Source organism: Bordetella genomosp. 6, from assembly GCF_002119705.1.
Taxonomy (GTDB): domain Bacteria; phylum Pseudomonadota; class Gammaproteobacteria; order Burkholderiales; family Burkholderiaceae_B; genus Bordetella; species Bordetella bronchiseptica_F.
This window is the reverse complement of the sequence record NZ_CP021107.1, coordinates 1-226,049: the sequence shown is the minus strand read 5'-3', so window position 1 is coordinate 226,049 and position 226,049 is coordinate 1. Positions and strand designations below refer to the sequence as shown.

General features: G+C 68.0%; 214 protein-coding genes, 2 tRNA genes and 1 riboswitch (1 of these 217 running past the window's edge). Of the genes, 126 read left to right on the top strand and 90 right to left on the bottom strand.

The annotated features are described in order from the left end of the window. From CAL11_RS01080 to CAL11_RS01065, 4 genes are all read left to right on the top strand, one after another. Positions 1-1,082, top strand: partial view of a CaiB/BaiF CoA transferase family protein gene (locus CAL11_RS01080; protein WP_086091886.1) — the 3' portion only. The gene continues 64 nt to the left of window position 1, outside the view; only the last 1,082 of its 1,146 coding nucleotides appear in the window; the start codon falls outside the window, past its left edge; its stop codon occupies positions 1,080-1,082. A 55-nt stretch (positions 1,083-1,137) separates the two neighbouring features. Further along, positions 1,138-2,007: an IclR family transcriptional regulator gene (locus CAL11_RS01075; protein WP_086091885.1), complete on the top strand. Its 870-nt coding sequence runs from the start codon at positions 1,138-1,140 to the stop codon at positions 2,005-2,007. Positions 2,008-2,155: 148 nt separating this feature from the next. Next, the gene (locus CAL11_RS01070) at positions 2,156-3,127 is read left to right on the top strand and encodes a VOC family protein (RefSeq protein ID WP_244172893.1); all 972 of its coding nucleotides are present in this window, start codon (positions 2,156-2,158) and stop codon (positions 3,125-3,127) included. Further along, a complete protein-coding gene (locus tag CAL11_RS01065) occupies positions 3,115-4,014 on the top strand; it encodes an alpha/beta fold hydrolase (RefSeq protein ID WP_086091883.1) in 900 nt (299 codons plus the stop codon). Before CAL11_RS01070 ends, CAL11_RS01065 begins: the two co-directional genes overlap by 13 nt. Before the next feature lie 66 nt (positions 4,015-4,080). On the opposite strand, the gene CAL11_RS01060 is transcribed toward CAL11_RS01065, so the two are convergent. The 9 genes from CAL11_RS01060 to CAL11_RS01020 form a co-directional block, all read right to left on the bottom strand. Further along, positions 4,081-5,052: a PDR/VanB family oxidoreductase gene (locus tag CAL11_RS01060; protein ID WP_086091882.1), complete on the bottom strand. Its 972-nt coding sequence runs from the start codon at positions 5,050-5,052 to the stop codon at positions 4,081-4,083. Then, complete coding sequence (locus CAL11_RS01055; protein WP_244172892.1) at positions 5,049-6,269, bottom strand: Rieske 2Fe-2S domain-containing protein; 1,221 nt, start codon at positions 6,267-6,269, stop codon at positions 5,049-5,051. Before CAL11_RS01055 ends, CAL11_RS01060 begins: the two co-directional genes overlap by 4 nt. A 106-nt stretch (positions 6,270-6,375) precedes the next feature. Further along, on the bottom strand, positions 6,376-7,497 hold the full coding sequence (locus tag CAL11_RS01050; RefSeq protein ID WP_086091880.1) for an ABC transporter substrate-binding protein: 1,122 nt from the start codon (positions 7,495-7,497) through the stop codon (positions 6,376-6,378). 131 nt (positions 7,498-7,628) lie between these two features. Next, on the bottom strand, positions 7,629-9,311 hold the full coding sequence (locus CAL11_RS01045; protein ID WP_068927492.1) for an ABC transporter permease: 1,683 nt from the start codon (positions 9,309-9,311) through the stop codon (positions 7,629-7,631). A gap of 5 nt (positions 9,312-9,316) precedes the next feature. Then, positions 9,317-10,435 carry an ABC transporter ATP-binding protein gene (locus CAL11_RS01040; protein ID WP_015064851.1) on the bottom strand — a complete coding sequence of 373 codons (1,119 nt, stop codon included), beginning with the start codon at positions 10,433-10,435 and terminating at the stop codon, positions 9,317-9,319. Positions 10,436-10,445: 10 nt separating this feature from the next. Continuing rightward, positions 10,446-11,609, bottom strand: coding sequence for a Gfo/Idh/MocA family protein (locus CAL11_RS01035; RefSeq protein WP_015064850.1), 1,164 nt, complete (start codon positions 11,607-11,609; stop codon positions 10,446-10,448). Positions 11,610-11,637: 28 nt separating this feature from the next. Beyond that, a complete protein-coding gene (locus CAL11_RS01030) occupies positions 11,638-12,315 on the bottom strand; it encodes an RraA family protein (protein WP_086091879.1) in 678 nt (225 codons plus the stop codon). A gap of 33 nt (positions 12,316-12,348) precedes the next feature. Then, positions 12,349-13,134, bottom strand: coding sequence for an SDR family oxidoreductase (locus CAL11_RS01025; protein WP_086091878.1), 786 nt, complete (start codon positions 13,132-13,134; stop codon positions 12,349-12,351). A 10-nt stretch (positions 13,135-13,144) separates the two neighbouring features. Next, the gene (locus CAL11_RS01020; protein ID WP_086091877.1) at positions 13,145-13,963 is read right to left on the bottom strand and encodes an aspartate dehydrogenase; all 819 of its coding nucleotides are present in this window, start codon (positions 13,961-13,963) and stop codon (positions 13,145-13,147) included. A 165-nt stretch (positions 13,964-14,128) separates the two neighbouring features. Here CAL11_RS01020 and CAL11_RS01015 point away from each other — a divergent pair, with 165 nt between their 5' ends. Next, the gene (locus CAL11_RS01015; protein WP_086091876.1) at positions 14,129-15,094 is read left to right on the top strand and encodes a LysR substrate-binding domain-containing protein; all 966 of its coding nucleotides are present in this window, start codon (positions 14,129-14,131) and stop codon (positions 15,092-15,094) included. Positions 15,095-15,133: 39 nt separating this feature from the next. Here the strand turns inward: CAL11_RS01015 and CAL11_RS01010 are convergent, their stop codons facing one another. The 3 genes from CAL11_RS01010 to CAL11_RS01000 are packed head-to-tail and all read right to left on the bottom strand — an operon-like array spanning position 15,134 to position 17,801. Beyond that, positions 15,134-15,541: an aconitase X swivel domain-containing protein gene (locus CAL11_RS01010; protein ID WP_015064846.1), complete on the bottom strand. Its 408-nt coding sequence runs from the start codon at positions 15,539-15,541 to the stop codon at positions 15,134-15,136. Then, positions 15,538-16,779, bottom strand: coding sequence for an aconitase X (locus CAL11_RS01005; protein WP_279629045.1), 1,242 nt, complete (start codon positions 16,777-16,779; stop codon positions 15,538-15,540). The genes CAL11_RS01010 and CAL11_RS01005 overlap by 4 nt, the downstream gene beginning before the upstream one ends. Positions 16,780-16,829: 50 nt before the next feature. Next, complete coding sequence (locus CAL11_RS01000) at positions 16,830-17,801, bottom strand: Bug family tripartite tricarboxylate transporter substrate binding protein (RefSeq protein WP_086091874.1); 972 nt, start codon at positions 17,799-17,801, stop codon at positions 16,830-16,832. A gap of 105 nt (positions 17,802-17,906) precedes the next feature. Here CAL11_RS01000 and CAL11_RS00995 point away from each other — a divergent pair, with 105 nt between their 5' ends. Together CAL11_RS00995 and dld are read left to right on the top strand one after the other, a co-directional pair. After that, positions 17,907-18,869 carry a LysR substrate-binding domain-containing protein gene (locus CAL11_RS00995; RefSeq protein WP_086091873.1) on the top strand — a complete coding sequence of 321 codons (963 nt, stop codon included), beginning with the start codon at positions 17,907-17,909 and terminating at the stop codon, positions 18,867-18,869. 118 nt (positions 18,870-18,987) lie between these two features. After that, the gene (gene dld / locus CAL11_RS00990; protein WP_086091872.1) at positions 18,988-20,709 is read left to right on the top strand and encodes a D-lactate dehydrogenase; all 1,722 of its coding nucleotides are present in this window, start codon (positions 18,988-18,990) and stop codon (positions 20,707-20,709) included. Positions 20,710-20,754: 45 nt separating this feature from the next. On the opposite strand, the gene CAL11_RS00985 is transcribed toward dld, so the two are convergent. The 7 genes from CAL11_RS00985 to CAL11_RS00955 all read right to left on the bottom strand — a co-directional run bounded on the left by CAL11_RS00985 (position 20,755) and on the right by CAL11_RS00955 (position 28,090). Next, positions 20,755-21,885 (bottom strand): acyl-CoA dehydrogenase family protein, encoded by a 1,131-nt coding sequence (locus CAL11_RS00985; protein WP_086091871.1) that lies wholly within the window; start codon positions 21,883-21,885, stop codon positions 20,755-20,757. 14 nt (positions 21,886-21,899) lie between these two features. After that, positions 21,900-23,090, bottom strand: coding sequence for an acyl-CoA dehydrogenase family protein (locus CAL11_RS00980; protein WP_086091870.1), 1,191 nt, complete (start codon positions 23,088-23,090; stop codon positions 21,900-21,902). A gap of 263 nt (positions 23,091-23,353) precedes the next feature. Next, complete coding sequence (locus CAL11_RS00975) at positions 23,354-24,373, bottom strand: Bug family tripartite tricarboxylate transporter substrate binding protein (protein WP_086091869.1); 1,020 nt, start codon at positions 24,371-24,373, stop codon at positions 23,354-23,356. 132 nt (positions 24,374-24,505) lie between these two features. Continuing rightward, a complete protein-coding gene (gene argE / locus CAL11_RS00970; protein ID WP_086091868.1) occupies positions 24,506-25,678 on the bottom strand; it encodes an acetylornithine deacetylase in 1,173 nt (390 codons plus the stop codon). Further along, positions 25,671-26,345 (bottom strand): DUF1028 domain-containing protein, encoded by a 675-nt coding sequence (locus CAL11_RS00965; protein WP_086091867.1) that lies wholly within the window; start codon positions 26,343-26,345, stop codon positions 25,671-25,673. Before CAL11_RS00965 ends, argE begins: the two co-directional genes overlap by 8 nt. Continuing rightward, entirely contained in the window at positions 26,342-26,785 is a 444-nt protein-coding gene (locus CAL11_RS00960) for a RidA family protein (RefSeq protein ID WP_033447793.1), read from the bottom strand. The genes CAL11_RS00965 and CAL11_RS00960 overlap by 4 nt, the downstream gene beginning before the upstream one ends. A 30-nt stretch (positions 26,786-26,815) precedes the next feature. After that, positions 26,816-28,090 (bottom strand): flavin-containing monooxygenase, encoded by a 1,275-nt coding sequence (locus CAL11_RS00955; protein ID WP_086091866.1) that lies wholly within the window; start codon positions 28,088-28,090, stop codon positions 26,816-26,818. A gap of 364 nt (positions 28,091-28,454) precedes the next feature. Between CAL11_RS00955 and CAL11_RS00950 the strand changes: the two genes are divergently transcribed. Then, complete coding sequence (locus tag CAL11_RS00950) at positions 28,455-29,438, top strand: MDR family oxidoreductase (RefSeq protein ID WP_086091865.1); 984 nt, start codon at positions 28,455-28,457, stop codon at positions 29,436-29,438. A 44-nt stretch (positions 29,439-29,482) separates the two neighbouring features. On the opposite strand, the gene CAL11_RS00945 is transcribed toward CAL11_RS00950, so the two are convergent. From CAL11_RS00945 to CAL11_RS00935, 3 genes are all read right to left on the bottom strand, one after another. After that, positions 29,483-30,466, bottom strand: coding sequence for a LysR family transcriptional regulator (locus CAL11_RS00945; RefSeq protein WP_086091864.1), 984 nt, complete (start codon positions 30,464-30,466; stop codon positions 29,483-29,485). A 146-nt stretch (positions 30,467-30,612) separates the two neighbouring features. Next, complete coding sequence (locus tag CAL11_RS00940; RefSeq protein ID WP_086091863.1) at positions 30,613-32,754, bottom strand: acetate--CoA ligase family protein; 2,142 nt, start codon at positions 32,752-32,754, stop codon at positions 30,613-30,615. Beyond that, positions 32,754-33,533, bottom strand: a complete 780-nt coding sequence (locus CAL11_RS00935; protein WP_015064832.1) for an enoyl-CoA hydratase/isomerase family protein — start codon at positions 33,531-33,533, stop codon at positions 32,754-32,756. Before CAL11_RS00935 ends, CAL11_RS00940 begins: the two co-directional genes overlap by 1 nt. 359 nt (positions 33,534-33,892) lie before the next feature. Here CAL11_RS00935 and CAL11_RS00930 point away from each other — a divergent pair, with 359 nt between their 5' ends. The 3 genes from CAL11_RS00930 to CAL11_RS00920 all read left to right on the top strand — a co-directional run bounded on the left by CAL11_RS00930 (position 33,893) and on the right by CAL11_RS00920 (position 36,906). Further along, positions 33,893-34,786 carry an ABC transporter substrate-binding protein gene (locus CAL11_RS00930; RefSeq protein WP_086091862.1) on the top strand — a complete coding sequence of 298 codons (894 nt, stop codon included), beginning with the start codon at positions 33,893-33,895 and terminating at the stop codon, positions 34,784-34,786. 63 nt (positions 34,787-34,849) lie between these two features. Further along, positions 34,850-35,869 carry a Bug family tripartite tricarboxylate transporter substrate binding protein gene (locus tag CAL11_RS00925; protein WP_086091861.1) on the top strand — a complete coding sequence of 340 codons (1,020 nt, stop codon included), beginning with the start codon at positions 34,850-34,852 and terminating at the stop codon, positions 35,867-35,869. A gap of 56 nt (positions 35,870-35,925) precedes the next feature. Further along, entirely contained in the window at positions 35,926-36,906 is a 981-nt protein-coding gene (locus CAL11_RS00920; RefSeq protein ID WP_086094488.1) for an NAD-dependent epimerase/dehydratase family protein, read from the top strand. Between the two features lie 67 nt (positions 36,907-36,973). Here the strand turns inward: CAL11_RS00920 and glmS are convergent, their stop codons facing one another. Further along, positions 36,974-38,806 (bottom strand): glutamine--fructose-6-phosphate transaminase (isomerizing), encoded by a 1,833-nt coding sequence (gene glmS, locus CAL11_RS00915; RefSeq protein WP_086091860.1) that lies wholly within the window; start codon positions 38,804-38,806, stop codon positions 36,974-36,976. A gap of 149 nt (positions 38,807-38,955) precedes the next feature. On the opposite strand from glmS, the gene CAL11_RS00910 reads away from it, so the two are divergent. After that, on the top strand, positions 38,956-39,444 hold the full coding sequence (locus CAL11_RS00910; protein WP_086091859.1) for an Lrp/AsnC family transcriptional regulator: 489 nt from the start codon (positions 38,956-38,958) through the stop codon (positions 39,442-39,444). 6 nt (positions 39,445-39,450) lie between these two features. Here the strand turns inward: CAL11_RS00910 and CAL11_RS00905 are convergent, their stop codons facing one another. The 8 genes from CAL11_RS00905 to CAL11_RS00870 form a co-directional block, all read right to left on the bottom strand. Then, entirely contained in the window at positions 39,451-40,332 is an 882-nt protein-coding gene (locus CAL11_RS00905; RefSeq protein ID WP_086091858.1) for a DMT family transporter, read from the bottom strand. A gap of 95 nt (positions 40,333-40,427) precedes the next feature. Beyond that, the gene (locus CAL11_RS00900; RefSeq protein WP_086091857.1) at positions 40,428-41,174 is read right to left on the bottom strand and encodes a helix-turn-helix transcriptional regulator; all 747 of its coding nucleotides are present in this window, start codon (positions 41,172-41,174) and stop codon (positions 40,428-40,430) included. A 21-nt stretch (positions 41,175-41,195) separates the two neighbouring features. Further along, positions 41,196-42,257 carry a glycosyltransferase family 4 protein gene (locus tag CAL11_RS00895; protein WP_086091856.1) on the bottom strand — a complete coding sequence of 354 codons (1,062 nt, stop codon included), beginning with the start codon at positions 42,255-42,257 and terminating at the stop codon, positions 41,196-41,198. Continuing rightward, a complete protein-coding gene (locus CAL11_RS00890) occupies positions 42,254-43,576 on the bottom strand; it encodes a UDP-glucose dehydrogenase family protein (protein WP_086091855.1) in 1,323 nt (440 codons plus the stop codon). The genes CAL11_RS00895 and CAL11_RS00890 overlap by 4 nt, the downstream gene beginning before the upstream one ends. A 107-nt stretch (positions 43,577-43,683) precedes the next feature. After that, positions 43,684-45,069, bottom strand: a complete 1,386-nt coding sequence (locus CAL11_RS00885; RefSeq protein WP_015064822.1) for an MFS transporter — start codon at positions 45,067-45,069, stop codon at positions 43,684-43,686. After that, the gene (glmU, locus tag CAL11_RS00880; protein ID WP_086091854.1) at positions 45,066-46,439 is read right to left on the bottom strand and encodes a bifunctional UDP-N-acetylglucosamine diphosphorylase/glucosamine-1-phosphate N-acetyltransferase GlmU; all 1,374 of its coding nucleotides are present in this window, start codon (positions 46,437-46,439) and stop codon (positions 45,066-45,068) included. The genes CAL11_RS00885 and glmU overlap by 4 nt, the downstream gene beginning before the upstream one ends. A gap of 73 nt (positions 46,440-46,512) precedes the next feature. After that, positions 46,513-47,226 carry a PhaM family polyhydroxyalkanoate granule multifunctional regulatory protein gene (locus CAL11_RS00875; protein WP_086091853.1) on the bottom strand — a complete coding sequence of 238 codons (714 nt, stop codon included), beginning with the start codon at positions 47,224-47,226 and terminating at the stop codon, positions 46,513-46,515. Positions 47,227-47,441: 215 nt separating this feature from the next. Next, the gene (locus CAL11_RS00870; RefSeq protein WP_086091852.1) at positions 47,442-48,086 is read right to left on the bottom strand and encodes a glycine zipper 2TM domain-containing protein; all 645 of its coding nucleotides are present in this window, start codon (positions 48,084-48,086) and stop codon (positions 47,442-47,444) included. A 127-nt stretch (positions 48,087-48,213) separates the two neighbouring features. On the opposite strand from CAL11_RS00870, the gene CAL11_RS00865 reads away from it, so the two are divergent. Beyond that, the gene (locus tag CAL11_RS00865; protein ID WP_015064818.1) at positions 48,214-48,435 is read left to right on the top strand and encodes a DUF3717 domain-containing protein; all 222 of its coding nucleotides are present in this window, start codon (positions 48,214-48,216) and stop codon (positions 48,433-48,435) included. 167 nt (positions 48,436-48,602) lie between these two features. Here the strand turns inward: CAL11_RS00865 and CAL11_RS00860 are convergent, their stop codons facing one another. Genes CAL11_RS00860 through CAL11_RS00840 form a run of 5 tightly spaced genes read right to left on the bottom strand, consistent with a single transcriptional unit; the run spans position 48,603 to position 52,555 of the window. Beyond that, positions 48,603-49,205 (bottom strand): SCO family protein, encoded by a 603-nt coding sequence (locus CAL11_RS00860; RefSeq protein WP_015064817.1) that lies wholly within the window; start codon positions 49,203-49,205, stop codon positions 48,603-48,605. A 19-nt stretch (positions 49,206-49,224) separates the two neighbouring features. After that, entirely contained in the window at positions 49,225-50,118 is an 894-nt protein-coding gene (gene cyoE / locus CAL11_RS00855; protein ID WP_015064816.1) for a heme o synthase, read from the bottom strand. 10 nt (positions 50,119-50,128) lie between these two features. Further along, positions 50,129-51,160 carry a COX15/CtaA family protein gene (locus CAL11_RS00850; protein ID WP_086091851.1) on the bottom strand — a complete coding sequence of 344 codons (1,032 nt, stop codon included), beginning with the start codon at positions 51,158-51,160 and terminating at the stop codon, positions 50,129-50,131. 2 nt (positions 51,161-51,162) lie between these two features. Further along, positions 51,163-51,783, bottom strand: a complete 621-nt coding sequence (locus tag CAL11_RS00845; protein WP_086091850.1) for an SCO family protein — start codon at positions 51,781-51,783, stop codon at positions 51,163-51,165. A gap of 25 nt (positions 51,784-51,808) precedes the next feature. Then, complete coding sequence (locus CAL11_RS00840) at positions 51,809-52,555, bottom strand: SURF1 family protein (RefSeq protein WP_279629040.1); 747 nt, start codon at positions 52,553-52,555, stop codon at positions 51,809-51,811. Positions 52,556-52,615: 60 nt separating this feature from the next. Here CAL11_RS00840 and CAL11_RS00835 point away from each other — a divergent pair, with 60 nt between their 5' ends. Then, positions 52,616-52,816, top strand: coding sequence for a twin transmembrane helix small protein (locus tag CAL11_RS00835; RefSeq protein WP_003815736.1), 201 nt, complete (start codon positions 52,616-52,618; stop codon positions 52,814-52,816). A gap of 109 nt (positions 52,817-52,925) precedes the next feature. Here the strand turns inward: CAL11_RS00835 and CAL11_RS00830 are convergent, their stop codons facing one another. From CAL11_RS00830 to coxB, 5 genes are all read right to left on the bottom strand, one after another. Beyond that, positions 52,926-53,801, bottom strand: a complete 876-nt coding sequence (locus CAL11_RS00830; RefSeq protein ID WP_003815738.1) for a cytochrome c oxidase subunit 3 — start codon at positions 53,799-53,801, stop codon at positions 52,926-52,928. Positions 53,802-53,837: 36 nt separating this feature from the next. After that, positions 53,838-54,062, bottom strand: a complete 225-nt coding sequence (locus tag CAL11_RS00825) for a DUF2970 domain-containing protein (RefSeq protein WP_003815740.1) — start codon at positions 54,060-54,062, stop codon at positions 53,838-53,840. Between the two features lie 13 nt (positions 54,063-54,075). Then, positions 54,076-54,198 (bottom strand): cytochrome oxidase small assembly protein, encoded by a 123-nt coding sequence (locus CAL11_RS24530; protein WP_015064813.1) that lies wholly within the window; start codon positions 54,196-54,198, stop codon positions 54,076-54,078. 33 nt (positions 54,199-54,231) lie between these two features. Further along, a complete protein-coding gene (ctaD, locus tag CAL11_RS00815; RefSeq protein WP_015064812.1) occupies positions 54,232-55,839 on the bottom strand; it encodes a cytochrome c oxidase subunit I in 1,608 nt (535 codons plus the stop codon). 109 nt (positions 55,840-55,948) lie between these two features. After that, a complete protein-coding gene (gene coxB, locus CAL11_RS00810; RefSeq protein ID WP_086091849.1) occupies positions 55,949-57,106 on the bottom strand; it encodes a cytochrome c oxidase subunit II in 1,158 nt (385 codons plus the stop codon). A 268-nt stretch (positions 57,107-57,374) separates the two neighbouring features. Here coxB and CAL11_RS00805 point away from each other — a divergent pair, with 268 nt between their 5' ends. Further along, on the top strand, positions 57,375-58,208 hold the full coding sequence (locus CAL11_RS00805; RefSeq protein WP_086091848.1) for an NUDIX hydrolase: 834 nt from the start codon (positions 57,375-57,377) through the stop codon (positions 58,206-58,208). Positions 58,209-58,345: 137 nt separating this feature from the next. Here the strand turns inward: CAL11_RS00805 and CAL11_RS00800 are convergent, their stop codons facing one another. Continuing rightward, positions 58,346-60,889 carry a cation:proton antiporter gene (locus CAL11_RS00800; protein ID WP_086091847.1) on the bottom strand — a complete coding sequence of 848 codons (2,544 nt, stop codon included), beginning with the start codon at positions 60,887-60,889 and terminating at the stop codon, positions 58,346-58,348. Positions 60,890-61,066: 177 nt separating this feature from the next. On the opposite strand from CAL11_RS00800, the gene CAL11_RS00795 reads away from it, so the two are divergent. After that, positions 61,067-61,879: a metallophosphoesterase gene (locus CAL11_RS00795; protein WP_015064808.1), complete on the top strand. Its 813-nt coding sequence runs from the start codon at positions 61,067-61,069 to the stop codon at positions 61,877-61,879. A gap of 493 nt (positions 61,880-62,372) precedes the next feature. On the opposite strand, the gene rpoH is transcribed toward CAL11_RS00795, so the two are convergent. The 4 genes from rpoH to CAL11_RS00775 all read right to left on the bottom strand — a co-directional run bounded on the left by rpoH (position 62,373) and on the right by CAL11_RS00775 (position 66,111). Continuing rightward, the gene (rpoH, locus tag CAL11_RS00790; protein ID WP_003815756.1) at positions 62,373-63,296 is read right to left on the bottom strand and encodes an RNA polymerase sigma factor RpoH; all 924 of its coding nucleotides are present in this window, start codon (positions 63,294-63,296) and stop codon (positions 62,373-62,375) included. A gap of 108 nt (positions 63,297-63,404) precedes the next feature. Continuing rightward, the gene (locus tag CAL11_RS00785) at positions 63,405-64,094 is read right to left on the bottom strand and encodes a hypothetical protein (RefSeq protein ID WP_086091846.1); all 690 of its coding nucleotides are present in this window, start codon (positions 64,092-64,094) and stop codon (positions 63,405-63,407) included. Between the two features lie 60 nt (positions 64,095-64,154). Next, on the bottom strand, positions 64,155-65,003 hold the full coding sequence (gene fghA / locus CAL11_RS00780) for an S-formylglutathione hydrolase (protein ID WP_086091845.1): 849 nt from the start codon (positions 65,001-65,003) through the stop codon (positions 64,155-64,157). 1 nt (position 65,004) lies between these two features. Continuing rightward, positions 65,005-66,111 carry an S-(hydroxymethyl)glutathione dehydrogenase/class III alcohol dehydrogenase gene (locus CAL11_RS00775; RefSeq protein WP_015064805.1) on the bottom strand — a complete coding sequence of 369 codons (1,107 nt, stop codon included), beginning with the start codon at positions 66,109-66,111 and terminating at the stop codon, positions 65,005-65,007. A gap of 182 nt (positions 66,112-66,293) precedes the next feature. On the opposite strand from CAL11_RS00775, the gene CAL11_RS00770 reads away from it, so the two are divergent. The 28 genes from CAL11_RS00770 to CAL11_RS00635 all read left to right on the top strand — a co-directional run bounded on the left by CAL11_RS00770 (position 66,294) and on the right by CAL11_RS00635 (position 91,763). Beyond that, complete coding sequence (locus CAL11_RS00770; protein WP_086091844.1) at positions 66,294-67,058, top strand: hypothetical protein; 765 nt, start codon at positions 66,294-66,296, stop codon at positions 67,056-67,058. 343 nt (positions 67,059-67,401) lie between these two features. Next, positions 67,402-72,141 carry a glutamate synthase-related protein gene (locus CAL11_RS00765; protein WP_033468216.1) on the top strand — a complete coding sequence of 1,580 codons (4,740 nt, stop codon included), beginning with the start codon at positions 67,402-67,404 and terminating at the stop codon, positions 72,139-72,141. A gap of 8 nt (positions 72,142-72,149) precedes the next feature. Then, positions 72,150-73,616, top strand: a complete 1,467-nt coding sequence (locus CAL11_RS00760; protein WP_033449226.1) for a glutamate synthase subunit beta — start codon at positions 72,150-72,152, stop codon at positions 73,614-73,616. Positions 73,617-73,808: 192 nt separating this feature from the next. Next, on the top strand, positions 73,809-74,447 hold the full coding sequence (locus CAL11_RS00755; protein ID WP_033449228.1) for an OmpW/AlkL family protein: 639 nt from the start codon (positions 73,809-73,811) through the stop codon (positions 74,445-74,447). 75 nt (positions 74,448-74,522) lie between these two features. Then, positions 74,523-75,506: a Bug family tripartite tricarboxylate transporter substrate binding protein gene (locus CAL11_RS00750; protein WP_086091843.1), complete on the top strand. Its 984-nt coding sequence runs from the start codon at positions 74,523-74,525 to the stop codon at positions 75,504-75,506. A 154-nt stretch (positions 75,507-75,660) separates the two neighbouring features. Continuing rightward, entirely contained in the window at positions 75,661-76,497 is an 837-nt protein-coding gene (locus CAL11_RS00745) for an ABC transporter ATP-binding protein (RefSeq protein WP_164872526.1), read from the top strand. Continuing rightward, positions 76,494-77,279 carry a lipid asymmetry maintenance ABC transporter permease subunit MlaE gene (mlaE, locus tag CAL11_RS00740; protein ID WP_003815775.1) on the top strand — a complete coding sequence of 262 codons (786 nt, stop codon included), beginning with the start codon at positions 76,494-76,496 and terminating at the stop codon, positions 77,277-77,279. The genes CAL11_RS00745 and mlaE overlap by 4 nt, the downstream gene beginning before the upstream one ends. A gap of 12 nt (positions 77,280-77,291) precedes the next feature. After that, complete coding sequence (mlaD, locus tag CAL11_RS00735) at positions 77,292-77,798, top strand: outer membrane lipid asymmetry maintenance protein MlaD (protein ID WP_003818108.1); 507 nt, start codon at positions 77,292-77,294, stop codon at positions 77,796-77,798. Positions 77,799-77,897: 99 nt separating this feature from the next. After that, positions 77,898-78,701 carry an MlaA family lipoprotein gene (locus CAL11_RS00730; protein WP_167382422.1) on the top strand — a complete coding sequence of 268 codons (804 nt, stop codon included), beginning with the start codon at positions 77,898-77,900 and terminating at the stop codon, positions 78,699-78,701. Between the two features lie 33 nt (positions 78,702-78,734). Beyond that, on the top strand, positions 78,735-79,358 hold the full coding sequence (locus CAL11_RS00725; RefSeq protein WP_003815780.1) for an MlaC/ttg2D family ABC transporter substrate-binding protein: 624 nt from the start codon (positions 78,735-78,737) through the stop codon (positions 79,356-79,358). Positions 79,359-79,462: 104 nt separating this feature from the next. Next, a complete protein-coding gene (locus CAL11_RS00720) occupies positions 79,463-80,275 on the top strand; it encodes an ABC transporter ATP-binding protein (RefSeq protein WP_167382421.1) in 813 nt (270 codons plus the stop codon). Further along, complete coding sequence (locus CAL11_RS00715; protein ID WP_033468224.1) at positions 80,272-81,087, top strand: ABC transporter permease; 816 nt, start codon at positions 80,272-80,274, stop codon at positions 81,085-81,087. Before CAL11_RS00720 ends, CAL11_RS00715 begins: the two co-directional genes overlap by 4 nt. Then, positions 81,087-81,338, top strand: coding sequence for a BolA family protein (locus CAL11_RS00710; RefSeq protein WP_003815785.1), 252 nt, complete (start codon positions 81,087-81,089; stop codon positions 81,336-81,338). The genes CAL11_RS00715 and CAL11_RS00710 overlap by 1 nt, the downstream gene beginning before the upstream one ends. Further along, entirely contained in the window at positions 81,338-82,606 is a 1,269-nt protein-coding gene (gene murA / locus CAL11_RS00705) for a UDP-N-acetylglucosamine 1-carboxyvinyltransferase (protein WP_086091840.1), read from the top strand. The genes CAL11_RS00710 and murA overlap by 1 nt, the downstream gene beginning before the upstream one ends. Beyond that, positions 82,603-83,274: an ATP phosphoribosyltransferase gene (gene hisG, locus CAL11_RS00700; RefSeq protein WP_033468230.1), complete on the top strand. Its 672-nt coding sequence runs from the start codon at positions 82,603-82,605 to the stop codon at positions 83,272-83,274. The genes murA and hisG overlap by 4 nt, the downstream gene beginning before the upstream one ends. A gap of 50 nt (positions 83,275-83,324) precedes the next feature. Then, complete coding sequence (gene hisD / locus CAL11_RS00695; RefSeq protein ID WP_033468370.1) at positions 83,325-84,629, top strand: histidinol dehydrogenase; 1,305 nt, start codon at positions 83,325-83,327, stop codon at positions 84,627-84,629. Beyond that, a complete protein-coding gene (gene hisC, locus CAL11_RS00690; RefSeq protein WP_086091839.1) occupies positions 84,626-85,723 on the top strand; it encodes a histidinol-phosphate transaminase in 1,098 nt (365 codons plus the stop codon). Before hisD ends, hisC begins: the two co-directional genes overlap by 4 nt. Position 85,724: 1 nt before the next feature. Beyond that, positions 85,725-86,312 carry an imidazoleglycerol-phosphate dehydratase HisB gene (gene hisB, locus CAL11_RS00685; RefSeq protein WP_003815795.1) on the top strand — a complete coding sequence of 196 codons (588 nt, stop codon included), beginning with the start codon at positions 85,725-85,727 and terminating at the stop codon, positions 86,310-86,312. A gap of 31 nt (positions 86,313-86,343) precedes the next feature. Further along, on the top strand, positions 86,344-87,021 hold the full coding sequence (gene hisH, locus CAL11_RS00680) for an imidazole glycerol phosphate synthase subunit HisH (protein ID WP_033468234.1): 678 nt from the start codon (positions 86,344-86,346) through the stop codon (positions 87,019-87,021). 63 nt (positions 87,022-87,084) lie between these two features. Then, on the top strand, positions 87,085-87,825 hold the full coding sequence (hisA, locus tag CAL11_RS00675; RefSeq protein WP_033468237.1) for a 1-(5-phosphoribosyl)-5-[(5-phosphoribosylamino)methylideneamino]imidazole-4-carboxamide isomerase: 741 nt from the start codon (positions 87,085-87,087) through the stop codon (positions 87,823-87,825). After that, positions 87,822-88,631, top strand: coding sequence for an imidazole glycerol phosphate synthase subunit HisF (gene hisF / locus CAL11_RS00670; protein WP_033468240.1), 810 nt, complete (start codon positions 87,822-87,824; stop codon positions 88,629-88,631). Before hisA ends, hisF begins: the two co-directional genes overlap by 4 nt. Next, on the top strand, positions 88,628-89,032 hold the full coding sequence (gene hisI / locus CAL11_RS00665; RefSeq protein ID WP_033468242.1) for a phosphoribosyl-AMP cyclohydrolase: 405 nt from the start codon (positions 88,628-88,630) through the stop codon (positions 89,030-89,032). The genes hisF and hisI overlap by 4 nt, the downstream gene beginning before the upstream one ends. Then, positions 89,029-89,376, top strand: coding sequence for a phosphoribosyl-ATP diphosphatase (locus CAL11_RS00660; protein ID WP_033468245.1), 348 nt, complete (start codon positions 89,029-89,031; stop codon positions 89,374-89,376). The genes hisI and CAL11_RS00660 overlap by 4 nt, the downstream gene beginning before the upstream one ends. Before the next feature lie 14 nt (positions 89,377-89,390). After that, entirely contained in the window at positions 89,391-89,759 is a 369-nt protein-coding gene (locus CAL11_RS00655; RefSeq protein ID WP_086091838.1) for a histidine triad nucleotide-binding protein, read from the top strand. Positions 89,760-89,774: 15 nt separating this feature from the next. Then, the gene (tatA, locus tag CAL11_RS00650) at positions 89,775-90,002 is read left to right on the top strand and encodes a Sec-independent protein translocase subunit TatA (RefSeq protein ID WP_033468251.1); all 228 of its coding nucleotides are present in this window, start codon (positions 89,775-89,777) and stop codon (positions 90,000-90,002) included. Between the two features lie 72 nt (positions 90,003-90,074). Beyond that, a complete protein-coding gene (gene tatB / locus CAL11_RS00645; RefSeq protein ID WP_086091837.1) occupies positions 90,075-90,527 on the top strand; it encodes a Sec-independent protein translocase protein TatB in 453 nt (150 codons plus the stop codon). Further along, on the top strand, positions 90,524-91,324 hold the full coding sequence (gene tatC / locus CAL11_RS00640) for a twin-arginine translocase subunit TatC (protein WP_086091836.1): 801 nt from the start codon (positions 90,524-90,526) through the stop codon (positions 91,322-91,324). The genes tatB and tatC overlap by 4 nt, the downstream gene beginning before the upstream one ends. Before the next feature lie 85 nt (positions 91,325-91,409). Then, on the top strand, positions 91,410-91,763 hold the full coding sequence (locus tag CAL11_RS00635; protein WP_033468259.1) for a helix-turn-helix domain-containing protein: 354 nt from the start codon (positions 91,410-91,412) through the stop codon (positions 91,761-91,763). 10 nt (positions 91,764-91,773) lie between these two features. On the opposite strand, the gene CAL11_RS00630 is transcribed toward CAL11_RS00635, so the two are convergent. Next, positions 91,774-92,913 (bottom strand): S1C family serine protease, encoded by a 1,140-nt coding sequence (locus tag CAL11_RS00630; RefSeq protein WP_033468262.1) that lies wholly within the window; start codon positions 92,911-92,913, stop codon positions 91,774-91,776. A 20-nt stretch (positions 92,914-92,933) separates the two neighbouring features. On the opposite strand from CAL11_RS00630, the gene CAL11_RS00625 reads away from it, so the two are divergent. Beyond that, positions 92,934-93,710: a Nif3-like dinuclear metal center hexameric protein gene (locus tag CAL11_RS00625; protein WP_086091835.1), complete on the top strand. Its 777-nt coding sequence runs from the start codon at positions 92,934-92,936 to the stop codon at positions 93,708-93,710. 24 nt (positions 93,711-93,734) lie between these two features. Here CAL11_RS00625 and mscL read toward each other — a convergent pair whose 3' ends face one another. Continuing rightward, the gene (gene mscL / locus CAL11_RS00620; RefSeq protein WP_086091834.1) at positions 93,735-94,193 is read right to left on the bottom strand and encodes a large conductance mechanosensitive channel protein MscL; all 459 of its coding nucleotides are present in this window, start codon (positions 94,191-94,193) and stop codon (positions 93,735-93,737) included. Positions 94,194-94,332: 139 nt separating this feature from the next. Between mscL and petA the strand changes: the two genes are divergently transcribed. From petA to CAL11_RS00590, 6 genes are all read left to right on the top strand, one after another. Then, entirely contained in the window at positions 94,333-94,974 is a 642-nt protein-coding gene (gene petA / locus CAL11_RS00615) for a ubiquinol-cytochrome c reductase iron-sulfur subunit (protein ID WP_003815815.1), read from the top strand. A gap of 64 nt (positions 94,975-95,038) precedes the next feature. Further along, a complete protein-coding gene (locus tag CAL11_RS00610; RefSeq protein WP_033468270.1) occupies positions 95,039-96,421 on the top strand; it encodes a cytochrome b in 1,383 nt (460 codons plus the stop codon). Between the two features lie 19 nt (positions 96,422-96,440). Beyond that, positions 96,441-97,295, top strand: coding sequence for a cytochrome c1 (locus tag CAL11_RS00605; RefSeq protein WP_080700006.1), 855 nt, complete (start codon positions 96,441-96,443; stop codon positions 97,293-97,295). A 158-nt stretch (positions 97,296-97,453) separates the two neighbouring features. Further along, on the top strand, positions 97,454-98,065 hold the full coding sequence (locus CAL11_RS00600) for a glutathione S-transferase N-terminal domain-containing protein (RefSeq protein WP_003815819.1): 612 nt from the start codon (positions 97,454-97,456) through the stop codon (positions 98,063-98,065). Positions 98,066-98,075: 10 nt separating this feature from the next. Continuing rightward, positions 98,076-98,525, top strand: coding sequence for a ClpXP protease specificity-enhancing factor (locus CAL11_RS00595; protein ID WP_033468273.1), 450 nt, complete (start codon positions 98,076-98,078; stop codon positions 98,523-98,525). 77 nt (positions 98,526-98,602) lie between these two features. Further along, positions 98,603-98,678: transfer RNA gene (locus CAL11_RS00590), tRNA-Thr, on the top strand. Between the two features lie 47 nt (positions 98,679-98,725). On the opposite strand, the gene CAL11_RS00585 is transcribed toward CAL11_RS00590, so the two are convergent. The 4 genes from CAL11_RS00585 to CAL11_RS00570 all read right to left on the bottom strand — a co-directional run bounded on the left by CAL11_RS00585 (position 98,726) and on the right by CAL11_RS00570 (position 101,972). Beyond that, on the bottom strand, positions 98,726-99,046 hold the full coding sequence (locus CAL11_RS00585; RefSeq protein WP_086091833.1) for a DUF2007 domain-containing protein: 321 nt from the start codon (positions 99,044-99,046) through the stop codon (positions 98,726-98,728). Between the two features lie 55 nt (positions 99,047-99,101). Next, complete coding sequence (locus CAL11_RS00580) at positions 99,102-100,037, bottom strand: tripartite tricarboxylate transporter substrate binding protein BugE (protein ID WP_244172890.1); 936 nt, start codon at positions 100,035-100,037, stop codon at positions 99,102-99,104. An 84-nt stretch (positions 100,038-100,121) separates the two neighbouring features. After that, entirely contained in the window at positions 100,122-101,072 is a 951-nt protein-coding gene (locus CAL11_RS00575; RefSeq protein WP_086091831.1) for an alpha/beta hydrolase, read from the bottom strand. 18 nt (positions 101,073-101,090) lie between these two features. Continuing rightward, on the bottom strand, positions 101,091-101,972 hold the full coding sequence (locus CAL11_RS00570; protein ID WP_086091830.1) for an amidohydrolase family protein: 882 nt from the start codon (positions 101,970-101,972) through the stop codon (positions 101,091-101,093). A gap of 89 nt (positions 101,973-102,061) precedes the next feature. Between CAL11_RS00570 and CAL11_RS00565 the strand changes: the two genes are divergently transcribed. Next, positions 102,062-102,985 (top strand): LysR family transcriptional regulator, encoded by a 924-nt coding sequence (locus tag CAL11_RS00565; RefSeq protein ID WP_086091829.1) that lies wholly within the window; start codon positions 102,062-102,064, stop codon positions 102,983-102,985. Positions 102,986-102,990: 5 nt separating this feature from the next. Here CAL11_RS00565 and trxB read toward each other — a convergent pair whose 3' ends face one another. Then, entirely contained in the window at positions 102,991-103,947 is a 957-nt protein-coding gene (gene trxB, locus CAL11_RS00560) for a thioredoxin-disulfide reductase (protein WP_086091828.1), read from the bottom strand. Between the two features lie 302 nt (positions 103,948-104,249). Between trxB and CAL11_RS00555 the strand changes: the two genes are divergently transcribed. The 5 genes from CAL11_RS00555 to CAL11_RS00535 all read left to right on the top strand — a co-directional run bounded on the left by CAL11_RS00555 (position 104,250) and on the right by CAL11_RS00535 (position 109,688). Next, positions 104,250-105,059: an IclR family transcriptional regulator gene (locus CAL11_RS00555; protein ID WP_033468293.1), complete on the top strand. Its 810-nt coding sequence runs from the start codon at positions 104,250-104,252 to the stop codon at positions 105,057-105,059. A gap of 100 nt (positions 105,060-105,159) precedes the next feature. After that, a complete protein-coding gene (locus CAL11_RS00550; RefSeq protein ID WP_244172889.1) occupies positions 105,160-106,812 on the top strand; it encodes a rhodanese-like domain-containing protein in 1,653 nt (550 codons plus the stop codon). Continuing rightward, positions 106,809-107,453: a hypothetical protein gene (locus tag CAL11_RS00545; RefSeq protein WP_086091826.1), complete on the top strand. Its 645-nt coding sequence runs from the start codon at positions 106,809-106,811 to the stop codon at positions 107,451-107,453. Before CAL11_RS00550 ends, CAL11_RS00545 begins: the two co-directional genes overlap by 4 nt. Continuing rightward, a complete protein-coding gene (locus tag CAL11_RS00540; RefSeq protein WP_086091825.1) occupies positions 107,450-108,670 on the top strand; it encodes a CaiB/BaiF CoA transferase family protein in 1,221 nt (406 codons plus the stop codon). The genes CAL11_RS00545 and CAL11_RS00540 overlap by 4 nt, the downstream gene beginning before the upstream one ends. A gap of 22 nt (positions 108,671-108,692) precedes the next feature. Beyond that, positions 108,693-109,688: a tripartite tricarboxylate transporter substrate binding protein gene (locus CAL11_RS00535; protein ID WP_086091824.1), complete on the top strand. Its 996-nt coding sequence runs from the start codon at positions 108,693-108,695 to the stop codon at positions 109,686-109,688. A gap of 68 nt (positions 109,689-109,756) precedes the next feature. Here the strand turns inward: CAL11_RS00535 and CAL11_RS00530 are convergent, their stop codons facing one another. Genes CAL11_RS00530 through CAL11_RS00520 form a run of 3 tightly spaced genes read right to left on the bottom strand, consistent with a single transcriptional unit; the run spans position 109,757 to position 112,121 of the window. Further along, positions 109,757-110,962 (bottom strand): CaiB/BaiF CoA transferase family protein, encoded by a 1,206-nt coding sequence (locus CAL11_RS00530; protein ID WP_033468308.1) that lies wholly within the window; start codon positions 110,960-110,962, stop codon positions 109,757-109,759. Then, positions 110,959-111,207: a glutaredoxin family protein gene (locus CAL11_RS00525; RefSeq protein WP_033468310.1), complete on the bottom strand. Its 249-nt coding sequence runs from the start codon at positions 111,205-111,207 to the stop codon at positions 110,959-110,961. The genes CAL11_RS00530 and CAL11_RS00525 overlap by 4 nt, the downstream gene beginning before the upstream one ends. Next, positions 111,204-112,121, bottom strand: a complete 918-nt coding sequence (locus CAL11_RS00520) for a reductase (RefSeq protein ID WP_033468312.1) — start codon at positions 112,119-112,121, stop codon at positions 111,204-111,206. Before CAL11_RS00520 ends, CAL11_RS00525 begins: the two co-directional genes overlap by 4 nt. A gap of 256 nt (positions 112,122-112,377) precedes the next feature. On the opposite strand from CAL11_RS00520, the gene CAL11_RS00515 reads away from it, so the two are divergent. The 16 genes from CAL11_RS00515 to CAL11_RS00440 all read left to right on the top strand — a co-directional run bounded on the left by CAL11_RS00515 (position 112,378) and on the right by CAL11_RS00440 (position 125,240). Continuing rightward, positions 112,378-113,355: a Bug family tripartite tricarboxylate transporter substrate binding protein gene (locus CAL11_RS00515; RefSeq protein WP_086091823.1), complete on the top strand. Its 978-nt coding sequence runs from the start codon at positions 112,378-112,380 to the stop codon at positions 113,353-113,355. 268 nt (positions 113,356-113,623) lie between these two features. Next, entirely contained in the window at positions 113,624-114,433 is an 810-nt protein-coding gene (gene ptxA, locus CAL11_RS00510; protein ID WP_086091822.1) for a pertussis toxin ADP-ribosyltransferase subunit S1, read from the top strand. A 39-nt stretch (positions 114,434-114,472) separates the two neighbouring features. After that, positions 114,473-115,153 carry a pertussis toxin binding subunit S2 gene (ptxB, locus tag CAL11_RS00505; RefSeq protein ID WP_086091821.1) on the top strand — a complete coding sequence of 227 codons (681 nt, stop codon included), beginning with the start codon at positions 114,473-114,475 and terminating at the stop codon, positions 115,151-115,153. Beyond that, positions 115,147-115,605: a Pertussis toxin subunit 4 gene (ptxD, locus tag CAL11_RS00500; RefSeq protein WP_086091820.1), complete on the top strand. Its 459-nt coding sequence runs from the start codon at positions 115,147-115,149 to the stop codon at positions 115,603-115,605. The genes ptxB and ptxD overlap by 7 nt, the downstream gene beginning before the upstream one ends. Before the next feature lie 11 nt (positions 115,606-115,616). Next, positions 115,617-115,979 (top strand): pertussis toxin binding subunit S5, encoded by a 363-nt coding sequence (ptxE, locus tag CAL11_RS00495; protein ID WP_086091819.1) that lies wholly within the window; start codon positions 115,617-115,619, stop codon positions 115,977-115,979. 82 nt (positions 115,980-116,061) lie between these two features. Continuing rightward, a complete protein-coding gene (ptxC, locus tag CAL11_RS00490) occupies positions 116,062-116,745 on the top strand; it encodes a pertussis toxin binding subunit S3 (protein WP_086091818.1) in 684 nt (227 codons plus the stop codon). A 55-nt stretch (positions 116,746-116,800) separates the two neighbouring features. Next, the gene (ptlA, locus tag CAL11_RS00485) at positions 116,801-117,109 is read left to right on the top strand and encodes a type IV secretion system protein PtlA (RefSeq protein ID WP_086091817.1); all 309 of its coding nucleotides are present in this window, start codon (positions 116,801-116,803) and stop codon (positions 117,107-117,109) included. A gap of 18 nt (positions 117,110-117,127) precedes the next feature. After that, positions 117,128-117,442, top strand: a complete 315-nt coding sequence (locus CAL11_RS00480; protein WP_086091816.1) for a type IV secretion system protein VirB3 — start codon at positions 117,128-117,130, stop codon at positions 117,440-117,442. Continuing rightward, positions 117,439-119,916: a type IV secretion system protein PtlC gene (gene ptlC / locus CAL11_RS00475; protein ID WP_086091815.1), complete on the top strand. Its 2,478-nt coding sequence runs from the start codon at positions 117,439-117,441 to the stop codon at positions 119,914-119,916. The genes CAL11_RS00480 and ptlC overlap by 4 nt, the downstream gene beginning before the upstream one ends. A 7-nt stretch (positions 119,917-119,923) precedes the next feature. Beyond that, positions 119,924-121,303, top strand: coding sequence for a type IV secretion system protein (locus CAL11_RS00470; protein ID WP_086094486.1), 1,380 nt, complete (start codon positions 119,924-119,926; stop codon positions 121,301-121,303). Then, entirely contained in the window at positions 121,300-121,485 is a 186-nt protein-coding gene (gene ptlI, locus CAL11_RS00465; RefSeq protein WP_033468337.1) for a type IV secretion system protein PtlI, read from the top strand. Before CAL11_RS00470 ends, ptlI begins: the two co-directional genes overlap by 4 nt. After that, positions 121,464-122,165 carry a type IV secretion system peptidoglycanase PtlE gene (gene ptlE, locus CAL11_RS00460; RefSeq protein WP_086091814.1) on the top strand — a complete coding sequence of 234 codons (702 nt, stop codon included), beginning with the start codon at positions 121,464-121,466 and terminating at the stop codon, positions 122,163-122,165. The genes ptlI and ptlE overlap by 22 nt, the downstream gene beginning before the upstream one ends. Beyond that, on the top strand, positions 122,162-122,980 hold the full coding sequence (gene ptlF / locus CAL11_RS00455; RefSeq protein WP_086091813.1) for a type IV secretion system protein PtlF: 819 nt from the start codon (positions 122,162-122,164) through the stop codon (positions 122,978-122,980). The genes ptlE and ptlF overlap by 4 nt, the downstream gene beginning before the upstream one ends. After that, a complete protein-coding gene (gene ptlG / locus CAL11_RS00450) occupies positions 122,961-124,097 on the top strand; it encodes a VirB10 family type IV secretion system protein PtlG (RefSeq protein WP_086091812.1) in 1,137 nt (378 codons plus the stop codon). Before ptlF ends, ptlG begins: the two co-directional genes overlap by 20 nt. Further along, positions 124,090-125,109 carry a type IV secretion system protein PtlH gene (gene ptlH, locus CAL11_RS00445; protein ID WP_086091811.1) on the top strand — a complete coding sequence of 340 codons (1,020 nt, stop codon included), beginning with the start codon at positions 124,090-124,092 and terminating at the stop codon, positions 125,107-125,109. Before ptlG ends, ptlH begins: the two co-directional genes overlap by 8 nt. Positions 125,110-125,164: 55 nt before the next feature. Then, positions 125,165-125,240, top strand: a tRNA-Asn gene (locus CAL11_RS00440). A 60-nt stretch (positions 125,241-125,300) separates the two neighbouring features. On the opposite strand, the gene CAL11_RS00435 is transcribed toward CAL11_RS00440, so the two are convergent. After that, on the bottom strand, positions 125,301-126,182 hold the full coding sequence (locus tag CAL11_RS00435) for a DMT family transporter (RefSeq protein WP_086091810.1): 882 nt from the start codon (positions 126,180-126,182) through the stop codon (positions 125,301-125,303). 140 nt (positions 126,183-126,322) lie between these two features. Between CAL11_RS00435 and CAL11_RS00430 the strand changes: the two genes are divergently transcribed. The 8 genes from CAL11_RS00430 to CAL11_RS00395 all read left to right on the top strand — a co-directional run bounded on the left by CAL11_RS00430 (position 126,323) and on the right by CAL11_RS00395 (position 136,090). Then, positions 126,323-127,216, top strand: coding sequence for a helix-turn-helix domain-containing protein (locus tag CAL11_RS00430; protein WP_033468351.1), 894 nt, complete (start codon positions 126,323-126,325; stop codon positions 127,214-127,216). Positions 127,217-127,298: 82 nt separating this feature from the next. Next, positions 127,299-127,673, top strand: coding sequence for a YkvA family protein (locus CAL11_RS00425; RefSeq protein WP_003815873.1), 375 nt, complete (start codon positions 127,299-127,301; stop codon positions 127,671-127,673). Continuing rightward, positions 127,651-129,060 carry a DUF2868 domain-containing protein gene (locus CAL11_RS00420; protein ID WP_086091809.1) on the top strand — a complete coding sequence of 470 codons (1,410 nt, stop codon included), beginning with the start codon at positions 127,651-127,653 and terminating at the stop codon, positions 129,058-129,060. The genes CAL11_RS00425 and CAL11_RS00420 overlap by 23 nt, the downstream gene beginning before the upstream one ends. Further along, positions 129,053-130,435: a GTPase/DUF3482 domain-containing protein gene (locus tag CAL11_RS00415; protein WP_033468357.1), complete on the top strand. Its 1,383-nt coding sequence runs from the start codon at positions 129,053-129,055 to the stop codon at positions 130,433-130,435. Before CAL11_RS00420 ends, CAL11_RS00415 begins: the two co-directional genes overlap by 8 nt. A 335-nt stretch (positions 130,436-130,770) precedes the next feature. Further along, positions 130,771-132,375 carry an ABC transporter substrate-binding protein gene (locus CAL11_RS00410; RefSeq protein WP_033468359.1) on the top strand — a complete coding sequence of 535 codons (1,605 nt, stop codon included), beginning with the start codon at positions 130,771-130,773 and terminating at the stop codon, positions 132,373-132,375. 77 nt (positions 132,376-132,452) lie between these two features. After that, a complete protein-coding gene (locus CAL11_RS00405) occupies positions 132,453-133,424 on the top strand; it encodes an ABC transporter permease (protein ID WP_033468360.1) in 972 nt (323 codons plus the stop codon). A gap of 10 nt (positions 133,425-133,434) precedes the next feature. Continuing rightward, positions 133,435-134,361 carry an ABC transporter permease gene (locus tag CAL11_RS00400; protein WP_086091808.1) on the top strand — a complete coding sequence of 309 codons (927 nt, stop codon included), beginning with the start codon at positions 133,435-133,437 and terminating at the stop codon, positions 134,359-134,361. 7 nt (positions 134,362-134,368) lie between these two features. Continuing rightward, entirely contained in the window at positions 134,369-136,090 is a 1,722-nt protein-coding gene (locus CAL11_RS00395) for a dipeptide ABC transporter ATP-binding protein (RefSeq protein WP_086091807.1), read from the top strand. A 6-nt stretch (positions 136,091-136,096) separates the two neighbouring features. Here CAL11_RS00395 and CAL11_RS00390 read toward each other — a convergent pair whose 3' ends face one another. Next, positions 136,097-137,002, bottom strand: a complete 906-nt coding sequence (locus tag CAL11_RS00390; protein ID WP_086091806.1) for a TPM domain-containing protein — start codon at positions 137,000-137,002, stop codon at positions 136,097-136,099. Beyond that, positions 136,980-137,609, bottom strand: coding sequence for a LemA family protein (locus CAL11_RS00385; protein WP_086091805.1), 630 nt, complete (start codon positions 137,607-137,609; stop codon positions 136,980-136,982). The genes CAL11_RS00390 and CAL11_RS00385 overlap by 23 nt, the downstream gene beginning before the upstream one ends. A gap of 283 nt (positions 137,610-137,892) precedes the next feature. Between CAL11_RS00385 and CAL11_RS00380 the strand changes: the two genes are divergently transcribed. The 4 genes from CAL11_RS00380 to CAL11_RS00365 are packed head-to-tail and all read left to right on the top strand — an operon-like array spanning position 137,893 to position 142,413. Further along, entirely contained in the window at positions 137,893-139,386 is a 1,494-nt protein-coding gene (locus tag CAL11_RS00380; protein ID WP_167382420.1) for a DEAD/DEAH box helicase, read from the top strand. Positions 139,387-139,419: 33 nt separating this feature from the next. After that, positions 139,420-140,049 (top strand): LysE family transporter, encoded by a 630-nt coding sequence (locus CAL11_RS00375; RefSeq protein WP_086091804.1) that lies wholly within the window; start codon positions 139,420-139,422, stop codon positions 140,047-140,049. Positions 140,050-140,097: 48 nt separating this feature from the next. Beyond that, a complete protein-coding gene (locus CAL11_RS00370) occupies positions 140,098-141,705 on the top strand; it encodes a peptide chain release factor 3 (protein WP_033466906.1) in 1,608 nt (535 codons plus the stop codon). Positions 141,706-141,729: 24 nt separating this feature from the next. Then, on the top strand, positions 141,730-142,413 hold the full coding sequence (locus CAL11_RS00365) for a hypothetical protein (protein WP_080699941.1): 684 nt from the start codon (positions 141,730-141,732) through the stop codon (positions 142,411-142,413). A gap of 85 nt (positions 142,414-142,498) precedes the next feature. Here the strand turns inward: CAL11_RS00365 and bfr are convergent, their stop codons facing one another. Both bfr and CAL11_RS00355 read right to left on the bottom strand, forming a co-directional pair. Further along, complete coding sequence (gene bfr, locus CAL11_RS00360) at positions 142,499-142,975, bottom strand: bacterioferritin (protein WP_003815898.1); 477 nt, start codon at positions 142,973-142,975, stop codon at positions 142,499-142,501. 338 nt (positions 142,976-143,313) lie between these two features. Next, positions 143,314-144,243: a DMT family transporter gene (locus tag CAL11_RS00355; RefSeq protein ID WP_086094484.1), complete on the bottom strand. Its 930-nt coding sequence runs from the start codon at positions 144,241-144,243 to the stop codon at positions 143,314-143,316. 107 nt (positions 144,244-144,350) lie between these two features. Between CAL11_RS00355 and CAL11_RS00350 the strand changes: the two genes are divergently transcribed. Beyond that, positions 144,351-145,229, top strand: a complete 879-nt coding sequence (locus CAL11_RS00350) for a LysR substrate-binding domain-containing protein (protein WP_033466910.1) — start codon at positions 144,351-144,353, stop codon at positions 145,227-145,229. Positions 145,230-145,256: 27 nt separating this feature from the next. Here CAL11_RS00350 and CAL11_RS00345 read toward each other — a convergent pair whose 3' ends face one another. Then, a complete protein-coding gene (locus CAL11_RS00345; protein WP_003815905.1) occupies positions 145,257-145,559 on the bottom strand; it encodes a (2Fe-2S)-binding protein in 303 nt (100 codons plus the stop codon). A gap of 92 nt (positions 145,560-145,651) precedes the next feature. Beyond that, positions 145,652-147,091 carry an RNA polymerase factor sigma-54 gene (gene rpoN, locus CAL11_RS00340; protein ID WP_050458203.1) on the bottom strand — a complete coding sequence of 480 codons (1,440 nt, stop codon included), beginning with the start codon at positions 147,089-147,091 and terminating at the stop codon, positions 145,652-145,654. On the opposite strand from rpoN, the gene CAL11_RS00335 reads away from it, so the two are divergent. Both CAL11_RS00335 and leuA read left to right on the top strand, forming a co-directional pair. Continuing rightward, positions 147,090-147,737: a hypothetical protein gene (locus CAL11_RS00335; RefSeq protein WP_086091803.1), complete on the top strand. Its 648-nt coding sequence runs from the start codon at positions 147,090-147,092 to the stop codon at positions 147,735-147,737. The two genes, rpoN and CAL11_RS00335, sit on opposite strands and share 2 nt — an antisense overlap. A 426-nt stretch (positions 147,738-148,163) precedes the next feature. Continuing rightward, entirely contained in the window at positions 148,164-149,870 is a 1,707-nt protein-coding gene (gene leuA, locus CAL11_RS00330; protein WP_033466914.1) for a 2-isopropylmalate synthase, read from the top strand. Positions 149,871-150,056: 186 nt separating this feature from the next. On the opposite strand, the gene CAL11_RS00325 is transcribed toward leuA, so the two are convergent. Beyond that, positions 150,057-151,340: an amidase gene (locus tag CAL11_RS00325; protein WP_086091802.1), complete on the bottom strand. Its 1,284-nt coding sequence runs from the start codon at positions 151,338-151,340 to the stop codon at positions 150,057-150,059. 267 nt (positions 151,341-151,607) lie between these two features. Between CAL11_RS00325 and CAL11_RS00320 the strand changes: the two genes are divergently transcribed. From CAL11_RS00320 to CAL11_RS00275, 10 genes are all read left to right on the top strand, one after another. Further along, the gene (locus CAL11_RS00320; protein ID WP_086091801.1) at positions 151,608-152,645 is read left to right on the top strand and encodes a LacI family DNA-binding transcriptional regulator; all 1,038 of its coding nucleotides are present in this window, start codon (positions 151,608-151,610) and stop codon (positions 152,643-152,645) included. Continuing rightward, the gene (locus CAL11_RS00315; protein WP_003815914.1) at positions 152,642-153,652 is read left to right on the top strand and encodes an ABC transporter substrate-binding protein; all 1,011 of its coding nucleotides are present in this window, start codon (positions 152,642-152,644) and stop codon (positions 153,650-153,652) included. Before CAL11_RS00320 ends, CAL11_RS00315 begins: the two co-directional genes overlap by 4 nt. Before the next feature lies 1 nt (position 153,653). Beyond that, the gene (locus CAL11_RS00310; protein ID WP_033466922.1) at positions 153,654-154,469 is read left to right on the top strand and encodes an ABC transporter permease; all 816 of its coding nucleotides are present in this window, start codon (positions 153,654-153,656) and stop codon (positions 154,467-154,469) included. Between the two features lie 11 nt (positions 154,470-154,480). Continuing rightward, the gene (locus tag CAL11_RS00305; protein ID WP_080699942.1) at positions 154,481-155,314 is read left to right on the top strand and encodes an ABC transporter permease; all 834 of its coding nucleotides are present in this window, start codon (positions 154,481-154,483) and stop codon (positions 155,312-155,314) included. Next, complete coding sequence (locus tag CAL11_RS00300) at positions 155,311-156,294, top strand: ABC transporter ATP-binding protein (protein WP_086091800.1); 984 nt, start codon at positions 155,311-155,313, stop codon at positions 156,292-156,294. The genes CAL11_RS00305 and CAL11_RS00300 overlap by 4 nt, the downstream gene beginning before the upstream one ends. Before the next feature lie 22 nt (positions 156,295-156,316). Beyond that, positions 156,317-157,138, top strand: a complete 822-nt coding sequence (locus CAL11_RS00295) for a phosphodiesterase (protein WP_033466928.1) — start codon at positions 156,317-156,319, stop codon at positions 157,136-157,138. A gap of 105 nt (positions 157,139-157,243) precedes the next feature. Further along, positions 157,244-158,284 (top strand): ABC transporter ATP-binding protein, encoded by a 1,041-nt coding sequence (locus CAL11_RS00290; RefSeq protein ID WP_086091799.1) that lies wholly within the window; start codon positions 157,244-157,246, stop codon positions 158,282-158,284. 42 nt (positions 158,285-158,326) lie between these two features. Beyond that, entirely contained in the window at positions 158,327-159,619 is a 1,293-nt protein-coding gene (locus CAL11_RS00285) for an ABC transporter substrate-binding protein (RefSeq protein WP_033466932.1), read from the top strand. Positions 159,620-159,629: 10 nt separating this feature from the next. Further along, positions 159,630-160,505 carry a carbohydrate ABC transporter permease gene (locus CAL11_RS00280; RefSeq protein WP_033466934.1) on the top strand — a complete coding sequence of 292 codons (876 nt, stop codon included), beginning with the start codon at positions 159,630-159,632 and terminating at the stop codon, positions 160,503-160,505. Beyond that, positions 160,502-161,302: a carbohydrate ABC transporter permease gene (locus tag CAL11_RS00275; protein WP_033466936.1), complete on the top strand. Its 801-nt coding sequence runs from the start codon at positions 160,502-160,504 to the stop codon at positions 161,300-161,302. Before CAL11_RS00280 ends, CAL11_RS00275 begins: the two co-directional genes overlap by 4 nt. An 89-nt stretch (positions 161,303-161,391) precedes the next feature. On the opposite strand, the gene CAL11_RS00270 is transcribed toward CAL11_RS00275, so the two are convergent. Continuing rightward, a complete protein-coding gene (locus tag CAL11_RS00270; RefSeq protein WP_086091798.1) occupies positions 161,392-161,709 on the bottom strand; it encodes a hypothetical protein in 318 nt (105 codons plus the stop codon). Between the two features lie 90 nt (positions 161,710-161,799). Continuing rightward, entirely contained in the window at positions 161,800-162,147 is a 348-nt protein-coding gene (locus CAL11_RS00265; RefSeq protein ID WP_033467035.1) for a DUF1840 domain-containing protein, read from the bottom strand. Positions 162,148-162,434: 287 nt separating this feature from the next. On the opposite strand from CAL11_RS00265, the gene argS reads away from it, so the two are divergent. From argS to CAL11_RS00250, 3 genes are all read left to right on the top strand, one after another. After that, entirely contained in the window at positions 162,435-164,120 is a 1,686-nt protein-coding gene (gene argS, locus CAL11_RS00260; protein WP_033466940.1) for an arginine--tRNA ligase, read from the top strand. Positions 164,121-164,129: 9 nt separating this feature from the next. Further along, positions 164,130-164,804: an SPOR domain-containing protein gene (locus CAL11_RS00255; protein WP_033466942.1), complete on the top strand. Its 675-nt coding sequence runs from the start codon at positions 164,130-164,132 to the stop codon at positions 164,802-164,804. Positions 164,805-164,865: 61 nt separating this feature from the next. Beyond that, a complete protein-coding gene (locus CAL11_RS00250; RefSeq protein ID WP_033466944.1) occupies positions 164,866-165,495 on the top strand; it encodes a thiol:disulfide interchange protein DsbA/DsbL in 630 nt (209 codons plus the stop codon). A gap of 78 nt (positions 165,496-165,573) precedes the next feature. On the opposite strand, the gene metC is transcribed toward CAL11_RS00250, so the two are convergent. Then, complete coding sequence (gene metC, locus CAL11_RS00245) at positions 165,574-166,767, bottom strand: cystathionine beta-lyase (protein ID WP_086091797.1); 1,194 nt, start codon at positions 166,765-166,767, stop codon at positions 165,574-165,576. Between the two features lie 174 nt (positions 166,768-166,941). Here metC and CAL11_RS00240 point away from each other — a divergent pair, with 174 nt between their 5' ends. Next, the gene (locus CAL11_RS00240) at positions 166,942-167,571 is read left to right on the top strand and encodes a LysE family translocator (RefSeq protein ID WP_086091796.1); all 630 of its coding nucleotides are present in this window, start codon (positions 166,942-166,944) and stop codon (positions 167,569-167,571) included. A gap of 4 nt (positions 167,572-167,575) precedes the next feature. Here CAL11_RS00240 and CAL11_RS00235 read toward each other — a convergent pair whose 3' ends face one another. Next, positions 167,576-168,634 carry an MBL fold metallo-hydrolase gene (locus tag CAL11_RS00235; protein WP_086091795.1) on the bottom strand — a complete coding sequence of 353 codons (1,059 nt, stop codon included), beginning with the start codon at positions 168,632-168,634 and terminating at the stop codon, positions 167,576-167,578. A gap of 74 nt (positions 168,635-168,708) precedes the next feature. Between CAL11_RS00235 and CAL11_RS00230 the strand changes: the two genes are divergently transcribed. The 6 genes from CAL11_RS00230 to CAL11_RS00205 all read left to right on the top strand — a co-directional run bounded on the left by CAL11_RS00230 (position 168,709) and on the right by CAL11_RS00205 (position 177,393). After that, a complete protein-coding gene (locus CAL11_RS00230) occupies positions 168,709-169,083 on the top strand; it encodes a MerR family transcriptional regulator (RefSeq protein WP_033466951.1) in 375 nt (124 codons plus the stop codon). A gap of 205 nt (positions 169,084-169,288) precedes the next feature. Beyond that, positions 169,289-170,467, top strand: coding sequence for an isovaleryl-CoA dehydrogenase (locus CAL11_RS00225; protein ID WP_086091794.1), 1,179 nt, complete (start codon positions 169,289-169,291; stop codon positions 170,465-170,467). A gap of 38 nt (positions 170,468-170,505) precedes the next feature. Beyond that, on the top strand, positions 170,506-172,365 hold the full coding sequence (gene aceK / locus CAL11_RS00220; protein ID WP_086091793.1) for a bifunctional isocitrate dehydrogenase kinase/phosphatase: 1,860 nt from the start codon (positions 170,506-170,508) through the stop codon (positions 172,363-172,365). 34 nt (positions 172,366-172,399) lie between these two features. Next, on the top strand, positions 172,400-173,581 hold the full coding sequence (locus tag CAL11_RS00215; protein ID WP_068927571.1) for an acetyl-CoA C-acetyltransferase: 1,182 nt from the start codon (positions 172,400-172,402) through the stop codon (positions 173,579-173,581). A gap of 136 nt (positions 173,582-173,717) precedes the next feature. Beyond that, entirely contained in the window at positions 173,718-175,325 is a 1,608-nt protein-coding gene (locus CAL11_RS00210) for a carboxyl transferase domain-containing protein (RefSeq protein ID WP_086091792.1), read from the top strand. 46 nt (positions 175,326-175,371) lie between these two features. Next, positions 175,372-177,393, top strand: a complete 2,022-nt coding sequence (locus CAL11_RS00205; protein WP_086091791.1) for an acetyl/propionyl/methylcrotonyl-CoA carboxylase subunit alpha — start codon at positions 175,372-175,374, stop codon at positions 177,391-177,393. 28 nt (positions 177,394-177,421) lie between these two features. Here the strand turns inward: CAL11_RS00205 and CAL11_RS00200 are convergent, their stop codons facing one another. Then, positions 177,422-177,667 carry a DUF1653 domain-containing protein gene (locus CAL11_RS00200; RefSeq protein WP_033466963.1) on the bottom strand — a complete coding sequence of 82 codons (246 nt, stop codon included), beginning with the start codon at positions 177,665-177,667 and terminating at the stop codon, positions 177,422-177,424. A gap of 13 nt (positions 177,668-177,680) precedes the next feature. Continuing rightward, the gene (locus tag CAL11_RS00195; protein WP_068927574.1) at positions 177,681-178,871 is read right to left on the bottom strand and encodes an acetylornithine transaminase; all 1,191 of its coding nucleotides are present in this window, start codon (positions 178,869-178,871) and stop codon (positions 177,681-177,683) included. A gap of 194 nt (positions 178,872-179,065) precedes the next feature. On the opposite strand from CAL11_RS00195, the gene CAL11_RS00190 reads away from it, so the two are divergent. Beyond that, positions 179,066-180,031, top strand: coding sequence for a Bug family tripartite tricarboxylate transporter substrate binding protein (locus CAL11_RS00190; RefSeq protein WP_086091790.1), 966 nt, complete (start codon positions 179,066-179,068; stop codon positions 180,029-180,031). 22 nt (positions 180,032-180,053) lie between these two features. Here CAL11_RS00190 and CAL11_RS00185 read toward each other — a convergent pair whose 3' ends face one another. Further along, positions 180,054-181,067, bottom strand: coding sequence for a DSD1 family PLP-dependent enzyme (locus tag CAL11_RS00185; RefSeq protein WP_347876367.1), 1,014 nt, complete (start codon positions 181,065-181,067; stop codon positions 180,054-180,056). A 331-nt stretch (positions 181,068-181,398) separates the two neighbouring features. Between CAL11_RS00185 and CAL11_RS00180 the strand changes: the two genes are divergently transcribed. From CAL11_RS00180 to gluQRS, 5 genes are all read left to right on the top strand, one after another. Then, the gene (locus CAL11_RS00180) at positions 181,399-182,361 is read left to right on the top strand and encodes a TAXI family TRAP transporter solute-binding subunit (RefSeq protein ID WP_033466971.1); all 963 of its coding nucleotides are present in this window, start codon (positions 181,399-181,401) and stop codon (positions 182,359-182,361) included. Between the two features lie 122 nt (positions 182,362-182,483). Further along, the gene (locus tag CAL11_RS00175) at positions 182,484-184,508 is read left to right on the top strand and encodes a TRAP transporter permease (protein ID WP_033466973.1); all 2,025 of its coding nucleotides are present in this window, start codon (positions 182,484-182,486) and stop codon (positions 184,506-184,508) included. A gap of 196 nt (positions 184,509-184,704) precedes the next feature. Beyond that, on the top strand, positions 184,705-186,948 hold the full coding sequence (locus tag CAL11_RS00170; RefSeq protein WP_086091788.1) for a TonB-dependent hemoglobin/transferrin/lactoferrin family receptor: 2,244 nt from the start codon (positions 184,705-184,707) through the stop codon (positions 186,946-186,948). A gap of 277 nt (positions 186,949-187,225) precedes the next feature. Continuing rightward, complete coding sequence (locus CAL11_RS00165) at positions 187,226-187,684, top strand: DUF494 family protein (RefSeq protein ID WP_033466977.1); 459 nt, start codon at positions 187,226-187,228, stop codon at positions 187,682-187,684. 16 nt (positions 187,685-187,700) lie between these two features. Next, positions 187,701-188,660, top strand: coding sequence for a tRNA glutamyl-Q(34) synthetase GluQRS (gluQRS, locus tag CAL11_RS00160; RefSeq protein WP_033466979.1), 960 nt, complete (start codon positions 187,701-187,703; stop codon positions 188,658-188,660). Here gluQRS and CAL11_RS00155 read toward each other — a convergent pair. Further along, on the bottom strand, positions 188,647-191,271 hold the full coding sequence (locus CAL11_RS00155; protein ID WP_086091787.1) for a GDYXXLXY domain-containing protein: 2,625 nt from the start codon (positions 191,269-191,271) through the stop codon (positions 188,647-188,649). The genes gluQRS and CAL11_RS00155 overlap by 14 nt on opposite strands. 63 nt (positions 191,272-191,334) lie before the next feature. Between CAL11_RS00155 and CAL11_RS00150 the strand changes: the two genes are divergently transcribed. The 7 genes from CAL11_RS00150 (at position 191,335) to CAL11_RS00120 (ending at position 199,893) form a co-directional block, all read left to right on the top strand. After that, on the top strand, positions 191,335-193,950 hold the full coding sequence (locus CAL11_RS00150; RefSeq protein ID WP_068927581.1) for a DNA topoisomerase III: 2,616 nt from the start codon (positions 191,335-191,337) through the stop codon (positions 193,948-193,950). A 151-nt stretch (positions 193,951-194,101) separates the two neighbouring features. Beyond that, positions 194,102-195,166, top strand: a complete 1,065-nt coding sequence (locus tag CAL11_RS00145; RefSeq protein ID WP_086091786.1) for an ABC transporter substrate-binding protein — start codon at positions 194,102-194,104, stop codon at positions 195,164-195,166. After that, positions 195,166-195,936, top strand: a complete 771-nt coding sequence (locus CAL11_RS00140) for an ABC transporter ATP-binding protein (protein ID WP_033466990.1) — start codon at positions 195,166-195,168, stop codon at positions 195,934-195,936. The genes CAL11_RS00145 and CAL11_RS00140 overlap by 1 nt, the downstream gene beginning before the upstream one ends. A gap of 8 nt (positions 195,937-195,944) precedes the next feature. Further along, the gene (locus CAL11_RS00135; RefSeq protein ID WP_086091785.1) at positions 195,945-196,802 is read left to right on the top strand and encodes an ABC transporter permease; all 858 of its coding nucleotides are present in this window, start codon (positions 195,945-195,947) and stop codon (positions 196,800-196,802) included. A 12-nt stretch (positions 196,803-196,814) separates the two neighbouring features. Further along, positions 196,815-197,594, top strand: a complete 780-nt coding sequence (locus tag CAL11_RS00130; protein ID WP_086091784.1) for an SDR family oxidoreductase — start codon at positions 196,815-196,817, stop codon at positions 197,592-197,594. A gap of 73 nt (positions 197,595-197,667) precedes the next feature. Then, the gene (locus tag CAL11_RS00125) at positions 197,668-199,107 is read left to right on the top strand and encodes an aldehyde dehydrogenase family protein (protein WP_167382419.1); all 1,440 of its coding nucleotides are present in this window, start codon (positions 197,668-197,670) and stop codon (positions 199,105-199,107) included. A 27-nt stretch (positions 199,108-199,134) separates the two neighbouring features. Further along, positions 199,135-199,893, top strand: a complete 759-nt coding sequence (locus CAL11_RS00120; protein WP_033466999.1) for an SDR family oxidoreductase — start codon at positions 199,135-199,137, stop codon at positions 199,891-199,893. 52 nt (positions 199,894-199,945) lie between these two features. On the opposite strand, the gene ilvB is transcribed toward CAL11_RS00120, so the two are convergent. Further along, a complete protein-coding gene (ilvB, locus tag CAL11_RS00115) occupies positions 199,946-201,796 on the bottom strand; it encodes a biosynthetic-type acetolactate synthase large subunit (protein WP_086091783.1) in 1,851 nt (616 codons plus the stop codon). A 93-nt stretch (positions 201,797-201,889) separates the two neighbouring features. Here ilvB and CAL11_RS00110 point away from each other — a divergent pair, with 93 nt between their 5' ends. Further along, on the top strand, positions 201,890-202,366 hold the full coding sequence (locus tag CAL11_RS00110) for an Lrp/AsnC family transcriptional regulator (protein WP_086091782.1): 477 nt from the start codon (positions 201,890-201,892) through the stop codon (positions 202,364-202,366). Positions 202,367-202,382: 16 nt separating this feature from the next. On the opposite strand, the gene CAL11_RS00105 is transcribed toward CAL11_RS00110, so the two are convergent. Further along, positions 202,383-203,303 carry a bestrophin family protein gene (locus CAL11_RS00105; RefSeq protein ID WP_033467008.1) on the bottom strand — a complete coding sequence of 307 codons (921 nt, stop codon included), beginning with the start codon at positions 203,301-203,303 and terminating at the stop codon, positions 202,383-202,385. Between the two features lie 106 nt (positions 203,304-203,409). On the opposite strand from CAL11_RS00105, the gene CAL11_RS00100 reads away from it, so the two are divergent. Beyond that, complete coding sequence (locus CAL11_RS00100; RefSeq protein ID WP_086091781.1) at positions 203,410-203,907, top strand: SET domain-containing protein; 498 nt, start codon at positions 203,410-203,412, stop codon at positions 203,905-203,907. A gap of 108 nt (positions 203,908-204,015) precedes the next feature. Continuing rightward, positions 204,016-204,169: riboswitch (FMN riboswitch) on the top strand. Between the two features lie 113 nt (positions 204,170-204,282). After that, positions 204,283-204,972 carry a 3,4-dihydroxy-2-butanone-4-phosphate synthase gene (gene ribB / locus CAL11_RS00095; RefSeq protein ID WP_033467014.1) on the top strand — a complete coding sequence of 230 codons (690 nt, stop codon included), beginning with the start codon at positions 204,283-204,285 and terminating at the stop codon, positions 204,970-204,972. Positions 204,973-204,985: 13 nt separating this feature from the next. Here the strand turns inward: ribB and CAL11_RS00090 are convergent, their stop codons facing one another. From CAL11_RS00090 to CAL11_RS00050, 9 genes are all read right to left on the bottom strand, one after another. Beyond that, a complete protein-coding gene (locus CAL11_RS00090) occupies positions 204,986-205,501 on the bottom strand; it encodes a nucleoside 2-deoxyribosyltransferase (RefSeq protein WP_086094482.1) in 516 nt (171 codons plus the stop codon). Between the two features lie 48 nt (positions 205,502-205,549). Continuing rightward, entirely contained in the window at positions 205,550-206,011 is a 462-nt protein-coding gene (locus tag CAL11_RS00085; protein WP_244172888.1) for a nuclear transport factor 2 family protein, read from the bottom strand. Between the two features lie 78 nt (positions 206,012-206,089). Then, the gene (locus CAL11_RS00080) at positions 206,090-206,701 is read right to left on the bottom strand and encodes an NAD(P)-dependent oxidoreductase (protein WP_033467017.1); all 612 of its coding nucleotides are present in this window, start codon (positions 206,699-206,701) and stop codon (positions 206,090-206,092) included. A 113-nt stretch (positions 206,702-206,814) separates the two neighbouring features. Then, positions 206,815-207,744 (bottom strand): 2-dehydropantoate 2-reductase, encoded by a 930-nt coding sequence (gene panE / locus CAL11_RS00075; RefSeq protein ID WP_086091780.1) that lies wholly within the window; start codon positions 207,742-207,744, stop codon positions 206,815-206,817. Between the two features lie 44 nt (positions 207,745-207,788). Next, the gene (locus CAL11_RS00070) at positions 207,789-208,730 is read right to left on the bottom strand and encodes a DedA family protein/thiosulfate sulfurtransferase GlpE (protein WP_050458204.1); all 942 of its coding nucleotides are present in this window, start codon (positions 208,728-208,730) and stop codon (positions 207,789-207,791) included. 123 nt (positions 208,731-208,853) lie between these two features. After that, positions 208,854-209,291 carry an acetyltransferase gene (locus tag CAL11_RS00065; RefSeq protein ID WP_033467026.1) on the bottom strand — a complete coding sequence of 146 codons (438 nt, stop codon included), beginning with the start codon at positions 209,289-209,291 and terminating at the stop codon, positions 208,854-208,856. A 20-nt stretch (positions 209,292-209,311) separates the two neighbouring features. Beyond that, complete coding sequence (locus CAL11_RS00060) at positions 209,312-211,111, bottom strand: peptidase M14 (protein ID WP_086091779.1); 1,800 nt, start codon at positions 211,109-211,111, stop codon at positions 209,312-209,314. Between the two features lie 23 nt (positions 211,112-211,134). Continuing rightward, complete coding sequence (locus tag CAL11_RS00055; protein WP_086091778.1) at positions 211,135-211,980, bottom strand: AraC family transcriptional regulator; 846 nt, start codon at positions 211,978-211,980, stop codon at positions 211,135-211,137. A gap of 87 nt (positions 211,981-212,067) precedes the next feature. Beyond that, positions 212,068-213,231 carry an alpha-hydroxy acid oxidase gene (locus CAL11_RS00050; protein ID WP_086091777.1) on the bottom strand — a complete coding sequence of 388 codons (1,164 nt, stop codon included), beginning with the start codon at positions 213,229-213,231 and terminating at the stop codon, positions 212,068-212,070. A 154-nt stretch (positions 213,232-213,385) separates the two neighbouring features. On the opposite strand from CAL11_RS00050, the gene CAL11_RS00045 reads away from it, so the two are divergent. Further along, positions 213,386-213,670: an acylphosphatase gene (locus CAL11_RS00045; RefSeq protein ID WP_033465643.1), complete on the top strand. Its 285-nt coding sequence runs from the start codon at positions 213,386-213,388 to the stop codon at positions 213,668-213,670. A 13-nt stretch (positions 213,671-213,683) separates the two neighbouring features. Here the strand turns inward: CAL11_RS00045 and CAL11_RS00040 are convergent, their stop codons facing one another. After that, on the bottom strand, positions 213,684-214,655 hold the full coding sequence (locus tag CAL11_RS00040) for a Bug family tripartite tricarboxylate transporter substrate binding protein (RefSeq protein WP_086094480.1): 972 nt from the start codon (positions 214,653-214,655) through the stop codon (positions 213,684-213,686). A 38-nt stretch (positions 214,656-214,693) separates the two neighbouring features. Next, positions 214,694-216,121: an amidase gene (locus CAL11_RS00035; protein ID WP_086091776.1), complete on the bottom strand. Its 1,428-nt coding sequence runs from the start codon at positions 216,119-216,121 to the stop codon at positions 214,694-214,696. 118 nt (positions 216,122-216,239) lie between these two features. On the opposite strand from CAL11_RS00035, the gene CAL11_RS00030 reads away from it, so the two are divergent. After that, positions 216,240-217,031 (top strand): IclR family transcriptional regulator, encoded by a 792-nt coding sequence (locus tag CAL11_RS00030; protein WP_086091775.1) that lies wholly within the window; start codon positions 216,240-216,242, stop codon positions 217,029-217,031. Between the two features lie 15 nt (positions 217,032-217,046). Here CAL11_RS00030 and CAL11_RS00025 read toward each other — a convergent pair whose 3' ends face one another. The 5 genes from CAL11_RS00025 to dnaA form a co-directional block, all read right to left on the bottom strand. Continuing rightward, complete coding sequence (locus CAL11_RS00025; protein ID WP_086091774.1) at positions 217,047-219,455, bottom strand: caspase family protein; 2,409 nt, start codon at positions 219,453-219,455, stop codon at positions 217,047-217,049. A 47-nt stretch (positions 219,456-219,502) separates the two neighbouring features. Next, on the bottom strand, positions 219,503-220,666 hold the full coding sequence (locus tag CAL11_RS00020) for a WD40 repeat domain-containing protein (protein ID WP_244172887.1): 1,164 nt from the start codon (positions 220,664-220,666) through the stop codon (positions 219,503-219,505). Positions 220,667-220,958: 292 nt separating this feature from the next. Next, positions 220,959-223,412 carry a DNA topoisomerase (ATP-hydrolyzing) subunit B gene (gene gyrB / locus CAL11_RS00015; protein ID WP_086091772.1) on the bottom strand — a complete coding sequence of 818 codons (2,454 nt, stop codon included), beginning with the start codon at positions 223,410-223,412 and terminating at the stop codon, positions 220,959-220,961. Positions 223,413-223,506: 94 nt separating this feature from the next. Then, positions 223,507-224,616, bottom strand: coding sequence for a DNA polymerase III subunit beta (gene dnaN / locus CAL11_RS00010; protein WP_033465653.1), 1,110 nt, complete (start codon positions 224,614-224,616; stop codon positions 223,507-223,509). Between the two features lie 2 nt (positions 224,617-224,618). Further along, on the bottom strand, positions 224,619-226,049 hold the full coding sequence (gene dnaA, locus CAL11_RS00005; RefSeq protein WP_086091771.1) for a chromosomal replication initiator protein DnaA: 1,431 nt from the start codon (positions 226,047-226,049) through the stop codon (positions 224,619-224,621).

Genomic DNA, 226,049 nt, shown 5'->3' with positions numbered 1-226,049 from the left:
CCATGCTGCTGGCCGACATGGGCGCGACCGTCATACGGCTGGAGCGGCAGCAGCCCTCCGCCGACCTGGGCGTGGAGCGCCCGCTCAAATACAACCTGCTGCTGCGCAACCGGCCCGGCATCAGCGTCGACCTCAAGGCGCCCGAGGGCGCGCAATTCGCGCAGGCGCTGCTCGAATCGGCCGACGTGCTGCTCGAAGGGTTCCGCCCCGGCACCATGGAGCGCATGGGGTTCGGCCCGGACGCCTGCCTGCGGCGGAACCCCCGGCTGGTATACGGACGCATGACGGGCTGGGGGCAGACCGGCCCCTACGCCGCCATGGCCGGGCATGACTTGAACTACATCGCCATGACCGGCGCGCTGGACGCCATCGGCAGGAAGGGCCAGCCGCCCACCCCGCCGCTGAACCTGGTGGGCGATTTCGGCGGCGGCGCCCTGTACCTGGCCATGGGCGTGCTGGCCGCCGTCTTCGCCGCGCGCGGCACGGGCAAGGGCCAGGTCGTCGACGCCGCCATGGTGGACGGAGCCGCCTCGCTCATGACGCCGTTCTTCGGCATGGCCGCCGCCGGCCTGTTCAACGCCGAGCGCGGCACCAACGTGCTGGACTCGGGCGCGCCGTACTACGACGTGTACCGTTGCGCCGACGGCAAGTATCTCTCCATCGCGCCGATCGAAGCGCGCTTTCGCAGGATCTTCTTCGAGAAGCTGGGCCTGGACGCGCCGGCCGGCGACCAGCGCGCCGACTGGGATGCCCTGCGCGAGGCCATCGCCGCGCGCATCGCCACCCGCACCCAGGCGCAATGGTGCGAATGCTTCGACGGCACCGACGCCTGCGTCGCCCCCGTGCTGTCGATCGCCGAGGCCCCGTCGCATCCGCACAACCAGGCCCGCGCCACCTTCCTGGAAATCGATGGCGTGGTGCAGCCCGCCCCCGCGCCACGCTTTGGCGCCACCCCGCTGGCCACGCCGCGCCCGCCCGAACCCGCCAACAGCCGGTTCGAGGAGTGCCTGGGCGCATGGGGGATGTCCGAGTCCGACATCGCGCGCTGGAAGAACAGCGCCGCCATAGGCGCGGCCCGCTAGGCGGGCCGCCACAGGGCCTCTGCTAGACTCCTACGCCAACGATTCGGGAACCCCCATGAGCAAGACAGATCCCACCGTCCAGGGCAAACGGCGCCGCAAACCGATGGAGACCTCCTCCGCCGGCGCGGCGGTCGCGCGCGACGACCTGAAAGACAGCACCGACCGGCAGTTCGTCGTGGCCCTGGCCCGTGGCCTGGACATCCTCAAGGCGTTCCGTCCGCGCGAAGGCCCGCTGGGCAACCGCGAACTGTCCGAGCGCACCGGCATGCCGGCGGCCACGGTCTCGCGCCTGGCGTACACCCTGTGCCGGCTGGGCTACCTGGAGTTCAATCCGCGCCAGGAGAACTACGAACTGGGCAGCAGCACCCTGGCGCTGGGGCAGGTGGCGATGGCGCGCCGCAATATCCGCAAGGTCGCCGCGCCGCTGATGCAGCAGCTGGCCGACAGCACCAACGGCAACGTCGGCCTGGGCATCCTGCACAAGCGCATGATGCTGTACATCGAGACCTGCGAGGGCTCGGGCCTGATCGGCCTGCGGCTGTTCAACGGCTCGCGCATTCCCGTGGCCACCACGGCCATGGGCCGCGCCTATCTCGCCTGCATGGAAGAAGCCGAGCGCGAAAGCCTGCTGGAGGAATTGCGGCCCCAGTTCGGCGCGGACTGGCCGACGGTGCTGGTGGGCGTGCAAAAGGCCATGCGCGACATGGAGCGCGACGGCTTCTGCACGTCGCTGGGCGAATGGCAAAGCTACATCCACGGCGCCGGCACCGCGCTGCGGCTGTCCGACGGCAGCCTGTACGGCATGAACCTCGGCGGCGCCGCCTACCTGCTGCCCGAGCGCGAGCTGACCGAAGTCTACGGACCGCAGCTGGTCGAAGTGGCCGAGAAAATCCGCAAGGCCATGAGCGTGCCCGACGAGGCCTGACCCCCCGGCGCCCGGCCGGGCGCCGCATGGCGCTTGCGCTGTGCTCAAGCATGGCGTGCAATAAAATCGTTTGTCGCTGTCCCCTTGCAAGCCTAGATTGCTTGCTGACCCAATCGCCTTTTTTCAATCAGTCCTAAAGGTTGTCAGCATGCAAGAGCTGTCGCAAGACGCGGGCGCGAGCACCGTCGACGCCCCCTATTTTTCCCCCCGCCGCCTGGGCCACGTCAATCTCATCGTCCGCGACACCGACGCATCGATGCGCTTCTACCAGGACGTCGTCGGCTTCGAAGAGGTGTACCGCGTGCCGGCCATCGGCGGCGGCTTTCTCAGCAACGGCAACACGCACCATGACATAGGCATGGTGCAAAGCTCCGGCCCCTCGGGCAAGGGCCGCCCGCCGGGCCTGAACCACCTCGCGTTCGAGCTGGAAACCGAAGTCGCGCTGGTCGAGGGCTACGACCGGTCGCGCCAGGACGGCCTGGCGTTCGAACGCACCCTGGACCATGACATCGCGCACTCGGCCTATTGCGCCGACCCGGACGGCAACTCGTGCGAACTGTATGCCGACGTGGTGCGCGAATGGCGTACCGCGCGCACCGGCGAGGTCACCAAGCCCAAGCCGGCATGGTGGCCGGGCAAGACGCCCCCCAACCCGCACCACAACTATCATGCCGAACCGCCATTGCGCCAGGTCGCGCACGCGGCGTTCCATCCCTTGCGCACGCAGCATGCCACGCTGGTGGTGGCCGACCTGGACGAGAGCATCGCTTTCTACACCCGCCGGATAGGGCTGGCGCTGCGGGCGCAGGGCGACGGCTACGCGCTGCTGGGCGGACAGTGCGGCCGGCGCGACGTCGCGCTGGTGCAGGCGCGCGGCCAACTGAGCCCCGGCTACCATCACGTGGGCCTGGAAGTCGCCGACGCCGGCGAACTGCTGCGGGCGGCGCAACGCTGGCGCGAGCAGGGCGGCCAGGTGGCGCGTCTCGTCGAGCACCCCTTGCGCACGGCGGTGTACATCGCCGATCCGGATGGCCTGCTGCTGCAGTTCTTCGCCGACCACGGCGCCGACCACGCCGCCTGGCGCCACCTCGATCGGGAGCAAGCCCTGTGGATCGTGTGAACGCGCCGGCCGGCGGCGCGCAGCCGGTCAGCCTGACCGCGTACGCCACGCGCCAGTACGCCGACATACTCGGCATACGGACCGCCTACTATCGCTCGTGCGCCCGCCCGCGGCCCGGCCAGCCCGCCATCGTGCTGGTGCATGGCGGCGCGCCGGGCGCCTCGGCCGAACTCAATTGGTTCCGCAACTTCGCGGTGCTGGCCGCGGCCGGCTACGACGTGATCGCCTACGACCAGCCGGGCTTCGGATACAGCAGCCAGCCCGCCGACCACGGCATCGACTTCCGCTACCAGCACCTGGTCGCCACCTTGCAGGCCCTGGCGCCGGACACCGTGCACCTGGCCGGCAACTCCATCGGCGGCCTGCTGTGCAGCCTGTACGCCCTGCGCCGGCCCGCCGCCGCCCCGCGGGCGCGCTCGCTGATCCTGGCGGCGCCGTTTCCCTATTTCGACCCGCCGGCGGCCGTCAACGACAGGCTGCTGGCGCATCGCGGCCGCCTCGGCTCGATCGAACCCACGTTCGAAAGCATCCAGGCGCTGTGCATGAACACGTTCAACCAGCCCGCGCAGGTCACCGACGATGTGGTGCGGCTGCGCCTGGAGATGCTGGCGGGCGAGCGCTGGGATGCGTACAAGGCGCGGGCCGGCGCGTCGCGCGAATTCGAGCGCGCCGACGTGCTGGGCAGGCAGCTCGATACGCCGACCCTGCTGGTGTGGGGCGTGCAGGACCGCAGCCTGCCTTGCGAAATCGGCATCGAAGCGATGCAGCACATCAGCCGCGGGCAGTTCGTCTTCCTGACCCAGTGCGGCCATTGGCCGCAGACCGAGCACGCCGACGCATTCAACCGCCTGGCGCTGGCCTTCCTGGACGAGCACGGCCGCCCCTGAGCGCGCCGCCGCGAAACGCACGGGCCGGCATAAGCCGGCCCGTGCGTTTCGCGGCCCAACGGCCCGCTACAGGCCCAGCACCAGCCGCTTGCTGCGCGAACGCGAGCAACACGGCAGGAACTGGTCGTTCCTGCGCTTTTCGTCGTCGGACAGATACATGTCGCGGTGGTCCGGCTCGCCGTCCAGCACGCGCAGCAGGCAGGTGCCGCAGATACCCTGCTCGCACGACGTCTCGACGAACACGCCATGGCGCGCCAGCGCCTGCACCACGCTCTCGTCCCTGCCGACCGCGAACACCTCGCCGGACGAGGACAGCTGCACTTCGAACCCCTCGTCTCCCGCCAGGGCGGCGTCGCCGTCCTGCGGATTGGAAAAGCGCTCGTAGTGGATGCGGGCCTCGCTCCAGCCCTGGACGCGCGCCTGCGCGATCACGGCTTCGATGAAGCCGCCGGGACCGCACACATACAGGTGGGTGCCGGGCTCCTGGCGCGCCAGCACCTGCGCGATATCCAGCCGCTGCGCCGGCGGGCCGTCGTCGGTGTGGATATGCGCCCGCGCCGCCAGGCCAGGGGCCTGCAGCCGCTCCAGGAACGCCATCCGATCGCGCGAACGGCCGCAGTAATGCAACGCGAACCGTCCGCCGCGCGCGGCCAGCGACTCCGCCATGCACAGGATGGGCGTGATGCCGATGCCGCCGGCCAGCAGCAGCGAGGGGCCATCGGCATCGGCCAACGCAAACAGGTTGCGCGGCGCGCCGATCTCGATCACGTCGCCCACGTCCAGCACATCGTGCACCGCCCGCGATCCCCCGCGCGAGGCGGGTTCGCGCAGCACCGCGATCTGGTAGCGCGCCGCCGGTCCGCCGTAGCGGCACAGCGAATATTGCCGGCTGATGCCGTTGCCGACATGGACATCGACATGGGCACCCGGCGCATAGGCCGGCAAAGGCTCGCCGTCCAGGCTTTCGAGCTCCAGCACGCAGATGTCGCGCGCCCCGGACTGCTTGCCCGCGATACGCACCGCCAGACGCTCGCTCATTGGGGCACTTGCTCCTGCGTCGCCTTGGCGTCGGGAACGGCGGGATAGCTCAGGCTTTTCAGGAAGTCCGCCAGCTCGCGCGTCTCGGCCACCGTATCGACGGGTGCCATCGAGAAGACCGTGCCGTCGCGCACCAGCGCCCGGAACTTCTGCAACGCCTCCGGGCTGGCCATGAAATCCAGCACCTTGCGGCGCGCCATCACGATCGCCAGGTCGGCGCTGACCAGCTTCTCCTTGGTCCGGTCGGCGATGCGTCCCATGCCTTCCTGCATGGCGCGATCCTGGTCGTTGACGCCATGGATGCCCGTGGTGGACGTGCCCTTCTGCGCCTCCCGGTTGACCAGGTAGTCGTTGCGCCGATTGCGGATCGGCGCCCAGGTGTCGATGATGGAGCCGTTGTTGAGCTCGACCGGGCCATAGCGGTACTCGGGCGGAAACGAAATGCCGCGCTCGACGAACTCCAGGAACGCCTGCGGCAGTTCGCCGTCCAGCACGTAGTTGAAGTCCCAGCAATAGGTGTTCTCGTCGTCGATCGGCACCCAGGCCCGGCCGCCGATGGGCCAGGCCGCGCTGGGAATGACCGAGAACATGGGGGCCATCCATTGCGTGACGCGCCAGTAGAAGCGCTCGTCGGCGCGGCGCCGCGCGATCGACATGAATCCGATGGGCGTTTCCTCGACGTTCAGTTCCGGCCTGGGATCCTTGTAGGTGTAGGTGCGGTGCACGCGGTCGGACGCCACGCCTTGGTCCGACTTGTGCAGCGTCGATACGTGCGAGCTGTCGATCTCGCCTTCGGCGCCCTGCATCCAGTTGGTCTCCTGCACCCAGACGCTGGCCAGCCGCTGCGTGTCCGGCAGGTCGATCCATGGAAACCGCGGCAGCTCGGGCGCCGGCCCGGTGCCCATGTAGATCCAGACGATGCCGGCCTTTTCCTGCGCCTGATAGGCAGGCAGGTGCATTTTCTGACACAGGTTGGAATTCTTCTCGCTGGGCATCTCCAGGCACTGGCCGTCGCGGCCATACAGCCAGCCGTGGTAGGAGCAGCGGATGCCGCGTTCCTCGACCTTGCCGAAGAACAGCGGCGCGCCCCGGTGCAGGCAGTGCGCATGCGTGATACCGACCTGGCCGCTGCCGTCGCGAAACGCGATCAAGTCTTCGCCCAGCAGGCGCAGCCGCACCGGCGCGCGGCTGCCCTCGGGCAGCTGGGACGACAACACAGCGGGCAACCATAATGAGCGGAAAAGCTCGCTGCCCGGCGTGCCGGCACCCACCCGGCACAAACGCTCATTATTTTCCTTGGTCAACATGACGTTCTCCTTTGTGCTACTTTCCCGCGACGCTGGCCACTGCACTCATGATCTGCTTGGCCGCGACTTCGCTTTGACGCAACTGCTCCTCGGTGCGGACCTCGACGACCTTGACATCAGGCATCATGGCCTTGATTTTCTGTGTCGTGGCCGAATCCGGATCGTGGAACAGCGACAGATACTCTTCCTTTTCCTGGATTTCGGCCCCCTCGGTGGCCAGCCACGCCAGGAACAGCTTGCCCAGGTTGGGCTGGGGCGCGCCCTTCAACATGAACATGAACAGCGGGCCCACCGGCATGGTGGCCAACGGCGCCCACTCGATCGGCGCGCCCTTGCGCTTCTGCGCCTCGGCCAGGGCCGTATAGCCCGACACGCCCAGCGCCACCTCGCCGTTGGAGATCGCGCCCACCACCGCCGGCGGCCCCGGCTTGAAGCGCGGCTTGTTGGCGATCAGCTTGTTGGTCAGCTCGACCGCCTTGTCCACGCCGATGTCCACCGCCAGGATGTCCAGCGGCGGCGGCGTATTGTTGGCCATGGCGAAGCGGCCCTGCCATTTCGGCTCGGTCAGCTCCCATATATCCTTGGGCACCTCGCCGGGCTTGACCAGGTTCTTGTTGTAGACCATGACATACTGCACGTCCCATTGCCGCAGCATGCGCTTGCGGTAGGACGGCAGCACGCCGTCGACCGCGGCCACCTTGACCTTGGGGAACATCTCGCCGAAATCGCCGACCCAGTCCACTTCGGCGTCCAGCCCGTTCCTGGCGAACCAGTTCTCGTACGTGTTGTAGCCGTAGCCGCCGATGGCGCTGGGCACCGCCAGGCCGGCCGTGGCCTGCTGGTGCACGCGCGGCGCCGATACGGTCGACGTCAACGGGGTCCACTCCCAATTCACGTCGATGCCGAAGCGCTTCTGGAACGCCTCCATGATACGGCGCTGCGCCTGTTCCGACTTGGGCGAACTGACCATGATCACGAACGGCCCGGCGGCGGCTTCCTTGCGCGCCGCCTCGACGATGGCCTGGTTGTCCGCCGCCTGCGCGGCAAATACGGCGAGCGACGACAGCGCCACCGCCGACAGCCACTGCCCGCCGCGCTTGATCGCGGTCCTCCTGGAACTGCACGTCTTGTCTTGCATTGCCTGTCTCCTGGTCGTTGTTTTACGTCCGGGGCCTTTTGTTTTCATGGAAAGCCCCGTCGGATTACTACTCTAGGAACTGCCGCCTCGCCGGACAAACGATTTCTCCGTCGCTCATGCATGACCTGTGCTCAGCTATTGCGCTCGTCGACCCGCGCCATGTACACCTGCAGGGGCATGACCACCGCCGCCAGCAGCACGATCAACACCACCGACAGCGCCGCCGCGCCCGGCACATCGGGATAGCCCCACAGCAGCCACAGCGCCGAACTCAGCATGGCCGTCTTGGTGGTCAGGAATATCAGCGGAATGCCGACGTCGCGCATGCCATGGGCAAAGACCAGCAGCCACCCGTTGAAGATCTGCGTGCGCAGGATCGGAACCAGGACGCGCCACATGATGCGCAACCGCCCGACCCCGCTCAGGATGGCGGCGCGCTCGATATCGGGATGCACCTGGATCAGCGCCGCCGAGATGACCCGCGTGCCGAACACGAGATTGACCACGACCTGCGCCAGCAGGATGGCGGCGATCGTGCCGTAGATGGGCGTGCGCACATACAGCAGCAGCACCGCCAGCCCCAGGACGATGTTGGGAATCGCGATCGGCAGGAACGACAGCACATCCAGCCAGCGGCACCAGCGGTTGACCGGACGCACCGAGACGTACGCGACCAGGAAGCTGACGCAGATCGCCAGGGTCGAGCCCAGCACCACGACGATGGCCGTATTGGACAGGCTGCGCTGGAACAGCGCGGAGGAAAACAGCTGGCGGTAATTGTCGAACGAGACATTAGCCAGCGCCTCGATCGAGGGCAGCGTGTAGAACGGCAGCAGGCTGGCCCACAGCAGGATCAGCACCGGCATGAAGGCCAGCAGGAAGAACGCCACCGCGTAGCCATGCACGGCATGCCGGCGCCAGCCCAGCTCGCGCGCCACCAGCCGGAAGTTCTTGCCGCCGATGACGGCGAACTTCTCGGATTCGCGGGTCAGGCGCTGGTACAGCAGCACCAGGAACAGCGCGATCACAACCAGCACGATTCCGAACGCCGCGGCCAGGTTGTAATCGGGCGCGCCCAGCTCGGCCGTGCTCAGCAGGTAGATGCGGGTGCTCAGGACCTGGATGCCGCCGGTCAGGCCGATGGACAGCGGAATCTCGAAGACCTGGATCATGATCATCACCGTATAGATGAAGACCGACAGCAGGCCGGGCAGCAGGATCGGACCGACGATGCGCAGCAGGATGCGCCAGGGAGACACCCCCGCCAGCGTCGCCGGGAACTCCAGCTTGTAGTCCATGTTCCGGATGATGCCGGACAGCATCACGTAAATGGTCGGCGTCAGCAGGAAGCTGCTGACCAGCACCATCATGCCCAGGCTGTAGATATTGATCGGGCCGTTGTGCGTTTCCAGGTCGAACCAGGTGCGCAGCAGATGATTGATGTAGCCGTTGCTGGGGTTGAGCAGCAACACCCAGCCGAAACCCTGGATGAGCGAGGGCAGCGACAGGGTCAGGATCATCAACACCCGCACCGTGACTTTGTAGCGGAAATCCGTGCGCTCGGTGATCCACGCCCATAGCGTGGCGAAGAACGTGGCGATCGCGATCGTGCCGCCCACGTAGATCACCGTGTTGGATATCAACTGGCCCAACCCGGGCTGGCTGGCCAGGTTGACGAAGTTCTCCAGCGAGAACCCCGCGGGATCCAGCCATAGTTTGCCCTGGGGACGAAAGGCCGTCAGCAGCAGGACCAATACGGGCAGAACGGTCAGCGACACCACCAGAAAGCTGACCAGGCCAAAAATGGCGACCATGCTGACTACTCCTCGATGCAGTGGATTTTCTCAGGGGGGTAGTGCAGCTCGACGTGGGTGGCGCCCGTGTCCATGGCGCGCGCATTCACGTACGCGGACACGGCCTGGCCGGGATCGGCCGGCGCGCGGCACACGACCTCCATGCGCTCGCCCAGGAAAACGCAGCGCTCGACCGCCAGCGCATACCGGTTCGGCCGGTCGCGCGGCCCGTCGGCGGCAACCAGCTGGAAATCCTCCTGCCTGAGCACCAGCGTGGCCTTGTCGCCGGCCTTCAGCGCCGCATCGCGCCGCGGGAAGACCACCGGCCCCAGCGCGCAGCGCGCCAGCACGTCGCCCGAGCCCGCATCGACCTGCTCGACCGTCGCCTCCAGCAGATTCGGCGCCCCCATGAACTGGGCCACGAAGCGCGTTCCCGGCTGGTAGTAGATCTGGTGGGGCGTGCCGATCTGCTCGATCCTGCCTTCGCTCATCACGATGATGGTGTCCGACATCGCCAGCGCTTCCTTCTGGTCGTGCGTGACGTAGACCGTCGTGATGCCTTCCCGGCTGACGACGTCCCGGATCTGCTTCTGCATGGCGTCGCGCAGGTTAGCGTCCAGGTTGGACAGCGGCTCGTCGAGCAGGATCAGGCTCGGGCTTTGCGCGATGGCGCGCGCCAGCGCCACGCGCTGCTGCTGTCCGCCGCTGAGCAGGGGCGCCGGCCGGTCGGCCAGGTGCGCCAGGTGGACCTTCTCGAGCGCGGCGTCGGTGGCCTGCTCCAGCTCGGCGCGGCCGCGGCGGCGCTGGCGGCCGTTGAGCAGCGGGAAAGCGACGTTTTCGCGCACGGTCATATGCGGCCAGATCGCGTAGCTCTGGAACACCATCGAGATGTTGCGCCCGGCCGCGGGCACGTACACCGAGGTGCCGCTGTCATAGACGGTACAGCCGCTGATGTCTATCCTGCCGCCCGAGGGCTTGTCCAGGCCTGCCAGCATGTTGAGCAATGTCGACTTGCCGCAGCCGCTGGGGCCCAGCAAGGTGACGAAAGCGCCCGCCGGCGCTTCGAACGACACGCCGCGCAAGGCCTGGTGGTGCTCGCCCCGGCGCGTGTACCCTTTGGTGAGATCGGTGACTCGAAGACCCATGGTTGCCACCTCAGCGCTCGACCTGCCTGCCGGTCGCGCTGGATTCCAGCACGGCCAGGCACACTTCCAGCGTGTCCTTGCCCCAGCGCGCGTCGCGCAGCGCCGGCGCCACGCCGGCGATGGCATCGCGCAATTCGTCGATCGTGTCGCCCTGGCTGAACGGTCCGCGGCCCGTGATGGCCGGCACCTCGCGCACCCCCTCGTCGCCGTAGACCAGCACCCCCTCGGGCGAGGCGCGCAGGTCGGCGTGCTCGCACGTCACCAGCATCACGCCGAAGTGCGGCTGCTTGCGGTCGGTGTTGCCGGACTCCATCGACTTCGAAATCGGGCCGCCGAAGCCATAGCGGGCACGGCGCAGCTCGGCCTCGTCGCCCTGCAGCTGTTGCAGCACCTTGCGCGCGCCGCCGTGGTTCGGCTTCTTGGCACGGCCCCCTTCGGCCAGCCAGAAATGCATTTCGTCGCTGTCGAAATGGTCGTACCCGCTGTACACCATCACCGCGCAGGCGCCATCCTCCAGGGTCAGCATGGCGGCGCAATTGCCTTCGGTGGGACGCTTGGGGTCGAGCCGGCCGGTCATGGCGCGCACCGCGGTGATGCGCTGCCCCGTGACGGTCTTGATACTGTCGATCTGGTGCGGCAGCTGGTTGTAGATGATGCCGCCGCCCTTGCTGGTGTCGAGTTCCTCGGGCCGGCGCGGGCGGTACAGGAAGTCCGTGTAGTTGAAGCAATTGAGCATGGACACGCGCCCCACGCTGCCTTCCTGGACGATGGCGCGCAGGGTGCGCACCACCGGGTCGTGGCTGCGCGACGTACCCACCACCAGGTGCACGCCGGCGCGCTCGACCGCCTCGATCATGCGATCGGCCTCGTCGCGGCTCAGCGTCAGCGGCTTCTCGACGATGATGTGCAGGCCCTGCTCGCTGGCCTGCACCACATGCTCGCAATGGAACTGGTGCGGGGACGCGATATACACCGCGTCCATCTGCACGTGCCGCATCATCTCGGGCAGGGTGGCGAACACGGGGATCCCGTACTCCTTGCCGAACCGCTCGCGCACGTCCTCGTTGGGATCGCAGGCGGCCACGATCTGCGCATCGGGATGCTGGCGCATCGCCGGCGCCATCAGCACCGATCCCGCGAAACCCAGGCCGCAAATTCCGAATCGTATTTTCATTTTCTGTCTCCTCCGTGGTTGCCGGCGGCTATACGTGGCCGTATTGTTCGAGCGCCTGGGCCAGCGTCAGCCCCTTGGCGAGATCGATCCGGATCTGCCGTTCGGTGTCGGTCAGCTTCTCGGCCTCGGCCAGCACCTGTTCGACCACTTCCATGGGAATGACGATCGCCCCGTCCTCGTCGGCCAGGATGAAATCGCCGGGCCGCACCTGTACGTAGGTCGACGTCGCGCCGCGCAGGTAGACCGGCACCTGGCTGTCGGTCACCTTCCAGCGTCCGATCGACTGCACCGGCGTGCGGTACCGGGCGTACACGGGGAAGCCGTGCTCGCCGATCCAGCGCACGTCGCGGATGCCGCCGTCGACCAGCGCGCCCACGCAGCCGCGCTCCTTCATGCCCAGCGCGATCAGTTCGCCGAAATAGCAGATACCGTCCCCGTCGCCGCTCCATACGCTGATCTCGCCTTCCGAGATGCCGTGGCATGCCTGCATCTTGGCCGCGTCGCCGCCCAGCGGATAGGGCGTCATCTGGCCGCGTATCGTGTAGGCCCAGCCCGCCAGCCGGCCGCCGTCGGCGGGGTAGGGCGAGAATTCCTGGGCCAGGCCGCAGTCCAGATAGCCGAGGGTATCCAGCACATCCGCCACGTTGGCGGTGTCGACCGCCGCGAACCGTTGCCGGATGTCATCGCGCTGCGCTTTCGAGAACATGTCTTGCTCCTGTAATTTCGGTTTTGCTGCAGATCAGATGCCGGGAATCAATCCGCCATCCACGCGTACTGTCGAGCCCGTGATATAGGACGCGGCCTCGCTGGCCAGAAAGGCGACCGTGTCGCCGTATTCCTGCGGACGCCCGTACCGGCCGGCCGGGATGCTGTCCGTGCTGGCGTCCACGATCTCGGCCAGCGCGCGGCCCTCCCGGCCCGCCTTCGCCTCGTCCAGCTGCTGGATGCGCCGCGTCGCGATCCGGCCCGGCAACACCACGTTGGCCGTGATGCCGGCCGCCGCCACCTCGCGCGACAGCGTCTTGGACCAGCCCAGCAGGGCGGCGCGCAAAGTGTTGGAGATACCCAGGTTGGGAATCGGCGCCGCCACGCCGGACGACGCGCTGGTGATCACCCGCCCCCAGCGCGCCCGCCGCATGCCGGGCAGCACCGCGTCGGTCAGCCTGATCACGCTGGCCACCATGGCGCGAAAGTGCTTTTCCCAGTCGTCCGTGTGCACGCCCTGCGCCAGCGTGGGCGGCGGACCGCCCGTGTTGTTCACCAGGATCTGCACGTCGCCCCAGTGCGCCGCGATCCGCGCCACGCGCGCCTCGGTATGGTCGAGCTCGGACAGATCCCAATGCATGGGCATGGCCGTTCCGCCGGCCGCCTCGATCCGGCTGGCGGCCCGCCTGGCGGCGTCCATGTCGATGTCGGCGACCACGACCCTGGCGCCCTCCCTGGCCAGGCTGTCCGCGATGGCGCCGCCCAGGCCGCCGCCGCCGCCCGTCACCAGTGCAATCCTGTTTGCGATACCCAAGTCCATGGCGCGCTCCTCAGGTGCCGACGCGCACCGGCGCGGACATCTTGCGCAGCATGGCCATGACGCTTTGCGCGGTAATGCGTCCGGTCTTGGGGTTCTCCGACGGGATGTTCTCGATCGTCATGCGCAGCAGCGCGGCATCGGACACCACTTCGATCGTGTGCGTATTGCGCACCACGCCAGGGTCGGCCCACACTTCCAGCTGCGTCTCGTCAGGACCGATACCGGCCAGCGACAGCGCCACGGCCACGTTCAGGTTGGCCGGAAATCCGCGCGCCGCCGCGCGCGCCGAGCCCGAGTACAGCAGCAGCGGCTCGGTCAGCCCTTCGATGTTCAGGTTCCGCTCGGCCAGGATGGGCGCGCCCTTGAAACCGATCGGCGGCTTGCGCGAAACCATCTTCACCGACTCGATGCGGCCTTCGGCCGCCGCCGTCACGGCATCCAGGCCCAGCAGGGCGCCGGTGGGCACCAGGATCTGCCCCTCGCTCGATCCGGCCTTGCGAAACAGGTCCGGAAACTCCAGCAGGGCGCCGACCGACAGCACGATGACTTTCTTGCCGGCGTCGAGCACCGGCTCGACGATCTGCGGCAGGATGGCCGCCGGCGCGCACTCGACCACGATATCGGCGTGGCGCGGCAGCTCGTGCAGCGGCACGGCCGGCACCGGCCGGGGCAGCGATGCGATGAAATCGGCGGTCTTGCCCGGGTCGCGCCCGCTGACCGCGCTGAGCCGGCAGCCGGCCACTTCGTTGCGCGCCAGGCGATTGGCAAGCGCCTTGCCGATCGCTCCTAGCCCCGCAACCGCGACACCCAACTCCTCTCTACTACTCATTGCTTTCCTTTTATTCATCTATAAAATGGGCGGAACGCTACGTGAAGGAATGTATGCGGCGGCAAATAGGGCGACAAACGATTTGTTCTCGGCCCAGGCATGACGACAAGTAATGCATCAGGCCGCCCGTCCCGCACAGAAAAAAGCGCAGGAGGAGAAAGAGGTATGCACAAGGCCTTGCCGTCCCTTATCGCGTTGCGCTTTTTCGAGGCGGCGGGACGGCTGCAGAGTTTCTCGAACGCGGCCCACGAGCTGCACGTCACCCAGGGGGCCGTCAGCCGGCAGATCCGAGCGCTGGAAGACGAGCTCGGCGTCAAGCTGTTCAATCGCCTGACCCGCAAGGTCGAGCTCACCGACGCCGGCCGCACCTACCTGGCCGACGTCGACGCGGCCTTCGCGCGCCTGCGCGCGGGAACCGAGCGCCTGAAGGCGCAGCAGGAACACACCATCCTGCGCATCAGCGTGCTGCCGTCGGTCGGGTCATCCTGGCTGATGCCGCGCCTGGGCTCGTTCACGCGCGAGTACCCCTACATCGAGATCCGCATCAGCAGCTCGATCGAGCCCGCCAACCTGCAGGCCGGCGACGCGGACGTCGCCATACGGGTCGGCGCCATGCCCGGACACCAGTACGGCAGCGACTCGCCGCGCATCGATCTGGTGATGACCGAGGACTGGCGCGATGTCCTGGCGGAAGAATTGATGGAGGACGTGCTGGTGCCGGTGTACTCGCCCAACATCCTCGAAGTGAACGCCAGGCTGGACGACAAGCGGATCTTCCAGACCCTGCCGCTCATCCACACGACCAGCCGGGCCGACGCCTGGACCGGCTGGATGAAGGCCTTCAACCTGCACGAGCCGCCCGCCACGCCGCGCATCGAATACGGCCACTTCTTCATGTCGCTGGACGCCGCGCGCCAGGGGCTGGGCGTGGCGCTGATCCCGGAAATCATCTACCGCAGTTCGTATACGCAGGGCCTGCACTGCGCCTCGCAGTACCGTACCCGCAGCGCCGGCGAGTACTACATGCTCACCCTGAACCGGCACGCGCAAAGCCACCACGTCGCGGTATTCCGCGACTGGGTGCGCAGGCAGTTCCGGGAGTTCAGGCACGGCGAGACCGCGCCCGGATAGGGCGCCGGGCGCGCACGCGCGCCGGCGCCCGTGCGCCGCCTAGCCGAGCAGCGTGATGGATTTCGCCGCCGGATCCAGGCGGATCGCGGTTCCGCTGGCGATGGCCTGCAGCAGGCGCGGGTCGAATCCTTCCATGATGGGCATGCCGGCCAGCACGGCCCCCTGGACCATGACCGGGTTGAGCTTGCCGAACACCAGGGCCTTGGGCGCGATCCCCTTGTGCAGCAGGTCGTAGAACGCCCAGCCGCCCGCCACGCCGCCCTTGGCGGTCGGGATGACGAGGATGCGATCCTTGATGGATTCGCCTTCCGCGCTGTGCCCGATGCGCGAGATCACGCCGCTCCAGCGGTCCAGGTCGTAGCGCGGGCTGAACCCCTCCCGCATGACCAGGGCCTGGCCCTCGACGACCGGCCCCCAGGCGCGGTCGACCGCAAAAACTTCGCTCATCGGAGTTCTCCCGTGCAGGCAATGTCCACGCAATCCGCCGTGCGGCGCAAGACGGTGTTGAAGCGATGGGCGGTAATGGTGTTGACCAGCTTGCCCGAATTGGAGATCAGGTTGGTCCAGCCGTTTTCCTCGCGGATCTTCGACAGGCGCTGCAGGATGTAGAAGCACACGCCCTGCAGGATCGTCACGCCGGCGGCTTCCAGCACGCCGACATAACCCAGCCGTTTCGCATCGCTGTAGATCATGTGGTTGGTGGTCACCACCGCGGTCATGCCAGGCGCCACGCGGCGTCCCTCGAACCGCTCGGAGAGCGACTGCATTTCGTACAGCGACAGCTGCGGCCCCGAGAAGACCACGATGTTCGAGCCGCCGTCCTTGTACTGGTAGGCGTCGAAGACGGCCTGCACATCGGCATCCGTGACGGTCATGGACGCGGCGGGCGCCGCGCCGCCGAAGGCGGCCTCGGCCGTCGGCGCTTCCGGCGTCGCGCCGACCATGTGGAACATCGCCATCGAACCGTAGCTCGCCAGCGAGGCGCCGAGATGCTTCAGCTCATCGGACATCGGCGTCTTGTCATAGCCCTCGATCACGGGAACCGCGAAGTAGTCCTGATTGGGATGCCCGATGATCTTGCCCAGCGCGCCCCAGTCGGCGAAGTCGCGCATCTGCGCCTGCAGCCTGACATGGATGGTTCCGCGCCGCGCCGCATCGAGGTGAAAGCCATACTCCGGCGTGCGGCCGGTCAGCGCGGCGGCGAAACTGGACTTGCCGGCCTCGAAGTTCGTGCGCGCGCCCAGCACCGAGTTGGCGTAGATGACGGTGCCCGTGTCGCCCCAGGCGACGTGCTCGCCGATCTTCGGCTGGTAGACGGTCTGATACGGGATGCACGAATCGGTGGCCGCGATGCGCATCGTCTTGTAGCGCGAGAGGATGTCCTTCTCTTTTGCCTCTTCCTCGGGATCCTGCGCCATCCTGGGATCGGCGTGGAAATGCATGCACTGCGCATTGCTCGACGCGGGCACGGCACAGCTCGCATGCTGGTCGGTCATGTGCCGCAGATGCTGCAGCCCGCCATCGCCCATCACCTCGATGTCGCCCATCACATGGGCATGGGTAATGGGAACGAAACGCGTGGCGCCGAAGAAGTTGCCGACCTGAATCTGGAATTCGATCGCTTCCTGCACCGCGGCGCCCTTGTCGCCGCGCAGCATCGCGAGCTCTTCCTCGCTCAGCCGCATGGTCCCTTGATCCAGGGTAGTTGTGTTGCTCATCGCCTTTCCTTCGTTGTTCAGTCCGCTTTCGCGCCTGATTCCTTGACCAACTTGCTGTACTTGCGCCGCTCCGCGTCGACGAACCGGGCCATATCGCCGGCGTCCATGAACGCGGGGCTGGCGCCCTGCGCCTGCAGGCGCTCGGCGAAACGCGGCTCGCGGGTAATCGCGCCGATTTTTTCGGACAGCAGCTTGATCACCTCCGGCGGCGTCGCGGCCGGCGCGAACACGCCCTGCCAGTTCTCGATGGCAAAGCCCGCAAAACCCTGCTCGGCCATGGTCGGCACGTCGGGCAACAGCGCGGAGCGCTCGGGCGTGGTGACGGCCAGCGCCCGCAGCTTGCCGGCCTGCAGGTGCGGCAGCGCCGGCGGCAGGCCGGAGAAGAACATATCGACCTGGCCGCCCAGCAGATCGGTCATCGCGGGCGCGCCGCCCTTGTACGGGATATGGGCAATGCTCGCCTTGGACTCCAGCCGGAACCATTCGCCGGCCAGGTGCTGCGGCCCGCCGGTGCCGGACGAGGCATAGTTCGCGGTGCCGTCCTTGGCCTTGATCTGGGCCAGGAGGTCCGTCACCGAACGGGCGGGGCTGCGCGCATTGACCACCAGCACCAGGGGCGCGGACGCCACCCGCGCCACCGCGACGAGGTCCTTGGCCGGGTCATAGGGCATCTTGGCATAAAGCAGCTGGTTGATCGCCACCTCGGCGGGCGACCCGACCAGCAAGGTATAGCCGTCGGCGGGCGCGCGGGCCACCGTGTCGGCGCCGATATTGCCGCCGGCGCCGGAGCGGTTCTCGACGATGACGGATTGCCCCAGCTCCTCGCCCAGGCGGGCGCCCAGCATGCGCGCCACCACGTCCGTGGCGCCGCCGGCCGGGAAGGGCACGATGATGCGTATGGGTTTGTCGGGATAGGCGGCGGCCGCCACGCCGCCCAGGCCCAGTGCCGCGGCGGCCAGGCCGCCGGCGATCAAGTTTCTGAGTTTCATGTTGTCTCCTCTTGCTGGACCAGACTATGCGCGCTCCAGGCATTCTTGGATAATCACGAAAACAGGCTACGTGACATATTTTTGTTATCACTAAAGGGGAAGGCCATGGCACGGCAAAGACTGGCGGGCGGTTCGGTGCCGGCCATATTCAAGTCGCGGCTGCGCATGAAACACCTGGAACTCTTTCGCAATCTCTGCGAGCTGCACTCCTTGCGCAAGGCCGCGGAGGCCTCCAGCATGACGCAGCCGGCGGCGACCAAGCTGATCCAGGAGCTGGAAAGCATGTTCGGCGTCCCGCTGTTCGAGCGCGACCGGCGGGGCATGCGCCCCAACGCCCATGGGGATCTGATCAAGCGGCATTTCAATGTGGTGATGTCCGATGTCGGCCATATGTGCGACGAACTGGCCCTGTACGCCAGCGGCGGCGCGGGCGTCGTCAGGCTGGGCATCGTCCCGTCGCTGTCCGCGCAACTGCTTGCCCGCATTACCGACGACCTGCTGTCGGCCCACCCCAACGTGCGGCTGGAGCTGACCGAAGGCGCCACCGACCGGTTGATGGAGGGCCTGCGGCGCAACGATCTCGACCTCATCTTCGGCCGCGTCCTGGACCGGGCGAGCGTGTCCGAACTGCGCGTGGTCGAGGTCTATACCGAATCCTTCGAGGTAGTCAGCGCGGCGAACCACCCGCTGGCGCGCAAGGCGCGCGTCGGCTGGGAAGACCTGAGCCAGGCGCGCTGGATCCTGCCGGCGACCGGATCGCCGCTGCGCGACATGGCCGAGCAGTTGTTCACCGGCCGCGGCATCCTGCGCCCCATCGTCTCGGTGGAGTACAGCAGCTTCCACCAGATGCGCTACGTCATCGCGGGCAGCGAACTGGTCGGGCTGCTTCCCACTTCCGTCGCCCTGCAAGGCGAAGCGCAGGGCGATATCGCCAGGCTTTCCCCCGCGGAGCGGGCCCGGTTCGCCCCGATCAGCCTGATCTCGCGCCAGGACTTCGAACAGCCGCCCGTCGTGCGGCAGTTCGAGGCCATCGTCCTGGGGGCCGCCAAGGATCTCGGCCAGGCCTGAGCGCCGCCCGGTGATCACCCGTGTTTATCACCTCCGCCCAATAACTGATCACCGGGGAATGATCTTTGGTGCACACTATGCGACCAGCCTGATCCCGCCCCTTTTCCCCGGAGTTCCAGTGGTACACGCCACGCCCCCCACGCCCGGTCCTGGCGACAGCCGCGGCTTTGTCGAGCAACTGCGCGGCATCGTCGGCGCCGCGCACGTCCTGACCGACGAACATCGCACCCGCCGCTACCGCGCCGGCTTTCGCTTCGGCTTCGGACGCGCCATCGCGGTCGTCAGGCCCGGCAGCCTGCTGGAGCAGTGGCGCGTCGTGCAGGCCTGCGTCGCGCACGGCAAGATCGTCATCATGCAGGCGGCCAACACCGGCCTGACCGGAGGGTCGACGCCGGACGGCGACGACTATGACCGCGAGATCGTGATCATCAGCACGATGCGCATGAAGAAGATCCAGCTCATCCTGGACGGCCGGCAGGTCATCTGCTTTCCCGGATCGACCCTGGACCAGCTCGAACAGGCGCTCGCGCCGCTGGGGCGCGAACCGCACTCGCTGATCGGCTCGTCGTGCCTGGGCGCCTCGGTGTTCGGCGGCATATGCAACAACTCCGGGGGATCGCTGATCCAGCGCGGCCCGGCCTACACCGAGCTGGCGGTCTATGCGCAACTGGGCGCGGACGGACGGCTGCAGCTTGTCAACCATCTCGGCGTCGCGCTGGGCGATTCTCCCGAGGAGATCCTGGGCCGCCTCGACGCCGGGCAATTCGGCGCGGCCGACGTGGCGACCGCGGTGGGAAGCGGCTCGGACCAGGAATACGCCGAGCACGTGCGCGCCGTCGACGCGGACTCGCCGGCGCGCTACAACGCCGACCCGCGCCGCCTGTTCGAGGCCTCGGGCAGCGCCGGCAAGCTGATTCTCTTCGCCGTGCGGCTGGACACGTTCCCCGCCGAAACCCAGACACGCGTCTTCTATATCGGGACCAACGACCCCGGCGAACTGACGGCGATACGCCGCCACATGCTGACCAGCCTGCCGGCGCTGCCGATCGCCGGCGAGTACCTGCACCGCGACGCCTTCGATATCGCCGACGTCTACGGCAAGGACACTTTCCTGGCGATACGCAAGCTGGGTACGGCCCGCCTGCCCAGGCTGTTCGCGCTCAAGGCCCGCATCGACAGCGTCTGCGAGCGCGTCCCTCTGTTGCCGAAGTACCTCAGCGACCGCGTCCTGCAATTCGCCAGCCGGCTGTTCCCCGACCACCTGCCCCGGCGATTGCGCGAGTACCGCGATGCCTACGCGCATCACCTGATGATCAAGGTGCCGGGCAGGATCGGCGACCAGACGCGGCGGTTCCTGCAGGCCTACTTCGACGACGCCACCGGCGCCAGCTTCGAATGCACGCCCGAGGAAGGGACGGCGGCCTTTCTCCTGCGCTTCGCGGCGGCCGGCGCCGCCGTGCGGTATCGCGCCGTGCATGCGGACCAGGTGGAAGACATCGTCGCGCTCGATATCGCACTCAAGCGCAATGACCGCGACTGGCTGGAACAGCTGCCGCCCGACATCGAGGCGCCCATCCTGATGAAGCTGTACTACGGGCATTTTTTCTGCCACGTATTCCACCAGGACTACATCGTCAGGAAAGGCAACGACTGCCTGGCGCTGGAGCACCGCATGTGGAAGCTGCTGGACGAGCGCGGCGCCGAATACCCCGCCGAACACAACGTCGGGCACCTGTACGACGCCAAGCCCGAGCTGAAGGCGTTCTACCGCGGCCTCGATCCGTGCAATCAGTTCAACCCGGGCATCGGCCGCACCTCCAAACTGCAGGGATGGCGCTAGGGCGCCGCGGCGCACGGGCGAGGGCAGTCCTCGCCCGTCTGCGGTTCAGGCTTGCAGCAAGGCGGCGTACCGGTCCAGATGATGGTCGGTGCCGCCGAGCAGGGGATCGATCATGGCCAGCCGCTTGAAGTAATCGCCCGGCGCCATCTCGTCGGTCATGCCCATGCCGCCATGCAGCTGGATGGCCTGCTCGCCCACATAGCGGCCGGCCCGCGCGACCACGACCTTGGCGGCCGACAGCTTGCGCTGGCGCGCGGCCGCGTCGGCTTCATCGAGGGCCTGGGCGGCCACGTAGGCCATCGAAAGCGCCAATTCCTTCTGTACCAGCATGTCCGCCATGCGATGCTGCAGGGCCTGGAAGCTGGCCAGCGACACGCCGAACTGCCTGCGCGTGCGCAGGTATTCCCCCGTCAGCTCGATCAGGCGCTCCATGGCGCCGGCGGCCTCCGCGCACAGCGCGGCGATGCCCCAATCCAGGCCGGCCTGCAATGCGCCCAGGCCGGCGCCCGGCGCGCCCAGCAGCGCCGATGCCGGCAGCCGGACATCGGCCAGCCTGACGCTGGCCGCGCGCTGGCCGTCCATGGTGGGCTGGCTGGCCAGCGTTAGACCGGCCGTGCCGCGAGTGGGAACCAGGAACAGGCTGAGCCCCTCGGCGCCGGCCAGCCTGGCGCTGACCACCAGCACGTCCGCCGCCGCGCCATGCCAGACCAGGGTCTTGGCGCCATTCAGCACGTAGGCGTCGCCTGCGCGCTCGGCCGTGGTCCGCACCGCCTCGGGGTTGGACCGGCCGCCCTGCTCCAGATAGGCGGTCGCGGCGATGCATTCGCCGGCCGCCAGGCCGGGCAGCCACGCCCGTCCCTGTTCGTCGCTGCCATGCCCCTGGATGATCGTGGTGGCGATCACCGCGCTCGGCGTGATGGGCTCGCTCATCAGCCCGCGGCCCAGTTCGTGCTGCACGACCAGCTGGGTGGCCGCGTCCGCGCCGAAGCCGCCATGCTCGGCGGCCACGTTCAGGCCCTGTATGCCCAGCTCGGCCAGGCCGGCCCAGATGGCGGGGTCCACGCCCGCGTCGCCGCGCACGATGGCGCGGCGCTTCTCGAAGGCGTATCCGGTCTCGATGAAACGCCGCAGGCTGTCGGCCAGCATGCGTTGCTCTTCGCTATAACTGAAGTCCATGATTCGCCTCTCGTTCAAAGGCCCAGGATGGCCTTGGAAATGATGTTCTTCTGCACCTCGGTCGCGCCGCCGAAGATGGTGGTCTTGCGCATGTCGAAGTACGCCGCGGTGGCGCCGGCGGCCCACGCGGGGCTGTCCACGGCCTGCCCCTCGCCGTCCAGCCATGCGCTGGCAAAGGGCCAGGCATCGGGCCCCGCGATCTCCATCTGCAGCATGGCCAGGTCCTGCTGCAGCTCCGAGCCGCGGATCTTGACGATGGACGCCTCGGGCCCCGGGGCGCCGGCGGCCTGCGTGGCCACGCGCAGCAACAGCATCTCCAGCGCCATCACGTCCATCTCGATGCGCACGATCTTGTCGCGCACCCGGGGGTTCTCGATCAACGCCTGGCCATGGCCATCGGAGGTGGCGGCCGCGTAGCGCTTGAGCTGCGCCAGCTCGCGGTGGCAATTGCCGATGCCGGCAATGCCCGTGCGTTCGTGGCCGAGCAGGTACTTGGCATAGGTCCAGCCGCGATTCTCCTCGCCGACCAGGTTCTCCACCGGAACCTCGACGTCCTCGAACCAGGTCTCGTTGATGTCGTGTCCGCCGTCCAGCGTCTTGATCGGACGCACGGTGATGCCGGGCGTCTTCATGTCGATCAGCAGCAGCGATATGCCCGCCTGCGGCTTGGCCTCGGCGTCGGTGCGCACCAGGCAGAAGATCCAGTCGGCCCAATGCGCCATCGTGGTCCACGTCTTCTGGCCGTTGACGATGTAGCGGTCGCCCTTGCGCTCGGCGCGCGTGCGCAGCGAGGCCAGGTCCGAGCCGGCCCCCGGCTCGGAGTAGCCCTGGCACCAGAAATCCTCCACGCCCGGTATGCGCGGCAGGAAGCGCTGCTGCTGGGCGCTGCTGCCGTACTTCATCAGCACCGGCGCGATCATGCTCAGGCCGAAGGGCAGCAGGCGTGGCGCGCCGGCGCGTCCGCACTCGATGTCGAAGATGAGGCGCTGCAACGGCGTCCAGCCCGTGCCGCCGAACTCGACCGGCCATCCCGGCGCGCCCCATCCATGCGCATGCAGGATGCGATGCCAGCGGATGTAGTCATCGCGCAGCAGATGCTGGTGCGCGAGCACTTTCTCGCTCAGTTCCCTGGGCAGCGCATCCGCAAGAAAGCCACGGACTTCCTCCCGAAATGCCTGTTCCTCTGATGTGAAGCGCAGATCCATGAGATGTCTCTTTGTTGTAGGTGGAGCGGAACGCCCAACGCGTCCACGTCCAGCCAGGATAGCCTCCTCATTGCGGATTGCGGCAAAAAATATCTATCTCGGACCTTCGCCATGGCGCGGGCCGGGAAAAGCGCCGCCCCCTTGATCTGCGCGATCGCCGGGGCCTCCCAACCACCTCTCGGGCGAACTGCTAGCGCAGGAGGCCGGCATCGAACCGAATTGACGCGGACAACGGGCGCCCGGACCGCGGGCGCCCGCCGCGGTCAGTCGATCCGCTGCAAGCCGACCTTCTCGACCACGTCGCGCCAGCGCTGCAGCTCGTTGTCGATCCGCTCGCGCGCGGCCTGGCGCGTGCCGCCGCCCGGCTCGATGCCGCGCGCCCGCAGGTCGCGCACGACATCCTCGGAACGCATGATCTCGTTGACGGCGGCGTTCAGTTCATCGAGCACCTGGGTCGGCGTTCCCTTGGGCGCCATCAGGCCGTTCCATCCGCGCGCGGTCAGGTCGGGATAGCCCGCTTCGGCGCTGGTCGGCAGCGACGGTATTTCCTTCAGGCGCTCCGGCGACAGCACGGCCAGCGCCTTCATGCGGCCGGCCTGGACCTGGCTGAGCACCTCGGCGGGCGAATTGAACGAGATCTCGATCTGGTTGCCGAGCAAGGCCGGAATCAGGTCGCCGCCGCCCTTGTAGGGCACATGCAGCAGCTTCGTGCCCGTCAGCAGCTGCAGATATTCGCCCGTCAGGTGCGTGAAGGTGTTCTGTCCGTACGACCCGTAGCTGACCTTGCCCGGGTTCTTCTTGGCGTAAGCCACCAGATCCTGGAGCGTATTGCCCGGGAACGACAGGTTCGACACCAGCAGATAGGTGGTCTGGCTGGTGACCGCGACGGGCTCGAAATCCTTCGCCGGATCGTATTGCAGGGAGGTCCTGATGGTGGGAACGACCGTCAGCTCCGAGGAGGCCGAAGCCAACAGGGTGTAGCCATCTGCCGGGGACCGCGCGACAACGGTCGCCGCGATCGTGCCGCTGGCGCCGGAACGGTTTTCCACGATGAAGCGCTGGTTGTACTTCTTGCCCAGCCGGTCCGCCACCAGGCGGGCCACCGTATCGGCGCCGCCGCCGGCCGGATAGCCCACGATCAGCGTCACCGGCTTGAGGCCCGGCCACGCCACGTCCGACGCGGCGGCCATCGGGGCCCATGCGCCCAGCAGCAGCGGCGCGGATAGCGAAAGCAGCAGCCTGCGCAACAGACGGCTTGTTCTTGCAGCGATTTCAATGCACATATGATTTCTCCTTGTCTCATCGTTGTAGAAAAAGCGCCGCCGTCATGGACCGGATCCGGAAGCCCGGCTTGCGTGACGGAGGAGTACATCACCACTACCGAAAAAGCGTCATGGCAGCCTCGCCGCTGCCGCTTACCCTGTTTGCGCGGCCGGCTCCCGCACATGCGCGACCAGGCGCGCCAGCATCGCGTCGCATTGCGCAAGCTGTTGCAGCGAAACGAACTCGTCGGGCTTGTGCCCCTGGTCCATGCTGCCCGGCCCGCATATCACCGTGGGGATGCCCGAGCGGCTGAACAGCCCCCCTTCCGAGCCATAGGCCACGGTGCCGAAATCGTCCGAACCGCACCATTGCGCCAGCAGGCGCGCCGCTTCGCTGTGCGCCTCGGTCGCCAGGCCCGGGTAGGCGCTCAACGGCCGCATCTCGATGCCGGTATCCGGATTGACCGCCTGCATGCGGGGCAATAGCTCGCGGTCCGCATAGGCGCGCAACTCGCGCTGCACGACGCCGGGGTCGAAGGCAGGCAGGGCCCGCACCTCGAAATCGAACTCGCATTCGGCCGGAACGATATTGAGCGCGCGCCCGCCGGCGATGACCCCCGTCTGCACCGTCGAGAACGGCGGATCGAAACGGTCGTCGCGGTGCCCCGGGCCGGCCAGGCGGTCCCCGATCTCGTTGAGCTTGCCGATCAGCCGGGCAGCGTACTCGATGGCGTTGACGCCCGAAGGCGCATACGCGGAATGGCACGCGTGTCCCTTGACCTGGCAGCGCATGGCGGCCTTGCCCTTGTGGCCCAGGACCGGACGCAGCAGCGTCGGCTCGCCGATCAGGCACATGGCCGGAAGCGGCGAGCGCCTTTCGATCTCGGCCAGCATGGACCCGACGCCCAGGCAGCCGAGCTCCTCGTCATAGGAAAACGCCAGGTGTACCGGAATCCGCAGCGGCCGCCGCACCAGGGCCGGCACCGCGGCCAGTACCGCGGCGATGAAGCCCTTCATGTCGGCCGTGCCGCGGCCATGGAGGCGTCCGTCCTTCTCCGTGAGACAGAAGGGATCGGTGGTCCACGGCTGCCCGTCCACCGGCACCACGTCGGTATGGCCGGACAGCACGATGCCGGCCCGCTCGCCCGGCCCGATGGTGGCGAACAGATTGGCCTTGGTGCGCGCCTCGTTGAAGAACAGTTCGCTGGCCACGCCGGCCTGCGCGAGGTAGTCCTGGACAAAGGAGATCAGCGCCAGGTTCGACTCGCGGCTGACGGTCGGAAACGCGACCAGCCGCGCCAGCAGGTCGCGGGTGGCGCTACTCATCGCCCGGCACGCCATAGGTCGGCGCGACCGTCGGGTTCAAGGCCCGCGCCAGATAGTCCTGCATCTGCGGGCGATAGGCCTGCCACAGCGCGCCGAGCGAGGCGATGGGGCAGCCTTCGTCCCAATCGACGCGCAGGTCGGCGATCGGCCAGCTGACCTCCCCGGCCAGGCTCAACGCCGCCGAATGCACGGGGCCGGCTTCGCCGCCCGCGGCCACGCCGGCGGCCATGCCCGCCAGCAGGCGATCGGCCAGGGGGCCGGCCGCGCGGTCGAAGGCGCCGGCCATGGCGTCGATCACGCCGGCACTGCTGAGCAGGTTGCCCGCGGCGACGCAATTTTCCGCTTCGACGACGTGGTGCACGCCCAAGGCGCCGGAGCCGGTGAAGGACGCGGTGCGTCCTTGCGCGTCGATGACCGTGACCTGGCGGTGCTGGCGCCAGGGATCGGCATCGAGCGCCTGCTGCAGGGCCTGCCGCGGCGCGGCGCCGGCGGCCAGCAGGTCCAGGATGGCGGGCCCCAGCGACGGCAGGGTGATGTTCTGCGTGGATACGGCGCCCACGCCGGGCCTGAGCCACGGGCAGCGGGCGCCGACCGCGATGCTGGAGGAACTGATGGCAACGCCGAGCTGCCCGGTTTCGGGACACAGCCCGATGATGGAGAACGTCATGTTCCGCTCCCTGGCGCCGCCGCCTGCCAGCCGTCCGGAATGACCGCGATCACATCGATTTCCATCAGCCATTGCGGCTGGCCCAGCGCGCTCACCACCAGGCCGGTGGAGATCGGGAACACCCCCTTGAGCCACTTGCCCACCTCCTGGTAGACCGGTTCGCGGTAGCGCGGATCCACCAGATAGGTCGTGGTCTTGACGATGTGGGACAGGTCGCTGCCGGCCTCCTCGAGCAACTGCCTGACGTTCCTCATGGCCTGCTCGGCCTGGGCGCGCGGATCTCCCAGGCCGACCAGCCGGCCCTCGAAATCCGTGCCGACCTGGCCGCGCACGTAGACCGTCTGCCCGGCGCGGACAGCCTGGCAAAGATCGTTGTCCAGCGTCTGGTTCGGGTACGTGTCCTTGGTGTTGAACATGCGTATGCGTGTATGCGTGGGCATCGATAGCGTTCCTGTAGACGGGATTCACACTCACAAACCGGGCTTGCCGAAATCGGGGTACGACAGGTAGTTGCGCTGCATCGCTATGTGGCCGGCAATGTGCTTCGCGTCGTGCCACACGCCCCAGAGGAACGCCGAGCCGCGCCGGGACAGCCAGGGCAGGCCAAGAAAATACACCCCCGGCTCGCTGGAGACCCCGCGCTGGTGGCGCGGCCTGCCGTTGGCGTCGAACGCGTCGACATTCAGCCAGCCATACTCGGCGGCGTATCCGGTCGCCCAGATGATCGACGTCACGTTGGCCGCCGACAGATCGAGCTGCACGATGGGCTCGGTCATGCATGCGGGGTCGGGCGGCAGCCGGCGGGCTTGCGGTTCTTCCGGCAACGACAGGCCGTTGCGCGCGACGTAGGCGTCGGCGGCATCCAGCAGGGCAAAGTGGTTGGCATCGCCGCGCGCCACGTTCTCGGCCAGATCGTTCTCGAACGCGGCGACGCCATCGCGAAACGACTTCGTCACGCCCACCAGCGTGATTCCCTGGTGCGCCAGCGCGCGGAACTCGATGGTCCGTCCGCCGTCCGCGCCGCTGACGGCAATGGTCACATGCTCGCGGCCGGGCTGGACCGTCTCCTGGTCCCACAGGCCGAGCACGCCCAGCCACCAGCAGAAGTCGCGGCCGCGGTAGCGCCGCGGCGGACGATCGTGCGGCCCGACGGACAGATAGACCTCGCGGCCGGCGCGCTGAAGCTCATCGGCGATCTGCACCCCGGACGAGCCCGCGCCGACCACCAGGACGGCGCCCGCGGGCAGTTGCCCGGGGTTGCGGTAATCGGCCGAATGGATCTGCGTGAGCGTGGGGTCCTGCGGCGCAATGGCGGGAATCACCGGGCGCTGGAACGGCCCCGTCGCGACCACGACGCGCTGCGCCTCGTAGGTGCCGGCGGACGTCTGCACCGTAAAGCCAAGCCTGCCGGCATTGCGTTCGACGCGGACCACTTCCACGCCGGTCCGGATGGGCGCATCGAACTTGCGCGCATAGGCCTCCAGGTAGTCGGCCACCGCGTCCTTGGACGCGAAGCCGTCCGGATCCAGCCCCTCGAATTCCATACCGGGGAAGCGGTCGTGCCAGGCGGGGCCGTTCGCGACCAGGGAATCCCATCTCCCGGTTCGCCAACGCTGCGCGATGCGGTCACGCTCCAGCACGATGTGAGGCACTCCCTGCCCAGTCAGGTGCTCGCTCATCGCGATGCCCGCCTGGCCACCGCCGACGACAAGGGTGTCGGTCAAAATGGGGCTATGAACAGTCACGTCTTCTCCGTAATCGACGTCAAGGGGTTCATGCCTCAGGCACGCGGCGGATGGGAGACCGCACTACGTCGCCATCGGCATCGGGGTGCCGCAACATGCACCCGCTGGCTTGACGGCATTACAGCGAAAAACGCCCGCGCGCTGCGTTGGATTTACTGATGGCGTACACCAGTAAAGCCGGAAAATGCCATGCCGGACGATGCGCGGCGCATGCGATGCCTGTTGCGTCGGCATATGCGAACCCGAACGTCGACAAATACGAAGCAGTGCATCCGAGGGTGTCTATAAGATCTGGCCAATGGCGCCGCTTCGGCCGGCCGCCGCCCAACCCCACTGACACCATTGCACCTTGAGGAGTCGATGCATGTTTGACGCGCTTGTCCTTGAAAAGAATGACGATTTCAAAGCCGCCGTACGCCAGGTCGACGACGGTTTCCTGCCCGATGGCGACGTGACCGTCGACATTCATTACTCCACGCTCAACTACAAGGACGGCCTGGCCATCACCAACCGCTCTCCGGTGGTGCGCGATTGGCCGATGGTGGCCGGCATCGACGGCGCGGGCATCGTCCGCGCCAGCGAACATCCCGCCTGGCGGCCCGGCGACGCCGTGATACTCAACGGCTTTGGCGTGGGCGAGAAGCACAAGGGCTGCCTGGCCCAGCGCGCGCGCCTGCGCGGCGACTGGCTGGTGCGGCTGCCGCAGGGGCTGAGCCTGCGGCAGGCGATGGCCATCGGCACCGCCGGCTACACGGCCATGCTGTGCGTGATGGCGCTGGAACGCAACGGCGTACGCCCCGGCGACGGGCCCGTGCTGGTGACCGGCGCCACGGGCGGCGTGGGCTCCATCGCGTTGCTGCTGCTGTCGAAACTGGGCCACCAGGTCGTGGCCGTGACCGGCAAGGCCAGCGAAGCGCCTTACCTGCGCAGCCTCGGCGCCACCGAGATCCTGGACCGGGCCGAACTGTCCGGCCAGGGCAAACCCCTGCAGAAAGAACGCTGGAGCGCGGTGGTCGATGTGGTGGGCAGCCACACGCTGGCCAATGCGCTGGCGCAGACGCGCTATGGCGGCACGGTCGCGGCCTGCGGGCTTGCCCAGGGCGCGGACCTGCCGGCCACCGTCATGCCCTTCATCCTGCGCGGCGTGGCGCTGATCGGGGTGGACAGCGTCATGGCGCCGCTTGAAATCCGCAACCAGGCCTGGCAGCGCCTGGCGAAGGACCTGGACCTCGCCATGCTAGAGACGCTGACGCGCGAGATCGCGCTGGCCGAGGCCATCCCGGCCGCGCATGAGCTGATGGACGGCAAGGTGCGGGGTCGGATCCTGGTCGGCACGGGCAACGCCTGACGACGGCGCGGGTCCGTCGCCCTTGGCGCGGGCCCGCCGCAACCCTAGGCCGTATCGTCGGAGGCAGGCTCGGCCTGCGGGCTCCACATGAAGTGCGAAGGCGCGACCATCCCCGGCACATGCTCGTCGGAGATATAAGTCCGGCATCGCTGCATGAAGGCCTCCAGCACGCGGCGCGGCCTGGGCACGGGAATCCACGCCATGCCCAGGCGCATGGGCTGGTGCTTGCCGGCCAGGCGCAGGCTCACGACGCGCTTGCCGTCCAGCGAATGGCTCATGCGCGGCCGCACATTCACCAGCGAGTAGCCCACCCCGTTGGCGACCAGCGAACGCACCACGTCCGGGCTGCCCGAACGCGCAGCCACCAGCGGTTCGAGCTGCTGGGCGTGAAACAGCCCGAAGAAATACTCGCGGCTTCTCGGCAGGTCCAGCAGCACCATGGGATGCTCGGCCAGGCCCTTGAGGTCCACCACGCGCCGGTCGGCCAGCGCCGAGGTCTCGCCGACGATGACATGCGGCGGCAGGGTGGCCAAGGGCTCGAACGTGATGTCGGTGCCTTGCACGTCCAGGTCGTAGGTCACCGCCACGTCGATCTGGCCCTTGTACAGGCGCTCGATCAGGCCTTCATGATGGTCTTCCACATGCGTCACCTGGACTTGCGGATGGGCGCGCGAAAAACCCTGGCACAGCTCTGGCGTCACCATCGCGGCCAGCGTCGTGAAACACCCCACCCGCAAGGGCCCCCGAATGCTCGACTGCGCGTCCGAGACGATGCCGTACAGGCCGGCGGTCTGGTCCAGCACGCCGCGCATCTGCTTGAGCAGGTCCTCTCCCAGCGGCGTGGTCGACAGGCCCTGGGCATGGTGCCGCACGAACACCTGGGCATCCAGCTCGGATTCGATATGCGCGATCGCCGCCGAGATGGACGACGGCGACACATGGATGCAGGCCGCGGCTTCGGCGATGCTTTTGTAGTCGCCGGCGGCGAGACAGTATTCCAGCTGGCGTAACGTGATTCGGGAGAGCATGGAGGATGAACCGTCAGCGAAAGTGGAAAATATTTCGTCACGGATCATTCACCAATTCAGTCACCATGACAAGCCAACAGCATGCCGGCGGCGCATCGCGGCAAGACCTTGCCGCGACCGCGCGCCGGCGTGCTTGCCGCGTACTGTCAGCCCGAACCCAGCATGGCGGCGCGCGCGTCCACGCCGACCGGCTTGCCGTCCCCGGCCCGGATCAGCAAGGGGTTGATGTCAAGCTCTGCCACCTGCTCGCGCAAGTCCGCGATCAGCCAGCTCACCCGGCTGACGACCTCGGCCACCGCCGCCACGTCCGCCTTGGGCATGCCCCGGTAGCCATCGAGCAGCGGCCATTGCTTCAACCGCCGCAATAGCGCCATGGCCTGCTCGGTGTCCACGGGCGCCACCGCCAACTGGGTATCCGGCACCAGCTCCACGGTGACCCCGCCGAACCCGACCATGATCATCGGGCCGAACTGGGCATCGTTGATCGCGCCGACCAGCAGCTCGCTTTGCGCCGCCACCATCTCGGCCACCAGGCAGCCGTCGAGCACCGCGCCATCGACCTGGCTGGACAAGGCCTGCGCGATCTCCGACCAGGCGCGCCGCACGGCCGCCTCGTCCGCCAGCCTCAGCTTGACCGCCCCGATATCGCTCTTGTGCACGAGTTGCGCGCTGACGGCCTTGAGCACCACGGGAAAGCCGATGGCCCGCGCGGCCTCGACGGCGTCATCGGCCGTGCGGCAGAAACGCTCCTGCGCCAGGGGTATGCCGTATGCGCGCAGCAGCGCCTTGACCTCGGGTTCGCCGGGACGCGCGCCCAGCATCCGGCCGGCGCCCTCGGGCATCGGCCACGACGCGGGCCGCGGCGCATCCCGGGCGGGCAGGGCGTCGGCCCTCGGCACGTAGTGCCGCAGGATGCGGATCGCATCGTCCATGCGATCGACGTACGGCAGCCCCAGATCCTGCAGCAGGGTCCTGCAGTTGTCGGCCACCGCCCCGGGCGTCACCAGGAACAGCGCCGGCTTGCCGCTCGGCCGCGCCATGGCCTGGCCCAGCGCCAGCGTCACCTGCTCGAAGTGCGGCGACGTGGTGAGAATGACGAAGATGACGCCGATGTCGGGCGCCTGGTTGTACGCCTGCACGATGGTGCGCAGCTGGCTCATCTCTTCCGTGGTCCGGTTGCCCAGGTCCACCGGATTGAAGGCATGGCTGGGGTTCATCACCGTGCCCAGCAACTGCTGGGACGCGGCGTCCAGCCTGCCCAGCCGGATGCCCACGTCGGACAGGCGGTCGACGCCGATCCCGATCGCGCCGCCCGACGGGGAAACAATGCCCACGCCTTCGGCGGCGCATCGTCCGAAGCGCCCCAGGATCGCGGCCAGCTGCAACATCCCGTCGGGATCGTCCACGATCGTCACGCCCGTGGCTTCGCACAGCGCTTCGAGCGCCCGGTAGTTGCCCGCCAGGCTGGCGGTATGCGAACGCGCGGCCTCCGCGCCGGCGGCGGTGCGGCCGGTCTTGGTCAGGAGCACGGGCTTGCCCGCGCGCTGGGCGCGGCGCGCCAGCTCGGCGAAACGGCCGGTATCGACGAAACCCTCGACATACATCGTGATGACGCGCGTCAGCGGGTCGTCGATCATGTACTCGAAGAAGTCGCAGATCTCCAGATCGCACTGGTTGCCCAGCGACACGCAGGCGCTGAAGCGGATCTGCTCGCGGCATGCCCGGTCGTACATCGACACCATGAGCGCGCCGCTCTGGCTGATCAGGCCGATGTTGCCCGGCAGCAGCTCGCCCTGTTCCACCACCAGCGAGGACGTCAGCGCCATGCGGTGGTGGGGGTTGATGATGCCCATGCAGTTCGGCCCCACCAGCCGCATGCCCGCCTCGCGCGCGATGCGCACGATCCGGTCCTGCCGCGCGACGCCTTCGGCGCCCAGCTCGGCGAACCCCGCGGACACGATCACGCAGGCGCCTACGCCCGCCGCGGCGCATTCGCCGATGGCCTGCTCGATCATGTCCACCGGCAGCGCGAGGATGGCGACGTCCACCGGGCCCAGGTGGCCGATGCTCGGCACGGCCGGCAGGCCCGCCACTTCTGCCCTGCGGGGGTTCACGGGTATCACGGTGCCGCGGTAGCCGTTGCGCGTGACGTAGTGGATGATGCGGCCGCCGAACTTCTTCAGGTCGTCGGAAGCCCCGACGACGGCGATCGAACCCGGCGCGACGATGCGCGCCACGCTCAACCGGGGTTGCCGGGCGAAACCGGGCGATACGGATGCGTTGTCCATTACCTGCCCTTGAAGCGCGGCTGGCGCTTTTCCTTGAACGCGGCAATACCTTCGTTCTTGTCCTCGGACGCCCAGATCCGGGTGCACCATTCCTCTTCCAGCTGCGCGGCCCGGTCGGTGTTGTCGCGATACTGGGCCCGCACGGCCAGCTTGATGGCCTTGACCGACATGGGCGCGGCGGTCGCCAGCCGGGCCGCGATCTGGGCCACCTGCTCATTGAACTCACCGGCCGGCACGACCCGGGTCACCAGGCCCAGCTCCAGCGCCGCCGCGGCGTCGATGTCCTCGCCCAGCAGCAGCAGGTCCAGCGTGCGGTTGCGGCCCAGGAAATGCACCAAGCGCACCATGCCGATGCTCCACGTCGGGATGATCCCGAGGTAGGCATCCCCCGCGCGGAACTTGGCGGTGTCCGAGGCGATGCGGATATCGCCGATCCACGCAATACCCGTGCCGCCGCCGATGCACCAGCCTTCGATGGCGGTGATGACGGGCTTTTCCAGCGTTTCGATGCGCTCGACGACCTCGCGCCCGATCACGCGCAGCATGCGGGCGTCGTGCTCCGAGAAATCGGCCTGGTCGTTCAGGTTGGCCCCGGCGGAAAACGCGCGGCTGCCCGCGCCACGGATCACGATGGCGCGCGTCTCGTCGCGCCGCTCCAGCGCCTGCAGGCCCTCCAGCAAGGCGTGCAGCATCTCGACCGAGAATACGTTCAGGGGAGGCGCGTTGATCGTCATTGTGCTGACGGCGCCCTCATGCGTGATGTCTATGCTCCCGGCCATCCAACGTCTCCTTTTCGATATGGGGGAAAGAACCTGGCAACGCTTGCTGGCCTCCATGTTCACGGGCTTGCCGCCGGCTGTAAATCTTCAAATTCCGCGCCAGCGCATCAAGAAATCCAAACCTGCGCCGGCGGCGCCGGCATTGCGCGGCGCAAGGACTGTCGTGCGGTCCTCGCCCAGCCAGCGCGGCGCTTGACAAGACAATGGCGACCTCCTATAAATATATTTATAATTCATTTAATAATAAATTATGCAGGGGAGAATATGGTGAACCCGCCACAAGCCAGCGCATCCATCCGGGTCGCGACCGCCACGCGCTTGCGCGGCGCGCGCCGTCATCCCGCCTGGGGCCCGGCATCATGAAACTGCGCCTGGCCGAAAATTTCCGGGCGGTGTTCTACGCGCCGTTCTACGCCCTGAAGGCGCTCGGCCACGCCGAGCGCGCGGGCCTGGAAATCGAATGGCTGGCGCCCGGCGACCCCGGCGGCGCGATCGACGCGGTGAAATCGGGCGCCATCGACCTGACCTGGGGCGGCCCCATGCGCGTCATCAAGGACCACGACAGCGCGCCGGACAACGGCGCATCGCTGCTGTCCTTCGGCGAAGCGGTCGGGCGCGACCCATTCAGCCTGGTCGGCAGGGCCGGTCTGGCCGCGCGCGATCTTCATGACTTGCCCTCGCTGCGCCTGGGCGTGGTGTCGGAAGTGCCGACGCCCTGGTATTGCCTGCGGGCCGATCTGCACGACCGTGGCATCGATATCGCGCGCGACGGGCGGCTCGTCGAGGGCCTGACCATGCCGCAGCAGGTGCAGGCCCTGGCGGACGGGACGCTGGACGTCGCGCAGCTGTTCGAACCCTGCGCCAGCCAGGCCCTGGCCGCCGACGGCCGGCTGCTCTACGACGCCTCCAGCCGCGGCCCCACGGTCTACACCACCTTCATCTGCACGCGCGATGGCCTGGCGCGCAACGGCGCCGCCCTGGCCGCGCTGGATCGCGCCTTGCGCGCAACGCAGGCGTGGATCCACGCGCACGACGCGCGCGACCTTGCCCGCGTCACGGCGCCGTTCTTCGCCGACCTGGCGCCGGACCTGCTCCACGCGGCCATCGAGCGCTACCGGCGCAACGGCATCTGGTCCGCGACCACCCAAGTGAACAAGGAGGGCTTCGACCGCCTTGCCCACAGCTTGCACGGCGGCGGATTCGTTTCGTCGCGCATGGGCTATGAGGCCTGTGTCCACAATTTCCACCACTGACGCGGGACGGCCATGCACGGCGCCCGATTGCGTTGCCCACCTCCTTTCTCGGAAATCATCACGATGGCCATTCTGCATCCCCTGAGCTTTGCGCGCGGCCTGTGTCGCCTGCCGCGCCTGGTCCTGAACGCATCGATCCTGTTGCTGGCGAGCCTGGCGGCGCAGGCCGCCTCGGCCGCCGACGCGTTTCCCAACCGTTCGATACGGATGATCGTGCCCTTCTCGGCCGGCGGACCCGCCGACATCGTGGGGCGCCTTTACGCCCAGCACCTGTCGGACCTGATGGGCCAGCCCGTGGTGGTGCTGAACCGCGACGGCGCCGGCGGCATCATCGGAACCAACGAAGCCGCGCGCGCCGCCCCCGACGGCTATACGATCGTGTTCGGCACGACCAGCACCATGGTCATCAACCAGATCATCTCGAAGAAGCTGCCGTACGACTTCTTCCGCGACTTTTCGCTGGTCGGCCTGATCGCCAATGCGCCGCACGTGCTGGCGGTGCGCGCGGACTTTCCCGCCCGGACCGTGCCCGAACTGATCGCGCTGGCCAAGCAGCACCCCGGCAAGTACACCTTCGCCACCTCCGGCATCGGGACCATCGTCCAGATGGGCGGCGAACTGCTCAAGTACACCGCGGACATCAACCTCATGCACGTGCCCTACAAGGGCGGCGGACCGGCCACGCTGGCGATGCTCGGCGGCGAAGTCGACATGACGGTCAACGACCTGACGACCATCAAGAACCACATCGCCAGCGGCAAGCTGCGCGCCCTGGCGGTGGCCGACAAGAACCGGCTGGCGCTGCTGCCGGACGTGGCGACCTTTACCGAACTGGGACTGCCCAGGATGGTCTCCAGCACCTGGTGGGGCATCGCGCTGCCGCAAGCCACGCCGGCCGACATCCAGGCCAGGTTCCAGGCGGCCAACAGCAAGATCGTCGCCAACCCGGACTACGCCGCGCGCCTGGCCGAACTGGCCGTGCAGCCCCTGGTGCTGACGGACCAGGAAAGCCGCGAGTTCATCGCCGCCGAAACGCAGAAGTGGCAGACCATCGCCAACGTCGCCGACATCAGCGTCGATTGATCGACACAGGCGGCCGCGCCCAGGTGGAACGGCCGCCCGATACGGAGCAGGAAATCATGTCGGTACTGGTCACGGGCGGGGCGGGGTTTGTCGGCCTGAACCTCATCGAACAACTGCTTGGACGCGGCGAAGACGTCGTGGCGTTCGGCCCCACTGCCTTGCCGGACGCCGCCACCGCGGCGATGGCGCGCCTGCCGGGGCGCCTTGCCACCGTGCTCGGCGACGTACGCAGCGGCGCGGACCTGGACGCGGCCTTGCGCCGGCATGGCGTCGACCGCGTGGTGCACGGCGCCGCCGTGACCGCCGGCCTGGACCGCGAAAAACGCGCCGCCGCGGACATCTTCACCGTCAACCTGCTGGGCGCCATGGAAGTGATGGAAGCCGCCTTGCGCCATGGCGTGCGGCAGGTGGTGCAACTGGGCACCGGCTCGGTGTTCGGCTCCGCCGGGCGGGTCGATGGCATGCTGGACGAAACCAGCGCCGTGCTGCCCGATACGCTGTACGGCATCAGCAAGTTCGCGGCCGAGCGCACCGGCGTGCGCTACCGGCAGACGCGCGGCCTGAACCTGACCGTGCTGCGGCTGGGCACGGTCTTCGGCCGCTGGGAGTACGACACCGGCGTGCGCGATACCTTGAGCCTGCCCCTGCAGCTATCGCGGATCGCCGCAGACGGCGGACAGGCCGTGCTGCATCGCCAGGCCGCCGACGACTGGGTCTACTCCGTGGACGTGGCGCGCGGCATTCTGGCCGTGCTGGACCGCGGGCAAACGCCCGACCCGGTCTACCACCTGTCGGCCGGCGCGCGCTGGTCGGTGCGGGACTGGTGCGAACGCCTGCGCGAGCGCTTCCCGCGCTTTGCCTACCGCATGGCCGACAACCTCGACGAATGCACCATCGGGCGCGACAAGGCGGCGCAGCGCGCGCCGATGGACATCGCCCGCCTGCGCCGCGATACCGGCTACGAACCGCTGTACATGCTGGAGCGCGCCTTCGACGACTACCTGGCCTGGCAGGCGGCGGTGGGCAGGATCGTCTGAACGGGCCGCACCGGGGCCGGCGCCTCCCAAAAAAACAGGCCGCTGTCATGCGGCCTGTCTTGCCCTCTCACTCCACCGTCACGCTCTTGGCCAGGTTGCGCGGCTTGTCCACGTCGGTGCCGCGCACGCACGCCGTGTGGTACGACAGCAGCTGCAGCGGGATCGTGTGCACGATGGGCGAGAGCGCGCCGTAGTACTCGGGCATGCGGATCACGTGCATGCCTTCGGCGTTGGCGATCTTGCTGTCGGCGTCGGCAAACACGTACAGCTCGCCGCCGCGCGCACGCACTTCCTGCATGTTGGACTTCAGCTTCTCCAGCAACGCGTCCTTGGGCGCGATCGTGACCACCGGCATGTGCTCGGTCACCAGCGCCAGGGGGCCGTGCTTGAGTTCGCCGGCCGGATAGGCCTCGGCGTGGATATAGCTGATTTCCTTCAGCTTGAGCGCGCCTTCCAGCGCGATCGGATAGTGCATGCCGCGCCCCAGGAACAGCGCGTTTTCCTTGGACGCGAAACGGTCGGCCCAGGCCATGATCTGCGGCTCCAGCGCCAGCACCGCGCCAATGGCCGCGGGCAGGTGGCGCAAGGCCTTCAGGTGCTCGGCCTCCTGCTCCTCGGTGAGGCGGCCGCGCGTCTGCGCCAGGGCCAGCGTCAGCAGGAACAGCGCGGTCAGCTGCGTGGTGAAGGCCTTGGTCGACGCCACGCCGATCTCGACGCCCGCGCGGGTGATGTAGGCCAGCTCGCACTCGCGCACCATGGCGCTGGTGGCCACGTTGCACACCGTCAGCGTGTGCTGCATGCCCAGCGAGCGCGCATGCTTGAGCGCGGCCAGCGTGTCGGCGGTTTCGCCCGACTGCGAGATGGTGACCACCAGCGCATTGGGGTTGGGCACGCTGTCGCGGTAGCGATACTCGCTGGCGATTTCCACCGCCACCGGGATGCGGGCGATCGACTCGATCCAGTACTTGGCGGTCAGGCCGGCGTAGTAGCTGGTGCCGCAGGCCAGGATCAGCAGCGAATCGATCTCCTTGAAGACCTTGTACGCGCCGTCGCCGAACAGCTCGGGCGTGATCGACTCGATGTCCTGCAGCGTGTCGCCCACGGCGCGCGGCTGCTCGAAGATCTCTTTCTGCATGAAGTGGCGGTACGGGCCCAGCTCGGCCGCGCCGGTATGCACCTGCACCGTGTGCACCTTGCGCTCGACCTGCTTGCCGGCCTGGTCGACGATCCACACGCGGGCCAGCTGCAGGTCGACCACGTCGCCGTCTTCCAGGTAGATGATCTGGTCGGTCGTGCCGGCCAGGGCCAGGGCGTCGGAAGCCAGGAAGTTCTCGTTCTGGCCCAGCCCGACCACCAGCGGCGAACCCTGGCGGGCCCCGACCACGCGGTGCGGCTCGTCGCGGCAGAACACGGCGATGGCGTAGGCGCCCTGCAGGCGGCGCACGGCCTGCTGCACCGCCTCGAACAGATCGCCCGCGTACAGGTGGTTGACCAGGTGCGCGATCACCTCGGTGTCGGTCTGGCTTTCGAACACGTAGCCCACGCCCTGCAGTTCCTGGCGCAGCTCTTCGTGGTTCTCGATGATGCCGTTGTGCACCAGCGCGATGCGCGGCTCGTCCTTGCCCTGCGCCGAGAAATGCGGGTGGGCGTTGTAGGTGGCGGGAATGCCGTGCGTGGCCCAGCGCGTGTGGGCGATGCCGGTGAAGCCGCCCAGCTTGTCCTCGGCGACCTGCTCGGACAGCTCCGCCACGCGCTTGGTGCTGCGCGTGCGCCGCAGGTGGCCGTCCATGTACAGGGCGACGCCGCACGAATCGTAGCCGCGGTACTCGAGGCGCTTGAGGCCTTCAATCAGGATCGGGGTGATGTCGCGCTGGGCGACGGCGCCAACAATGCCGCACATGGGTGGACTCCTAAGAATTCAGGTTCGGACGCATTGTGCGCTGCCCGGCGAGAAATTAGATTTCTTAATTCTACGAATTTTGGAAGGTTATTTTCTTACAGAAACGTGATTAAATATAATTTCTTCCAGAGCGTTATTTTGAATTAATTATGCAAAACACGCCTAATCCTTCCGTCCCTTTGGATGAACTGGACCGCCGCATCCTCGACCAGATGCAGCGCGACTGCTCCCTGACCAACCAGGAGCTGGCCGCGCGCGTGCACGCCTCGCCGCCGACCTGCCTGCGCCGGGTGCGCCGCCTGGTTGACGAGGGCGTGATCGAAAAGCAGGTGGCCATCGTCGCGCCGGCCAAGGTGGGCAGCACGCTGACGGCCATCGTGGAAATCACGCTGGACGTGCAGGCGGCCGAACGCCTGGCCGAGTTCGAGGCCAGCCTGCTGGACGAACCGGCGGTGCTGCAGTGCTATCGCGTCTCGCCCGGTCCGGACTTCGTGGTGATCGTGCAGGTGGCCCACATGCCGGCCTACCACGCCCTGGCGCACCGGGTGTTCACCGCCCAGGCCAATGTGCGCAACGTGCGCACCTTTTTCTCCGTGCACCGCGCCAAGTTCGAGACGCGCATCGAGATCGGCGGGTAGCCGGCGTCACCGCCGCGTCGCCAGCCAGGCTCCCCCGATGATGGCCAGGGCCGCCAGCACCGGCCCCCAGCCGGCCGCGGCGGCGCCGGTGGCGATCAGCAGCAGGGTCGAGACCAGCGGCGCAAGGTATGACAGCGCGCCCAGCAGCGGCAGCGAACCGCGCTTGGTGGCGTAATCCCAGGCGAAGAAGGCCAGCCCGACCGGCCCGATGCCCAGCCCCACGATGGCCCACCACTGCGCCGCCGACGGCGCCACGGTCTGCTCGAAGGCCAGGTGGCAAAGCCCGCCGGCCAGCGCCACCACGCCGCACACGCCGCCTATCATGTCGCTGGGCACGTCGGCATAGCGGCGATTGAGCGCCGAGTACCCCGACCAGACGAACGCGCAGCCCAGGGCGGCGAGATAACCATCCGCGCCCGCGTCCGTCCCGGGCGCGCCGCCGGCGCGCTGCCAGACCAGCAGCGCGGTGCCCGCGAAACCCAGGGCGGCGCCGGCCAGCGCGCGCCAGCGCCGCGCGCCGCCGGCCCCGCGCAGCGCGAACAGCACGATCAGCAGGGGCCAGAGGTAGGCAATCAGGCTGGCTTCGGCCACCGGCGCGTTGCCCAGCGCATAGAAGTAGAGCGCGTGGTAGCCGAAGATGCCGCCGACGGCCAGCAGCCAGGCGCCGGCGGGCGCGCGCAGCCGCCCCCAGGCGCGCCGCGCGGTCAGCAGGACGGCGCTGAGCGCGAAGGCCACGCCGAAGCTGGCGGCCAGCAACTGGAACGGCGGCAGGCCCTGCGCCGTCGCGGTCATCAGGGCGAGCGACGCCCACAGCAGGATGGCCGCGACGCCGGCGCCATTGGCGGCTCGGCGCGCCGGCTGCGCGCCGGACAGGACGGAAACGTGCATGGAAGGCGCTCCAATCAGGTTGGTCGCGCCACGCTACCCGCCCGCGCGCGCCCTGTCTTGAAGCAATGGCGCGGGTTTAGGCAAAACCCGCGAGTTCAGCCGCGCTGGCCGCGCCGGTACTGCAGCGGCGTCATGCCGCAGCCGGCGCGCACGGCACGCGCCAGCGCGCTCTGGTCGGCATAGCCGGCCGCCGCGGCCACCTCGGCCAGCGGCAAGGCAGTCTGCGCCAGCAGCGTGCGGGCGCGCGCCAGGCGGCGCTGCATGACATAGCCATGCGGCCCCACGCCCAGTTCGGCGCGGCAGACCGCCTGCAGCGCGCGCTCGCTGACGCCAGCGCGGCGCGCCAGTTCGGCGACCGTGAGCGGCCGGGCCAGTTCGGCCTCGACACAGGCGTGCAGCCGCGCCAGCACCGCCGCGGGGCGGGGCGGACGCGCATCGCCCAGGGCCTGGCCCAGCAGCGCGGCCCAGTCGCGCCAACCGCCGGCCAGCCGCTGCGGAGCGTGCGCCGCCTGCGCGCCGGCGGCCTCGGCCAGATGCCAGGCCGCCGGCGGCAGCGGGAAGAACACCTGTTCGCCCAGGCGGTGCAGGGTATCGGTATCGAACGGGCTGGCGGCGGCGGGCAGGTCCAGCACCAGGAAAGCGGCGCCGGTATCTGCCTGGAAGGCGTGCGATTCGCCGGCCGGCACCAGCGCCGCCCAGGCGCCGGTCACGCGCCCTTCGCGGCCGGCGGCCGACAGCAGCATGCCGCCGCCGCGCGGCAGGATCAGCTGGTGATGGCAGGGATGGGCGTGGCGGCTGGTTTCGCCGCGATAGGACCGCAATCCGAATGTGGCCGTTTCCATCGCAGCGCTCCAGGGCGTCGGCTAGCGCCGCGCCAGCAATTGCTCGAATCGGGCCAGGTAGCGCCGGCCCATTTCCGTGACGTCGTGCTCGGTGCGCACGTAATCGTAGGCGCGCTGGGTCACATCGGCGCGAAACGCCGCGTCGTCCAGGCAGCGCGCCATGCCGGCGGCCAGCGCATGATGATCGCCCACGGCGCACAGGACGCCGCGGCCGTCGGCCAGGCTTTCCTTCAGGCCGCCGGCGTCGGTCGATACCACCGGCACGCGTTGCAGGAAGGCATCCAGCACGCTGCTGCCCAGGGCCTCTTCCAGCGAACTCATGACGAACACGTCCATGATGCTGTAGAAGTCTTCGACGCCCTTGCGAAAGCCCGCGAACACATACACGCCATCCAGGCCCAGGGCCTGCGCCTCGGCGCGCGCCTGCGCCTCGCGGTCGCCGCCCGCGCCGAAATGCAGGAACACGAAGTCCTGCCGCTGGCGCGCCAGCTCGCCGACCGCCCGCACCAGCGTCAGCGGGTCCTTGTCGTGGATCAGCGCCGCCGAGGTGGCCAGCACCTTCTTGCCTTGCAGGGCGAATTCGCTCGCCAGCCGCTCGACGTTGGCCGGATCGATGACGTGCGGCTCGACCGCGCTGCGAATGATGACCGGTTCGATGCCCAGGCGGCGCGGCTCGCCGGCGGCCATCTCGCTGATCGCCACGAACAGGTCGACCCGGCGCCATTTGAAGCCGGTCTTCCACGCTTCGTTGGGCTCGACCACGAACGAAGTGCGGCGCGAGAACGCCACCGGCCGGCGGTGCAGCGCCTTGGTCAGCACGGCCCAGGTCACGGTATTGGCGGTCTGGGCGTGGAGGATGTCGTAGCTTGCGCCTGCACTGGCCAGGAAACCCAGCTGGCCTGGCACGTTGCGCCGGCCATGCGTGACGAAGCCTTCCTCGGCCGCGCGCGCCTGCAAGGGCCCGCCGGCGCGGCACAGCAGCTCGACATCGTGGCCGGCCTTGCGGAAGGCGCGCATGCAGTACAGCGTCTGACGTTCGCCGCCGCGCCAGCCTTTCTCGAAGTTGAGCTGCAGGATCCTCATGCGCGGCCTATGCCCTGGTAGTCGAAGCCCTGCGCGCGCATGTCGGCCGGCACATACAGGTTGCGCCCGTCGATGATCAGCGGCGCCTTGAGCATCTGCTTGACGCGCGTCAGGTCGGGCGCCCGGAACACCTTCCACTCGGTAGCGATCAGCAGGCCGTCGGCGCCGTCGAGCGCCTGGTACATGTCGTCGACCAGTTCGACCGCGGGATTGTCGTCCAGAACCTTGACGGCCTGCGGCATGGCCACCGGGTCATAGGCCCGGATGCGCGCGCCGCGCCGCGTCAGGTCGGCAATGGTGCTCAGGCTGGGCGCCTCGCGCATGTCGTCGGTGTTGGGCTTGAAGGCCAGGCCCCACAGCGCGAAGGTGCGGCCTTGCAGGTCCGCGCCATAGCGCGCGACCACTTTGTCCGCCAGCCGCAGCTTCTGCGCCTGGTTGGCCGTCTCGGCGGCCTCGATCACGCGCATGGGCAGGGCATGCTCGCCGGCGGTGCGCATCAGCGCCTGCACGTCCTTGGGAAAGCACGAGCCGCCATAGCCGATGCCCGGATACAGGAAGTGGTAGCCGATGCGCGGATCGGCCCCGATGCCGCGCCGCACCTGTTCGATGTCGGCGCCCAGCGCCTCGGCCAGGTTGGCCATCTCGTTCATGAACGAGATGCGCGTGGCCAGCATCGCGTTGGCGGCGTACTTGGTCAGCTCGGCCGAGCGCACGTCCATCACCATCACCCGCTCGTGGGTGCGCTGGAACGGCGCATAGATGCGCCGCATGGTGTCGATGGTGTGCTCGTCGTCGGCGCCCACGATGATGCGGTCGGGGCTCATGAAGTCGTTGATCGCCGCGCCTTCCTTGAGAAACTCGGGATTGGACGCCACGCTGAACGGCACGTCCACGCCGCGCTCGGCCAGCACTTCGCGCATGGCCGCGCGCACCTTGTCGGCGGTGCCCACCGGCACGGTGGACTTGTCCACCACCACCTTGCGGGTCGTCATGTGGCGGGCGATGCTGCGCGCCGCCGCCAATACGTATTGCAGGTCGGCCGAGCCATCCTCGCCAGGCGGGGTGCCCACGGCGATGAACTGGACGTCGCCGAACGCCACGCTGGCGGCGATGTCGTCGGTGAACCGCAGGCGGCCGCCCGCCACGTTGCGCTTGACCAGGTCTTCCAGGCCCGGCTCGTAGATGGGAATGCGCCCTTCGCGCAGCATCGCCACCTTGGCGGCGTCCGTGTCCAGGCACAGCACCTCGTTGCCCATATCGGCCAGGCACGCGCCCGACACCAACCCGACATAGCCGGTACCAACGACTGTGATTTTCATGCCTGCAACCTCGCAATACGCGGCGTCAGCGGACCATCCGCCGCACTGCGGGCATTATAGAAGTAGTGGGGCGCCGCTCCAGCGCGGGCGCCCCCCTGGGGCGGCCCCTACGCTTCGGCGCGCCGGCGCACCACGTTGACCGCCACGCCCAGCGACGCGCATACCGTGCCCAGCGCCAGGGCCAGCGTGGGCCCGTGCTGGGGATAGACGCTGAAGGCGATGGCCACCAGCGCGGTGCCGAAGCTCTGGCCGAACACCCGGGTGGTGGCCTGCACGCCGCCGGCCGCCCCGCTGCGCTGGCGCGGCGCCGACGACAGCATGGCGCGGTTGTTGGGCGTCTGGAACAGGCCGAACCCCAGCCCGGTCAGGAACATGCCGGCCATGATCCAGGGGTTGGACACCGTGGTCGGCAGCAGGGTCAGGCAGGCCATGCCCAGCGCCATGATGCCGGCCCCCACGCCGCTCAGCGTCGAGGCCGCGTAGCGGTCGGACAGCCGTCCGGCCACCGGCGCCACCACCGCCGTGCCCACCGGCCAGGCCGCCATCAGCAGGCCGATCTGCAGGTAGGGACGTTCGAGCACCTGCTGGAAATAGAAGGGCAACGCCACGTACGAGGCCATCTGCGCGGCGAAGGTACAGGCCGAGGCGGCCACGGCGTACGCCACCGACTGGATGCGCAACAGGTCCACCGGCACCAGCGGCGCCGTCTGGCCGCTGGCGCGCCGCACCAGCAGCCAGCCGATGGCCACGGCCACGGCGATCATCCCGATGCCGCGCAGCACGTCGTGCCCGAGCAGGTCCACGCCCGAAATGAAAATGCCCAGCGTCAGCATGGCCAGCAGCGCGCTCAGCCAATCCAGCGGCATATTGTTGCGCGGCACCTCGGGCAGGAACCGCAGGCCGCACATGATGACGATGCCGATGGGCAGGTTGACGGCGAAGATCCAGCGCCACGAGGCCACCGACAGGATCAGCGAACCCAGCGTCGGCCCCAGCACCGACATGATGGCCACCGTCGTGGCGTTGATGCTGATGCCGCGGCCCAGCATGCGCAGCGGGTAGATGTTGCGCACCAGCCCGCCGAACATGCACATCAGCGTCGCCGCCCCCACGCCCTGGCAGACCCGCGCCAGCGTCAGGTGCCACAGCTGCCCGGCGAACACACAGGCCAGCGACGACAGGGTGAACAGCAGCAGGCCGAACGTGAACATGCGTCGAAAGCCCACGCGCTCGGCCAGCGCCGACATGGGCAGCAGCATGACCACCACCGCCACGTTATAGGCGTTGATCACCCATACGGCATCGGAAGGCGCGGCATTCAGGTCGCGCGCGATCGTCGGCAGCGCCACGTTGGCGATGGTGGCATCGAGCACCGCCAGGCTCATGCCGGTCAGGACAGTGGCGGCGGCCCAATACCGGCGCGGCGTGGGCAGCCCATCGGGCGGCGAGTTGCGAGAGCCGCACCGGGCGGCGGACGCATCCTCGCCGATCACGATTTCTTGACCGGGCGTTTCCAGCCTTCGATGGTGCTCTGGCGCGCCCGCGAAATGGTCAGCTGTCCGGCCGGCGCATCCTTGGTGAGCGTCGTGCCGGCCCCCAGGGTCGCCCCCTTGCCCACGCGCACCGGAGCCACCAGCTGGGTATCGGAACCGATGAAGGCATCGTCCTCGATCACCGTGCGATGCTTGTTCACGCCGTCGTAGTTGCAGGTGATCGTGCCCGCGCCCACATTGACGCGCGCGCCGATGTCGGCATCGCCGATATAGGCCAGATGGTTGGCCTTGCTGTCGGCCTGCAGCACGCTGTTCTTGATCTCGACGAAGTTGCCCACGTGCGCGCGCTCGCCCAGGTCGGCCCCGGGACGCAGCCGCGCATACGGGCCGACCACCGCCTCCTGGCCCACCTTGGCCTGCTGCAGGTGCGAGAACGCCTCGATGCGCGCGCCGGCCTGCACGGCCACGTCGCGCAGCACGCAGTGCGGGCCCACCCGCACGCCATCGCCCAGCGTAACCGTACCCTCGAACACGCACCCCACGTCGATGAAGACATCGCGGCCACAGGTCAGCGTGCCGCGCACGTCGAAGCGGGCCGGATCGGCCAGGGTGACGCCGGCCTCCAGCTGGCGGCGCGCCAGCTCGCTTTGCCAGGCGCGCTCCAGCTGGGCCTGCTGCACGCGGCTGTTCACGCCCAGGGTCTCCCAGCCGGCGCCAGGCTGCGCGGCGCCCACCGGCACGCCGTCGCCCACCGCCAGGCCGACCACGTCGGTCAGGTAGTACTCGCCCTGGGCATTGTCATTGGTGATGCGGCCCAGCCAGTCCTTCAGGCGCGCCGTGGGCGCGGCCAAGATGCCGGTGTTGACTTCCTTGATGGCGCGCTCGGCCTCGCTGGCGTCCTTGTGCTCGACGATGCGGCACACCTGGCCCTGCGCGTCGCGCACGATGCGGCCGTAGCCGGTCGAATCGGCCAGCACCTCGGTCAGCACCGCGACGCCGCGGCCGCGCGCCTGCAGCAGGTTCTGCAAGGTGGCAGGCTGCACCAGCGGCACGTCGCCATAGAGCACCAGGGTGACGTCGTCCTCGCCGTCGCCTTCCAGCAATTGCGGCGCCGCCTGCTGCACGGCATGGCCGGTGCCATGCTGCGGCTGCTGCAGCGCGAACTGCAGGCCGGGCTGGCCGTCGAAGGCCGCCTTGACGCGATCGGCGCCGTGCCCGACCACCACGATGATGCGCGCCGGCTGCAACTGCCGCGCGCTGCCGATGACGTGATCGAGCATCGGCCGGCCGGCCAGGGTATGCAGCACCTTGGGAAGATCGGACTGCATGCGCTTGCCCAGTCCGGCGGCGAGTATCACTACATTAAGCATAGAAACCTGAGATATCCAAAGTCAGTAAACGCGAAATTCGGCAGGCGCGGCGACGCCAGGGCGTGGCGGCGCGCTACGGTTTGTCCGCCGCGCCCTTGGCGGGCGCCCGCTTGCGCGGCGCCCGCGGCTTGGCGGCGCTCTTGCGCGCCGCCTTGGGCTTGCCGGCGGCGGGCGGGACGCCCCCCGCCGCGCCCGGCGGCGGCGTTTCGCCCGCCGGGGCCGGCATCGACGCGGCCGTGGCCGCGGCCAGGTTGTTGAATTGCTGCTGCATCAGGTCCCACCAGGCCTGCGACGCCGATTGGGCCGCCGCGTTGATGGAGGGAGGAACGGCCTCAGCCTCGCCGGCCGGCGCGGCCGCCGGGCCAGCCGCCTGGCCGCCTGGCGCGCCGCCGCCCTTTGGCGCCGGCTTCAGGCCCAGCGCCACTTCCAGCGGCGAAGCGCCCCCCGCGGCCTCGTCGGCGCCGGCCGACGACACGCTGTCGACGAACGAGCGCAGCGTGGCGATGGTGGCGCGCTGCACCTCCAGCCCCTGGATCGAGCTCGACAGCATCGACAGGTTCAGGCGCAGCCAGTTCTCGACGCTGCGCAGCTCGTTGATCCGGCGGTCCAGGTCTTCCAGGTTCATGGGCACCGTCATGGGCAGAGCCTGGGTCAGACCGCCCGGGCCCGCCAGCCCGGCCCACGCCTGGCGCATCATTTCCATGCTCGCCAACAGGGGGTTGCCGGACAGATCCGAATTCTGGCCCATCCCGGGCAGCACGAACGGATTGGTGTGCGAGTCGCTCATTCGGTCTCCTGCGATGGCTGGGGCGCGCCGGCCCGTTATCGACATATGGCGGGCCGGTATGCGACCCGCATTATCGCTGCCCGATATTACGCTCGATTCCAGCCCCTGCCAAAACGCCGGATGACCTACGCCGCTGGCCGCAAGTCTGCCACGGAACGGCCGCTCGCCATGCTGCGAATTCTTTGCACCTGTATCCGGGCGCCCCGGCCGCGGACTCAGCCCGGCAGCAGCTGGTCGTTCTCGACCCGCACCGGATCGCCCGAGGCAAACGCGAAGGGCTGGGCGCTGCGGAACTGGCGCCGGCTGCCGTCGCTCATGCGCACGGTCAGCTCATAATGCGTCACCGTCTGTTGCTCACGGATATTGCGCTCGACTTCGCGGCCGGCCAGCGCGCCGCCCACCGCGCCCAGCACGGTCAGGGCGTCTCGCCCATGGCCGCCGCCGAACTGGTTGCCCACCACGCCGCCAACCACGCCGCCGGCGACCGTGCCGATCAGATGATTGCTGTCATCGCGCACCGGCACCTGCACGGTGCGGATGCCCTCGACCACGCCGCAGGTGGCGCAAGCCGCCGCGCCGGCCTGGGCCGGCTGCTGGGCCGGCTGGGCGGATTGGGCCGGTTTCCGGGCGGACTGGGACGCCTGGCCCGGCGCGGGCGCCACATTGGCGGCCTCCGGCCCGGCCAGCGCGGCCTCCTGCGCCGAGGCGGCCTCCTGCCGCGACGAGCCGGCCGACAGGTTGGGCAAGACCCCCGTCATGGCCGCCACGGCGACCGCGCTGAGAATGATGACGGAAACGGCCGCGGCGCCCAGCAATGGGTGCAGCCTGCGCCTGGGCGCGGATTCTGAGGGACGATTCATGTCGGTTCTCCGGCAACGACTACGGCCCGTTGTATAGCACCGCCGCGGCGTTTCCGCGTATTGCGATGGTGACCCTTTGCAAAGAATACGCCATTCTCTGCCCTGGCAATTCTGGGACAATGCCACGATGGATACGCCGATCACCCTGCCCGAACTGGAACAAGCCATCAATTACTGGCGCCACCGCGAGCCCTCGCAGGGCGACGAGTCCCGCCTTTGCGCCCAGGCCGCCGCGCTGGCCACCCCCTATGCGCTGATGATCATCGGCCATCGCCGCGACATCGCCCCCGCCGAGCTGAGCGAAGCCGCCCGCGCCGCCTACCAGGCGTGGCTGGACAGCCGGCAATAAGGCGCGCGGCCGGGCGCTTTGGGCGTCCGCGGGTATCAGCCCCCATGCGGGGACAGAAACCGCTTGCCAGGCAAGCGTTGTGGCGTACGACGGCGTGCCTGTCCCAACGGGGACAGGCACATCCTTCCGCAGATGTCAGTCCTCATGCGGGGACGGACACCCCGCGTTTACAGCAAGGCCTTGATGTCGTGCGCCAGCGCTTCGGCGCCGGCGGTGTTGGTGGCCAGTACGCGCGATTCGCCCTTGCCGTCGAACAGGTAGAAGGCGGCGGTATGGTCCATGGTGTAGTTGGCGCCGTCCTGGGTCGGTACCTTGGCGTAATAGGCCTTGAACGACGCGGCGGCCTGCTTGATCTGCTCGGGCGTGCCGGTCAGGCCCAGGAAGCGCGGATCGAACGTCGTTACATACTGCTTGAGTATTTCGGGCGTGTCGCGCTCGGGGTCCACGGTAACCAGCAGGACCTGCACGCGGTCGGCGTCCGGCCCCAGCTGCTTCATGACCTGCGACAGCTCGGCCAGCGAGGTCGGGCAGACGTCGGGGCATTGGGTGAAACCGAAGAACACCACCACCGCCTTGCCGGCGAAGTCCTGCAGGGTGCGCGGCGTGCCGTTGTGGTCGACCAGCGCCAGCTTCTTGCCCAGTTGGGTGCCGGTGATATCGCTGCCCTTGAAGGCCGGCGCGCTTTCGCCGCAGGCGGCCAGCAGCGCGGCCACGCCCACCGCGGCTACGGCTTGCAGCGCGCGGCGGCGTACGGAAGTAAAGGCGAACATCGAAACAACCCTCCTACAGTCAGCGCAGCAGGCCGACCCAGTGATCGATCAGCAGCGCGCCGAACAGCAGCGCCAGGTACAGGATCGAGAAGCGGAACAGGCGGCGCGCCAGCGCATCGCTGTATTCGCGATACAGGCGCCATGCATACCAGACGAACATGCCGCCCAGGGCCAGCGCGCTGGCCAGGTACAGCACGCCGCTCATGCGGATGGCGTACGGCAGCAAGGTGGTGGCGAGCAGGGCGAAGCTGTAGAGCAGGATATGCAGCCGCGTGAATTGCTGGCCGTGCGTCACCGGCAGCATGGGCAGGCCGGCCTTGATGTAGTCGTTGTTGCGGTACAGCGCCAGCGCCCAGAAATGCGGCGGGGTCCAGATGAAGATGATGAGCACCAGCACCCAGGCCTCGGCCGGCACGGAATCGGCCACCGCGGCCCAGCCCAGGGCCGGCGGCATGGCGCCCGACAGGCCGCCGATCACGATGTTCTGCGGCGTGCGCGGCTTGAGGATGACGGTGTAGATGATGGCGTAGCCGACGAAGGTGGCGAAGGTCAGCCACATGGTCAGCGGGTTGACCAGGTGGTACAGCACCAGCATGCCCGCGCCGCCCAGCAGGCCCGACAGGCTCAGCACCTGGATGTCCGAGATGGTGCCGCGCGCCGTCGCGCGCCGCGCGGTGCGCAGCATGCGGGCGTCGACCTCCTGCTCGATCAGGCAGTTGATGGCGAATGCCGCGGCGGCCAGCAGCCAGATGCCCAGGGTGCCAAACACCACGTGGCTCAGATCCGGCATGCCAGGCGCGGCCAGGAACATACCGATCACCGCGCAGAATACCGCCAGCTGCGTGACACGCGGCTTGGTCAGGACGAGGTATTGGCGCAGCAATCCGGTTTGGGGGGCAGCAAGACTGGACATGGTCGCTATTCTAAACGCGATCGAATTGGGGCCGGACCACCCCGGCGGCTTGCGGCGCGTCGGCCAGGCGCACCAGGATGACCACGGCGGCCAGGGTCAGCCCGGCCGCCCCGCCATTGTGCAACACCGCGATCAGCAGCGGCCACTGGAAGAAGATGGTGGTCAGCCCGGTGAACAGCTGGGCCGCCAGCAGCGCCAGCATCAGCGTGGCCGGCCCGCGCAGGCCCGGCTCGGCGCGCAGGCGCCAGGCCAGCACGCCGACGTAGGCGAACACCACGAAAGCGAAATTGCGATGCGTCCAGTGGATGGCGGTCAGCGCGTGCTGGGAAATCATTTCCCCCGAAGGCAACTCGCCCAGCGCGCGAATCAGCGAAAAACCGCCATGGAAATCCATCTCCGGCACCAACTGGCCATGGCAGGTCGGGAAGTCCATGCAGGCCAGCGCCGCATAATTGGTGCTGACCCAGCCGCCCAGGGTGATCTGCGCCAGCAACAGAAGGAAGCCGAACGTCATCCACGGCCGCCAGCGCCGCGCCCGCGGCGACAGCGGCGCGTGCGGCCGTTCGCGCGCCGACAGCCAGGTCATCAGCGACAGCACTAGCAGGCCGAACACCAGGTGCGCGGTCACCACTACCGGCATCAGCTTGTGCGTCACCGTCCAGGCGCCGAACGCGCCCTGCACGCACACGGCCACCAGCGCGCCGACGGCCAGGGCCGGCGAGCGGCCCAGTTCGCGCCGGTAGCGCCAGGCCATCCAGACGATGGCGATGATCAGCATGCCCAGGAAGGCGCCGACGTAGCGGTGGATCATCTCGATCCAGGCCTTGGACAGGGTGACCGGCCCGAACGGCATGCTGCTGGCGGCCTGGTGGATGTCCGACATGGCGCCCAGCGGCGTCACGCTGCCGTAACAGCCCGGCCAGTCGGGGCAGCCCAGCCCGGAATCGGTCAGGCGCACGAAGGCGCCGAACATGATGAGGTCCAGCGTCAGGAACCAGGTGAAGAAAACGAGTTTGCGATAACGCTGCTTGATGCGGTCCATGGTCAGCCGATGCGCGAGTTGTACAGAAGCCTGCTGAGGTCCTTGCGCACCTTGACCCCGTCGGCGTCGGGAGGGAACTGCAGCATCAGGTTGCCCAGCGGGTCGATGACCCAGATCGGCCCGAGCAGGGCCGCCGGCGCGGCGGCGTCCTGCCCCAGCAGATAGCGGTTCAGCTGCTCGGGCCGGGCGCGCAGCATCAGGGTGCCCCGATAGGCGTCCAGCACTTTCTGCGGCACCTCGCCGTCGTCCGTGATGAACCAGACGCGCTGCACGCGGTCGACGTTCTTGCCCTGGCTGGCGTGGCTGTTGCGGGTGATGAACAGCTTGCGCGCGCACGACTCGGGGCAGGCGGCCTGGTCGGCCACGCCCAGCAGCCACTTGCCCTTGAGACCGGCCGGGTCGAACGGCTTGCCGTCCAGGGTGGTCAGCTGCAGCTGCTGCGCCGCCGGCATGGGCCGCTGCGGCTGCACCAGCGTGCCGTAGTTGCTGCTGTCCTCGGGCCACCACTGGGGATTGTTGTACACGATGACGGCCGCCAGCACGGGAGCCAGCGCGCACAGGAACACCAGCACCAGGGGCAGCATCGAGCGCTTGGGCGCGGAAGGAGCGAAAGAGCGGGCCACGTATGTTTTCCTGTATCGGGAGAGATCAAGCCTGGCGCCGGCGCCGCCAGGCGCGCGCGGCCACGACCAGCCAGGCGATGGCGGCGATGCCGGCGAACGCAAACCATTGCATGGCGTAGCCGATGTTCTGGTTGTAATCGACCGAGGGCTGGGGCCAGTCGCGCGCCAAGCCGTCGTCGTGCTCGCCGGTCTGCATCAGCACCGTCGGCAACAGCGTCAGGCCGCTGGCGCGCGCGTAGTCGTCGAGCTGCAGGTTCTGCACCACCGGCGGCAACGCTCCGGGCGCCGGCAGGGTGTCGGGCAGCTTGCCGGCGCGCTCGTCACCGAACGACCACAGCTCGAACAACCTGGGTACGCGCGGCATCAGTTCGCCGGTGATGGCCTGCGGGCCGGCCGGCGGCGCCGGCACCGAAAGCGCCTGGCCGGCGCCCAGCGCGCGCGGCAGCCAGCCGCGCAACACCAGCACGGCCGCGCCGCCGGCATGCAGCCGCAGCGGCGTGGCCAGCCAGTAGCCGGGCCGCCCGCCGTGATTGCGGTTCTCCAGCAGTACACTGAACTGCGGCAGCCATTGGCCCTCGGCGCTGGCGGCGCGCCATGCGGTCAGCTGCGGCGCCGGCGTATCGGGCGCCAGGGCCAGGGGCGCCAGCGCGCGCCCGCCCTCGATGGCGGCCAGCACGGCGCGGCGCTCGTCGGCGCGATGCAGCTGCCAACGCCCCAGCGATGCGAGAATGGCCGCCGCGATACCCAGCAGCAGCAAAGCTGCCAAGGTCAATTTCCACGAGTGCGGTCGAGCCATGTCTGCAATAATTTCCGTTTTGCGCCGGAGGCCTGCATGCGCGTCATAGTCATAGTGGCCTTCATCGGTATTCTCGCCAGCCTGGCATCCGCCCTGGTCTACCTGATGAAGGACAAAGGCAGTACCAACCGCACGGTCAATGCGCTGACGGTGCGCATCGGGCTGTCGGTTGCCCTGTTCCTGTTCGTGCTGCTGGCCCATCACCTGGGCTGGATAGAAAGCACGGGATTGAGATAGCGCACGGCGGCGCGAGTTCCCGCGGCCGCGCCCTGCATGATAGCCCTGCTGGCGAACGAATGCCCCCTTGCGGGGGCATTCGTCGTCCAGGCGCGCAGCGACGGCGGGTCTAGAACCAGTACACGAACAGGTACAGGCCCAGCCACACCACGTCGACGAAGTGCCAGTACCAGGCGGCGCCTTCGAAGCCGAAGTGGTTGTCGGCGGTGAAATGGCCCCGGATCAGGCGGATCAGGATCACGGTCAGCATGGTGGCGCCCACGATCACGTGGAAACCGTGAAAGCCCGTCAGCATGTAGAACAGCGACCCGTATGCGCCCGAGTTGAACTTCAGGTTCAGGTCGGCATAGGCGTGGATGTACTCAGCGGCCTGACAGGCCACGAAGATGAAGCCCAGCGTCACCGTCGCGAACAGCCAGAAGATGGCCTTGCCGCGCAGGTTCTCGCGCAGCGCGTGGTGCGCGATGGTCAGCGTCACGCCCGAGGACAGCAACAGCGCCGTGTTGATGGTGGGCAGCCAGAACGGGCCGACCGTCTGGAAGTGCTCGACCACGCCGGCCGGGCCGAAGTTGGGCCAGGTGGCGTTGAAGTCGGGCCACAGCAGCAGCTTGTGGTCCAGGTCGCCCAGCCACGGCGTGGTGATGGTGCGCACATACCAGAGCGCGCCGAAGAAACCGGCGAAGAACATCACTTCCGAGAAGATGAACCAGCTCATCCCCCAGCGGTACGACGCGTCGATGCGCTTGCTGTACAAGCCGCTCTCGGACTCCTGGATGGCGTCGCCGAACCAGAAGTACAGGGTGAGGAACAGGCCGATCACGCCGGCCAGCACCACCCACTTGCCCCACACGGCGCCATTGACCCAACCGGCCGCGCCCAGGCCCATGGCCAACAGTGCCAAGGCGGTCCGCACGGGGTGCCCGGAATCTGCAGGCACGTAGTAGTACGGGGCCTCTTTGCCTTGAACCGAGTGGCTCGCACTCATGGTCTTCTCCCTGGTACAGATTGTTGAATTATTGCGTCATGCCAGGCCGGCGACGGCCCAGCGCACGATCGCCACCAGGGCGATCACGAAAATTGCAGCAGCCAGCAGGCCGGCCACGATGACATGCACGGGATTCAGCCTGGCGATGTCGTCCTGGTAGCCCGCACCCTTGCGCACCCCGAAAAAGCCCCACAGCACGGCTTTCATGGTCTGGAAAAAGCTCAGCTTGCGCTGGCTGAGCTTGTGCAGGTCGTCGGTCATGTCATGTCCTCCGTCAGCCCGTCACGCCGGCAAACAGCACGGCGCCGCGGATAAAAGTCCAGACGAACACCGCCGCGACCAGCGCCAACAGGATGAGGGCGATATTGCGATTGCGGCGGCGTTGCTCAGGAGTCATGTTACTGCCTTGCTGCGTAGGGGTGCGATGGCCTTACTTTACTTCGGGCGGGGTTTCAAAGGTATGGAACGGCGCCGGCGACGGCACGGTCCACTCCAGGCCTTCGGCGCCTTCCCAGGGCTTGGCCGCGGCCACTTCGCCCTTGCCGCGGTAGCAGCGCACCACGGCCCACAGGAAGATCAGCTGCGACAGGCCGAACCAGAACGCACCGATCGTGGCCAGCTGGTGGAAGGTGGTGAACTGGGCGGCATAGTCGGCGTAACGGCGCGGCATGCCGGCCAGGCCCAGGAAGTGCATCGGGAAGAAGGTGATGTTGAACGAGATCATCGACGACCAGAAATGCAGCTTGCCCAGCTTCTCGCTGTACATGCGGCCGGTCCACTTGGGCAGCCAGTAGTACGTGCCGGCGAACAGCGCGAACAGCGAGCCCGCCACCAGCACGTAGTGGAAGTGCGCCACCACGTAATAGGTGTCGTGCACCTGGATGTCGATCGGCGCGACAGACAGGATCAGCCCGGTGAAGCCGCCGATGGTGAACACGAAGATGAAGCCCACCGAGAACAGCATCGGCGTCTCGAAGGTCATCGAACCGCGCCACATGGTGGCCACCCAGTTGAACACCTTCACCCCGGTCGGGATCGAGATCAGCATGGTGGCGTACATGAAGTACAGCTGCCCGGTCACCGGCATGCCGGTGGTGAACATGTGGTGCGCCCAGACGATGAACGCCAGGATGGCGATGGCGGCGGTGGCGTACACCATCGACGCATAGCCGAACAGCTGCTTGCGGGCAAAGGCCGGCACGATGGCCGACACGATGCCGAACGCCGGCAGGATCATGATGTAGACCTCGGGGTGCCCGAAGAACCAGAACACGTGCTGGTACAGCACCGGGTCGCCGCCGGCGGCGGCGTTGAAGAAGCCGGTGCCGAAGTGGCGGTCGGTCAGCACCATGGTGATGGCCGCGGCCAGCACCGGCAGCACCGCGATCAGCAGGAACGCGGTGATCAGCCAGGTCCAGCAGAACAGCGGCATCTTCATCAGCGTCATGCCGGGCGCGCGCATGTTCAGCACCGTGACGATGATGTTGATCGCGCCCATGATGGACGAGGCGCCCATGATGTGCAGCGCGAAGATCGCCAGGTCCATGCCGGGGCCCATCTGGGCCGACAGCGGCGCATACAGCGTCCAGCCCGCGGCGGTGGCGCCGCCGGGCACGAAGAACGACACCGTCAGCATGATGCCGGCGACCGGCAGCAGCCAGAAGCTGAAGTTGTTCATGCGGGCGAACGCCATGTCTGAGGCGCCGATCTGCAGCGGGATCATCCAGTTGGCGAAGCCCACGAAGGCGGGCATGACGGCGCCGAACACCATGATCAGGCCGTGCATGGTGGTGAACTGGTTGAACAGTTCGGGGCGGAAGAACTGCAGACCGGGCTCGAACAGCTCGGTGCGCAGCAACAGGGCCAGCACGCCGCCTTCCATCAACATGAAGAACGAGAAGATGAGGTACATCGTCCCGATATCTTTGTGGTTGGTAGCGAAAAGCCAGCGGCGCCAGCCGCTCGGCATGGCGTGGTGGTGGTCATCGTGACCGTGGCCGTGGCCCGGCGACACGTGGTCTACAGTGACGCTGCTCATGATGGACTCCTTCCTGCTGATTGCCGGCCTCGGTCCAGGAGGCCGGCAGGGATCTCGATCGAACTAACGGTGGAAACTGCCAACTACCGGAACAGCGGCGGCGCGCGCTTCAGCGCGCCGCCACCACGTCCTTGGGTTGGACCACCGGGTCCTGGCCCTTGCCCGCATTGCTCCAGGCATTGCGCGTGTAGGTGATGACCGCCGCGACTTCGACGTCGTTGAGCTGGCCGCCGAACGCCGCCATGGCGGTGCCGGGCTTGCCCTTGAGCACGGTATTGATCTGCGCGGCCTTGGGGCCCAGCACGACGGGGTCGCCGTCAAGCGGAGGGAACGAGCCGGGAATGCCCTTGCCGTTGGCCTGGTGACAGGCCACGCAATTGGCGGCAAACACCTTCTCGCCGCGCGCGACCAGTTCGGCCTGGGTCCATTCCTTGTTGGGATCGTCAGCCGAGGCCGCCATCTTCTTTTTCTGGTCGGCGACCCACTTGTCGTACTCGGGCTGCGCCAGCACCTCCACCACGATGGGCATGAAGGCGTGGTCCTTGCCGCACAGCTCGGCGCACTGGCCACGATAGATGCCGGGCTTCTCGGCGCGGAACCAGGCGTCGCGCAGGAAACCGGGAATGGCATCCTGCTTGACGCCGAAGTCCGGGACCATCCACGAGTGGATGACGTCGCCGGCGGTCAGCACCACGCGCACCTTCTTGTCGACCGGAACCACCATGTGGTTGTCGACTTCCATCAGATAGAACTGGCCCTTGGGCTCGCGGTTCTCGATCTGCGCGCGCGGCGTGGACAGGGTGGACAGGAACTTGATGCCGGCGGCTTCGCCGTCAAGATACTCGTAGCCCCACTTCCATTGATAGCCCGTGACCTTGACGGTCACGTCGGCGCTGGAAGTGTCCTTCATGGCGACCACGGTCTTGGTCGCCGGCAGCGCCATGGCGATGACGATGAGGAAAGGAATGACGGTCCACGCGACTTCCACGCCCAGGTGCTCGTGGAAAGTGGCGGCCTTGTGCCCGCGCGACTTCCGGTGCGCCCAGATCGAATAGAACATCACGCCGAACACGCCGATGAAGATCACGATACAGATCGCGAGCATCATCCAATGCAGCCACACGACGTCTCGCGAGATTTGCGTGACGCCTTCGTGCAGGTTTAGCTGATTGACCCTTGGGCCCCCGGGCATGTCTTGGATTTGCGCCGCGGCCGCGCTGCCAACCAGCAGCGCACAAGCGCCCAGTATCCCTCTCCACTTCTTCATGCTTACCTCGAAACACGGCACGATGCCCGTTCCTTGATACGCCGTACAGGCCGTCCTAAAGGCGGGCAAACGCGCGATTTATTAGACGGTAGGGCAAGGCAGGGTAGAAGCAGCCCCGTCGATCCCACTCGAATTCACAAAGAAACCGCGGAATTATAGCGGACGCGCAAACGAATGTAATTTTGCCCACTTGAATTCGTTTCGAAGCGCCCCCATCTGCGCGCCCGCCATGGCGTCCGCAACGCGCGGCTGAACTAAAATCCGTCCCATGCCAGACACTCACTATGCAAGCCAGCAGCGGCTCACGAGGCTGTATGCCGAGCTCGGTCAACGCGCCCAGGCCCTGCCGCCCGACCAGGCCCGACCGCTCTACATCGCCGGCCATTGTTGCGGCTGGGTCACGCATGCCGCGTGCGACGCCCTGCGCGCCAGCGGCTTGGCCGACCTGCAGCCCGACGCCGACGGCCTGCGCATCGGCGCCGAGCTCGCGCCCGGCCCGCGACTGGACGCCCTGCTGGCCCAGGTTGCGCAATCCTTGCGCGATGCCCGCTGCCTGCGCGGCTGGCGCGACGAATTGCTGGACGTATGCGCCGGCGACCTGCGCCTGGGCGCCATCGAGCGCGCCGCGGTGCGGCCGCTGGGGCTCAATACCCGCGCCGTGCACCTGAACGCCTGGACGCCGCAAGGCGAACTGTGGATCGCGCGCCGCGCGATGACGAAATCCACCGATCCCGGCATGTGGGACACCCTGGTCGGCGGCCTGGCCGGCAGCGGCGAAGACCTGGAAACCGCGCTGGTGCGCGAATGCGGCGAAGAAGCCGGCCTGGATCCGCATCAGCTGGAGCAACGCACGCCGCTGCGCACCATCCTGCGCATGCACCGGCGGCTGCCCGAGGGCTACCAGGTCGAAGACCTGCTGACCAGCACCTGCGTGCTGCCGGCCGACGCGCGGCCGGCCAACCGCGACGGCGAAGTCATGGAAATCGCCACCATCGGCATCGACCACGCCGTGCGGCGCATCGAAGCCGGCGAATTCACCCTGGAAGCCGCGCTGGTCATCGTCGAAGACATCATGCAGCGCAGGGCCGAAGGCAAAACCTGACCCTCGGGTGCCTGTCCCCGCAGGGGGACTGGCACAACCTGACCCCCGGGTGCCTGTCCCCGCAGGGGGACTGGCACCCGCTGACTTCCCGGCGTGCCTGTCCCAGCGGAGACAGGCACCGCCATACCACCCAGCCCCTACGCCGGCGCCGAATCCTCCGAGGCCGTGGCGGCGGCGGCCGCCGCCGCGGCTTGCGAGTATTGCTTCCACACCTCGATGGCGCGCATGCGCTGCTTGGCAACCGTCTGGATGCGCTCGCGCAGGTGCTCGTCGCGCGCGAGCAGGGCGTGGAAATCGCGCGCCGACAGCATCAGCAGCTTGCTGTAGCCCAGCGACGTGACATCGGGCACCAGTTGCTCCTCGCCCAGCAGGGCGAGCTCGCCGAAGAATTCCCCGCTGCCCAGTTCGATGGTGGTGTGGTCGGGCAGGTGCACCACCACGGCCCCGGACGCCACGATGCACATCTCCTGGCCGTGGCGGCCCTGGGTCAGCACATGCTGGTCGGGCAGGGCCAGGCGCGGCTTGAGCAGGCGGCAGATCGCGCGCAGCGAATCCTGGCTCAGGCCCTCGAACAGCGGCACGCGCTTGACCAGTTCGGCCGAACCCAGCTCGATGTCCAACGGCGGATGCTTGTCGATGTGCTGCCAGCGGGCTTTCAATTGCGCCATCAGGTCGGCATAGACTTCGCCGCTGATGAGGAACTGCTCGAGCATGTCGCGATAGCGCCGGCGCTCCAGTTCGCGCGCCACCCGGCCCAGATGGCTTTCCTGCAGCCAGAGCGAATACGACGGGTACTGCAGCGTCAGCGCCTGCAGCGCGTTCTCGATCAGGTCCAGGCGGCGCTGGTGCGCGGCGATGATGCGGTCGGCGGCCTCCTCGCCCAGCAGGGGGGCCACCTGCTCGCGCGCGAACTTCATCAAGTCCCGCGCCACCGACCGCTTGGTCAGCAGGCTGGCGAAACGCTTGCCCAGCTCGCGCGCCAGCCAACCCTGGAACCCGAACATATAGTGCGTCCGCAAGGCCATGCGGAACAACCTCGAATAGCGCACGTCGGCAACGATGCCCGCCTCGAAGCCGGCCAGCCCGCCGGCGCGCACCGCGTCCTCCAGGCGCTCGGCGCGCGCCAGCAGGCCTTCGGCCAGGCGCCAGTCGACGATCTGCGCCTTCAGGATGTCGAAGAACATTTCCTCTTCGCGCCGGGCCACGATGGACAGGCCGACCGCCACCCGCTGGTCCAGCGTCATCTGGCCGACCTGCCCGTCGTGCACGCTGGTCAGGCTGGCGTCGAACACCGCGCGGATGCGGTCGCGCGCCTCGGGATTGACATGGTCGACCTTGGCGATCTCTTCGGTGCGGCCCTGCAGATCCTCCAGCGCGGCCGCCAAGACCTGGTTGCGGATGGTGCGCTCCACCGGGGACAACTGGTTCAGGCCCAGCATGCGGATCAGCGGACGCAGGCTGACGCCGTTGATCATCAGGGTCATCAGCACGAAACCGGTGGTCGCGACGGCCACGAACTGGCGCGCCTGCTCCGGCACCGAACTCTGCTCGGTCACCGCCAGGGCCAGCGCCAGCGACACGGCGCCGCGCAGGCCGCCCCACCACATGACGCTCTTGTACGGGTTGCTGACTTCGGCGCCGATGCGCGCCACCCGCAGCAGCGGCAGCAGGCCGAACACCACGATGGCGCGCGCGACCAGGGTGGCGGCGAACACCACCAGCACCAGCAGCAGTTCCTGCCAATCCGCCTCGGCCATCAGCTTGGGAATCAGCATGGCCGCGAACAGGAAGATCAGCGAATTGGCCCAGAACCCGAACTGCCCCCAGGCGCTGGACAGGAACTCGAACGTGGTGGGCGACATGCGCGTGCGCCCGGTCGACCCCACCACCAGTCCGGCGATGACCGTGGCCACCACCCCGGACACGCCCAGGTAGTGCTCGGAAATGAAGAACGACAGATACGCCAGCGTCAGCGTCAGGGTGATCTCGGCGGTCGGGAAGCCGCGCAACCAGGCAAACAACGCGCATGCCAGGCGCCCCATCAGGAAGCCCGCCAGCCCGCCGCCGACGAAATGGAAAACGAAATCGTTGAAGACCGCGCCCACCGACAGCTCGCCGCTGCCGCCCAGCGCCGCCAGCAGCACCGAGTACAGGGCGATCGAGGCCGCGTCGTTGAACAGGCTCTCGCCTTCGACCAGCGTGGTCAACCGCTTGGGCGCGCCCACTTCGCGGAAAATGCCCACCACCGCGGCCGGGTCGGTCGTGGCGACGATGGCCCCCAGCAAGAGGCAGACGATCAGGCCATACGACGAAACGGCATCGACCGCGAAACCCACCACCAGCGTGCACACCACGACCGCCACGATCGCCATCATCAGGATCGGGCCGATATCGTCGATCAGCCGGCGCACGTTCATCGACAACGCGGTCTCGAACAGCAGCACCGGCAGGAACACCATCAAGAAAGTTTCGGATGAAATCTCGAAATGCTCGATGGTGTCGAGCAGGTCGCCCAGCACGGGCGGGGCCCAGCCATGCAAGTGCACGCCGATGCCCAGCAGGCAGCCGACCAGCGCCAGCAGCACCGAATAGGGCAGCTTGAGGCGGCCGGCAAGCGGCGGCATGAAACAGACCAGCGTCAGCAGCCCAGCCAGTCCAAATACGAGAAAACCAATATCCATGGGCGAGACTTCTTGTCCTGGCTGCCTTATAAAGAGCAACAAGAATAGCGGTTTTTTCCGGAAAACCGACGCCTGCCCGCGGCCGGGCGCACACTTGGTTACGCGGCCGGCATGGCGCGCCCGGCTTGCGCCGGGAAATTTCGGTATGGTGAAAACCCCGTTTGCCCTGGAGCCATCTTGTCCGATTCCGCCGTCCCCGTTCGCGCCGACGCGCCCGCCGTACTGGTGCAGTTGACCGACATGCACCTGTTCGACGAACCGCATACGGCGATGCTGGGCGTGGATACCGAAGCCAGCCTGCAGGCCGTGCTGCGGCAAGTCGGCGACGATGGCCTGAACCCCGACGCGCTGCTGGCCACCGGCGACCTGTCGCAAGACGGTTCGCCGGCCTCGTACCAGCGCCTGCACGCCCTGCTGGCGCAAACCGGCCTGCCGGTGCGCTGCCTGCCCGGCAACCACGACGTGCCCGCCACGCTGCGGGCCGAACTGGGCGCGTGGACCGACCCGGTGCTCGACCTGGGCGCCTGGCGCATCGTGCTGCTGGATTCGACGGTGCCCGGCTCCAACGGCGGGCACCTCGGCGACGACCAGCTCGATCTGCTCAGCCGCGCCGCCAGCCTTGCCGGCGACCGCCCGCTGCTGGTGGCCGTGCACCACAATCCGGTGCAAAGCGAACCCGGCTGGCACGACACCATGATGCTGGACAACGCGCAGTTGCTCTTCCAGCGCCTGCAGCGCCTGCCCCAGGCGCGCGTGCTGCTGTGGGGACACGTGCACCAGGAATTCGACTGCCGCCGCCACAACCTGCGCATGCTGGCCACGCCGTCGACCTGCTTCCAGTTCGTCGTGCGCGACGGCAAGCATTGCGTGGACGACGCCGCGCCGGGCTACCGCTGGCTCAAGTTGTACGCGGATGGATCGCTGGCGACCGGTGTGCGGCGTCTCGATGACGCCCGGTGGCGCGCCTTGCTGCGCCGGAACGCCGGTTGAAGCGGGCCGCCGCGGGCGGCTTGCGCAACGATCGGGCAAAAAAAATGGGGCACCGATATGCTAGGTGCCCCGCAAGCATCCGTCTCATAGGGGAGGGGAAAGAGGAGAAGCCGAGACGGATGACAAGACTGCAACCGTTGGCATGGCCAAGTTCGCGGTCTACGTATGTTTAGGCGCAAGAGCGGCGATTTAGTTTCCGGCGGGCCAGGGCGGCGGGCAAGTATTTTGTATCTGAACGTATCAAAAATCGGCTTCTGCGTGGGGCGAAGCGTTCATGGCGTACGGAGGCGCGCCTGTCCCGGCGGGGGCAGATACCGTCGTGGCCATCAACCGCTCATGGCCTGCGACGGTGTGCCTGTCCCAGTGGGGACAGGCACACGCTGCCGCGGACGCCAGTTCCCATGCTGGGACAGGCGCAGGTGCCGCGAAAGGCCCCAAAGAAAACAGACCGCCGTGGCGGTCTGTCTTGCATGCGCGAACGCCGCGAACGGCGTCAGGCGGGCGTCAACGCGCCGCGCATTTTCTTCAGCGCCGCGGCTTCGATCTGGCGCACCCGCTCGGCCGATACGCCGAACTCCTGGGCCAGTTCGTGCAGGGTCAGGCCGCCGTCGTCCTGCAGCCAACGGGCCTCGATGATGCGGCGCGAACGCGCGTCCAGCGCTTCGAGCGCCCGGCCCAGGCCGGCGCCCTGCAGGTCGTCGTGCGCCATGCGGTCCAGCACGCGGCTCGGCTCTTGCCGGCCCTCATCGGACAGGTAGGCGATCGGCGCGAAGCTGTCGTCGTCATCGTCCTGGCTTTCCAGCGACAGGTCGCGTCCGGACAGGCGCACTTCCATCTCGCTGACGTCCTCGCGGCGCACATTGAGCTCGCGCGCGATGTGGTCGACCTGCTCGGGATCCAGCGTCTGGCCGTCGGGCCGCATGCTGCGCAGATTGAAGAACAGCTTGCGCTGCGCCTTGGTGGTGGCCACCTTGACCAGCCGCCAGTTGCGGATGATGAATTCGTGGATTTCGGCCTTGATCCAGTGCACGGCGAACGACACCAGCCGCACCCCGCGCTCGGGATCGAAGCGCTTGACGGCCTTCATCAGCCCGACGTTGCCTTCCTGGATCAGGTCTGCGTGCGGCAGGCCGTATCCCAGGTACTGGCGCGCCACCGACACCACCAGCCGCAGGTGCGACACGACCAGTTCGCGCGCGGCCTCGAGGTCGCCCTCGTCGCGCAGGCGGCGGGCGAGCTGGCCTTCCTGCTCGGCGGTCAGGATGGGCAGGCGGTTGACGGCGGAAATGTAGGCATCGATGGTGCCAAGCGCACCCGGGTTGGCCACGGCCAACGCCAGGGCGTTGCCGGAAAGGGCCAACGAACTGCTGGGTTGAGTCATGTTTGCGGCCTCCAGGGGAAGGTTGTCTACAGGCATGGAACGATGTTAGCACTCCACGCAATCGAGTGCTAATACGACTGCTGCGCCGCGCCAAAGTTCCGTAATTTCCCGGTGCGCGGGGCGGTTTCTTATGCGTCCCCTTATTTACCAGCCCAGTTGCTTCAGGCGCTCGGCCGTGGCCGCGTCGGCCGGCCGGATGAACAGCGCGCCGCGCGGGTCCAGGTATACCTGGTAGCGCGCGCCGTCGAACATGGGCATATATGCTGCGCTGCCAAACTGGACATCCACGAACGGCAGCCAGTTGGGCACGAGGCGCTTGACCTGGGCCAGGTCCGGCGCCGGCCAGTCGTCCAGGGCATGCACCGAACGGGTCGCCGAGCGCTCGCGCGCCGTGTCCTGGTAGCGCCCCGACAGGCGCTCCAGCCGGTACAGCGGCGGGACGCCCGCCAGCAGCGCCGGCAGCCGCCAGCGCACCACCTTGGCATCGATCTGCCATTGGTCGCCGTACAGGGTGTAGTCGCGCATCCGCTGGTCGGGAGTGCGCGCGGCCAGCTGGAACTGGCCGTCGCCCTGCTGGCGCACCATGACTTCGGCCACGGGCTTGTCGTCGGTCAGGCGGGCAAACTGCACCAGCGACAGGGCCAGCAGGCCCGACACGCCGGCCAGGGCCAGCAGCAGCAGGCCGAACAGCCGGCGCACCGGCCGCAGCCGGAACACACGGCGGCCGGCCTCGTCGCGCGGGCCGCCGCGTCCGAACAGCATGACCAGGCCCGGCAGCAGCACGATCAGCGCCGCCAGGCCAATCCAGGCAAAAGGAGCAAGAGCGTCGATCACGAGGGTCCTTGCGCGGGCATCCGGGCCGCTCAGTATATAAAGCAGCCCGTGCCCGGCCTGTTACCCCAGCCGCTCGACGTGAAACCGGATGTGATCCTCGATGAATGTCGAAATGAAGTAATAGCCGTGGTCATAGCCCTCGTGCCGGCGCAGCGTCAGCGGCTGGCCGGCATGGCGGCAGGCCGCCTCGAACAGCTCGGGACGCAGCTGCTCGACCAGGAAACCGTCGGCCAGGCCCTGGTCGACCAGGATGCCATCCGGATAGGGCTGGCGCAGGGTGCGCACCAACGCGCTGGCGTCATAGGCCTCCCAGGCCTTGCGGTCGGCGCCCAGATAGCGCTCGAAGGCCTTGTGGCCCCACGGCACCTGGGCAGGCGCGACGACCGGCGCGAATGCCGAGACCGAGCGGAACCTGTCCGGATTGCGCAGGGCCAGCACCAGGGCGCCATGGCCGCCCATGGAGTGGCCGAAAATGCCCACCCGGGCGGCGTCGCCCGGCAGCTCGCCGGTGACGATGCCGTACAGCTCGTCGACCACGTAGCTGTACATCCGATAGTGGCCGCTCCACGGCTCGACGGTGGCGTCCAGGTAGAACCCCGCGCCGACGCCGAAATCCCAGTGCTCGTCCTCGCCGGGGATGCCGGCGCCGCGCGGGCTGGTGTCCGGCGCCACCAGCATCACGCCGTGCTGGGCGGCCAGGCGCTGCGCGCCGGCCTTGATCATGAAGGTCTCCTCGGTGCAGGTCAGCCCGGCCAGGTAGAACAGCACCGGCACCGGGCCGTGCGCGGCCTGGGCCGGCACGAACACCGAAAAGCGCATGGGCAGGCCGATCTCCTTCGAGGCATGGCGGTAGTAGCGTTGCCAGCCATCGAAGCAGCGATGCTGCGAGACGAGTTCCAGGACCGCCATGTCAGTACACCACGACGGAGCGGATGGACTCGCCGCGCTTCATCAGGTCGAAGCCTTCGTTGATGCGGTCCAGGGGCAGGGTATGCGTGATCAGGTCGTCGATGTTGATCTTGCCTTCCATGTACCAGTCGACGATCCTGGGCACGTCGGTGCGGCCGCGCGCGCCGCCGAACGCCGAGCCTTTCCACTCGCGGCCGGTCACCAGCTGGAACGGACGGGTGCTGATTTCGGCCCCGGCCTCGGCCACGCCGATGATGACGGACTGGCCCCAGCCCTTGTGGCAACACTCCAGCGCCTGGCGCATGACCTTGGTGTTGCCGATGCACTCGAACGAATAGTCCGCGCCGCCGTCGGTCATCTGGATGATGTGGTCGACCACGTTCTCGACTTCGTTCGGGTTGACGAAGTGGGTCATGCCGAATTTGCGCGCCATGGCTTCGCGCGCCGGATTGAGGTCCACGCCGATGATCTTGTCGGCGCCCACCATCTTGGCGCCCTGGATGACGTTCAGGCCGATGCCGCCCAGCCCGAACACCACCACATTGGCGCCGGCCTCCACCTTGGCGGTGAACACCACGGCGCCGATACCGGTGGTGACGCCGCAGCCGATATAGCAGATCTTGTCGAACGGGGCGTCGGGTCGCACCTTGGCCAGCGCGATCTCGGGCACCACGATGTGGTTGGCGAAGGTGGACGTGCCCATGTAGTGGAACAGGGGCTTGCCGTCGATCGAGAAGCGCGAGGTGCCGTCCGGCATCAGGCCCTTGCCCTGGGTGGTGCGGATGGCCTGGCACAGGTTGGTCTTGCGCGACAGGCAGAACTTGCACTGGCGGCACTCGGGCGTGTAGAGCGGGATGACATGGTCGCCCTTTTTCAGCGTGGTCACGCCCGGCCCCACGTCCATGACCACGCCCGCGCCTTCGTGGCCCAGGATCGCCGGGAAAATTCCCTCCGGATCGGCACCCGACAAAGTGTAATAATCGGTGTGACAGATGCCCGTGGCCTTCACCTCCACCAGAACCTCCCCGGCCTTGGGGCCCTCGAGGTCGACGTCTTCGACCGTCAACGGGGCACCCGCTTTCCAGGCGATAGCGGCTTTTGTCTTCATATATTGCTCCTGATGTCCTAGGGAAACCTGCGGGTATTGATCCTTGACTTCGGATGTTAACCTGCATAAATCTAGCCTGATCTGTCCACAGGCTTCCTATACAGGCTTGACCGAAGGCGATAGCGGCACTATTTATATAGCCGTGGCACTCCATCCAACCCGTTAGCGCGAAGCCCCAGCTTATGGCCCGTCTGCCCCGCTTGTACGCCCCCGGGCTGCCCCAATTGGTGCAGGCCAATTTCGTCCAGCCGCTGGCGCCGCCTTCGCAGCCGGCGCCGCAAGACATCCTCAACCAGCTGGGAAGCTGGCTGGGCGAGTCGGCCCAGCGCCATCGGGTCGGCGTGCACGCATGGGTGCTGGCCAACGACCGGATCCTGCTGCTGGCCACGCCGGCCGACGAGGAAGGCCTGCCGCGCCTGATGCAGACGCTGGGCCGCAACCTGGCCGCGCGCCTGCGCGGCGGCCGCGTGTTTGCCGGCCGCTACCGCTCCGCGCTGCTCGAACCGGGCGCCTGGGTGCTGCCGTCGCAAGTCTGGCTGGAAACCTACCCGGTGCGCAGCGGCGCCGCCACGGAACCGGACGGCTGGCCCTGGTCGTCGGCCGGCAGCCATACCGGCAACACCGGCGCGCCCCCGGCGCAATGGCAATCGGATCACGCCGATTACTGGGCCTGCGGCAATACGCCGTTCGATCGCCAGGCCAATTACCGCCGCCTGCTGCACGACGGCCTGTCGCGCGAGCAGATACAGCGCATCGAACAAGCGGTATCCGGCCAGTGGGCGCTGGGCGGCCCGGCGTTCATCGCCAGCCTGGCCCATACCGCCAGCCGCCGCGTGGCCCCCGGCCAGCGCGGCCGGCCGCGCAAGAAGCCCGCGCCGGCCGCGGCCGACGCCCCCGATACCCCAGGCACCGTCCACACGCCGACCACGCCGAACACCTCCAATTGAGCCGCCGCCCCGGCTGGGGCGTTGCGTACTGCCCACCCGGCCCCGTGCCGCGTGGGCATTTTGCTGCGCCTGCCGCGCCAGTTCGCCAGCCCTGAAACAATAAGGGACGTATAAAGACGCGACGGCCGCGATCGAAAGACGAAGCCGCGCTCTCCTGGGCATTCGGGCCTGCCGGCGCCATGGCCTGCCGATCCATTTATACGTCCCTAATAATTTCATCTATGGGAAACGACACATTAAATTAGGGTCATACCCTGTATTTTTGGCTTGCATGGGCACACCCCGCGCAGTATTGTCCCTTTGCACTGCAACATTCTCGACGCAGGCCACTGCGGAGCGCGTTATGCCCTACACCAAGTCTTCCGATTCCTGTCGCCCGGTCGCGGCGACCCCCATCGACGCAAGCCGTATCGGCCTGCCCGCCCCCCAGGGCCTGTATCACCCGCGCAACGAGCACGACGCCTGTGGCGTCGGCTTCGTGGCCCATATCAAGGGCCGCAAGAGCCACTCCATCATCCAGCAAGGCCTGAAGATCCTGGAAAACCTGGATCACCGGGGCGCCGTCGGCGCCGACAAGCTGATGGGCGACGGCGCCGGCATCCTGATCCAGATCCCCGACGCGCTGTACCGCGACGAACTGGCGCAGCAGGGCATCGTGCTGCCGCCGCCGGGCGAATATGGCGTGGCGATGGTGTTCCTGCCCAAGGAGACCGCTTCGCGCCTGGCCTGTGAGCAGGAGCTGGAGCGCTCCGTGCGCGCCGAGGGCCAGACCGTGCTGGGCTGGCGCGACGTGCCGGTGGACGTCGAAATGCCGATGTCGCCCGCGGTGCGCGGCCTGGAGCCGGTGATCCGCCAGCTGTTCATCGGCCGCGGCGCCGACGTGATGGTGCCCGACGCGCTGGAACGCAAGCTGTACGTGATCCGCAAGACCGCCAGCCACGCCATCCAGAACATGCGCCTGGCGCACGGCAAGGAATACTTCGTGCCCTCGGCCTCGGTGCGCACCGTGGTCTACAAGGGCCTGCTGCTGGCCGACCAGGTCGGCCGCTACTATCGCGACCTGGCCGATCCGCGCACGGTGTCGGCGCTGGCGCTGGTACACCAGCGCTTCTCGACCAACACGTTCCCCGCCTGGCCGCTGGCCCACCCGTACCGCATGATCGCCCACAACGGCGAAATCAACACGGTCAAGGGCAACTTCAACTGGCTGCGGGCCCGCGAAGGCATGATGCAGTCGGCGGTGCTGGGCGACGACCTGAAGAAGCTGTACCCCATCGTCTACGAAGGCCAGTCCGATACCGCCACGTTCGACAACTGCCTCGAACTGCTGGTGAATTCCGGCTATTCGCTGGCGCACGCCATGATGATGATGATCCCGGAAGCCTGGGAGCAGCACACGCAGATGGACGAGAGCCGGCGCGCCTTCTATGAGTACCACGCGGCCATGATGGAGCCCTGGGACGGCCCGGCGGCGGTCGCCTTCACCGACGGGCGCCAGATCGGCGCCACGCTGGACCGCAACGGCCTGCGTCCGGCGCGCTACCTGATCACCGACGACGACATGGTCATCATGGCGTCCGAAGCCGGCACGCTGTCGATCCCGGAAAACCGCATCGTCAAGAAATGGCGCCTGCAGCCGGGCAAGATGTTCCTGATCGACCTGGAGCAAGGCCGCATCATCGACGATGGCGAGATCAAGCTGCAGCTGGCCAACAGCCGTCCGTACCGCCAGTGGATCGAACGCCTGCAGGTCAAGCTGGAGTCGCTGCCCGCGCCCAGGACCGCGTCGCCCGCCACCCAGACGGCCGTGCCGCTGCTCGATCGCCAGCAGGCGTTCGGCTGGACCCAGGAAGATTTCAAGTTCATCCTCGAACCCATGGCCGCCAGCGGCGAGGAAGTGATCGGCTCGATGGGCAACGATGCCCCGCTGGCCGTGCTGTCGAACCGTTCCAAGCCGTTCTACAACTACTTCCGCCAGCTGTTCGCGCAAGTGACCAACCCGCCGATCGACCCGATCCGCGAACAGATGGTCATGTCGCTGGTCTCGTTCATCGGCCCCAAGCCCAACCTGCTGGACATCAACAACGTCAACCCGCCGCTGCGCCTGGAAGTGACGCAGCCCGTGCTGGATTTCGCCGCCATGGCGCAGATCCGCGACATCGACCAGGTCACCGGCAAGAAATTCCGCAGCTATGAGCTGGACATCACCTATCCGGCCGCCTGGGGCTCGGAAGGCATCGAGGCGCGCGTGGCGGCGCTGTGCGCGCGCGCCGTCGACGCGGTGCAAAGCGGCTACAACATCCTGATCGTGTCCGACCGCCTGGTCGACGCCGACCGCGTGGCCATCCCGGCGCTGCTGGCGACCTCCGCGGTGCACCAGCACCTGATCCGCGCCGGCCTGCGCACCAACGCCGGCCTGGTGGTCGAAACCGGCTCGGCGCGCGAAGTGCACCATTTCGCGCTGCTGGGCGGGTATGGCGCCGAAGCCATCCACCCGTACCTGGCGCTGGAGTCGCTGGGTCACCTGGCCGACCCCGACAAGGCGATCAAGAACTACACCAAGGCCATCGGCAAGGGCCTGAACAAGGTGATGTCCAAGATGGGCATCTCCACCTACATGTCGTACTGCGGCGCACAGATCTTCGAAGCGGTGGGCCTGCAGCGCGCGCTGGTGGACAAGTACTTCACCGGCACCGCCTCCAACATCGAAGGCATCGGCATCTTCCAGGTGGCCGAGGAAGCGCTGCGCATGCATCGCGCCGCGTTCGGCAACGACCCGGTGCTGGCCAACGACCTGGACGCCGGCGGCGAATACGCCTTCCGCATCCGCGGCGAAGAACACATGTGGACGCCCGACTCCATCGCCAAGCTGCAGCACGCGTCGCGCTCGAACAACTACCGCACCTACAAGGAATACGCGCAGATCATCAACGACCAGAGCCGCCGCCACATGACGCTGCGCGGCCTGTTCGAGTTCCGTTTCGACCCGAGCCGCGCCATCCCGCTGGACGACGTCGAGCCGGCCAAGGAAATCGTGCGCCGCTTCGCCACCGGCGCCATGTCGCTGGGCTCGATCTCGACCGAGGCCCACTCGGTGCTGGCCGTGGCCATGAACCGCATCGGCGGCAAGTCCAACACGGGCGAGGGCGGCGAGGACGAACTGCGCTACCGCGCCGAGCTGCGCTCGGGCGGCAGCGTCATCAAGGACGGCGACACGCTCGCCTCGGTGCTGGGCAGCGACCGCGTCGAGGCCGACGTGGCCCTGCGCGCCGGCGATTCGCTGCGGTCGCGCATCAAGCAGGTGGCCTCGGGCCGCTTCGGCGTCAGCGCCGAGTACCTGTCCAGCGCCGACCAGATCCAGATCAAGATGGCCCAGGGCGCCAAGCCCGGCGAAGGCGGCCAGCTGCCGGGCCACAAGGTCTCCGAGTACATCGCCAAGCTGCGCTACTCGGTGCCCGGCGTGGGCCTGATCTCGCCGCCGCCGCACCACGATATCTACTCGATCGAGGACCTGGCCCAGCTCATCCACGACCTGAAGAACGTCAACGCCCGCGCCTCGGTCTCGGTCAAGCTGGTCTCGGAAGTGGGCGTGGGCACGGTGGCCGCCGGCGTGGCCAAGGCCAAGGCCGACCACGTCGTCATCGCCGGCCATGACGGCGGCACCGGCGCCTCGCCGGTCTCGTCCATCAAGCATGCCGGCACGCCCTGGGAACTGGGCCTGGCCGAAACGCAGCAGACGCTGGTGCTCAACCGCCTGCGTTCGCGCATCCGCGTGCAGGCCGACGGCCAGATGAAGACCGGCCGCGACGTGATCATCGGCGCGCTGCTGGGCGCCGACGAATTCGGCTTCGCGACCGCCCCCCTGGTGGTCGAAGGCTGCATCATGATGCGCAAGTGCCACCTGAACACCTGTCCGGTGGGCGTGGCCACGCAGGATCCGGAGCTGCGCAAGAAATTCCAGGGCAAGCCCGAGCACGTGGTGAACTATTTCTTCTTCGTCGCCGAGGAAGTGCGCGAAATCATGGCCCAGCTGGGCATCCGCAAGTTCGACGAGCTGATCGGCCGCACCGACCTGCTGGACATGCGCGCCAGCGTCGAGCACTGGAAGGCGCAAGGCCTGGATTTCTCGCGCGTGTTCCACCGGGTCGTCTCGGACGCCGATGTGCGCCAGACCGAAGCGCAGGACCACGGCCTGGCCGGCGCGCTGGACCACCAGTTGATCGAGCGCAGCAAGCCCGCGCTCGAGCGTGGCGAGAAAGTCTCGTTCATCGTGCCGGTGCGCAACCGCAACCGCACCATCGGCGCCATGCTGTCGGGCGCGGTGGCCGCGCGCTACGGCCACGACGGCCTGCCCGACGACACCATCCACATCCAGTGCAACGGCACCGCCGGCCAGAGCTTCGGCGCGTTCCTGGCGCATGGCATCACGATGGACCTGGTGGGCGAAGCCAACGACTACGTGGGCAAGGGCCTGTCGGGAGGCCGCATCGTGGTGCGCTCGCCGAACGACTTCCGCGGCTTCGGCCCGGACCACATCATCGCCGGCAACACGGTGCTGTACGGCGCGCTGTCGGGCGAAGCCTTCTTCAACGGCGTGGCCGGCGAGCGCTTCGCGGTGCGCAACTCGGGCGCGGCCACGGTGGTCGAGGGCACCGGCGACCACGGCTGCGAATACATGACGGGCGGCACGGTCGTGGTGCTGGGCGCCACGGGCCGCAACTTCGCCGCCGGCATGTCGGGCGGCGTGGCGTATGTCTGGGATCCGGACCGCACCTTCCGGGAGCGCTGCAACACCGCCATGGTCGAACTCGAACCGGTGCTGCCGCATGCCGAGCAGCAATCGGCCAACGAGATCGAATCCTGGCACAGCGCGCAGCGCGGCGGCGAGCGCGATACCGACGAAGCCATTCTGCGCCGCCTGGTCGAAGACCACTTCCGCTATACGGGCAGCTTCCGCGCCCGCGAGATCCTGGGCGACTGGGAAGCGTCGCGCGGCAAGTTCGTCAAGGTCATGCCGACGGAATACCGCCGCGCATTGGGTGAATTGTGGCGTGCAGCCAACCCGCAACAAATGGCTGCGTGAGGATTAGCATGGGAAAGATCACTGGCTTTATGGAATTCCAGCGCCTGCAGGAGGCCGCCGAGGCCCCGCAGAAGCGCCTCAAGCACTGGCGCGAGTTCGTCCTGCACCTGAGCGACGAGCAGGCCGGGCAACAGGCGGCGCGCTGCATGGACTGCGGCATTCCGTTCTGCAGCAACGGCTGCCCGGTCAACAACATCATCCCCGACTGGAACGACCTGGTCTACCGGCAGGACTGGCGCCGCGCGCTGGACGTCCTGCACTCGACCAACAACTTCCCCGAGTTCACCGGCCGCATCTGCCCGGCGCCGTGCGAAGCCGCCTGTACGCTGAACATCAACAGCGACGCCGTGGGCATCAAGTCGATCGAGCACGCCATCATCGACAAGGGCTGGGCCGAGGGCTGGGTGACGCCGCAGTTGCCGGCGCGCAAGACCGGCAAGAAGGTCGCCGTCGTAGGCTCCGGCCCCGCCGGGCTGGCCTGCTCGCAGCAGCTGGCGCGCGCCGGCCACTCGGTCACCCTGTTCGAGAAAAGCGATCGCATCGGCGGACTGCTGCGCTACGGCATTCCCGACTTCAAGCTGGAGAAGTCGCAGATCGACCGACGCATCGCGCAGATGGAAGCCGAGGGCGTGGAATTCGCCCCCTCGACCTACATCGGCAACCCGGATGACGCCGCCGCCGATGGGCTGACGGTGCGTACGCCGCAGTCGCTGCTGGCGGACTTCGATGCCGTCGTCATGACCGGCGGCTCGGAGACCCCGCGCGACCTGCCGGTGCCGGGGCGCGAGCTGTCCGGCGTGTACTACGCCATGGACTTCCTGCGCCAGCAGAACAAGGCGGTCGCCGGCGATCGCCTGAGCGGCCAGACGCTGGCCAAGGGCAAGCATGTGGTCGTGATCGGCGGCGGCGACACCGGTTCGGACTGCGTCGGAACCAGCAACCGCCACGGCGCGGCCTCGGTCACGCAATTCGAACTGCTGCCCCAGCCGCCCGAATGCGAGGACAAGCCCATGGTCTGGCCCTACTGGCCGCTCAGGCTGCGCACGTCGTCCTCGCATGACGAAGGCTGCGAGCGCGACTGGTCGGTGGCCACCAAGGCGCTGGTCGGCAGCGACGGCCAGGTCGAGAAGCTGGTCGGCGTGCGCGTCGAATGGTTCAAGGACGAAGCCACCGGCCAGATGAAGATGCGCGAGCTCGAAGACTCGGAATTCGAGATCCCGGCCGACCTCGTCCTGCTGGCCATGGGCTTTGTCTCGCCGGTGGCCACGGTGCTCGACGCGTTTGGCGTGGACCGCGACGCGCGCGGCAACGTGCGCGCCAACACCGACGACTACCGCACCAGCGTCGACAAGGTGTTTGCCGCCGGCGACATGCGGCGCGGCCAGTCGCTGGTCGTCTGGGCCATACGCGAAGGCCGCCAGTGCGCGCGCTCGGTCGACGAGTACCTGATGGGCGCATCCGACCTGCCGCGTTGACGGGAGCCCGTCCCGGCGGTGTGCCTGTCCCAGTGGGGACAGGCACACCATTCCGCGGCGGGGACGGCCCCGGTCCCTTGACGCAGCGCAAACAACCCGGCCGCGCGGCCCGGCCCGCTTGACCTGGGTCAAGCTGCCGGCGCGGCCGACCTGTCACGATTTCCAGACACTCAACGCAGATGGAGATCGTGCATGTACACGCTTTACCGGCAGGGCCGCGCCACCCTTGGCGCCGCGCTGCTCGCCGCCGGCCTGCTGGCCGCGCCGGCCCGGGCCCACGAGGCCGGCGACTGGCTGCTCAAGGTCGGCGCCTCGCAAGTCCGCCCCAAATCGAACAACGGCAGCGTCCTGAACGGGTCGGTGGACCTCGACGTCGACAATAATGTCCGGCCGTCGTTCACCGTCACCTACATGGCCACCCGCAACATCGGCATCGAACTGCTGGCGGCCTGGCCTTTCGAGCACGACGTCCGCGGCAGCGGCCTGGGCCGCATCGCCAGCACCAAGCAATTGCCGCCCACGCTCAGCGTGCAGTGGCACTTCCTGCCGGACAGCACCGTGCAGCCGTATGTCGGCGTCGGCCTGAACTACACCACCTTCTTCGACACCAGGACCCACGGCGCCCTCGAAGGCTCGGACCTCAAGCTGGGCGACTCCTGGGGCCTGGCGGGACAGCTGGGGGTGGACGTCAAGCTGAACGAGCGCTGGTTCCTCAACGCGGACCTGCGCTACATCGACATTTCGTCCAAGGTCAGACTGGACGGCCAGCGCATCGGCACCGCGCGCATCGACCCGTGGGTCGCCACCGTGGCGGTGGGCTACCGCTTCTAGGCGTCCCGCGGGCCGACAGGGGCGCAAGGCATAATGCGGAATTCACGCGACCATGAGATCAAGAGGAGCCCGCGCATGAAATCCTTCCGCCCCCTCGCCGCGGCGCTGCTGGCCGCCGCCACGCTGGCCGCCGCCGGCCCGGCCCGCGCCCAGGCCGACGACTGGCCCTCCAAGCCCATCACCCTGATCGTGCCGTACGCCCCGGGCGGATTCGCCGACACGCGCGTGCGCCTGCTGGCCCGCAAGCTGGGCGAATCGCTGCGGCAGACCGTCGTGGTCGAGAACAAGGCCGGCGCCGGCGGCGTCATCGGCACCAACCTGATCGCCAAGGCCGCCCCCGACGGTTACACCATCGGCACCGGGAACCTGGCGCCGATGGCGGTCAACCCCACCCTCATGCCCGCCATCCCCTACGATGCGCAGAAAGACCTGGCCCCTGTCGTGCTGATCGAGAACAGCCCGCTGGTGCTCAGCGTGCACAACACGCTGCCGGTCAAGAATCTGCAGGACCTGATCGCACTGGCCCGGAAGGAACCGGGCAAGCTGACCTTCGGGTCGTCCGGCGTGGGCGGCGCGCACCACCTGTCCGGCGAAATGTTCCGCGAGCAGGCCGGCATCGATATCGTCCATGTCCCCTATAAGGGCGGCAGCCTGGCGGCCACCGACCTGATGGGCGGCCACATCACCATGATGTTCGAAATGGGCTACTCGGCGCTGCCGTCCATCCAGAGCAAGAAAGTCCATCCCATCGCGGTCACGTCGCTCAAGCGGCTGGACGTACTGCCGGATGTGCCCACCATGGCCGAATCCGGACTGCCTGGCTTCGAGTCATACAATTGGCAGGGCATCGTCGCACCGGCCGGCACGCCGGCTCCCATCATTGCCCGCTTGAACTCCGAATTCAATAAGATCCTGAAAGATCCTGAGGTAGTGAAGGCAATCGCCGATACCGGAAGCCAGGCGGGCGGCGGAACCCCCGAAGAATTTGGCGCTTTCATCAAGTCCGAAACGGAAAAGTGGGCCAAGGTCATCAAGGCGGGCAATATCTCGCTGCAATGAGAAATTGATGCGTCCCTGATTGTATTGGCCCACAGGCGGACTTCACTTTTCCATTCGCGCACCAACGGCCGGCGACCATTGCGCTCGCGATACAATGGCCGTTTCGCCCGGCGCGGGCCGCCCGTGGGCGGCCCCCAACTCCTTACCGCTGCCTATGCCCGTTCATACCCGCAATAGCTCGGAACTCGCCCTGTCCCTGGAAGACGTGGCGCTCGGTTATGGCGACTTCACGGTGCTGGACGGCATCTCCATGCAGGTGCACGCCGGACAGGTGGTGGCGGTGATGGGCGGCTCCGGTTCCGGCAAGACGACGCTGCTGCGCGCGGCCACCGGCCAGATCGTCGCCCAGCGCGGTTCGGTCCAGGCCTTCGGCACCGACGTCGGCAGCGTCAGCCAGGACGGGCTGCAATCCCTGCGCAAGCGCATGGGCGTGCTGTTCCAGCAAGGGGCCCTGTTCACCGACCTCAACGTCTTCGAGAACGTCGCCTTCCCGCTGCGCGAGCACACCGCGCTGGACGAGGCGGAAGTCACCGCTCGCGTGCTCGACAAGCTGGACGCGGTGGGCCTGCGCACCGCCGCCCACCTGCGGGTGGCCGAGATCTCCGGCGGCATGGCGCGCCGGGTGGCGCTGGCCCGCGCCGTGGTGCTGGAGCCCGAACTCATCCTGTACGACGAGCCGTTTGCCGGGCTGGACCCGATTTCCCTGGGCATCACCGCGCGCCTGATCCGCAGCCTGGCCGACCGCCTCGGCTGCGCCACCGTGCTGATCACCCACGACGTGCAGGAATCCTTCGCAATCGCCGACCAGGTCTACCTGGTCGGGCAGGGCCGGCTGGCCGCGGCCGGCACGCCGCAGCAGCTGGCGGCCTCGCAGGACCCCTATGTCAAACAATTCCTGAACGGCGAGCCGGACGGGCCGGTGGCGTTCCAGTATCCGGAAACGCCGGCTTTCCGTGCCTGGCTCGCGCAACAAGAAGGACGCAAGCCATGAGCGCGCACAAGGCGCTGAGCGGCCTGGGCGGCTGGGTGCGCGGCCAGATCGGCGGCATCGGCTATTTCACGCGCTTCCTGGGCGCACTGCTGGCGCGCAGCGGCATCGCCGTGCGCCGCCCCGGCCTGGTGTCGCAGCAGGTCCACTTCATCGGCAACTATTCGCTGCTGATCATCGCGGTCTCGGGCCTGTTCGTCGGCTTCGTGCTGGGCCTGCAGGGCTACTACACCCTCAACCGCTACGGGTCCGAAGAGGCGCTGGGCCTGCTGGTGGCGCTGTCGCTGGTCCGCGAGCTGGGGCCGGTGGTCACGGCGCTGCTGTTCGCCGGCCGCGCCGGCACTTCGCTGACGGCCGAAATCGGCCTCATGAAGGCCGGCGAGCAACTCTCGGCCATGGAAGTCATGGCCGTGGACCCGATGCGCCGCGTGCTGGTGCCGCGCTTCTGGGGCGGCATCATCGCCATGCCCGTCCTGGCGGCGGTATTTTCCATGGTCGGCATCCTGGGCGGCTGGATCGTCGGGGTGCTGATGATAGGCGTGGACGCCGGCGCCTTCTGGTCGCAGATGCAAAACGGCGTGGACGTGCTGGACGACGTGCTCAACGGCGTGATCAAGAGCCTCGTGTTCGGCGTGACCGTCACCCTGGTGGCGCTTTACGAAGGCTGGCAGGCCCGCCCGACGCCCGAAGGCGTGGGCCGCGCCACCACCCGCACGGTGGTGGTCGGCTCGCTGGCCGTCCTTGGACTGGACTTCATCCTCACCGCCCTGATGTTTGGCAATTGATACGGATTCATCATGTCACGAGAAAAAACCGATTTCTGGGTAGGGCTTTTCGTGCTGCTGGGCGCGGCCGCCTTGCTGTTCCTGGCTCTGCGCGCGGGCAACCTCAGCACCTTCTCCTTCGCACCCACCTATCAGCTGACTGCCAATTTCGACAACATCGGCGGGCTGAAGGTGCGCGCCCCGGTCAAGAGCGCCGGCGTGGTGGTCGGACGGGTTTCCCGGATTGCCTTCGATGACAAGACCTTCCAGGCCGTTGTAACCTTTGACCTGGAAACCGCCTACCAATTCCCCACCGATTCGTCGGCCGCCATCCTGACCTCGGGCCTGCTGGGCGAGCAGTACGTCGGCCTGGCGCCGGGCGGCGAGGAAGAGGATTTCGCAGAGGGCGGCAAGATCCGCTATACCCAGAGCGCCGTGGTATTGGAACAACTGATCAGCCAGTTCCTGTACGGTACCGCCGAGAAACAGGGCTCCAGCGCCGCGCCGGAAACGGGCGCGGAACCCAAACCTCAGCAATAATCGCTGATACAGACTCGCGGGCGCCGGCCCATCGCAACCGGCGCCGCGCCCAGAACAACAACGGGCACCGTTGCGTTGCCCCCACAGGTTGACCTTGCCATGACGAAGCACTCTGCCGCTCGAATCGCCACCATCGCCGCCGCAGGCGTCCTGCTGGCCGGCTGCGCGGCGCCCAAGAACCCCGATCCGCGCGACCCCTGGGAAGGCTTCAACCGGGGCGTCTACAAGTTCAACGACACGGTCGACCGCGCGCTATTCAAGCCGGTGGCCCAGGCCTATACCTTCGTCACCCCGCAACCGGTGCGCAGCTGCGTGCACAACATGTTCAGCAACGTGGGCGACCTGTGGTCGGCCACCAACAGCTTCCTGCAGGGCCGCGGGCACGATTTCGTCAACACGATCGGCCGCTTCCTGTTCAACACCACCATGGGGATCGGCGGCTGCTTCGACGTCGCGTCGACCACCGGGGCGCGCAAGATCCCCAACGACTTCGGCGTGACGCTGGGTGTCTGGGGCTTCGGCCAGGGGCCGTACCTGGTGCTGCCGATCTGGGGCGCCAGCAGCGTGCGCGACGGCGTGGGCCTGATCGGCGACTGGACCGGCAACCAGGGCGCGACCATCGGCGCGATCGACAACGTGCCGCTGCGCAACTCGCTGTGGGGCCTGGAGGCCGTCGACCTGCGCGCCAGCCTGCTCGACACCACCGACACGGTGGATCGCGTGGCGCTGGATCCGTACAGCTTCGTGCGCGACGCCTACCTGCAGCGCCGCGCCGCCATGGTGCGCGGCACCAAGACGGGCGACGATACGCTGCCCACCTATGAAGACGAGGGCGATGACGACGCGGCCCCCGCCGCGCCGGCCCCCCAGCCGGCGGCCCAACCGGCGGCCCAGCCGCAGTAAGGCCGCCCGCCGCCCGATTCGCAAGGAGATTTCATGCGTTTTTCCATCGTTTCGCTGTTGCATCGACTGTTCCTCGCCGGCGCGCTGGCCCTGGCCGCCGGCGCCCAGGCCGCGCCCGACCCCATGGGTCCGCCCGACAAGTTCGTGCTCGACGCGGCCACCCAGACCATCGACATCCTCAAGAGCGACCAGAACGTCAAGGCCGGCAACCTGGCGCACATCAACCAGGTCGTCGACGCGCACATCCTGCCGTTCGTGAATTTCCAGAAAACCACCCGCCTGGCGGCCGGCCGCTACTGGCGCCAGGCCACCGACACCCAGAAGGCGGAGCTGGCCAAGGCGTTTCGCGGCACCCTGGTGCGCACCTACAGCGGCGCGCTCACCAAGGTCGACAACGGCACCACCATCAAGCTGCTGCCGTTTCGCGGCGACCCCAACGCCGACGACGTCGTGGTGCGTTCGCTGATCAGCCAGAGCAACAGCCAGCCGGTACAGGTGGACTACCGCCTCGAGAAGACGCCGCAGGGCTGGCGCATCTACGACATGAACGTCGAGGGCATCTGGCTGATCGAGAACTATCGCAACCAGTTCGCCCAGCAGATCAACCAGAACGGGATCGACGGCCTGATCCAGGCGCTGAACCAGCGCAACCAATAAGGCCGCGACGGCAAAACCCCGGCTGGCCGGGGACATTGCCCGGCAACGGCGAAGCCCCCTCTATAATGGGGAATTCGCTCTTTTTTCCGGGCACTTCCCGCTTTATGTCAGCCGTCAGCCTCGAACACGTCTCAAAAATCTACCAGCCGCGCCGGCGCGGCTGGAAGCAGCTTTTCGGCCAGCCTGCCGCCCCGGGCTTCCAGGCGCTCAACGATGTCAGCCTGCAGATCGAGCATGGCGAATTCTTCGGCCTGCTCGGCCCCAACGGCGCCGGCAAGACCACCCTGATCTCGATCCTGGCCGGCCTGGCGCACGCCACCACCGGCCGCGCCAGCGTGTGCGGCTACGACGTCGTGGCCGACTACAAGACCGCCCGCCGGGCCCTGGGCGTGGTGCCGCAGGAGCTGGTCTACGACCCGTTTTTCACCGTGCGCGAGACGCTGCGCATCCAGTCAGGCTATTTCGGCCTGCGCCGCAACGACGACTGGATCGACGAAATCCTGTTCAACCTGGGACTGGCCGACAAGGCCGACACCAACATGCGCGCGCTGTCGGGCGGCATGAAGCGCCGCGTGCTGGTGGCGCAGGCCCTGGTGCACCGCCCTCCGGTCATCGTGCTGGACGAACCGACCGCCGGCGTGGACGTGGACCTGCGCCGCACCCTGTGGGAATTCATCTCGCGCCTGAACAAGGCCGGCCACACCATCATGCTGACCACGCACTACCTCGAAGAGGCCGAGGCGCTCTGTACGCGCATCGCCATGCTCAAAGGGGGACGCATTGTCGCCCTGGACACCACGCAGGCGCTGCTGGCGCGGGTCGGCGGCGTGGACCTCGAAGACGCGTTCGTGCGCATCATGCACCAGGACGACCCGGCCGAGCCGCGCGCCCTGGACCCGGAGGAGGCCGCATCGTGAGCCAGTCCGACACCTCCGCCGCCAGCCGCCCCCTGGTGCAGCCGCGCCTGGACGCCGGCTCGGGCTTTCCGACCCTGCTGCGCAAGGAGCTGCTGCGTTTCTGGAAAGTCAGCTTCCAGACCATCGCCGCGCCGGTCATCACGGCCCTGCTGTACCTGCTGGTGTTCGCCCATGTGCTGGAAGGACGCCTGGTGGTCTATGGCAGCGTGCCATACACCGCGTTCCTGATTCCCGGCCTCATGATGATGAGCATGCTGCAGAACGCCTTCGCCAACCCGTCGTCGTCGCTGATCCAGAGCCGCGTCACCGGCAACCTGGTGTTCATGCTGCTGCCGCCGCTGTCGCACCGCGAGATTTTCGCCGCCTACGTGCTGGCGGCGGTGGTGCGCGGCATGGCGGTCGGGCTTTGCGTGTGGATCGTGGCGCTGTTCTTCATCCCGCTGCCGCCGCAGAACCTGGCCTGGGTGCTGCTGTTCGCGATGCTGGCCTGCGGCATCATGGGCGTGCTGGGCCTGATCGCCGGGCTGTGGTCCGAGAAGTTCGACCAGCTGGCCGCCTTCCAGAACTTCCTGATCATGCCCGCGACCTTCCTGTCCGGCGTGTTCTATTCCATTCACACCCTGCCGCCGTTCTGGCAGGCGGTGTCGCACTGGAACCCCATTTTCTACACGATCGACGGCTTCCGCTACGGCTTCTTCTCGGTATCCGATGTGTCGCCATGGCATAGCCTGGCGGTCGTGGCCGGCGTCTTCGCCGTGCTGTCGCTTTACGCGCTGCGCCTGCTGGGCAGCGGCTACAAACTCAGGAACTGATGTCCATGCTTCCCACCCCCGAGCAGGTCCGCCAGTACATTGCCGACGGACTCCCGTGCGAACACCTCGACGTGCAGGGCGACGGCTCGCACTTCGACGCGGTGATCGTCAGCGCCGCCTTCGAGGGCAAGCGCCTGATCGCGCGCCACCAGCTGGTCTACGCCGCGCTGGGGGACCGCATGAAGGCGGAGATCCATGCGCTGTCGATGCGCACGCTGACTCCCGCCGAGTACGCCAAGGCGGGAAGCTGATGGACAAACTGCGCATCACCGGCGGCTCGCCCCTGCGCGGGGAAGTCACGGTCTCGGGCGCCAAGAACGCGGCCCTGCCCATCCTGTGCGCCAGCCTGCTCACCTCCGAGCCGCTCGTGCTGGGCAATGTGCCGCAACTGAACGACACCTCCACCACGCTGCGCCTGCTGGGCCGCATGGGCGTGCGCGCCGCACGCGCCGGCGACGGCGCCGTCACCCTGCAGGCCGACCAGGTCGACAACCTCGAAGCGCCGTACGAACTGGTCAAGACCATGCGCGCCTCGATCCTGGTCCTGGGCCCGCTGCTGGCCCGCTTCGGGCAGGCCCGCGTCAGCCTGCCGGGCGGCTGCGCGATCGGCCAGCGGCCGGTCGACCAGCACATCAAGGGGCTGGCGGCGCTGGGCGCCGAGATCGAGATCGAACATGGCTTCGTGGTGGCGCGCGCCAAGCGCCTGAAGGGCGCCTCGATCCGCACCGACATGGTCACCGTCACCGGCACCGAAAACCTGCTGATGGCGGCGGTGCTGGCCGAGGGACAGACCGTGCTGGAAAATGCCGCGCGCGAACCCGAGGTGGTCGACCTGGCCGAACTGCTCATCAAGATGGGCGCGCGCATCCAGGGCCATGGCACCGACCGCATCGTCATCGATGGCGTCGAGCGGCTGCACGGCGCGCGCCACGACGTCATTCCCGACCGCATCGAGGCCGGCACCTTCCTGTGCGCGGTAGGCGCGGCTGGCGGCGACATCACGCTGCGCGGCGCCGCGCCCGACACCATGGGCGCCACGCTGGACAAGCTGGTCGAGGCCGGCCTGACCATCGAAACCGGGCCGGACTGGATCCGCGGCGCCATGCACGGCCGCCCCCGCGCCGTCGGCGCGCGCACGCACGAGTACCCCGGCTTCGCCACCGACATGCAGGCCCAGCTGATGGCGCTGGACACGGTCGCCGACGGCACCGCCGTCATCGTCGAGAATATCTTCGAGAACCGCTACATGCACGTGCAGGAGCTGTGCCGCCTGGGCGCCGACATCGACATCGACGGCCATACCGCCGTCGTACGCGGGGTCGCCCGGCTGTCCGGCGCCACCGTCATGGCCACCGACCTGCGCGCCTCGGCCAGCCTGGTGATCGCCGGCCTGGCCGCCGAGGGCGAGACCGTGGTGGACCGCATCTACCATCTGGATCGCGGTTACGATCGGATGGAAGTCAAACTGCGCGCCCTGGGCGCGAGCATTCAACGCGTAACTGGCAAGGAAACGGCATGAGCACCGCCGCCGCCCCCCTGACGCTGGCCCTGTCCAAGGGCCGCATCTTCGAAGAAACCATGCCGCTGCTGGCCGAAGCCGGCATCGAGGTCCCCGAGAACCCGGAAAGCTCGCGCAAGCTGATCCTGCCTACCAGCGACCCGGGCCTGCGCCTGATCATCGTGCGCGCCTCCGACGTGCCGACCTACGTGCAGTACGGCGCGGCCGACCTGGGCATCGCCGGCAAGGACGTGCTGATCGAGCACGCCGCCCAGCAATCGGGGCGGCTGTACCAGCCCATCGACCTGAACATCGCCAAATGCCGCCTGTGCGTGGCGGTGCGCCAGGACTTCGACTACCAGGCGGCCGTGCACCAGGGCGCGCGCCTGCGCGTGGCCACCAAGTACGTGCAGTCGGCGCGCGAGCATTTCGCCGCCAAGGGCGTGCACGTCGACATCATCAAGCTGTACGGCTCGATGGAGCTGGCCCCGCTGGTCGGCCTGGCCGACGCCATCGTCGACCTGGTCTCGACCGGCGGCACGCTGCGCGCCAACGGCCTGGCGGCCGTCGAGGACGTCATGCCGATTTCCTCGCGCCTGATCGTCAACCAGGCCGCGCTCAAGACGCGCGGCGCGCGCCTGCAGCCGCTCATCGACGCGTTCCGGCGCGCCAGCGAACGCATCGCCTGAACCTCGCCGCCCGCGCCGGCGGGCGGCCTTCCTTGCAGTACCATGACGCCATGGCCTTGATCAATCGTCTCGACTCCCGCGACCCCGGGTTCAAAACCGCCCTGTCCCAATTGCTGGCCTTCGAGGCCGAGCAGGACGAATCCATCGACCATGCCGCCGCCGGCATCCTGGCCGACGTGCGCCGCCGCGGCGACGCCGCGCTGCTCGAATACACGCAGCGCTTCGACCGCCTGGCCGCCGCCGACGCCGCGGCCCTGGAAATCCCCCGGGCCGATTGGCATGCGGCGCTGGACGCGCTGCCGGCCGCCCAGCGCCAGGCGCTGGAAGCCGCCGCCGCGCGCGTGCGCGCCTACCATGAGCGCCAGCGCGGCGAGACCTGGACCTACACCGAGGCCGACGGCACCATGCTGGGCCAGCAGATCACGGCGCTGGACCGCGTCGGCCTGTACGTGCCCGGCGGCAAGGCCGCCTATCCGTCGTCGGTGCTGATGAACGCGATTCCGGCCAAGGTGGCCGGCGTGCCCGAGCTGATCATGGTCACGCCCACGCCGGACGGCGTGCGCAATCCCATCGTGCTGGCCGCCGCCGCCATCGCCGGCGTGGACCGCGCCTTCGCCGTCGGCGGCGCCCAGGCCGTCGGCGCGCTGGCCTACGGCACCGCCACGGTGCCGGCGGTCGACAAGATCGTCGGCCCGGGCAACGCCTATGTCGCCGCCGCCAAGCGGCGCGTCTTCGGCACCGTCGGCATCGACATGATCGCCGGTCCGAGCGAAATCCTGGTCATCTGCGACGGCAAGACGCCGGCCGACTGGATCGCCATGGACCTGTTCTCGCAGGCCGAGCATGACGAGCTGGCCCAGTCCATCCTGCTCTGCCCCGACGCCGCCTTCCTGGCCGACGTCGAGGCCGCCATCGAACGCCTGCTGCCGACCATGCCGCGCGCCGATATCCTGCGCGTCAGCCTGGCCAACCGCGGCGCGCTCATCCTGGTGCGCGACCTCGAAGAAGCCTGCGCCATCGCCAACGACATCGCCCCCGAGCACCTGGAAATCTCCACCGAGCAACCGGAGCGCTGGACCGCCCTGATCCGCCACGCGGGCGCGATCTTCATGGGCCGCTACAGTTCGGAAGCGCTGGGCGACTACTGCGCCGGCCCCAACCACGTCCTGCCGACCTCGCGCACGGCGCGCTTCTCCTCGCCGCTGGGCGTGTACGACTTCCAGAAGCGCTCCAGCCTGATCCAGGTCTCGCGCGAAGGCGCCCAGACGCTGGGCCGCATCGCCGCCGAACTGGCCCTGGGCGAAGGCCTGCAGGCCCACGCCGCCAGCGCCCAGTACCGGCTCGACCAGCCATGACCGGCGTCGCGGCGTCCGAGCGCATCGCCCGCGCCGTGCGGGCCGACATCCGGGCGCTGACCGCTTATCCGGTGGCCGATGCCGCCGGCTGCATCAAGCTGGACGCGATGGAATGCCCGTACGAGCTGCCCGCCGAGGTGCGGGACGACATCGCCCTGGCCGCCCGCGAGACGCCGCTCAACCGCTACCCGGCCGCCGCCAACCCGGCGCTGCAGGCCCAGGTGCGCCAGGCGTTCGGGGTGCCGGCCCAGGCGGGCCTGCTGTTCGGCAACGGCTCGGACGAACTCATCCACCTGATCATCCAGGCCTGTTGCGAGCCCGGCGACACGGTGCTGTCGCCCTGGCCCTCTTTCGTGTACTTCGACATGGCGGCGCGCCTGTCGCACGCCCGTTTCGTCGGCGTGCCGCTGACCGCCGGGCTGGAGCTGGACCTGCCGGCCACCCTGGCCGCCATCGAGGCGCACCAGCCCAAGGTCGTGTTCCTGGCGCTGCCCAACAACCCCACCGGCAGCCTGTGGCCCGACGCTGCGGTGCGCGCCATCCTGGACGCCGCCCCCGGCCTGGTCGTGCTCGACGAAGCCTACCAGCCGTTCGCGGGGCACACCTGGATGCCGCGCATCATGGACGAGCCCAACGCCGTCGTGATGCGAACCGTATCCAAGATCGGCCTGGCCGGCCTGCGCTTCGGCTACCTGGCCGGCCATCCGGCGTGGATCGCCGAATTCGACAAAGTGCGTCCCCCCTACAACATGGACGTGCTCAGCCAGGCGGTGCTGGCGGCGGTGCTGCGCCACAAGCCGGTACTCGACGCGCAGGCCGACCGCCTGCGCGCCGACCGCCAGCCGCTGGCCGACGGCCTGGCCGCATTGCCCGGCGTCACCGTGTTTCCGAGCGCCGCCAACTTCGTACTTGCGCGCTTTTGCGGCAAGCTGGACGGCAACGCCGTGCATCTTGCGCTGAAAACGCGCAAAATACTGGTTAGAAACTTCTCGAATGCTCACCCGCTGCTGGCCGACTGCCTGCGTATCTCCGTAGGCACGCCTACCGAGAACGCGGCGGTCCTGTCAGCGCTGCAAGACATCCTGAGTGCTTAACATGCGTACCGCTGAAATTACCCGCAACACCAATGAAACGCGCATCCGCGTGGCCGTCAACCTGGACGGCACCGGCAAGCAGACCATCGACACCGGCGTGCCGTTCCTGGACCACATGCTGGACCAGATCGCCCGCCATGGCCTGATCGACCTGGACATCAAGGCCGACGGCGACCTACATATCGACGCCCACCACACGGTCGAGGACGTCGGCATCACGCTGGGCATGGCCATCGCCAAGGCCGTCGGCAGCAAGGCCGGCCTGCGCCGCTACGGCCACGCCTACGTGCCGCTGGACGAGGCGCTGTCGCGCGTGGTGATCGATTTCTCGGGCCGTCCGGGGCTGGAATACCACATCGACTTCACGCGTGCGCGCATCGGCGACTTCGATGTGGACCTGACCCGCGAGTTCTTCCAGGGCCTGGTCAACCACGCCCTGATGACCCTGCACATCGACAACCTGCGCGGCTTCAACGCCCACCACCAGTGCGAAACGGTGTTCAAGGCCTTCGGCCGCGCGCTGCGCATGGCCCTGGAGGTCGACCCCCGCATGGGCGATGCCGTGCCGTCCACCAAGGGCGTGCTGTAACGCCCCGCACCCGCACCAGGCAGACACACTCGTGAGCACCATCGCCATTGTCGATTACGGAATGGGCAACTTCCATTCCGTCGCCCGCGCGCTGCAATACGCCGCGCCCGATGCCGACATCCGGATCTGCAACCGCCCCGAGCAGATCGACGCGGCCGACCGCGTCGTCTTTCCCGGCCAGGGCGCCATGCCCGACTGCATGCGCACGCTGAACGAATCCGGCCTGCGCGCCGCGGTCGAGCGCGCCGCCGCCAGCAAGCCGCTGATGGGCGTGTGCGTGGGCGAGCAGATGCTGTTCGAGCGCAGCGAGGAAGGCGATACGCCTTGCCTGGGCATCTTCCCGGGCGAGGTGCGCCGCTTCGCCGGCCCGCAGTTCGCCGACCCCGTCGCCGCCGACCAGGACGCCGCGGCGGCCCCCGCCGCCGCGCAGGAACGCCTGAAAGTCCCGCACATGGGCTGGAACCAAGTGCGGCAAACGCGCTCCCATGCTTTGTGGGAGGGCATTCCGGACGGCACGCATTTCTATTTCGTGCACAGTTATTATGCGGCTCCATCCGATCCGGCCCTGACCACCGGCGTGACCGATTACGGGGTCGCCTTTACCTGCGCCGTGGCGGCCGCTAACATTTTCGCGGTGCAGTTCCACCCCGAGAAGAGCGCCGAGCACGGTTTGCGCCTGTACCGCAATTTTGTAGACTGGCAACCGTAAACGCCTGTCGCAACGGCCTTGGGCCGATATTTCCAACGACTTTTTCAACGCTCGCTATCCACCATGCTGCTGATCCCCGCCATCGATCTCAAAGACGGGCGCTGCGTGCGCCTGCGCCAGGGTGACCTGGACGATGCTACGGTGTTCTCCGAAGACCCCGCCGCCATGGCAAGCCACTGGCTCGACCTGGGCGCCCGCCGGCTGCACCTGGTCGACCTGAACGGCGCCGTCGCGGGCAAGCCCAAGAACGAAGCGCCCATCAAGGCCATCCTGCAGGCCGTCGGCGACGACATCCCGGTACAGATCGGCGGTGGCATCCGCGACCTGGACACCATCGAGCGCTACCTGGACGCCGGGATCTCGTACGTGATCATCGGCACGGCCGCGGTCAAGAACCCGGGGTTCCTGCAGGACGCCTGCGGCGCGTTTCCCGGCCAGATCATCGTCGGCCTGGACGCCCGCGACGGCAAGGTCGCCACCGACGGCTGGAGCAAGCTGACGCGCCACGACGTGCTCGACCTGGCCAAGAAATTCGAGGACTATGGCTGTGAAGCCATCATCTACACGGACATCGGCCGCGACGGCATGCTCTCCGGCGTGAACGTCGACGCCACGGTGCGGCTGGCGCAGCACGTGCGCATCCCGGTGTACGCCTCGGGCGGCATCGCCGGCCTGTCCGATATCGAAGCCCTCTGCGCGGTCGAGGACGATGGCGTGGAAGGCGCCATCCTGGGCCGCAGCATCTACGAAGGCGCGCTCGACTTCCAGGCTGCCCAGGCCCGCGCCGACGAACTCGCCAAATGAATGCCAGCCGCAGCACCGCCGCCGGCGCCAGCGCGCTGACGCGCCGCATCATCCCCTGCCTCGACGTGACCGCCGGCCGCGTCGTCAAGGGCGTGAACTTCGTCAACCTCACCGATGCGGGCGATCCGGTCGAGATCGCGCGCCGCTACAACGAGCAGGGCGCCGACGAACTCACCTTCCTCGACATCACCGCCACCAGCGACGGCCGCGACCTCATCCTGCCCATCATCGAGCAGGTGGCCTCGCAGGTCTTCATCCCCCTGACGGTGGGCGGCGGGGTGCGGCAGGTCTCGGACGTGCAGCGCCTGCTCAATGCCGGCGCCGACAAGATCAGCATCAACAGCGCGGCGGTCGCCAACCCCGAGCTGGTACGCGCCGCGGCCGACTACCATGGCTCGCAATGCATCGTGGTCGCCATCGACGCGCGCCGCAGCTCGGCCGAGGGCGAGCCGGCCCGCTGGGAAGTCTTCACGCACGGCGGCCGCAAGGCCACCGGGCTGGACGCCGTGGCCTGGGCGCGCCGCATGGCCGCCTATGGCGCCGGCGAGATCCTGCTGACCAGCATGGACCGCGACGGCACCAAGTCGGGCTTCGACCTGGCGCTCACCCGCGCCGTATCCGATGCCGTGCCCGTGCCCGTCATCGCCTCGGGCGGCGTGGGCAACCTGCAGCACCTGGCCGACGGCGTGACCACCGGCCGCGCCAGCGCCGTGCTGGCCGCCAGCATCTTCCACTTCGGCCAACACACCGTGCGCGAGTGCAAGCAGTACATGGCCGAGCGCGGCATTGCCGTGAGACTGACATGAACACCGAAACCACCTGGATGGCCGACGTCGTCTTCGACGAGAACGGCCTGATCCCGGCCATCGCCCAGGATGCCGAAACCGGCCAGATCCTGATGGTCGCCTGGATGAACCGCGAAGCGCTGGCCGAGACGGCCGCCACCGGGCGCGCCGTGTACTGGTCGCGCTCGCGCCAGCGCCTGTGGCGCAAGGGCGAAGAGTCCGGCCATGCCCAGGACGTGCACGAACTGCGGCTGGACTGCGACGGCGACGTCATCCTGCTGAAGGTCCACCAGAACGGCGGCATCGCCTGCCATACCGGACGCGCCAGCTGTTTCTACCGCCGCCTCGAGGGAACCGCCAGCCAGGCCGAGTGGATCACCATCGACCCGGTGCTGAAAGACCCGGAGCTGATCTACAAATGACCATCCCGACCGCCGGCGACGACATCCTGTCGCGCATCGCCGATACCCTGGCCACGCGCCGCCCCGAGGCCGGCGGCGATCCGCAGTCGTCGTACGTCGCGAAGCTGCTGTCCAAGGCGCCCGACGCCTTCCTGAAGAAGATCGGCGAGGAGGCCACCGAGCTGGTCATGGCGGCCAAGGACGGCCAGCCCGAGCGCATCATCAGTGAAACCGCTGATCTCTGGTTCCACTGTCTGGTAGCCTTGACCCATTACAATCTGCGGCCCGAGGACGTACTGGCCGAACTGGCGCGCCGCGAGGGATTGTCCGGCCTCGAGGAAAAGGCCCGGCGGCCGCGAGACTGAGCACGGAACCTGACATGAGCGACAACTGTATCTTCTGCAAGATCGCCTGCGGCGAAATCCCGGCCAAGAAAGTGTTCGAGGATGACGAATTCATCGCCTTCCACGACATCAACCCGGCCGCGCCGGTGCACCTGCTGCTGATCCCGCGCCGCCACGTCGTGTCGTTGCAGGACATCGCCGAGGACGACGCCGGCTGGTTGGGTAGAATGACTGTACTGGCGTCGCGCCTGGCGGCCGGCAACGGCTGCAACCCCGGCCCCGACGGGGGCTTTCGCCTGATGGCCAATTCCGGGGCCGAAGGCGGCCAGGAAGTACCGCATCTGCATTTCCATATTCTGGGTGGTCCGCGTCCCTGGAAAGGCCGCGTGGCTCCCGCCGCATAAATTCGGAGAACCGTCATGGGTAGCTTCAGTATCTGGCATTGGTTGATTGTCCTGGTCATCATCGCGCTGGTGTTCGGCACCAAGAAACTGCGCAACGTCGGCTCGGACCTGGGAAGCGCCGTCAAGGGCTTCAAGGACGGCATGAAGGACGCCAGCGCCGACAAGCCGGCCGACCAGGTCACGCAGCAACGCGTGTCCGACGACACCATCGACGTGCAGGCCAAAGAGAAAAGCAACTCCTAGTCCCGGCCCGGGATCGGCCCATGACGGCGCCGGTCCTTTCCCATCGTTCCAGTTCCTACAAGCGGCAGCCGCATGTTTGATGTCAGCTTCACAGAGCTGATGGTGATCGGCGTCATTGCGCTGGTCGTCATCGGCCCCGAACGCCTGCCCAAGGTGGCACGCACCATCGGCCATCTCCTGGGCCGGGCGCAGCGCTACGTCAATGACGTGAAGTCCGATATCCGGCGCGAGATCGAACTCGACGAACTGCGCAAGTTCAAGGACGAGATGGACGAGACCGCGCGATCGATGCAGACGTCCTTGCGCGAGACCGAGGATACGCTGCGCGACAGCACCCAGGCGCTGCGCGCGGAGCTCGACGAAACCGCCCGCGACGCCTCCAAGGCCGTCGGCGGCGCCGACGCCCCGGCCGGACCCGCGCCCGCCGTCGCCAGCGACGCCGACACCGACACGCGCAGCATCGCGCCTCCCGCGGCGGCCACGCCCGCCGACAAGACCCCACCGCCTACCGGTAGCGCAACGTGAGCCAGGACGCCTCCACCGACAACCCCGACCAGCAGCAGGACAGTTTCATCTCGCACCTGGTCGAACTGCGCAGCCGCCTGCTCAAGGCCGCTGGCGCCGTGGTCGCCGTATTCATCGTGCTGTTCCTGTATCCCGGCGCCTCGGCCATCTACGACGTGCTGGCCCAGCCCATGCTGGCTTCGCTGCCCGAAGGCACCCGCATGATCGCCACCGGCGTCATCACGCCGTTCATGGTGCCCGTCAAGGTCACCATGATGGCCGCCTTCGTGGTGGCCCTGCCGGTGGTGCTGTACCAGGCCTGGGCCTTCGTGGCCCCCGGCCTGTACAAGCACGAGAAGCGCCTGGCGCTGCCGCTGATCCTCTCCAGCACGCTGCTGTTCATCATCGGCATGGCGTTCTGCTATTTCTTCGTGTTCCGCACGGTCTTTCACTTCATCGCCACGTTCGCGCCGCAATCGATCACGCCGGCGCCCGATATCGAGGCCTATCTCAGCTTCGTCATGACGATGTTCATGGCCTTCGGCATCACGTTCGAGGTGCCGGTGGCCGTGGTGCTGCTGGTCAAGACCGGCATCGTCGAAGTGGCCAAGCTGCGCGCCGCGCGCGGCTACGTCGTGGTGGGCGCCTTCGTCATCGCGGCCGTGGTGACCCCGCCCGACGTGGTCAGCCAGTTCATGCTGGCCGTGCCGCTGTGCCTGCTGTACGAAGTGGGCCTGCTGTGCGCGCGCCTAGTCACGCCCAGGCGCCGCGGCGAGGAAGAATCCGAAGACGACCAGGCCCTGACCGAGCGCCACTAAGACAGGCTGACGGACAACCCGCGCCCGCGAAAAAGTGGACGGTTTCACGCTTGTCGCGGCCACCCGGCAAGCCTACATTGCGGGCATGAGCCAAGCAGACCGTCTGCGCGCCTCGATGCGATGGCGCGGAATTTCCAGCCAGAACCAATTGGCGCGCATTTCCGGCGTGCCGCAATCCACCATCCACCGCATCCTGGCGCGCGGCGACGCCTATGCGCCCACGCGCGCCACGCTGGAGCGGCTGGCGCGCGCGCTGCACACCACCGTACCCTGGCTCAGCGACGGCATGGTCGGCACCAGCGCCGCGCCCGAGCCCGCGCCGTCCTCCCCCGACGGCAGCCTGGCCGAGCTGCAAGCGCTCTGGGCGCGGCTGCCGCGCCCCGCGCGCCGCCACATGCTGGCCGTCGTGCGCCTGGCCGCGGCCAGCGCCAACCGCTAGCCGGCCCGGCTCAGCGTGGCCGGCTGGGGCGCACGCCCACCGTCACCTTCAGCTCCACCGGCTTGCCGGCGCGCAACACGCTGGCCACGGCCTGCCGGCCGGGCTCCAGCGACGCGATCTGGCCCAGCAGACCCCGCGTGTCGACCACCGGCGCGCCATCGAGCGCCTGCACGATGTCGCCCACCCGCATGCCGGCCTTGCCCGCCGGCCCGTCGCGCATGACGCCCGCGATGATCACGCCGCGCGCGTCGCGCGGCAGCTGGAAGGCACGCGCCAGCTCGGGCGTCATGTCCTGCGGCTCGATGCCGAACCAGCCGCGCCGCACGGCGCCCGTGCGCACGATGTCTTCCATCACCCGGCGCGCGCTGTCGACCGGGATGGCAAAGCCTATGCCCAGCGAGCCGCCGGTCTCCGAATAAATGGCCGTATTGATGCCGACCAGGTCGCCGCGGGCGTCGATCAGCGCGCCGCCCGAATTGCCGGGATTGATCGCCGCGTCGGTCTGGATGAAGTTCTCATAGGTATTGATCCCCAGGCCGTTGCGTCCCAGCGCCGACACGATGCCCTGGGTGGTGGTCTGGCCCACGCCGAAGGGGTTGCCGATGGCCAGCACCACGTCGCCCACCCGCGGCGCGCGCTTGTCGGCAAAGGTCGCGACCGGCAGCTCGCCCAGCTTGCCCGACAGCTTGAGCACCGCCAGGTCGGTCTCCGGATCCGCGCCCACCACCTTGGCCGCCGCCTGGCGCCCGTCGGCCAGGGCCACCTCGATGGCGTCGGCGGCTTCGACGACGTGATAGTTGGTCAGCACATAGCCCTCGGCGCTGACGATCACCCCCGAGCCCAGGCTGGTGGACGCCTCGCGGCGGCTCAGGCCCGGCACCTGGCCGAACAGCTGGCGCAACACCGGGTCGTCGGGCAGCGGCACCAGCGGCACGTTGACATGCTTGGTGGTGTAGACGTTGACTACCGCCGGCGCGGCGCGCGCCACCGCGTCGGCGTACGATGCCCCTGCCTGGCCGGCCGCGGGCGCGCGGGCAGCCGGCGCCGGGCCCGACAGCCGCAGCCAATCGGGGCGCAGGGTCGTGACGACGAATAAAATGGCCAGACTGACTGTCACGGCCTGAGCAAATATCAGCCAAAGACGGCGCATGATTTTCGATAGGGCGAGTAATGAAAACGATCCATATCCGCGAGCTGGCCGACTGGCTGGACGGCGCGCTGCAAGCGGCGCGATTCAAGGACTATTGTCCCAACGGGCTGCAGGTCGAAGGCAAGGCCGAGATCGGGCACATTATCACCGGCGTGACGGCCTCCGAGGCGCTTTTGCGCGCGGCGATCGAGCGCGGCGCCGACGCGGTGCTGGTGCATCATGGCTGGTTCTGGCGCAACGAGGACCGCCGCGTGCTCGGCCCGCGCCGCACCCGCCTGGCGCTGGCGCTGGGCCACGAACTCAACCTGCTGGCCTATCACCTGCCACTGGACGCGCATCCGCAATGGGGCAACAACGCCCAGCTGGCGCGCGTGCTGGGCCTGCAGGCCGAAACCGGCCCCGACGGCGCGCCGCGCACCTGCGGCGCCGACAACCTGGTGTGGCTGGGCAGCGCGCCCGGCGTACAGACCGTGGCGCAACTCCAGCAGCGCGTGGCCGAACGGCTGGGCCGCGCGCCGCTGGTGGTGGGCGAGCCGGACCGCCCGGTACGGCGCGTGGCCTGGTGCACCGGCGGCGCGCAGGGCATGCTGGCCGATGCCGTGGACGCCGGCGCCGATGCGTACATCACCGGCGAGGCGTCCGAATCCACCGTGCACCTGGCGCGCGAGACGGGCGTAGCCTTCGTGGGAGCAGGGCACCACGCCACCGAACGCTATGGCGTGCAAGCGCTGGGCGAAGCCGTGGCGCGACAGTTCGGCATCCAGGTCGAATTCATCGATATCGACAACCCGGTCTGAATGGCCGTCCCGCCGCGCATGCCGTCACGACCCCTGCTTGTCCTTGAGCAGGTCGCGGATCTCGCGCAGCACGGTGACATCCTCCGGCGGCGCGGCGGGCGCTTCCGGCGCGGCCTCTTCCTTGCGGCGGGCGGCGTAGATGGCCTTGACCATCCAGAAGATCACGAACGCCAGCAGGACGAAGTTGATGATGATGGTGATGAAGTTGCCCCAGGCCAGGACGTTGGCGCCGGCCTTGGTCAGGTCGGCGTACGTCATCGGGCCGGCATAGCCCTCGGGCATGGACAGCACCAGGAACTTATTGGAGAAATCGACCGAGCCACCCAGGATGAAGTTGACCAGGGGCATCACCACATCCTTGACCAGCGAGTCGACAATCTTGCCGAACGCCGCGCCGATGATCACACCGACGGCCAGATCGATCGCATTGCCCTTGACCGCGAAATCGCGAAATTCTTTGATAAAACCCGTGGCTTTGCTCATGCGTACTCCTTAAGTAACATGCCCGGCATTAGGCAGGCGCTATAATACGCGGTTGCTATGTTGTTACATGTTCCCACAAAACCGGATGCTGCAAGCCCGATCCTACATGTAGAAAGGGCGCATCAACAAGGATAGGAAGATGAGTCAGGATACGCTGGTGCACGATGATGATGGCGCAGTTGACCCCAACCTGCCACCTGACCCATCGCGCCGTTTCTGGGTAACAACGGCCTGTGCCGTGGGCGGCGTTGCCGGCGTCGCGACCGCAGTGCCGTTCGTGAGTACCTTTGCACCGTCCGAGAAGGCCCGCGCCGCAGGCGCGCCGGTCGAAGTCGACGTGGGCGACCTGGCGCCGGGCCAGATGCGCACCGTCGAGTGGCGCGGCAAGCCGGTCTGGATCATTCGCCGGACCGATGACCAGCTCAAGGGCATCAAGTCGCAGGACGGCTTGATGGCCGACCCCAATTCCGAGCGTCCCGGCTTCACGCCGGCCTACGCCAAGAACGAGTACCGCTCGCGCAAACCCGAGCTCTTTGTCTGTGTCGGCATCTGCACGCACCTGGGCTGTTCGCCCACGGCGCATTTCGAAACGGGTGGCGGGGCAGGCATGCCCGGCAACTGGCAAGGCGGCTTCCTGTGCCCCTGCCACGGCTCCACGTTCGACATGGCCGGCCGCGTCTACAAGGACAAGCCCGCGCCAGACAATCTGGAAGTTCCGCCGTACCAGTACCTGAGCGACACCCGCATCATTGTCGGTGTCGACGAAGACAACAAGGCCTGACGCCCGCGTCGCCTTATCCTGACCTACGCAGAATACGCCACGTATAAAGAGAAGGAGCCGTTTCATGGCTGGCGAGAAAACCGTCGAGACGACAGGCTTGTTGGGCTGGCTGGACCAGCGCTTCCCGGTGACCTCCACCTGGAAGGCGCATCTGTCCGAGTATTACGCCCCGAAGAATTTCAATTTCTGGTACTTCTTTGGCTCCCTGGCGCTGCTGGTGCTGGTGATCCAGATCGTGACCGGCATTTTCCTGGTCATGCATTACAAGCCCGATGCCGAACGCGCGTTCCAGTCGGTTGAATACATCATGCGCGAAGTCCCGTGGGGCTGGCTGGTGCGCTACATGCACTCCACCGGCGCCTCGATGTTCTTCGTGGTGGTCTACCTGCACATGCTGCGCGGCCTGTTCTACGGCTCGTACCGCAAGCCGCGCGAGCTGGTGTGGATCTTCGGCGTGGCCATCTTCCTCTGTCTGATGGGCGAGGCCTTCTTCGGCTATCTGCTGCCCTGGGGCCAGATGTCGTACTGGGGCGCCCAGGTGATCGTGAACCTGTTCTCGGCCATTCCGTTCATCGGCCCGGAGCTGTCGATCTGGATCCGCGGCGACTACGTCGTGTCCGACGCCACCCTGAACCGCTTCTTCTCGTTCCACGTCATCGCCATCCCGCTGGTGCTGATTGGCCTGGTGGCCGCCCACCTGGTGGCGCTGCACGAAGTCGGCTCGAACAACCCCGACGGCGTCGAGATCAAGAAGGGCCCCAAGGACAAGTACGGCCGTCCCAAGGACGGCATCCCGTTCCACCCGTTCTACACGGTGCACGACATCATGGGCGTGGCGGGCTTCCTGATCATCTTCGCGGCCATCGTGTTCTTCGGCCCCGAGATGGGCGGGTACTTCCTGGAATACAACAACTTCATCCCGGCCGACCCGCTCAAGACGCCGCCGCACATCGCCCCGGTGTGGTACTTCACGCCGTTCTACTCGATGCTGCGCGCCACCACCGACGTGTTCACCTGGGTGCTGGCCGGCGCGGCCATCCTGGGCGCCATCGCGCTGCTGCTGCGCGCCAAGGGCGCCATGCGCATCGTGGCGCCGGTCATCCTGGTGGTGGTCGCGGTCCTGCTGCGCACCATCGACGCCAAGTTCTGGGGCGTGGTGGCCATGGGCGGCGCGGTCGTGATCCTGTTCTTCCTGCCCTGGCTGGACCACTCCCCGGTCAAGTCGATCCGTTACCGGCCGACCTGGCACAAGTGGCTGTATGGCATTTTCATCGTCAACTTCCTGGTGTTGGGCTATCTGGGTACGCAACCGCCTAGCGATGCGTTCAACCTGACCTCGCAGATCGGCACGCTGATCTATCTGGGCTTCTTCTTCCTCATGCCCGTCTGGAGCCGGCTTGGCACGTTCAAGCCCGTCCCCGACCGCGTGACGTTCCATGCCCACTGAGCCAACTATCCATAACGGAATGACCATGATCAAAAAGCTGATTGGTGCCGTCGCGTTGATGCTCACGTGCACCGCCACCCTGGCCGCCGAAGGCGGCTTCCCCCTGGAGAAGGCGCCCGATCGCATCAACGACGTCGCCTCGCTGCAAAACGGCGCCAAGCTGTTCGTCAACTACTGCCTGAACTGCCACAGCGCGCAGTCGATGCGGTACAACAAGCTGCAGGACATCGGCCTAACCGACAAGCAGATCCAGGACAGCCTGCTGTTCACCGGCGACAAGGTCGGCGACCTGATGAAGATCGCCATGACGCCGCAGGACGCCAAGAAGTGGTTCGGCACCACGCCGCCCGACCTCTCGGTGATCGCGCGCGCCAAGTCGGTCAACGCCGGCCCCAGCGGCGCCGACTACCTGTACACCTACCTGCGTACGTTCTACCGCGACACCTCCAAGGCCACCGGCTGGAACAACCTGGCGTTCCCCAACGTGGGCATGCCGCATGCGCTCTGGGATCGCCAGGGCCCGCGCGAGCTGACCACGGTTGCCGTGCACCAGGTCGAAGCCGCCGACGGCACCAGGAACTGGGAGCGCGTCACCACGGTTTATGATGCGCAGGGCTACGCAACCGCCAAGACCGAACCCCTGGCCGATTACCGCGGCCACGGCTCGCTGGAGACCCGATTCAAAGCTGTCAATCCGGCCCAATCCGCCGCCTACGACCAGGACGTGGCCGACCTGACCGCGTTCATGTCCTGGATGGCCGAACCGGTCCAGCTGTACCGCAAGCAGCTTGGCGTCTGGGTTCTGCTGTTCCTGGGCTTGTTCCTGGTGGTGGCCTGGCGCCTTAACGCCGCTTACTGGAAACACGTGCGCTAACCCGCATTGCCCCGCCAGGTCCGAACCCGCGCTGAGTTTCCCGGTAAGGTTCGGCATGTACCGATAGGGCTGTACGCCTATCCCGCCTGGCAATCGGGGCCAGCGCCTGCTAATTTGGCGGCGCTGGCCTTTCGCTTTTCATACAAGGACTTATCGCCATGATGGTGCTCTATTCCGGAACCACCTGCCCGTTCTCGCAACGCTGCCGTTTCGTGCTGTTCGAGAAGGGAATGGATTTCGAAATCCGCGACATCGACCTGTACAACAAACCCGAAGACATTTCGGTCATGAACCCGTACGGTCAAGTGCCCATTCTGGTCGAACGCGACCTGGTGCTGTACGAGTCCAACATCATCAACGAGTACATCGACGAGCGCTTCCCGCACCCGCAGCTGATGCCGGCCGACCCGGTCATGCGCGCGCGCACCCGCCTGTTCCTGTACAACTTCGAGAAAGAGTTGTTCGTGCACGTCTGCGCCCTGGAAGACCGCAGCGCCAAGCCGGACGACAAGAAGATGGTGCAGGCCCGCCAGAGCATCCGCGACCGCCTCGCGCAGTTGGCCCCGATGCTGCTGAAGAACAAGTACATGCTGGGCGATGAATTCTCGATGCTCGACGTGGCCGTGGCTCCGCTGCTGTGGCGCCTGGACCACTACGGCATCGAACTGCCCAAGAATGCCGCGCCCCTGCAGAAGTACGCCGAGCGTATCTTCTCGCGCCCGGCGTATATCGAAGCGCTGACGCCTTCCGAAAAAGTCATGCGCCGCTAAAAGGAAGTCCATGGGCGAAACTTCGACCAAACCGTACCTGATCCGCGCACTGCACGAGTGGTGCACGGACAACGGCTACACGCCATACATCACCGTGCAGGTCGACGAGCACACCGTCGTGCCCGTCGCCCATGTGCGCGACGGGCAGATCACCCTGAACGTCGGCACGCTGGCCACCAACAAGCTGTCGCTGGGCAACGAATTCATCGAATTCCAGGCCCGCTTCAGCGGCGTCACCGAGAACGTCTATGTGCCGGTGGGCGCCGTCAGCGCCATCTACGCGCGCGAAACCGGCGCCGGCATGGGCTTCGAGGTGCAAGCCTACGAAGCGCCCGAGCACGAGGACGCCGCGGCCCCGGCGCCCGAGTCGGCCGAGGCCGGCGATGCCGCCGCCTCGCCGGCCGGCGACGACGGCGATGGCGACGAACCCAAGCGGCCGCATCTGACCATCGTCAAGTAGCCTGCCCGAAAGACTGCGGCGCGAAGTTTCACTACAATGCAGTCCCTCGCAAGCGGCCATGCGCCGCTTGCGTCCATGCCGGTGTAGCTCAGTTGGTAGAGCAGCTCACTTGTAATGAGAAGGTCGAGGGTTCGATTCCTTTCACCGGCACCATCGGCCATCCGGCCAGCCTCCCCACGGAAACGCCCCGAACGCCGGCCTCACGCCTGCGCCGGACGCATCCCCCCGCACTGCCAGCAAGTCGTGAATTGCGGCTCCAGCCATTCGCCGCAGCCGTCGCAATGCCAGGGCGCGCGCAGGCCCGCCCCGGCGTCGGCCGGCCCCTCGATGAGGCGCATCGCGACGTCCCTGTCGCGCTCGTCTTCCAGCCACAGGTCGGGGCCGCACTGGTCCACCGGGATCTCTCCCGCACCCCCTTGCAGGTACAGGCCGGTCAGGCGGCAGGCAATGCCCGCCTGCCGCAACAGGTTGACCCAATGCTGCCCCAGCATGAGGTCGGGCGCGCGCATCAATCGCATCATGGGTGCCACCTCTACGAAAGCGAAGACGGCACCATCATATCGCCTTGCGCCGGCGTCAGTTCGCGCCCATGTTGCGCGACTGGATGAAAGCGGATTCCTTGCTGAACTGCGCGGCGAGAAAATCCTTGAATGCCTGTGGCGATTCCTGCGGCGCCGCGTGGATGTACGCTTCCTCGAAGCGCCGCCGCAGCGCCGGGTCCTGCAGGCTTTCGCCGATTTTCCGCGACAGCACGGCCAGGCGGTCGGCGGGCAGCCCGGCGGGCGCCACCAGGCCGTACCAGGACGTGGTGCTCAGGTTGGGCAGGCCCAGCTCGTCGAATGTCGGCGTGTCGGGCAGCCGCGACAGCCGGTTCGGCCACGCCACCGCCAGCGCCTTCAGCTTGCCGGCGGCGATATGCGGGCCCAACAGGGGATAGATGTCCATCATCATGTCCAGCGAACCGCCCAGCAGGTCGGAGGCGGCGGGCCCGGAGCCGCGGTACGGCACGTGCGCGATATGGCTGCCCAGTTCCTGGTTGAGGTGTTCGAGCATGACGTGGCCGAACGAGCATGGCCCCGCGGTGCCCAGGTTGTACTGCCCGGAGTCCTGCTTGAGCCTTTCGCGGAATTCGGCGAAGGTGGCGGTGCCGAAGCCTTGCCGCACCACCAGGATGTTCGGCATGCTGCCCAGCAATGCGACCGGCGTGAAGCTGCGCAGCGGGTCGTACCGGAGATGCCTGTTGCACGACGGATTGACCACATGGGTCGAGATGGTCGCCAACCCGATGGTGTAGCCATCGGGCGCGGCCTTGGCGATCGCTTCGGAGCCGATCGCGCCGCCAGCCCCGCCCTTGTTCTCCACGATGACGGTCTGACCGATCTTCGCGCTCAGCGTCTCGGCGACGATGCGCCCGAGGATGTCGGTCGGCCCGCCTACTTCGAAGGGCACGATCAGCGTGATCGGCCTTTGCGGATAGCCGGCGGCCTGGCCCCGCGCGGCTGGCGCGGCCATGAGCGCGGTAGCGGCCGAAAGCAATAACAGTCTGCCCAGTTTTTTCATGTGTTTCCCCTTGCCTGTTTTGATCGGAATGGCGGCTCAGGCGTCGAGCGGCAATTGCGCCTGCATCCAGGCGACGACTTGCGGCACGTACACCTGCTGGCTCGGATGAGCCGGGTCGATCCAGTCGAGGTGGCCGGCGTCCTCGACGGCGATGAGCTGCTTCGGTTGCGCGGCGCGCTCGTACATGTCGGCCGCATGCTCGAACGGAAACTCATGGTCGTCGCGGGCGTGCACGATCAGCACGGGGCGTGGCGCGATGCGATGCACCACGGCGTCGGGCGCGAAATCGTACAGCGCTTCCATGGACTCCAGCGTGATCTCGTCCGGGATGCCCAGCTTGCCCGGGTCGGCGGCGCGCTCGGGGCCGACCGCCGCAACCAGGCTGTCCATCCAGCCCTGGCGCTCGTGCCGCTCGGCGCGCTGCGCGTCGGGGCGGCCGAGAATCTCCGTGCGCGACAGCCGCGCCGACCGGCCCGTCAACACGCGCTGGCGCCGGTCGGCGGCGATCTGCTCCTGGCGTGCGGCCCAGGCCGCCTCGCTCATGCCGACCCGGCCGTAGCGCCCCCCGTTGGCCACGCCGCTGGCGCAGACGACCGCCTTGATGCGGTCGTCGTGCGCCGCCGCGCTGACGGCCACCCCGCCGCCCAGCCCCCAGCCCAGCACGCCGATGCGCCGGGGATCGACTTCGGGCTGGCATTGCAGATAGGTCAAGGCGTGCCGCGCGTCGCGCACTTCCTCATCGGGAATGATGCGCCCCGGCGTTCCTTCGCTCTCCCCCAGGTTGCGGTAGTCGAACACCATGCAGACATAGCCCGCAGCCAGGAAGTAGGGCGTCCAGCGCGACGGCACCCATTCCTTGATCGCGAAGCGGCCGTGGCAGACCAGCACGGCTGGCCGCTTCTGCCCGGGTTCGTAGTTGTCGGGCACCAACAGCGTGCCCGCGAGTTTCAGGCCATCGCTGTAGAAGCGTGCGGATCGACTGCGCATTGCCGGATCTCCGTAGGTTCAGGAATAGAGTTGGGTAGGGGTGTCGACCAGGATCGAGCGCTGGGCGGACGGGTCCGGGCACCACAACGCCAGGGCGTCGAGCAGTGCATGGGTGGCCGGCATGTCCTGGAAGCGGCCGACATGCGGCCAGTCGCTGCCCCAGACCAGGCGCTGCGGCGCCTCGCGCACCAGCGCCTGGGCGATGGGCGCGACATCGGCAACGTGCGATGCCCGCGCCGACAGCCGGTACGAGCCGGACAGCTTGACGTACGTCCTGCCCGCGGCCACGCGCCGCAACAACGTATGGAACCCCGGCCAGTCCGTACCCAGCTCGTACGGAAAATGTCCTAGATGGTCGAACACCACCGGCACGGGCAAGCGGGCAAGCCGGTGCTCGATCCCGGGCAGGATGCGCAGGTCGATCAGCAACTGCGCGTGCCAGCCGAATGGCGCCACCAGGGCGGCGCTGCGCTCCAGCGCATCCAGCCCGGGGCCGCCCGGAAACAGCAGATTGAGGCGAAAGCCGCGCACGCCGGCGGCGTGCAGCGCGGCCACCTGGCGCGTGTCCGCCGCCGGGTCCAGGACGGCGACGCCGCGCCACTCGGGCCGGGCCACGGCCTGCGCCAGGAGGCGGTTATCGGTGCCGTAGACGCTGGGCTGCACCAGTACGCCGCGGCGCAGCCCCAGCGTATCCAGAAGCGCCGCGTAATGCGCGGCCGGGCTGTCCGGCGGCGTGTAGCTGCGCTCGGCCTGCATGGGATACAGGTCGGCCGGCCCCAGTACGTGCGCATGGCAATCCCAGGCGCCGGGCGGAACCGTCACCGCCGTGGGCGGGACGGCAGGCCGCGGCGCCAGGCAGACAGGCGCGGCGGATGCATGCGGGACGGAATGGGCGCTCATGGCTCGATGGCAGATCCTGCTGTGATGGAACGTATTCTGCCCAGCCGCGAGATAAACGATAAGAGCATCAATCTCTATATCAGTTATGCTTGTTTCGTATAGTCCTGCCACGGCGCGCCATGGATCTCCAGCAACTGAATTATTTCGTGCACGTCTGCGAAGCCGGCAGCTTCAGCCGCGCGGCAGCCAAGCTGGGCCTGACCCAGCCGACCCTGAGCCGGCAGGTCGGCCTGCTGGAAGAGGACCTGGGGCAACGCCTGCTGGAGCGGACCGGGCGCGGGGTCATACCCACCGCGGCCGGGCTGGCGCTCATGCCCAATGCGCGCGCGTTGCTCGACCTGGCCCGGCGCACGCGCGATGAACTGCGCGACCTGCAGGCCAGCCCGACCGGACGGGTGACCCTGGGCCTGCCGCCGCGCATCGCGCGTTGGTTGACCGTGCCGCTGGTGCAAGCCTTTCGCGAGCAGTTCCCGCGCGCTGCGCTCTCGATCCAGGAAGGCCTGAGCATCCACCTGCGCGAGTGGCTGCTCGACGGGCGGCTCGACGCCGCCCTGCTGTTCGATCCACAGGCGTCGCCGCAGCTGGCCTGCGAAACGCTGCGCCGGGAGACCCTGCTGCTGGTCGCGCCGGTCGACGCGCCGGCGCTGCCCGCCTACGTGGACCTGCGCACGCTGGCCGAGCTGCCATTGATCATGCCTGCCGAGCCCAACGCCCTGCGGGTGCTGCTGGACGCGCTGCTGCGTCCGCACGGCCTGGCGCTGCACCCCGTCGTCGAGGTCGGCGCCGCGCAGACCCTGATCCCGCTGGTCGTGCAAGGCATGGGCTATACCGTGCTGCCCGAAGGCGCCGTGGCGGCCTACGCCGCCCGCAGCGACATCCAGGTCGCGCCGATCGGCCCGCAGCCGATCCGCAACTCGCTGGTGCTCGCCACGCCGCTGGCGCGCCCGGCCGACCGCCTGGCCACGGCCACGCTGGGCCTGCTCAGGACGCTGGCCGCGCGTCCGGCGCGCTGAAGCGGCTAGGCGGTCCCTTCCACCAGCCAGCGCTGCGCATCCAGCGCGGCCATGCAGCCCGAGCCGGCGCTGGTGACGGCCTGGCGATAGACATGGTCCTGGACGTCGCCCGCCGCGAACACGCCGGGTACCGAGGTCATCGTCGCCAGACCGGACAAGCCGCCGCGCGTGGCGATATAGCCGTTGCGCAGCGCCAGCTGGCCCTCGAACAAGCGGGTGTTGGGCGCGTGGCCGATCGCGATGAAGACGCCCGCGGCCGGGACGTCCCGGGCGGTCCCGTCGCGGTTGTCGCGCAAGCGCGCGCCCGTCACGCCGGAGGCATCGCCCAGCACTTCATCGAGTTCGCGGAAATATTCGAACGTCACCTTGCCCAGCGCCGCCCTGGCCTGGAGCCGGTCGACGAGGATGGGCTCGGCCCGGAACCGGTCGCGGCGGTGCACCACGGTCACGGTGCGGCAGAGGTTCGACAGATACAGCGCTTCCTCGACGGCGGTGTTGCCCCCGCCGACGACCAATACGTCCCGGTTGCGGTAGAAAAAGCCGTCGCAGGTAGCGCAGCCCGATACGCCCTTGCCCATGAACGCGCGCTCGGAAGGCAGGCCCAGGTACCTGGCCGAGGCGCCGGTGGCGATGACCAGGGCGTCGCAGGTATAGGCGCCCTGGTCGCCCGCCAGCGCGAACGGGCGCCGGTCCAGTCTGACCGTGTGTATCGTGTCCGAAACGATGCCGGCATCGAAGCGTTGCGCATGCAGCAGGAAGCGCTGCATCAAGGCCGGGCCCTGTACGCCGTCGGGATCGGCGGGCCAGTTGTCGACGTCGGTGGTGGTCATCAACTGCCCGCCTTGCTCCAGGCCGGTGACCACCAGCGGCGCGAGATTGGCGCGAGCGGCATAGATGGCGGCGGTATATCCCGCCGGGCCGGAGCCCAGGATCAGGACTTTGGCATGCTTGGGTGGATTCACGAACCAGCCTCCGGCGTTGTTTGAACGCCGGCGATTATAGGTACGCGAAACGGCCGCGCACGCCGGCGCGCGCCTAGCGCTTGCATGGCGAAATGCACGCCGGCCGCGAGGCGGGAAACCCCCGGGCGTGCGCCGCCCAGGCGCGGCTCAAGTACACTCGGAGCGCCCTCCGCAACGGCGTCGCCGCGGCGAAGATTTCGCATAGCGAACGATCGCAGCGCAGCAAGCGCCGGCCGGATGAGGGGAGGGCTATGCTTGGCCCAGGGCCGACAGGTCGTCGGTAGCGAAGGAGGTCGGATGACATGGACCAGCTCATCGACGCAATGGAAACCACGGACCGGCAGTTCGCGACGACGCTGCAACGAGGCCTGCTGGTGCTGGCCTGCTTCGACGTCCGGCAACCGTTTCTGACCAACAAGGAAATCTCCGCGCGCACGGGAATCCCCAGCCCCACCGTATCGCGCCTGACCTACACCCTGACGCTCATGGGGTACCTCAAGCATCACCGTCATCTGGGCAAGTACGGCAAGTATGAATTGGGCAATGCCGTGCTTTCGCTGGCCCACCCCTTGCTGGCCAACGTCAATGTGCGCCAGGTTGCCCGGGTACCCATGCGCGAACTGGCCGATTATGCCCACGGCTGGGTATCGCTGGGCGCGCGCGAACGGTTGAGCATGGTGTACCTGGAGACGGCCAGGGCCCGCAATGCCCTGGACGTCAAGCCGGATATCGGACAAACCTTCCCGATGCTCGTGTCCGCCATGGGCCGCGCCTATCTGGCGGCTTCGCAGCCGTCCGAACGCGAACGGCTGATGAACCAATTGCGCATCTACCATCCCGAGCTGATGGCCGAACAGGCCGAAGAGCTCGAACACAGCCGCGCCGACTACGCCGCGCATGGCTTCTGCCTGTCGCGCGGCGACTATGACCGCGGCACCTGGGCGGTCGCCGTGCCCATGCGCGTGCCGGAAAGCCAGGAACTGCTGGTGTTCAACTGCGCCGTGCGCGTGAGGAACAGACAGGCCGATGAGCTGAGCCCGCATCTCATCGACGTGGTCGGGCCCCGCCTGCTCGACATGGTCGACGCCATCCGGCGCGCGCTGGAAGATTGAATTCGCGCAAGACGCGCCACTAGCTTTCAGTATGTGAACCTTAGGCGCGCGGCATGGCAATCGCGTTGTGATCGCCTGTTCGATCACAGATACTGCCTGCATGAAACTGTCCACCGTTTCCGAGCTGCGGGACTTGCGCGCCACCTCCGACGAGTATGCCCTGTTCGATGCGCGCGAAAGCGCGCAGGCGCACCAGGGCCACATCTTCGGCGCGACCTTCCTGCCGCGCCGCATGCTGGCGGCGCGCATCGCGGGCCTGGTGCCGCGCAGGTCCACGCCCATCATGCTGTACGACGATGGCGGACCGGACGAGCGCGCACGACTGGCCGCGCAGGCGCTGGCCCGCTTTGGCTACACCGACGTGCGCGTGCTCGACGGCGGCCTGCGCGCATGGCTGGCCCAAGGCGAAGCGTCGTGCCGCGGCAGCAATGTGCCAAGCAAATGGTTCGGCGAAACCGTGCATGCGCACGCGGCCACGCCGGCCCTGCCGATCGCGGCCCTGCAGGCCTGGCGCGAGGCGGGCCGCGCGCATCGGGTCTGCGATATCCGCTCTCCCGAGGAATACGGACGCGCGCGCATTCCGGGCGCGGCCGGCGCATTCGGCAGCGACCTGGCCTGGCACGCCGGCGACCTGCGCCGCGCCGGCCAGCCGGTGGTGGTGCACTGCTCGGGACGCACGCGCAGCATCATCGCCTGCGAGAGCCTGCGCCTGCTGGGGGTGCGGGACGCCTATGCGCTCGAGAATGGCACCATGGGCTGGCGCCTGGCCGGCCTGGCCCTGGAGCGCGGCCCGGGCTCGGGCAGTCTCGCGGCAAGCGCCGCCAGCCGGCGTCATGGCGCGCGGCGCACGCAGTCCCTGGCGCGCACGGCGGGGGTCGCCCGCGTCGACGCCGCAACGCTGGCGCGCTGGCTCGACGACCGCCATGCGGGGCGTCTCAACCTCTACCTGCTGGACATACGCCAGGTCGCCGAATACCGGTCCGGGCACCTGCCCGGGGCGATCGCGCTGCCTGGAGGCCTGGCCGTGCAACGCACCGATGAATTCGTGCCGGTGCGCGCAGCCCAGGTCGTGCTGGTCGATGACGACGAAGCGCGCGCCGCGCTGGCCGGATACTGGCTGCGCGCCATGGGATTGCCCCGCGTGGCCATCCTGGCCGGCGGGCTGGCGGCCTGGAGCGCCGCCGGATACACCCTGGACAGCGGGCGCGACCGGCCACCGCCGGCCGACCGTGCCGACGCCGCGCTGGCGGCGCGGCCGTGCCCGCCGCGCGACGTGCACGAAGCGGGCGCGCGCATGCAGCGCGTCTACGTCGATACGCAGGCCCGCTTTCTCGCCGGCCGCCCCGAGGCGGCCGAGTGGGTGCCGTTCGGCGGCCTGGAATCGTGGCTCGCGGCCCGCGCCAGGCGGCACGACGAGCGCACCGTCGTGCTCATGGCGCACGACGAATCGCTGGCAATGTCGGCCGCCCTGAATGCCCGGCTCGCCGGCTTCGACACGGCCGTGCTGGCCGGCGGCGTGACGGCCTGGCAGGCGCAAGGCCTGCCGCTCGTGTCCGGGCCGGGCGACGGCGTCGCGCAAGCCGCCGACGTCGTCGTGCAGCCGTATGACGCCGGCCTGCGGGCCATGCGCGATTACCTCGAGTGGGAACAGGCCCTGACGCGGCAGGCGATTCCCACGCTCCCGCTGTATACGGCGTACCGGATGCCCCGGCCGCCGGCAGCAGATATGGAAGACGACCAGGAGGCCTCATGACCACGCAACCGGGCGCAAGCCCCGCGCACGACGCCCTGCTGGCGGCCCGCAACGGCAGGATCCGCGCCATGCTGGCGCGGGTGCGCAAGATCGCCGAACCGGAAATCACGCGCGCGGGCCTGGCGCGCATCCGCGATGAATTGCTGGCGCTGGCGGCCGAGCGCCACCTGTTTCCCATCGAGGAGTTTCCGCCCATCGAAGGCGGCAACTCCAGCATGTATTGCCTGGCCGAAGATCCGGACCATCGCTATGCGCTTTATGTCGTGGCTCCGGCCGCGGGCGGTTTCGCGCCGCCGCACGATCATCACACCTGGGCGGTCATAGCGGGCATGTACGGCCGCGAGCACAACAAGCTGTACCGGCGCCTCGACGACGGCTCGGATCCGGACCGGGCGCGCCTGGAACTCAGCGGCGAACTCGACATCGTCGCGGGAACGGCCGTGGCCCTGATGCCGCAGGACATCCATGCGATCGCGCTCGGCGAAGACGGCCCGCACGGCAGCCTGCACCTGTATGGCATGAGCGTCGAGCATTGCCACGATCGCCGGATGTACAGCCTGTCCAAGGGCACCTCCAGGACGTTTCCCGCGGCCACGGGCGTCGTGCCCGCGCGCGGCGCCCTGCGCGGCGGCCTGGCATGAACGGCGCCAGGCTGCCCCTGGAGGGCGTCCGCGTCATCGACCTGTCGCGGGTGCTGGCCGGCCCCGTGTGCGGCGCGCTGCTGGGCGACATGGGCGCCGACGTGATCAAGGTCGAAGACGTCGAGGGCGGAGACGAATCGCGGCACTGGGCGCCCCAGCGCGAAGGGCACTCGCCGGTCTACGTCGCCAACAATCGCAACAAGCGCTCGATCGCGGTCGACCTGAAGGCGCCGGAAGGCCGTGACATCGTCGCCGCCCTCATCGACACGGCGGATGTACTGATCGAGAACTTCGGCACCGGCACCATGGAGCGGCTGGGCCTGGGCTACGACGCCCTGGCGGCGCGCAACCCGCGTCTCATCTACTGCTCGATCGCGGCCTTCGGCCGGCAAGGTCCGCGAGCCGGCGAGGCGGGCTACGAAGCCCTGATGCAGGCGTTCAGCGGCGTCATGGCCATCACCGGCGAACCCGGCCGCCCGCCGGTCAGGTGCGGCGTCTCGGCCCTGGACATCTTCACCGGCACCCTGGCCGGCTTCGCGGTGAGCAACGCCATCCTGATGCGGCAGACGAGCGGCGTCGGCCAGCGGCTGGACGCCTCGCTGTTCGACTCCGCCGTGGGCTTGCTCAACTTTCAGGCGCAGAACTACCTGCTGTGCGGCCAGAAGCCCGCTCCCATGGGTTCGGCCCATCCCTCGCTGGTTCCCTACCAGTGTTTTCTGTGCCACGACAATCGCTGGATTTTCGTTGCCGCCGGCAACGACCGCCTGTGGCGCCGGCTGGCCACCGCCATCGGCCAGCCGGAGCTGGCCGACGATCCACGCTTCCTGCGCAACATCGATCGCGTCGCGCACCGGCGCGAGCTGTTGAAACTGCTCGACGGCTGCTTTGCCTCGTTGCCGCTGGACGATGCCCTGCAGCGCTGCCGGCAAGCCGGCGTTCCGGCGACCCCCGTCAACTCGGTCGCCCAGGCGCTGGACGATCCGCAGGCGGCGCAGCTTGCCGCGTTGCGGCCCATGGCGCATCCCGACCTGGGCGACATCGAGGTGGTCGGCCTGCCCGTGGCGTTCTCCGCGATTCCGGCCATGCCGTGCGCGCCCGCGCCCGCGCACGGCGCCGACACCCAGGCCATCCTGCGGACCATGGGCATGGACGGCGATACCTACGAAGCACTGCGCCTGCGGCGCGTCGTCAAGGGGCCGCCGCGCGACGGAATCTGATTCCAACACAAGGGAGAAAAGCATGTCCAGGATCCTCCAGAAGATCTATGCAACGACTGCACGCCTGGGGCTGGCCGCCGCGCTGGGCCTGTCGTGCGCGGCCGCCGCGGCAGCGCCCGCGAATCCCCCGGGCCGCGCCGTCCAGCTTGTGATTCCGTTCGCCCCGGGCGGCGTCACCGACCTCATCGCGCGGCTGATCCAGCCGCGCCTTTCGGAAGCGCTGGGCCAGACCGTGGTCATCAGCAATCGCCCGGGCGCCGGCGGTGTCGTGGCAACCAGCTACGTGGCCAAGTCCGAGCCTGATGGCCATACGCTGTTCCTGTCGTGGGACTCGCATACGATCAATTCGATCGCGATGAAGGACCTGCCATACGACATCTTCCGCGACTTTGCCCCGGTGACCCTGATGGTGCGCATGCCGCTCATCATGGGCGCGTGGGGCGGCCTGCCGGTGGACAACCTGCAAGGCCTGCTGGAGCTGGCCAGGCGCAACCCCGGCAAGTACAACTTCGCCTCGATCGGCGTGGGCAGCTCGAACCGCCTGCACGCCGAATTGCTCAACGCGACCGCGGGGGTCGATATCGTCCACGTCCCCTACGCCGGCGGCGGCCCGGCCACCACCGCGATCCGCAGCGGAGAGGTGGCCTACGGCTTCTTTTCCTATGGCGCCTTGCGCAACTTCATCCAGGAAGGGCGCATCAAGCCGCTGGCCGTGACAGGCGCCAAGCGCCTGCCCGAATTGCCGGACGTACCCACGTTGCAGGAATCGGGGTTCCCGGGGTTCGAGGCCTATTCCTGGGTCGGCATCTACGTGCCGGCGGCGACGCCGGCCGCCGAGATCCAACGCCTGAACCAGGCCTTCGTCACCGTGCTGCGGGATCCGGAGATCGAACAGAAGCTGCGCAAGCTCAGCGTCGAAGTGGTGGCCAGCAGCCCGCAGGCGCTACGCGATTTCGAACGCAGCGACTATGACAAATGGCTGGCGTTCACGCGCAAGCGGAACATGAGCTTCGACTGAGATCCGGGTCGTCGGGTGCCAGTCCCCGCGGGGACTGGCACCCGGGCCGGTGATGGCCGAGCAGACGCTCAGCCGGGCGCGGCGCACCGCGCGGCGCCGCTGGCAAGCAGCGCATCGATATCTCCCTGGCCGATGCCGGCTTCGCGCAATACCTCGAGCGTGTGCTCGCCCAGCTGCGGCGCATGGCGGCGATACCCGCCGGGCGTGCCCGACCATTCGACCGGCGGCGCGGTCGTGCGTATCGTGCCCTCGGTGGGATGAGGGTGTTCCTGGAAATAACCGATGGCATTCAGGTGCGGATCGTCCAGGATGTCCTGCAGGTCGTTCATCTTCTGCACCGGAATGTCGGCCGCCTCGAACGCCGCTATCCAGTCCTGCGTATCGCGCCGCGCGAACTCCGACGCGAGCAGGCCGTTGATCTCGGAATATTGCTGGCTGCGGCTGGCCGCGGTCGCGTAGCGCGGATCGGCGGCCAGTTCCGGACGTCCGATCAGCAGGCAGAACTCCTGCCATTGCTTGTCGTTGTAGATGAGCACGCAGATATGGCCGTCGCGGGTGGCGAACGGCCGGCGGTCCGCTGTCAGGATGCGGTTGTACCCGAGCCCGTCGACCGGCGGCTCGAAACCGGCGCCGCCCAGGTGCTCGCCCATGACCAGCGCGAGCATGGCCTCGAACATCGGCACATCGATGCGCTGCCCCTGGCCGGTACGCTCGCGGCAGAACAGGCCCGCGCACACCGCATTGACGATCTGCAGGCCCACGGTGCGGTCGGCCAGGTTGATCGGCGCGTAGTGGGGCCACTGCGAGCCCTGGCGCTGGAACAGATGCGGCAGGCCGACCGCACCCTGGATCAGGTCTTCGTAGGCGGGCCTGGCGGCATAGGGCCCGCGCTGGCTGTAGCCGAACGCGCCTACGTACAGCAGGCGGGGGTTGTGCCGCGCCACCTCGTCGTACGAAAGCCCGATGCGCGCCATGGCGCGCGGCCGGATGTTGTAGATCAGCGCATCGGCCCCGGCCAGCAGCGCGAACAGGGCCTCGCGCGCCTGCGCGCGCTTGAGGTCGAGCACCACCGAGCGCTTGTTGCGATTGACGTTCATGAACATATGGCCCATGCCGGGATGGCGATAGGGCCATATCTGGCGCGACACGTCTCCATGGGGCGCCTCGATCTTGATGACGTCGGCGCCCATGTCTCCCAGCATCTGGGTCGCGAACGGCCCCATCAGCACCGTCGTCAGGTCGATGATTCTCACGCCATCCAGCGGCCCTTTCATGGCAGGCCCAGCAGCGCGGCCAAGGTGTCGGGCTGCAACTGTCCGCCGTGGTAATAGTGGCCGTCCACCTCAAGCACCGGCGAGGACCGGATGCCGAGGTCCTCCAGCTTCTCGGCGGCTTCTTCATCCATCATCAGGTCCACCGACCTGAACGGCACCTGCCTTTCCTGCAGGAACTTCTTGAGCCGTTCGCATGGCGCGCAGAACGGCGTGGCGTACACAACGATTTCGCGGGCCATGGTCACACCTTGCCTTCCTGTTTGAGTTTCTTGTAGAGCTCTTTCTTGCGCAGCCAGTCCTGTTCGGTTTCGCCGCTTTTCCAGGGTTGCTCGGGCGTGAACACCAGCTCCTTCCAGGCCTCGCCGGCCGACCAGCGCATGGGCGACTGCACGGTGGTGCGCGGCAGGAAGGCGCGTTCGAGCAACTGGAAACCGTATTCGAGGATCTCGCGCTGCTGGGCGGCGTTGCCGGGCTCGCCGCACGGATTGCCCAGCGGGAAATCGGTATGCACGACACGTGCGACGCCGACGTGCTCGACGATGTCGCGCGCCGCCGCCAGGATGACGGTCGGGATGCCGTTGGCCTCGAGATGGCGGCTGACCAGGCTGATGGTCTGGTGACAGACCGGGCAGACCGGCACCAGGATGGCCACGTCCGCGCCATCCTCCTTGCAGCGCTCCAGCACGAGCGGCGCATCGCGCTCGCGCGTGCGGCGCTGGCTGTAGGCGTTGAATACGCCGTGGAACCGTTCCGTCACCCCCGCGATGCGTCCGGCCTGCACGGCCGCATGCAGATGCGTGGTGGGAAAGAAGGCGTCCACGTCTTCCAGGGTGGTGGCGGCCTGGTCGAAACTGCGCGACGGACTGTAGAGCTGGCTGGCCGGCAGGCTGGACGGGATGGTGTAGGTGCCGCCGACGATACCCATGCGGGTTTCATCCTCGGGCTGCGCGTCTCCGGCGATGGAGATCTCGCTGGTGGAAATCAGCGTGACACGGCATTCGGACAGCGGCTTGCCCAGCGGGGTGAACGGCACGTCGTCGTACTGCGCCCATTGATACGGTTTTTCGTATCCCTGGGACAGATAGTAATCGCGGGTCTTGTCGATATAGCGAACGGGCGTTCCCATGCATGGCTCCTGGCGTTGAGCAACCATGTTCACGATTGCCGCCCGACGGTGTCAAGACGGCGCCCGGCTAGCGTTCGCATACCAAATCCTTGCCGGCGCCAAGATTTCAGTATGAGAAAGATAGACGCTTATCCGCTGACCGCCGTTGCGGGCGCGAGGGCAATGCCAGATACTGATTTCGACCGGATGCAGGCGGTCGACGGCGCGCGATGCGGCGCGGACCGGCACCGGACCACAAGGCCCATGGCCATATAAAAGTTCGCGCAGGCGACGACCCGAGGAGACTTCCATGAACATGATCAGGCTGCTCGCCGTGATCGGCATTTTCATCGCCGCGGCGGGCATCGCGGCGCCTGTCGCGGCCGAAACCTATCCCGCCCGGCCGATCCAGATGATCGTGCCGTTTCCGCCCGGCGGCAGCACCGACGCGATGGCGCGCGTGCTGGCCCGCACGCTGCAGGATTCGCTGGGCCAACCCGTCGTGGTGCAGAACCGTGCCGGCGCCGGCGGCGTGATCGGCACCGACGCCACCGCCAAGGCGGCCGCCGACGGCTACACCATATTGCTGTCGTCGTCGGCGCCGCTGGCGGTGGGCCTGAGCCTGATGCCCAGCATCCCGTACAAGGTGCTCGAGGACCTCGTGCCGGTGTCGATGGTGGGCGACGTGCCCCTGGTGCTGGTCACCAACCCCAAGCTCAAGCTGGACAGCCTGGACGCGCTCATCACCCAATGCAAGGCCAGGCCGGGCGAGGTCACGTTCGCGCTCAACGCGCTGGGTTCGCAGGCGCACCTGCTGACCGAACTGTTCCAACTGCGCACCGGCACCAACATCAACATGATTCCCTACAAGGGATCGGGTCCCGCCGTGGTGGACCTGCTGGGCGGCGTCGTGTCGGCCGATATCGAGAACATGCCTGCGGTGCTGGAGCACATCCGCTCCGGCAGCCTGCGCGCGCTGGCCATCCTGTCGTCGGAGCGCTCGACGCATTTCCCGGCCGTCCCCACCATGGCGGAGCTGGGTTATCCCGAATTCGTCGCCTCGCCATGGTTCGCCGTCATGGCCCCCAAGGGAACCGACGCCAGGGTGATCGGCCTGCTCAACCGCCACATCAACGAGGCGCTGCAGTCCAAGGCGGTCATCGAGGCCTTCGCCGCCCAGGGCGCCACGCCGGTGATCGCCACGCCGGAGCAGACCCGCGGCTTCATCGCCGAGGAGATCCAGCGCTGGGCCGGCGTAGTGCGCGAAACAGGAGCCAAGCTGAAGTAGCGGCAAAGACGGCCAACGCGCCGTTGCCGCCTGGCCGCCATCATCCGGCGGCCGTATTGGCGTGCCATCCACGGGCCCGTGCGCGGACGCGTCGCACGAAACCTCCGATTCTTCCGCACATTACGCTGCTGCAATGCGACGCGGCGTCAACGCCGCTTCGTCGCAAGGCGTCTCGATGGTACCGGTCGCAGTCCGGATCCTGCCGATCCTCGCGCCATGAGGCCATCCGCAAAATATGCGCCTGGGAAACGCAGAGGGAGCGAACGGGATGCGTTGCACGCGGGCAATTCGCCAAACCGCGAAAAAAAAGTGGCTGGCGTATCTGGCGATACTTGCCGCCACCGCGCCGATGGCCTCGCCGTCATGGGCCGACGACCCACCCGCCACCGTATACCGCTATGACTCCCGCCCGCCCGAGGACGTGTTCCAGAACGGATTCACGGCGTGGGGAAGCAACGACAATGTGGTCGAACACCTGATCGGACATTCCTGCCAGGTCGGCAACAGCAACAGCGCTTTCGTCTCCACCACCAGCAGCCGGCGCTATACCGAAGTCTATCTCGAACATCGCATGCAGGAAGCGGTCGAGGCCGAACGCGCCGGCAGGGGCACCGGTCACTTCATCGGCTACATCTACGAAATCCGCGCCGACAACAATTTCTACGGCGCCGCCAGTTCGTACTTCGAATACGTCGACACTTATGGCGACAATGCCGGCCGTATTCTCGCCGGCGCGCTGGCCACCTACCAGAGCGAATATCTGGCGCACCGGCGCATTCCGCCCGAGAACATCCGCACGGTAACGCGCGTCTATCACAACGGCATCACCGGCGAGACCACGACCACGGAATATTCCAACTCTCGCTACGTCAGCCAGCAGACTCGCGCCAATCCCAACCCCTACACATCGCGAAGGTCCACAGCGTCGATCGTCGGCACATTGGTGCGCATGGCGCCGATCACGGGTGCTTGCATGGCGCGGCAGGCCGAGAACCCCGAGGCCATGGCAGCCTGGTCCGAGCGCGCCGGCGAGGAGATGGTTCTCGTGTACTACGAAAGCATCGCGTATTCGTTCTAGACCTGGCCCAGCCCCGTCCAACTCCGGTAAGTCAACAGCATGCCGATCAGCCGCAAGACGCTCTGCCATTTCCTGTCCGTTCTGCCCTTGGCCTGCCTCGGATTTCACGTGGCGCGGGCCTCCACGCCAGGCATCGTCATTCCGCCGCAGGAACAGATTACCTATCACGGCGGCCCCTATGGACGCTGCGCGAACAAGACCCGCGCCCTGACCGTGGCGGAATTGCGCGGCAGCAGCGATCTGCAGGAATACCTGCGTCATGTAACGCGCGGCTGGTCAATATTTGCGCTTTACGACGGCACCTATCTCGGCGGCGAATATGGCGGCGTGATCAAGGACGGAACGCCCGGCGGGGCATTCAACCTGAAATCGACGTTCTGCATCATGACCACGCGCAACACGGGTCAACCCGCAACGGATCACTACTACAGCAACGTCACCGCCACGCGCCTGCTCGCCAGCACCAACAGCAGGCTATGCGCGGTCTTCGTCAGAAGCGGGCAACCGGTCATTGGCGCCTGCACCAGCCCGTATGACGGCAAGTATTGGAGCATGTACAGCCGGCTGCGGAAGATGCTTTACCTGATCTACGTGGCCGGCATCTCCGTACGCGTCCATGTCAGCAAGGAAGAACAGTACTACGACTACGAAGACGCAACATTCGAAACCTATGCCCTCACCGGCATCTCCATCTGCAATCCTGGATCATCCTTATGCTGAAACGATCCTCCGCCCCAGCCGCCGCCCCGATACCAGGCGGCACCACACGGGCGCGCATGCGCGCCCTGGCGTCGATGCTGGCATCCGGCGCGATGACGCATTCTTCCCCCGCCCTGGCCAACGTGCCTTATGTGCTGGTGAAGACCAATATGGTGGTCACCAGCGTGGCCATGAAGCCGTATGAAGTGACCCCGACGCGCATGCTGGTGTGCGGCGTCGCCGCCAAGCTGGGCGCCGCGGCCAGCAGCCCGGACGCGCACGTGCCGTTCTGCTTCGGCAAGGATCTAAAGCGTTCCGGCAGCAGTCCCATGGAAGTCATGTTGCGCGCCGTCTTCATGCAACAACGGCCGCTGCGCATGTTCCTGGGTCCCAAGCAACTCGTTTTCGAAGGCAAGCCCGCGCTCGAACTGATACGGATGGTCGAATGCAGCGGCAAGCAGGATTGCCCCTGAAGGCGAACCCCATGCATACCATCGCATCTATCCTGTTGTCCGTGCTCGGCATATACGGCCCGGCCGAGCTCGCCGGCCTGCCGACCCATCTGTACAAGAACTTCACTGTCCAGGAACTGGCCTTGAAGCTGAAGGACAGGAATCAGGAGTTCTGTCTGACCGCCTTCATGCCGGGCAGAAGCCTGGTCCGGGCGTGCCTGTCCGACGCGGGACACGAGCAAGACACGTGGTTCGACACCATGCTTGGCTTTGCCATATCCGCGTACGCGCTCAAGAGCCGGATCGCGCTGACGGTCGAAGACTCGCCGTATCCGGGCATGCCCGCCGATCTGCTCGAACTTCAGATCTGCCCGCTCAACGGATATTGCGAATGAATTCTTCTGGAGGTTTCCGCATGCCCGTGCAATTCGCCTGAGATGTCCTCCCGCCTTGGTTTCACTCCGGAAACACCGCAACATGCCGATCAACAGCAAGAAGCTGCTTCATCACGTTCTGCCCATTCTGCTGCTCGCCATCCCGGGCATCCGCACGGCCCTGGCGAACGCACCGAGCATCGTCATCCCGCCGAAGGCGCTGCTCACCAAACAGGGCGGCGCCTATGGACGCTGCCCGAACGGAACCCGCGCCTTGACCGTGGCGGAACTGCGCGGCAACGCCGAATTGCAGACGTATCTGCGCCAGATAACGCCCGGCTGGTCCATATACGGTCTGTATGACGGTACGTACCTGGGCCAGGAGTACGGCGGCGTCATCAAGGACGCGCCGCCAGGCGCGGGGTTCATTTATCGCGAAACTTTCTGCATCGCGACCATGTACAAGACCGGGCAACCGGCTGCAGATCACTACTACAGCAAGGTCACGGCCACACGCCTGCTGGCCAGCACCAACAGCAGGCTGTGCGCGGTCTTCGTCGGGAATGGCCAACCGGTCATCGGCGCCTGCACCAGCCCGTATGAAGGCAAGTACAGAGCCATGTACGACGTGCTGCGGCGCTTGCTGCACATGATCTATATGTCCGGCCTTGCCGTACGCGTCCACGTCAGCAAGGAAGAACAGTATTACGACTACGAAGACGCCACATTCCAGACCTATGCCCTCACCGGCATTTCCCTGTGCAACCCGGCGGCGTCGATATGCTGAGCCGCCTGCTCGGAGCTGTTCGCCTGCCCATGCCCTTCCTTGACGGATACCGCGAATGAACACATCGAAAGACTGGAGAACACTGCTGTCGCGCCTGGCCCTCATGTCTGCCTGCGCCCTGTTGTCCGCCGCGCTGCCCGGCCTCGCCCAGGCCGGCGGCGGGCTGCAGCGCGTCAACGACTTCATGGCGAGCATCGTGGTCGTACTGCGCGGCGCGTCGGTGGCCACGGTGACCATCGCCATTATCTGGGCCGGCTACAAGCTGCTGTTCCGGCACGCCGATGTGCTGGACGTGGTGCGGGTGGTGCTGGCGGGACTGCTGATCGGCGCATCGGCCGAGATCGCCCGTTATCTGCTGACCTGAACCCCGGGCGTATCGAGCATGCGCGATCCACTTTTCAAGGGATGCACCCGTCCCGCCATGCTGCTGGGCGTGCCGGCCACGCCCCTGGCGCTGTGCAGCGGCGCCATCGCGCTGCTGTGCGTATGGATCAGCATTGCATTCCTGGCGCTTTTCCCCGTGTTGCTGCTGACCATGCGAATCATGATCCGGCGCGATGACCAGCAGTTCCGCCTGATCTGGCTTTACCTGCGCATGCGCTGGCTGAGCCTGGACCGCACCCATGCCTTCTGGCGCAGCGCCGCCTATGCGCCGCTACGCATGACCACGCGCCGTCGGCGCGTCCGCGTGCCATGATCCGGCGCCGCCTGGCCGGTGCGGCATACGCGGCCCTTCTGGACAAGGAGCGCGCCATCGCCCCGTTCATCCCCTACAGCAGCCACCTGACCGCCGACACCCTGGCCACCCGGGAAGGAGATCTCGTGCGCACCTGGCGCGTGCGCGGCACGGCCTTCGAAAGCGCCGAGCCCGCTCACATCGCCCAGCGCCATGAACAGCTCAACGGCCTGTGGCGCGCCATATCCGGCGAGCGCATCGCGCTTTGGGTCCATTGCATCAGGCGCAGGACGCACGCCAGGCTCGATTCGCGCTACGACAATCCCTTCTGCCGCGCACTCGACGCCACGTACGCCGCCCGGCTTGCCGCGCAGCGGGCGATGACCAACGAGTTCTACCTCACCCTGGTGTATCGGCCCGACCACCGAGCGTTCGGCAAACGCGCATTTCGCGGCCAGGCCGATGTCCGCCGCCAACTGCTGGCCGATGTGCGGCGCGTGGACGAGATCGGAGCCCTGATCGAAACCACGCTGCGCAGCCATGGCGCGGAGCATGAGCAGGCCGTCACCGTACTGGGCTGCGACACGGACGACGCGGGCCGGCAGTATTCCCAGCCGCTTGCCCTGTTCGAGTTCCTGCTGACCGGCCATTGGCAGCCGGTGCGAGTGCCGGCCGGGCCGCTGGATGCGTACCTCGGTTCCAGTCGGATCCTCGTCGGCGCCGAAATGATGGAGTTGCGCTCGCCGACCTGCCGCCGCTACGCGCAGTTCATCGACTTCAAGGAGTACGGCACGCACACGGAGCCGGGGATGCTCAACGCCCTGCTGTACGAGGATTATGAATACGTCATCACGCACTCATTCAGCGCGATCGGCAGGCGCCAGGCGCTGGCGTACCTGCAACGGCAGCGCGCCCAGCTGGCCAACGTACAGGACGCCGCGTACTCGCAGATCGACGATCTCTCGCACGCCGAAGACGCCCTGGTCAACGGCGATTTCGTGATCGGCGAGTATCACTTCTCGATGATGATCCATGGCGTCGACCCCCGGCAACTACGACGCGACGTCAGTTCGGCCATGACGCGCATCCAGGAGCGTGGCTTTCTCGCCGCGCTGGTGACCCTGGCGCTGGATGCCGCCTTCTATGCCCAGCTGCCCGCCAATTGGACGTACCGGCCGCGCAAGGCCCTGCTGACCAGCAGGAACTTCGCCGGATTGTGCAGTTTCCATGACTTCTACGGCGGCAAGCGCGACGGCAACCCCTGGGGCCAGGCCGTCAGCATCCTGTCAACGCCCTCCGGCCAGCCGTTCTATTTCAATTTCCACCACTCCAGGCCCGACGAGGATTGCCGCGGCCAGATGATGCTGGGCAACACGCGCATCATCGGCCAATCGGGCAGCGGCAAGACCGTGCTGCTCAACTTCCTGCTTTGCCAGTTGCAGAAATTCCGCGCCGAAGGGGCCGATGGCCTGACGACGGTTTTCTTCGACAAGGACCGGGGCGCGGAAATCTGCATCTGCGCCATCGATGGACACTATCTCCGGATACGCGACGGCGAGCCGACCGGCTTCAATCCTCTGCAGCTGCCCTGCACCGACCGCAACGTCATGTTCCTGGACACCTGGCTTGCGGTGCTCGCGCGCGCGCACGGCACGCCGCTGACGGCCATGCAGCATACGGCGCTGGCCACGGCCCTGCGCACGGTGCTGCGCATGCCGGCGCCGCTTCGGCGACTGTCCACGCTGCTGCAGAACATCACCCAGGCCAGCGCCGAACAGCGGGAACTGGTCAGGCGCCTGGGGCGCTGGTGCCGCGACGACGGCGCCGGCGGCACGGGCATGCTCTGGTGGGTGTTCGACAACCCGGACGACCAGGTCGATTTTTCCCGGCCCGGCAACTACGGCATCGACGGCACCGCCTTCCTGGACAATGCCGAGACGCGCACACCGATCTCGATGTACCTGCTGCATCGGATGAACGAGGCCATGGATGGGCGGCGCTTTGTCTATCTCATGGACGAGGCCTGGAAATGGATCGACGACCCGGCCTTCGCCGAGTTCGCCGGCGACCAGCAGCTGACCATACGCAAGAAGAACGGCCTGGGCGTTTTCTCCACCCAAATGCCAAGCAGCCTGCTTGGCGCGACGGTCGCCGCATCGCTGGTACAGCAATGCGCAACCGAGATCTATCTGCCCAACCCCAGGGCCGACCGCGCCGAATACCTGGACGGTTTCAAGTGCACCGAAACCGAGTACCAGTTGATCCGCTCGATGGCGGAGGACAGCCATCTCTTTCTCGTCAAGCAAGGCCAGCAGGCCGTCGTCGCGCAACTCGATCTCTCCGGCATGGACGACGAGCTCGCCATCCTGTCCGGCAACGCCAGGAACCTGCGTCATTTCGAGCAAGCGCAGGCATTGGCGCGCGATCGCGGCCCAAACGACTGGATCGCGCTATTCCATCGGCTTCGACGCGACGCGAATGCCGGTCTCGCCTGAAACCGCCATGGCCAGCTTGCCACGAATCCTGCTGATTGGCGCGCTTTCATGCCTGCTCGCCGGGCAAGCCGCCCAGGCGTCCGTGGGCGGGGCCGCGCGGCCTGCCGGCGACGCTAGCGTACGGATGCTGCGCGATGACCCGGCGCGGCGCGGCGTCTTGCTCGCCGCCTGCCGCGACGACCCCGGTCACCGGCGCGGTGAACCGGATTGTGTCAACGCCGAACGCGCCCAGGCGCTGCAGCAGTGGGAAGCGGCCGCCAGTGCCGGCCTGGAGGCCGCCTTCTCCCATTTTTCCAGGGCGCTGCGCAGCGCGGCGCCCCGGCGGATGGAGGCCGCGATCGTACGGCTGACGCGGGCGCTCCAGCCGCTGGCCTATACCATGGCGACGCTGCTGGTGTTGCTGACCGGCTACGCGCTGCTGGCGCGACGCCACCGTCCATTCGAATGGCATATCCGGCACGGCCTGCTGGCCGCGGTCGTGATCTCGCTGGCACTGTCTCCCGACCGCTACCTGTCCACCGTGGTGGCGGGCGTCCAGGATGTCGCGAGCTGGCTGAGCGGGCCCTGGATAGCGCCGGGCGGCGCGGCGGCGCGCGGCGGACTCGCGCAACTGGACCAGTTCGCCACCCAGGCCCAGGGCTGGGTCGCGCAACTGGCCGGCCAGGCCGCCAACGACGCCAACCCGGGCAGCGCCGTCAACTGGCTGCTCTGCGCCATGATCGTGGCCGTCAGCGCGGGAAGCTGGCTTTGCCTGGCGGCGGCCCTGCTGATCATGCCGGGCCTGATCGTCACGCTGCTGCTGTCGCTGGGGCCGCTCTTTCTCGTGCTGCTGCTGTTTCCCGCGCTGCAGCGCTGGACCAACGCCTGGCTCGGCGCGCTGGCCGGCGCGCTCGTCTTCATGGCGCTGGGCGCGCCGGCCGTCGGCCTGCTGTCCGATGCGCTGGCTGGCGCCTTGCCGGCCGGCCTGCCGCAGCGGTTCGCCACCGACCCGCTGCGCTCGGCCATGCTGGCGGCAACGCCATGCGCCACGGCGACACTCATGCTGCTGGCCCTGGTCCCGCTGGCAAGCAGCGTCAACGCGGGCCTGCGGCGCCGCCTGTGGCCCGACGCGGCCCATTATTGCGGGCTCGCGCAGACTCATCGACAGGCCGCCCCGCGCCATCACGCCCCCTCTCTGGCCGCGGCAGCCGCCGCGGGGCCGCACCAGGCCGGTACGTACGCAGCCGCGGCCACGCCGGCCCGCCCGGCCCCATCCTCCCCGGCGCACGCCTATCGGCAGTACGCCCTGGGCGGCGCGAGAAGGCCGCCGCCCAGGGTGCGACGCGACGACCGCCCTGCGCCGGCACCCGACCGACGGGTTCGTCCCCGCAAACCCAACCTGCCATGATCCACGCACACACCAACGCCAGGCTATTGCGCTGGGCCATCCTGGCCATCGCCCCCGTCGCGCTGACCGCCTGCGCCCCGGGTGGGCCGCCCGGCCTGCCATATCCCGACGGCAAGCCCCTGATTCCCATCAATACCGCCGGCCCCGAGCGAGAACCGTCATGCCAGACCCGCGCACCCTGACCCCTGGCGATGCGCACGACAGCCCGCATGCCGAGGCTGTCGTGGACTGGGAAGCATCCCGCCTGTACCGGCTGGCGCAGTCGGAACGCCGTGCGTGGACGGTGGCGTGGGCGGCGCTCGCCGTGGCCGTGCTGGCATTGATCGCCATCGCGACAATGCTTCCGCTCAAGACAACCATTCCGTACCTGATCGAGGTGGAAAAGAGCAGCGGCGCGGCCTCGGTCGTCACGCAATTCGAACCCGCCAGTCTCACGCCGGACACCTTGATGAACCAGTACTGGCTGACGCGCTATGTCTCGGCGCGCGAACGCTACGATTGGCACACGATCCAGCACGATTACGACTACGTGCGCCTGCTGTCCGCGCCAGCCGTCAGGCGCGATTACGAAGCCGGCTACGAGGCGCCCGATGCGCCGGACCGCAAGTACGGCGCTGGTACGACCTTGGCCGTGAAGATCCTCAGCGCCATCGACCATGGCAAGGGCGTGGGCACGGTGCGCTTTGTCCGGACGCGGCGCGACACGGGCGGGCAGAGCCCCGCCGAATCCTCGATATGGGTAGCGACCGTGGCGTTCGCCTACGATCAGCCGCGCGCGCTGACCCAGGCCCAGCGCTGGCTCAATCCGCTGGGCTTTACCGTCACCAGCTATCGTGTCGACGCGGAGGCCGGACAGCCATGACGGCGCGGGCGATGGTTATCGTCATGGCGGCCGCGGCGCTCCCGGCGCATGCGTTCCAGGTACCCACGCCGGGCGAGCAGGACGCCCGCATACAGACCGTGCAGTACCGTCCGGACGACGTGGTGCTGGTGCGCGCCTGGAACGGCTACGTGACGCGAGTGGTGTTCGGCGAGCAGGAAAAGATCATCGACGTCGCCGCGGGGTTCGCCGACGGCTGGCAGTTCAGCCCGGAAGGCAACGTGCTGTATATCAAGGCCAAATCCTTCCCCGCCCAGGGCTCGCCCGCGCAGGCGCCGGAGCCGGGATTGTGGAATACCAATCTGCTCGTCAAGACCGACCGCCGGCTCTACGACTTCGACCTGGTGCTTGCCAGCGCGGACGCGGCGACACCGCAGGCGCTGCAGCGCGCGCGCATGACCTATCGCCTGCAGTTCCGCTATCCGGCCGCGCCGCGGGCGGCATCCCGCGCCAGCTCCGTCAGCCCGGCCGTTTCCCCCGGCCCATTGAACTGGCGCTACGCCATGCAGGTGGGAAACGGGTCGGACGGCATCGCACCCATCGCTGCATACGACGACGGCCGGCATACCTGGCTCACGTTCAGACCGGGTCAGCCGTTTCCGGCCGTATTCGCGGTGGCGCCGGACGGAACGGAAACCCTGGTCAACCTGCATGTCGACAACCAATCACTGGTCATACACCGGGTAGCGCCGGTCCTGATGCTGCGATCCGGCGCCAGCGTCATCCGGATCGTCAACCAGGACGGCGATGCGTCCGCGTCCCCAGCCTTCGAATGCCATGCTGAACCGGCCCTCTAGTCCGGACGGCGGCCACGCGCACGCTTGGCCGCCGGACCCTGAAATCCCTGTTTTCGCCAATGGCGCGCATGCGCGCTGGCGTCCGCGACGCTGGATGTTCGCCCTTGCCGCCATGGTCCTGTCATGCCTGCTGGCAACGGGGATATGGCGCAGCCGCGCCGCCCCGCCGCGCGCCGCGCCACTGACCGTCGCGCCGGCAGGGCAGGCCCTGCCACCGGGGCGCATATTCCCGGTCCACCCACGCGAACCCGAGCCGGCGCCGCTTCCGGCAATGCCGGCGGCTCCCGACCCGGTCCCGCCGCAGCCGGAGCCGGAGCCGGAGCCGGCGCCGCCCGTCCCGCCCTCGCCAATCCGCGCGCCGTACGACTACGATCAACCGGCGCCGCGGCGCGACGGCGCGGCACTCAAGTCCGGCCCGGCCATGATGGTCGCCACGGCCGCGCGCCTTGGACAAACCGAGCAAGCGCGCATGGCGGACGACGGCGTGTCCGCGGATGCGGCCACCCTCATCGGCAGGAACGTCAGCCACGCAATCCATTCCGGGGACCGCGATTACCGGCTGCTGCCCGGCACGTTTATCGATTGCATCCTGCAGACCCAGATCGTCACCAACGTTCCGGGGCTGACGACCTGCATCGTGTCGCGGGATGTCTACAGCGCCAGCGGCAAGCGCGTCCTGGTGCCGCGTGGCACGACAGTGGTGGGCGAATACCGCGCCGACCTGGCGCAGGGGTCGCAACGCATCTACGTCACCTGGAACCGGCTGTTCATGCCATCCGGATTCACGATGGAGCTGGCATCGCCGGCCGTGGACGGAACGGGCGCCGCGGGACTGGCCGGCGTGGTGGACGACAAATTCGCGCAGCGTTTCGGCGGCGCCCTGCTGCTGAGCGTACTGGGCGATGCCGCCTCGTACATGCTGGCGCGCGCCACCGATGCGCGCCACGGCGTGAACGTGAACCTTACCGCCGCGGGAACGATGAACTCGCTGGCCGCCAGCGCCCTGAGCAACACGATCAACATCCCGCCCACGCTCTACAAGAACCATGGCGACCAGATCGGCATCCTGGTCGCCCGTCCATTGGATTTCTCCATACTCAGGAGGACGAATGAATGATGCCGCGCCGAGCCGGCAGGCATCGGTCGACTTTCACCTCGCGGCGCTGCGCCCCTGGCTGGACAGGCCGGACGTGGCGGAAATCTGTGTGAACCGCCCCGGGCATATCTGGTATGAAGACCAGGACGGCTGGAAGCGCGACGCGTCGGACGCGCTCACGCTCGATCACTTGCATGCCCTGGCTACCGCGACGGCCCGGTTCTGCGACCGCGACATCTGCCCGGAGCACCCCCTGCTGGCAGCCTCCCTGCCGGACGGCGAACGGGTACAGATCGTCATACCGCCGGCGTGCGAGCCCGGTACGCTGTCGCTGACCATCCGCAAGCCCGCCCGGCGCATCTGGCCGCTGGCGGAACTGTTGCGCGATGCGCACGAGCCGCCCATGGCCGCGGACGCCGGACAGGCGCCGCCGGACCCGTTGCGCGGCCTGTGGCGGTGCGGCGCGTGGAACGACTTCCTGCGCCAGGCCGTGCGCGCGAGCAAGGCCATACTCGTCGCCGGCCAGACGGGCACGGGCAAGACAACCCTGATGAACGCGCTGGGCGCGGAAATTCCGCCGCACGAGCGTATCGTCACGATCGAAGACGTGCGCGAACTGCGGCTGGACCCCGCCACCAACCATGTGCACCTGCTGTACGGCCACCCGACACACGGCACGCAGGCCTGCGTGTCGGCTTCCGAGCTGTTGCGCGCGGCGTTGCGCATGGCGCCCACGCGCATCCTGCTCTCGGAACTGCGCGGGGGAGAGGCGTTCGACTTCATCCAGGCATGCGCGTCCGGACACAGCGGCGGCATCAGCACCTGCCATGCCGCCAATGCCGCCATGGCATTGCAGCGGTTGACGCTGATGTGCATGCAGCACCCGAATTGCCAGGCGCTTCCCTATGCCGCGCTGCGCTCGCTGGTCGAATCCGTGGTCGATATCATCGTGGTGGTGGAGCGCCGAGCCGGGCAGGGGGCCCGGCGGCGGATCGCCGATATCTGGTATCGGGACGCCCTGCCGGCTCCATGAGCGGGCCATCTGCACGCTTCGCGATTTTCGTGCATAATTGCGCCCCTCTACCTTTTCCCCGATAGCTCAGTCGGTAGAGCGACGGACTGTTAATCCGCAGGTCGCTGGTTCGAGCCCAGCTCGGGGAGCCAGATTCCAGAAAGCCCGGTTCACGCGAACCGGGCTTTTTGCTGCGCGGACGCCGGCGCCCGTCAGGCCGCCCGGGCGCGCCAGCGCGCGAACACCAGCACGTTGCCCAGCATGACCAGCGCCAGGCCGCCCAGCGCCTGCGGCGTCCAGCGATAGCCCTCGACGAAAGTGGAGATGGTCAGCGCCACCACCGGGAACAGCACCGTGCAATAGGCCGCACGCGCCGGCCCCATGCGCCCGACCAGCGTCAGGTACGCGGTGAAACCGACGATGGAGCCCGGCACGGCCAGGAACAACAGGGCGCCCACATAGGTGGGCGAGGGGTCGAACGCGAACGGCACGCCGGCCGCCAGCGTGCCCGCCAGCAGGATCAGCGCGCCATAGGTCATGCTGTAGGCGTTGCCGGTCAGCGGCCGGATGCCGGCGCGCTGCTGGGCGGCCGACAGCATGTTGCCGGTGGAAAAGCACAGCGTGCCCAGCAGGGCCAGGCCCAGCCCCTTGAGCGTACCGGCCTCGGCGGCGTGGCCGGCCAGCTCGGGCCAGAACAGCAGCAGCAGGCCGGCCAGGCCACAGGCGCCTCCCAGCATGACGCGCGGCGCGATGGGCGTGCCGAACCACAGGCGCGCGTTCACCGCATTCCAGATCGTGGCGGCCGAGAACACGACCGAGACCAGGCCGCTGGGAATCCATTGCGTGGCCGCGTAGAAGCACAGGAAATTCAGGCAGAACAGGAACAGCCCCTGGCCCAGGCACAGCAGGTGGCCGCGCAGGTCCAGCTTCTGCAATTTGCGCAGCAGCGCCAGCGCCGCCATCATGATCAGCGCGGCCAGCGCGAAGCGGTAGAAGATGGAAACGGGGATGGCCACCACGCCAAGCTGCAGCTTGATGGCGATCCAGGTCGTGCCCCAGATGAGCACGGTGAGCAGGTACAGGGTCAGGTTCACGATAGTGGGCAGGACAGGACGCCGCCGGAGCGGACGGCGCCCGCAAGTATGCGCCAGGCGCGGCCGGCGCGATTGCCGGATCTTGCGCTTCTTTGCCGGGACGCGCGCCGGCGCCCGGACTATGGCGTAGCATAGGGCGCATGAGTCTCGCCGCATCCGATCCGGCCGGTTTTTCGGTCTTTCGCACCCTGGCAGGCGTCGGCACGGCGCGGCTGGAGCGCGCCGTCACGCTGGGCGATGGCGTGGCCGCGGCACAATGGCGCCGCGGCGGCCACGAAGTGGTCGACTACGACCATCCCGGCCATCACACCTTGTCCCTGTACCTGCATGGCGGCGAAAAGTCGTTCCGGGTCGGCAACGACGGCTATGGCGGCGCGGGCAAGTTCTGCGTCCTGCCCTCCGAGCACCGCTCGCGCTGGAACATGAACGACACGGTGCGGTTCCTGCACCTGTACATCGCGCCGCAGCGGCTGGCGCGCGAAGCGGTCTGGCGGCTGGACTGCGAACCGCGCGAACTGGCCTTGCGCGACCGCACCTATATCCAGGATCCGGCGCTGCGCCAGGCCTGCCGCGTCCTGCTGGACGCCGACTGGACCGATCCTTCGCAGCGCCTGGCCGCCAGCGCGGCCTCCGAGACCGTGCTGCACCATCTGCTGATCCAGGGCACCGGACGGCGCGCCGGCATGCCGGCGCGCGGCGGGCTGGCGCCGGCGGTGCGGCGGCGGGTGCGCGACTACATCGAGGCCCATCTGCACGAGCCGCTGACGCTGGAGCGGCTGGCCGCCCAGGCGGCCCTGTCCACCTACCATTTCGCCCGCATGTTCCATGTTTCGTTCGGCGTTCCGCCGCACCTCTGGGTGCAGGCCCGGCGGCTGGCGCGGGCCCGGGCCCTGCTGCGCGCCCCCGGCCAGGCGGGGCTGGACGCCGTGGCGCAGGCCAGCGGGTTCGGCAGCGCCAGCCACTTGAGCAGGGTGTTCCGCCAGGCCACCGCCGCCACCCCCGGCCAGTATCGGGCCAGCGCGCTGGCCCATTGAACCCCTGGCCCCCCGGACAGTCTAAAATACGGACATCGCCCGTAGGCGCGGCCCGCCGCGCCCACCCTGTCCGGGAGACGATATGCCTATTGCCACCTCTGCTTACGAACACGCCTATTCCGACCGGCGCTTCTGGCGCAAACTGCGCGGCCATGCCGCTGGCGCGGGCCGCCAGGCGCTCGAAAAGGCGCTGTGGCTGTACTTCGCCGTGCAAAACCCCGCCACCCCCAAGTGGGCGCGCCGCGTCATATACGGCGCGCTGGGCTACTTCGTGCTGCCGCTGGACGCCATCCCCGACCTGGCGCCGCTGGTGGGGTACACCGACGACCTCGGCGTCATGACCGCCGCGCTGGCCACGGTCGCCTTTGCCATCACCGACGATGTCAAGGCGCAGGCGCGCGGCAAACTCGATCAATGGCTGGGCCCCGCCGCCAATGACGCCGCCGGCAACGGGTAGCACGCACCGGTCGGCCGTCTGGCTGGCCGAAACCGTCCGCCTGCGCGAAGAACACTGGGGCCCCCTCGAAGACGCCGACGCCGTGCGCCAGGCGCGCCAGTTGGCGCCCGACTTCACGCTGCGCATCCTGGCGCGGGCCCAGGCGCTGGGCCGCCGCGAGGGCCTGCAGGATCTGCTGGTCCACTGGCGCCAGGGCGCCGCGCTGACTTTCGTGGTGCTGGCCGTCGCCGCCCTGCTGGCCGGCATCGGCGCCGCGCTGGGCGCGCTGGGCTCGGGTGCGCGGCCGGTCAACGTGCTGTGGGCGCTGGGTGCGCTGCTGGGTCTGCATGCGCTGACCTTCGTCCTGTGGCTGGCCAGCTTCGCATTGCGCCCCCGCGCGGCGGGGCTGGGCGGCATCTGGCTGTGGGCCACGCGCAAGCTGGCGCGCGGCCCCGACGCGGCCCTGATCCCGCAGGCGCTGCTCGATTTGCTGGCGCGCGCCGGCGCCCTGCGCTGGCTGCTCGGCGCTGTCAGCCACATCCTGTGGCTGGCCGCCTTGTGCGCGGCGCTGGCCACCTTGCTGATCGTGCTCTCGACCGCCAGCTACCGCTTCGTGTGGGCCACCACGCTGCTGCAGCCCGAGACCTTCGTGAGCCTGACCCAGGCGCTGGGCTGGCTGCCGGGCCAGTTGGGCTTCGCGCTGCCCGACGCCGCGCTGGTGCGCGCCAGCGACGGCGCGCAGGCCCTGCCCGCCACCGCGCAGGTGCAATGGTCGATCTGGCTGCTGGGCGCCCTGGTCTGCTATGGCATCGCGCCGCGCCTGCTGGCCGCGCTGTACTGCCTGGCCATGGCCGCGCGAGCCCTGCGCGGGCTGCGCCTGGACACCAGCCTGCCCGGCTATGCCGTCCTGCGCGACCGCCTGCTTCCGCCGGCTCAATCCACCGGCATCGACCGGCCAGCCGACCCCCTGCATGCGCCGCGCATGGTCGCCGCGCAGACGCTGCCCGACCTGGCCAACCGGCCTGTGCTGGCCGCCCTGGAGCTGGCGCCCGACCAGCCATGGCCGCCGGCCGGCCTGCCAGCCAGCGTATTCGACGCCGGCAACCTCGATACCCGCGAACAGCGCGGCGCCTTGCTCGACGCGCTGGCGCGCAGCGCGGCCTCACGCCTGCTGATCGCCTGCGACGCACGCCAGACGCCGGACCGCGGCACGCTGGCCCTGCTGGCCGAACTCTCCGACAAGGCCGCGCAGACTCGCGTATGGCTGCTGCATGCCGGCGCGGCCGGCGCCGAACAGGGACGCGGTTCGTTGTGGCAGGCGCGCCTGCTCGACGCCGGACTGCCCGAGGCAGCCATCCTGCGCGACGCCGACCATCCCTTGCAATGGCTGGAGGCCGCCCATGGCTGAGGCCGCGCTGCGCATCGCCGTCGTCGGCCACACCAACACCGGCAAGACTTCGCTGCTGCGCACGCTGACGCGCAATCCCGATTTCGGCGAAGTGGCGGATCAGCCCGGCACGACGCGCCACGTCGAAGGCGCGCGCCTGGCCATCGACAATGCGGCCTCGATCGAATGGTTCGACACGCCCGGCATGGAAGACAGCATCGCCTTGCTGGAATACCTCGAGCGCCTGCAGGCGCCCGGCGAGCGGCTCGACGGACCGGCGCGCGTGCGCCGCTTTCTCGAATCGCCCGAGGCGCACCGGCGTTTCGAGCAGGAAGCGCGCGTGCTGCGCAAACTGCTCGAATGCGACGCCGGCCTGTATGTCATCGATGCGCGCGACCCGGTGCTGGGCAAGCATCGCGACGAACTCGCCATCCTGGCATCGTGCGCGCGGCCGCTCCTGCCGGTGCTGAATTTCGTCAATGCGCCCGAGCACCGCGCCGGCCAATGGCGCGACGCCATGGCCCGCCTGGGCCTGCACGCGGTGCTGGAGTTCGACACGGTCGCACCGCCGCTGGATGGCGAGGCGCAACTCTATGCGCGGCTGGCGGCGCTGCTGGACCGTCACGCGGCGATGCTGCAACGCCTGGCCCAGGCGCTGGCGCTGCAGCGCGAACAACGCCGCCAGGCCGCCTGCGGCCTGGTCGCCGACCTGCTGGTCGACGTCGCGGCACTGCATGTGTCCAGCCCGGGCGACGAGGCCTCGCTGCAGGAAGCGGCCGCCGCGCTGCGCGAGCAGGTCCGGCGGCGCGAGCAGGCCTGCGTCGACGCCTTGCTGGCGCTGTACAACTTCCACCGCGACGACTACGACGGCGCCGAGCTGCCACTGCAGGGCGAACGCTGGGGCATGGACCTGTTCCACCCGCAGGCGCTCAAGGACATGGGCGTTCAGCTTGGCGTAGGCATGGCCGCCGGCGCCATGGCCGGCGCCGCGGTCGACCTGCTCAGCGCCGGCCTGAGCCTGGGCACCGGCATGCTGATCGGCGCGGCGGCCGGCGGCCTGTGGCAGGGCGTGGAACGGCTGGGCAAGCGCGTGGCGGGCAAGCTGCGCGGCTATCGCGAACTCAGCGTCGACGATCCCATCGTGCGCCTGCTGGCGGTACGCCAGCGCCAGCTGATCGAAGCCCTGGAGCGGCGCGGGCACGCGGCGCGCACGCCGGTGCGGCTGCAGCGGCCCGACGACCGCGCCTGGCAGAGCGGTCCGATGCCCGACGGCCTGAAAGAAGCGCGCAGCCGGCCGGAATGGTCCGCGCTGGGCGATCGCTACCAGGAAGACGAGCGCCGCAAGCGCGTCGTCGCGCAACTCGCGCGGCAACTGGCGCAAGCCGGCGACGCCTGATCCCCGCCGTCCGCGCCACGCCGGCGCGCTACCGGGTGATAACCCCAATCCAAAAAGATTGACGCTTAAACGATGGCGTCTATAAGATTCGACTACGCCGCGTAGGGCGGCCGCTGCATCGACACTCCCTGGGAGCTGGTCCATCGTGAAACCGAAGTCCCGCGTTCTGATGTGCCTGCTTGCTTTGCGTACCAGCGCCCGTCGCGCCGCGCCGCAATCTTCCCGCCGCCTTTCGCCTCACTAAGCAGTACGCCTTACCCCGGCCGCCTTACCCAACGACCGGGGCCCTGTCACTTCCGGCGCACACCGCGCGCCGCACACGGAGCACGAGGGCTATGCGTATTTCTCCATTCATCAAGCACACGGCACTGGCGCTGGCCATCGCCGCGGCCGGCCTGTCGGCCACGGCCAACGCCAAGACTTTCCGCTGGTCGTACCAGGGCGACGCGACGTCGATGGATCCAATGGCGTTGAACGAAACCTTCACGCTCGGCTTCCAGGGCAATATCTACGAGACGCTGGCCGGCTACGACGGCGAGCTGAAGCTGGTGCCGCTGCTGGCCGAAAGCTGGGAGAACACCGAACCGACCAAGTGGGTGTTCAAGCTGCGCAAGGGCGTCAAGTTCCACGACGGCTCGCCGTTCACCGCCGACGACGTGATCTTCTCGTGGAAGCGCAGCCTGACGCCGGGCTCCGACATGAAGGGCTACGGCGCCAAGGCCTCCGAGATCCGCAAGATCGACGACCACACCATCGAGGTCATCACGGCCACGCCCAACCCCATCCTGCCGCGCGAATGGGTGTTCCTGTACATCATGAGCAAGTCGTGGTCGGAAAAGAACAAGACCACCGAGGCCACCAACGTCAAGGGCGACAACCAGGGCAATTACGCCAACCTGCACACCAACGGCACCGGCCCCTTCATGGTCACCGAGCGCCAGCCCGATGTGAAGACGGTCCTCAAGCGCTTCGACGGCTACTGGGACAAGAACATCAAGACCAATATCGACGAGGTGATCTTCCAGCCCATCTCGCAGGAAGCCACGCGCGTGGCGGCCCTGATCTCCGGCGAGATGGACCTGGTGCAGCCGGTTCCCGTGCAGGACTGGAAGCGCCTGGACGATGCGCCGGGGGTCAAGCCGCTGACCGCGCCCGAGGCGCGCGCCATTTTCATCGGCATGGACCAGGCGCGCGACGAACTGCTGTTCTCCGACATCAAGGGCAAGAATCCGTTCAAGGATGCCCGCGTGCGCGAGGCGGTGGTGCTGGCGGTCGATACCAAGGCCATCAACGACAAGATCATGCGCGGCGCGGCCAAGCCGCTGGGCTCGCTGATCGCCACCGCCATCAACGGCTATGACGACTCGTTCGGCGCACCCATCAAGCCGGATGTCGAGCGCGCCAAGAAGCTGCTGGCCGAGGCGGGCTATCCCAAGGGCTTCACGGTGACGCTGGATTGCCCCAACGACCGCTACGTCAACGACGAGAAGGTCTGCCAGGCGGTGGCCGGCATGCTGGCGCGCGTGGGCATCAAGATCAACCTGCTGGCGCAGACCAAGTCGAAGTACTTCGGCAAGATCCTGCTGCAGGCGGGCAACCAGACCAGCATGTACATGCTGGGCTGGACGCCAAGCTCGATCGACGCGCACAACGCGCTGCTCAACCTGGCGGCCTGCCGCGACGCCAAGACGGCCGCGGGGCAATTCAACCTGGGCGGCTATTGCAACAAGAAGGTCGACGAGCTGACCGCGCAGATCGGCGTGGAGACGGACCAGGCCAAGCGCGATGCCATGATCAAGGAAGCCTTCGAGATCGTGCGCAAGGAATACGGCTACCTGCCGCTGCACCAGCAGCCGATGTCCTGGGGCGTGAAAGACAACATCAAGCTGATCCAGCGCGCCGACGACGTGCTGGACCTGCGCAACGTCGTGATGCCATAACGTGAGGACCGGCGCGGGCCATGACGGTCCGCGCCATGGGCGACCCGCGCCGTACACGCCAAACCAGGGCACCCGATATGCTTGCTTTCATAGCGCGACGACTTTTTCAGTCGCTGCTGGTCATGCTGACCGTGGCATTGATCGCCTTTTCGATGTTCCGCTATGTGGGCGATCCGATCGCCAGCATGGTCGGGCAGGACACCACGCCGCAACAGCGCGCGCAGCTGCGCGTCGACCTCGGGCTGGACGATCCCTTCGTCGTGCAGTTCGCGCGCTTCGTCGGCAATGCCGTGCGCGGCGATTTCGGCGTTTCATATCGCCAGCGCCGCCCGGTCGCGGAACTGCTGGAGGAGCGCCTTCCCGCCACGCTCGAACTGTCGTTCGTCTCGGCGCTGATGGCGCTGGTGTTCGGCATTCCCATGGGCATCTACACGGCGCTGCGGCGCCACGGCGTGCTGTCCAAGACGTTCATGGCGCTGTCGCTGGCCGGCATCTCCCTGCCCACCTTCCTGATCGGCATCCTGCTGATACTGGTGTTCGGCGTGCAATTGCGCTGGCTGCCCAGCTTCGGGCGCGGCGAGGTCATCTCGCTCGGATGGTGGTCCACCGGGTTGCTCACGCGCTCGGGCCTGGCGGCGCTGATCATGCCGGCCATCACGCTGGCGCTGTTCCAGATGACGCTCATCATGCGGCTGGTGCGCGCCGAGATGCTGGAGGTGCTGCGCACCGATTTCATCAAGTTCGCGCGCGCCCGCGGCCTGCCCGAGCGGCTGATCAACTTCCGCCACGCGCTGAAGAACACGCTGGTTCCGGTGATCACCATCACCGGCCTGCAGCTGGGCTCCATCATCGCTTTCGCCATCATCACCGAAACGGTCTTCCAATGGCCGGGCATGGGCCTGCTGTTCATCCAGGCCATCAGCATGGTGGACATCCCGGTCATGGCCGCCTACCTGGTGCTCATCGCCTTTTTCTTCGTCGTCATCAACCTGATCGTCGATATGCTTTATTTCGCCGTAGATCCGCGCCTGCGCGTGCAAAGCAAATGAAGGAAGCGCCATGATCGCCCGCCTCGCTCCCTATTTCGCCCGCGCCAGCGACAGCGATATCTGGCACAGCTTCAAGCGCTCGCCCGGCGCCATCATCTCGGCCGTCGTCACGCTGGTCATCGTGCTGGGCGCGCTGGCCGCGCCCATCGTGGCGCCGCACAACCCGTTCGACCTGGCGTCGCTGAACATCATGGACGCCAACACGCCGCCGGCCTGGGAAGCGGACGGCAACGGCGCCTTCGTGCTGGGCACCGACGACCAGGGCCGCGATATCCTGTCGGCCATCCTGTACGGCTCGCGCGTCTCGCTGCTGGTGGGCTTTGCCTCGGTGCTGTTCGCCATGGTCCTGGGCGTCACGCTCGGGCTGATCAGCGGCTATGCGGGCGGACGGGTCGACAGCATCATCATGCGCATCGCCGACGTGCAGCTCTCGTTTCCCGCCATCCTGGTGGCGCTGCTGATCGACGGCGTGGCGCGCGGCCTGCTGCCGCGCGACATGCACGACCAGCTGGCGCTGTACGTCCTGATCTTCGCCATCGGCATTTCGGGCTGGGTGCAGTACGCGCGCACGGTGCGCGGCTCGACGCTGGTCGAGCGCAACAAGGAATACGTGCAGGCCGCGCGCCTGATCGGCATCGGCCCCTTCACCATCCTGCGTCGCCACATCCTGCCCAATGTCATGGGCCCGGTGCTGGTGATCGCCACCATACACCTGGCCATCGCCATCATCACCGAAGCCACGCTGTCGTTTCTCGGCGTGGGCGTGCCGCCCACCGCGCCGTCGCTGGGCACGCTGATACGCATCGGCAACAGCTACCTGTTCTCGGGCATGTGGTGGATTTCGATCTTCCCGGGCATCGCGCTGGTGGCGCTGGTGCTGTCGGTCAACCTGCTGGGCGACTGGCTGCGCGACGCCCTCAACCCCAAGCTGCGCTGAGACGCTCATGGCATTGTTGGACATCGACAGCATACGCATCGAATTCCCGAGCCGGCGCGGCACGCTGGTCGCCGTCGACGGCGTCTCGCTGTCGCTGGAGAAAGGCGAGATCCTCGGCGTGGTGGGCGAGTCCGGCGCCGGCAAATCGACCATCGGCAACGCCGTCATCGGCCTGCTGGAAGCGCCCGGCCGGCTGGCCGGCGGCGAAGTGCTGCTGGAAGGGCGCCGCATCGACACCTTGAGCAACGCCGAACAGCGCAAGGTGCGCGGGCGCCGCATCGGCATGATCTTCCAGGATCCGCTGACCTCGCTCGACCCCTTGCAGACGGTGGAAAGCCAGCTGGTGGAAACCATGCAGGTGCACCTGGACCTGAACCACGAACAGGCGCGCAAGCGCGCCGTCGATCTGCTGCGCCAGGTCGGCATCGACGAACCGGAACTACGGGTCAAGCAGTATCCGCACCAGTTCTCGGGCGGCATGCGGCAGCGGGTGGTGATCGCCCTGGCGCTGTCTTGCGGGCCTGAGGTCATCATCGCCGATGAACCGACCACCGCGCTGGACGTGTCGATCCAGGCGCAGATCCTCGACCTGCTGCGCAAGCTGTGCAGGGAGAAGCAGGTCGGCATGATCATCATCACGCACGACATGGGCGTGATCGCCGACGTCACCGACCGCGTGGCCGTGCTGTACCGCGGCAAGCTGGTCGAACAGGGACCCACCGCCAAGATACTCGGCAACCCCGACCACCCCTACACGCGCAGCCTGATTTCCGCCGTACCGCGCCCTGACATCAAGCTGCGGCGCTTTCCCGTGGTGACCTACATCGAGGACGTCAAGCGCCCGACCGTGGAGCTGGACATCGCCACCCACTGGCTGGGCCAGCGGCGCGAGTTCGCCCGGCGCGCCGAGGGGCCGCTGGTGCAAGTGGAGGACCTGGGCATGCGCTTCGTGCTGCGCAACGCCTTCCTGGCGCGCAACCGGCGCACGCTGGACGCGGTCAAGCAGGTCGACCTGTCCATCAACGAAGGCGAGGTGTTCGGGCTGGTGGGGGAGTCGGGTTCGGGCAAATCCACCGTGGCCCGCCTGATCGCCGGACTGTACACGCCCACGAGCGGGCGCGTGCTCTTCAACGGCGTCGACCTGACCGGCCTGAAGGACGAGAAGCGGATGAACGCGTTCAGGCGCCAGATCCAGATGGTGTTCCAGGATCCCTACTCATCGCTCAACCCGCGCATGCGGGTACAGGAAATCGTGGCCGAACCGATCCGCTTTCACCGCCTGGCCGAAGGCGAGGCGCAAACCCGCCGCGTGGTGGCCGACCTGCTCGACGTGGTCGGCCTGGGCGCCTCCGCCGCGCAGCGCTATCCGCACGAATTCTCCGGCGGGCAGCGCCAGCGCATCTGCATCGCGCGCGCGCTGGCCACCCGGCCGCGCTTCCTGATCTGCGACGAGCCGACCTCGGCGCTGGACGTGTCGATCCAGGCGCAGATCCTGAATCTGCTCAAGGATCTGCAGGAACAGCTGGGGCTGACCATGCTTTTCATCAGCCATGACTTGCCGGTCATTCGCCAGATGTGCGACCGGGTTGGCGTCATGCTGCATGGCGAACTGCTGGAAACGGCGGCCACCGAGACGCTGTTCACGCATCCGCTGCACGATTACACCCGCCACCTGCTCAGCCTGATGCCCCGGCTGCAGTCGCTGCAGCCGGTGCCGGCGGCCGGGTAGGCCGGCCTACCAGCGGCCCGAGGCGCCGCCTCCGCCGCTACGTCCGCCGCCGCCGCCACGGAAGCCGCCGAACCCGCCGCTGCCCGAGCCGCCGCGCGAACCGCCGCGCCAGCCGCCGAAGCCGCCCCCGCCGCTGCCCCCGCCGCCACCGCCGCCGCCGCTGGGCAAGGCCTTGATGATGACCTTGATGCCCAGCACCAGCAGGGCCATCACCAGGCCGGCGGAAATGCTCTGCATGTAGATCCCCGCGACCACGCCGGCCAGCGCCGCCGCGATCAGCGTCGGCAGGATGAGCACCACCACCAGCGCCGCGATACCGTTCTCGCCCAGCCAGCCGCGTATGCCTGCCAGCCGCGAGCCCTCGTCGCGCCCGCCGGCAGCGGGTGGCGGCAACTCCTCGCCTTCGATGCGCCGCTCGAGCGCCGTGACGCCGGCCTGCACCGCGCCGGGCCAGTCGCCGGCGCGCAGGCGCGGCACGATGTGTTCGTTGATGATGCGGCCGGCCGCGGAATCCGGAATCGCACCCTCCAGGCCATAGCCCACCTCGATACGCAGCGCGCGGTCGTCGCTGGCCATCAGCAGGAGCACGCCGTCATCCACTTTGTCGCGGCCTATCTTCCACTTCTCGAAGGCGCGCGTGGCGTACTGCTCGATGGTTTCCGGGGCGGTGCTCGGCACGATCAGCACCGCCACCTGCGCGCCCTTGCGCTGTTCCAGCGCCGCCAGCTGGGCCTCCAGCCGTTGGCGCTGCGCCGCGTCCAGCACGCCCGACTGGTCGACGACGCGGGCGCCGAACTCCGGCACGGGCGCCAGCTGCTGCGCCTGCGCCAGCAGCGCCCAGGCCGCCAGCCACGTGCCCAGCCACAGCGTCCCGAAGACGCGCCAGGCGTTACCGGGCCGGATGCGGAGCACCGCCGCCCTCGTTGCTGAATTTCACCTCCGGCGCGCGGGTGATCTCGGCCTCGTTGTCTACGCCGAAATTGGCCTTGGGCGCATAGCCGAAAACCTTGGCCGTGATCACTTCGGGGAACTGCCGCACCAGCACGTTATAGGCCTGCACCGAGCGCACATAGCGCTCGCGCTCGACCGCCAGCCGGTTCTCGGTGCCGGCCAGCTCGGTCTGCAGGTCGCGGAACAGGCCCTCGGCCTTGAGCTGCGGGTAGTTCTCGGTCACCACCAGCAGCCGCGACAGGGCCGAGGACAGTTCGCCCTGCGCCTGCTGGAAGCGCTGCACCGCGGCCGGATCGTCGAGCTGGTCGGCCGTCAGCTGCACGCGGCCCACCTTGGCGCGCGCCTCGGTCACTTCGACCAGCACCTGGCGTTCGTGCGTCATGTAGGCATCCACCACCTTGACCAGCCGCGGCACCAGGTCGGCGCGGCGCTGGTACTGGTTGAGCACCTGCGACCAGGACGCCTTGACCTGCTCGTCGGCGGCCTGGATGGCGTTGTATCCGCAGCCCGACAGCAATGTGGTCATCAGCGCCAGCAGGCCGGCGCCCAGCCAACGGGTAATCGTCATGGCATGTCTTCCTGTAACAATGGGTCGCCGGCATTACAACAGGTCAGGGCCTGCTTGCCTATGACTGGGCGCGGCCGAGCTGTTACAGGTTATGGCTAAACAGGCTGCCTCCCGGGGGCCGGCATGGGATACAATGATTCTCCGTGTGCATAGCCAATCGGCACACGTCTGCTGGCGCTTTCACCGCCATGCCCGTGCAAACGGGTTTCCTGTATCTCCTCACATTCGTCCGCCTGGATTGGAGTCTCTCAACTTTGAGCGACAGGCTGCCGCTGGAGTTGTTTTGACTACCTCTATTTCCTTTGCCGACCTCGGGCTGGCCGATTCCCTGTTGCGCGCGATCGCCGATACCGGCTATACGGCGCCCACCCCCATCCAGGCGCAGGCCATCCCGCTGGTGCTGCAGGGCGGCGACCTGCTGGCCGCCGCGCAAACCGGCACCGGCAAGACCGCGGGATTCACCCTGCCCATCCTGCACCGGCTGATGCAGGCCAAGCCCGCCGCGCGCAAGCCCGGCCGCCCGCGCTGCCTGATCCTCACCCCCACCCGCGAGCTTACCGCCCAGGTGGCCGAATCGGTGCAGACCTACGGCAAGTACGCCAGCCTGAGCTCCATGGTGATGTTCGGCGGCGTCAACATCAACCCGCAGATCAGCGCCCTGAAAAAGCCGCTCGACATCCTGGTGGCCACGCCCGGCCGGCTGCTCGACCATGCCGGCCAGAAAACGGTGGACCTCTCCGGCGTTGAAATCCTGGTGCTGGACGAAGCCGACCGCATGCTGGACATGGGCTTCATCCGCGACATCCGCAAAGTGCTGGCGCTGCTGCCCAAGCAACGCCAGAACCTGCTGTTCTCGGCCACCTTCTCCGACGAAATCCGCTCGCTGGCGCGCGGCGTGCTCAACGATCCGGGCGAAGTCTCGGTCACGCCGCGCAACACCGCCACCGAACTGGTCACCCAGACGGTGCACCTGGTCGAACAGCACCACAAGCGCGACCTCGTCAGCCACCTGATCCGCGAAAGCGGCTGGCACCAGGTGCTGGTGTTCACCCGCACCAAGCACGGCGCGAACCGGCTGGCCGAGAAGCTGGTCAAGGACGGCCTGAGCGCGGCCGCCATCCATGGCAACAAGAGCCAGTCGGCGCGTACCCGCGCCCTGTCGGGCTTCAAGGACGGCAGCGTGGCCGTGCTGGTCGCCACCGACATCGCCGCGCGCGGCCTGGACATCGACCAGCTGCCCCAAGTGGTCAACTTCGAACTGCCCAATGTCCCCGAGGACTACGTGCACCGCATCGGCCGCACCGGTCGTGCCGGCGCCACCGGCGCGGCGGTCTCGCTGGTGGACGATAGCGAAATCAAGCTGCTCAAGGCCATCGAGCGCCTGATCAAGAAACCCATCGAACGCCGTGCCGTCGACGGCTGGACGCCGCCGGCCGGCGGCCCGACCGCCGAGGACCGCGCCGATCGCGAGCGCGAGATGCGCGACGACGATCGCGGCCGCGGCCGCCGCGGTGGCCGTGGCGGCGATCGCGGCCAGCGCGCGGGCGGCGACAACCGCGCGCCGCAGGCGCGCGACGGCCAGCGCCGCGCCACGGGCGCCCATCCGCAAGGCAGCGCGCCGCGCAACGCCGCCGGTCCGCGCACCGACGCCAAGCGCAACGACGGCGGCCGCTCCCAGGGGCGCCCCCACGGCGAAGCGGGCGCGGCCCGCGCGCCGGCCCCGGCGCGCAACCGGCCCGCCGGCAATGGCACGCGCGGCGTGTTGCTGGGCAAGTAATCCCTTTCACGCGGCATCGACAGGAGCCAGCGCATGACGCTCTCGACGTGGTTGACCTTTTTCGTCGCATCGTGGGCGATCTCGTTCTCGCCCGGGGCGGGCGCCATCTCGGCCATGTCCTCGGGCCTGAAGTACGGGTTCGCGCGCGGCTACTGGAACACGGCCGGGCTGATCCTCGGCATCCTGTTCCAGTTCCTGATCGTCGCCGTCGGGCTGGGCGCGGTGCTGGCCACCTCCGAGCTGGCCTTCACGATCGTCAAGTACGCCGGCGTGGTCTACCTGATCTACCTGGGCATGCGCCAGATCCGCACCGACGCCGCGCCGGTAACGGTCGATGCCGGCGATCCGCATCGCGCCTCGATCCGCGAGCTGGTGGGCCGTGGCTTCCTGATCAACACCATGAACCCCAAGGGCACCGTGTTCCTGCTGGCGGTCGTGCCGCAATTCGTCGATCCCGCGCAGCCGCTGACCCAGCAATACCTGGCGCTGGCCGGGACGCTGGCCTTCACCGACCTGGTGGCCATGGGCGTGTATACGCTGCTGGCCGCCAAGGTGCTGCGGATGTTGCGCAAGGCGCACCACATCCGCTGGATGAACCGCGTCTTCGGTTCGCTGTTCATCCTGGCCGGCGTATTCCTGGCTACATTCCGTCGCCACTCGTAAAGACACCCCGCTGGCGCGCCCGCGGCGCGCCAGTACAATCCACCCGCCATGAACATTCCCCAAGAAGTCGCGCGGCGACGCACCTTCGCCATCATTTCCCACCCGGACGCCGGTAAAACGACGCTGACCGAAAAACTGCTGCTGTTCGCGGGAGCGATCCAGATCGCCGGCAGCGTGAAGGCGCGCAAGGCCTCGCGCCACGCATCGTCGGACTGGATGGAAATCGAGAAGCAGCGCGGCATCTCGGTGGCATCGTCGGTCATGCAGATGGAGTACCGCGACTGCGTCATCAACCTGCTCGACACCCCGGGGCACCAGGACTTCTCGGAAGACACCTACCGGGTGCTGACGGCGGTGGATGCCGCGCTGATGGTCATCGACGCCGCCAACGGCGTCGAACCGCAGACGATCCGCCTGCTGCAGGTCTGCCGCGCACGCAACACGCCCATCATCACCTTCATCAACAAACTCGACCGCGAAGTCCGCGAGCCGCTCGAGCTGCTGTCGGAAATCGAAGGCCACCTCGGCATGGACACCGTGCCGTTCTCGTGGCCGGTGGGCATGGGCAAGGCGTTTGGCGGCGTGTTCGACATCCGGCGCAACCGCATGCGCATTTTCCGCGCCGGGCAGGAGCGCCGTGGCGAGGACGACGAATTCATCGACGGCCTGGACAACCCCGAGATCCCGCGCCGCTTCGGCGCCGCCTTCGCGCAGGCCAGCGGCGAGATCGAGCTGATCAACGAAGCCGCGCCGGCCTTCGACCGCGAGGCCTTCCTGGCCGGCAAGCAAACGCCCGTATTCTTCGGCTCGGCCATCAACAACTTCGGCGTGCAGGAAGTCCTGGACGCGCTGGTCGACCAGGCGCCGGCCCCCGGTCCGCGCCAGGCGCTGGAACGCGAAGTCCGCCCCGAGGAGCCCAAGTTCACCGGCGTGGTCTTCAAGGTGCAGGCCAACATGGATCCGGCGCACCGCGACCGTGTGGCCTTCGTGCGCGTGAGCTCGGGCCGTTTCGAACGTGGCATGCGCCTGAAGGTCGCGCGCACCGGCAAGGAAATGCGGCCCAACAACGTGGTGTCGTTCCTGTCGCAGCGCCGCGAGCTGCTCGACGAGGCCTATGCCGGCGACGTCATCGGCATCCCCAACCACGGCGTGCTGCAGCTGGGCGACGTGCTGACCGAAGGCGAGAGCCTGCGCTTTACCGGACTGCCGTTCTTCGCCCCGGAACTGTTCCAGGCGGTGGAAGTCAAAGATCCTTTGCGTACCAAGCAATTGCGCGTGGGCCTGACGCAGCTGGGCGAGGAGGGCGCCATCCAGGTGTTCCGCCCCGAGGCCGCCGGCGGCGCGCTGCTGCTGGGCGCGGTGGGCCAGCTGCAGTTCGAAGTGGTCGCGCACCGGCTCAAGACCGAGTACGGCGTGGACGCCCGGATGATGCCTTCGCGCTACACCAGTGCGCGCTGGATCACCTCCGACGACCCGCGCGCGCTGCGCAAGTTCATGGATGCCAATGCAGCCCATATCGCCTATGATGTGGTCGATGCGGCGGCGTTCCTTATCACTTCGCCCGCGCAGTTGCGCGTGGCCGAAGACCTGTATCCGAATGTGAAATTCCACGCCTTGCGCGAGCATGGCGGCAAAGTCTTCGGAGACAAGGCGTAAGCCGGGTCGGAGACCGCACGGCAGATGAGGGTAGCAATGTCTTGGCGTTTATTGATCGCAACGCTTCTGGTCGCCCTGGGCGCAGCCGCCTGGGGCGGTATTCAACTGGGTGACTGGCTGGTGGCGCATGCCCCGCAGGCCGCGCCCGCGCCTGGCCAGGAAGGCGACGCATCGCAGCAACCCGTTCTCGACGCCAATGGCCGGCCCTATGTCGCGCAGCCTCCCCAGCCGCGCGTCGACGGCACGCTGGGCGTGCCGGACCAGCCCGCCAGCCGCGACTGGGCGGTGAACACCGTCTCGCTGTTCGACACCGCCAGCGACCCAGCGGTACAGATCTCCCGCGACAGCATCACCATGGACCGCGCGCGCGAGATCGCCGCCAATTCCGATGTGCCGCTGCCTTCGGGCAACTCCGACGTCACCACGCTGGACCTGCAGGCGCTGGGCGGCCAGGCGCCGATCGTGCCGCAGGAAGCCATCCCCTCGTCCGGCATGCAGCAGAACCCCGCGGCGGTCGCGCAGGTCGCGCCGCAAACCAACCGCGCCGGCGGCGGCAACTGGCAGGACGCGCTGCGCCGCGAACTGGCCCACTGCGCCACGCAGGGCTTCTTCGAGCGCCCCAGTTGTTCCTGGGCGGCACGCAACAAGTACTGCGCGCCCAACCGCGCATGGGGCACCATGGCCGAGTGCCCGCGCCGTCCCGATTGACCGCACGCTGCCGGCCGCAATGCAAAGGGCGCACCATACGGTGCGCCCTTTTTCATGCCATGGCCGCCGAGGCGGCCACGATGCTTCAGCCGTCGACTTCCATCTGGCTTTGCAGGTAGTTCTGCAGTCCCACCTGGTCGACCAGGCCGATTTGCGTTTCGAGGTAATCGATATGCTCTTCGGTGTCGTCCAGGATGTCCTGGAACAGATCGCGCGACACGTAGTCGCGCACCGACTCACAGTGCGCGATGGCTTCCTTGACGGTCGCCTGCGCGGCCTGTTCCAGCTTCAGGTCACAGGCCAGCAGTTCCGGCACGTCCTCGCCGATCAGCAGCTTGTGCAGGTCTTGCAGGTTGGGCAGGCCGTCGAGCATGAAAATGCGTTCGATGAGACGGTCGGCGTGCTTCATCTCGCCGATGGACTCTTCATACTCATGCTTGCCCAGTTTGTTGAAGCCCCAGTGGCGCAGCATGCGGGCATGCAGGAAATATTGGTTGATTGCCGTCAGTTCGTTGGTGAGTTGCTTGTTGAGGAACTGGATGACGGTTTTATCGCCTTTCATGATGTACTCCTGGCAGACAGGCGCGTAAAGCTGGCGCGCAGTGACGCGCATGCGCCCAGCACATGCGCAACCCCGGCAGACTAACATCGCTTGCGCCTTGACTGCTAGCCCAAGGGCGCATTTGATGAACAGCGATGCAAGCGCAATCTGAAAGCGTCAAGACAATGAGAATGAGTATGCGTATTCGACAGGCCGCATGCGCGCGCCATGCCTGATGCGGCTTGCGGCGCCATGCGCGCCGTCAATTGCGGCGCGGCGCGCGCGGCAGGGCCGCACGAATGCGATGTGCACGCATGGCGCCCGCGCCCCTGGGCGCGCCGTTGGTGCGCGGCAACAAATCAGGCCGTGCCGCGCTCCCGGCGTGTCGCAAGCCAGATCCCCAGTGCAATCGGCACGATGCCCAGCAGGTCCAGGCGCGAGACCGGCTCGCCCAGCAAGGCCCAGCCGAACAGCAGGCCCAGGGGCGGCATCAGGAAATGCAGGGCGCTGGCCGACGTGGCGCTGGCGCGGCCGAGGATCAGGAACCACAGGTAATAGCCGCCCATCGATACCGCCACGACCATGTAGGCCATGCTGCCGACCAGGCTCGCGGTCAGGCGCACATCCGCCGCGCTCTCCAGGCTCAGCGCCACCGGCAGCAGCGCCAGCCCGCCCGCCAGCGACTGCACGCCGGTTGCCGTCCACAGGCCGGCGGCCGGCGCCAGGCGCTTGTACAGCAGCGTACCGGCGACCAGCGCGAGCAGCGCGCCGCCGGCCAGCAGGGTGCCGTGCAGGTCTTCATGCATGCCGGACAGGCGCGAGCGCAACACCAGCGCCACGCCCGCCAGCCCCAGGCACAGGCCCGCCAGCTTGCGCCAGGTAAGCCGCTCGCCCAGCACCGGTGCGGCGAGAATGCCGATGAGCAAGGGGTTGGTGCTGATGAGCACCGCCATGAAGGCCGATGACACCGTGGTCAGGCCGGTCCAGCTCAGCCCCAGGTAGAGCGCATTGTTCAGCACGCCCAGCAGCGCCAGCATGGCCAGCTCGCGCGGCGCCGGCAGGCGCCACCCCGCGCCCAGGCGGGCCACCGCCAGCAGCAGCACGCCGGCAAGCAGGAAACGCGCGCTCAACAACACCAGCGGCGGGCCATCGTGCACGGCGATCTTGGCCGCGGCAAAGGCCGAACTCCACAACAGGCAGAACATGGCGATGGCAGCCCAGGGCGCAGCCGCGCGGTCCGGCGCGCCACGCCAGGCGCGCGCCGCTACCGCGGCCGATGTGGTCTTCATGATGGCTTCCCGTTGCCGGCCGCCGGCGGCGACCCAAGCCTGCATTCTGCGAGCCGCCTGACTCATTGACAAATTCTTTATTCGGATCAAAAGTATTTGAAAAACCGATGCATCTGCCGGAGCGAACCGCCATGGACCTGGACCTGCTGCACAGCTTTGTTTCCGTCGTCGACGCCGGCGGCTTCACGCGCGCCGGCGAACGCGTGCACCGCACCCAATCGACCGTCAGCCAGCAGATCCGCAAGCTGGAAGAGGGGCTGGGATGTGCGCTGTTCATACGCGAAGGGCGCGGCGTGCGGCTGACCGAGGACGGCGAACGGCTGCTGGGCTATGCGCGGCGCATGCTGGCGCTTTCGAACGAAATCCGCGAAGTGGTCAGCGGCGAGCGGCGGCTGGAGATCGTGCGGCTGGGCCTGCCCGACGACCTGGCGGTCACCCGGCTGACACACATGGTGGCCGACTTCGCCCGTCGGCACCCGCAAGTGCGGTTGTCGATGCGCTGCGATCTGAGCGCCAACCTGCACCGGGCCCAGGCTCGCGGCGAGCTGGACCTGGTCCTGCTCAAGCGCGAACCCGGCGCCGGCCCGAGTCTGGCGGCCTGGCCCGAGCGCCTGCACTGGATGTGCGCCGCCGGCAGCCCCGCCACGCTGCCCGACCCCATTGCCCTGGTCGCCTTTCCACAGGGCTGCCAGTACCGCAACCGCGCCATCCATGCGCTGGAGAGCGCCGGCCGGCGCTGGCGCATCGCATACGAAAGCCCCAACCTGTCGGGACTGCAGGCGGCGGTGGAGGGCGGATTGGGCGTGGCCTTGCTGGAACAACGCTGCCAGACGCCCGCGATGGCGCGCTGCGACGCCTTGCTGCCGCGTCCGGCGCCCAGCGAGCTGGCGCTGTGCATGAGCGATACGGGATCGCGGGCGGTGCACGAACTGGCCCGCCTGATCATGGACTTCTGTGGGGACGATAAATTGCGCCAGGCGGCATGAGCCGGCTGGCGCAAGACGCCGCGTCGCTCAGGCGACGGCGACGAGGGGAATCGGAAAGCCGTTGGCCGCCGGTTGGGGGGTGCCCACGGGCTCGAGCGCCGCGGGCGGATTGACCGGAACGGCGACCGAGCGCACTTCGCACACGCTCGAGGCCCGCCCGCCGGGCAGGTACTCGGTGGCGGTTGCCGCGCAGCAGCCGCAGCACGTGGCCACGCCCAGCTCGAACTGGAGATCGCCCAGCGTAGCCGCGCCCGCGTCCACGCAGGCGCGGACTTGGCGTTCGGTAACGGCATTACATATGCAAATGTACATGAGAACAATTATCGGCAATTATTCTGTCACGCGCAAGCCATCCTGAGCGGCAAATTTGCAACGAATCCCGCAGCTAACTGCTTGAAATCAGGGACGAATTAGGAAACGCCCTAACGACCCGCCGCATGGGCCTTGCGTAGCGTCGCTGGCGCAATCCGCAGCGCCTCGCGGTACTTGGCCACCGTGCGGCGGGCAATGACGATGCCCTGGTCGGCCAGGCGCTGCATGATCTGGCTGTCCGACAGGGGCTTGGCGCGATCCTCGTCGGCCACCAGCTGGCGGATCACCGCCTGCACCGCGGTGGCCGAGGTGGCGTCGCCGCCGTCGGTGGACACGCCCGCGCCGAAGAAGCGCTTCAGCTCCAGCGTGCCAAACGGTGTGAGCATGTACTTCTGCGTCGTGGCCCGCGAAATGGTCGATTCGTGCAGATCCAGTTCGCCGGCGATGTCCTTGAGGATCAGCGGCCGCATGGCCGCCGGCCCCTGGCTGAAGAACGCCTGCTGATGCGCCACGATCGCCTGCGAGACGCGCAGGATGGTGTCGAAGCGCTGCTCCACGTTGCGTATCATCCAGCGCGCCTGTTGCAACTGCGCCTGCAGGCCGGCGTTGCCGCCCTGGCGCGCGCCCCCCAGCACCTGCGCATAGACGGCATTGACGTGCAGCCGCGGCACGACGGCGCTGTTGAGCACCGCCTGCCAGCCCTGGCGCGTACGGCGCACGATCACGTCGGGAATGGCGTAATCGGCCGCCGGCACCGTCCAGGCGCGGCCCGGCCGCGGCTCCAGGCGCAGGATCAGCGCATGCGCAGCGCGCACGACCGCCTCGTCGCATTGCACGGCCTCGCGCACGCGGGCCACGTTGCCGGTGGCCAGCAAGGGCAGGTGCTGCGCGCAGATGCGCCGCGCACAGGCCAGCACCTCGGCGTCGGCCGCCTCGGGCAGACGCGCCAGATCGGGCTGGCGCAGTTGCAGCTGCAGGCATTCGGCCATGTCGCGCGCGCCGATGCCCACCGGGTCGAACGATTGCAGCAATGTCAGCACCGCGCGCAGCTCGTCCAGGTCGGCCTCCGCCTCGGCCGGCAGCCAGGTCAGGATTTCTTCCAGGGGCGAATCCAGGTAGCCGTTCTCGTCCAGTTCGTCGATCAGCAAGCCGCACAGCGCCGCGTCGCGCGGCGCGGCGCGCGTCAGCGCCAACTGCCCCAGCAGGTGCTCGCGCAGGGTATCTGGGCGCGCCGCCTGCGGCAGGTCGCTGTCGTCGTCGGGATGGACGCCGCCCGAACCGGGCATCTCGTCCAGGCGCAATTCGGTGTCCGGCGCCTCGTCGGCCTCGACCGAGGCCTCGCGCTCGGGGTCGGCCTGCTCCTCGCGCGCCGGGTCTTCGTCGCGTTCCAGCAACGGATTCTCGGCCAGCGCCTGCGACAGTTCGGCCTCCAGCTCCAGCGACGACAGCTGCAACAGCCGGATCGACTGTTGCAGTTGAGGGGTCAATGTCAGGTGTTGACCAGGACGAAGTTCTAGCGCGGGACGAGTCATAGGTACAATATTTTGCATGATGAATCCCACTTCGCCCGAACGCATCCGCCAGGATGGCCGCCTGATCGGCCAGGCCTTGTTGAAACTGGCGCTACCCCGCCTGATATTCCGGGTCGTGGTGATCGCCATCGTCGCCGTCATCTGGCTGCTCGTGGCCGCCTGGCTGCTGGCCTTCGGCAAATCGCTGTCGTTCGAGGGCATGCATGCCCTGGGTCAGCAGACCGTCGACATGCTTACCCGCGTCAACCCCTACTTCTGGTGGGGCGTGGTGGCGATCTGGTCGCTGATCGTGTTCTTCTCCTTGCGCGCCTGGCTGGGATCGAGCATCGCCGCCGGCCGCGCCGCCGTGGTACCCACCGACGTGCTGTCCGACCTGGCTCCGCGGCTCTCGCCGGAGGTCCTGGACGTGCTGCGCTGGGTCTGGGGCGAGCGCGACGAGCCGCTCACCGTGGGCGATCTGCAACGCGCCCACACCGAGCTGCGGCATAACCGCATCGGCAAGATCGCCATGGTGCGCGAGCAGTCCGGCATCCTCGACGCGCCGGCACACCGGCCGGCGCCCGATGAGCGCCCCGGCGCGGCGCGCCATGCCGAGCCGCGGATTGTCGAGCCGCGCGCGGTCGAGCCCAGGCTGGCCGAACCGCATATCGGACCGGCGCGCTGAGCGCCTGGACGCCTCCCGGACCGGCCTGACGGCGCGCGCTGGCGCGCCGTTTCCATTTGCGCTGCGCCGGGAAATGTGTTTGACTATAGGTTATGGCCGCTCAACGCACCCTCCTCGCGATTGCCAACGACCGCTCCAATGCGGCCGTGGCCGGCCTGCGCCCCGCGGTGTCCCCCATCGCCCTATCGCTACTACGCCTACCGATCGGTTGCCGGGCCTAGTGCCCCGTGGTAGCTCGGCAGCCGTACGCTCGCCACACGCGTTTTCCCCCGTTTTACTAAACTGAATCCGGCCGGTTCACGGCCAAACTGCCCGCGAAACGACCAACGCAAAGCAGTGGGCCAGCCCCATGCACGGCCGTCACCATGGCCGACGCAGTTACCGCTGGCTCTACGGGATTCACAAGAAACCGATCGAGGTGTACTGATGATGCTCGCCAACCCCGCTACCAAATACGTACCGTTCCAACCCTTTGCGCGCGACTTCGCCGAGCGCACCTGGCCCAGCCGCCGCATCACCCAGCCGCCCATCTGGATGAGCACCGACTTGCGCGACGGCAACCAGTCGCTGATCGAGCCCATGAGCGTCGAACGCAAGGTGCGCTTTTTCGAGCAACTGGTGAAGATCGGCTTCAAGGAAATCGAAGTGGGCTTCCCGTCGGCATCGCAGACCGACTTCGACTTCGTGCGCAAGCTGATCGATGAGAAACGCATCCCGGACGATGTCACCATCATCGTCCTGACCCAGTCGCGCGAGGATCTCATCAGCCGCACCGTCGAGGCAGCCGCTGGCGCCAGGCAGGCCATGATCCACCTGTACAACGCCTGCGCCCCGGCTTTCCGCAAGATCGTGTTCAACATGAGCCGCGACGAGATCAAGAACATCGCGGTCACCGGCACGCGCATGGTCAAACAGTACATGGCGAAGTACCCGCAAACGCAATGGCGCTACGAGTACTCGCCCGAAGTGTTCAGCACCACCGAACCCGAATTCGCGCTCGACGTCTCCAACGCGGTGGCCGAGGAGTGGGACGCCACGCCGCAGCGCAAGATGGTGCTCAACCTGCCGGCCACCATCGAGGCGACATCGCCCAACATGTACGCCGACCAGATCGAGTGGATGCACAAGAACCTCACGCGCCGCGACAGCATCGTGTTGAGCGTGCACCCGCACAATGACCGCGGCACCGCCGTGGCGGCCGCCGAATTCGCCGTGATGGCGGGCGCCGACCGCATCGAAGGCTGCCTGTTCGGCAGCGGCGAACGCACCGGCAACGTCGACCTGGTCACGCTGGCGCTCAACCTCTATACGCAAGGCGTGCACCCCGGCCTGGACTTCTCCGACATCGACGAAGTCCGCCGCTGCGCCGAGTACTGCAACCAGTTGCCGGTCCATCCGCGCCATCCGTACGCCGGCGACCTGGTCTTCACCGCCTTCTCCGGCTCGCACCAGGACGCCATCAAGAAGGGCTTCGCGCAGCAACAGGCCGACGCCCCCTGGGAAGTGCCCTACCTGCCGATCGACCCGGCCGACCTGGGCCGCAGCTATGACGCCGTCATTCGCGTCAACAGCCAGTCGGGCAAGGGCGGGGTGTCGTACCTGCTCGAACAGGAGCACGGCCTGGTTCTGCCGCGCCGCCTGCAGATCGAATTCAGCCGCGCCATCCAGCGCGTTACCGACGAAACCGGTCGCGAGGTGTCCTCGGACGACGTCTACACGATCTTCGACAGCGAATACCTGGCGCAGCAGCAGCCCTGGCAGCTGGTCCGCCACCGTATCGATGGCGATCCGTCGGCCGGCGAGGGCAAGCACTTCAGCATCGAAGCCGAGCTCAGCTTCAACGGCGAGCGCCGCATCGTGAAGGGTAGCGGCGACGGCGCGATCTCGGCCTTCGTGGCGGCGCTGGACGTGCCCGTGCGCATCATGGACTACCACGAGCACGCCATCGGCACCGGCACCGACACCCGCGCCGCCTGCTACGTGGAAATGCGCGTCGGCGATTCGCCCACCGGCTTCGGCGTAGGCATCGACCGCGACATCGTCACCGCCTCCTTCAAGGCCGTGCTGAGCGCCGTCAACCGCCATCACAACGCCACCGAGCAAGCCACCGAAGCGCAAGCCGTCGCAGCCTGACCCCTCGGGCGCCAGTCCCGCATCGGGACTGACATCTGCGGCAGCGTGTGCCTGTCCCCACTGGGACAGGCACACCGTCGCAGGCCATGAACGGTTGACTGCCAGGATGGTATCGGTCCCTGTGGGGACTGGCGCCTGCCGACCCCCGGCCTGCCTCCCGTGGAGGCAGGCTCCCGCCCGCTGGCGTCAATCCGCCGCCAACACCCCGTATATCCAGCGCGCGATCGCCAGCAGGCGCTGATCGTCGCGAAACCCGCCCACGACCTGCAATCCCACCGGCAAGCCCTGCGGCCCTTGCGCGAACGGCAGGTGCACGCACGGCACGCCGAACAAGGTCCAGGCCCGGCAGAACAGCGGATCGCCGGTGCCCTGGTCATAGAACGGCGCCTCCCCGGTGGCGCTGGGCGCCAGCAGCACGTCGTAGCGACGTAGCCATTCGGCCACTTTCGCGCGCGCCTGCCCCGCCTGCGCCAGGTGGGCCAGGTATTGCTCGGCGGTCAGCGCGGCGCCGGCCTCCAGCATCGCCGCCAGCTTGGTGCTCAATTGCGATGGGTGGCGGATGCGCTCGAAAGCCAGCGCCTGCGCGGCCTCGTAGGCCATCACGTCGCTATGCAGCTGCACCAGCCCGCAATCCTCGTTGGGCGGCGGCGCCAGCTCCTCCACGACAGCGCCAGCCTGCGAAAGCGCACGCGCGGCGCGCTCGAACGCTGCGCGCGTTTCGGGCAGGGTATGGCGCCATTGCGGGCTGCGAAACATGGCCACGCGCGGCGCGCCGTCGTAGCGCAACTCGCGCAGCCGCGCATCGCGCATCAACACCGAGGCCAGCAAGGCCACGTCGTCGATGCTGCGCGCGAACATGCCCACGGTATCGAGCGTTTCGGCCAGCGATTTCAGGCCGGCGCGCGAAATGCGCCCGAAGCTGGGCTTGTAGCCCACCACGCCGCAGTACGCGGCCGGCCGTATCACCGAGCCGGCGGTTTGCGTGCCCAGCGCCAGCGGCACCATGTCGTCGGCCACGGCCGCGGCCGACCCGCTGGACGAACCGCCCGGCGTATAGGCCGTGTTGCGCGGATTGCGCGTGGGACCGGGATGGTAGGTGGCGAACTCGGTGGTGGCCGTCTTGCCCAGCACCAGCGCGCCCGCGTCGCGACACAGCGCGACCGCGGCGGCGTCGGCGCGCGGCTGATGCGATTGGTAGATGCCGGAGCCATAGGCGGTGGGCAAATCGACGGTGTCGAACATATCCTTCACGCCCAGCGGCAGGCCGTGCAGCACGCCGCGTACGGGGCCGCGGTCGAGTTCGCGCGCGGCGGCCAGCACGGCATCCGGACGCAGCGCGGTCCAGGCCTGGACTTCCGGCTCGCGCTGCTCGATGCGCGCCAGACAGGCGCGCGCCAATTGCTCGGCCGTCAGGTCACGCCGGTTCAGCAAGCGCGCGGCTTCGGACGCGCTGATGCGATTCAGGTTCATCGCTACCCCCATTCCCCAATGATGTCTTTATGCACGACTCGGATTGCAACATGCGCGGCGCCGCAATATTTGTTTTCGGAACGCGCGCGCCGCGCTTCGAGTGTAGAAGCAACCCGGCGCGTGGCGCAAAACTTGCGGCACTGCACGATGCAATATCGTTGGCGCTTCGGGAAATTTCGACTAAGGTGGCGCCGTGACACATCGTTGTCATGCTGCATGCCTAGAATGAAATCGTTTTCATCGTGACAATTCCTCGCGAGGCAAGCCGTGAGCCGCAAGCCGCCAGGCCGACCATCCATCATCGAGATCGCCCGCAAGGCAGGCGTGTCTCCCGCCACGGTATCGCGCGCCTTCAACCAGCCCGCGCTGCTCAAGCCCGATACGCTCGCGCACATCGAAGCGGTCGCGCAGCGCAGCGGTTTCCGGCCCAACCGCGTCGGCCGCAGCCTGCGCGCCGGCCGCTCGCGCACCATCGGCCTGCTGCTGCCCACCCTGACCAACCCGGTCTTCGCCGATTGCTTCGAGGGCGCCGAGCAGTATGCGCGCCGCGCCGGCTACAGCGTGATGATGGCGACGACCAGCTACCAGCCGGCGATCGAAGCCGACGCCGTGCAGGCGCTGATCGACCATCAGATCGACGGCCTGATCCTGACCGTCGGCAACCCTGCCCGCAATGCCACGCTGCAAGCCCTCGAACAGGCGCAGGTGCCGCATGTGCTGGCCTATAACGAATCGGGGTCGCACCCTTTCGTATCGGTCGACAACCGCGCCGCCGCGCGCGACATGGTGCAGCGCCTGGCCGATCTGGGCCACCGCCGCATCGCGCTGGTGACCGGGCCGCTGGCCGCCTCGGACCGGGCGCGGCGCCGCCTCGAAGGCGCGCGCGCCGCGGCCCGCGCGCTGGGGCTGGAGCCGGTGGCGCACCTGGCCATGCCCACGCACACCGCCTCGGACCTGCCCACCCTGCGGCAGGCCGTGCGCGCCGCCCATGCCCCTACCGCGCTGTTCTGCTCCAACGATCTGCTGGCCACCGCCGTCATCGCGCACCTGGTCGAACTGGGCCTGCGCGTGCCGCGCGACATCTCGGTGTGCGGGTTCGACGGCGTGGCGATCGGCGCATTGATGGTGCCCACGCTGTGCACCGTCGCGCAACCGAGCCGCGACATCGGCGCGGCCGCGTGCGCCCGGCTGCTGGCCCACATGGAACAGGGCGTGCCGATCGAATCGGCGCGCCTGCCCTATCGCATCTTCCCCGGCGGCACCGTTGCCGCCGCCCCACGCCCCGAAGAGGAACCCTCACCATGAAACGCATCATCCAGGCCGCGTTGCGCGGCACGCTGCTGGCGTTGGCGATCGGCGCCGGCGCCGCCCAGGCGCAGAACGCCATCTGCTACAACTGTCCGCCCGAATGGGCCGACTGGGCCACGCAACTCAAGGCCATCAAGGAAGCCACCGGCATTACGGTGCCAGGCGACAACAAGAACTCGGGGCAGGCATTGGCATCGATCGCCGCCGAAAAGGCCAATCCCGTGGCCGACGTGGTGTACTACGGCGTCACGTTCGGCATCCAGGCCGACAAGGATGGCCTGGTGCAAAGCTACAAGCCCGCGCATTGGGACGCGATCCCCGACGGCATGAAGGACCCCGATGGCAAGTGGTTCGCCATCCATTCCGGCACGCTGGGCTTCATGGTCAATGTCGACGCCTTGCGCGGCAAGCCGGTGCCCAAGTCGTGGGCCGACCTGCAAAAACCCGAGTACCGCGGCATGGTGGGCTACCTGGACCCGGCCTCGGCCTTCGTCGGCTACGTCGGCGCCGTGGCGCTGAACCGCGCGCTGGGCGGCACGCTGGACAACTTCGACCCCGCCATCGACTGGTTCAAGAAGATGCGCGCCAACCGGCCCATCGTGCCCAAGCAGACCGCCTATGCGCGCGTACTGTCGGGCGAAATCCCGATCCTGATCGACTATGACTTCAACGCCTATCGCGCCAAGTACAAGGACGAGGCCAACGTCGACTTCGTCATCCCGGCCGAAGGCACCATCGCCGTCCCGTACGTGATGAGCCTGGTGGCCAACGCGCCGCATGCGGACAACGGCCGCAAGGTGCTGGACTTCACGCTGTCCGAGCGCGGCCAGGCCATCTGGGCCAATGCCTTCCTGCGCCCGGTCCGCGCCGAGGCGATCTCGGCCGAGGCGCAGAAGAAGTTCCTGCCCGCCAGCGAATACGCGCGCGCCGGCACGGTGGACTACGTGAAGATGTCGGCGGCCCAGCGCGGCTTCTCCGAACGCTACGCCAAAGAGGTGAACTGATATGCGGCGCCGCGGATGGCTGTTGTTCGCCGCGCCGGCCGCGGCGCTGTTCCTCGCCTTCTGGCTGCTGCCCATGGCCAGCCTGGCGCTGACCGGCGCCACCGTCAAGGAGGGTCACTCGGCGTATTACATCGTGGTCACCAGCCCGCAATACTGGCGCAGCCTGTTCAATACCGTGACGCTGTCGCTGGTCGCGACGCTGGCCACGCTGTTACTGTCGCTGCCGATCGGCCGCTTCCTGGCCTGGCACCGCGAGTTCCCGGGACGCCGCGCGCTGGTGGCGCTGCTGATGTTTCCGCTGGCGTTTCCCGGCGTGGTGGTGGGCTTTCTGATCATCCTGCTGGCCGGCCGGCAGGGCGTCATCGGCTCGCTGACCGAATGGATGACCGGCGAGCCCATGGTGTTCGCCTACGGCATGGGCGGGCTGTTCCTGGGCTACCTGTATTTTTCGCTGCCGCGCACCATCGGCATGATTTCCGCGGCGGCGCAGCAGATCGACGTCAGCCTGCTGGAGGCGGCCCGCACGCTGGGCGCGCGGCCGTGGCGCCGCTTCGTCGATATCGAGCTGCCCGCGCTCACGCCCGCGCTGCTGGGCGCCGGCGCCATGAGCTTCGCCACCAGCATGGGGGCTTTCGGCACGGCGTTCACGCTGGCCACGCAGATCGACGTGCTGCCTTTGACGATCTATAACGAATTCACCAACTACGCCAATATTCCGGTGGCGGCGGCGCTGTCGATCGTGCTGGGCCTGGCAACCTGGGCGGTGCTGTATGCCGCGCACAGCCTGGCCGGCGCGCGCGCCGGCGCGGGCGCTTGAGGGAGGCCGGCATGTCCGCGATGTACTCCAAGACCGACGCCCGCCTGGGCCTGACCGTCACGCTGGCGGTCGCCGCGTTCCTGATCGGCCCGGTGGTGCTGTCCGTGCTGGCCGGCCTGACGCGCAACTACTTCGTGGGCCTGGAAAGCGGCCTGACCCTGCGCTGGGTGATCGAAGTCTGGGACCTGTACGCTGATACGATCTGGCGCTCGTTCGCCGTGGCGCTGCTGACCCTGCTGGTGTGTACGGTGACCGGCGTGCCGGCGGCCTGGGTCCTCACGCTGCACCACGGCCGGATGGCGCGCGCGCTCGAAGAGCTGCTGACCCTGCCGGTGGCCGTGCCGGGGCTGGCCTCGGCGCTGGCGCTGATCGTGTCCTGGGGCACGGTCAGCGGCCTGCGCGGCAGCATCTGGTTCATCGTGATCGGCCACGTGCTCTTCACGCTGCCCTTCATGGTGCGGGCCACCCGCGCCAGCATGGCCGGCGCCGATCTCGCCACACTGGACGAAGCCGCCGCCACGCTCGGCGCGTCCCGGCTGCGCCGCTTCCTGACCGTGGTCGTGCCCAACGCGGCGCCGGGCATCGTGACCGGCGCGCTGACCGTGCTGACGCTGTCTATCGGCGAATTCAATCTGACCTGGCTGCTGCATACGCCGTTGACCAAGACGCTGCCGGTCGGCCTGGCCGACAGCTACGCGTCCATGCGGCTGGAAATCGCCTCGGCCTACACCCTGGTGTTCCTGCTGATGCTGATGCCGCTGCTGGTCGGCCTGCAATGGCTGGCCGCCCGCGGCGAACGCAATGCCACCAATGCTCCCATTACCAACGAGAAGACCGCAACATGAGCGCCTCTGTATCGATCACGCTGGAAAACTGCGCCAAGACCTGGCCGGACGGCTCGCGCGCGCTGCAGGCGCTGGACCTGCACATTCCGGGCGGCGAGATTCTCGCGCTGCTGGGGCCCTCGGGCTGCGGCAAGACCACGCTGCTGCGGCTGATCTGCGGCCTGGAGCAGCCCGACGCCGGCACCCGCATCCTCTATGGCGACGAAGACGTCACCGCGCTCGCCCCGGAAGCGCGCGGGGTCGGCGTGGTGTTCCAGAGCTATGCGCTGTTTCCCAACATGACGGTGGCCGACAACGTCGGCTACGGATTGCGCGTGCGCGGCATGGCCGAGGAGGCGCGCACCGCGCGCGTGCGGCAGATGCTGGAGCTGGTGCAGCTGCAGGCCCTGGCCGGACGCCGCATCTCGCAGCTTTCCGGCGGCCAGCGCCAGCGCGTGGCGCTGGCGCGCGCACTGGCCATCGAGCCGCGCGTGCTGCTGCTGGACGAACCGCTGACCGCGCTGGACGCCAAGCTGCGCGAGCACCTGCGCGTCGAGCTGGCGCAGATGCTGCGCGGGCTGGACATCACCACCATCATCGTCACGCATGACCAGGACGAGGCCATGATGCTGGGCGATCGCATCGCGGTCATGTCGGCGGGCCGGCTGGAACAGATCGGCCATGCCGAAACGCTGTACCGCGCGCCCGCCACCGATTTCGTCGGCGAGTTCCTGGGCACGCTGTGCCGCGTGCGCGCGGCCACGCGCGACGGCCTGCTGGTGGCCGGCGACGAAGCGCTCGCATTCCGCCCGCATCACGCCCGCCTGCAGGCGCCGTGCGATGGCGCGCTGCACGCGCGCGTGCTGGCCCGCTTCTTCCTGGGCGGCTCGGTACGCTACGAAATCGGCCTCGACGACGGCCAGCAGTTCGCCGCCATCGCGGCGCCCGACAGCGCCTATCAGACCGGCCAATCCGTCAGCGTGGTGCTGGCGGCCCATTGAATTTCCTGGAACATCGAACGCCATGCTCATCGCCCAAATCAGCGACCTGCACATCCGCATGCCGGGCCAGAAGGCCTATCGCGTGGTCGAGACCGACCGCTACCTGCCGCCCGCCGTGGCGGCGCTCAACCGCCTGGATCCGGCGCCCGATCTGGTCATCGTCAGCGGCGACCTGACCGACTTCGGGCGGCCGCAGGAATACGCGCACCTCAAGCAGATGCTCGACGCGCTGCGCGCGCCTTACCATGTGCTGCCGGGCAACCATGACGACCGCGTCCAGCTGGCCGCCACCTTCGCCGACCACCCTTACTTGCGCGAGGCCGGCGAGTTCGTGCAATACACCATCGAGGAGCACCCGCTGCGCTTCATCGTGCTCGACACGGTGGTGCCGCAACAAAGCCATGGGGCATTGTGCGAACGCCGCCTGCAATGGCTGGCGCAGCGGCTGGCCGAACAGCCCGGCCGCCCGACCGTCGTCGTGATGCACCATCCGCCGTTTCGCACCGGCATCGCCCACATGGATGCCATCGGGCTGCTGGCCGGCGCGCGCGAGCTGGAAGCCCTGCTCGCACGCCATTCCAACGTCGAACGCGTCATGTGCGGCCATTTGCACCGCACCATTTTCCAGCGTTTCGGCGGCACGATCGCTTCCACCTGTCCCAGCCCGGCCCACCAGGTCGCGCTGGATCTGCGGCCCGACGGTCCGTCCGCGTTCGTCATGGAGCCGCCGGGCTTTCACCTGCACGAATGGCGCGACGGCGCGCTCGTGACGCACCACGCCTATATCGAGAGCTATCCGGGGCCGTATCCGTTCCACGAGGGCGGCGAGCTGATCGACGAATGAAACGGACGCCGCCGCTGACATGGCGGCGTCATGTTTGCACCGCAGAATGAAAAGGATTTCATTTGCGGCCAGAATTGAGCTTCCGCGCAACAAACAAGAATTGGCATGTCTCATCTCGTTCTGGACGACCTCACCAAGCAATACGGCGAAGCCGCCGCGATCTCCGGCGTCAGCTTCACGGCGCCGGCCGGCAGCTTCACCGTGCTGCTCGGCCCCTCGGGATGCGGCAAGTCGACCACGCTGCGCATGATCGCCGGGCTGGATACGCCCACCTCCGGCCGTATCCGCATCGGCGACCGCGACGTCACCGACCTGCCGCCGGCCAAGCGGCGCATCTCGATGGTGTTCCAGTCGTATGCGCTGTTTCCGCACCTGAGCGTGCGCGAGAACATCCTGTTCGGCCTGAAGGTGCGCAAGGAGCCCGCGCGCGACCACGAACGGCGGCTTGCGCGCGTGGCCGGCCTGCTGGGCCTGCAGGCCTTGCTGGACCGCAAGCCGGCCCAGTTGTCGGGCGGCCAGCAGCAGCGCGTGGCGCTGGGCCGCGCGGTGATCTCGGAGGCGCCGGTATGCCTGATGGACGAGCCGCTCTCGAACCTGGATGCGCAGCTGCGCCATGACATGCGGCGCGAAATCCGCGCGCTGCAGCAGGAACTGGGCATCACCATGGTGTATGTCACGCACGACCAGACCGAAGCCATGAGCATGGCCGACCAGGTGGTGCTGATGCGCGGCGGGCGCATCGAGCAGCTCGACACGCCGGACGGCCTGTACGCGCGGCCGGCCACCGAATTCGCGGCGCGCTTCATCGGCACGCCCCCCATGAACCTCATCGCGCTGGACGCGCACGACGGCCGGCCCGTCATCGCCGGCACCCAGGGGCCGGCCCTGGCGAACGCGCCGGCCGGCGCCGCCACGCTGGGCCTGCGGCCCGAGCACATCCGCATCGAGGCCGACGGCGTGCCGGCCGTCATCGAAAGCGTGGAGTATTTCGGCGCCGATTCGGTGGCGGTATGCCGCCTGGGCTCGTGCGGCGGCGTGGCGGTGCGGGTCAATGGCCACCTGCGCAGCGCGCCGGGCACGACGGTCGGCCTGGCCTGGCCCGACGAACGACAGCATTTCTTCGCCGCCGACGCGGCGGTTCTGTGAACCTCCGGACGCACAGCGCGCCGATTTTTTAGGAAAGCCCCCATGCGACGCCTAGTTCTCAAAACCCTCGCCGCCGGCCTGGCCGGCGCCTTCCTGGCGCTGCCGGCGCAGGCGCAACAGCCCGTCGAAGTCGAGTTCTACTATCCGGTGGCCGTGGGCGGCCCCATCACCAAGATCGTCGACGACATGGTGGCGGATTTCCACAAGGAGAACCCCGACATCCGCATCAAGCCCATCTACGCCGGCACCTACCAGGATTCGATCGCCAAGGCCCTGACCGCGTTGAAGGGCGGCACGCCGCCGCAGCTGGCCGTGCTGCTGTCGACCGACATGTTCACGTTGATCGACGAAGACGCCATCGTGCCCATCGACGGCCTGGCCAAGAGCGACGCGGACAAGAAATGGCTGGGCGGTTTCTACGACGCCTTCATGCAGAACAGCCGCACCGGCGGCCACGTATGGGGCGTGCCGTTCCAGCGCTCGACCATCGTCATGTACTACAACAAGGACCTGTTCAAGCAAGCCGGCCTGGATCCCGAGCGCGCGCCGGCCACCTGGGACGAGCTGGTCGAGTACGGCAAGAAGCTGACCAAGAAGGACGCCAACGGCAACGTGTCGCAGTGGGGCGTCAAGATCCCGTCGGGCGGCGCCTTCGCCTATTGGCTGTTCCAGGCGCTGACCACGCCCAATGACGCCATCCTCATGAACGAGGAAGGCAGCCAGGTGTACCTGGACAAGCCGGCCGTGGTCGAGGCGGCGCAGTTCTGGCAGGACCTGTCGGTCAAGCACGGCGTCATGCCCAAGGGCACCATCGACTGGGGCACCACGCCCAAGGACTTCCTCGAGAAGAAGGCCGCCATCGTCTGGACCACCACGGGCAATCTCACCAACATCCGCAAGAACGCCGACTTCCCGTTCGGCGTGGCGATGATGCCCAAGAAAAAGCGCGGCGGCAGCCCCACCGGCGGCGGCAACTTCTACATCTTCAAGAGCGGCACGCCGGCGCAACAGCAGGCCGCGCTGAAGTTCGCCCAGTGGGCCACCACGCCCGAGCGCGCCGCCGACTGGAGCATCGCCACCGGCTACGTGGCGGTGACGCCCGCTGCCTGGCAGACCGAGCGCATGAAGAAGTACGCCGAGGAGGTGCCGGCGGCCACGGTGGCGCGCGACCAGCTGGAAGTCAGCGTGGCCGAGTTCTCCACCCACGAGAACCAGCGCGTGACCAAGGTGCTCAACGATGCGCTGCAGGCCGCGCTGACCGGCTCCAAGACGCCGCAGCAGGCCCTGACGGACGCGCAGCGCGAAGCCGATCGCGTACTGCGCTCGTACAAGTGACGCGCAGCGCATGAGCCGCACGACGCAAGCGGTGTACGGCTGGCTGCTGTTGCTGCCAGCCGTCGTCCTGCTGGCCGCCTTCACCCACTACCCGGCGCTGGCCACGCTGTGGCACAGCTTCTTCTCCACCCCCAAGGGGAGCAGGCCGGCGCGCTTCGTGGGGCTGGAGAACTACGCGCTGCTGCGCGACGATCCGGTGTTCTGGCAATCGCTGTGGAACAACCTGTGGTTCGCGCTGGGCACCATACCGACCTCGATCGCCATCGCGCTGGTCATGGCGCTGTGGGTCAACGGCAAGCTGCACGGCCGCGGCTTCCTGCGCATGGCGTACTTCACGCCCACCGTGCTGCCCATGGTGGCGGTGGCCAACATCTGGCTGTTCTTCTACACGCCGCAGTACGGACTGATCGCGCAAGTCATGCAGTGGTTCGGCCTGGCCGGCCCGAACTGGCTGGGCAACCGCGACACCGCCTTGCCGGCGCTGATGATGGTGACCGTGTGGAAGGAGTCGGGTTTTTTCATGATCTTCTACCTGGCCGCGCTGCAGACCGTGTCGCCCTCGCTGCGCGAGGCCGCCATGCTCGAAGGCGCTTCGCGCTGGCAGTATTTCCGGCGGGTGCTGTGGCCGCTGTTGATGCCGACGACATTGTTCGTGCTGGTCAACGCGCTGATCAATGCGTTCCGGCTGGTCGACCACGTCGTGGTCATGACGCGCGGCGGCCCCGATAACGCCAGCACGCTGCTGCTGTTCTACATCTACCAGGTCGGCTTCAGCTTCTGGGACACCGCCTACGCGGCCACGCTGACCGTGGTGCTGCTTGCCGTGCTGGCGGCCACCGCGCTCATCAAGTTCCGCTGGCTGGACCGCAGGACACACTATCAATGAACCGCAAGCTGGATACGCTCGGGGCCTGGCTGCTGGGCCTGCTGTGGATACTGCCGCTGGCCTACGCGGCCTGGGCGGCGTTTCATCCGCCGGCCTACGCCACGCGCTTCGACCTGCTGGCCCCGCTGACGCTGGAAAACTTCGCGCGCGCCTGGCATGCCGCGCCTTTTCCGCGCTATTTCCTCAACACCTTCCTGCTGGTGACCATGGTGCTGGCCGCGCAGCTGGTGCTGTCCACGCTGGCGGGCTATGCCTTCGCGCGCTTCGAGTTCCGCGGACGCGACTTCGTGTTCATGCTGGTGCTGCTGCAGCTGATGGTCATGCCGGACGTGCTGCTGGTGGAGAACTACCGCTCGATGAGCCTGCTGGGGGTGCGCGATACGGTGTTCGCGGTCGGATTGCCGTACTTCGCCTCGGCCTTCGGCATCTTCCTGCTGCGCCAGACGTTCAAGACCGTGCCGCGCGAACTGGAGGAGGCTGCCCGGGTCGAGGGCGCCAGCCCCTGGCAGGTGCTCATGAAAGTCTACGTGCCGCTGGCGCGTCCCATCTACGTGGCCTACGGCCTGGTGTCGGTCAGCCACCACTGGAACAACTTCCTGTGGCCGCTGATCATCACCAACTCGGTCGAATCGCGCCCGCTCACCGTCGGCCTGCAGGTGTTCTCGTCCACCGACCAGGGCATCGACTGGTCGGTCATCACCGCCGCCACGCTGCTGTCGGCCGCGCCATTGCTGGTCGGGTTCCTGCTGTTCCAGCGCCAGTTCGTGCAGTCGTTCATGCGCGCGGGGATACGCTGAAGGAGCACGGGAGCCAGTCCCCCTGCGGACACAGGCTCCCAAAGTTTGCGGGAGCCAGTCCCCCTGCGGGGACAGGCTCCCGGGTATGGTCAATGGCCGACCATCAGCCCGGGCAGGTCCACCACGATGCGGCCCTTGCCCAGGGCCAGGGCGGCCTGTTCGGCGAACTCGTGGCTTTCCTTGGCATCGCCCGACAGGGTGTCGTAGCCCAGCGCATCGGCCACGCCCAGGATCTTGTCCAGCAGCAGCACCTTGCCGCTTGGGCGCAGCGGCTCACAGCCCAGCATTTCCCAGGCGCTGTCGAACCAGTCGCGCGCGGCGGCCGCCGCCTGCGCCGAGGGCTCGACGTCGACGGTCAGGTCGACGGTGCGGCGGGCATCGAAAACAACGGTCACTTCGCTGCGCATCGACGGATCTCCTGGTGGCGGCGCGGGGACATCCCCGCGCACAGTATGGGCAAGAACCCGCGTGGAAAATGTCAGGCTTGCGACATTGCGCTACCAGCCGCGCGAGACTTCCCAGGTCAGGTCGGCCCCGGCCGCGGCAGTCTTCCTCATCATGTCCAGCAGCGGAAAGGCGCGCTGGTGCAGGCCCACGGCGCGCTCGATCGGATGCACCGGTTCCTTGTCGGGATGCGGCTCGTCATCGTCGGCCGGGCCGCGGTCGGCGGCGGCAATGGCGCGCTCCAGCCCGGTGATGGCCGATTGCAGCTGGTCCGCGGTGAACACGCCGCGCTCGGGAATGGTGTCGCGAAAGCTCTTGCCGGCGGCGCGCAGCAAGGGCGCGGCATCGTCGGTGCGCATGAGAACCTCGGCCGCGACCTTGGAGTGGAATGTAATGAGCATGTTGCGGACTCCCATACGGATAATTTCATACACTACCGCAAGCTGCGCGGGCTGCCAACTGCACGGCCCGACACCCCGATACGATCACGGACGGCCGGATTGCAGCCCAATTCAGCTATGATCTAGGCATCTTCCATGACCGTCATGACTGCCGGTACGTCCCGCGTCGCCGACCGTCCCGCTTGCGCGGACACCGCCGCCAGACGCCAGGGCGGCCGCCCGGCGGGCCCGCCCGCCCCGCGGCGCGCCAGACCTGCCGCCGCCACTTACCATTCTGCCGATTGCCCATGCTCCTCGAGCAACAAAAACAACTGATTTCCCTGATCCAGGCCGCCGTCGCGCAATGCCTGCCCGAGGCGCAAGCCCAAGTCCAGCTCGAGCGCCCCAAAGTCGCGGCGCACGGCGATATCGCCACCAACGTGGCCATGCAGCTGGCCAAGCCGGCGCGCCGCAACCCGCGCGAACTGGCCCAGGGCATCGTCGATGCGCTGATGGCGCAGCCGCAGGCGCGCGAACTGATCCAGGACGCCGAGATCGCCGGCCCGGGCTTCATCAATTTCCGCATCACCCCGGCCGCCCGGCAGGCGGTGGTGCAGGCGGTGGCCAGCCAGGCCGACGCCTACGGCCGCGCGCCGCGCAATGGCGAGAAAGTGCTGGTCGAGTTCGTCTCGGCCAACCCGACCGGCCCGCTGCACGTCGGGCACGCCCGCCAGGCAGCGCTGGGCGATGCCATCTGCCGCCTGTATGACGCCAGCGGCTGGGACGTCACCCGCGAGTTCTACTACAACGACGCCGGCAACCAGATCGACAACCTGGCCATCAGCGTGCAGGCGCGCGGCCGCGGCATCGCGCCGGACGCGCCCGACTACCCCGCCGACGGCTACAAGGGCGATTACATCGTCGATATCGCGCGCGATTTCGCTGCGCGCAAGTCGGTGCAAGCCTCCGACGGCCAGCCGGTCACGGCCACCGGCGACGTCGACAGCCTGGACGATATCCGCGCCTTCGCGGTCGCCTACCTGCGCCGCGAGCAGGACCTGGACCTGCAGGCTTTCGGCCTGGCCTTCGACAACTACTTCCTGGAAAGCAGCCTGTACGCCTCGGGCCGCGTCCAGGAAACGGTCGACACGCTGGTCGCCAAGGGCCACACCTACGAGGAAGGCGGCGCGTTGTGGCTGCGCACCACCGAGCTGGGCACCGGCGACGACAAAGACCGCGTGATGCGCAAGAGCGAGGGCGGCTATACCTACTTCGTGCCCGACGTGGCCTATCACAAGGCCAAGTGGGAGCGCGGCTTTCACCACGCGGTCAATATCCAGGGCAGCGACCACCACGGCACCGTGGCGCGCGTGCGCGCCGGCCTGCAGGGACTGGAAGCCGGCATCCCGAAGGATTTCCCTGCCTACGTGCTGCACAAGATGGTCAAGGTGATGCGCGGCGGCGAGGAGGTCAAGATTTCCAAGCGCGCCGGCAGCTACGTCACCATGCGCGACCTGATCGACTGGGTCGGCCGCGACGCGGTGCGCTATTTCCTGATCCAGCGCCGCGCCGATACCGAGTTCGTGTTCGATATCGACCTGGCCCTGTCCAAGAGCGACGAGAATCCGGTCTACTACATCCAGTACGCGCACGCCCGCATCTGCACCATGATCGGCAATTCGGGCGCGAGCGCCGAGCAGATCGCGCAGGCCGACGCGGCCTTGCTGACCGCGCCGTCCGAATACGCGCTGCTGCAGCGCCTGGCCGAGTTTCCCCAGGTAGTGGCACTGGCCGCGCACGAGCTGGCGCCGCACCACGTGGCGTTCTGGCTGCGCGATTGCGCCGCCGACTTCCACGCCTGGTACAACGCCGAGCGGGTGCTGGTCGACGACGAGGCCCTCAAGCTGGCGCGCCTGCGGCTGGCCGCGACCACGCGCCAGGTGCTGGCCAACGGGCTGGCCCTGCTGGGCGTCTCGGCCCCGGACCGGATGTAACCCCCGCACATGGCCACCAAGCGCAAATCGACCCGACGATCCAAGGAACGCGGCAGCACCATGTACGGCGTGCTGGCCGGCCTGCTGATCGGCCTGATCGTCGCGGCTGCCGTCGCGTTCTACGTGACCAAGGCGCCCATGCCGTTCGTCGACCGGGCCACCCGCCAGCCCGACCAGGGCAAGCTGCCCGATCCGCGCAACGCGCCCGATCCCAACCAGGGGCTGTACGGACGCGACGGAGCGGCCGGCACGCCGCCCACCGGACCGACCGCCACCGCGCCTTCGCCGCTGCCGGGCGTGACGCCCGGCGCGCCGTCCCGGCAGCCGGACGACCTGGGCGCGCTGATCGCCACCCTGCCCAACCTGGATCGCGCTCCCGCCCCGGCGGCCCCGACGGCCAAGCCCGCCAAGCCGGCGGCCCCCGCGGCCAGCGCGGCGCCCGCCGCGCCAGCATCCGGCACCTATTTCCTGCAGGCTGGCGCGTACCGGGTGCTCGAAGACGCCGAAGCCTTGCGAGCGCGCATCATCCTGCTGGGATTGCCGGTAGTCATGCAACGGGCCGAGGTCAACGGCGTACAGGTCAACCGGGTGCGCGTCGGCCCGTTCGGACGCCTCGACGACATGAATCGCGCCCGCAGCAGGCTGGGCGAGAACGACATCAAGTCCACGGTGGTGCGACAATGAGTCGCCATGGAACTTCCCCGCTACGTCCGCAGTCTGTAACGCTTTAACTCAGGAATTCGAGATGCAGTCGACCACGTTTACCCGTCTCCTGGCCGCCGCCGCCCTGGCCGCGACGACCCTGTTCGCGCCCGCCGCCCAGGCCCAGGGCGCGCAGCAGTACGTGAACATCAACCCGCCGATGCCCTCCGACAGCCCGGGCAAGATCGAAGTCCTGGAGTTCTTCGCCTACACCTGCCCGCACTGCGCCGCCATGGAACCCATGGTCGAGAACTGGGCCAAGACCGCCCCCCAGGACGTGGTGCTCAAGCAGGTGCCCATCGCCTTCAACGCCGGCATGAAGCCGCTGCAGCAGCTCTACTACACGCTGCAGGCGCTCGAACGGCCCGACCTGCACGCCAAGGTCTTTACCGCCATCCACACCGAGCGCAAGCGCCTGTTCGACAAGAAAGCCATGGGCGAATGGGCCGCCGGCCAGGGCGTGGACCGCGCCAAGTTCGATTCGGTGTTCGATTCGTTCAGCGTGCAGACGCAGGTGCAGCGCGCCTCCCAGCTGGCCGAGGCCGCCCATATCGACGGCACCCCGGCGTTTGCCGTGGGCGGCCGCTTCATGACTTCGCCCGTGCTGGCCGGCAACGACTACGCCGGCGCCCTGAAGGTGGTGGACCAGCTCATCGTCCAGTCGCGCAAGTGATCGGGCGGCCGCGGCCGCCCCCGCCGCCACGAAGCCTCCGCCCATGCGGAGGCTTTGTCGCTCATGGGACCGGCGTATTCAGGCCGAGGCGGCGTGCGCCAGCGCCTGGGCCAGGTCGGCAATCACATCCTCGGGCGACTCCAGCCCGATATGCAGCCGCACCAGCGCGTTGCCGCCGCCCTGCCAATAGCGGTGGCGGGCCAGCTCCCCGGGCGTGACCAGTTGCACCAGGCTTTCGAAGCCGCCCCACGAGAAGCCGATGCCGAACAGCTCCAGCGACTCGACGAACGCGCGCGCCGCGGGCTGCGACAGGCGCAGCTCGACCGCCAGCATGCCGTTGGAGCCGGAGCAATCGCGCAGCCACAGCGCATGGCCGGGATCCTGGGGCCAGGCAGGGTGGTAGATGCGCGCGACCTCGGGGCGGCCCTGCAGGAACTCGCACACGCGCTGGGCGTGGCGCGCGTGCTGGGCCATGCGTATCGGCAGGGTACGCACGCCGCGCAACGCCAGCCAGGCGTCGTCGGCGCTGACCGAATAGCCCATGGCGTACTGCGTGCGGTTCAGGCGCTGCGCCACGGCCTCGTCATTGGTCACCACCGCGCCCAGCATCAGGTCGGAGTGGCCGCCCACGTACTTGGTGCCGGCGATCACCGAGACGTGCGCGCCCAGCTCCAGCGGGCGATAGATGTAGCCCGAGCCCCAGGTGTTGTCGGTGGCCAGCACCAACTGGTTGCGGCGCGCGAACTCGGCCAGCGCGGGCAGGTCCAGCATCTGGAACAGCAGCGACCCCGGCGACTCGACATACAGCAGGCGGGTGTTGGGCCGCACCAGCGCCTGCAGGTCGTCGCCGGGCGCGAAGAAGGTCAGCTCGATACCCATGCGCTTGAGCACGGCGTGGTCCAGCTCGTAGACCGGACCGTAGACGCAATCGGCCACCAGCGCGTGTTCGCCGGCCGACAGCAGCGACAGGAAAGCCATCGTGACGGCGCCCATGCCCGAGGACGCCAGGTAGCAGTGCGTGCCGGCTTCCAGTTCCTTGAACACGTGCTCCAGCGCCGCATGCGTATCCATGCCCATCCGGCCGTAGGTCACGGCCCGGTCACCGCCGGCCTTGCGGCGCTGGGCCTGCTCCAGCGCGCTCAGGTCGCGAAATCGCACCGTGCTGGCGCGCATCGACGGCAGGTTGACCGGGGCGGCGCCCGTATCGGGGTCGAAGGGCGCGGTGCCCAGGTGCTGGAGCAGGGTGTCGATGTGGCGGGATTCGTCGGTCATGTTCGGGTAGGCAAGTATCGGGCGGGATGAGGGCGGCGGCGGCCGGCCTTTGAATGCGAAGCGTACCGCACCCCGTCATTACCGCGGGCAATCAGCTCATGCGGCGGGGGGTTTGCCCGTATGATGCCAGTGACGGCCCGCCACTGGCGGGCGCTTGCCCCACGAGCCGCCGCCATGCTGCCTTTCGACACCTTGACCGCATTTTTCGGTATCGCCGTCCTGCTGGCGCTGACGCCTGGCCCGGACAACCTGTTCGTGCTGATGCAATCGGCCATCTGGGGCCGGGCCGCGGGGCTGTTCGTCGTGCTGGGACTATGCACCGGCCTGCTGGGCCACACCGCCGCGGTGGCGGTCGGGCTGGCCGCCGTATTCGCCGCCTCGCCGGCGGCCTTCATGGCGCTGAAGCTGGCGGGGGCCGCCTACCTGGCCTACCTGGCCTGGCAGGTCCTGCGCGCGCCCGTTGGCGGCGGCGGCGGCGGACAGCGGCCCGAACCGCTGGCGCGCGGCGCGCTGTACCGGCGCGGCATCATCATGAACCTCACCAATCCCAAGGTGCTGCTGTTCTTCTTCGCGTTCCTGCCGCAGTTCACGCGGCCCGAGGCCGGGCCCATGGGCTGGCAGATCGTCGAGCTGGGCGCGGTCTTCATGCTGGCCACGCTGCTGGTGTTCGGCGCGATCGCGGTGTTCTCGGGCGGCTTCGGCCGGCTGCTGCGGCGCTCGGCCCGCGCCCAGCGCTGGCTCAATCGCCTGGCCGGGCTGGTGTTCATCGGCCTGGCGCTGCGGCTGGCAACCGCCAGCCGCTAGCCCGCTATGCCGCCTGGAAACGCACGATGCCGTCGGCATCGGTCCGGCGCTTGAGCTTGCCTTCGAAATACAAGGCGTGCAGATGCGCCAGCGCCTCGCCCATGGCGAAGGTCAGCTGGTGCAGGTCCAGTTTGCGCTTGAACAGCACCGGAACGATATCGGAGGTCGACTGCGGCGTCGCACAGGCCTGCAGGACTTCGGCCAGACGCTCGTCGTGGTGCGCGTGCTGCTGGGCGATGCGTTCGTGCAGCCCGATGAACGGACGGCCGTGCGAAGGCAGCACCACGGTATCGGCCGGCAGGTCGTCGTAGCGATCGAGCGAACGCAGGTACAGCGGCAGCGGATTGGCATCCGGCTCGTGGTCGAACACGCTGACGTTGGTCGAGATGCGCGGCAGCACCATGTCGCCCGAGATCAGCACCTTGTGCGTGGGGCTGAACAGCGACACATGCTCGGGCGCATGCCCGTAGCCCACGATGACGCGCCAGGGGCGTCCGCCGATGGCGACCTCGTCGCCGTGCAGCAGGCGCGTGTAGCGCGGCGGCACGGCAGGCACCAGGTTGGGGTAATAGCCGGCACGCTGGCGGATTTTCTCCTGCGCGTCCGCGTCGGTCAGCCCGTGGCGGGCAAAGTGCTCGACCGCGGCCTGGCCGCCCGAAGCGCCGCCATCGGTGCGCCGCGACCACAGGCTGGCCACCATGAAATCGGTCATGCTGATCCACAGCGGCGCGTTCCAGCGTTCGCACAGCCAGTGCGCCAGCCCGATGTGGTCGGGGTGCATGTGGGTCACCAGTACGCGCAGCACCGGCAGGCCTTCCAGTTCGTTCTCGAACACCTGCTCCCAGATCGTCTTCACTTCGTCGCGCGCGATGCCGCAATCGACGATGGTCCAGCCCTGGCGGCCGTCGATCTCGTCGCGCAGCAGCCATAGGTTGATGTGGTCCAGGGCGAACGGCAGCGGCATCCGTATCCACTTCACCCCTTCGGCCACCACGAGGGCCACGCCGGGCTCGGGTTGTGTCTGGTCCCACGGATACTGCAGTTTTTGCTCGTTCGGATTCATTGCCTCTCCCTGTATTGGCTTGACGCCTGCTTCAACTCATCATAATTTACGTTTACGTAAACTGCCAAACGCCCATGTCTACCTGGACCATCTCCGAACTCGCGCGCGAGTTCGACATCACGCCGCGCACGATTCGTTTCTACGAGGATCAGGGCATCGTCAGCCCTTTGCGCGATGGCCGCAACCGCGTCTACAGCACGCGCGACCGCGCGCGCCTGAAGCTGGCCCTGCGCGGCAAGCGGCTGGGCCTGTTGCTGTCGGAAATCCGCAGCCTGATCGACATGTACGATGGTCCCGGCGACACCACTCCGCAACTGCGCCAGTACCTGTCCATACTCGCCCAGCACCGCGCCACCCTGGAACAGCAGCAGCGCGACATCGAGGATACCCTGGCCGAAATCGCCCAGCAGGAATTGCAGTGCCAGCGCCTGCTGGCGCAAAAACAGTAGGCCCCACGGCCCTGGCCATGGCGGTGCGCGCGCAGAAATTGCTAGGGAAAACCCGACTCAACTTTACGTTTACGTAAACGTAATATTTGCGCTGCATCATTGCCCGAGCCCACGCGGCGGCGCATGATGTGGTTGGCTGCCATTCCGATCCGGGGTGCATCCGGCCCCGCTAATGGCGTAAGTGCTCACTATCACGGAGACACCGATGGATATTCCCGGTCTTAATTTCAATCTGGGCGAAGACCTGGATATGCTGCGCGACGCGGTGCGCACTTTCGCCAACGCCGAGATCGCGCCCCGCGCGGCCGAGATCGACCGCAACGATCAGTTCCCCATGGACCTGTGGCGCAAGTTCGGCGACCTGGGCGTGCTGGGCATGACGGTCAGCGACGAATACGGCGGAACCGGGCTGGGCTACCTGGCCCACATGGTGGTCATGGAGGAAATCTCGCGCGCCAGCGCCTCGGTGGCGCTGTCCTATGGCGCGCACTCCAACCTGTGCGTCAACCAGATCTTCCGCAACGGCAGCGAGGCCCAGAAGGCCCGCTACCTGCCCAAGCTGGTCAGCGGCGAACACGTGGGCGCGCTGGCCATGAGCGAGCCCGGCGCGGGGTCCGATGTGGTCAGCATGCGCCTGCGCGCCGACAAGAAGGGCGACCGCTATGTGCTCAACGGCACCAAGATGTGGATCACCAACGGCCCCGACGCCGATACGCTGGTGGTCTATGCCAAGACCGACCCCGAGGCGCACCAGCGCGGCATTACGGCCTTCCTGGTCGAAAAGGGCTTCAAGGGCTTCTCCGTGGCGCAGAAGCTGGACAAGCTGGGCATGCGCGGCAGCCACACGGGCGAGCTGGTATTCGAAGACTGCGAGGTGCCGGAAGAAAACGTACTGGGCCAGGTCAACGGCGGCGTCCGGGTGCTGATGAGCGGCCTGGACTACGAACGCGCCGTGCTGTCTGGCGGGCCGCTGGGCATCATGCAGGGCGTGATGGACGTGGTGGTGCCCTATATCCACGACCGCAAGCAGTTCGGCCAGGCCATCGGCGAGTTCCAGCTCATCCAGGGCAAGATCGCCGACATGTACAGCGTGCTGCAGGCCAGCCGGGCCTTCTGCTACGCGGTAGGCCGCAACCTCGACCAGCTCGGCGCCAGCCACGTGCGCCAGGTACGCAAGGACTGCGCGGCCCTGATCCTGTACACCGCCGAGAAAGCCACCTGGATGGCCGGCGAGGGCGTGCAGATCCTGGGCGGCAACGGCTACATCAACGAATATCCGGTCGGACGCATGTGGCGCGACGCCAAGCTGTACGAGATCGGCGCCGGCACCAGCGAGATCCGCCGCATGCTGATCGGCCGGGAACTCTACGCGGAAACCGCATGACCTGCCGCCATGCCCGCAAGCGATAGCACGAGCCAGCCATGATCTACAGCGGCGATGTCCAACGCATCGAACCGGCGCCGGTCGCGGGACCCGCGCCGCTGGAGGTCGCGCACCTGATCCTGGCAGGCTTCGACCGCCACTATGCGCTGTTTCGCTACAGCGCGCAGCGCGCCAAGTCGCTGTTCGAGTCGGGCGACTGGCATGGCATACAACGCCTGTCGCGCGAACGCATCGAGTACTACGACATGCGCGTGCGCGAATGCGCCACGCAACTGGACAGCGCGCTGCGCGGCTCCGACGCGCGCGCGGCCCATGGCTCGCGCGCCAACGGCAGCACGGCGCTGAGCGACGCGCAGACGGCGTTCTGGCAAGCCGTCAAGCAGGAATTCGTGGGCCTGCTGGCCGACCATCGCCAGCCCGAATGCGCCGAGACGTTCTTCAATTCGGTGTCGTGCCGCATCCTGCACCGCGACTACTTCCACAACGATTTCCTGTTCGTGCGGCCGGCCATCGCGACCGACTACCTGGACAGCCGCATCCCGTCGTACCGGGTCTACTATCCGGTGACCGAGGGCCTGCACAAGAGCCTGATCCGCATGGTGGCCGACTTCGGCCTGGCCGTGCCGTACGCCGACCTGCCGCGCGACGCGCGCCTGCTGGCGCGCGCGGCGGTGCGCCAGTTGCGCGGCCAGCTGCCGCGCCACGCCGGCCCGCGGCTGGCCTCGGACTGCCAGATCCAGGTGCTGGGTTCGCTGTTCTTCCGCAATACCGGCGCGTACATCGTCGGCCGCCTCATCAACCAGGGCACGGTCTACCCGTTCGCCGTCGCCCTGCGCCGCAATCCGGCCGGGCAGGTGTGCCTGGATGCGCTGCTGCCGGGCGCCGACGACCTCAGCACGCTGTTCAGCTTCACCCGGGCGTATTTCCTGGTGGACATGGAAACGCCGGCGGCAGTGGTCAACTTCCTGGCCAGCCTGCTGCCGCGCAAGCCCAAGGCCGAGCTCTACACCATGATCGGCCTGCAGAAGCAGGGCAAGACCCTGTTCTACCGCGACTTCCTGCACCACCTGACGCATTCGCGCGACGCCTTCGACATCGCGCCCGGCATCCGCGGCATGGTGATGTGCGTGTTCACGCTGCCGTCGTATCCGTACGTCTTCAAGCTGATCAAGGACCGCATCGACAAGGACGGCATGGACCACACCACGGTGCGGCGCAAGTACCAGATGGTCAAGCTGCACGATCGCGTCGGACGCATGGCGGACACCTGGGAGTACTCGCAGGTGGCGCTGCCGCGCAGCCGCTTCGCCCCCCGGCTGCTGGACGAGCTGCGCCGGCTGGTGCCCAGCCTGATCGAGGAAAACGGCGATACGGTGGTAATCCGCCATGTCTACATCGAGCGGCGCATGATGCCGCTTAACCTCTACCTGCGCCACGCCAGCGACCCGCTGCTGGAAGTCGCCGTGCGCGAGTACGGCGACGCCATCCGCCAGCTCGCCACGGCGAATATCTTCCCGGGCGACATGCTGTACAAGAACTTCGGCGTCACCCGCCTGGGCCGGGTCGTGTTCTACGACTACGACGAAATCCAGCGCATGACGGAAATGAATTTCCGCGCCATTCCGCCGGCGCCCAACGAAGAGGCCGAGCTTTCCAGCGAACCTTGGTACGCGGTGGGCCCCAACGATGTCTTTCCCGAGGAGTTCGGCCGCTTCCTGCTGGGCGATCCACGCGTGCGCCAGGCCTTCCTGCGCCATCACGCCGACCTGCTGGCGCCGCAGTGGTGGCAGGCCTGCCGCGCGCGCGTGGCGCAAGGCCGGATTGAAGAGTTTTTCCCTTACGATACCGACAGGCGGTTGCAACCCCAGGCCGCGCCACCTCCGCGCGCGGCCGCATAGCGCCATATCCTGTCCCGATTTCTAGGAGCAAGTCATGTCCGATCCCATTGTCATCGTTTCCGTCGCCCGCACGCCCATGGGCGGCATGCTGGGCAGCCTGTCCGGCCTGGCCGCCCACGAACTGGGCTCGGTCGCCATCAAGGCCGCCATCGAGCGCGCCGGCATCAAGCCCGAACAGGTCGATGAAGTCATCATGGGCAACGTGCTGCAGGCCGGCCAGGGCCAGGCGCCCGCCCGCCAGGCCGCACTCGGCGCCGGCCTGCCGCTGGGCGTGGGCTGCACCACGATCCACAAGGTGTGCGGCTCTGGCCTGAAGGCCGCGATGTTCGGCCACGACCTGCTGACCGCCGGCTCGGTCGACGTCGTGGTCGCCGGCGGCCAGGAAAGCATGAGCAACGCGCCCTACCTGCTGCTCAAGGGCCGCCAGGGCTACCGCTACGGCCACAACACGGTGTATGACCACATGGCCCTGGACGGGCTGGAAGACGCCTATGACCGCGGCAAGGCGATGGGCGTATTCGCCGAGGACTGCGCCAGCAAGTACAGCTTCACGCGCGAGCAGCAGGACGCCTTCTCGCTCGAATCGCTGCGCCGCGCGCGCGCCGCCAGCGAGGATGGCAGCTTCAAGTGGGAAATCGCCCCGGTGACCGTGGCCGGCCGCAAGGGCGACACGGTGATCGATACCGACGAGGCGCCCACCAAGGCCATGCCCGAGAAGATCCCGACGCTCAAGCCGGCCTTCAAGAAAGACGGCACCGTCACCGCCGCCAACTCGTCGTCGATCTCCGACGGCGCCGCGGCCATGGTGCTGATGCGCGCCTCCACCGCCGAGAAGCTGGGCGTCAAGCCGCTGGCCCGCATCGTCGCCCATGCCCAGCATGCGCAGGAGCCGAACTGGTTCACCACCGCCCCGGTCGGCGCGCTGAAGAACCTGTTCAAGAAAACCGGCTGGCAAGCCAGCGACGTGGATCTGTACGAGATCAACGAAGCCTTCGCCGTGGTCACCATGGCGGCCATGAAGGACTTCGACCTGCCGCACGACAAGGTCAACGTGCACGGCGGCGCGACCGCGCTGGGCCACCCCATCGGCGCATCGGGCGCGCGCCTGATGGCCACGCTGGTCGGCGCGCTGCGCAAGACCGGCGGCAAGCGCGGCGTGGCCACGCTGTGCATCGGCGGCGGCGAAGCCGTCGCGATGGCCATCGAAATGCTGTAAACCGCCCCGGGCCTGCCGGTGCGCCGGCAGGCCGGCGGGGCCGCGGCCTCGCCCACCACAACAATCCGCCGCATCGCGGCACCGAGACAGACCGCGCCGCGCGCGCCGCCTCCATCAACGCCCCACGGGTACGCCCATGCCTATCATCGAATCCCGCATCGATACGCGGTCGCAGGACTACGCCGACAATGCGCGCGCCATGCAGGCGCAGCTCGACGACCTGAACCAGAAGCTGGCCCGGACGGCGCAAGGCGGCAGCGAAAGCGCGCGCGCCAAGCACGTGGGGCGCGGCAAGTTGCTGCCGCGCGAACGCGTCGAGCAACTGGTCGACCCGGGCAGCCCCTTCCTGGAGCTCTCGCCCATGGCCGCGCACGGCATGTACGGCGACGAAGCGCCGGGCGCCGGCATGATCACGGGCGTCGGCCGCATCGCCGGCACCGAATGCGTCATCGTGTGCAACGACGCCACCGTCAAGGGCGGCACGTACTACCCGATGACGGTCAAGAAACACCTGCGCGCGCAGGAAATCGCCGCGCAGAACCGGCTGCCGTGCGTCTACCTGGTCGATTCGGGCGGCGCCAACCTGCCGCGCCAGGACGAAGTGTTCCCCGACCGCGATCACTTCGGCCGCATCTTCTACAACCAGGCAGTGATGTCGTCGCAAGGCATCGCGCAGATCGCGGTGGTGATGGGATCATGCACCGCCGGCGGCGCGTACGTGCCCGCCATGTGCGACGAATCCATCATCGTGCGCGACCAGGGCACGATTTTCCTGGGCGGGCCGCCCCTGGTGAAAGCGGCCACGGGCGAGGAGGTCAGCGCCGAAGACCTCGGCGGCGGCGACGTGCACACGCGCCTGTCCGGCGTGGCCGACCACCTCGCAGCCAACGACATGCACGCGCTGCAGCTGGCGCGCAACGCCGTGGCCCGCCTGAACCGCGCCAAGCCGGCTCCGCTGGCGATGGCGCCGGTGCGCGAACCGCGCTACGACGCCAGCGAACTGAACGGCATCATCCCGGCCGACACCCGCAAGCCGTACGACGTGCGCGAAGTCATCGCGCGCATCGTCGACGGTTCGGAATTCGACGAATTCAAGGCGCGCTACGGCACCACCCTGGTCACCGGCTTTGCCCATATCCATGGCATGCCGGTGGGCATCGTCGCCAACAACGGCATCCTGTTCTCGGAATCGGCGCAGAAGGGCGCCCACTTCATAGAACTGTGCGCGCAGCGCAAGATTCCGCTGGTCTTCCTGCAGAACATCACCGGCTTCATGGTGGGCCGCAAGTACGAGAACGAAGGCATCGCGCGCCACGGCGCCAAGATGGTGACCGCCGTGGCCACCGCCGCCGTGCCCAAGTTCACGATACTCATCGGCGGCTCGTTCGGCGCCGGCAACTACGGCATGTGCGGGCGCGCCTATTCGCCGCGCATGCTGTTCATGTGGCCCAACGCGCGCATCTCGGTGATGGGCGGCGAACAGGCCGCCAGCGTGCTGGCCACCGTCAAGCGCGACGGCATCGAGGCCCGCGGCGCGCAATGGAGCGGCGCCGAGGAAGACGCCTTCAAGCAACCGATCCGCGAGCAATACGAGCGCGAGGGCCATCCCTACTATGCCACCGCGCGGCTTTGGGACGACGGCATCATCGCGCCGGCCGATACGCGCCGCGTGCTGGGCCTGGCGCTGTCGGCCGCCCTGAATGCGCCGATCGAAGACACGCGCTTCGGCGTTTTCCGCATGTAATCCGCCGCGGCGCCACGCCACGGCGCCGCGCCACCAAGGAGCCATCGTGTTCTCCACCCTGCTGATTGCCAACCGCGGCGAAATCGCCTGCCGCGTCGCCGCCACCGCCCGCCGCATGGGCCTTCGCACCGTCGCCGTCTATTCCGATGCCGACGCCAGCGCGCGCCATGTGGCCGCCTGCGATGTCGCCGTGCATATCGGCGGCGCCGAGCCCCGCGCCAGCTACCTGCGCGCCGATGCCATCCTGCAGGCCGCGCGCGACACCGGCGCGCAGGCCATCCACCCCGGCTACGGCTTCCTGTCGGAAAACGAAGGCTTTGCCGAAGCCGTGGCGCAGGCCGGCATGGTGTTCGTCGGTCCGCCGGCCAGCGCGATCGCCGCCATGGGCAGCAAATCAGCCGCCAAGGCGCTGATGGAGCGCGCCGGCGTGCCGCTGGTGCCCGGCTACCATGGCGAGAACCAGGATCCGCAGTTCCTCCGGGAGCAGGCCGACGCCATCGGCTATCCGGTGCTGATCAAGGCCAGCGCCGGCGGCGGCGGCAAGGGCATGCGCGTGGTCGAGGAAAGTGCCGCCTTCGCCGACGCGCTGGCCTCATGCCAACGCGAAGCCAGCGCCAGCTTCGGCGACGACCGCGTGCTCATCGAGCGCTACCTGCAGAAGCCTCGGCACATCGAGATCCAGGTGTTTGCCGACGGCCACGGCAATTGCGTCTACCTGTTCGAACGCGACTGTTCCGTGCAGCGCCGCCACCAGAAGGTCATCGAGGAAGCGCCCGCGCCGGGCATGACGCCGGAACGCCGCCGCGCCATGGGCGAAGCGGCGGTGGCGGCGGCGCGCGCGGTGGGCTACGTAGGCGCCGGCACCGTCGAGTTCATCGCCGAGCCCGACGGCCGCTTCTACTTCATGGAAATGAATACCCGGCTGCAGGTGGAGCACCCGGTCACCGAAATGATCACCGGCCATGACCTGGTCGAATGGCAATTGCGCGTGGCCGCCGGCCAGCCGCTGCCGGCCGCCCAGGACGAGCTGCGCCTGGACGGCCATTCCATCGAGGCGCGCATCTACGCCGAGAACCCGGAAAAGGGCTTCCTGCCATCGATCGGCACGCTGGCCTACCTGGGCCTGCCCGCGCACGCGGCGTTCGCCAACGGCGAGGTGCGGGTCGACGGCGGCGTGCGCATGGGCGACACCATCACGCCCTATTACGACCCCATGATCGCCAAGCTGATCGTCCATGGCGCCGACCGCGAGCAGGCGCGCGCGCGCATGATCCAGGCGCTGGCGCACACCCAGGCGGTCGGCGTGCAGACAAACGCCGCCTTCCTGGGCCGCCTGATGCGCGACGAGGCCTTCGCCACGGGCGACCTCGATACCGGCCTGATCGAACGCCGCCGCGCCACGCTGCTGCCCGAACCGCAGCCGGTCGGCGCCGACGTGCTGGCCCTGGCCAGCGCCGCCGTGCTGGCGCGCCAGGGCCTGGCCCAGCCGCAAGGCGAGGCCGGCAAGACGGCCGACCCGTGGGACGCGCGCGACGGCTGGCGGCTGGGCGGGCGCTACCGGCAGACCCTGTGCTGGGTCGACAACGGCGAGCGGCGCGACATCGGGATCACGCGCGAGGGCGGGCAGTGGCGCATCGGCGCCGCGGCCACGGCCGGCCAGGCCTTCTCCTGGCGCGCCCAGCCCAGCGCCAACCCCCAGCTCAGCTACGGCCTGCGCATCACGCTGGATGGCCGGGAAAGCGCCGGCACCGTGGTGCTGCACGCCGGCAAGGCCTATGTGTTCCACGACGGCGCCACCCACATCCTGGACCTGTACGATGCCCTGGCGCATGCCCAGGACGATGCCGAGGGCCATGGCGGCGGCCTGACCGCGCCCATGCCCGGCAAGATCATCTCGATCGCGGTCGCCGTGGGCGACAAGGTCGAGAAGGGCCAGGCGCTGCTGGTGATGGAAGCCATGAAAATGGAGCACACCATCACGGCGCCGGCGGCCGGCGAAGTCGCCGGACTGTTCTATGCCGTGGGCGACCAGGTCGGCGAGGGCGCCGCCCTGATCGAAGTGAAGTGAATGACGCCGGGCATGGCCCGGCGTCTGTTCAGCCTTGCTCCGGCGTGACGTGGCCCACGTAGGCAAAGCGCGGCCGCGGGCCGGCGCCAGTGTCCACGGTCTCGTTCCAGATGCGCAGCAAGCGCGTGCTCATGGGCAGGCCGGCACGCGCGTACAGCCGGGTGTACACCACCACCACTTCGTCGGTTTCGTCGGCGCGCGCCAGGCCCAGGGCCAGGTAATGATCGCCCTTGTAGTGGCGGTAGACGCCGGGACGGAAGTCCTGCATCGCCATGCCGGCCCCGTCCTTATTTGCGCACGGCGGCGATCACGCCGTCGAGCTGCTCGAGCATGCGGGCCATGTCGGCTTCGGTCACGTTCAGCGCCGGCATGAAGCGCAGCAGGTTGCCGCGCGGCGCGTTCAGCAGCAGCCCCTCGGGCGCCAGCGTGCGCGCGGCCTCGACGATGGCCGGAGCGTCGTCGCGGTCCAGCACCAGGGCGCGCAGCAGGCCCATGCCGCGCTCGCCGCGCAGGCTCCACTTGGCCGACAGCGCCAGCAGGCCTTCGGACAGCTGGCGCGCGCGCGCCTGCGCCGCCTCCATGAAACCGGGCGCGGTGATGGTGTCGAACACCGCCACGCCGACCGCCGCGCACAAGGGGTTGCCGTTGTAGGTGCCGCCCTGGTCGCCGTGCGCGAACACGCAGACTTCCTCGCGCGCCAGCAGGGCGGCCAGCGGGATGCCGCCGCCGATACCCTTGGCCAGCGTCATGATGTCCGGGATCACATCGAACTGCTGGTACGCGAACAGCGAGCCGGTACGGCCCATGCCGGTCTGCACTTCGTCGACGATGAACAGGATGCCGTGCTCGTCGGCCAGCTTGCGCAGGCCCTGCATGAATTCGCGCGTGGCCGGGATCACGCCGGCCTCGCCCTGCACGGGTTCGAGCATCACGGCCACCGTCTGCGCGTCGATCAGGGCGCGCACCGAGTCCAGATCGTTGATCTCGGCCTTGGGAAAGCCCTCCACCTGCGGCGCGAACATCGTGTCCCAGCCCGGCTTGCCCGAGGCCGACATGGTGGCCAGCGTGCGGCCGTGGAAGCCGTGGTTCATGGTGATGATCTTGTAGGCGCCGTTGCGGTTCACGCGCCCCCACTTGCGCGCCAGCTTGATGGCGCCTTCGTTGGCCTCCGCGCCGCTGTTGGCGAAGAACACGCGGTCGAAACACGATGCCGAGGTCAGGCGCTGCGCCAGCTCGATCGACGGCAGGTTGTAGAACGCCGGCGACGGGTTCATCAGCTGGTCGGCCTGCTCGGCCAGCGCGCGCTTCATCTCGGGCGCGCAGTGGCCCAGCGTGTTGACGGCCCAGCCCTGCACGAAATCGAGATATCGCTTGCCGGCATGGTCCTCCAGCCAGGAACCCTGGCCTCGCACGAACACCAGGTCCGGGCGGGAGGTGATCTCCATGAGGGCATTGACTTTGAACTGGCTGAATTCCATGGCGGTTCCTGCTGGTAAGAAAAAACAGGGAAGAAGGGAGGGCGAAACCCGAAATTTAGCACCGACCGGACAATGCTATCGTGACGGCATCCCCTTCCTCGGCTGCGGGCCGGCCCAAAAGGCCCCTCCGCATGCCGGCCGGCGGGCTCCGATCCTTGCGTCCGCCCCGTTCAACCGTCTTTCGAGCAGTCAACATGAATCGCGTTTTCGCCGGCCTGTGCGCCGGTCTTGCCCTGGCCGCCGCCAGCTTCGCCGCCCACGCCGACTATCCCGAGCGTCCGATCCGCATGCTGGTGCCGTTCCCGCCCGGCCAGGCCACCGACATCTTCGCCCGCGCGCTGGCCGAGAAACTGGGCGCCGACCTCAAACAACCCATCGTGGTCGAAAACCGCGCCGGCGCCGGCAGCAATATCGGCATGGGCGAGGCCGCGCGCGCCGCCCCGGATGGCTACACCCTGGTCGTTGCCGGCAGCGCCGCCGCGGTCAACCAGACGCTGTACAAGAACATCAACTACAGCCTCACCAAGGACTTCGCGCCGGTCTCGGGCGTGTTCTCGGTGCCGCTGGTGTTCCTGGCCACGCCCGCCTCGGGCATCGACAGCCTGCAGAAACTGGTGACCCAGGCCCGCGCGCATCCCGGCGAGCTGGCCTATGCCAGCGCCGGCATCGGCGGCACGCAGCACCTGTCGGCCGAGATGTTCAAGGCCGCCGCGGATATCGACATCCGCCATATCCCATACAAGGGCAGCGGCCCGGCGCAAGCCGATTTCCTGGGCCACCAGGTGCCGCTGATGGTGGATTCGGTCACCGCCGGCCTGCCGCACATCAAGACCGGCAAGGCCGTGCCGCTGGCGGTCACCACCGCCAGCCGGCTGGCGCAGCTGCCCGACGTGCCTACGGTGGCCGAATCGGGCTATCCGGGTTTCGAGGCGATCGGCTGGGCGGCCGTGCTGGCCCCGGCGGGCACGCCGCCAGCCGTCACCGAACTGCTCAGCCGCCATATCGGCCAGGCGCTGGGCAGCGCCGAACTCGCCAGGTTCCTGCGCGAGCGCGGCGCCGAGCCCATGCCCACCACGCCGCAGGCGACCAGCCAGTTCATCGCCGCCGAAGTGCGGAAATGGGGCGACGCGGTACGTCGCTCGGGCGCGCAGGTCGACTGACCGGACGCGGCGCGGCCTGTCCCTAGCGGCTCAGGCCGCGCGCGGCAACCGGCCAGAGATCGACCACGACATCGTCGCGAAACACCACCAGGCTGTCGTGCAGGTTGAAGGTCGGATCCACGTGCGACGGCACCAGCCGCACCATTTCGCCCAGCGCGGGCGCCGGCGCGCCGGGCTCGACCCGCGCCACGCCGTGCTCATCGTTGGCGGCCAGGTAAGTCAGGCCGGCACGGCCCGCCACCCGCGGCGGGCCGCATTCCGCGGTGCTGGACTTCAGCCCCGCGTCGAGCACCACGCGGCCGGCGGCCGGCGTGCTCATCACCGTGCTCAATAAATACAGGCTCTGCTCGAAGCGCAGCGTCTCGGCCCATTCGTTGTCGCCATAGTCGGCGTCCATGAACGGGTACGAGCCTGCCTGCAACTCCGTGAATACGCCGCTGGCGGCATCGAATTGCGCGCTGCCCGTGCCCGAGCCCGTGATCGTCGGGCACGCCAGGCCGGCGGCGCGCAGGGCGTCGGCATGCGCCGCCGCGGCGCGCGCCACCTCGGCGCAGACCGCCGCGCGCTCGGCCTGCGTACGCATGTGCTGCACCGAGCCGTGATATGCCTGCAGGCCGCCAAAGCGCAAGCCTGCCGCCGCATCGGCGCGCCGCGCCAGCGCCAGCACCGTCTGCGGGTCGGTCACGCCGCAGCGCCCCTGGCCCACGTCCACCTCGACCAGCACCGTCACCCGCGCCTGCGCGCGCTCCATGGCCTGCGCCAGCGCATCCAGGTTGCCGGGATGGTCCACGCATACGCTGATGTCGGCCCGGCGCGCCAGTTCGCCCAGCAAGGCCAGCTTGGCGGGGCCGACCACTTCGTTGCTGATGTGGATATCGCGCACGCCGGCCGCGACGAACGGCAGCGCCTCGCTCACCTTCTGGCAGCAGATGCCGCGCGCGCCCAGCGCAAGCTGGCGCAGGGCCACCTCCGGGCACTTGTGCGCCTTGGCGTGGGGCCGCAGCGCCACGCCATGGCGCTCGGCCCAATCCTGCATGGCGCGCAGGTTGCGCTCGAACGCCGCGAGATCCAGCGCCAGGCTGGGCGTATCGACATCGCGCAGGGCCTGCCCCGCGCGGGCAGCCGGCGGCAGTGTAGGAACCAGGGAAGCATTCACAGCGAATTTCCTTAGTCGTCTTCGTTTCGATAGCCGCGCCGCGCACGGCAGGTCATAACCTGGGCAGGGGTAGCCATAACCCGAGGCCGGGTTTACCCCCAGGTAAACGATACCCTCCCGGACATTGGCGAACGCTTTTGTGCATGACAAAATCCCGAACCTATAAAGGGTTGTACCGCAAGGCTCGCCCTTTTTCACTGGAGAAGCCCTCATGTCTATGAAAAGCTGGATCAAAACCCTGACCCTCGCCTTGGCTGTCGCCGGCGCCGCTACCTCGGCCAACGCGCAACAGTTCTTCCGTATCGGCACCGGCGGCACCGCCGGCACGTACTATCCCGTCGGCGGCATGATCGCCAACTCGATCTCCCAGCCCGGCAAGCTGATCGCCACCGCCGTCGCATCCAACGGTTCGGTCGCCAACATCAACGGCATCCTGGGCGGTTCGCTCGAAGCGGGCTTCACGCAATCCGACGTGGCCTATTGGGCCTACAGCGGCACCGGCACCTTCGAAGGCAAGCCCAAGGCCCAGGACCTGCGCCTGATCGCCACGCTGTATCCCGAAAGCATCCACCTGGTGGCGCGCAAGGGCGCCGGCATCAAGACGGTGGCCGACCTGCGCGGCAAGCGCGTCTCGATGGACGAGCCAGGCTCGGGCACCCTGGTCGACGTGCGCCTGATCCTCGGCGCCTTCGGCATGACCGACAAGGACATCAAGGCCGAATACCTCAAACCCAACCAGGCCGGCGACAAGCTGAAGGATGGCGGCCTGGACGCGTTCTTCTTCGTGGGCGGCGCGCCGGCCGGCGCGATTTCCGAACTGGCCTCCAGCGGCGCCGGCATCGAGCTGGTGCCCATCGTCGGCCCGGAAATCGACAAGCTGCGCAGCCAGCAGGAATTCTTCACGCCCGACACCATCGCCGCCAACACCTACCAGAACGTGGGCGAGGTCAAGACCATCTCGGTCAACGCGCAACTGGTCACCTCGGCCAAGCTGCCCGAGCAGACCGTCTATGACATCGTCAAGGCGCTGTACAGCGACGCCACCCGCAAGACGCTGGACAACGGCCATGCCAAGGGCAAGCTGATCACCAAGGAAAACGCCGTCAAGGGCGCCGGGATTCCCTTCCACGCGGGCGCCGAGAAGTACTACAAAGAAGTCGGCCTGCTGAAGTAATGGGCTGGACGCGCCATGCCTGCATCGCGCGTCCCCGCTCCAATGCGCCATCGCGCTGCCTTTCCACCAGGGCTGCCTCAGGGCAGCCCTGGTCGCGCAATACCCTATAGAAGTTGCAGCTTATGCAAATTGATCACGATAAGACCCAGCAGCTAACGGAAAAGTACGATTCGGAAATCCGTTTCCGGCCGCTGGATAAAACAGCCACCTGGATCGTATCGATCCTGCTGGTCACGCTGTCCATCTTCCACTACTACACGGCCGGTTTCGGCCTGCTGCGCGAAGCCACGCACCGCGGCGTGCACCTGGCCTTCGTGCTCAGCCTCATCTTCCTGGTGTTCGGCTTCAGCAAGGCCCACTACCAGCGCGAGCCGAAATCGACGCTGCTGTGCCCGGGCGGCGTGCCGCTGTACGACTGGGCCATCGCCATCGTGCTGGCGCTCAGCGTCCTGTACATCCCGTACATCTTCGAAGACCTGGCATTCCGCGTCGGCAATCCGCTGCCGATGGACGTGGCCATGGGCACCATCCTGATCGTCGGCCTGCTCGAAGGCACGCGCCGCGCCATGGGCTGGCCCCTGCCCATCATCGCCATGGTGTTCCTGGCCTACGCGGCCTTCGGCCCCTACTTCCCGGGCCTGCTGCAGCACGCCGGCAACAACTGGCCGCAGATCGTCAACCACATGTACCTCACCAGCCAGGGCATCTATGGCGTGGCGGTGGGCGTGGTGGCGACCTACGTATTCCACTTCGTGCTGTTCGGCGTGCTGGCCACCCGCATCGGCCTGGGCCAGCTGTTCCTGGACGTGGCCTCCACCATTGCCGGCCGCTACGCGGGCGGCCCGGCCAAGGTCTCGGTGTTCGGCTCGGCCATGTTCGGCATGCTGTCGGGCTCGTCGGTGGCCAACGCGGTGACGGTCGGCTCGCTCACCATCCCCGCGATGATCCGCATCGGCTATCCGCGCCATTTCGCCGCCGGCGTGGAGGCGGCCTCCAGCACGGGCGGGCAGATCACGCCGCCCATCATGGGCGCGGCCGCCTTCCTGATGATCGAATTCCTGGGCATCCCGTACCAGCAGATCGCCATCGCAGGCATCTTCCCGGCCTTCCTGTACTTCTTCGGCATGTTCATGCAGGTGCATTTCGAAGCCAAGCGCGAGGGCCTGCGCGGCCTGACCGAGGAAGAAATGCCAGCCCTGAAGGCTTCGTTCAAGAAGCGCTGGCCGACGCTGCTGCCCCTGATCATGCTGATCGGCGTGCTGGCCAGCGGCCGCACGCCTTACCTGGCGGCGTTCGCCGGCATCACGGGCTGCATCGTGGTGGGCCTGCTCAACCCCATGCAGCGGCTGCGCCTGCGCGACCTCTACGAAGCCTTCGAGACCGGCGCCAAGTACGCGCTGGCGGTGGGCGCGGCAGCGGGCACGGTGGGCCTGGTGATCGGCGTGGTCACGCTGACCGGCGTGGGCTTCAAGATCTCGTACATCGTGATCTCGGCCGCCCAGGCCATCGCGGGCGGCGTCGGCACGATCATCCCCGACGTGGTCGCCAACACACAGACCCTGACGCTGATCGCCGCGCTGGTCATGACCGGCATCGTGTGCATCCTGATGGGCTGCGGCATTCCCACCACGGCCAACTACATCATCATGGTGGCGGTGGCCGCCCCCACGCTGGTGCAACTGGGCGTGCAACCGATCGCGGCGCACTTCTTCGTGTTCTATTTCGGCATCCTGGCCGACATCACCCCCCCCGTAGCGCTGGCGGCCTACGCGGCAGCGGGCATGGCGGGCAGCGATCCGTTCAAGACCGGCAATACCGCATTCCGCCTGGGCATCACCAAGCTGATCGTGCCGTTCGTGTTCGTGTTCTCGCCATCGCTGCTGATCTCGGTGCAGGGCTTCACCTGGTACGACTTCTTCACCACCCTGGTGGGCTGCATGATCGGCCTGGTGCTGTTGTCGGCCGCTTTCTCACGCTACATGCTGGTCGAAATGAAAAGCTGGGAGCGCTGGCTGTGCACGCTGGGTGCCTTGCTGACCATCATGCCCGGCGTGACCAGCGGACTGGTCGGCCTGGCCATCTGCGTTCCGGTATTCCTGCGCCAGCTGACGCAGCTCAAGCTGGAAAACGGCGCCAAGGCGGCCTGACCCCGGACCGCGTCCGCCCGGACGCCGACGGAACACGCAACCCACCGCAAGGTGGGTTGCGTGTTCCGGGCACGGCCACGCGCTTTCCTGCCGCAAACGCGGACCGTACGGCGCCACATAGCGGGCCTGTGTACTAAGAATTATTCTCATGCATACCTAGAATCGATCGGGTTTCAACCTGCCAGCGATTCTTGTCATGCCGTCCCCGCTTCCCGCCACGCCCTGGCGCGCACTGCTCGCGCTTGCCGGCCTTTCACTCGGTTGCCCTGCCAACGCCAACGACGCGCCCTTGCCGGCGCAAACCATCGTCACCCTGCCCGCGCAAGAGGTCATCGGCGACAGCGTCGCGGCGGCCCGGTCCGTGCTGCGCCTGCCGGACATCGAGCGCGCCCAGGCCGACAACTTCGCCTCCCTGGTCGATCGGCTGCCGGGCATCTCGATGGCCGGTTCGCCGCGCCCCGGCGGGCAAAGCCTGAACATCTGGGGCATGGGCGATACCGAAGACGTGAAAATCGTCCTCGACGGCGCGCCCAAGGGTTTCGAGAAGTACCGCCAGGGCTCGGTCTTCATCGAACCTGAACTGATCCGGCGCATCGAGGTCGACAAGGGGCCGCACAACCTGGTCGACGGCAATGGCGGCTTCGGCGGCACCGTCAAGATCGACACCAAGGATGCGGCCGACCTGTTGTCGCCGGGCGCCCGCTTCGGCGCCCTGGCCAAGTACGGCCGCCACTCGAACGACGGCCAGAACATCTACAGCGTGGCGCTGTACGGCCGTACCCGCGGCGCCGGAGCCGACGGCCTGCTGTATGCCAACCGCCGCGACGGCGGCGACCTGCGCCGTCCGGACGGCACCCGCTTCGCGTACTCGCGCAACAACCAGCGCTCGCTGCTCGCCAAGGTCAACCTCTATCTGGACGACGCCCAGACCATCACCCTGTCGGCCATGCGTTCGGATGCGGCGGGATGGCAACCCTTCGCGGCCAAGCGCGACGATCTGCCCGCGCCTTCGCAGGCCGATATCGACCGCTACGGCCTGACCGAGGCATGGCGGCGCAAGCTGGTCCATCGCGACCAGCTGGACCAGAACTACAGCGCGAAATGGAACATCGCCCCATCGGCCCATCCCTGGGTGAACCTCACGCTGGCCTACGCCCGCTCGGACACCCGGCAACGCGACCGGCGCTCGCCCCGGGCGTCGCAGTCGGCCTTTCTCGGCACGCTGGGCAACAAGAGCTGGGTCGACTACCGCGACGACCGGCTCGACCTCAGCAACGAAAGCCGCATTGCCCTGGGCGCGGCCGAGCATGTCCTGCTGGCGGGCCTGCGCTGGCATCGGCATCGCCGCGACACGCTCATGTACTACCCGCCCGGCCGCGGCAAGCCCGACTACAACCACGGCTACTTCCAGCCGCACTACATGCCCGCGGGCACCCAGACCGTACGCAGCCTGTACCTGCAGGACGCCATCACCGTCGGCAGCCTTACCGTCACGCCCGGCGCGCGGTACGACCATGTCGCCAATACCGGCAGGCCGAACGACGCGCCCCGCTACAACAACCCCGCCCCCGCGGCCGGGCACGACTACCGCCGCGTCTCGTACGCGGGCTGGACCCCGCACCTGGGCGTGGTCTGGAAGGCGGCGCGAGGCGTGGCGCTGTTCGCCGACGCCAGCCGCACCTGGCGCGCCCCCGTCATCGACGAACAGTACGAAGTGCAGTACGCGCAGGCCAATGTCTCGGGCAGCAGCCGGGCGCTGCGACCCGAGCGCATCGTGGGCCTGCGCGCCGGCGCCATGCTGGATTTCAACAACGTCGCGGCGCGCGGCGACAGCGTGCAATTGCGGGCCACGCTGTTTCGCAATCGCGGCAAGCACGAGATCTTCCAACGCCGCGGCGTGGCGTGCCGCGGGCAAGCCGAGGGCGGCGCCGCCTCGGACTGCCCCAAGCCCCTGTCCAACTACCGCAACCTGCCCGGCTACACCATCGAGGGGCTGGAGCTGGAAACCTACTATGACAGCCCGGCGATGTTCGCCAGCCTGTCGTTCTCCGCCATGCGCGGGCACCGCGACGCCTCGCCGCGCGACCCGTGGGGCCCGCGTACCTGGATCGCCGAAATCCCGCCCGTTTCGGCGCGCGCGATGCTGGGCGTGAAACTGCCGCGCCAGGACCTGGTCCTGGGATGGCGCGGCGAATTCGTGCGCCGCCAGGATCGCTCGCCGACCGACGACGACCCGCTGGCCGGCTACTGGGCCTTGCCCAAGGCCGCCGGCTACGCGCTGCACGGCCTGTTCGCCAGCTGGCAACCCCGGCATGTCAAGGGCCTGGATGTGCGCCTGGCCGCCGACAACATCTTCAACCGGCCCTATCGCCCCTACCTGGGCGAATCGGTGTCGGGCACCGGCCGCAACATCAAGCTGAGCATCGCCCAGCGCTTCTAGGGGCGCCGCGCGCCACTCGCGGCGTGCCCCTCGCGCAACATCAGTGAAAACGTGAAGACCGCGCGCAGCGCACTGTCCCCTTTTGCGACGCCGCGCGCAGTTGCGGCCAACTTGCAGCCGTCTGGCGCGTACGGCGGCGAAATGCACCGCAACTCGTCCTTAAGGTGTCGTACGGGCGGCGAGTTGCCCAGGGTGACAATTCAGCGTAAAGTAAAATCACGTTTGCTGGTCTGCCGATTTGCGGGCCGACTGTGCAACGGGCACCTTGAAGCGCCATATGTTCGATATCCTGGTTTATCTGTTCGAGAATTACTACACGCCGCAAGCCTGTCCTGCGGCCGACGTGCTGGCAAAGCGGCTCGCCGCCGCCGGCTTCGAGCATGAAGACATCGACGACGCGCTGGGCTGGCTGTATGGCCTGGCCGAAACCACCGAACGCTGCGTCGAGCTCGCCCACGCGCCCGCCACCGGGATCCGTATCTACACCGACGCCGAGTACCAGCAATTGGGTACCGAGTCGATCGGCTTCATCACCTTCCTCGAGTCGGCCGGCGTACTGCCGGCGCCGCTGCGCGAAATCGTCATCGACCGCGCACTGGCCTCGCCCGAAACGCCGATCTCCCTGTCCAAGATCAAGATCATCGCCCTGATGGTGCTCTGGAGCCAGGAAGCCGAGATCGACAACCTGGTGCTCGAAGAATTGCTCGACGACGAAGGCACCCGCCGGCTGCATTGATGCGGCCGCGCCAGACTTGGCGCGCCGGCCCGGGCTGGCGCGCCATCGCACTCATTTCCCGAACCGCGTGAATTACATCGGCCGCTTCGCTCCCAGCCCCAGCGGGCCGCTGCATGCCGGCTCGCTCGTCGCGGCGCTGGCCAGCTGGCTGGACGCCCGCGCCCATCGTGGCCTGTGGCGCCTGCGCATCGAGGACGTCGACACGCCACGCACCGTGCCTGGCGCGGCCGGACTCATCATGGACCAGCTGCGAGCCCTGCACCTGCATTGGGACGGCGAGATCATGTGGCAGTCGCGGCGCGGCGCGGCTTACCAGCAGGCATTCGACGCCCTGGCCGCGCGCGGCCTGATCTACGGCTGCGGCTGCACGCGGCGCGAGATCGCCGACTCGGCGCTGCGCGGCACCGCCGGCGTCGATGGCGAGCGTCCGTATCCGGGCACGTGCCGCGAGGGCCTGCCCGCGGGCCGCCAGGCGCGCGCCTGGCGGGTACGCGTGCCGCCCGGCGTCGAGACCTTCGTCGATCGCTGGCTTGGGCCGCAGCAACAGGACGTGGCGGCCGCGGTGGGCGATTTCGCCCTGCGTCGCGCCGACGGCCTGTGGGCCTACCAATTGGCGGTGGTGGTGGACGACGCCGACCAGGGCGTCACCGACGTGGTGCGCGGCGCCGACCTGCTGGGCTCGACCGCACGCCAGCGTGTGCTGGGACGATTGCTGGGCCTGGCCCCGCCGCGCGTCATGCATGTGCCCCTGATCGTCGACCCGGCCACGGGCCTCAAGCTATCCAAGCAGAATGGCGCGCCGGCGCTCGATTGCGGCCAGCCGCTGCGCATGCTGCAACAGGCCTGGGGCGCCCTGGGCTTCGCGCCCCTGGCCGCGGCCTCTCCCGAGGCGTTCCTGCAGGCGGCCGCCGCGCAATGGGCGCGGCGTTTCGGCATGCGCCAGGCCGCCGCGCCGGCCGGCCCTAAAGCGGATTGAGGTCCTCGCCCAGCATGCGCACCAGCAGGCCGGTACCGCCGTCGTCCACGCGCATCTCGCCATAGCGCGCGCGCTGGTAGCGCTGCTGCTCGCCTTCCGGAAAGAAATAGGCGTTGGTCACCAGGCGCACGCCGTTGGCGCGCAGGCGGTAGCGCAGCACGATCTCGTTGCCGTCGCGCGGCGCGGCGCGCTCCTGGATGCGCAGCGGACGCGCCACGCCACGCTCGTCGGGAGCCAGCACCACGTAGCCATCGATGTGGGCGAAGGCGGCATCGTCGTCCTGCCCGTCTGCCGGCCTGTCGTTGCGCCAGCGTTCGATATCCTCGCCCGCGGCAAACCGCAGCGCCATGTAATCGCCCTGCATGAGCGAACGCGGATCGACCGGAGCCAGTTCCAGGATCGCCACCCGGCCCTTGGCCAGCAAGGCTTCGCGCTGCCAGATGTTGCCGTTGACGACGGCCAGCGTCACGGCCAGCCCGGCCAGCACCAGCGCCACCCGCCAGCGCAGGGCGCGCGACGGCGGCCCCATGGGCGCGCGCGCCGCCTGGGCGGTGGTGCGCATCCATTGCGGCACCAGCCACACCAGCAGCCGGCACAGGAACAGCAGCAGGGCGCCGCCGGCCAGCCACAGCGCCTTGTCCAGCAGCGGGATCTGCAGCTGATAGTAGTAGATCATCAGGTACGCCAGCAGACTGATCACGCCCAGCATGGTCAGCCGCGGCTTGTGCAGGCCGAAGCCCAGCAGCAGCCAGGCCAGCGCGAACGCCACGCCCGGACTGGGCAGCCAGAACAGCGCCAGCGCCAGCAAGGCCAGCGGCACGCCCCAGAGCATGCTGGCGGTAAGCTGGCGGCGGCGCGGCCAGAGCACCGACAGCGCAACCGCCACCGGCAGCATGGCGCCAGCTACCGTCAGCACGGCGGTGGAGGGGTGCAGCGCCCACAGGGCCCGCAACTGCGTCACCGTCACGCCTCCGGCCAGCCACACCATCGACTGCACCGCCAGCGCCAGCGCCCAGCCCAGCGGGTCGAGCTGTTGCGGCCGGCTGCGCGACCAGCGGTGGCCCAGGCTGAACGCCACCGCCGCGCCCCAGGCGCCGACCACGGCCACGGGCAGCCATACGAACGCGGCGCGCAGCGCGTCGAACTCCAGCAGCAGGCCCAGCAGTTGCTTGTCGCCCATGCCAGGGGTGAGGCCGCGCCAGATCAGCCCGGCACCGGCCAGGGCGATCATCCAGCCGCTCAGAAAGCGCAGCAGCAGATCCGGCGTGAGGGCATAGACCACCGCGCCCAGGGCGAGAATGAAGAAGCACGCGCTGGCGAACGAGGCGCTGTCCCAGAGCCCCACCATTACCAGGATCTGGCCCGCGAAGCCCATTGCCGTGGCGCACTGGCGCCAGAACGGCCCCGAGTCGGCGCGCAGCACCGCCACCGCCACGATGCACAGGCCCAGGCCGGCCACCAGGGCCCCTTCCTTGCTGGCGACGATGCCCGACACCGCCACGAACAGCAGCAGCAGCCAGGTGGCCAGCCAGGCGCTCAGTCCCAGCAGGCCATGCACATACCAGGGTATCTCGACGCCGCCGCGGGTGTCCTGCGGCGCCAGCTCCAGCACCGGAGCGCCGGCTTCGGCCGGGTCCAGCGCGTTGCCGGCCGAGGCGCCCGCGGGCTCGGCGTCGACCGCGGCCCGGGTGGACTGCTCGCCGAGCCGGCGCAGCCAGCGCACCGCCCAGACCGCCTCGGCCATCAGCAGCCCGGCCAGCGGCAGCGCCGCCCAGACGCCCGGCTCCAGTTCCAGCAGCCAGGCGCCGACCACCCGCAGCGACACGCAGATCATGGCCGCCGCCAGCAAGGCGAGGATGACCAGGTCGCGCCGCACCTGCTGATAATAGAAACCCATGCCCACGGTCATGGCGATCCAGGCGATCCCGGTCGTCGAGACCAGGTCGGCCAGGGTGCCGAAATCGAACAACAGGGCCGCCACCAGCACGCCCTGGGCCAGCAGCGCCAGGACGCGCGGGCCGACCCGCGTGCTGACATGGCGGTGATGCGCCACCCATTCCCAGCAGGCCAGCATGGCCAGGTTCAGCGCCGCCAGCACCAGCGCGGGGAATCCCGCCCCGGCTAGCGACCACCACCATGATAGTAAGCGCTCACCTAGCCAAAGCGCGACGGCAACATTGAGGATCAGCGCCCAAAGCAGCCAGAGCGCCTGGCTGGCGCCGGCCAGCGCCCATGGCAGCAACAACAGCGCCCACCAGGCGAACAATTCCCAGGTATCCGCGCCAGTCTGGTAAGTTTGGCCCAGCAAGGCCAGCAACGCCCCCAGGAACAGGCCTGCCAGCACCAGCAGCGCGCCGACGCCATGGCGGCGTACCCCGGAGGCCTCGCGCAGGCGCCAGGCCGCCCAGGCGGCGATCACGGCCGACAGCGCCAGCAAGCCCTGCGCGCCCGCGAATCGCTGGATCTTGGTCATGGCCGGCCAGTTGGCCGCCACCCAGCAAACCACCGCGCTGCCCAGCAGCACGACCCCCAGCCACAGGGACGCGCGCCCCAGGAACTGACGCCATGCGTACAGCTCCGAACCCGCCTGTTGGTGAGTCTCGACTTGCATGCCCCGATTCTCCGCTCTTATCATCCGCGCTAACTGCGGCGGGACTGCCGCCACTGGATACACATGAACAAAACGTTGATTATTGCCGAGAAACCCTCGGTGGCCCTGGATATATCACGCGCCCTGGGAGGCTTTGCGCGCGAGGGCGACTATTTTGAAAGCGATCGTTACGTGCTGGCTTCCAGTATCGGACATTTGCTCAGTCTGGTGGCGCCCAACGACCCGGTCAAGGGCAAATGGAGCTTCACGCACCTGCCGGTGATCCCTCCCGCCTTCGAACTGGGACCGACCGACAAGAAATCGGCCGAGCGGCTCAAGCTGCTGGTACGGCTGGCCAAGCGCAAGGACGTCGACGCCATCATCAACGCCTGCGACGCCGGGCGCGAAGGCGAACTGATCTTCCGCTACATCGTCCAGTTCGCCGGCGTGAAAAAGCCGATCCAGCGCCTGTGGCTGCAATCGATGACGCAGCAGGCGATCCGCGACGCGTTCGCCAACCTGCGCGACGACGAACAGCTCAAGCCGCTGGAGGCCGCCGCGCGTTCGCGCGCCGAGGCCGACTGGCTGGTAGGGATCAACGGCACGCGCGCCATGACCGCCTTCAACAGCAAGGACGGCGGTTTTTTCAAGACGCCGGTCGGCCGGGTGCAGACGCCCACGCTGGCCATCGTCAATGAACGCGAAAACCGCATCCGTGCGTTCGTCTCGCGCGACTACTGGGAAGTGCACGCCACCTTCGTGGCGGCCGCCGGCCTGTACGAAGGCCGCTGGATCGATCCCGAATTCAGGAAAGACGAGCGCGATCCGGAAAAGCGCGAGTCGCGCCTGTGGTCGCTGGCCGCCGCGCAAAGCGTGGTGGCGGCCTGCCGCGCCCAGAACGGCAGCGTCACCGAGGAGTCCAAGCCCTCGACCCAGATGTCGCCGGCCCTGTACGACCTCACCTCGCTGCAGCGCGAGGCCAACGGCCGCTTCGGCTTCTCGGCCAAGACCACCCTGGCGCTGGCGCAGACGCTGTACGAGCGGCACAAGGCGCTGACCTACCCGCGTACCGATTCGCGCTATCTGCCCGAGGACTACATCAACACGGTGCGCGAGACCATGCAGGTCCTGGCGCAAGGCGACTCTAACGCCGTCGGCGCCCTGTCGCGCCATGCCGGTAAGGTCCTGGCGCAAAACTGGGTCAAGCCCAACCGGCGCATCTTCGACAACAAGAAGGTGTCCGATCACTTCGCCATCATCCCCACGCTGCAGGTGCCGCGCGACCTGAGCGAGGCCGAAGGCAAGCTGTACGACCTGGTGCTCAAGCGCTTCCTGGCGGTGTTCTTCCCGGCCGCCGAGTACCGCGTCACCACGCGCCTGACCGAAGTGCAGGGCCACCGCTTCAAGACCGAGGGCAAGGTGCTGGTCACGCCCGGCTGGCTGGCCGTCTACGGCAAGGAAGCCCAGGGCGAGGACGCCAATCTGGTGCCGGTGGCCGATGGCGAGACCGTGCGCACCGAGGACGTCGAAGCGGTCGGCCTGGCAACCAAGCCGCCAGCGCGCTACAACGAAGCCACGCTGCTGTCGGCGATGGAAGGCGCCGGCAAGCTGGTCGACGACGAGGAACTGCGCGAGGCCATGTCCGAGCGCGGCCTGGGGACGCCGGCCACCCGCGCGGCCATCATCGAAGGCCTGCTCAACGAGGCGTACCTGCGCCGCGAGGGGCGCGACCTGGTGCCCACCGCCAAGGCGCGTCAACTGATGACGCTGCTTTCGGGGCTGGACGTCTCCGAGCTCACCTCGCCCGAACTCACCGGCGAGTGGGAACACAAGCTCAAGCAGATCGAGCAGGGCGCGCTGGACCGCGCCGCCTTCATGCGCGAGATTGCCCAGATGACCCAGGTCATCGTCAAGCGCGCCAAGGAGTACGAACGCGACACCGTGCCGGGCGACTACGCCACGCTGCAAACGCCTTGTCCCAAGTGCGGCGGCGTGGTCAAGGAAAACTATCGCCGCTTCGCCTGCACCCAGTGCGATTTCTCGATCGGCAAGCATCCGGGCGGACGCACCTTCGAACTGCCCGAGGTCGAAGAGTTGCTGGCCAAGCGCGAGATCGGCCCGCTGCAGGGGTTCATCAGCAAGATGGGCCGCCCGTTCGCCGCCATCCTGCGCATCAGCGGCGAGTACAAGCTGGAGTTCGATTTCGGCCAGAACGACGAGGAAGACAACGAAGCCGTCGACTTCTCCGGCCACACGCCCGTGGGCGCCTGCCCGAAATGTGGCGCACGCGTGTTCGAGCACGGCATGAGCTATGTATGCGAGAAATCGGTCGGCCCGCAGAAAAGCTGCGACTTCCGCTCGGGCAAGGTGATCCTGCAACAGGAGATCTCGCGCGAGCAGATGGAAAAGCTGCTGACCGCCGGCCGCACCGACTTGCTCGACGGCTTCGTCTCCAGCCGGACCAACCGCAAGTTCAAGGCCTACCTGGTGCGCCAGCCCGACGGCAAGGTCGGCTTCGAGTTCGAGCCGCGCGGCGACAAGCCTGGCCGCCCCGGCGCGGCGGCCAAGAAGGCGGCCACCAAGACCGCCACCAAGACGGCGGCCAAGGCGCCAGCCAAGACCGCGGCCAAGAAGGCCGTCAAGAAAGCCGCTCCCAGGAAGGCGGCCGCCAAGAAGGCCGCCAAGAAATCGGCCGGCTGAACGCACGGCCCTGCGTCATCGCGCACCCTGCGCGATGACGCACCGCATCCTGCCCGTACCCGCGCCGCGCGGTCCACGCGACCGACGCGGCCAGTTGCGTTATCGTTGCCGCAATCCACTGGCAAAACCACCTTCCCCATTCGAGGATGACATGACCGCACCCCGTTCCTTCCCCGGCGCCACGCGGCGGCGCTTCCTGGCTGGCGGCGGCGCCCTGATGGCCGTGGGCCTGGCGGGCCCGCGCCTGTCCTGGGCGCGGCCGGCGCTGGGCAAGGTCGCCTACGGCCAGGGCAGCATCGATCCGTTCTTCGCCGCCGGCTACGTGGCGCTGAAGCAGGGCTATTTCGCCGCGGACGGCCTGGAGGTGGAATACCTGAACTCGCAAAGCGGTCCGCGCACCAACCAATTGCTGGCCGCCGGGCAGATCGTGTTCGGCGCCACCGCGGCCACCGCCGCGCCGGCGCTGACGCTGGCCGGCAAGCCGGCCGCCCTGGTGTTCGGGTTCGACCGCAAGCTGACCTACGCCAACATCATCGTGCGCCGGGCCGACTACGAAAGCGGCAGGATCCGCACGCTTGCCGACCTGGCCGGCAAGCGCGTGGGCGCGACACAGCCGCAATCCAGCACCTGGCTGATGGCGCTGTACCTGATGCAGAAGGCGGGCGTGGCCGACAAGGTCGATATCCGGCCGCTGGGCGACCTGGCCACCATGCTGGGCGCGCTGAAGACCGGCTCGGTATCCGCCTCGATGGCCACGCTGTCGATGATGGAGCAGGCCGTCCAGGAAGGTTGGGGCATGCCCATTTTCGATGCCACCACGGAAGCCTCGTGGCAGGAGTTCATGGGCGGCGACGTGCCCGGCATCGCCGCGCTGACGCTGCAGGACACCATCCAGAAGCGCCCGGAAGTGGTGCAGGCATTCGTCGGCGCCCTGGTCAAGGCGCAGGATTTCATCAGCGCCAACAGCGCGGCCGCCGTCACCGACCTGATCTACGACGACTACCTCAGCGCCTACGCGCGGCCGGCCATCGAGAAAACCATAGGGCTGTACCAGCAAACGGTTTTCCTGCGCGACAACATCATTACCGAGGACGCCTACGCGCGCATGACCGCCATCATGGGCGACGGCCGCCAGTTCTCCAACGAGGAACTGAAGAAGGTGCCGTACGGCACCTGCGTGGACATGCGATTCGTGCGCAAGGCCCGGGGCCTGTGATGATCGAGCTCGAGCACGTCGGCAAGGTCTATCAGGCCCGCAATGCCATCGTGCACGCCGTGGGCGAGGTCAGCCTGCGCATCGACGACGGCGAGTTCGTCGCCATCGTCGGCCCGTCCGGTTGCGGCAAGAGCACGCTGCTGAACATGATCGCGGGCTTCCTGCCGCCCACCACCGGCACGGTCCGCGTCGCAGGCACGCTGGTGACCGGCCAGGTTCCGCCGGCGCTGGGCTATATCTTCCAGAAAGACACCCTGCTGCCCTGGTTCAATGTGCGCAAGAACGTGGCGCTGGGCCTGCGGTTCCAGGGCGTGGACAACGCGCGCATCGCCCGGCGCGTGGACGAGCTGCTGGAGCTGGGGCACCTGAGCGATTTTGCCAACGCCTATCCGCACCAGTTGTCCGGCGGCATGCGCCGCCGCGTGGCGCTGCTGATGAGCCTGGCCGTCGAGCCGCGCATCCTGCTGCTGGACGAGCCGTTCGGCGCGCTCGACACGCACACCAAGACCCATCTGCATCGCGAACTGGGCGAGATCTGGCGCAAGCTGGGCCAGACCATCGTCATGGTCACGCACGACCTGGACGAGGCGATCACGCTGGCCGACCGGGTCGTCGTGCTGTCGGGCCCGCCCAGCCGCGTGCTGCTCGACGAGCGCATCGCCATCGCCCACCCGCGCGATGTCTTCACCCTGCGCGACACGCCGCAGTTCACCGTGCATATGCGCAGCCTGTGGGCCGTCCTGGGCCAGCAGTTCCGCAACGCCGCCTGAGCCCGCCGATGTCCTCCGACGCCCCCCTCCCGGACTCGCTGCGCGATGGCCTGCGGCAAGACCGCGAACACGGCGCGCGGCGCCGCCTGCGCGTCACGGCATGGCAGTTGCTCATCCTGGCGCTCATCCTGGGCGCCTGGGAAGGCCTGACGCGCATTCCGTGGTTCGTGCAGAACACGATCTTCGATCCCTTCTTCATCAGCCAGCCCTCGCGCGTGGCGCAGCGCCTGTGGCAATGGATGCAACCGGGGCCGCAATCGGTCTGGCCGCACCTGTGGCTGACGCTGCAGGCCACGCTGCTCGGCCTGGCGGTCGGCGTGGGCAGCGGCTTCGTGGTCGGCCTGGCGCTGTCGCGCAGCCGCATGCTGGCCGATGTGTTCAACCCGTTCATCGTGGCCTTCAACTCGATGCCCCGCATCGCCTTCGTCCCGCTGATCACGATGTTCTTCGGACTGGGCATGGCCTCCAAGGTCGTGACTTCGTGGTTCGTGGTGTTTTTCCTGGTGTTCTTCAACACCTACAAGGGCGGCCGCAGCGTCGAACGCGAGCTGGTGGATTTCTGCCGCACCCTGGGCGGCTCGCCGCGCCAGATCCTGTGGCGCGTACGCATCCCGACCGCCGCGGCCTGGACCTTCGCGGCGCTGCCAAACGCCATCAGCTTCGCGCTCATCGGCGTGGTGCTGGCCGAATTCGTCGGCTCGACCACCGGCATGGGCTACCTGATGATCACCGCGCTGGCCACGCTGAACGCCACCGATATGTTCGCGGCTGTAACGCTGCTGTCCGTCGTCGGCATCGTCCTGGTGTACTGTGTAACGTGGCTCGAGCGTAGACTATTGCACTGGGCCCCGGAATTCCGTGACTGAACGTCCGTAGACATGATCTCCCTACCGTATCTGCAACGCTTCGCCCTGTCCGGCCAGGTGGCCTTGGTCACCGGCTCGGCGCGCGGCCTGGGGCTGCGCATCGCGCAGGCTCTGGCCGGCAGCGGCGCCCATGTACTGATCAACGGCCGCGACGCGCACGCCGTCGAAGCCGCCGTGTCGGACCTGCGCCAGCAGGGCCTGCGCGCCAGCGCGCTGCCGTTCGACGTATCCGACGAGCAAGCCATGGAGCAGGCCTTCGCGCGCATCGACGCCGAACACGGCCGGCTCGACATCCTGGTCAACAATGTCGGCGCCCGCAACCGCAAGCCGCTGGCCCAGACCAGCCCGGCCGAGATCCGCGCCATGATGGACACCAACCTGGTCGCCGGCATCCTGCTGGCGCGGCTGGCGGCCCAACGCATGGTGCGCCAGCGCTATGGCCGCCTCATCGCCATCACCTCGGTGGCGGGCGAACTGGCGCGCGCCAACGACGCCGTATATCCGGCCGCCAAGCAGGGCCTGACCGGCATGATGCGCGCCCTGGCCGTGGAGTTCGGCCGCCACGGCATCACCAGCAACGCGATCGCGCCCGGCGCGTTCGCCACCGAAACCAACGCGGCGATCGCCAACGATCCGCAGGCAGGCGCCGCCATGGCGGCGCGCAACCCCATCGGCCGCTGGGGCGACCCTGAAGAGATCGCCGGCGCGGCCGTCTTCCTGGCATCGCCGGCGGCCTCGTATGTCAATGGCCACGTGCTGGTGGTCGACGGAGGGCTGTCGGTCCAGTTCTGATCCCGCTCGACCCGCGAGGCTGCGCACCGTTTCCCTGCAGGACTTCCCCAACATTCTTCAGAGGTGGTACAGCATGAAGCAGCACTTTATCGACAACGCCTCCGTACCCGGATCGTCGGGCGAACGCATTCCCGTCATCGACCCGTCCACCGGACAGGAGTTCGACAGCATCGCGCGCGGCAACGCCGCGGACATCGACCTCGCGGTGCAGGCCGCGCGGCGCGCCTACGAGGGCGCCTGGGGCCGCCTCAGCGCCGCCGAACGCGGCCGGCTCATGCTCGCCCTCTCGCTCAAGGTGCTGGAGCACCGCGACGAACTGACCGCGCTCGAATCGCGCGATTGCGGCAAGCCGCTCAAGCAGGCCCGCGCCGACGTCATCGCCATCGCCATCGCCCGCTATTTCGAGTACTACGGCGGCGCGGCCGACAAGCTGCATGGCGAGACCATCCCTTACCAGCAAGGCTACACCGTACTGACGCTGCGCGAGCCGCATGGCGTCACCGGCCACGTGGTGCCCTGGAACTACCCCCTGCAGATCTTCGGCCGCAGCGTCGGCGCCGCGCTGGCGGCCGGCAATGCCTGCGTGGTCAAGCCCGCCGAGGATGCCTGCCTGTCGCTGTTGCGCGTGGCCGAGCTGGCCGCCGAAACCGGCTTTCCCGCTGGCGCGCTCAATATCGTCACCGGCTATGGTCACGAGGCCGGCGACGCCCTGACGCGCCACCCGGGCATCGACCACATCTCGTTCACCGGCTCGCCGCGCGTGGGCGTGCTGGTCACCCAGACGGCGGCCGAGCGCCATGTCCCGGTCACGCTGGAGCTGGGCGGCAAATCGCCGCAGATCGTCTTCGCCGACGCCGATCTCGACGCTCTGGTGCCGGTCGCCGTCAACGCCATCGTGCAAAACGCCGGCCAGACTTGCTCGGCCGGCAGCCGCCTGCTCGTCGAGCGCGGCGCCTACGAGCGCGTGCTGGAGCGCCTGGGCGCGGCCTTCGCGGCCCTGCGCGCCGGACCGGCGCAAAGCGACCTGGATTGCGGCCCGCTGATCCGCAAGACCCAGCAGGAACGCGTGCGCGGCTTCCTGGACCTGGCGCGCGGCGATGGCATCGCCACGGTGGCGCAGGGCCGTATCGTCCCCGAGGCGCCGGCCGAGGGCTACTACCAGGCGCCCACGCTGCTGCGCGACGTGCCGGTGGACCACCCGCTGGCGCAGGAGGAAGTCTTCGGCCCCGTGCTGGCGGCCATTCCGTTCGACGACGAGGCCGACGCGATGCGCATCGCCAACGCCACCGAATACGGCCTGGCGGCCAGCGTTTGGACCCGCGACGGCGGCCGCCAGCTGCGCATCGCGCGCAAAGTGCGCAGCGGCCAGGTCTTCATCAACAACTACGGCGCGGGCGGCGGCATCGAACTGCCCTTCGGCGGCGTGAAGGCCAGCGGCCATGGACGCGAAAAAGGCTTCGAGGCGCTCTACGGCTTCACCGTGCTCAAGACCATCTCGATCAAGCACGACTGACCCATACCGACAACGAGGAGACACAAGATGCGATTGAATGGCAAGACAGCCATCGTCACCGGCGCGGGCTCGGGCTTTGGCGAAGGCATCGCCGCGACCTTCGCGCGCGAAGGCGCCAGGGTGGTGGTCGCCGATATCAACGAAGCCGGCGGACAGCGCGTGGCGGCCGCGATCAACGCGGCCGGCGGCAAGGCCGTCTTCGTGCGCGCCGACGTCTCGGACAACGCCTCGGTGGCCAACCTGCTGGCCGCCACGCTGAAAGCGTTCGACGGCCTGGACATCGTCGTCAACAACGCCGGCACCACGCACCGCAACCGGCCCATGCTGGAAGTCGAGGAAGACGAGTTCGATCGCATCTACGCGATCAACGTCAAGAGCATCTACCTGACCGCCAAGCACATGGTGCCGCACTTCCGCGCCCATGGCGGCGGTTCGTTCATCAATATCGCCTCCACGGCCGCGATACGGCCGCGTCCGGGGCTCACCTGGTACAACGGCAGCAAGGGCGCGGTCGTCACCACCAGCAAATCGATGGCCGCGGAGCTGGGGCCGGACAATATCCGCGTCAACTGCGTCAACCCCGTGATCGGCGCCACCGGCCTGCTGGCGGACTTCATGGGAGTGCCCGATACGCCCGAGAACCGCCAACGCTTTCTCGCCACCATCCCGCTGGGCCGCTTCTCCACGCCCCAGGACATCGCCAACGCCTGCCTGTACCTGGCCAGCGACGACGCCGCCTTCATCACCGGCGCCTGCCTGGAGGTGGATGGCGGCCGCTGCGTGTAGGCGCGCGCGATCTGCCGGGGCGCCTGTCCCCGCGGGGGACAGGCGCCCCGGATCATGCCTGCGAGCTCGGGGACTCCGAAAAGGGCGGTTCCTCGTACCACTCGCCTTCGGCCAGCATCATGCGATGGTGGCCATGGCCGGCGGGCATCATGGGAAAGCAGTTCTCCTGCGCGGCCACCGCCACGTCGAGGAAGTAGGGGCCGGGGTGTTCGAGACAGGCCGCCAGGGCGGCGTCCAGGTCCTGCGGCCGTTCCACGCGCGCCGCGCCCCAGCCGAAGGCGCGCGCCAGCGCCACGAAATCCGGCAGCGACGCGTTGTAGCTATGGCTGTAGCGCCCGCCGTGAATCAACTCCTGCCACTGGCGCACCATGCCCATGTAGCCGTTGTTGCACAGCACGACCTTGACCGGCACATCGTGCTGCATGGCGGTGGACAACTCCTGGATGTTCATCAGCACCGAAGCGTCGCCGCTGACGCACACCACGGTCTTGCCGGGATGCGCGATCTGCGCGCCGATCGCCGCCGGCACGCCGTAGCCCATGGTGCCCGCGCCGCCCGAGGTCAGCCAGCGATTGGGACGGTCGAAGCGCAGGTACTGCGCGGCCCACATCTGATGCTGGCCCACGTCGGTCGATACGATGGCGTCGCGCCCGTCCAACGCCGCGCCCAGCCGGTGCATGAGATGCTGCGGCAGGATCTCGTCGATCGCCGGCGTATACGCCAGGCAGTCCCTGGCGCGCCAGGCGTCGATGCGCTGCCACCAGGGCGCCAGCCGCTGCGCCGGCAGCGGGCTTGCCGCCAGCTCGTCGCGCAGCGCCCGCACCAGCGGCAGGCAGTCGCCCACCAGGGCAACGTCCACGCGCACCACCTTGTTGATCGACGCCGGATCGATGTCGATGTGGATCTTGTGCGCGTGCGGACAGAACTCGGACAGCTTGCCGGTGATACGGTCGTCGAAACGCGCGCCGATGCACACGACCAGATCGGCGTTGTGCATGGCCAGGTTGGCCTCCAGGGTGCCGTGCATGCCCAGCATGCCCACGAACTGCGGGTCCGAGGCGGGAAATGCCCCCAACCCCATCAGGGTCAGCGTGCACGGCGCGCCGGTCTGGCGCACCAGTTCGGTGAACGCGGCGCAGGCCTGCGGCCCCGAATTGACCAGGCCGCCGCCGCCATAGAAAACCGGCCGGCGCGCCTGCGCCAGCAGCGCGGCAGCGCGCCGCACCGCGCCCTGCGGCACCCGCGTGGCGGTCTTGCCGCTCTGGCGCCGCGCGCGCAGCGCCGCCAACTGCCCGCGCGCGAGATCGGGCTCGCCCCGTGGCGCGTCCGCCGGGCTGGCCAGCTGGATGTCTTTCGGAAAATCCACCAGCACCGGGCCGGGGCGTCCCTGGCGCGTTAGGTCGAAGGCGCGGCCCACCACCTCGGCCACGTCCCGGACCGCGCGGATCTGCGTATTCCACTTGGTGACCGAGCGCGAAATGCCGATGGCGTCGCACTCCTGGAACGCGTCGGTGCCGATCGCCGCGGTGGCGACCTGGCCGCTGATGCACAGCACCGGCACCGAATCGCACATGGCGTCCAGCAAACCCGAAGTGGTGTTGGCCATGCCCGGCCCCGAGGTGACGAACACCACGCCCGGCCTGCCGGTGGTGCGCGCGTAGCCTTCGGCCGCGTGCACCGCGGCCTGCTCGTGGCGCACCAGCACATGCCGCAGGCGCGGCTCCGCGTACAAAGCGTCGTATAGCGGCAACACGGCGCCGCCCGGATAGCCGAACACCGTATCGACGCCGCGTTCGATCAGGGTGTGCAAGAGAATCTTCGCGCCGTTGACGGCGGCCGCGTGTTCGGCTTGCTGAAGGGCGGAAAGGGTGGAGGTATGCAGACGGTCGTTCATGCTGACCATCTTATGGGGTTTTAGGAAGAATATTTATCTTCTTTTCCAACAAATACCCTGATTAGCAGTAAATTAACCCTTGTTTTTCATCCAACTTAGAAAATGAAACTGGACAAGTTCGATCTCGCGATTTTGAAGGCCCTGCAGGACAACGCGCGTGCCAGCCTCAACGACATCGGCGCGGCGGTCGGCTTGTCGTCCACCCCATGCTGGAACCGCATCAAGCGCATGGAAAGCGCCGGCATCATACGCGGCTATACCGTCGACATAGACCCCGCCAGCATCGGCTTTACCGACACCGTCATCGTGCATGTCACGCTGGAAAGCCACAGCGAGGAAACGCTTTACGAATTCGGGCGCGCGCTGGCGCAGATCCCCGAAGTGCTGGAAGCCTTCCTGGTCTCGGGCGATTACGACTACTACATACGCATCGCGGTACGCGATACGCGCGATTACGAGCGGCTGCTGCGCGAACGCCTCTATCGGATTCCAGGCATCCGGCACAGCAAGTCCTGTTTCGTTCTGCGCAGCCTGAAGGAAACCCGGCTACCGCTCACGCCGCCGCCCGAGCAGGCATGACGCCGCGCCGCCCCGTTCAGGTCAGTACGTAGCCGCGCGGCAGCAGGGGCGCGGGCAGGGGATGAGCGCCCAGGCCCTCGAGCAGATCGATTTCCAGATCGCGCGCCAGCGCGGCCAGCGGCAGGTCGTTCTCGGCCAGGCCGAACGGCTCTTCCAGCTCATCGCCCAAGGCATCCAGGCCAAAGAACGTATAGGCGACGAACGCCACCGCCAAGGGTGTCAGCGGCCCCAGCGTGCCCACCAGGCCGAACGGCAGGAGCAGGCAGAACAGCCAGGCCGTCCGATGCAGCAGCAGCGAATACGCGAACGGCGTGGGCGTGGTCTTGATGCGCTCGCAGGCCGCCTGCACTTGCGCGCAGGCCAGCACGCGTTGCTGCAAACCCTGGTACACCACCTCGCCGTAGCGGCGCTGCGGCCCGCCTTCGTGCAGGTCGCGCGTCACGGCGCGCAGGATGGCGTCGGGCACGTTGCGATGGCCGGCCAGCGCCATGCCTTCGTCGCCCGGCAGCCACGGACGCGCGGCGGTCAGGGGATCGCCGCCGCGCAGGCGCGCGACCAGCGCATGGTTGAAGCCGATCAGGCGGCGCACGATACGCGCGTGGCGCGGCGCGTCGGCCGCGCCGGACAGCAAGGCGGCAGTCTCGCGCGCGAGGCTGCGGCACTGCGCGCTCAATTCGGCCCATTGCTTGCGGGCCTCCCACCAGCGGTCGTAGCAGACGTTGTTGCGAAAACCCAGGAACACCGACAGGGCCAGGCCGAACAGCGAAAAGGGCACTGCATTGAGGTGGCCGGGCGCGAACCACTGGCGGGCATGCAGCCAAGCAACGACACAGGACAACCCAACGATGACGGCAACCTTGGCGGCAATGTGCGGAATGACGGAGCCGCGCAAAATGAACAGCAGGCCCCAGGCGGTGGGGCGCGGACGGACGATCATGACAATCTGGCTACAACGGGACTTCGGCAGCCGCAACTATAGCCTGTGACGCACGCGGCGCCGTCGATATAATGGCCCGCTTGCCCGCCCACGCCTTTTGCATCCTATGACCGAGATCATCAAACCCTGGCACTCCGTGCGCCGCTCCAGGCTGCACGGCAACGGCGTCTTCGCCACGCGCAAGATCCCGGCCGGCACCCGCATCATCGAATACGGCGGCAAGCGCATCAGCGCCGAAGAAGCCGACCGCCGGCACCCGACCAACCCGGACGATCCGTTCCATACCTTCTTTTTCTCGCTGAGCTCCGGCCGCGTCATCGACGGCGGCGACGAGGGCAACGACGCGCGCTGGATCAACCACTCGTGCGAGCCCAACTGCGAAGCGCAGGAAGGCCGCCACGGCAAGCGCGTCTATATCGTGGCGCTGCGCGATATCGCGCGCGGCGAGGAACTGTTCTACGACTATGGCCTGGTGCTCGACGGCAGGATCACCAGGAAGCTGAAGGAAGGCTACCGCTGCCTGTGCGGCACGGCGCCATGCCGCGGCACCATGCTGGCGCTGCCGGAGAAGAAGAAGAAGGCCAAGAGCGCCGAAAAGGCATAAGGCCGGCAGGGTCTGTCGAGCGCCGCATCGCAATCGGCGTACAATGGACCGGCCGCAGCAATGCGGCACAGGGCCGGCGGCGCCGCGAAGCGCCGCCCGTCCCGAGCAGTACGTCTTCAGGGCGGGGTGCAATTCCCCACCGGCGGTATGCCACGCAATGTGGCGAGCCCGCGAGCGCCCTGCGCTGGCAACAGCGCAGGGGTCAGCAGACCTGGTGAGATGCCAGGGCCGACGGTCATAGTCCGGATGAGAGAAGATGTGCCGGCACTTTCCCGCCAGACAGGCGCTTGCGCGCCTGCGCGCGGTACTGCGTTTGGCTGTCGATTTAGCCCTGAAACGTTTTTCGCCATTTCCTTTTTTTGCGAGAGCGTTTCAATGTCCAACGTCGTTCCCACCCCGGTTTCCCCCCTGTTCGCCCAGCCGTTCGTCACGCGCCTGGAGCGCGCCCTGCAGCACCTGCGCATCGGCCGCCCCGTCATCCTGATGGACGATTTCGATCGCGAGAACGAAGCCGACCTGATCGTCGCGGCCGACAAGCTGACCGTGCCCGTCATGGCGCAGCTGATCCGCGACGGCAGCGGCATCGTGTGCCTGTGCCTGCCAGGCGAAACCCTCGACCGCCTGGAGCTGCCGCCCATGGTCGACAGCAACCGCAGCCGGTACTCGACGGCCTTTACGGTGTCCATCGAGGCACGCGAAGGCGTGACCACCGGCGTGTCGGCGGTCGATCGCGTCACCACCATCCGCGCCGCCATCGCGCCGGGCGCGCGCAGCGGCGACGTGGTCAGCCCCGGACACGTGTTTCCGCTGCGCGCGCAACCGGGCGGCGTGCTGGCGCGGCGCGGCCATACCGAAGGCTCGGTCGACCTGGCGGCGCTGGCGGGCCTGCGCCCGGCCGGCGTGCTGTGCGAACTGATGAATGCCGACGGCACGATGATGCGCGGCGCGGCGCTCGAACGCTACGCCGCCAAAGAGGGCCTGATCGCCCTGACCATCGACGAACTGGCGGCGCATCTGCAGGCGCGCGGCGCCGCCGCGCAGACCGAACTGGCCGTCGCCGCCTGACGCCCGCGGGCCGTCAGCGCGTCGCCATGCCTGCCTGCGCCGCCATGGCGGCCAGGCACTGCGCGGCGTCCCCGGCCACCACCCGGGCGGTGCACGCCAGCATCAGATTGAGATTCAGGCCGAAGTCCTCGACCGTGTAGCCCTGCGCGTCCACGTGGCGCGACGGGTCGTCCTGCGCACGGCGTGCGCCGAGCTGCTCGACCAGGCTGGCCGCCTGCGCCGTATAGGCCCATACCGGCTTGCCCAGTGCCACCGCGTAGCCCACCTCGAACGCGGTGCCGGAATCCGGCTCATGGCCGCGAAACGGATTCAGGTTCGCCATGACCAGGTCCGCCCGGCCGATCAGCGCCAGGTTCTGGCGCAGGATCCATTCGGCCAGCGCACGGCCGGCCAGGCCCCCGGGCGCCTGATTGTCCAGCGGGTAGCAGCCGTCGAAGCCGTACTCGCGGCATAGCGCCTTGAGCCGTTCTCCGTGCGCCATCGCATCGGCGCGAAACACGTCGAAGCCTGCCAGGTATACGCGCTGCATGATCAGCCCCCTGTTCGTCGCGGCCGCCGCGGCCATCGTCATGGCCGCTCAGAACATGCCGTTCTTGTTGGCCGGGTTCTCGGGAATCTCCTGGCTGACATCCCAGTGCTCGACAATCTTGCCGTTCTGCACGCGAAAGATGTCGACCACGGCCTGGCCGCGGTCGCCCGGCGACTCTTTCCACAGGTTGTGGACCACCACCAGTTCGCCTTCGGCGATGACGCGCTTGATCTCGACGCTGGCCTCGGGATTCTGTTCGAAGTACGGCAGGAAGAAGTCGACCAGCGGCGACACGCCGTCGGCCATGTACGGATTGTGCTGCACGTAGGCGGGGCTCAGGTAGCGGCGCGCCGCCTCCTCGACGTCGCGGTCCTGGAACATCATGCGAAAGAATGCCAGCACCAGGTCTTTGTTTTCCTGGGTGGACTGCGAGTATGCGGGCGCGGCGGACATCAGGCACGCCGCCATCGCCGTGCTCAGGACAAGGGTATGGAGTATTTTTCGCATCATGGGCCGGGAATAAGCGAACGGCCAGTTTACCGAGAAAGGTCCAGGCCGGGCGCGGCGGGCCGCGCCCGGCCCCGATTCTCAATAACCAACCGTGAACCGGCGGCGCGCATGGCGCGGCGTCTCCAGCTCGTCGACCAGCGCAATCGCGTAGTCTTCCATCGAAATCCAGCTCTTGCCCTCGTCGTCGGCCAGCAACAGGTCGCCGCCGAGGCGGAACTCGCCCGTGCGCTCGCCGGGCTCGAACAGCGCCGAGGGCGACAGGAAGGTCCATTCCACCTCCTGCTCGCGCCGCAGCGTGTCCAGGAACACCACGCCCGCGCGGGCCTCGGGTTTGTATGCGTCGGGAAACTCCGGCGTATCGATCAACGCCACGCCCGGCGCCACCTGCAGGCTGCCGGCGCCGCCCACCACCAGCAGGCGCGGCACGCCGGCCTGGCGGATCGCCGCCAGCAGCGGCTTGGCGTCCAGCGACACGAAGCGCGCGGCGCTGATCACGGCGTCGTGGCCGGCCAGGATGGGCGCCAGATCCTCGGGCACGGCGGCATCGCCCTGCCTGGCCGTCAGGTTCGGTTGCGGCCGTACCGAGGCCGGATCGCGGGCGATGCCGGTCACGTGGTGGCCGCGCCGCAGGAGTTCGTCGGCCAGCCGCGAACCGACGCGGCCGGTAATGCCTATGAGGGCGATCTTCATGTTGTTTGCTCCGCAAGCGGGCGGCGCACCGTTTGCGCCTTGCCCTGGAGCTTTCATGCTAGTCCCGGCGTCGCCGGCCGCCTATCCCCCGCGGCCGGACAGACCATTGCAATCTATGCATCAATGGCGCGCTGCGCCTGATACGCCTGCAGATGAATGCAAGCGACCCGCAGATTGGGCGTGTCCACGCCCAGCAGGCTGCCTCGGCGCGCCATGTCGCCCACGATATGGTCGGCTTCCACCGGCCGGCCCTGGCGCAGGTCGCGGAACATCGACGCGGTCATGGGCTGGGCCGGGTCGGTCAGCACCTTGAGCGCCGACGCATCGGCGGCGGGCCGCACCGGATGGCCGGACGCCGCCGCGACCCGCTGCGACTCGCGCAGCAGCGCGCGCATGAAGTCGACCCCGTCGTCGGTCGAACAGATCTGGCCCACGCTGGCGCGCATCAGGCAGGTGGCGGCAGCCAGCGACGTCAGGAAGACGAACTTCTCCCAGACGTCCTGATGGATGTCGTCGCTCAGCCTGCAGTCGAACGCCGCATCGGCCAGGGCCTGCCGCAGCGCCACGCAGCGCGCGCTGTCGGCCTGGCCGGCGCGTTCGCCGAATACCAGGCTGGCATGCTTGCCCATGTGCATGATTTCGCCCTCGGGGCCCAGCGAGGCGTTGATCTGGCACAGCCCGCCCAGCACGCGGTGCGCGCCGAATTCGCGCTCCAGTACGTCGTACTGCAAGACCCCGTTCATGATGGGCAGCACCGCCGTGTGCTCGCCCATGGCCGGCCGGATGGCCTCGATGGCGCTGTCCAGGTCGTAGGCCTTGCAGCTCAGCACCACCACGTCGTAGCCGTCGGCCGGCGTGACCACCGTGGCCAGGCGCGGCGCAAGCGTCACGTCGCCGCGCGGGCTCTTGATCCGCAGGCCCTGCTCGCGCAGCCGGGCGGCGCGCGCCTCGCGAACCAGGAACGTCACGTCCGCCCCGGCCTGCGCGGCCCGCCCGCCAAAATATCCACCGGTACCGCCGGCGCCCAACACCAGAATGCGCATGCCCTGTCTCCGAATTGCGGCGCGCCTCGCGCGCGAAACTTCGATTATGACCCGGTGCGCCCGTCGCCAGGGCAGTTGCCCGCGTGGCGGCGCCAGGCCTCGTAGCCGCCGCGCAATGCGAAGGTGTTGCGATAGCCGGCGGCGCGCAGCTTCTTGGCCAGTTGGGCCGCCGACACCTCGTTGGGGCAGGCGCAATAGACCACGATGTCGCCGGCGTCCGGGTCGAACTGCAGGTCACTCAGCGGCGCGCGCAGGTCCATGGCGATGGCGCCCGGAATGCGCTGTTCGTCGCGCTGCGCCTCGGGCCGTACGTCGACCACCACGGGCGTGCGGCCATCGGCGCGCCAGCGCACCAGTTCGTCGATGGTGATGCGCGGAATGACGCGCAGGCTGCGCACCAGCACCCAGCGGCGCAGGCCCAGCACCACGATGTACAGCGCCAGCAGCGCGCCCAGCAAGGCCAGCCCCATGCCGCCATAGCGATCCAGCAGGTCGAGCACGTCGCCCACCAGCTCGTGGAACAGCGCGCCCAGCAGCAGCCCCGAGCCCGTCCACAGCAGCGAGCCGGCCAGGTCATAGGCGAGGAAGCGCCGGTAGGGCGTGCCGGTCAGGCCCGCCATCACGGTGGACAGCGCCCCCGCGCCGGGCAGGAACTTGGATACCAGCAAGGCGCGCACGCCCACCCGCAGGTACAGCCGCTGGGTCTGGCGGATGCATGAATCCTGCGACAGCGAAACCTTGCACACCATGCCCAGCAACCGGCCGCCATAGCGCCGCCCGGCCAGGTACCAGGCGCTGTCGGCCAGCACGCAGGCCAGGGTGGCGGCCAGCCAGGCCAGCACCCACGCGCCGAGGCCGCCAGACAGCGCGCCGGCGGCGATCAGCAACGGATAGGCGGGAATCGGCAGGCCTGCCTGTTCGATCAGTACGTTGGCGAACACCAGCCAGTCGCCATACTGCAGCAGCAGGGTGTGGATATCTTGCATGCGAAGCGCGCGCCGCGTTGACCGGGCGCCGCCGGAAATCGTCGATAAGGAATTCTAGTGCCGTCGGCGCGGCGCGGCCACCGCGCCCCTGGCCCATCCGCGCAACAGCGTGTCTCGCGCCATCTAGCCGTCCAGTCGCATATGGATGATGGGAAACGGCCGTCCGGCATCATCGGTGTCCGAGCGGCCGGTTTCCACGAAACCGTAGTGCCGGTAAAACCCCACCGCCTGCGGGTTCTGCTCGTTCACGTCGACGCGCAGGCTGTCGTGCAGCGAACGCGCGAAATTCAGCAGGCGGCGGCCGGCGCCGCGCCCGCGCTTGTCGGCGTCGACGAACAGCATCTCGATCTTGTTGCCGTTCATGCCCATGAAGCCGGCGATGCCGCCCTGGCCATCCTCGCACACCCACACCCGCACCGACGGCAGGTAGCTCTTGAGCACCTGCGGGTACATGGCCTGGATCTGCGCCTCGCTCAGAAAGGTATGGGTGGCGCGCACCGAGCGCAGCCATATGTCGGCGAGCACGAAATCATCGCCGTAATTGCGTTCGCGTATGTTCATCAAGCGATCCTTGGACGCAGCTACACACCGGCCCGGTACAGTTCGGTAGCGGCCAGCACGGTTTCCATCTGCACCGTGTGGGCGAACACATAGCGCTCGCCGTAGACGGTCTGGTCCGGGAACTCGGATATCAGGGTCAGGGGCAGGTCTTCCTGGGCCGATTCGGCAATCTGCACGCCGATTCCGTTCATGAGCGCAAAGCCCTGGTCCTGCGCGTGGATCCGAAACAGCGCCAGCTGGCGCGCATTGAATTCGACCAGCGCCGGCAAGCGTTGCGCCAATCGCGCCGTCACGCCTTCCATCAACAGGCGGGCCTGCACGGCGCGGCCGGGATGGTGCCTCAGCACCAGGAAGAAGCCCCTTGGAATGGTCCACAGTTCGAAGTGGCGCGGCAGGTAGCCCGACAGCGGCCGGGTCCACTCGTGCGCCGGATAGCCGTGCAGGTTGATGTGCAGCTGCGCGCCGCTGATGGCGCGCGCCTGGTGGCGGCCCTCGCGCTCGAAGAACGGCGCGCGTTCGCGATAGGCGATGTCATCGCCCAACGCGCTGTAGCGCGAAGCATGGTGCATGTGGCGCGGATGTTCGGCGCGCAGGCGTGCGTGCAGCGCGTAGCCGTCCGGGTTCTCGGCGGCGATCAGGGCGAAATGAGCCTGTCCGCCGGCGACCAGCGACTGCGCCGCGCGCAGCGCCCCGACCACGCCCGAGCTTTCGTTGGCATGCTGCGCCCCCGAAATGAATACGGCCGGCCCCGGCCCCGCGACATAGGTGCCCAGCACGGGGCGGCCCTGGCGCGATACCGCCTGGAAAGGCGCGCCACCCAGCTGCGCCATCTGGCCGGCGATCTGGCCCGCGTCCAGCGGCGCCGTCGTCTGCGCCAGCGGGCCGGCCAGCGCGCTCGTCCCGGCCGGCTCCAGCGGCTCGAAAGGCTCGATCGCCATGCGCACGCGCGCCAGGCCATCGGTGCGCCGCACCAACGGAATGATCTGCCCGGGCTGCAGGCCGCGATCGCCGGGCGGCCGGTTGGCGTGGCCCTGGAAGAATTCCAGCAGCGAGAAATAGATATCCTCGTGCATGGCTTCATACGTGCTCACGAGTTCTTCATCGACACCCGGGTCGAACTCCATGCCCGGAATGTCCACCCGGATTTCCAGGCGCTCGAAGTACGGCTCGCGCACGCCCCAGGCGTGCGCGCGGACCGTGTCGACGATGGTGCGGAATGCAGCCTGGAACTCCGTGTTCTGCGCCGCGTCCAGCCGCGGCTCGCCCGCGGCATCGCACACGCGCAGCCAGCCGCACGGCGAGAGGCCCTCCGCGCCGTCCGCGCCGACCGCCGGCTGGTTGGGCGCATGCACGCATTCGCGGTGCTCGCGTCCATCGGCATAGCGCAGCGTCACGTCGTAGTGCAAGGCCTCGGAACCCGCCTCGAACCGCAGCGCCACGCCCGCCAGCAGCGCCGCCAGCGGATAGGCCTCCAGCGTGAAGCGGTTGGGCTGCGCCAGCGGATGTACCGGGTAGCGCACGTGCACGGCCGCCAGCCCCTCGCGGTCCGCCTCTTCCAGGAAATAGTGCAGCAGCGGCTTGTACGCGCTGCGAAAGCGCGCCCGCACGCCGGCCTGCGCCAGCCGCGCTTCGGCGGCACGGCGCGCCTGCGGCCCCTCGAACAGCCAGCCATGCACCGTCGCACCGCGCCAGGCCGGATCGTGATAGGTGTGCAACCACGCGTCCAGGGTACGGTCGAAAGTCTTTTCCAGCAGAATCATGAATAGGTTCCCACAGCCTTCCAGGCCGGGCGCATTGCGCCCGGTCCGGACTACGGCCATAGTAACCGGGCCGGCCTGCGACGCTAGGCCAGGGGCAGATAGATGCGCGTCCTCAGCTGCGCCGCGGGCGTCGTCTTGGGATCGTTGAGATATTCCTCGAACATGGGGAAATCGCCCGGCTCCTGGCCGCTGGCCGGCAGCCATTGCGAGAACAGCCAGTTGTAGGGCGCCTCGATCTCGCTGTACGGGCCGGTGTACTCAAGTACGGCGCAGCGCATCGCCGGGATCTCCAGCGGTTCGAACGGCGCCGGCGCCGCCGTTCCCGGCGGCAGCGATACACCGGCGCGCGAACGCAGCGCGTCGCGCGCCACCTGGGCGGGGTCGTCGTAGTACACGCCGATGTAGCGCGGCGGCGGCTGCCTGTCGTCGCGCGCCAGGTCCTGGGTCGACGCCAGCAGCGCCAGGCGGTCGAACGTACTGCCTATCTCGTGGTAATCGCCCTGGTGCGCCAGGGTGGCCAGGAACAGGCCGGGAAAGTCTTCCATCGTCAGGGGGTACATGCGCAGCTCCTCGGGGTTGAAAGGGCTGGAGCGTTTCGCACGATAGCGGCCGGGCGGCAGGCCGTACTGCGCGCTGAACGCCCGGCTGAACGCGGCTTCCGATGCATAGCCGGCCCGGCCTGCCACCTGCCGCAGCGAACCCTTGCCCTGCGCCAGCGCCACCGACGCCCGCGCCAGCCGCATCCGTTGCACGGTCGCGTGCACGGTCTCGCCCATCAGGGCGCGGTACACGCGATGGAAGTGGTAGGGCGACAGGCAGGCCAGCTCGGCCAGCCGGTGCAGGTCGGCGTCGGCATCGGGCCGCGCCGCCAGCCAGGCCAGCACGGGCTCGAGGCGCCCGGCGTAATGAACACGGGTCTTGGGCTTCATGCGATCTCCAGTGAACGCAATGTAGCCAGGCCCGCTTTGCAGATTTTGCGGTTTTGCGCGGACGGCCAGGCGCCCGCGCCGGCCGGCTTACTGCGGATAGGTGCCCGGCATCAGGATGCCGCGGTCTATCTGGCTGATGTGCTTGCGGCCGCACAGCGCCATGGTAACGTCCATTTCCTTGTAGAGGATCTCCAGCGCCCGCGTCACCCCGGCCTGGCCGTAGGCGCCCAGGCCATAGAGGAATGCCCGCCCGATCATGGTGCCGCGCGCGCCCAGCGCCACCGCCTTGAGCACATCCTGGCCGGAGCGGATGCCGCCGTCCATCCACACTTCGATGCGCGAGCCGACCGCATCCGCGATGGCCGGCAGGGCGCTGATGGAAGAAACCGCGCCATCGAGCTGGCGCCCGCCGTGGTTGCTGACGATCAGGGCGTCGGCGCCGCTTTCGGCCGCGAGGCGGGCATCCTCGGCATCCAGGATGCCCTTGAGGATCAGCTTGCCGCCCCAGCGCCGCTTGATCCATTCGACGTCGTCCCAGCTCAGGCGCGGGTCGAACTGCTCGGCCGTCCAGGACGACAGCGACGACAGGTCGGTCACGCCCTTGGCGTGGCCGACGATGTTGCCGAAGGTGCGCCGCCGCGTGCCCAGCATGCCCAGGCACCAGCGCGGCTTGAACGCGAGGTCGATCAGATTGCGCAGCGTCGGCTTGGGCGGCGCGGACAGGCCGTTCTTGATGTCCTTGTGCCGCTGGCCGAGGATCTGCAGGTCCAGCGTCAGCACCAGCGCCGAGCATCCCGCCGCCTTGGCGCGGTCGATCAGGTCGCCGACGAACTCGCGGTCGCGCATGACGTAGAGCTGGAACCAGAAGGGCTTGCCGCTGCCCTGGGCGACGTCCTCGATCGAGCAGATGCTCATGGTCGACAAGGTGAACGGCACGCCGAATTCGGCGGCGGCGCGGGCGGCCAGGATCTCGCCGTCGGCGTGCTGCATGCCGGTCAGGCCGGTGGGCGCGATGGCCACCGGCATCACGGCGTCGCTGCCCGCCATGGTGGTGCGTAGCGAGCGGCCCTCCATGTCGACGGCGACGCGCTGGCGCAGCTTGATGCGCTGGAAATCGCTTTCGTTGGCGCGATACGTGCTTTCCGTCCAGGCGCCCGAATCGGCATAGTCGTAGAACATGCGCGGCACGCGCTTTTGCGCGATGACGCGCAGATCTTCGATGCAGGTGATCGTAGAGAGGTTCTGGGTCATGGTCGATGAAGGTCAGGAAAGCGGCACGGCGATGGCCGGCCGTCGCGCGGCGAGAGCCAGTATACGCCGCCCCTCGCGCACGCCTGCAGGATTCATCCGATAATTCACGTATCTCGCTACGGCGCGGCCGATATATGAAGCACAAGGATCCAACATGTCTGATGCCCACCTGGAAACCGTACACGTCATCGTCAAAGGCAAGGTGCAAGGCGTAGGCTACCGCCACGCCGCCGTGCGCCGGGCCCACATGCTGGGCGTGACCGGATGGGTGCAGAACCTGCCGGACGGCACGGTCGAGGCCGTGGTGCAGGGCACCGCCGACCAGGTCGACCACATGCTGGAATGGCTGCGCCGCGGGCCGCCGGCCGCGCAGGTGCGCGAGCTGGCCAGCGAGCGCAGTTTCGACGAAAAGCGCTACAAGCACTTCGCGCAGCTGTAGCGCCGCGCCACGGCTATTCGACGCGAATGCCGGCCGCCTTGATCACGCCCGCGTTGCGGGTCATTTCCTGCTCGACGCGGGCGCGAAAGCCCGCCGCGTCCACGTATTCCGGCTCGAAGCCCAGCTCGCGCATCCTGGCCTGCGTGCCAGGCTCCTCCAGCATGGTCCGCAGCGCCTGCGCCATGCGCCGCACCACCGCCTGCGGCGTGCCATGCGGCGCGACGATGCCGAACCAGGTCTGGAAGTCGTAAGGCGCCACGCCGCTTTCGGCGACGGTGGGCAGTTCCGGCAGCAAGGGCGAGCGCGCGCTGCTGGTCAGCGCCACCGCGCGCACCTTGCCGGCGCGGATCTGCGGCAGGGCCGCCACCAGCGTGTCGATCGAAAGCGGAATCTGGTTGCCGATCAGGTCTGTCATGGCCGGCGAGCTGCCGCGGTACGGCACGTGCAGCAGCCTGGCGCCGCCGTGCTGCGCCAGGTACTCGCCGGCCAGGTGCGGCGTGGAGGCCGTGCCGAACGAACCGAAGCTGAGCGGCTGGCTGGCCGACTTGCTCACGATGTCCCGCACCGTGGCAATGCCGGTCTGCGGGTTGGTCAGGATCACGAACGGCGCGCTGGCCGCGATGGCGACATACTCGTAGCTCCTGATCGGGTCGTAGTTCAGGTTAGCGTACAGCAGCGAATTGGTCGTGAACGTCGGCGCGCCGCTGATCATGAAGGTGTAGCCGTCGGCCGGCGCGCGCGCCACCGCCACCGCGCCGATGCCCGTGTTGGCGCCCGGGCGGTTTTCCACCACGATGGACTGGCCGAGCAGCTCGCCCAGGCGGGCGCCGAAGTAGCGGCCGATCACGTCGGTCGAACCGCCTGGCGGGAACGGCACCACCAGGGTCACCGGCTTGGCCGGCCAGTCCGATTGCGCGGCCGGCGCGGCCATGGGCAGTACGGCCAGCGCGCACAGCGCCAGTGCTTTCAGGCTTGCTTTGAACATCTGCTGCTTCCCTTTCCGAATGAAAAAAATGCGCCGTTTCAGGCGGCCGGCGCGCGCAGCGCCGGCGCCCGGCGCCAGCACTGGGTCAGTTGCTCGAAGGCGTGCGCCAGTTGCAACACGCCGCGTTCGTCGCGATAGCGGCCCACGATCTGTATCCCTATCGGCAGGCCGGCCTCGGTGAATCCGCATGGCACCGAAATCGCCGGATGGCCGGTCAACGACAGGTAGTAGCCAGAACGCATCCAGTCGATGTAGTTGCGCATCTCCACCTCGCCGATGCGCTGGACGTATTCCTGGTCGGCGGGAAAAGGCGGTACCTGGCTGACGGGCCCGATCAGGAATTCGTACTGCTGCATGAAGTCGTGCATGCGCTCGAACAACAGCGCGCGGTCGCGCTCTGCCTGCGCCAGCACGGCGCCGCTCTGGTTCAGGCCCAGCTCCGTGTTCCAGATCACGGTGTCCTTGACGCGGTCGCGATGCCGCCGCACGGTCTCGCCTTGGTTGATGGCGAACGCCAGGCCGCGCAAGGCATGGAACGACGAGTCCGCCTGGCCGAAATCCGGGCATGCCTGGTCTACCCGGCAACCCAGCTCTTCCCAGCGCGGCAGTTGCGCCTGCAGCACCCGGCCGACCTCCGGGTCGACCGGCAGGCCGCCCCAGTCCGGCGCGTACGCCACGCGCGTGCCGGCAAAATCGCGTTCCAGCGACCCCAGGAACAGGGCGGGGTCGGCGTCGATGGTCAGTGGGTCGCGCGCGTCGGGGCCGGCCAGCGCCGCCAGCATCAGGGCGGCGTCTGCCACGGTGCGCGCCATCGGGCCGGCCACGCTCAGGGTGTTGTACGGCGCGGCCGTCGGCCACATCGGCACCCGGCCCGGCGAAGGACGCAGGCCCACCACGTTGCAGAAGCTGGCCGGATTGCGCAACGAGCCGCCCATATCGGTGCCGTCGGCCAGGGGCAGCATGCGGCACGCCAGCGCGGCGGCCGCGCCGCCGCTGCTGCCGCCGGCCGTCATGGCCGGGTCATAGGGATTGCGGGTGGGGCCGAATACCGCATTGAAAGTCTGCGAGCCGGCGCCGAACTCCGGCAGATTGGTCTTGCCCAGCGTAATGGCGCCGGCGGCCTGCTGGCGCGTCACCGCCAGGCTGCTGCGTTCGGGCACGAAATCCGCGAATACGGGCGAGCCATGCGTCGTCCGCATGCCGGCGGTCAGGAAACTGTCCTTGTGCGCCACGGGCAGGCCGTGCAACAGCCCCAGCGGCTCGCCGCGCGCCTGCGCCTGGTCGGCCGCCGCGGCGCGCCGGCGCGCGCCTTCGGCATCCAGCGTGACGATGGCGTTGACCGTGGGATTCCAGTATTCGATGGCGTCCAGATGCGCCTGCAGGATCTCGCGCGCGCTCAGGTGGCCGGCCGCCAGCTCGGCCCGCAGCTGCAGTGCGGTCATTGCGCAAATCGATTCCCAGCCCATGGTGTGCTCCGCTCAAGTATTGCTATACAATACAAAGTACTGAATATAAGTATTTATACGGCGACTGCCTGCCCGCGCACAATGCGGGTAAACAAGTAGCCGCCCCCTGGAGACGCCCATGCCCGCTGCCACCGCCACCCCGCTCGCCGAGCGTGCCGACCACCCGCTGTATGTCGCTTCCGTGGAGAAAGGCATGCGCGTGCTGGAGGCCTTCGATACCGCGCGCGACTCGCTCAGCCTCACCGACATCGTGCAGCTGACCGGCATGGGCAAAAGCGCCGCGCAGCGCTTTACCCACACCTGGGAGGTGCTGGGCTACCTGGCCAAGGATCCGCAATCGCGCCGCTATCGCCTCGGCCCCAAGGTGGTGGAGCTGAGCTACTACTTCCTGCGCAGCGACCACCTGGTGTCGCTGGCCGCGCCGCACCTGGTCGCCTTGCGCGAGCATTGCGGGCTGGCGGTCAACATGAGCGTGCTGGCCGGCGACGACATGATCTACCTGCTGCGGCTGCCGAGCCGCCAGCTGACGCTGGTGGAGATGCTGCCGGGCCGGCGCATGCCGGCCTGGAGCAACAGCGCCGGCCGCATGCTGCTGTCGCAGCGCGACGATGCCAGCGTGCGCGAGCTGCTTGCGCGCGCCGCGCCGCAGCCCTACACGCCGCGCACGCAGACCGATCCGCAGGCGCTGTTGGCCGAGATCCGCCAGGCCCGCGAGGACGGCTACGCCATCACGCAGGACCAGGTGCTGCTCAACCAGATGGGCGTGGCCACCCTGCTGCGCGACGAACGGCGCCAGCCGCTGGCGGCCATCAGCGTCACGGCGGCGGCCGACGAATATCCGCGCGCGCGCCTGGTGGCGGAAATCGTGCCGCAAATGCTCAAGGCTGCCTACGCCATCTGCGGCGCCTGAGGCGCGCGGCCGCGCTCAGCGGCCAGCCACCACGGGAAAGGACTGGCCCGTGGCATACACGGCGGGGTTCTGCTCGCGCTGCAGCCGCCGCGCCAGCGCCGGAACCTCGCGCGCGACGTAGCGCGCCAGATCGGCGGTGAGCACGACATTGCCTTTGCCGCCTCCGGCCTTGCCACGGAAGGCCTGCAACACTACCCAGGTGAACGTGCCGTGTTCCTGGTAGCCCTCATAAGACATCTCGAGCGGCGCCGAGGCCGCCAGGGTCGTGCTGCCGATCGCCGTGGCCAGCACATTGACGGCGCCGTTCTCGGCCACGCCGCGTTCGACGGCGGGCTGGTACAGCGCCTCGCCCAGCGCGCCCGCGAAGCACGTATCGAACAGCAGCAGCTTCTTGCCAGCCGGGATGGAGGAAAAAAGGCGCTTGAGTTCGTGCTGGCTGATGGCTTCATGCGCAAAGACCGGGCTCTTGGCGTTGCTGGGAATCAGGAAATACTCCTGGTCCACCGGATTGTTGCCCATGACCGCGCCATGCGTGGACACATAGAACATGAACACATCGCCAGCGTCGAGCTGCTGGTAGCGCCGCAGGCTTTCCAGCAGCGACGCGCGCGAGGTCTGCTGCGGCGTGGTCAACAGCTCGATCCGCACATCGCGGTACAGGCCGCGCGTGCGTTCGCGCAATTCCCTGGCGATGGCGTTGGCGTCGTTGACGGCGTATTGCAGATTCAACGACGCCTCGCCGAACTCGTTGATGCCGACGATCATGGCATGCAATACCGGCTTTTCCGGCTGCGTCGCCCGCACGTCCAGCATCAGGCGCAGCGGCTTGCTGCTCAGGCTGTTCTCGGCATTGAAGGCAATGACCTTGATCTCGTTGCGGCCCGCCGCCAGCTTGACCGTGATGCTGCGGCGCTGGCTGCCCGCGGCGGCTTGCGCGGGCGCCGCGTCATGGGCGACGGCCACGTCGTTGCGCAGCACCCGCACATCGCCGATCCCACCTCCCTGGTCGGTCAGTTGCAGCACCAGTGTGTAGGTGTCGGCCGCCAGCGATGCCGGCACCGGATCGGCCCGCACCTGCGGCGGCGGGCGCGTATCGGCCAAAGTCCGCTGCGGCCGCACCGGCCGGCCCTGCAGGGCCGCGCTCAGGATGTCCGGCCGGTAATAGCGCTCGCGGAAGTTGTCGATGCCATAGACGTCCGAACCGATCCGCACATTGATGGCCGCCTCGGCCGGCAGGCCGGACGAGTGGAAGTAACCCGTCGGCGTCATGGAAACCCAGCCGGTCTCGCCCAGCCCCACCAGCCGGACCGCTTCCTGTCCCGTCGCGGTCTCGCGCACCCGGATGCTGCCATCCCGCCCCGAGGAGGCCAGGAAGCGGCCGGCGCTCGCGAAAGCCAGCTGCTCGACAGCGCCCGCGTGCTTGCCTTCAAGCACCGCGCCCGCCTGCTTGCGGGCATCCCACAGCTCGACCCGGCCCTGGTTGTCGGCCACCGCGAAACGCTGGGAACCGGCCTCCCAGGCCGATGCCGTGACTTCCCCCAACGCCGAACGCAACGCCAACCTGGCCGGCGCCGGCTGGTCCAGCCGATACAGGCCCAGGGCGCCCGGACGGTCGGCGGTAAGCAGCGCGCGGCGATCGGGCGACAGGCTGGTCGCCGTGCCGCGCAGCGGGATATCCTGGCTGCCCAGCAAGGTGGCCGGCGCTGCCCGGCGCGGATCGAACCGCTGGATATAGCCCGTTGCGTGGTGCACGACCACGGTACCGTCATAGGCGAAGGCCATGAACAGAATGTCGTGCGTCGGCACCGCATGCGATTTCGACGCAATGCTGCCCAGCTCGAAATCGCCCAGCGATTTGCCGCCCTCGAGGTCGTACACCGTCACGCGCTGCTTGTCCTGTCCGACCGCCAGATAGCGGGCGTCGGCCGAGGCCGCGACCTGGCGCGGCGCGGCGGACAACTCGAACACGCCTCGCGCCTTGCCGCTGGAAGCCTCCCACACAGCCGCCAGCCGGCCGGCATACAGCGCCACCAGCACGTCGTCGCCGGCAAAGCGCAGGGCATCCACGCCGGGGCGCGGCGCCTTGATCTCGCGCGCCGCGCGGCCGGTCGCCGCATCGCGAACCACGATGACGGGATCCTTGTAGCCGCGCGTGGCGGCCAACCACCGCCCGTCTGGCGAAACCGCCACGGGCTCCAGCTGCATGTCGCCGCCGGCGTTCGGCGCGCGCGGCCGCGCCTGCCACGCTGGCCGGCTGCCGTCGGCCAGGCTCCACAATCCCGTGCCATCCTCGGTGACGGCAACCAGCCCGGCCTGCGTGGCGGCAATCGTATCGATGACTTCCGGACGTGGGTTGGCGCAGACCGACTGCGCCGCCAACGCGAGCGCGAACGCGCGGACAAACCAGCGAAGAATGCTTGCCATGATGCCGGCCCCTGTGGACAGTGAAGTGACGCGGGACAATCCGCGGCTCAGTTGGGTCCGATGACCCGCTGTTCCTTGACGCCCCAGACCGTCATCGTGCCGTCGTCGGCGCCGCCCACGACCACCATGGATCCGGAGGGCGAAATCCAGGTACGGAAGTCCCCGGCGGGCTGCACCGCGAAAGAGCCCAGCTTGCGGCTGATCGCCAGGTCGGCGACCTCCGCCTGGCACGCCGTATGATCCGGGTTGCAAAGCACGTACGATGCCGTGGCGCCCCGCACGTCGATGGACCCGGGGTCGGCGTCCGGCGGCAGGCGGTGCAGCCGCTGCGTCTGCAAGTCGTAGATGCCGGGCACCGCCCGATGTCTCGACGCCTCGGGTTCGTCCGGCGACAGAACCAGGAAACGCGTACCGGCGACGAAACGATAGGGTTGGAACTTGCCCGATCCAGTCCAGCGCGGCAGCGCCGACAGGTTGCGGCTGGAAAAATCGAAGGCCAGGATGCGCTGCTTGCCATCGGCTTCGACAAACACCGCGCGCCTGGCGTCCGCGGCGTAGCTCGCGATCCTGAACCCCGGTTCGCGGGCAAGCATGCGGCCGCTCGCGATGTCCATGATGGCCAGCTCGTCATCGGCACCGTCAACGCCGGCAAGCAGCAGGCGGCCCTGGTCCATCACCGCGGATTTGCGAAACGCCACGCTGTTGACCAGCGCGGGCAGCGGGGTCTCGGCGACGCGCGGCTGTCCGGCCGGCACGGCAAGCAAATAAGCCTTGCGCGCGTGGCCGCCAATCCAGCCGTGCGATACAAACTCGAGCGTGCCGTCATCGCGGTACACCAGCGACCGGCCACGACGCGACTCTCCCGGTGGCAGGCGTGGCGCGGGCAGTGCCCGCAACGGCCGGCCATCGTCGGTGTCGTAGAGCTCGATCTCGCCCTTGCCCTCTTCGTTCCATACGGCCAGGGCGCGGCCGTCCGGCGCAAGGTCGAAATCGAAATCCCGGTTCGCGACACTGACCGAACTGCGCACGCGCAGTGTCTTCATGTCCCACAGGTGCACGACGTTGCCCCAGTGCGTCGTGGCCATGGTTCGCTCATCGGCCGAAAAGTGCACGAACTCCAATCCGTCCACCACGCCGCGCGACGCCACGCCGATCTCGATCTCGACCGCTCGCGCGGCCGCGGCCGCCTGCAGGACGAACGCCGCCGCCAATACGCATCGCGCCAGCAAGCCGCCCGCCCGCGACGCGCCCCCGGCTTTCCGCTGGAACTCTGGACACATGATTCGATTCTTCCGCTGTCGATTTATGCCGTGCCCCGCCACGCCTTCCGCGCCGGCAGTGCGCCCCCACGCAAGCGCGAGAATACTCCACCGAAGTATCAAAATGTAGTCAGGCGTCGCCCGGGAAAGTCCTCATAGCCAACGGCGGGAAGCGCTGCCACGCCCCAAGCAAAAGAGGCTGCCTCGCGGCAGCCTCTTGCGGCATACGACGCCAGGAAGCGCGTCAGGCGTCGATGTTGCCCGCCGACAGCGCGTGCGTCTCGATGAACGCGCGGCGCGGCTCCACGTCGTCGCCCATCAGCGTGGTGAAGACCTCGTCCGCCGCGATGGCGTCTTCGATCTGCACCCGCAGCAGGCGGCGCACCTTCGGGTCCATCGTGGTTTCCCACAGCTGCTCCGGGTTCATTTCGCCCAGGCCCTTGTAGCGCTGCTTGCTCAGGCCGCGCTCGGCTTCGCCGCGCAGCCACTGCATGGCCTCGCGGAAGTCGGACACGAACTGTTCCTTGCGCTTGTCGCCTTCGCCGCGCGCCACGATGGCGCCGGCGCCGACCAGGCCCAGGAACGTCTTGGCCGACTTGGCCAGCACCGCGTAGTCGGCGCCGCGCACGAAGTCCGCATCCAGCACGCTGACGCGCACGTTGCCATGGTGCATGCGGCGCACCGCCAGGCGGTGCTTTTCGGCCACTTCGTCGTACTCGGCAACCACTTCCACGCCATTGGCGGGGCTGGCCGCGTGCAACGCATCGGACAGGCGCTGCGCCGATGCCTGGGTGCGCTCGGCGTCTTCGAGGTCGATCTCCACGCCTTCGGCCAGCGCCGACAGCGCGGCCACGTCGAACACGCGCGACAGACGGGAAATGACCGCGTCGGCCAGCACGTACTGGCGCGCCAGCTCGTTGAGCGCCTCGCCACGGATCGGGGCGGCGCCCTGGCTGGGAATCAGCTCGGCGTCCTTGAGCGCCAGTTGCAGCATGAACTGCGCTTCCTCCTGGTCATCCTTCAGGTAGCGCTCGTCGCGGCCGACCTTGACCTTGTACAGCGGCGGCTGGGCGATATAGACATGGCCGCGCGCCACCAGCTCGGGCATCTGCCGATACAGCAGCGTCAGCAGCAGCGTGCGGATGTGCGCGCCGTCCACGTCCGCGTCGGTCATGATGATCAGGCGGTGGTAGCGCAGCTTGTCGATATTGAAATCAGGGCCGATGCTGGTGCCCAGGGCCGTGATCAGCGTGGCGATCTGCTCGCTGGCGATGAGGCGGTCGAAGCGCGCCTTCTCGACGTTGAGCACCTTGCCGCGCAAGGGCAGGATGGCCTGGAACTTGCGGTCGCGGCCCTGCTTGGCCGAGCCGCCTGCCGAATCGCCCTCGACGATGTACAGCTCGCACAGCGCCGGATCCTTTTCCTGGCAATCGGCCAGCTTGCCGGGCAGGCCGGCGCCTTCCAGCACACTCTTGCGGCGCGTCATCTCGCGCGCCTTGCGCGCCGCCTCGCGCGCACGCGCGGCCTCGACGATCTTGCCACACAGCGCCTTGGCATCGTTGGGGTGTTCCAGCAGCCAGGTTTCCAAGGTGCGCGCCACCGCGTCCTCGACGGCCGGACGCACTTCGCTGGAGACCAGCTTGTCCTTGGTCTGGCTGCTGAACTTGGGCTCGGGCACCTTCACCGACAGCACGCAGGCCAGGCCTTCGCGCATGTCGTCGCCGGTGGTCTCGACCTTGGCTTTCTTGGCCAGCTCGTTGTCGGCGATGTACTTGTTGAGCACGCGCGTCATGGCCGCGCGCAGGCCCGTCAAGTGCGTGCCGCCATCGCGCTGCGGAATGTTGTTGGTGAAGCACAGCACGCTTTCGCTGTAGCTGTCGTTCCACTGCATGGCCACTTCCACGCCCACCAGCACGCCGCCGGCCGACGATTCGGCGCTGACCGCGAACACGTTGGGATGCAGCACCGACTTGCTGCGGTTGATGTACTCGACAAACCCTTTCACGCCGCCGGAGAATGCAAAGTTCTCTTCCTTGCCCTGGCGCTGGTCGACCAGGCGGACCTTCACGCCATTGTTCAGGAACGACAGCTCGCGCAGGCGCTTCGAGAGAATCTCGTAGTGGTACTCGATGTTGCTGAAGATGAGCGGATCGGCCAGGAAGCGGACTTCCGTGCCGCGCTTGTCGGTCGGGCCGGTCGCCGTCAGCGGCGCGACGCGCTGCCCCTGGCGGAATTCCATCTGGTGCACCTGGCCATTGCGCCGGATGGTCAGGCGCAGCCACTCGGACAGGGCGTTCACGCAGGATACGCCCACGCCGTGCAGGCCGCCCGACACCTTGTACGAGTTCTGGTCGAACTTGCCGCCCGCGTGCAGCTCGGTCATCACGATTTCGGCGGCGCTGCGGCCGAACTCGTCATCCTTGTGGATATCGGTGGGAATGCCGCGGCCGTTGTCGGTGACCGAGATCGAATTGTCGGTATGGATGGTGACGACAATGTCGTCACAGTGGCCGGCCAGCGCCTCGTCGATCGCGTTGTCGACCACTTCGAACACCATGTGGTGCAAGCCCGTGCCATCGGAGGTATCGCCGATGTACATGCCTGGGCGCTTGCGCACGGCCTCCAGCCCCTTGAGCATCTTGATCGAATCGGCGCCATAGCCGGTGTTCTCGGGAGTGGTGTTCTGTTGATCTGACATGTCGATTCTTTAACGCCTTAAAAAACAGCCTCACGGCCACACCGCTCGCGAGCGCATGCGCTCGCAAACGGCACAAACCCATCTGGGTCGCGGATCAGATCCGCATGGGCATGACGACGTATTTGAACTGCTCGTCGTCGGGCAGGGTGATGAGCGCCGACGCGTTGGCGTCGGGCATGACGGACCACTGCACGTTCTCGGCCTTGATGTTGCTCAGCACGTCCAGCAGGTAGCTGACGTTGAAGCCCACATCCAGCGGCTCGAAGCTGTAGTCGATATCGATTTCTTCCTGCGCCTCTTCCTGCTCGGCGTTGGAGGACGAAATCTTCATCTGGTGTTGCGCCAGCTGCAGGCGCACGCCCTTGAACTTGTCGGTGGTCAGGATGGCGGCGCGCTGCAGGCTGCCCTGCAGGGCTTCGCGGCTGACCGAGAAGTGGCGCGTGTAGTTGGTGGGAATCACACGCGTGAAATCCGGGAACTTGCCCTCGACCAGCTTGGACACCAGCTCGACGTCGCCGAAGCGGAAACGGATCTGGCCCGGCGCCACGTCCAGCGCCACCGGCTCGTCGGAGTCCTCGAGCAGGCGCTGCATTTCCAGCACCGTCTTGCGCGGCACGATGACCTCATGGCGCTCGGCGATGCCATCGGCCTCGGTGGCGCAGTGCGCCAGGCGATGGCCGTCGGTCGCCACGGCGCGCACGCGGCCCGGCTCGAACACCAGCAGCATGCCATTGAGGTAGTAGCGGATGTCCTGCTGGGCCATGGCGAAGTGCACCATGTTGAACAGGTGGCGCAGCATGCGCTGCGGCATGCTCAGCGACACATCCCACTGCTCGGGCTGGGCCACGGTCGGAAACTCGCTGGCCGCCAGCGTCTGCAGTGCGAAGCGGCTCTTGGCCGACTGCACCGACAGCTTGTTGCTGGCCAGGCCCAGCTTGACTTCGCCGGTATCCGGCAGGGCCTTCAGGATATCGAGCAGCTTGCGCGCCGCCACCGTGGTGGACTCGTTCTCCGGACCGACGCCGAAGTCGGCATGCGTGGTGATCTGGACCTCGAGGTCGGTGGCGATGAAAGCCACCTTGTTGCCCTCTTTGCGCATCAGGATGTTCGCCAGGATGGGCAGGGTATGGCGTCTTTCGACGATGCCCGCCACAGTCGACAGCGGTTTCAGCAATGCATCGCGTGTGGTTTGTACGAGTTGCATGGTCATCCTTTTAGAGTTTGTTCCAACACGTGCAGGGTATGGTTAAGCTCGGCTTGCTTGGCGCGGGCGTCGGAGATCTTGCGCACGGCGTGCAGGACGGTGGTGTGGTCTCGTCCACCGAACAGGTCGCCGATCTCCGGCAAGCTCTTCTGAGTCAACTCCTTGGCCAGGTACATCGCCACCTGGCGCGGCAGGGCGATATTGGCCGGCCGGCGTTTCGAGTACATGTCGGCCACCTTGATCTTGTAGAAATCGGCAACCGTCTTCTGGATGTTCTCGACCGTGATCTGGCCGTTGGACACCGACAGGAGGTCCTTCAGGGCCTCCTTGCAGACATCCACCGTCAGCACGTCGCGGCCGTGGAAACGCGCGTAGGCCAGCACCTTGCGCAAGGCGCCTTCCAGCTCGCGCACGTTGCTGCGCAAATGCTTGGCGATGAAGAACGCCACTTCCTCGGGCATCGGCACGCCTTCGGACTCGGCCTTGCGCAGCAGGATCGCCACGCGCATCTCGAGCTCGGGCGGCTCGATGGCCACGGTCAGCCCGGAGTCGAATCGCGAAATCAGCCGGCTGTCGATACCCGCGAGCTCCTTCGGGTACGTATCGCTGGTGATGATGATCTGCTTGCGCTGCGCCACCATCGCCTCGAACGCATAGAAGAACTCCTCCTGCGTGCGATTCTTGCCCGAAAAGAACTGGATATCGTCGATCAGCAGCAGATCGAGCGAATGGTAGTAGCGCTTGAAATCGTCGAACGCCTTGCGCTGGTACGCCTTGACCACGTCCGAGACGTATTGGTCGGCATGCACGTAGCGCACCCGCACGCCGGTGCCCGCCGCCACCATGGCATTGCCGATGGCGTGGATCAGGTGGGTCTTGCCCAGCCCCACGCCGCCGTACAGGAACAGCGGGTTGTAGGACGTGCCGGGATTCTCGGCCACCTGCAGCGCCGCGGCGCGGGCCAGCTGGTTGGCCTTGCCGGTCACGAAATTCTCGAAGGTGAGGTCCGTGTTCAGGCGCGACCGCTCGTAAACGATGTTCGCGGCATCGGCGCTTGCCGGCGCGGGCTGCGCCGGCGCAGCCGCCGGCGGGGCGGGCTCCGGCGATTGCTGCACCGCAGCAACGGCAATCGGCACGGCGGCCGCCACCGGGCGCGGCACGGCCATGGGCATGCGCGGCGCGGCGCTGGTGCCGGGCAGCTCGAACGTCACCTGCACCGGACGCTGGTACCACTCGGCCGCCAGCGCCTCGATCTGATGGGAAAAGTTCTTCCGCACCCAATCCAGCTTGAAGCGGTTGGGCGCGGCCACGCGCAGAACCGCTTGCGTTTCGTCATACGCAAGCGGGACCAGCGGTCGGATCCACGCGCTGATTTGTTGGGGGGGGAGTTCCTGCTCAAGACGACTGACGCAGGTCTGCCAGAATTCTTTCAT

Bases quoted from the DNA above. Each gene is read 5' to 3' on its own strand.
- CAL11_RS01075 (WP_086091885.1), top strand. From the start codon at position 1,138: ATGAGCAAGACAGATCCCACCGTCCAGGGCAAACGGCGCCGCAAACCG.
- CAL11_RS01070 (WP_244172893.1), top strand. From the start codon at position 2,156: ATGCAAGAGCTGTCGCAAGACGCGGGCGCGAGCACCGTCGACGCCCCC.
- CAL11_RS01060 (WP_086091882.1), bottom strand. From the start codon at position 5,052: ATGAGCGAGCGTCTGGCGGTGCGTATCGCGGGCAAGCAGTCCGGGGCG.
- CAL11_RS01050 (WP_086091880.1), bottom strand. From the start codon at position 7,497: ATGCAAGACAAGACGTGCAGTTCCAGGAGGACCGCGATCAAGCGCGGC.
- CAL11_RS01045 (WP_068927492.1), bottom strand. From the start codon at position 9,311: ATGGTCGCCATTTTTGGCCTGGTCAGCTTTCTGGTGGTGTCGCTGACC.
- CAL11_RS01040 (WP_015064851.1), bottom strand. From the start codon at position 10,435: ATGGGTCTTCGAGTCACCGATCTCACCAAAGGGTACACGCGCCGGGGC.
- CAL11_RS01035 (WP_015064850.1), bottom strand. From the start codon at position 11,609: ATGAAAATACGATTCGGAATTTGCGGCCTGGGTTTCGCGGGATCGGTG.
- CAL11_RS01030 (WP_086091879.1), bottom strand. From the start codon at position 12,315: ATGTTCTCGAAAGCGCAGCGCGATGACATCCGGCAACGGTTCGCGGCG.
- CAL11_RS01025 (WP_086091878.1), bottom strand. From the start codon at position 13,134: ATGGACTTGGGTATCGCAAACAGGATTGCACTGGTGACGGGCGGCGGC.
- CAL11_RS01020 (WP_086091877.1), bottom strand. From the start codon at position 13,963: ATGAGTAGTAGAGAGGAGTTGGGTGTCGCGGTTGCGGGGCTAGGAGCG.
- CAL11_RS01015 (WP_086091876.1), top strand. From the start codon at position 14,129: ATGCACAAGGCCTTGCCGTCCCTTATCGCGTTGCGCTTTTTCGAGGCG.
- CAL11_RS01010 (WP_015064846.1), bottom strand. From the start codon at position 15,541: ATGAGCGAAGTTTTTGCGGTCGACCGCGCCTGGGGGCCGGTCGTCGAG.
- CAL11_RS01005 (WP_279629045.1), bottom strand. From the start codon at position 16,779: ATGCGGCTGAGCGAGGAAGAGCTCGCGATGCTGCGCGGCGACAAGGGC.
- CAL11_RS01000 (WP_086091874.1), bottom strand. From the start codon at position 17,801: ATGAAACTCAGAAACTTGATCGCCGGCGGCCTGGCCGCCGCGGCACTG.
- CAL11_RS00995 (WP_086091873.1), top strand. From the start codon at position 17,907: ATGGCACGGCAAAGACTGGCGGGCGGTTCGGTGCCGGCCATATTCAAG.
- CAL11_RS00985 (WP_086091871.1), bottom strand. From the start codon at position 21,885: ATGGACTTCAGTTATAGCGAAGAGCAACGCATGCTGGCCGACAGCCTG.
- CAL11_RS00980 (WP_086091870.1), bottom strand. From the start codon at position 23,090: ATGGATCTGCGCTTCACATCAGAGGAACAGGCATTTCGGGAGGAAGTC.
- CAL11_RS00975 (WP_086091869.1), bottom strand. From the start codon at position 24,373: ATGTGCATTGAAATCGCTGCAAGAACAAGCCGTCTGTTGCGCAGGCTG.
- argE (WP_086091868.1), bottom strand. From the start codon at position 25,678: ATGAGTAGCGCCACCCGCGACCTGCTGGCGCGGCTGGTCGCGTTTCCG.
- CAL11_RS00965 (WP_086091867.1), bottom strand. From the start codon at position 26,345: ATGACGTTCTCCATCATCGGGCTGTGTCCCGAAACCGGGCAGCTCGGC.
- CAL11_RS00960 (WP_033447793.1), bottom strand. From the start codon at position 26,785: ATGCCCACGCATACACGCATACGCATGTTCAACACCAAGGACACGTAC.
- CAL11_RS00950 (WP_086091865.1), top strand. From the start codon at position 28,455: ATGTTTGACGCGCTTGTCCTTGAAAAGAATGACGATTTCAAAGCCGCC.
- CAL11_RS00945 (WP_086091864.1), bottom strand. From the start codon at position 30,466: ATGCTCTCCCGAATCACGTTACGCCAGCTGGAATACTGTCTCGCCGCC.
- CAL11_RS00940 (WP_086091863.1), bottom strand. From the start codon at position 32,754: ATGGACAACGCATCCGTATCGCCCGGTTTCGCCCGGCAACCCCGGTTG.
- CAL11_RS00935 (WP_015064832.1), bottom strand. From the start codon at position 33,533: ATGGCCGGGAGCATAGACATCACGCATGAGGGCGCCGTCAGCACAATG.
- CAL11_RS00930 (WP_086091862.1), top strand. From the start codon at position 33,893: ATGAAACTGCGCCTGGCCGAAAATTTCCGGGCGGTGTTCTACGCGCCG.
- CAL11_RS00925 (WP_086091861.1), top strand. From the start codon at position 34,850: ATGGCCATTCTGCATCCCCTGAGCTTTGCGCGCGGCCTGTGTCGCCTG.
- CAL11_RS00920 (WP_086094488.1), top strand. From the start codon at position 35,926: ATGTCGGTACTGGTCACGGGCGGGGCGGGGTTTGTCGGCCTGAACCTC.
- glmS (WP_086091860.1), bottom strand. From the start codon at position 38,806: ATGTGCGGCATTGTTGGCGCCGTCGCCCAGCGCGACATCACCCCGATC.
- CAL11_RS00910 (WP_086091859.1), top strand. From the start codon at position 38,956: ATGCAAAACACGCCTAATCCTTCCGTCCCTTTGGATGAACTGGACCGC.
- CAL11_RS00905 (WP_086091858.1), bottom strand. From the start codon at position 40,332: ATGCACGTTTCCGTCCTGTCCGGCGCGCAGCCGGCGCGCCGAGCCGCC.
- CAL11_RS00900 (WP_086091857.1), bottom strand. From the start codon at position 41,174: ATGGAAACGGCCACATTCGGATTGCGGTCCTATCGCGGCGAAACCAGC.
- CAL11_RS00895 (WP_086091856.1), bottom strand. From the start codon at position 42,257: ATGAGGATCCTGCAGCTCAACTTCGAGAAAGGCTGGCGCGGCGGCGAA.
- CAL11_RS00890 (WP_086091855.1), bottom strand. From the start codon at position 43,576: ATGAAAATCACAGTCGTTGGTACCGGCTATGTCGGGTTGGTGTCGGGC.
- glmU (WP_086091854.1), bottom strand. From the start codon at position 46,439: ATGCTTAATGTAGTGATACTCGCCGCCGGACTGGGCAAGCGCATGCAG.
- CAL11_RS00875 (WP_086091853.1), bottom strand. From the start codon at position 47,226: ATGAGCGACTCGCACACCAATCCGTTCGTGCTGCCCGGGATGGGCCAG.
- CAL11_RS00870 (WP_086091852.1), bottom strand. From the start codon at position 48,086: ATGAATCGTCCCTCAGAATCCGCGCCCAGGCGCAGGCTGCACCCATTG.
- CAL11_RS00865 (WP_015064818.1), top strand. From the start codon at position 48,214: ATGGATACGCCGATCACCCTGCCCGAACTGGAACAAGCCATCAATTAC.
- CAL11_RS00860 (WP_015064817.1), bottom strand. From the start codon at position 49,205: ATGTTCGCCTTTACTTCCGTACGCCGCCGCGCGCTGCAAGCCGTAGCC.
- cyoE (WP_015064816.1), bottom strand. From the start codon at position 50,118: ATGTCCAGTCTTGCTGCCCCCCAAACCGGATTGCTGCGCCAATACCTC.
- CAL11_RS00850 (WP_086091851.1), bottom strand. From the start codon at position 51,160: ATGGACCGCATCAAGCAGCGTTATCGCAAACTCGTTTTCTTCACCTGG.
- CAL11_RS00835 (WP_003815736.1), top strand. From the start codon at position 52,616: ATGCGCGTCATAGTCATAGTGGCCTTCATCGGTATTCTCGCCAGCCTG.
- CAL11_RS00830 (WP_003815738.1), bottom strand. From the start codon at position 53,801: ATGAGTGCGAGCCACTCGGTTCAAGGCAAAGAGGCCCCGTACTACTAC.
- CAL11_RS00825 (WP_003815740.1), bottom strand. From the start codon at position 54,062: ATGACCGACGACCTGCACAAGCTCAGCCAGCGCAAGCTGAGCTTTTTC.
- CAL11_RS24530 (WP_015064813.1), bottom strand. From the start codon at position 54,198: ATGACTCCTGAGCAACGCCGCCGCAATCGCAATATCGCCCTCATCCTG.
- ctaD (WP_015064812.1), bottom strand. From the start codon at position 55,839: ATGAGCAGCGTCACTGTAGACCACGTGTCGCCGGGCCACGGCCACGGT.
- coxB (WP_086091849.1), bottom strand. From the start codon at position 57,106: ATGAAGAAGTGGAGAGGGATACTGGGCGCTTGTGCGCTGCTGGTTGGC.
- CAL11_RS00805 (WP_086091848.1), top strand. From the start codon at position 57,375: ATGCCAGACACTCACTATGCAAGCCAGCAGCGGCTCACGAGGCTGTAT.
- CAL11_RS00800 (WP_086091847.1), bottom strand. From the start codon at position 60,889: ATGGATATTGGTTTTCTCGTATTTGGACTGGCTGGGCTGCTGACGCTG.
- rpoH (WP_003815756.1), bottom strand. From the start codon at position 63,296: ATGCCTGTAGACAACCTTCCCCTGGAGGCCGCAAACATGACTCAACCC.
- fghA (WP_086091845.1), bottom strand. From the start codon at position 65,003: ATGGCGGTCCTGGAACTCGTCTCGCAGCATCGCTGCTTCGATGGCTGG.
- CAL11_RS00775 (WP_015064805.1), bottom strand. From the start codon at position 66,111: ATGAAGACAAAAGCCGCTATCGCCTGGAAAGCGGGTGCCCCGTTGACG.
- CAL11_RS00770 (WP_086091844.1), top strand. From the start codon at position 66,294: ATGGCCCGTCTGCCCCGCTTGTACGCCCCCGGGCTGCCCCAATTGGTG.
- CAL11_RS00765 (WP_033468216.1), top strand. From the start codon at position 67,402: ATGCCCTACACCAAGTCTTCCGATTCCTGTCGCCCGGTCGCGGCGACC.
- CAL11_RS00760 (WP_033449226.1), top strand. From the start codon at position 72,150: ATGGGAAAGATCACTGGCTTTATGGAATTCCAGCGCCTGCAGGAGGCC.
- CAL11_RS00755 (WP_033449228.1), top strand. From the start codon at position 73,809: ATGTACACGCTTTACCGGCAGGGCCGCGCCACCCTTGGCGCCGCGCTG.
- CAL11_RS00750 (WP_086091843.1), top strand. From the start codon at position 74,523: ATGAAATCCTTCCGCCCCCTCGCCGCGGCGCTGCTGGCCGCCGCCACG.
- CAL11_RS00745 (WP_164872526.1), top strand. From the start codon at position 75,661: ATGCCCGTTCATACCCGCAATAGCTCGGAACTCGCCCTGTCCCTGGAA.
- mlaE (WP_003815775.1), top strand. From the start codon at position 76,494: ATGAGCGCGCACAAGGCGCTGAGCGGCCTGGGCGGCTGGGTGCGCGGC.
- mlaD (WP_003818108.1), top strand. From the start codon at position 77,292: ATGTCACGAGAAAAAACCGATTTCTGGGTAGGGCTTTTCGTGCTGCTG.
- CAL11_RS00730 (WP_167382422.1), top strand. From the start codon at position 77,898: ATGACGAAGCACTCTGCCGCTCGAATCGCCACCATCGCCGCCGCAGGC.
- CAL11_RS00725 (WP_003815780.1), top strand. From the start codon at position 78,735: ATGCGTTTTTCCATCGTTTCGCTGTTGCATCGACTGTTCCTCGCCGGC.
- CAL11_RS00720 (WP_167382421.1), top strand. From the start codon at position 79,463: ATGTCAGCCGTCAGCCTCGAACACGTCTCAAAAATCTACCAGCCGCGC.
- CAL11_RS00710 (WP_003815785.1), top strand. From the start codon at position 81,087: ATGTCCATGCTTCCCACCCCCGAGCAGGTCCGCCAGTACATTGCCGAC.
- murA (WP_086091840.1), top strand. From the start codon at position 81,338: ATGGACAAACTGCGCATCACCGGCGGCTCGCCCCTGCGCGGGGAAGTC.
- hisG (WP_033468230.1), top strand. From the start codon at position 82,603: ATGAGCACCGCCGCCGCCCCCCTGACGCTGGCCCTGTCCAAGGGCCGC.
- hisD (WP_033468370.1), top strand. From the start codon at position 83,325: ATGGCCTTGATCAATCGTCTCGACTCCCGCGACCCCGGGTTCAAAACC.
- hisC (WP_086091839.1), top strand. From the start codon at position 84,626: ATGACCGGCGTCGCGGCGTCCGAGCGCATCGCCCGCGCCGTGCGGGCC.
- hisB (WP_003815795.1), top strand. From the start codon at position 85,725: ATGCGTACCGCTGAAATTACCCGCAACACCAATGAAACGCGCATCCGC.
- hisA (WP_033468237.1), top strand. From the start codon at position 87,085: ATGCTGCTGATCCCCGCCATCGATCTCAAAGACGGGCGCTGCGTGCGC.
- hisF (WP_033468240.1), top strand. From the start codon at position 87,822: ATGAATGCCAGCCGCAGCACCGCCGCCGGCGCCAGCGCGCTGACGCGC.
- hisI (WP_033468242.1), top strand. From the start codon at position 88,628: ATGAACACCGAAACCACCTGGATGGCCGACGTCGTCTTCGACGAGAAC.
- CAL11_RS00660 (WP_033468245.1), top strand. From the start codon at position 89,029: ATGACCATCCCGACCGCCGGCGACGACATCCTGTCGCGCATCGCCGAT.
- CAL11_RS00655 (WP_086091838.1), top strand. From the start codon at position 89,391: ATGAGCGACAACTGTATCTTCTGCAAGATCGCCTGCGGCGAAATCCCG.
- tatA (WP_033468251.1), top strand. From the start codon at position 89,775: ATGGGTAGCTTCAGTATCTGGCATTGGTTGATTGTCCTGGTCATCATC.
- tatB (WP_086091837.1), top strand. From the start codon at position 90,075: ATGTTTGATGTCAGCTTCACAGAGCTGATGGTGATCGGCGTCATTGCG.
- CAL11_RS00635 (WP_033468259.1), top strand. From the start codon at position 91,410: ATGAGCCAAGCAGACCGTCTGCGCGCCTCGATGCGATGGCGCGGAATT.
- CAL11_RS00630 (WP_033468262.1), bottom strand. From the start codon at position 92,913: ATGCGCCGTCTTTGGCTGATATTTGCTCAGGCCGTGACAGTCAGTCTG.
- CAL11_RS00625 (WP_086091835.1), top strand. From the start codon at position 92,934: ATGAAAACGATCCATATCCGCGAGCTGGCCGACTGGCTGGACGGCGCG.
- mscL (WP_086091834.1), bottom strand. From the start codon at position 94,193: ATGAGCAAAGCCACGGGTTTTATCAAAGAATTTCGCGATTTCGCGGTC.
- petA (WP_003815815.1), top strand. From the start codon at position 94,333: ATGAGTCAGGATACGCTGGTGCACGATGATGATGGCGCAGTTGACCCC.
- CAL11_RS00610 (WP_033468270.1), top strand. From the start codon at position 95,039: ATGGCTGGCGAGAAAACCGTCGAGACGACAGGCTTGTTGGGCTGGCTG.
- CAL11_RS00605 (WP_080700006.1), top strand. From the start codon at position 96,441: ATGACCATGATCAAAAAGCTGATTGGTGCCGTCGCGTTGATGCTCACG.
- CAL11_RS00600 (WP_003815819.1), top strand. From the start codon at position 97,454: ATGATGGTGCTCTATTCCGGAACCACCTGCCCGTTCTCGCAACGCTGC.
- CAL11_RS00595 (WP_033468273.1), top strand. From the start codon at position 98,076: ATGGGCGAAACTTCGACCAAACCGTACCTGATCCGCGCACTGCACGAG.
- CAL11_RS00585 (WP_086091833.1), bottom strand. From the start codon at position 99,046: ATGATGCGATTGATGCGCGCGCCCGACCTCATGCTGGGGCAGCATTGG.
- CAL11_RS00580 (WP_244172890.1), bottom strand. From the start codon at position 100,037: ATGGCCGCGCCAGCCGCGCGGGGCCAGGCCGCCGGCTATCCGCAAAGG.
- CAL11_RS00575 (WP_086091831.1), bottom strand. From the start codon at position 101,072: ATGCGCAGTCGATCCGCACGCTTCTACAGCGATGGCCTGAAACTCGCG.
- CAL11_RS00570 (WP_086091830.1), bottom strand. From the start codon at position 101,972: ATGAGCGCCCATTCCGTCCCGCATGCATCCGCCGCGCCTGTCTGCCTG.
- CAL11_RS00555 (WP_033468293.1), top strand. From the start codon at position 104,250: ATGGACCAGCTCATCGACGCAATGGAAACCACGGACCGGCAGTTCGCG.
- CAL11_RS00550 (WP_244172889.1), top strand. From the start codon at position 105,160: ATGAAACTGTCCACCGTTTCCGAGCTGCGGGACTTGCGCGCCACCTCC.
- CAL11_RS00545 (WP_086091826.1), top strand. From the start codon at position 106,809: ATGACCACGCAACCGGGCGCAAGCCCCGCGCACGACGCCCTGCTGGCG.
- CAL11_RS00540 (WP_086091825.1), top strand. From the start codon at position 107,450: ATGAACGGCGCCAGGCTGCCCCTGGAGGGCGTCCGCGTCATCGACCTG.
- CAL11_RS00535 (WP_086091824.1), top strand. From the start codon at position 108,693: ATGTCCAGGATCCTCCAGAAGATCTATGCAACGACTGCACGCCTGGGG.
- CAL11_RS00530 (WP_033468308.1), bottom strand. From the start codon at position 110,962: ATGAAAGGGCCGCTGGATGGCGTGAGAATCATCGACCTGACGACGGTG.
- CAL11_RS00515 (WP_086091823.1), top strand. From the start codon at position 112,378: ATGAACATGATCAGGCTGCTCGCCGTGATCGGCATTTTCATCGCCGCG.
- ptxA (WP_086091822.1), top strand. From the start codon at position 113,624: ATGCGTTGCACGCGGGCAATTCGCCAAACCGCGAAAAAAAAGTGGCTG.
- ptxB (WP_086091821.1), top strand. From the start codon at position 114,473: ATGCCGATCAGCCGCAAGACGCTCTGCCATTTCCTGTCCGTTCTGCCC.
- ptxD (WP_086091820.1), top strand. From the start codon at position 115,147: ATGCTGAAACGATCCTCCGCCCCAGCCGCCGCCCCGATACCAGGCGGC.
- ptxE (WP_086091819.1), top strand. From the start codon at position 115,617: ATGCATACCATCGCATCTATCCTGTTGTCCGTGCTCGGCATATACGGC.
- ptxC (WP_086091818.1), top strand. From the start codon at position 116,062: ATGCCGATCAACAGCAAGAAGCTGCTTCATCACGTTCTGCCCATTCTG.
- ptlA (WP_086091817.1), top strand. From the start codon at position 116,801: ATGAACACATCGAAAGACTGGAGAACACTGCTGTCGCGCCTGGCCCTC.
- CAL11_RS00480 (WP_086091816.1), top strand. From the start codon at position 117,128: ATGCGCGATCCACTTTTCAAGGGATGCACCCGTCCCGCCATGCTGCTG.
- ptlC (WP_086091815.1), top strand. From the start codon at position 117,439: ATGATCCGGCGCCGCCTGGCCGGTGCGGCATACGCGGCCCTTCTGGAC.
- CAL11_RS00470 (WP_086094486.1), top strand. From the start codon at position 119,924: ATGGCCAGCTTGCCACGAATCCTGCTGATTGGCGCGCTTTCATGCCTG.
- ptlI (WP_033468337.1), top strand. From the start codon at position 121,300: ATGATCCACGCACACACCAACGCCAGGCTATTGCGCTGGGCCATCCTG.
- ptlE (WP_086091814.1), top strand. From the start codon at position 121,464: ATGCCAGACCCGCGCACCCTGACCCCTGGCGATGCGCACGACAGCCCG.
- ptlF (WP_086091813.1), top strand. From the start codon at position 122,162: ATGACGGCGCGGGCGATGGTTATCGTCATGGCGGCCGCGGCGCTCCCG.
- ptlG (WP_086091812.1), top strand. From the start codon at position 122,961: ATGCTGAACCGGCCCTCTAGTCCGGACGGCGGCCACGCGCACGCTTGG.
- ptlH (WP_086091811.1), top strand. From the start codon at position 124,090: ATGAATGATGCCGCGCCGAGCCGGCAGGCATCGGTCGACTTTCACCTC.
- CAL11_RS00430 (WP_033468351.1), top strand. From the start codon at position 126,323: ATGAGTCTCGCCGCATCCGATCCGGCCGGTTTTTCGGTCTTTCGCACC.
- CAL11_RS00425 (WP_003815873.1), top strand. From the start codon at position 127,299: ATGCCTATTGCCACCTCTGCTTACGAACACGCCTATTCCGACCGGCGC.
- CAL11_RS00420 (WP_086091809.1), top strand. From the start codon at position 127,651: ATGACGCCGCCGGCAACGGGTAGCACGCACCGGTCGGCCGTCTGGCTG.
- CAL11_RS00415 (WP_033468357.1), top strand. From the start codon at position 129,053: ATGGCTGAGGCCGCGCTGCGCATCGCCGTCGTCGGCCACACCAACACC.
- CAL11_RS00410 (WP_033468359.1), top strand. From the start codon at position 130,771: ATGCGTATTTCTCCATTCATCAAGCACACGGCACTGGCGCTGGCCATC.
- CAL11_RS00405 (WP_033468360.1), top strand. From the start codon at position 132,453: ATGCTTGCTTTCATAGCGCGACGACTTTTTCAGTCGCTGCTGGTCATG.
- CAL11_RS00400 (WP_086091808.1), top strand. From the start codon at position 133,435: ATGATCGCCCGCCTCGCTCCCTATTTCGCCCGCGCCAGCGACAGCGAT.
- CAL11_RS00395 (WP_086091807.1), top strand. From the start codon at position 134,369: ATGGCATTGTTGGACATCGACAGCATACGCATCGAATTCCCGAGCCGG.
- CAL11_RS00385 (WP_086091805.1), bottom strand. From the start codon at position 137,609: ATGACGATTACCCGTTGGCTGGGCGCCGGCCTGCTGGCGCTGATGACC.
- CAL11_RS00375 (WP_086091804.1), top strand. From the start codon at position 139,420: ATGACGCTCTCGACGTGGTTGACCTTTTTCGTCGCATCGTGGGCGATC.
- CAL11_RS00370 (WP_033466906.1), top strand. From the start codon at position 140,098: ATGAACATTCCCCAAGAAGTCGCGCGGCGACGCACCTTCGCCATCATT.
- CAL11_RS00365 (WP_080699941.1), top strand. From the start codon at position 141,730: ATGAGGGTAGCAATGTCTTGGCGTTTATTGATCGCAACGCTTCTGGTC.
- bfr (WP_003815898.1), bottom strand. From the start codon at position 142,975: ATGAAAGGCGATAAAACCGTCATCCAGTTCCTCAACAAGCAACTCACC.
- CAL11_RS00355 (WP_086094484.1), bottom strand. From the start codon at position 144,243: ATGAAGACCACATCGGCCGCGGTAGCGGCGCGCGCCTGGCGTGGCGCG.
- CAL11_RS00350 (WP_033466910.1), top strand. From the start codon at position 144,351: ATGCATCTGCCGGAGCGAACCGCCATGGACCTGGACCTGCTGCACAGC.
- CAL11_RS00335 (WP_086091803.1), top strand. From the start codon at position 147,090: ATGATGAATCCCACTTCGCCCGAACGCATCCGCCAGGATGGCCGCCTG.
- rpoN (WP_050458203.1), bottom strand. From the start codon at position 147,091: ATGCAAAATATTGTACCTATGACTCGTCCCGCGCTAGAACTTCGTCCT.
- leuA (WP_033466914.1), top strand. From the start codon at position 148,164: ATGATGCTCGCCAACCCCGCTACCAAATACGTACCGTTCCAACCCTTT.
- CAL11_RS00325 (WP_086091802.1), bottom strand. From the start codon at position 151,340: ATGAACCTGAATCGCATCAGCGCGTCCGAAGCCGCGCGCTTGCTGAAC.
- CAL11_RS00315 (WP_003815914.1), top strand. From the start codon at position 152,642: ATGAAACGCATCATCCAGGCCGCGTTGCGCGGCACGCTGCTGGCGTTG.
- CAL11_RS00310 (WP_033466922.1), top strand. From the start codon at position 153,654: ATGCGGCGCCGCGGATGGCTGTTGTTCGCCGCGCCGGCCGCGGCGCTG.
- CAL11_RS00305 (WP_080699942.1), top strand. From the start codon at position 154,481: ATGTCCGCGATGTACTCCAAGACCGACGCCCGCCTGGGCCTGACCGTC.
- CAL11_RS00300 (WP_086091800.1), top strand. From the start codon at position 155,311: ATGAGCGCCTCTGTATCGATCACGCTGGAAAACTGCGCCAAGACCTGG.
- CAL11_RS00295 (WP_033466928.1), top strand. From the start codon at position 156,317: ATGCTCATCGCCCAAATCAGCGACCTGCACATCCGCATGCCGGGCCAG.
- CAL11_RS00290 (WP_086091799.1), top strand. From the start codon at position 157,244: ATGTCTCATCTCGTTCTGGACGACCTCACCAAGCAATACGGCGAAGCC.
- CAL11_RS00285 (WP_033466932.1), top strand. From the start codon at position 158,327: ATGCGACGCCTAGTTCTCAAAACCCTCGCCGCCGGCCTGGCCGGCGCC.
- CAL11_RS00280 (WP_033466934.1), top strand. From the start codon at position 159,630: ATGAGCCGCACGACGCAAGCGGTGTACGGCTGGCTGCTGTTGCTGCCA.
- CAL11_RS00275 (WP_033466936.1), top strand. From the start codon at position 160,502: ATGAACCGCAAGCTGGATACGCTCGGGGCCTGGCTGCTGGGCCTGCTG.
- CAL11_RS00270 (WP_086091798.1), bottom strand. From the start codon at position 161,709: ATGCGCAGCGAAGTGACCGTTGTTTTCGATGCCCGCCGCACCGTCGAC.
- CAL11_RS00265 (WP_033467035.1), bottom strand. From the start codon at position 162,147: ATGCTCATTACATTCCACTCCAAGGTCGCGGCCGAGGTTCTCATGCGC.
- argS (WP_033466940.1), top strand. From the start codon at position 162,435: ATGCTCCTCGAGCAACAAAAACAACTGATTTCCCTGATCCAGGCCGCC.
- CAL11_RS00255 (WP_033466942.1), top strand. From the start codon at position 164,130: ATGGCCACCAAGCGCAAATCGACCCGACGATCCAAGGAACGCGGCAGC.
- CAL11_RS00250 (WP_033466944.1), top strand. From the start codon at position 164,866: ATGCAGTCGACCACGTTTACCCGTCTCCTGGCCGCCGCCGCCCTGGCC.
- metC (WP_086091797.1), bottom strand. From the start codon at position 166,767: ATGACCGACGAATCCCGCCACATCGACACCCTGCTCCAGCACCTGGGC.
- CAL11_RS00240 (WP_086091796.1), top strand. From the start codon at position 166,942: ATGCTGCCTTTCGACACCTTGACCGCATTTTTCGGTATCGCCGTCCTG.
- CAL11_RS00235 (WP_086091795.1), bottom strand. From the start codon at position 168,634: ATGAATCCGAACGAGCAAAAACTGCAGTATCCGTGGGACCAGACACAA.
- CAL11_RS00230 (WP_033466951.1), top strand. From the start codon at position 168,709: ATGTCTACCTGGACCATCTCCGAACTCGCGCGCGAGTTCGACATCACG.
- CAL11_RS00225 (WP_086091794.1), top strand. From the start codon at position 169,289: ATGGATATTCCCGGTCTTAATTTCAATCTGGGCGAAGACCTGGATATG.
- aceK (WP_086091793.1), top strand. From the start codon at position 170,506: ATGATCTACAGCGGCGATGTCCAACGCATCGAACCGGCGCCGGTCGCG.
- CAL11_RS00215 (WP_068927571.1), top strand. From the start codon at position 172,400: ATGTCCGATCCCATTGTCATCGTTTCCGTCGCCCGCACGCCCATGGGC.
- CAL11_RS00210 (WP_086091792.1), top strand. From the start codon at position 173,718: ATGCCTATCATCGAATCCCGCATCGATACGCGGTCGCAGGACTACGCC.
- CAL11_RS00200 (WP_033466963.1), bottom strand. From the start codon at position 177,667: ATGGCGATGCAGGACTTCCGTCCCGGCGTCTACCGCCACTACAAGGGC.
- CAL11_RS00195 (WP_068927574.1), bottom strand. From the start codon at position 178,871: ATGGAATTCAGCCAGTTCAAAGTCAATGCCCTCATGGAGATCACCTCC.
- CAL11_RS00190 (WP_086091790.1), top strand. From the start codon at position 179,066: ATGAATCGCGTTTTCGCCGGCCTGTGCGCCGGTCTTGCCCTGGCCGCC.
- CAL11_RS00185 (WP_347876367.1), bottom strand. From the start codon at position 181,067: ATGCAGGATTGGGCCGAGCGCCATGGCGTGGCGCTGCGGCCCCACGCC.
- CAL11_RS00180 (WP_033466971.1), top strand. From the start codon at position 181,399: ATGTCTATGAAAAGCTGGATCAAAACCCTGACCCTCGCCTTGGCTGTC.
- CAL11_RS00175 (WP_033466973.1), top strand. From the start codon at position 182,484: ATGCAAATTGATCACGATAAGACCCAGCAGCTAACGGAAAAGTACGAT.
- CAL11_RS00170 (WP_086091788.1), top strand. From the start codon at position 184,705: ATGCCGTCCCCGCTTCCCGCCACGCCCTGGCGCGCACTGCTCGCGCTT.
- CAL11_RS00165 (WP_033466977.1), top strand. From the start codon at position 187,226: ATGTTCGATATCCTGGTTTATCTGTTCGAGAATTACTACACGCCGCAA.
- CAL11_RS00155 (WP_086091787.1), bottom strand. From the start codon at position 191,271: ATGCAAGTCGAGACTCACCAACAGGCGGGTTCGGAGCTGTACGCATGG.
- CAL11_RS00150 (WP_068927581.1), top strand. From the start codon at position 191,335: ATGAACAAAACGTTGATTATTGCCGAGAAACCCTCGGTGGCCCTGGAT.
- CAL11_RS00145 (WP_086091786.1), top strand. From the start codon at position 194,102: ATGACCGCACCCCGTTCCTTCCCCGGCGCCACGCGGCGGCGCTTCCTG.
- CAL11_RS00140 (WP_033466990.1), top strand. From the start codon at position 195,166: ATGATCGAGCTCGAGCACGTCGGCAAGGTCTATCAGGCCCGCAATGCC.
- CAL11_RS00135 (WP_086091785.1), top strand. From the start codon at position 195,945: ATGTCCTCCGACGCCCCCCTCCCGGACTCGCTGCGCGATGGCCTGCGG.
- CAL11_RS00130 (WP_086091784.1), top strand. From the start codon at position 196,815: ATGATCTCCCTACCGTATCTGCAACGCTTCGCCCTGTCCGGCCAGGTG.
- CAL11_RS00125 (WP_167382419.1), top strand. From the start codon at position 197,668: ATGAAGCAGCACTTTATCGACAACGCCTCCGTACCCGGATCGTCGGGC.
- CAL11_RS00120 (WP_033466999.1), top strand. From the start codon at position 199,135: ATGCGATTGAATGGCAAGACAGCCATCGTCACCGGCGCGGGCTCGGGC.
- ilvB (WP_086091783.1), bottom strand. From the start codon at position 201,796: ATGGTCAGCATGAACGACCGTCTGCATACCTCCACCCTTTCCGCCCTT.
- CAL11_RS00110 (WP_086091782.1), top strand. From the start codon at position 201,890: ATGAAACTGGACAAGTTCGATCTCGCGATTTTGAAGGCCCTGCAGGAC.
- CAL11_RS00105 (WP_033467008.1), bottom strand. From the start codon at position 203,303: ATGATCGTCCGTCCGCGCCCCACCGCCTGGGGCCTGCTGTTCATTTTG.
- CAL11_RS00100 (WP_086091781.1), top strand. From the start codon at position 203,410: ATGACCGAGATCATCAAACCCTGGCACTCCGTGCGCCGCTCCAGGCTG.
- ribB (WP_033467014.1), top strand. From the start codon at position 204,283: ATGTCCAACGTCGTTCCCACCCCGGTTTCCCCCCTGTTCGCCCAGCCG.
- CAL11_RS00090 (WP_086094482.1), bottom strand. From the start codon at position 205,501: ATGCAGCGCGTATACCTGGCAGGCTTCGACGTGTTTCGCGCCGATGCG.
- CAL11_RS00085 (WP_244172888.1), bottom strand. From the start codon at position 206,011: ATGATGCGAAAAATACTCCATACCCTTGTCCTGAGCACGGCGATGGCG.
- CAL11_RS00080 (WP_033467017.1), bottom strand. From the start codon at position 206,701: ATGAAGATCGCCCTCATAGGCATTACCGGCCGCGTCGGTTCGCGGCTG.
- panE (WP_086091780.1), bottom strand. From the start codon at position 207,744: ATGCGCATTCTGGTGTTGGGCGCCGGCGGTACCGGTGGATATTTTGGC.
- CAL11_RS00070 (WP_050458204.1), bottom strand. From the start codon at position 208,730: ATGCAAGATATCCACACCCTGCTGCTGCAGTATGGCGACTGGCTGGTG.
- CAL11_RS00065 (WP_033467026.1), bottom strand. From the start codon at position 209,291: ATGAACATACGCGAACGCAATTACGGCGATGATTTCGTGCTCGCCGAC.
- CAL11_RS00060 (WP_086091779.1), bottom strand. From the start codon at position 211,111: ATGGCCGTAGTCCGGACCGGGCGCAATGCGCCCGGCCTGGAAGGCTGT.
- CAL11_RS00055 (WP_086091778.1), bottom strand. From the start codon at position 211,980: ATGAAGCCCAAGACCCGTGTTCATTACGCCGGGCGCCTCGAGCCCGTG.
- CAL11_RS00050 (WP_086091777.1), bottom strand. From the start codon at position 213,231: ATGACCCAGAACCTCTCTACGATCACCTGCATCGAAGATCTGCGCGTC.
- CAL11_RS00045 (WP_033465643.1), top strand. From the start codon at position 213,386: ATGTCTGATGCCCACCTGGAAACCGTACACGTCATCGTCAAAGGCAAG.
- CAL11_RS00040 (WP_086094480.1), bottom strand. From the start codon at position 214,655: ATGTTCAAAGCAAGCCTGAAAGCACTGGCGCTGTGCGCGCTGGCCGTA.
- CAL11_RS00035 (WP_086091776.1), bottom strand. From the start codon at position 216,121: ATGGGCTGGGAATCGATTTGCGCAATGACCGCACTGCAGCTGCGGGCC.
- CAL11_RS00030 (WP_086091775.1), top strand. From the start codon at position 216,240: ATGCCCGCTGCCACCGCCACCCCGCTCGCCGAGCGTGCCGACCACCCG.
- CAL11_RS00025 (WP_086091774.1), bottom strand. From the start codon at position 219,455: ATGGCAAGCATTCTTCGCTGGTTTGTCCGCGCGTTCGCGCTCGCGTTG.
- gyrB (WP_086091772.1), bottom strand. From the start codon at position 223,412: ATGTCAGATCAACAGAACACCACTCCCGAGAACACCGGCTATGGCGCC.
- dnaN (WP_033465653.1), bottom strand. From the start codon at position 224,616: ATGCAACTCGTACAAACCACACGCGATGCATTGCTGAAACCGCTGTCG.
- dnaA (WP_086091771.1), bottom strand. From the start codon at position 226,049: ATGAAAGAATTCTGGCAGACCTGCGTCAGTCGTCTTGAGCAGGAACTC.